The following is a 230,686-nucleotide window of genomic DNA, read 5'->3' on the forward strand; positions in this document are numbered from 1 at the left end:
CCTTGTCAGCCTTCATCGCCAACTCAAGGTTCTCCCACACAGGATGTTGCTCAAAAACCGTAGGCTTCTGAAACTTCCGCCCAATCCCGGCACGGGCAATAGACGGCTCGTTCATCCGCGTCAGATCGATCGACTGCCCCAGAAAAACCTTGCCGGAATCCGGCTCCGTCTTCCCCGTGATGACATCCATCATCGTCGTCTTGCCAGCGCCATTCGGCCCGATAATGCAACGCAGCTCGCCCGCATCGATCGCAAGGCTCAACGCATTCAACGCGCGAAACCCGTCGAAACTCACGGTCACGTCTTCAAGGTACAGAATCGTCCCATGCGAAACATCGATCTCGCCTGGCACTACGGCGTGCCCCATACTCGCGACGCCGCTCAACGAGCGTTCGGCAGGCTCTTCAGGTAACGCAAGATCAGGAACCATCGGGTTTTCGTTCATGAGCGATTCCTCTTGCGCGTGACCATCTCGATCAGCCCCATGATGCCGTTCGGCAGCAACAACGGGACCAGCACGAAGATCAAACCAAGAAAGAACAGCCAGTATTCAGGGAAGTTCGCCGTAAAAAAACTCTTCGCGCCATTCACCGCGAATGCACCGATGATCGGTCCGATCAACGTGCCGCGTCCGCCCACCGCAACCCAGATCGCCATCTCGATCGAGTTGCCCGGCGACATCTCGCCCGGGTTGATGATGCCGACCTGCGGCACGTACAGCGCACCGGCAATGCCGCACAAAACGGCGGAGACGGTCCACACGAAAAGCTTGTACGCGAGCGGGCTGTAGCCGAGGAACATCAGGCGCGTTTCGCCGTCGCGCACCGCAGTGACCACGCGGCCGAGTTTCGATGTGACGATCGCGCGTGCGCCGATAAACGCCAGGATCAATACCACGAACGTGATCAACAGCAGCGCAGTGCGCGTGCCCGGATGCGTAATCGGAAAACCGCCGATGCGCTTGAAGTCGGTAAAGCCGTTGTTGCCGCCGAAGCCCGTTTCGTTGCGGTAGAACAGCAGCATGGCGGCGAATGTCATCGCCTGCGTGATGATCGACAGGTACACGCCCTTCACCCGCGAACGGAACGTGAAGAAGCCGAACACCCATGCCACAACGGCGGGCACCAGCACCACCAGCAGCAGCGCGTAACCGAGATGCTGTGTCCCCTGCCAGTACCATGGCAGCTGGTGCCAGTCGAGAAACACCATGAAGTCGGGCAGATCGCTGCCGTACTTGCCGTCGTGGCCGATCGAACGCATCAGGTACATGCCGATCGCGTAGCCGCCCAATGCAAAGAACAACGCGTGTCCGAGGCTCAGAATGCCGCAGTAGCCCCACACGAGGTCGAGCGCCAGCGCGGCAATCGCGTAGCACATGAACTTGCCGGTGATCGTCATCGCATACGCGGACAGATGAAACGCGCTCGTCTCCGGGACCACCAGGGTGGCGAACGGCACACCGAGACCGAACACGATGATCAACGCGATCAGCGCGAGCCACGCACGGCGCGATAGCAAGGCGGGGCGTGGCGGCAAACCGAGCGCGAAGCCGGACTGCGCCTCATACCCGGCAGCAGCGCGACCGCTCGTTGAGCCAGTGTGTGTTGAGGGCGTGGCGGATGAGCTTGCCGATGTCATGTCAGGCCTCCGCGCTGCGGCCCTTGAGAGCAAACATGCCCTGCGGACGCTTCTGGATGAACAACACGATCAGCACGAGCACGGCGATCTTGGCGAGCACCGCACCCCAGAACGGCTCGATCGCCTTGCTGACCAGCCCGAGCCCGAAGCCGCCGATCACCGTGCCTGCAAGCTGGCCGACGCCGCCAAGCACCACGGCCATGAATGAATCGATGATGTAGCTCTGGCCGAGGTCCGGCCCCACGTTGCCGATCTGCGAGAGCGCGCAGCCACCGAGGCCTGCAATGCCCGCGCCGAACGCGAACGCGTACGAATCGACGCGCGCGGTCTTCACGCCGACGCATGCCGCCATCCGCCGGTTCTGCGTGACGGCTCGCACGAACAGACCCAGGCGCGTTTTGGTGAGCACCGCCCACGCAATCCCGACGACGATCAGTGAAAACGCCAGAATCGCCAGCCGGTTGTACGGCAGGATCAGATTGGGCAGCACGGTCACGCCGCCGCTCATCCACGCGGGGTTGATCACCTGGACGTTCTGCGCGCCGAACAGCATGCGCGTCGCCTGAATCAGAATCAGACTCACGCCGAACGTGGTCAGCAGGGTTTCGAGGGGACGGCCATATAAATGCTTCAACACCAGCCGTTCGAGCACGATGCCGACCAGCCCGGCTGCGGCGAATGAGGCAGGCACGGCAAGCAGCGGATACCAGTCGAATGCGCCGGGCGCAAAGCGCTGGAACAGGTTCTGCACGACATAGGTGGCGTATGCACCGATCATCAGGAATTCGCCGTGCGCCATGTTGATCACGCCGATCAGCCCGTACGTAATCGCGAGACCTAATGCGGCGAGCAGCAGCACGCTGCCGAGCGACAGGCCGGCGAACAGCGTGCCGGCGATCTGGCTGCGCCGCTGGATCGAATCGAGTTCGTCGATGCCGCTTTGCGCGGCGGCGCGCACCCGGCTGTCCGTTTCGTTGAAGCTGCCGTCCGGCTTCTTCGCGACGAGCGGACGCAGTAGTTCATTCATGTCCAGATCGTGCCGCGCGGCGACCAGTTGGACGGCTTCGAGGCGCTTGGCCGGGTCAGCGTCGTGCAACGCGGTCATCGCCCACAGCGTGTCCAGGCGTTTCTTGAGCGCCGGATCGGTTTCCTTCGCGCGTGCCGCATCGACGAGCGGTTTGATCGACGGATCCGGGTTTTGCAGCAACGCCGTAATGGCAGCACCGCGCGTGGCGGCGTCGGGCGAATCGAGTTGCAATCCCGAGAGCGCGCCGGCTACTTTCGAGCGCAGCAGGTTGTTCAGGGTGACGGGTTGCGCGTCGCCCGCGGCGACTGTTTTGCCCGTGATTGCATCGCGCGCCGTGTCGCCGTCCTGCAGCAGCACCTCGCCGGAATCGGTGGCGAGCGCGCTGTCCTCGGAAAGGGCTTTGAGGACAGCGAGCGACTCCTTGTCGTGGTTCGCGATCAGCTTGTCGATGGCCGCGGATTTCGCGTCGAAGTCATCGCCGGCGAGCGGTGCGACGTCGGCCGGGGTCAACGCGAAAGCAGCAAGCGGAGCGCCGGCGAGAAGCACGATCGCCAAGCTGCCGATGATCTCTCGCGCGCTGCGTCGTGCGGCAGTCAGGAATGAAAACGCCATGATGGCCTTTGAATAAAAACGGCAGGGCGGCGCGGCATCGTGCTGAAGAGCCGCTGCCGCCGCGCCGTCGTATTACTCTGCTACTTACTGCGTCATCCTGTCTGATTCAGAATCAGGCAACGCGCGAGCGCTTCAGGAATGCAGGAATCGAGCTGACCACGTCCGGCTTGCTCGAATTGCCGGCGATGAACGGACTCCACGGTTGTGCGCGAACCGCGGTCTTGGTGCGCCACACCACGTTGAACTGGCCGTCGGCACGCACTTCGCCAATCATCACCGGCTTGTGCAGATGGTGATTGCCGTCCATTGTCAGCACGAAACCGGACGGCGCGTTGAAGGTCTGACCGATCATCGCCACGCGCACCTTGTCGACGTCCGCGCTTTTCGCTTTCTCGACCGCCTGTTTCCACATGTGGATACCGACGAAAGTAGCCTCCATCGGATCGTTGGTCACGCGTTTATCGCCGCCGGGCAGGTTGTTATCCTTGACCCATTTTTCGAACATCGCCTTGAACTTGGTGTTTTCCGGATTGCGCAAGGACATGAAGTAATTCCACGCGGCCAGATTGCCGACCAGCGGTTTCGTATCGATGCCGCGTAGTTCTTCTTCGCCGACCGAGAAGGCGACCACCGGCACATCCGTCGCCTTCAGCCCCTGGTTGCCCAGTTCCTTGTAGAACGGCACGTTCGAGTCGCCGTTGACGGTCGAGATCACCGCGGTCTTGCCGCCTTGCGAGAAGGTCTTGATGTTCGCGACGATGGTCTGATAGTCGCTGTGGCCGAACGGCGTGTAGACCTCCTGGATATCGGCTTCCTGCACGCCTTTCGACTTGAGGAACGCGCGCAGGATCTTGTTGGTCGTGCGGGGGTAGACGTAATCGGTGCCCAGCAGGAAGAAGCGCTTGGCGCCACCACCTTCCGCGCTCATCAGATATTCGGTTGCGGGAATCGCTTGCTGATTCGGCGCGGCGCCCGTGTAGAACACGTTGCGCGACATTTCCTCGCCTTCGTATTGCACCGGGTAGAACAGCAGGCCGTTCAGTTCTTCGAATACCGGCAGTACCGACTTGCGTGACACCGAGGTCCAGCAACCGAATACGACAGCGCACTTTTCCTGCGTGAGCAGTTGACGCGCTTTTTCGGCGAACAGCGGCCAGTTCGACGCCGGGTCCACGACCACCGGTTGCAGTTGGCGGCCCATGACGCCGCCGTTCTTGTTGATGTCCGCAATGGTCATCAGCGCGGTGTCTTTGAGCGAGGTCTCCGAGATTGCCATCGTGCCCGACAAGGAGTGCAGAACGCCTACCTTGATCGGCCCGCTGCCCGCTTGCGCGTGAGCAAACGGAACCTGACCAGCAAGCGCCAGTGCGCCCGACATGGAGCCGAACTTCAACAGACTGCGACGTTTCATGTATTTCCCCTTGCCATGGATGGTGAATGTTTATGGGCGTCGATTTCAGACAGCAGGGCCTATCCCGCGTGACTTGCCGCTTGTGTACTGCAAGGCACATGCCATGCAGTCATTTCGACTGGCAGTCGGCGGAATGCGCACTGCGGCGCGGGGGATGCACGACGTCAGTTATGCGTAATCTGGCGCGAAATTGGTGCACAAGCGGGGTGTGCGCCTCGTTCGGGTGCGTGTCGCGCCGCAACGAAGCGTGCCTGTCGGACAGCGGGCGTCGGCGGTGCATGGCCGCCGCGCCTTTGTGCATGTGTTGCGGTCGGTCTGCGTTGGAGAATGAGCGCTTGAGGAGAGGTGACGTGCGTTGAGCAGGCCAGCTTCGAACTATCCGATATGGCTGCGTTCTGGATGCCGTTTACGGCGAACCTTCAGTTCAAGGACGCGCCGCGGGTACTGGCGAGACGGCGCCGATCTTTGAACTTGAGAATGGCATGTCCGTGGTGTGCCCGGAGTGGCAAGAACCAGTGCTGCAAAAGTTGGCCGTTGTGACGTGAAAAAGGCCGGCGCTGCAAGGCACCGGCCCCATGTGTCACGCGCATTTGTTGCCGAAGGTCAGAACGCGATAAACGGTCCGGTTTGCGCGCCGACTTTGGCGTTACTGAGCGCGGTATAAAGGTCTCGTCCGTAGAAGAACGGCAAACCCCAGAGGAAGGTCCATTCGGACCAGAATCTGCCGAGGTTGCCATAGGCAGCGTACTGGCTCGCCAGCAGGTTCGACGAGTTGGCGATCGAGAACGGCACCGTCAGAACCGTACCGGTTTTCCTGGTGGCCGAATAGTCAACGGAATACCATGTGGCTGACAGGTCGAGCGTGGTCGGCGGCACGTAAAAGTCGTCCCATCTTAGTGGCGTCGTCGTATCCGGAAACCAGAGTATCGGGGTTCCGCTATCGACATAGCTGGTGAGTGTGCGCCCCTGATAGACAGTGGTGAAGGCACCGCTGTTATCCACCTTCAGAACGTTTGCCGTCGGCGGGAGCGCGTTGTTTTGCCGGGTACCAATGCCAAAAATCAATTCACCTGTTGCCGTTGCCTGGCCTCCCGCGGGCAATGCGGGCAGGCGCACGATTGTGCCGTTGTTGTCCGACGTGAAATTGGCGACCGGATTCATGACCTGCGTGTCGAGCGGCACTCGCGCGCCGGTGCATGAGCCCGTGGACGGACAATAGTAGTAGGTGGCCGACAAAGCGGATTGTGCCGCGGCCGGATAGTCGGTCCGCGACGGGCTGATGCCGACCACGCCGTTGGCGCCGAGTGCGGCTACCGTACTACCGATATTGCTGATGCCGCGCGAAGCGCAATCTGACGGGACATTGGGATATGCAGCGTCCCCAATCACCTGGATTGGGAGATTGCCTGCCGTCTTGCCACCGATCGTTACGTCGGCACGTTTGATCGACCCCCACGTGTAGCCGGCCCCGAATGTCGTGCATTGGGCGATTGGGGCACCTCCGGTCGGATCGTTGGATGCTCCTGTCTGTGCCGGCAATCGGCCGGCGAGTGCCGACCCCAGTGCACTGGCCATTACGCGTACACCCGCCGATCCAGTGTCGAGCAGCATGTGATCGATGGTTACGCATTGGTTGGCATCTTGCACGCCAGGGATGCATATGGCGACGCTCACGTAGGGCATGTTGACCGAGGCACCGGGCATTGTGCGATCAATGACAATCGGCGCGGTGTTTACGTCGGTGACTGGTGTCGGTGTCGGTGTCGGTGTCGGTGTCGGTGTCGGGGTTGGTGTCGGTGTCGGTGTCGGTGTCGGTGTCGGGGTTGGCGTTGGCGTTGGTGTTGGTGTTGGCGTCGGAGTCGGAGTCGGGGTTGGGGTTGGTGTCGGAGTAGGAGTCGGAGTTGGTGTCGGAGTTGGTGTCGGAGCCGGAGTCGGAGTCGGAGTCGGAGTCGGCGTCGGAGTCGGCGTCGGCGTCGGCGCGGGGCTCGGAGTCGGGCTAGGCGCAGGGGCCGGCGACGGCGTTGGGCTCGGCGTCGGTGTTGCCGGCTTGTCGTTGTTTTTCGTCGCGTTCGAGTCGCCGTCGCCACCACCACCGCAGGCCGAAAGAGCCAGGCTGGCCGTTAGCAACGCGAAGCAAAGTTTCTTATTGAGAGTCTTCATGTTTCTTGTGTTCCGTGAGATCGATGCACCGTGTTACTGCAGATCGTCAGCACGGACATTCGCAGGGACGAGGCGCGGCAAAACTGCCTTGCCGAAGAAGTTTCCCGCCCGGCCCGCGGACTCGATCTGAAAGTCGCCGTTGCGTTCGATCAACGGACCGGTGCCGCGCGCGCGTCCCGAACCCGCGGCGACTGCGTTCGGAAAGTAGCTGCCGAGGAGCGCGACCATGTCGGGGCGCACAGGCCCTTGCCAGGTGACAGCAAACACGACATTGGTAGGCAGCACGTATTCGCGAATCCTGACGCCGTCGGTGTCATGCGATTCACGCACGGTATAAGCCGCGGTGGATGCGGAAGAGGGGGCAGGCGCTGCCGATTGGAGCAAGGACTTCGGGGCCGACCCCGCACTCGGTGCCCCACCCAACGCCGCATAGGACGCGAGCGGCAACATAGCCGCTGCGGCCAGCACGATCTTCACAAATTTCATTACATTGCTCCAAAAAACAGGTCGGAGCATGGTGCCTGCGGGTCAGCACTGAGAGTGCCGGACAATTCCTAACATGGAGTAGGAAACGCCGACTTCGCAACGCGTTGGCCCAGCCGAGGCAGGGAGACGACGCCTTGCGGTATCGCCTCCCATTTGACGCAGCAGCGGTTAAAACGCGACGAATGGTCCGCTCTGCTTACCTATCGTGCCGTTGCCCACGGTCGTGTAGACACTGCGTCCGTAGAAGAAGGGCAGGCCCCACAGGAACATCTTTGAGCTGGACTGATACCAGCCGACGTTGTCGTAAGCGGCGTTTCCATTTGCCCACACGCGGGCGGCGTTGTCGATCGTAAATGGCGCGTTGACGGGCGTCCCCTTGCCGTTGGTGGCTTCCATCGTGGCTGCCAGGTTCAGTGCGGTTGACGGCGTGTACCAGCTCGACGTAGTGGGAATCGAATCGTCCTGGAATGCGAAGGCGTTGGTGCCACTGTCGAGCGCGCTCCAGCTCAGCACCTGGCCTTGGTATTGAGTCGTAAATTCGCCGTACTCATCCAACGCCAGAACATTCACGTTGGACGGCAACGCATTGTTTGACTGCGTGCCGATACCGAATGTGAGTTCACCGACGACACTCGTCTGGCCTCCCACAGGCAGCTTGGGCAGGCGGATGATCGTGCCGTTGTTATCGCTCGGGAAAGCGGCGACAGGGTTCATCACCTCTTTGGTCGCCAGCATGCGCGTGTTGAAGCACGCGTTAGGCCCGGTGCAATAGTAGTAATTTCCGGGCAGCGCGGTGGTCAGCGCGTCTTTCGAATCACGTGTTCCGTAGCCGATGCCGAGAATCCCGTTGGCGCCAAGTCGTTCGACGGTGCTGAGGTCCGGGCCGCCGTGCGCCACGCAGTCCGACGGGATGGTATAGGCGCCGTCGCCGATCAACTGGATGGGGATATTGCTTGCCGTACGGCTGCCGATCGTGACGTCGGCGCGTTTCACTGAGCCCCAGGTCGTACCCGAACCGAACGGCATGCATTCGGCGATCGGGGCCGTGCCGCTCGCGTCGTCGACAGCGCCGACCTGGGTGAGCAACCGCGAGCCGAGCGTGGGCATTGCGCTGGCCATAACGCGTACGCCCACCGAGCCGGTATCGACCAGCATGCGGTCGATCGTCGTGCACTGGCTGGCGCCTTGCGTGCCTGGCACGCATACGGTGATCGTCGCGGAAAGCATATTGATGGTGCCCATCGAGTTGTCGACGCGAATCGCTACCGTATTGTTCTTGTCGCCGGATGGCGTGGCCGGATCGGGATTGCCGCCAGAACTGCCGGACCCCCCGGGTTTGTCTATCCAGTCCGGGGTGGCATTCCAGCCGATGGAATTGCCACCCTGGCTGTTGTTTCCCCCGCCTCCGCCGCTGCATGCGGCGAGCGCCACACTGGAAATCGCTGCGACAACCCAGAGCGCTTTGCTGAATATTTTCATGTTTGTGTTTTCCGTGAAATCGGCTCGTTGGTTCACTGCAGATCTTTCGCGAGCACATGAGCCGGCATCAGGCGCGGCAGATACGCAATGCCGAAGAAATGCCCCAGGCGGCCGGCCGATTCGATGCGGAAATCACCGTTACCTTCGATCAAAGGACCGGTGCCGCGCGCGCGGCTCTCGCCGGCGCTGACGTAGTTGGGGAAATAGCTGCCGAGCAACGCCGTCATGTCCGGGCGTATCGGTCCTTCCCACCTGACGGCGAACACGACATTACTGGGCAGTACGTACTCGCGGATCGTGACGCCGTTGGCGTCGCGCGATTCGCGCATCGTATAGGGCGCAGTGGAGGGGGTGTTGGCTGAGCCCGTGCTGGCACTCGCGGCAGACTGCGGAGTAGCGCGCAGCATGATCGGAGAGGACGGACTGGCGCTCGGCGCTCCGCCCAGCGTTGCGTGCGATGTGAGCGGCAACAGCATTGCGGCCAGCATTGCGATCTTCAGAAGTCTCATTGCACTGCTCCACAAAATAGTCGGAGCATGGTGCCTGTGCAATGATCAGCAAACCGTACGAAATTTCTGCGGTGGCGCCGAGAAAGCGCACAACGAAAGGAGGTGTGGGCGATGCGGAAACTGTCTTGCGTTACTGGGCCGTCGCCGCGTTCGGCATCGCGCGCCGCCCGAGCTTCCCGGCAGCACCCTTAGCCGCAACACCTGGATGCGGTACCGTCGGCACCTGTGGCAATGCGGTCAGCGAGCCATCGTCGACCGGCGACAGCAGTGCGCTCAATTGCAACACGTCCTGATCGGTGAGATTCGCGGTGGACGCCTTCAGCTTCAGACTATTGATCAGCGTGTCATAGCGCGCCTTCGCCAGATCACGGCGCGCCGAGAACAATTGATCCTGCGCATTGAGCACGTCGATATTGATCCGCACACCGACCTGATAGCCGAGCAGGTTCGATTCGAGCGAGGTATTCGCCGACCGCTCGGCGGTCTGCAGCGCGCGCACTTGCGCAAGCCCGCTCACCACGCCGAGAAAAGCTTGCCGTGCCGAGAGCGCCGCGTTGCGCCGGGCCGTATCGAGATCGGCGGAGGCCTGGTCTTCGAGCGCGAGCGTCTGGCGAACGCGGCTTTGCGTCGCGCCGCCAGCAAAGATCGGGATCGTGACCTGCACGCCGATCGTGCTGTTCGTGTATGACGACCCCAAGTTGCCCAGTTCCGCGGCGAGCGCCGGCGTGCCAGGCGCGGGCGTATTCGCGCCGCTGCCGAAGCCGCCACCAAAATTGCCGCCAAAGTTACCCGCGCCGGCCGCGCCGAGACTGCTGCGCGAACGGCTCGCTACCAGGTCGACGGTCGGCAGATGTCCGGCCCTGGCCTTCGACGTCTCGCGCTGTGCGCTATCCAGCGCGATCTGCTTCAGCACGACCTGGTAATTCACGTCGTTGGCCGCATCGACCCACTGATTGATGTCGGCGGGCATGGGCGGCGGCAGCGGCGCGCCGGAGACGAGTCCATCCACACGCTCGACCGCATGTCCGACAATCTGCTGCAACGCGGCCAGCTTCACCGCAAGATCGTTCTGCGCGGCAATTTCCTGCGAGATCGCCTGATCGTATTTGGCCTGCGCTTCGTTGGTGTCGGTGATCGTCGTGTTGCCGACTTCGAATGAACGCCTGGCCGATTCGAGCTGCTGCGCGATCGACGCTTTTTGCGAGCGCACGATCGCGAGGCTGTCCTGGGACGCGAGCGCGTCGAAGTAAGCCTGACCAAGCCGCACGATCAAATCCTGGCGGGCCTGCGCGAACGACGCTTGCGCCGAATCCACCGCGAGCTTGCCCTGCGCATAGCCGTGCCAGCTATCGACGTGAATCAGCGGCTGCGTGAGGGAAATCACGTAGCCGTTGCTGTTGCCATAGGAAGCGGGAAAGCCGCCGCCAAAATCGGTGCTCTGGCGATTCGCGGTGAGCGAAGCGGAGACTTGCGGCAGCAGTTTGGCGCGGGCGAGGGGCAACTCTTCGCTTTGGGCGGCGAGCGCCGCGCGCGCGCTTTGCAGCTGCGCGTCGTTCGAAAGTGCTTCGTCGTAAAGCTGGGAGAGGCCGACGGCGTGCGCGGTGAGCGGGAAAAACGCGAGTGCTGCGCAATGAAGCGCCAAAGAGACCGCGAGGACCGGCACCCGCGGGCGCGTCATGCCGAGCGTGCGATCAATAGGTGGGAACGGACGGGTCTACCTGGCGCGACCACGCGTCGATTCCGCCCTGCAGATTGAAGACGTTGGTATGGCCGCGCGATTCGAGGAACATCGCGACCTGGGCGCTGCGCGCGCCGTGATGGCACACGCAGACGATTTGCGCGTCGTCGTCGAGCTCTTCGCTGCGTGCGGGAATCTCACGCATCGGGATCGACACGGCGCCGGCGATCGACGCCGTCTGGATTTCCCACGGTTCGCGCACGTCGAGCAGCACGGGTGCGGGGCGCGATTGATCGGCGAGCCATTCGGCGAGCGCGGGAGCGGTCAGATTTTGCATCAGCAGGACATCCAGTTCAAAGGACGGCGACGCGCCGGCCGTACGGATAAACAGGTGAGTTAGAACTTGAAGCGCGGCGGCTGCACGGCGTTGATCAGCGGCTCGACATAAGTCTCGAACACGTCGGCGATGCGGTACTGCTTCTCGTCGATACGCGTGATGACCTGTGCCTTCATGACCGGCGCGGTGCCGACAAATGCCGCCAGACGGCCGCCAATCTTCAGGTGTTCAAGGATTTCCTGCGGCAGCACCGGCAGACCACCCGATACGCAGATCACGTCGTAGGGCGCCGCGCTCGCCCAGCCGCGCGAGGCGTCGCCGGTGGCGACTTCGGCGTTCAGCACGCCGTTGGCGATCAGGTTGTTCTTTGCCAGTTCCGCCAGTTCCGGTTCGATGTCGACCGTCAGCACGTGCTGCGCGCGGTGCGCGAGCAGGGCGGCCATGTAACCCGAGCCGGCGCCGATTTCGAGCACGCTTTCGTGTTTCTTCACCGCCAGTTCCTGCAACACGCGTGCTTCGACGCGCGGCGCCAGCATATGCTGGCCGGCCGGCAGCGGCACTTCGAAGTCGACGAAGGCCAGATCGCGGTAGACGGTAGGGACGAAGTTTTCACGCTTGACGATCGAGAGCAGATTCAGCACGTCCTGGTCGAGCACTTCCCAGGGGCGGATCTGCTGTTCGATCATGTTGAAACGCGCTTGCTCGATGTTCATGGTGGATTCGGCAGTGTGGTTTGGCGAGTTTGCGATTTTTTGCTACTGACCGGCGGCCTTGCAGCACAACTCCGGGGTAAAGCTCCGGGTGTAACTCAGGGCGCAGCGGGCCACGGCAGGGTAACTGCGGGATTGTACCAAATGGCGGCGCAAACCCACGCCGTCGCGGGCAGTGCGCCGCTGGGCCGCACCCTCGGGCGGCGCTTGCCAGCGGGTTTGGGTTTCCTTTGTGTGTCCTTTGCGTGTCGTTCGTGTGCCGTCTGGGTTCCGTTTGTCCTCTCTGCGTCCTCCCTGAGGCTTGCGTGGATCCTCCGTGTTAATCCCTAGTGATCCGTCCTTGCGATTCCGGCTTTTATCGCCCAAAAATGTAATCGATTACATTTTGCGGCGAATCCACGTGTCCAGATCGGTGTCGAAATCGGTATCCAAAGCGGCCCCCGCGAAGTCGTCGACGTCGTCGGCGAGGCGCCCACGGCCCGTGGCTCAGCCACCGGGTCCGGCCGAGGGACTGTCGATTTCGCAGGTGGCGGAGCAGGCGGGCGTCTCGGTGGCGACGGTGTCGCGCGTGCTGAACGGTCACGACAACGTCCGGCCCGCCACGCGCGACAAGGTCCTGGCGGCGGTCGACGCCAGCGGCTATCGCGTCAACGAACTCGCGCGCAACCTGCGCACCGCCGAAAGCCGTCTGCTGCTGACCATGGTGCCCGACGTCGGCAACCCGTTCTACGCGGAGATCGTGCGCGGCATCGACAGCGTCGCGCGCCAGCACGGCTACTTCGTGCTGCTGTGCGACACCGGCGCCGATCCGGGCCGCGAACGCAGCTACTTCGACCTGCTGCGCCGTCGCCGTGCCGACGGCGCGATCTGCCTCGATCCCGCCACCATCCAGCAGGCGCTCGGCGAGACGTCCGGCGCGCTCCCCTGGGTCGCGTGCTGCGAGTTCGATCCGGCGATGGGCGTGCCGTACGTCGGCATCGACAACTACCGGGCGGCGGGCGACGCGGTACGGCATCTGCTTGCGCGCGGCCATCGGCGCATTGGGCTGATCAATTCGGATGTCGACTACCTGTACGCCCGGCAGCGTCAGCAGGGCTATCTGGACGCGTTGACCGAAGCGGGCATCGCGCCGGATGACAGTTGGCGCATGAATCTGAACAGTCTCGACTACGAGGCAGGCGCGTCGGCTGCGGCGATGCTGATGGAGCAGCCTCAAGCGCCGAGCGCGATCTTTGCCGTTTCCGACACGCTGGCGATCGGCGTGATTCACGGTTTGCGCAACGTCGGCAAGCGCGTCCCGGACGACGTCGCGGTAGTCGGTTTCGACGATATTTCGCTCGCGGCGCAGATCGATCCACCGCTGACCACCATCGCCCAGCCGATGCGTGAACTGGGCGAAACCGCCGCGCGCCTGCTGCTGCAGCGGCTCGCGAATCCGTTGGCGAGTGTGCCGGGCGTGCTGTTGCCGCATCGGCTCGTGATCCGCAGGAGCGCATAAGTCATGAGTCTCGCCGTTCGCTTCGACGATATCCGCAAAGACTTTGGCCCGGTGCGCGTGCTGCATGGCGTGAGCTTTGAACTGACGCCGGGGCGCATCTATGGGTTGCTCGGCGAGAATGGCGCGGGCAAATCGACGCTGATGAAGATCCTTGCCGGCTACGAAACGGCAAGCTCGGGCAGCGTGCTGGTTGACGGCCACGCGCAGCAGTTCGCCGGTTCCCGCGACGCGGAAGCGCAAGGCATCGTGCTGATTCACCAGGAGTTCAATCTTGCCGAGCATCTGACGATCGCGCAGAACATGTATCTCGGCCATGAAAAAAAGCGCGGCTGGTTCGTCGACGATGCTGCGATGCGCGCCGAGGCAGCACGTTTTCTGGCGCAGGTCGGTCTCGAGAAAGCGCCGGATACGAAAGTGCGCGAGCTGATCGTCGCGGAAAAGCAGATGGTGGAGATCGCCAAGGCGCTGTCGCGGCGCGCGCGTTTGCTCGTCATGGACGAACCGACCGCCACGCTCACACCCGCCGAGACCGAGCGTCTCTTCACCTTGATGGCCAAGCTCAAAGCCGACGGCGTGACCCTCATCTACATCTCGCACAAGCTCGATGAAGTCGAGCGTATTACCGACGAAGTGATCGTGATGCGCGACGGCCGCTTTGTCGCGCGCGGTGAAACCGTGGGACTCGCGCGGCAGCAGATGGCGAATTTGATGGTCGGGCGCGACGTGTCCGATATGTTCCCCGACAAGATCACCGTGCCTCTCGACGCGCCGATTGCGCTAAAGGTAGAGGGCCTTGCTGTACCAGACTGGGTTGAAGACCTGAGCTTCGACGTGCGCGCAGGTGAAGTGTTGGGTTTCGCCGGCCTCGTCGGCGCGGGCCGCACCGAAGCGTTCGAAGCGATCCTCGGCCTGCGCAAACGCACGGCGGGGCGCATCGAGATAGCCGGCCGCCGCGCCGATCTGAAAAACCCTCGCGACGCGATGCGCCACGGTCTTACCTATCTGAGCGAAGACCGCAAAGGCAAAGGCCTGCATGTGAATCTGAGCTTGCAGGACAACGTCACGCTAATGACGCTCGAACGCTACGCGCACCCATTGCTCGACATGAAAGCGGGGCGCACGGCATTGACGAAGGCGGTGAGCGACTTCGGCATTCGCACCGGCGATCTGTCGAGCCGCGCGCGCATGCTCTCCGGCGGCAATCAGCAGAAGCTCGCGCTCGCCAAATTCCTGCAACCCGATCCGAACGTGATCGTGCTGGACGAACCGACGCGCGGCGTCGATGTCGGCGCGAAACGCGACATCTATTTTCTGATTCATCGTCTGGCCGCGCAGGGCCGCGCGGTAGTCGTCATTTCATCCGAACTGATCGAACTGATCGGCCTGTGCCATCGCGTTGCTGTGATGCGCGCGGGACGCCTGCAAACCACGCTCACGCTCGAGCATCTGACCGAAGAGGAGTTGATCGCCCATGCGACCGGCACCCACTGAAGCCGTCCAATCCGGCCGCGCGCTGCGCTTCGCGCACCGTCTGTACGCGCTCGGGCCGCTGGTCGGGCTGATCGCGCTGTGCATTGTCGGCACGCTGCTCAACCGCGATTTCGCGACGCTCGACAACATGATGAACGTGCTCACACGCACCTCGTTCATCGGCATCATTGCGGTCGGCATGACCTTTGTGATTATCTCGGGCGGCATCGATCTGTCGGTCGGGTCGATGGCGGCGCTGATCGCGGGCAGCATGATCTGGCTGATGAACGGACTTGCCGCCGGTGTCGGCGGTCATACGCTGGCACCCTTGCTGATCCTCACCCTCGGCATCGTGTTCGCGCTGGTGCTCGGCGGTTTGTTCGGCTGCGCGCACGGGCTGTTGATCACCAAAGGACGCATTGAGCCGTTCATCGTCACGCTGGGCACGCTGGGCATTTTTCGCGCGGTGCTGACGTGGCTCGCGGATGGCGGCGCGCTGACTTTGGATAACTCGTTATCCGACTTGTACGGCCCGGTTTATTACGCAAGTCTCTTTGGCGTACCGGTGCCGATCTGGGTGTTCCTGGTTGTCGCGGCGGGCGGTGCGTTGATCCTCAATCGCACTGCGTTCGGCCGCCACGTGCAGGCAATCGGGTCGAACGAACAGGTCGCGCGCTATGCGGCGATTCGCGTCGATACCGTGAAGATCGTCACGTACGTATTGCTCGGCATCTGCGTCGGCGTGGCGACGGTGCTGTATGTACCGCGGCTCGGTTCCGCCACGCCGACCACCGGCCTGCTTTGGGAACTGGAAGCGATCGCATCGGTGGTGGTAGGCGGCACGGCGCTCAAGGGTGGCGAAGGGCGTGTGATCGGCACGGTGATCGGCGCGATCCTGCTTTCGGTGATCGCCAACATTCTGAATCTGACCAGCATCATCAGCGTGTATTTGAACGCGGCGGTGCAGGGCGTTGTGATTATCTTCGTCGCGTTCGTGCAGCGCGGACGGCGGTAAGTGGCAGGCGTTGGGCTTCAACGGATACAACGGCAAGTTCGAGAATCGGGGCGCATGAACGCCTCACAACGGAGACACAACCATGAAGCAGATCATTCGAGCGGTCGGCGCCGGCATGCTGGCGTTGGGGATACTGGGCACGGCAGGCGTCGCGCGTGCCGACGAGAAGGTCACGCTGGGCGTCGCGATTCCAACGGCCGACCATGGCTTTACGGGTGGCATCGTCTGGTGGGCGAACAAGGCGAAAGCCGATCTGGAGAAAGCCCATCCCGATCTGAAAGTGATCGTGAAGACCGCGGCGGGCGCGCCCGAACAGGCGAACCAGTTGCAGGATCTGGTGACGGTGAACAAGATCAACGCACTGGTGATTTTCCCGTTCGAGTCGGCCTCGCTCACGCAACCGGTCGCGCAGGTGAAGAAGAAAGGCGTGTATGTAACGGTGGTGGATCGCGGTCTGACGGATACGAGCGCCCAGGATGCCTACGTTGCCGGCGACAACACCGCGTTCGGCAAGATTCCCGCCGAGTATCTGGCGAAAGCACTCGACGGCAAGGGCGACATCGTCGCGCTGCGCGGCATTCCGACCACGCTCGACAATGAACGCTGGACCGCGTTCACGAACGTGATCAAGAACTATCCGCAGATGAAAATCCTCGATGCGAAGTACGCGAACTGGAATCGCGACGACGCGTTCAAGGTGATGCAGGACTATCTCACGCGCTTCAAGCATATCGACGCGGTCTGGGCCGCTGACGACGACATGGCGGTCGGCGTGCTCAAGGCGATCGAACAGGCCAAGCGCACCGACATCAAGATCGTGTTCGGCGGGGCGGGTTCGAAGGGTATGGTGAAGAACGTGATGGATGGTGCGCCGATGATCAAGGCCGACGTGTCGTACTCGCCGAAATTCATCTACGACGCAATCAAGCTCACCGCCGAGGCGCGCCTGAAGGGCGACAAACTGCCGCCGACCACGATCATTCCGTCGGTGCTTATCACGAAGGAAAACGCGCAGCAGTTCTACTTTCCTGACTCGCCGTTCTGATTGCGGGCGTCCGCTGCGTGTCTGTCATGCCTCAGTCCCAGCGTGACAGGCGCGCCATAGTTCGAGGAATCGTACGATGAAAACCATCAAAGGGCCGGCGATTTTCCTCGCCCAGTTCATGGGCGACGAGGTGCCGTTCGATAACCTCGCGCATCTGGCGGGTTGGGCGGCGAGCCTCGGCTTCAAGGGGATTCAGGTGCCATGCGATACGCGCCTGATCGATCTCGAGCAGGCGGCGGCGAGCCAGACCTATTGCGACGAGCTGCGTGAGATCGCCGAAGACGCTGGCGTGACCATCACCGAACTCTCGACGCACTTGCAAGGGCAACTCGTCGCGGTGCATCCGGCCTATGACACGTTGTTCGACGGCTTTGCGGCGCAGCATGTGCGCGGCAATCCTGCTGCACGCACGCAGTGGGCGGTCGATCAGATGAAACTGGCGGCCAAGGCGTCGCAACGTTTGGGGTTGAACACCCACGTGTCGTTTTCCGGCGCGCTGGCGTGGCCGTACCTCTATCCGTGGCCGCAGCGTCCGGCAGGATTGATAGAAGCCGCCTTCGACGAACTCGCGCGCCGCTGGACGCCGATTCTCGATGAGTTCGACGAAGCTGGCGTTGACGTGTGCTATGAACTGCACCCGGGCGAGGATCTGCACGACGGCGTGACCTTCGAGCGTTTTCTGGATGCGGTGAAGCAACACCCGCGCGCTAACATCCTCTACGACCCGAGCCATTTCATGCTGCAGCAACTTGATTACCTCGCCTTCATCGACATCTTTCACGAGCGCATCAAGGCGTTCCATGTGAAGGATGCGGAGTTTCGTCCGAACGGTAAGCAGGGCGTGTACGGCGGCTATAGTGGCTGGGTCGAACGCGCGGGGCGTTTCCGCTCCCTTGGCGACGGGCAGATCGATTTCAGCGCGATCTTCTCGAAGATGGCGCAATACGATTTTCCCGGCTGGGCCGTGCTGGAATGGGAATGCGCATTGAAGCATCCACAGGACGGCGCGCGTGAAGGCGCAGAGTTCATCCGCCGTCACATCATTCGTGTGGCCGACCATGCATTCGATGATTTCGCGGGCAGCGGTGTGGATGCGGCGCAGCTAAAGCGTGTGCTTGGCATTTGACTGTGATCTGAAGGCGCGCGGGCCGTGAAGCATGAAGCGGCAGAAGCAGATCGCTAAGGAGTGAGAGAGATGCCACAACGAAGACTCAGGCTCGGCATGGTCGGCGGCGGGCAGGGTGCGTTTATCGGCGCGGTGCATCGAATCGCGGCGCGGCTCGACGACCGGTTCGAACTGGTGGCGGGCGCGTTGTCGTCCGATCCGCAACGCGCGCAAGCGAGCGCTGCCGAAGCTGGTATCGCACGCAGCTATGCAGACTGGGGCGAAATGGCGCACGCCGAAGCCGCGCGCGATGACGGTATCGACGCGGTCGCGATCGTCACGCCGAATCATCTGCATGCACCGGTGGCGACGGCTTTTCTCGAAGCGGGCATTCATGTGATCTGCGACAAGCCTTTGGCGATTTCGCTGGCGGAAGGCGAGGCGCTAGCGAAGCTCGCTCGCGTTAAGAACAAGCTATTCGCGTTGACGCATACGTATTCCGGTTACCCGTTGGTACGCCATGCTCGTGAACTCGTCGAAAACGGTGCACTCGGCGAAATACGCGTGGTGCAAGTCGAATACGCGCAGGACTGGCTGGCTGAACCGATAGAAACGAGCGGCACGAACAAACAGGCGGGCTGGCGCACTGATCCGTCTTTAGCGGGCCCTGCCGGCTGTCTCGGCGACATCGGCACGCATGCGTATCACCTCGCTGCCTTCATCACGGGGATGACGCCGTCATCGCTATCCGCCGAGTTGCACGCGTTCGTGCCGGGACGCCGTATCGACGACCACGTGCAGACGATGCTGCGCTATTCGAACGGCGCGCGCGGCATGCTATGGGCGAGCCAGGTGGCGAGCGGCGCGGAGAATGCGCTGCGTCTGCGGGTGTATGGAACGAAAGCGAGTCTCGCTTTCGATCAGGAGAATCCGAACGAATTGTGGTTCACGCCGCTGGGCGGAACGGCCGGGCGCCTGACGCGCGGACGTGTGAAAAGCGCGGTCGCGGCGCATGCGACGCGTGTGCCACAGGGGCATCCTGAGGGTTATCTGGAAGCGTTCGCGCAGTTGTACAAGGATGCGGCGTTACAGATCGAAGCGTTGAATGCGGGTCAACCGTTGCCCGCTGAAAGCCTGCTGCTCACAACGGTGGATGACGGTGTAGCGGGCCTGCGTTTCATCGACGCGGTGTTGGCGAGCAGCGCAGCCGAGGGTCAGTGGCGCCCCATAGAGCCCGGTTGACTGTGGGCACGTGGCGCGCACGCCCTGCAGGGAAGGGAGCCATTCAATTTCAACGGCGCCTGATTTTCAACCAGGCCTTGAGCGTGCCCAGGTCCTGGAACTCCACTAGATCGTACTCGAGCGAGCGGATCTGTTCCTGCAGCATAAAAACGTCCTCCGTCAACCCGTGCATGACGTTCTTCGGCGTGATGGACGCCATCGGGTCGAGCCCGTAGCGTTCCTTGAACGCCATTTCGACAAACATAATTTCGTCGTCGAGTTCGCCGACCTGCTCCTTTAGTATCTTGTTGTAATGCCTGAGCCGGTCTTCGCTCAGGTTATCGATCGCGTTCTGGTCGATGTGCTCAAGTTCCAGCTGCAATTCGAGCAAATGCAGCAAGTTGTTCTTGCCGTAGGCTTCGTTGACTCGTTGCATCAGGACGGTTTTTCGTTTGCGTTCCTCTGGATCGCTTTCGCGATCGGGATGCAGCGCGCTGGCCAGCTTTCGATACACCTCGCGAATCGAGCGGCTCAATTGCGCTTCTTCTTCCTCGCGGCGTGCTTCGGCCGCTATTTGCTTTGCCGTCTTCTTTTTTGGGGCGCGTTGCGCCTGACGCGCCTGATGTTCCGCCGCTTGCGCAGCGTCGTCCTGTTCGATATGCGCCTGCAGGCGATCCAGAACTTCATCGGGCGAGTTCATGTCGATGTCGTCCAGTTCGACGCCTAATACCGTCTCCAGCATCGATTTCATTTCGTCTAACTCGGACGCTCTTTCGTCGTCGTAGTCGGACCCGCTGTGGCGGTTGTATAGCGCTTTCAGCTCGTCGCTATCTTCTTCCCCGAGACACCTCGCCGCCAGATCGACAATGAATGCAGAAAGAGTGCGCCGTTCGGTCTGGGTGATACGTTTCTGGTTGCTCTGTTCGTCGAGAAGGTGCGCCATCCGCGCACGCAAATGTTGCATTTTCTGCGTCAGCGGCAGCAGTTCATTCACGTACTTTTGCTGGAACGCGGGCGCGAACTCTTCCCACGCGCTCAAACTGGCACGCCGCTTTTCGATCTGTTTGATCAGCGTGTTGAACGCTTTCTGGCCCTTCGACAGGGTGGGTTGATTGTGGTCCGGTGCAATGCTGACAGACTTGGTGCTTGTCTTGGTCATGGAGCGGAGATCTTCGGTCGTCAAATGGGGGGCGCTGCCTAGCTGCCCTTGCTCTTCTTGAGCTGCGCTTCGAACGCAATATCGAGCTTGCTTGCCTTACGCGGCTTGGGCGGTCCAAAACCGTCGACGAATTTGACGAAATCGTCGAGCGTGAGCGGATCGGAGACTTTCTTGTCCGTGCCGCTCGATTTGTCGACCAGATAAAACAGGCCGCCGGACAGGCTGATCGCGGCGAACTGCGGATTGCCGCTGCGGGTTTTCAGCCGCTCGACGGCGTGGATGGCTCGGGTGGTGCGCATGATGGGGGACGGCTGGTCGGGGAAAGACTTCTACTGTAGCAACTTCGCGCACTGCACGCGAAATTGCTAAATTGCGCGGACTTAGCCGTTACACCCGATCCCTCACGGTGTACGCCTTGCGTTTGAACTTGCGTCGCAGCCAGTCCGCCCAGTCCTCCAGCACCGTGTAGACCACCGGCACGACCACCAGCGTCAGAATCGACGACGTAATCACGCCGCCGATCACCGTCTGCCCGAGCGGCCCGCGTTGCTCGCCGCCTTCGCCGAGCGCCGCCGCCAGCGGCAGCATGCCGAAGATCATCGCCAGCGTGGTCATCAGAATCGGCCGCAGACGTACACGTGCGGCTTCGAGCAGCGCTTCCCGGCGTCCCATCATGCGGCCCTTGCCGGATGCGTCGAGCAGGGTGCCGCGCCGCGCCTGGTTCGCGAAGTCGATCAGCAAAATTGCATTCTTCGTCACGAGACCCATCAGCATCACGAAGCCGATGATCGAGAACATGTTCAGCGTGCTACCGAACAGCAGCAGCGCGATCAGCACGCCAATCAGGGTGAGCGGCAGCGACGCCATGATGGCGAGCGGCTGCGCGAAGCTGGCGAACTGCGACGCGAGAATCATGTAGATGAAGATCACCGCGAGCGCTAGTGCCTCCACCGCGTAGACGAACGACTCGTTCATGCTCTTGGTCGAGCCTTCGAATCGATAGTGGTAGCCCGCCGGCAAATGCATCGCGTCGAGCGTTTTCGCGACGTCCGAAGCCACGTCGCCAGCCGAGCGGCCATTCACGTTCGCCGAAAGCATCACCTCGCGCCGCAGGTCGCGCCGGTTCAACACATCGGGGCCGGTCGTCTTGACGATATCCGCGATCTGCCGCAGCGGCACCAGCACGGGCGCGCCGTTCGAGTCCGTCCGGTTGGTGGCGATCATCAGCCTCGCCAGATCGGCAACGTCTTCGCGCTGTGCGCGCGGTAAGCGCACGCTGACATCGTAGTCCTGGTCGTCGGGCGCGCGCCATGTGCTGATCGCGTCGCCGGAGAGCAGCGGCCGCAACGCGGTGCCGATATCGGCCACGCCCACGCCGAGGTCGGATGCCAGCTCGCGTTTCACGTTGATCGCGACAATCGGCTTATCCGCCTTCAGACTAGAATCGAGATCGACGAGCCCCGGGATCTTTGCAATCCGCGCCTGAGCCGCATCCGAGAGCCGGCGCAGTTCGTCGATATTGTCGCCCTGCAAGCTCAGCTGGATTGCTTTGGTGCTGCCGGCGCCGTCGGGCATGCCGATTTCGGTGATCGATACGCCCGCCACCGAAGCAAGCCGCGCGCGAAACGCGCCGTTCAATTCGGCCATGCCGCGCGTGCGGTCGCGCCGGTCCTTCAGGCGCACGGTGATCAGCGCGGTGTTCTTGCCTTGCGTATTGCCCGAGTTGACTGTGGCGTAACTGAAGCGCACTTCGGGGTAGGTGGCGAGAATTGCCTGCACCTGTTTCACTTTTTCCGAGGTGGCCTCAAGCGAGGTACCCACCGGTGTGGTCAAGCCGATCTGCGTTTCGGAGAAGTCCGCATTCGGCACGAACTCGGTGCCGACGAACGGCACCAGAAACAGGCTGCCGAAGAACGTGGCCGCCGCTACGGCCAGCGTGATCGCGCGGTGCTTCAGCGACCAGCCGAGCAGACGCTGGTAGAACGTGGTGAGCCGGTCGATCTGCTTGTCGAACAGATGCAGCGAACGTTCTATGACGCGTCCGTAGCGATAGCCCTTGCGGCCCGTGTCCGCGTCGTGCAGATCCGGATCCGGCCAGATGGAGGACAGCATCGGATCGAGGGTGAACGATACGAACATCGAGATCAGCACGGCAGCCGCCACCGTGATGCCGAACTGATGGAAGAAGCGGCCGATGATGCCGCCCATGAAGCCCACCGGCAGAAATACGGCGACGATCGAAAAGGTGGTCGCCAGCACGGCGAGCGCGATTTCCTTGGTGCCGTCGAGCGCGGCGGTGCGGTGGTCCGCGCCGAGCTGTACGTGCCGCACGATGTTTTCGCGCACCACGATCGCATCGTCGATCAGCAAGCCGACGCACAAAGACAAGGCCATCAGCGTAATCACGTTGATCGTGAAGCCGCACGCGTACATCACCGCGAAGGTGCCGATCAGCGCGATCGGCAGGGTGAGGCCGGTGATCACCGTGCTGCGCCACGAGCCGAGAAACAGGAACACGATCAGCACCGTCAGCAGCGCGCCCTCGAGAAGCGTGCGTTTCACTTCGTTGACGCTTTCTTCGATGTTGATCGACGAATCGTCGGTGATATCCAGTTTGACGCCTGGCGGCAGTTGCGGTTGCAGCAGGGCGACAGCGTCACGCACGCCGTGCGCGACGTCCACGGTGTTTTCGCCTTGCGCCTTGATGATCGACAGGAATAGCGCGCGCTGCCCGTTGAGCAAGGCCATGCTGTCTGGTTCCTGCTGGCCGTCCACGACATCGGCGACCTGATCGAGCGTGACGGGCTGAGTGGCGGAGGTGGCGGTCGGAATCGCCGATTGCGCGCCGCGCCGCGCGACGATGATGCGTTTGAAATCGTCCGGTTTCTCGAAGCGGCCTTTGACCTGTACGGTCTGTTCGATGTTGCTCGATGTCAGCGGGCCGGCCGGAATCTCCTGGTTCTCGTTCTGCACGGCACGGATCACCTGATCGACGCCGATCGACAGCGCCTGCAGCTTCTGCGGATTCACGTCGATCTGCACCTGCCGCTTTACGCCGCCCACCAGCGACACCGAACCGACGCCGCGCACGGTTTCGAGCCGCTTGCGCACGATCTGATCGGCAACCGTGGTGAGATCGCGCGTGGACAGCGACGCGCCCGGCGCGTTCGAGATCGCCACGGTGATGATCGGCATATCCGACGGGTCGTAGCGCAGCACGCGCGGATCTTTCACGCCGTCGCGCAGGTCGGGGCGAATCAGTGCGATCTTGTCGCGCACGTCCTGGGCGGCTTGCACTGCGTCCACGGAAAGATCGAATTGCACGATCACGATCGACTGCGCGTCGTATGAACGCGAGGTGATTTCGTCGATGCCGCTAATCGTGTTGACCGCTTCTTCGATCTTGCGCGTGACGTCCGACTCGACCGATTCCGGCGAGGCTCCCGGATACGCGGTCTGCACCACCACGACCGGGAACGCGATGTCCGGAAACTGGTCGACCTTGAGCCGCTGATAAGAGAACAGCCCGATGACGAGCAACGCCATCATCATCATCGTGGCGAGCACCGGGTTGCCGATGCTGATGCGGGTGAACCACATGGGCAAGGACTCCGGTCAGTGTGCGCTGCTTGCGCCCGGCACGCCGGCCGCCGGCGCGGAGGTCGGCCCTGACTGGACGGGTGGGGCGGGTTGCACCACATGCACGGTGCTGCCGATCCGCAATGAGCCGAGATTGTTCTGCACGATCTGCTGGCCAGGCGTCAATGCGCCGCCGACGATCTCGGTCCAGGTACTCCCGTCAGCATCGCCGGTTACGCCAGTCTCTACCGTTTGCTCGACCAGCTTGCCGTTGACGAGCGCATAGACCGTGTGGCGCGTGCCGTCCGTGCGGATGGCGGTGGCCGGAACAACCAGCGCATTCTGCCGGCTGCCGACCGAGATCGTGCCGGTGCCGAACATGCCGACCCGCAGCGTGCCCGATGGATTGGCGACTTGCACATACACCATGATCGAACGCGAACCGGCCTGGGCTGCCGGATTGATGCGCGTGATCGAACCCTGGATGGGCGTGTCGATGCCGTCAAAAGTGATCTGGATCGGCTGGCCGATCCGCACGCGGCCGATCTCGCCGACCGGCACCGGTGCTTCGAGTTCGAGCGTGCGCAGATCGACCACGTCGAACAGCTTGGTATCGACGGCAACCTTCTCGCCCGGTTCAACCGTGCGCGAGGCGATCTGTCCGTCGAGCGGCGAGCGCACGACGGTGTCGTCCAACGACAGATTCGACGACGCCAGCGCGGCTTTCGCCGCGTCGAGATTCGCGCGGGCGATCTGATACTGGCTTTGCGCGGTGTCGAAGGCATTTTTCGAAATGAAGCCTTTTTCGACCAGCACGCGGTTGTTGTCGAGCGTCTGTCTGGCAATATCGAGCTGGCCGGCCATCGCCGCCATCTGGCCGCGCATTTGCTCGGCGCGGGCGACGTAGTCGCGGGCGTCGATCTTCGCGACAATCTGGCCGGTCTTGACCGAATCGCCTTCGCGCACCATCACGTTGAGCACCGAGCCGGCCACTTTCGATTTCACCGCAGCTTGCGTGACGGCGCGTAGCGATCCGGTCAACGGCAGCGTTTCGGAGAGCGTGCGGCGGCTCACGGTGGTGAGGTCGTCAGGTGCGAATTCGACGACGGAAGAGGGCGCTTCGACGCTGGCGGCGTCGGCGCCGCTGCGCTTCCTGATGGCATGACCGATCGCGATAGCCAGGATCACGACGGCTATAACGGCGGCGATGATGATGCGTTTTCTGGTTTTTAGCATGCGCGGTCTGACGGACATCACGGGCTGGCGAGCGACGGCGCCCCTGCGGTTACAAGGCGCCGCGCGCTTGCACGGAATCGGCGAAATTAGCCGTTGCCAGCGCTCACTGCAAGCTGGCCGTCAGCATGGTACACGCTGCCTGCAAGGTTCGCGCCGCTCGATCGGTGTGCCCGATCAAACGGCATGCGCATTGACTCAAATGTGACTCACCCGGACGGGCGGTGGTGTTGGCGCGCGCGTCGCGCGCGGCCCGCCAGTAAGGGCAAAACGCCGCGCGCATGCGCTGCTTACTGACTCAGGTAGACGAACTTGCCATTCTTGATGATGCCCATCACGCTCGCGCGCTGATCCAGACCGACGTGGTCTTTCGGGCTCGTATTGACCACCCCGTTCGGGACGACCAGTTCATGCGCGTGCTCCAGTTCGTCGCGCAAGGCCACGCGGAAAGCCGGCGTGCCCGGCTGCGCCGTCTTCAACGCCCGCGCGACCGCATCCTGTAGCCGCGGATAGACGCCTGCCGCATCGCCTGCGAACTGCGTGACGCTGCCCGGGCCGTACTTCGCTTCGTATTCGTTGGTGAAAGCGAGTGCCGCCTTCTTCGCCGGATGGTCGGCCGGCAGCGTGCGCGCCACCACGACCGGCTGGGTCGGGAACAGCGTGCCTTCCACGTCCTTGCCGCCCAGCTTGATGAACTCAGGCGTGGCGATGCCGTGCGTCTGATAGATCGGGCCTTTGTAGCCGCGCTCGATCAGCGTGCGCTGCGGCAGCACGGTCGGCGTGCCGGCCCCGGCGATCAGGATCGCGTCCGGTTTGGCGGCCATCAGCTTGAGGATCTGGCCGGTGACGCTGGCGTCGGTGCGGTTGTAGCGCTCGGTGGCCACCAGCTGGATATGCCGCAAGGCTGCGAATTTGCTGAACTCGTTGAGCCAGCTTTCGCCGTAGCCGTCGGCGAAACCGATGAAGCCCACCGTCTTCACGTTGTGGTTCGACATGTAACGCGTCATCACGTCGGCCATCGCGCTATCGGTTTGCGCCATCTTGTAGGCCCACACCTTCTTGCCTTCCTGCGGTTCGACCACGCTTGCGGAGCCGACTAGCGTGATCATCGGCGTCTGGCTCTCGGCGGCCGGATCGAGCGCCGCCATTGCCGCGGGTGTGATGTTCGGGCCGACGATCACGTCGACGTGGTCCTCATTGATCAGCTTGTGGATGTTGCGCACCGCCGCGCCCGGGTCGGAGCCGTCGTCGAGGAAAATATAGTCGGCTTTCTGGCCGGCGATCGTGGCCTGCCACATCAGCATCGCGTTCTTGCTCGTAATGCCGATCACGGCGGCGGGGCCGGTGCTCGACAGGTCGATGCCGACCTTGATATCGGCGTGTGCCGCAGTGGCGAGCAAGAGCGCGCCGAGAGCGGCCAGGCCGCGAAGTTTGTTTTTATGCGACGTCATCAAGGGTCTCCGTAGCGGGAAGCGTGGTCAGTTCAAAGTTCGTAGGTTTCGTGTTCGCCTTTGAGCGCCTGTTCGATCAGCTTGCGGTTCATGCTCGGCGAGAGCAGTTCGACGAGCGTATACACATAGCTGCGCAGATACGCGCCCTGTTTCAGTGCGACGCGCGTCACATTGCTGCCGAACAGGTGGCCCACCGGCATCGCGCGCAGATGGCGGTCGCGCTCGGCGTTGAAGGCGATATCCGCCATGATGCCGACACCCAGCCCCAGTTCCACATAGGTCTTGATCACGTCGGCGTCGATTGCCTCCAGCACGATGTCCGGATGCAAGCCGCGCAGGCGGAACGCCTCGTTGATCTTGGTGCGGCCGGCGAACGCGTTGTCGTAGGTAATCAGCGGATATTGGGTCAGATCATCCAACGACAAAAGTTTGCGGTCGAGCAGCGGATGGTCCGGCTGCATCACGGCGACGTGGTGCCACTGGAAGCACGGCAGCGAGACCAGTTCCTTGTAGTTGGCGATTGCTTCGGTGGCGATGGCCAGATCGGCCTGGTCGTGGATCACCATCTCGGCGACCTGTGTCGGGCTGCCCTGCAGAATTGAAAGGTGGACTTTCGGGAAGCGTTTCTTGAATTCGGCGATGGCGGCCGGCAGTGAATAGCGTGCCTGGGTGTGGGTGGCGGCGATCACCAGATTGCCCTGATCCTGCGCCGCGTAATCTTTACCGACCCGCTTCAGACTCTCGACTTCCTGCAAAATCCGCTCTACCGACTGCAGAATGATGCGCCCCGGCTCGGTCAGCGAGCGCACGCGCTTGCCGTGCCGCGTGAAGATTTCGACGCCCAGCTCGTCTTCCAGCTCGATGATCGCCTTGGAGACGCCCGGCTGGCTTGTAAACAGGGCTTTGGCCGCTTCGGTCAGGTTGAAATTCTGCCGCACAGCCTCGCGGACGAAGCGGAATTGATGCAGGTTCATATATAACCTCTCCGCATATCAAAAGAATTTTTTAGTCGTTTGAAATATAAGGCGAGTTTATTACGATCTGTCCATCTTTTTCAATATGGATATCTGTATTTGTCATAAGCAAATGAGAGATGGGTCTAAACCCTCGCTCGGCTGAGCTGACAAATAGAGATATCCAGGCGCGGTGTAACGGGCGGCCGGCCCCCGGAACGCTGTGTGTCACGCAAAAAATTGGGGTCCCCGAATGTACCAATACGATCAGTACGACCAGACCATCGTCGACGAACGGGTCGAGCAATACGCCGATCAGGTTCGCCGCCGTCTGTCGGGCGAATTGAGCGAAGAGGAGTTCCGTCCGCTGCGACTGCAGAACGGTTTGTACATGCAGCGCCACGCGTACATGCACCGTATCGCGATTCCTTACGGCAACCTGCGCAGCGACCAGATGCGCGTGCTGGCCGAGATCGCGCGCGTGCACGACCGCGGCTACGGCCACTTCTCGACGCGCTCGAACATCCAGTACAACTGGATCAAGCTCGAAGAAACGCCGGAAATCCTGCGCAAGCTCGCGGCTGTGCAGATGCACGGTATCCAGACCTCGGGCAACTGTATCCGCAACATCACGGCCGACCAGTTCGCCGGCGTGGCGCCGGACGAAGTGGTCGATCCGCGCCCCTGGGCAGAAATCCTGCGCCAATGGTCGACGTTCCACCCGGAATTCGCGTGGCTGCCGCGCAAGTTCAAGATTGCCGTGTCGGGTTCGAAGGAAGACCGCGCCGCCGTGCAGATCCACGACATGGGCGTGTATCTGAGGAAGAACGAGCAGGGCGAACTGGTGGCCGACATTCTGGCCGGCGGCGGCATGGGCCGTACGCCGATCATCGGTGCGATCATCCGTCGCGATCTGCCGTGGCAACATCTGCTGACCTACTGCGAAGCCGTATTGCGTGTGTACAACCGCTATGGCCGCCGCGACAACATGTACAAGGCGCGCATCAAGATTCTCGTGAAGGCGCTGAGCCCGGAGAAATTCTCGGCGCAGGTCGAAGAAGAATGGCAGCACCTGAAAGACGGTCCGTCGACGCTCACGCAAACGGAAGTCGATCGCGTGTCGCAATACTTCCAGCCGCCGGTGTATGAAAAGCTGGCCGACACGGATGCATCGTTCGAAAAGCATTTGCTGGAAAACCGTGCTTTCGCGCGTTGGGTCGAGCGCAATGTGCGTCCGCACAAGGTGGCGGGTTATGCGTCTGTCACGTTGTCGCTGAAGCCGACCACGATCGCTCCGGGTGACGCAACGGATGCGCAGATGGAAGCGGTTGCGGATTGGGCCGACGAATACTCGCTCGGCGAAATCCGCGTGTCGCACGAACAGAACCTGATTCTCGCGAACGTGAAAAAGCGCGACCTGTTCGCGCTGTGGGAAAAGGCCAAGGCGCAAGGTTTCGCGACGCCGAACATCGGTTTGCTGACCGACATCATCGCCTGCCCGGGCGGCGATTTCTGCTCGCTCGCGAATGCGAAGTCGATTCCGATCGCGCTGGCGATCCAGGAGCGTTTCAACGACCTCGACTACGTGTACGACCTCGGCGACGTGTCGCTGAACATCTCGGGTTGTATCAATGCGTGCGGTCACCACCACGTCGGCAACATCGGCATTCTGGGCGTCGATAAGGACGGCTCGGAGTGGTATCAGGTGACGCTTGGCGGCGAGCAGGGCACGGGCGCCACGGGCGCGCATCTTGGCCGCGTGATCGGCCCGTCGTTTTCGGCGGAAGAAATGCCGGACGTGATGAGCAAGGTGATCGATACGTTCGTGGAAAATCGCTTTGAGGGCGAGCGCTTCATCGAAACGTACAACCGCATCGGCATGGCTCCGTTCAAGGAACGGGTGTACGCCTCGCGTCAACCGGCTCATGCGTAATCGCGACAAGGATACTGAACAGATGGCTTCTATTATCAAGAACCGCGCGATCGTCAACGATGACTGGACGGTGGTGCGCGCCGCTGAAGATGGCACGCTGCCCGCAGTCGATGCGTTGCCGGCCGGCAAGGTGCTGGTGCCGCTCGCGCTGTGGCAAGCCGAGCGCGCTGCGCTGATTGCTTCAAGAAGCACCGCTGAAATCGGCGTCTGGCTCGCGCCGGATAGCGAACCGGCGGATATCGTCGGCGACTTCGACACGATCGCGCTGATCGCCGTGGATTTCCCGGTGTTCCGCGACGGCCGCGGCTATAGCATCGGCCGCCTGCTGCGCGAGCGCTACGGCTACAAGGGCGAGCTGCGCGCGATCGGCGACGTGCTGCGCGATCAGCTGGCGTTCATGTTCCGCTGCGGCTTCGACGCTTACGCGTTGCGCGCCGACAAAGACTTCAACGACGCGCTGAAGGCGTTCGACGAATTCAGCTTCAACTATCAGGGCGCGGTGAACTCGTCGCCGCTGTTTCGCCGCCGTGAAGCGGGCGAACTGGCAAAGGCTTCGGCATGAGTTCCGCACAACCATTGCTCACGCCGGAACTCGCTGCGAAGGTCGAGCGTCTCGATGCGCTGCTGGATTCGATCGCCGCGCGTCACGCCAACGTGAAGCTTGCCAGCAGCCTTGCGGCGGAAGACATGCTGCTCACGCACGCGATTCTGTCGCGTGGCGTGAAGATCGGCATCTTCTCGTTGAACACGGGACGCCTGCACGCGGAAACGCTTGGCATGATCGATCGCGTGAAAGAGCGCTACGGTTACGATATCGAGCAGTTTCATCCGCAGGCTGCCGCGGTGGAAGAATATGTCGGCTCGCATGGTCTGAATGCGTTCTATGAAAGCGTCGATTTGCGCAAGCGCTGCTGTGAGATCCGCAAGGTCGAACCGCTGAACCGCGCGTTGTCGGACGTCAGCGCGTGGGTGACGGGGCAGCGCCGCGAGCAGTCGGTGACGCGTGCCGAACTGCACGAGGAAGAATTCGATGCGGCGCGCAATATCGCCAAGTTCAATCCGCTGACGGACTGGACCGAAGCCGAAGTATGGGATTATCTGAAAGCATTGGATGTGCCGGTCAATCCGCTGCATGCGCGCGGTTACCCGAGCATCGGCTGCGAGCCTTGTACCCGCGCGATTCGCCCTGGTGAAGACAGCCGGGCAGGCCGCTGGTGGTGGGAGTCGCGCGATACGAAGGAATGTGGTCTGCATATCACGACGATTACGCCGATCCCGGTCCACAGCAGCGAGAACGCCTCGGCATAAAGCATTCAGGCGGCTCAGGCCTTGGTTTTTGGCTTGAGCGCCGCACATACCGATTTGAATACTTCTGCCCGAGCCGGCAATTGCCGGCCCGGACGAATCTACGAAGGACCCAACATGAGCACCACGCTCGATTCCACTGTGAATGCACCGCTGACCAATACGGCAACCCGAATGGATCACCTCGACTGGCTTGAGGCCGAGTCGATTCATATCCTGCGCGAACTGGTCGCCGAATGCCGCAAGCCAGCGTTGCTGTTTTCGGGCGGCAAGGATTCGGTGGTGGTGCTGCACCTCGCACTGAAGGCGTTTGGCATTGGCGCGAATCGCAAGACCGTGTTGCCGTTCCCGCTCGTGCATATCGACACTGGCCACAACTACGAAGAAGTGATCGACTTCCGCGATCGCCGTGCGAAAGAGATCGGTGCTGAGCTGGTGGTGGGTCACGTCGAAGATTCGATCAAGCGCGGTACGGTGCGCCTGCGTCGCGAACTGGATTCGCGCAACGCCGCGCAAGCCGTGACGCTGCTCGAAACGATCGCTGAACATGAGTACACCGCGCTGATTGGCGGCGCGCGCCGCGACGAAGAAAAGGCCCGTGCCAAGGAACGGATCTTCTCGTTCCGCGACGAATTCGGCCAATGGGATCCGAAGGCGCAGCGCCCGGAACTGTGGAGTCTGTATAACGCGCGCCTGCACAACGGCGAACATCTGCGTGTGTTCCCGATCTCGAACTGGACCGAACTCGACGTGTGGCAATACATCGCTCGCGAACAGCTCGAACTGCCGTCGATCTATTACGCGCATCAGCGCGAGATCGTGCGCCGTAACGGCCTGCTCGTTCCGGTTACGCCGCTCACGCCGATGCGTGAGGGTGAAACCAGCGAAACCGCGCTGGTGCGTTTCCGTACGGTGGGCGATATCAGCTGCACGTGCCCGGTGGAAAGCGATGCCGACGATCTCGAGAAGATCATCGCCGAAACGGCCGTGACGGAAATCACGGAACGCGGCGCGACGCGGATGGACGATCAGGTCTCCGAAGCCGCGATGGAACAGCGTAAGAAGCAAGGTTATTTCTAAGCACACGACGAGGGTAAGACAATCATGAGCGGTATTCACCAACCAGAAGACCTCGGCGTGCTGCGTTTCATTACTGCGGGTAGCGTCGACGACGGCAAGAGCACGTTGATCGGCCGCCTGTTGTACGACAGCAAGGCGGTATTGAGCGACCAGCTCTCGGCACTGTCGCGGGCAAAGAATAAGCGTACCGTTGGCGACGAAATCGATTTGTCGCTGCTGACGGACGGCCTCGAAGCCGAACGCGAGCAGGGCATCACGATCGACGTTGCCTACCGTTACTTTGCGACGGCCAAGCGCAAGTTCATCATTGCCGACACGCCGGGCCACGAGCAGTACACGCGCAACATGGTGACGGGCGCTTCGACCGCGCATGCGGCGATCATCCTGGTCGACGCAACGCGAGTGACGTTCGTCGACGGTGTTGCGCAACTGCTGCCGCAAACCAAGCGTCATAGCGCGATCGTGAAGCTCCTCGGTCTGCAGCACGCGATTGTTGCGATCAACAAGATGGACCTCGTCGACTACAGCGAAACGCGTTTCAACGAGATTCGCGATGCGTATGTCGAGCTCGCGCGTCAACTGGGTCTGAGCGACGTGCGCTTCGTGCCGGTGTCGGCGCTGAAGGGCGACAACATCGTAACGGCTAGCGAAAGCATGCCGTGGTATGCAGGCGAGCCGTTGCTCGATCTGCTCGAAGCGTTGCCCGTCGATGTTCCGACGGGTCAGGCACTGCGCTTTCCGGTGCAATGGGTGGCGCGCCAGGACGGCAATCAGGCCGACGACTTCCGCGGCTACATGGGCCGTGTCGAAGCGGGCGAGGTAAAGGTGGGCGACACGATCGTCGTGTTGCCGGCGAACCGCGAAGCGACGGTTGCGGAGATCATTGCGCCGGTAACGGGCGGCACGGCCGCGGTGGACCGCGCGTTTGCCGGCCAGACCGTGACGATCCGTCTGGCGGAAGACGTCGACGTGTCGCGCGGCGACACCTTCGTGCTGCGCGAGGCGGCGCCGGAGCCGGCGAAGAAGCTGGAAGCCGACCTGTGCTGGTTCGACGACACGCCGCTGTCGACGCAACGCAAGTATTTGCTGAAGCAGACCACCAACACGGTGTTCGCGCGGATTGGGGCGATCAAGGAAGTGCTCGACGTGCATACGCTGTCGCAGGCGACCGATCGTAAGGACCTGACGATGAACGATATTGGCCGTGTGGCGCTGACCTTGCAAAAGCCGCTGGTGTGCGACGTGTACGATTCGCATCAGGGCACGGGCGCATTCGTGCTGATCGACGAGGCGACGCATCACACGGTCGCGGCTGGGATGATTCGGGCGTTTTCGGCCTGAGTTGCCGGCTGGGCGATTGGCACGACGTCGCGCGCTGGGTTTTGCACGAACCGGACGAAAGGGATTGAGGCAAATGGGTAAGGTGTATCTGATCGGTGCAGGGCCAGGGGCCGCGGATCTCATCACGGTGCGGGGCGCGCGGCTGCTTGGCATGGCGGACGTCGTGCTGCATGACGCGCTGGTCGAGCCGGCCATGCTCGACTATGCACCGGCTCACGCGCGGCGGATTGCGGTGGGCAAGCGCTGCGGGCAGCTTTCGACGGCGCAGCAGTTCATCAACAAGCAGATTGTGGATGCTGCGCTTGAGCACGATGTGGTGGTGCGCCTGAAGGGGGGCGATCCAATGTTGTTCGGGCGTGCCGATGAGGAGATGCGGGCGCTTGAGGCTGCGGGTATCGAGTATGAGGTGGTACCGGGGATTACCGCTGCGCTGGCTAGTGCGGCTTCCTTGAAGCGGTCTTTGACGCTTCGCGGTGTGTCTCGTAGTGTGGCGTTGGCTACGCATAGCCGGGCGGCCGATACTGAGGCGATCCGTGAGCAGGTGAATGCTGATTCGCTGGTGTTTTACATGGGACGCGATAGTGGGCCTGAGATCGCTCAGCAACTGATCGATGCTGGTCGCGATGGGGCGACGCCTGTGGCGATTGTTGAGGCTTGTAGTACGCCTCGTGAGCGGACGCTCACTCTTACGCTGTCGGGGCTCGCTTGTGGCGATGCCCAGCAGTGGCTTGATGCTTCGCAACCGAGTCTTTTGATGATTGGGGAGGCTTTTGCCGCCCGGCAAGTGGGGGTGGGGCGCTTTGCGGGTGGGGTTTTGGTGGCTGCTTGATGTTTTGGTTTTTGCCTGTTCGGCGGGTTTTGTTGTTGATCTGGTTTTTTGGCCTTTCCTTGAATTGTTAGTGGTTTATTAGCGTTGCCCCTGTGCGGGGCGGCACCTACTTTTCTTTGCATGCCGCAAAGAAAAGTAGGCAAAAGAAAGCGGCTCAAACCGCTAATTTTTAAGCGGGTCCCCCGCACAGTAGCGGTAGTGGTGCATCTGGAATCTGTCGCCTCGCACATTCGGCCTTAGTGACAAGGCAGTCATACCTCCGGCGGCGCTGCGCGCGCCGACGCCCACTTCAGAACACCAGCCGCTGCGTTTCGCGCCGCGCCGTGGAGTGATGCACCTCCAGAATGCCGTTTTGCTCCCGCATTGCTGCCTCGTCGAGGCGAAGCCGATGGCCCCCGCTGCGCGAAGCGAAGCCGCTGGTTTCCCTGGCAGACCCGTCCGCGACGCACGCAGTGCGGAGTGGGAGCTGATGAGCGCCTTGTCGCTAACGCGGAGTGCGCGGGAACACGGATTCCAGATGCACCACTACCGCGGCTGTGCGGGGGACCCGCTTAAGAATTAGCGGTTTGAGCCGCTTTCTTTTGCCTACTTTTCTTTGCGGCCGGCAAAGAAAAGTAGGTGCCGCCCCGCACAGGGGCAACGCTAATAGACCACGAACAAAGCAAGGAAAGGCCAAAAAGCCAGCTCAACAACAACCCCGCCGAACAGGCAAAAAAAACTCACCCCTGCCGGAGGCAATACTCAGCCACAGCCTCCAACACAGCCTCATCCTCCCCAACCGCGCCAGCGCACTGAATCCTGACAGAAGGATACATCCCACGACACCGCTCGATCACTTCCGGCAAATCCCTGCGAACATGCCCGCCCTGGCCAAAAAACACCGGCACTACAGTCACAACAGAACACCCGTCGGCGACAAGAGACCCCACCGCAGTCGGCAAATCCGGCTCCATCAACTCAAGAAAAGCCAGCAAAACCGGCCCAGCTTCAGCATCAGAACCGCGCGCAGCACGAACCTTCCCAGCAAGCCTCTCGAACGGCTCGCGCCAACGTACATCCCTCGCGCCATGCGCGAACAACACCATCCCATGCGTAGCCATAAACCAGGCTCCTAATGGCGATCAACCCACTTCAATCCGACCAGACCCAGCACCAGATAAACAAGCCCAGGCGTAGCCGCAGTCAAAGGCGCAGGCCACGTATTCAACGTGCCGATGTGCGAGAACAGCGTGTTGAACAACTGGAAACTCATCCCCAGCATAATCCCGCCGAAAACCTTCACACCGACCACGCCGGCGCGCGTATGCAGATACGCAAACGGCAACGACAGCACCAGCATCACGAACACCGCAAACGGATACAACAGCTTGCGCCACAGCGCAATTTCATATCGCTGCGTGTCCTGATGATTCTCGGTCAAATGCTGGATGTAGCGGAACAGGTTGAACATCGACATCCGGTCCGGCGACACAAGCAACACCGACAGAATCTGCGGTGTCAACTCTGAACGCAGTGAATACTCGGGCAAGGTCGTCTGCTTCGCGCGATACACCGGATTCAACGCATCGGCCGGCGTGCCAGGAGGAGGCGGCACGTCGATCAGTTGCGTGTCCGTCACGTCAGTCAGTTGCCAATGACCCGGCGGCTGGTAGGTGCCGCTCTTCGCCGTCCGCACATTGGACAAACTGAACTGCGAATCGAATTCGTAAATCCGCACATTGCTGATCGTCGCGTCCGGCTTCAATTCGCCAACATTCACGAAGCGCGTCACCTGCTCGCCATCCGCGCGCGCGGTGAGCGTGTCTTTCACCCACACGCCCGACTCGAAGTTGCTCGATACCGACGACCCCAACGCCTCAAGCCGCACGCGTTCCGACAACTGATCCGTGTACGGACCGACTACTTCGCCGATCAGGTAGGTCAGGAATACCAGCGGAATGCCGATTTTCATGAGCGAGCGCAGCGCCTGATTGGTGGCGAGGCCGGACACGCGGAAAATCGTGTACTCGGAGTTCGCCGCCATCTGCGCGAACACATAGATCGCGCTGATCAGCGCGGCAACCGGAATGATTTCGTAGAAACGCGACGGCGTTTGCAGCGCGACGCGCAGCACCGCGTACTGGAGCTTGTAATTGCCGTGGCCGACGGAGTTCAACTCGTTGATCAGGTCGAAGAAGAAAAACAGACCCGAGAACGCGAACAGAATAAAGATGAACGTGAGGTAGACCTGACGCGCGAAGTACTTTTCATAAATGCGCATCGGTCATGCCCCCTGCGAACGGCGGAACATCGCCAGCGTGAATAGCGGCCGGTTGCGCACACGCAGCCAGAAGATGAACACGACAATCGCCGCCACGATGATGTGCAGCGCCACCAGCCCCACCGCGAACGACATCCTGCCTTGTTCGATCCACGCCTGGACCACGTTCAGCAGATTCGAATACGTCAAATAGATCAGGACCGCCATCACCAGGTTGATGGTGCGGCTGCGCCGCGGGTTCTGATGCGCGAGCGGAATCGCCAGCAGCATCAGGTTGATTGCGATCAGCGGCAGGCCCGCGCGCCAGGCGAACTCGGCGAGGTTTTCGTTGGTCGGGTTGCGCAGCAGTGTGAGCGTGGGCAAACCGGTCGTGGTCGGCGTATTGATGACCGGCTGGCTCTGGATCTTCACGCCATAGCGCTCGAACTCCATGATGCGGAAATCGGGGTGGCCCGGCTCGCCGTCATAGCGGCGGCCATTTTCCAGTACGACGAAGCGGTCGCCGTTCTTGTGCGTTTCGGTGTGGCCGGTTTTCGACACGACCACGTTGACCTTGCCGTTTTCCGTGCTGGTCACGAATACGTTCTCGACGCGTGCCTGGTCGGGCGACATCTTTTCGATGAAAAACACCCGGTGGCTGGCAGCCGATTCGCGAAACTGGCCCGGCGCCAGCAGCGAGACTTCGTCACGCTGCTGGAAGCGCGCGCGCAGCAGCTTGCTCTGCTGGTTCGACCACGGCCAGCCGACGAACACGAAGAACATGATCAGAATGATGATCGGCGTGGCGAAAATGCCGATCGGCTTGATGAAACGGGTCAGGCTGACACCCGAGGCAAGCCAGACCACCATCTCGGAGTCTTTGTACCAGCGGGTCAGGACGAACAGGATCGACACGAACAGGGTCGCGACGAGCATGATGGCCAGGTAGCCGATCACGGTCAGGCCGATCAGGACCAGCACGTCGCGCGGATCGATCTCGCCCGAGGCCGCGAGGCCGACGATGCGGATCATCATCGTCGTCAGCACGAGCGTGAGGAGAACCATGAACACGGCACCAGCCGTATACGCGAGTTCGCGCTGGAGGGAGCGTTCGAAGATCATTATTGATGATGGGAGGGGGCGCTCTCAGTGACGCACGGGTTAGTTCCCGTCACGCCTCCGGTGCAGCCGCCGCGGGAAAAATAGCGGATAATTGCGGCTTTCATCCTAAGCCCAGATTTTATCCGAGGACAAGCGCGATGGACTTTAGCATAAAAGCCTGTGATTGGACCAAAGGCTCGTCAAACGGTTTCCTGACCGGGAAATCGGATTGCATCGTAATCGGCGTGTTCGAGTCGCAAACGCTCTCGGGCGCTGCGCTGGAGATCGATGCGGCCACCAAGGGCCTCCTGACCCGCATCATCAAAGCCGGCGACATGGACGGCAAAGCCGGCACCACGTTGTTCCTGCACGAAGTCTCGGGCATCGGCGCTTCGCGCGTGCTGCTCGTCGGCCTCGGCAAGCAGGATGCTTTCAGTCAGAAAGCCTACGGCGAAGCCGTGCGGGCCGCCTGGCGCGCACTGCTGGGCACCAAGATCGTCCAGGTCACCTTCACGCTCGCCCAATTGCCGATCCTCGAGCGCTCGGCCGATTGGGGCGTGCGCGCCGCGATCCTCGCACTGCGTGAGCTGACCTACAGGTTCACGCAGATGAAGAGCAAGCCGGACAACGCCCCGCGTGCTTTGAAGCGCATCGTGTTCAGCGTCAATACCGGCGACGAAAAGGCCGCCAAGCTCGCGGCCAAGCAGGGCGCCGCGCTCGCCAACGGCATGGACCTGACGCGCGACCTCGGCAATCTGCCGAGCAACGTCTGCACGCCGACCTACCTCGCCAACACGGCGAAAAAACTCGCCAAAGACTGGAAGCTGAAAGTCGAAGTGCTCGGCGAGAAGCAGTGCGAAGCGCTCAAGATGGGCTCGTTCCTGTCGGTTACGGCCGGCTCGGTCGAACCCGCCCAGTTCATCGTGCTGCAGTATCACGGCGGCGCCGCGAAAGCCGCGCCGGTCGTGCTGGTCGGCAAGGGCGTCACGTTCGACACCGGCGGCATTTCGCTCAAACCGGGCGAAGGCATGGACGAGATGAAGTACGACATGTGCGGCGCCGGTTCGGTGCTGGGCACGTTGCGCGCCGTCGCCGAAATGGGTCTGAAAATCAACGTGGTCGGCATTATCCCGGCGGTCGAGAACATGCCGTCGGCTACTGCCACCAAGCCGGGCGACATCGTCACGAGCATGAAGGGCCTGACGATCGAAGTGCTGAACACGGACGCCGAAGGCCGGCTGATCCTGTGCGACGCGCTGACCTACGCCGAACGCTTCAAGCCGGCTGCGGTGATCGACATCGCCACGCTCACGGGTGCCTGCATCATCGCGCTGGGTCACCACAACAGCGGCCTCTTCTCGAAAGACGACGCGCTGGCGGGCGAACTGCTCGACGCATCGCGTGAAGCGTCCGACCCGGCCTGGCGCATGCCGCTCGACGACGAGTATCAGGATCAGCTCAAGTCGAACTTCGCGGACCTCGCGAACATCGGCGGCCGTCCGGCGGGCAGCGTCACGGCTGCTTGCTTCCTGTCGCGTTTCACTGACGCGTACCCGTGGGCGCACCTGGACATCGCCGGCACCGCATGGAAGAGCGGTGCGGCGAAGGGGGCGACCGGCCGTCCGGTGCCGTTGCTCGCGCAGTTCCTGATCGATCGGGCCGCCGACGGTCGCGGCGCACAATGACGCATTGCAGTAAAGTTGCGGGCGTCGTGGCAGACGCGAGGCGGGGCCGCCGATGACGAGAATCGATTTTCACTCGAACGTCGGCGATTCGCTGCTGTATGCGTGCCGCCTGATCCGCAAGGCGTATCAGGCGGGCCAGCCGACCATCGTGCTGGCTGAGCCGGAGCGCCTGCGGGCCTTCGACGAGCAGTTGTGGACCTTCTCGCCTCTCGATTTCGTGCCGCACTGCATGGCGGGCACGCCGCTCGCCGCGCAAACACCCATCGTGCTGACATCGAACCTCGACAATGTGCCGCACCATCAGGTGCTGCTCAATCTCGGCGCTACGGTGCCGGCGCAATTCGCGCGCTTTGAAAGATTGCTGGAAGTGGTCGGTAACGCACACAACGAACTCGCAGCGGGCCGCGAACGCTATCGTTTCTATCGCGATCGCGGCTATGCTTTGAACAACTACAAGCAAGGCAGCTAGGCTTCGTTCCGCACGCGTCGCATGGTGTTCTGTCGTGTGGATTCGACGCGTGCGCGGCATGCTGCAGCTTGGACTCAAACACGGAGAGTGCGCGTGTCCGATCCTAACGACGATAGTTCCATCCCGGTTCTGCACGAGATTCTCGTGCAGGGCAGGCCTGCCGAGGCGCGGCATGCGCCCGGCGGCGCAGCGGCCCCGGCGACGCAGCCTGTGCCCGATCCTGCTGCCACGCGGGAACCGACGCACGCGCCCGAGCCGGCGCTTGCGCGCGAGCACGGGTATTCAGCAGAACACGCTCATCCGAGAAAACGCTTAAGGGCGCATCACGCTCACGCCGCCGTTCGCCAGCACGCACACGACGATGAGCATGAGTCCGTCGCTGCGCCGTCAGCGGGCGTATTCGACCGGGCCGAGCCGCATGCACCGATCGAGGCGGGCGCAATCGTGCCGCCGGATATTGCTCACGAGGCACGCGCACCGTCGCAGCCGAATCTCGATGCGGATGTCATCGCCGAACGTCTGCGCGGACGGTTCACGAGTTTTCTGGCGGGCGAGGGGCGCAGCATTGTTGAAGCACGCTGCCGCGACGCTTTGCAGGATCACACCACGTGGCTGGTCAACCAGATCACGCGCGAAGTGGCATTGGCTTTGGAAACTGAAATGACCGGCTGGGTCAAGGAAGCGGTCGATCAGGAACTGGCGCGGCGCTCGGGCAGCGCCTGAGTATGGCAGAGGGCGGGGCGCTCCTTTTTCGGGGCGCGCTCGCTGCGCTCACCGGGCCGCGATCATTGGCGCTCTCAGGCCGTCAATCAAGCGTCATTCATTTGAGCGTCATCACCCAACTCGCCAGCATAGCCGCCTGATCGGGCGTGAGCTGCGTGTTCGCGGGCATGGGCACCTGGCCCCACACTCCCGTGCTGCCATCCAGAATCTTCCGCTTCAGATACGTGGCGGCATCTTCGCGGCCGGCATACTTCGCGGCGACGTCATGCAGCGCCGGTCCCATGACCGGACGCGACACCGCGTGGCAACTCATGCAATTCTGCTGCTGGGCAAGCGCGAGACCGGCGGAGGCCTCAGCATGCGCCGCCGGAATGCCGGCGCTTGACATAGCGCCTAGCACGCCGGCTGCTGCAAGCGCCGCAAACGACATTGATTTCATTCTGGTCTCCGTCGGTGCAGGTGCCCGACTCGTGGTGCAGGCATTATAAAAGGAAAGGGGCGCACGGTTTTCCGTGCGCCCCTTTGCGCTTTGTCGTAACTTGTTTTGAGCTTGGGTCGCTTCGGCAGAGGCGGCAACTCAAGCGCCGCAGGCTGCGGCTAGGGCTCCCGATTCGCCCGGTTATCCGATGCGAATCCACACGTGCCGATGCGCGCTCAGCCCGTCACCGCCCCCTTGTTGGCCGGCAGCGCCAGGGCCGAGTACTTCGCCATCACGCCACGCGTGTAACGCGGCTTCGGCTGCTGCCAGGCAGCACGCCGGCGCTCCAGTTCGGCATCGTCGATGTTCAGTTGCAGCAGCAGCTTGTGCGCGTCGATCGTGATCGAGTCGCCTTCCTGCACGAACGCGATCGTGCCGCCCACGAAGGCTTCCGGCGCAACGTGACCGACCACCATGCCCCACGTGCCGCCCGAGAAGCGGCCGTCGGTAATCAGCCCGACGCTTTCGCCGAGCCCCTTGCCGATGATCGCCGAGGTCGGCGCGAGCATCTCCGGCATGCCGGGGCCTCCCTTCGGCCCGAGGTAGCGCAGCACGACCACATCGCCGGCGACGATCTTGTCGGCCAGAATGGCTTCCAGTGCGCTTTGCTCGTCGTCGAAGACGCGGGCCGGCCCGGTAATGACCGGATTCTTCAGGCCGGTGATTTTGGCGACCGCGCCGTCAACGGCCAGGTTGCCCTTGAGTATGGCGAGGTGGCCTTCCTTGTAAAGCGCCTGCTCGATCGGGAAAATCACCTGCTGGTCGGCGCGTGGCTTGCCCGGCACGTCCTTCAGTTCTTCGGCGATCGTCTTGCCGGTGATCGTGATGCAGTCGCCGTGCAGGAGGCCTGCGTCGAGCAGGATCTTCATCACTTGCGGAATGCCGCCCGCCTTATGCAGATCGGTCGCGACGAACTGGCCCGACGGCTTCAGGTTGCAGATCACCGGCACTTTCTTGCGCATGCGCTCGAAGTCTTCAATGGTCCATTCCACTTCCGCCGCATGCGCGATGGCGAGGAAGTGCAGTACCGCGTTGGTCGAGCCGCCTGTGGCCATCAGCACGGCCACGGCGTTTTCGATCGACTTCTTCGTGACGATGTCGCGCGGCTTCAGGTCCTTCCTGACCGCTTCGACCAGCACGCGCGCCGATTCGGCTGCCGAGTCGACCTTTTCCTGGTCGGGGTTGGCCATCGTCGACGAATACAGCAGCGACATGCCCAGCGCCTCGAACGACGAGCTCATCGTGTTGGCGGTGTACATGCCGCCGCACGAACCCGTGGACGGGCACGCGTTCTTCTCGATCCCCTCGAAATCTTCCTGCGACATGCGGCCGGCGGTGAATTCGCCTACCGCCTCGAACGACGACACGATGGTCAGGTCGGTGCCCTTCCAGTTGCCTGGACGGATCGTGCCGCCATACACGTAGATGCTCGGCACGTTGGTGCGCAACATGCCGATCATGCCGCCCGGCATGTTCTTGTCGCAGCCGCCGATCACGACCACGCCGTCCATCCACTGGCCCTGCACGCATGTCTCGATGCAGTCGGCAATCACTTCGCGCGATACCAGCGAGTACTTCATGCCTTCGGTGCCCATCGACATGCCGTCCGAGATCGTCGGCGTGCCGAAGATCTGCGGATTCGCGTCGGCGCCCTTGACCGCGGCAACCGCCGCGTCGGCGAGGCGCTGCAGACCGGCGTTGCACGGTGTGATGGTCGAGTGGCCGTTGGCGATGCCGATCATCGGCTTGTCGAAGTCGTCCTTCTGATAGCCGAGTGCGTAGTACATCGAGCGGTTCGGGGAGCGCGCCACGCCTTGCGTGATGTTCTTCGAACGACGGTTGTATGCCATGGGGAACTCCAGTCTGTTTTGTTTTGAGCTGTGCTGCGTGTTCGGGGCTCGGGCGCTGCCGCATAAGTGCTGAGCCTACGCTGCCAAGGTGCTGCCGCCGGGTTTGCGGCCGGCGCGTCAGTTCAGTTTAGTGCGGACGCGTCGCGCAAGGATGCTGTTTTGCAAGGCGCGTGTCCAGTATATTATTCGGGCTCCATTAGGTCGTAAAATGTATTAATTATGCTGCCCGCGATACCTGACCTGCGCCAGTTGCGCTATTTCGTGACCGTCGCCGAAGAAAAACACTTTGGGCGAGCGGCCGTACGTCTTTCCATGACGCAGCCGCCGCTGTCGCAGGCGATTCGCGCGCTGGAGGAGACGCTGGGTGTCGAGTTGTTCGCGCGCACCAAGCGTTCGGTCGAACTCACGCCGGTGGGCGCCGACCTGTTGCCTGAAGTTCAGCGCCTGCTGGCCGGCGCCGAGGGGCTGCGGCCGCTGGCGCAGAGCCTTGCGCGAGGCGAGGCGGGGGTGCTGTCGCTGGCCTTCGTCTCCACGGCCGACTATGGCCTGCTGCCGTTGCTGCTGCGCGATTTCGGCGCCCGCCATCCGAGGGTGCGCCTCGAATTGACCGAAGCCACCAGCGACGTGCAAGTCGACGAACTGGTGGCCGGGCGCATCGACGCGGGCCTTGTGATCGCGCCGCTGCCGTCGCGTCATGCTACCCAACTCTCGTGGCTGTCGATCGCCCGCGAACCGCTGGTGATCGCGATGTCGACGGAAACGGCGGCGCGCGTGAGCGCTGCCGCGGAGTCCGACACCCACCCGCATGCCGACCCGTGCGCCGAATGGCTGGACACGCCGATCAGCCTGCGCGATGTCGCCGACGAGCCGCTCGTGATCTTCCCAAGACGTTTGGCGCCAGGCTTTTATGACATCATTATGGATTGCTACGGCGTGGCGGGTCTTGCACCGCGGGTTGGCCAGGAGGCGATCCAGATGCAGACGATCGTGAGTCTCGTGTCGGCCGGCATGGGCGTCGCACTGGTGCCGCAATCCTTGCGTAACCTGCGCCGCACGGGTGTCGTGTACCGGCCGCTCGCGGAATCGGTGCCGGCGATCGAGACGGGGCTGGTCTGGCGCACGGCGGAGGTGAGTCCGGTATTGGCGGGCTTCATCGAGATCGTGCGAGCCCATGCGGCCACCGTCGAGGCGCAGTTCGCGGCACCCCGTGCCTAGACTCGACGCTGCCGCGAACGCATTGCAAACCGAACCGTCCAACGCATGCGCCGCACGGCGTGCAAACGCTTGCAGCCACTTGAAAACCGATTAGAAATCCGCTTCTGAACCCGAACTGCCCATAACAACACGATGCTTATTCACCCGAATTTCGACCCCGTTGCCATTCATCTGGGGCCGCTCGCTGTGCGCTGGTATGGACTGATGTACCTCGTTGCGTTTGTCGCGGCGATTGTCGTTGGCCGGTTGCGGCTGCGCTTGCCGTACGTCGCCGCGCAAGGCTGGACCGCCAAGGATATCGACGACATGCTGTTTTACGGCGTGCTCGGGACGATTTTCGGCGGCCGGCTAGGCTACGTGCTGTTCTATAAGGCGAGCTTTTATTTCGCGCATCCGCTCGACATCTTCAAGGTGTGGGAAGGCGGCATGTCGTTTCACGGCGGCTTTCTCGGCGTGACGCTGGCCATGGTGCTGTTCGCGTACCAACGCAAGCGGTCGTGGCTGCAGGTCACCGATTTCGTCGCGCCGATGGTGCCCACCGGACTCGCGGCAGGGCGTCTCGGCAACTTTATCAACGGCGAGCTGTGGGGCCGTGTGACCGATCCGTCGGCGCCGTGGGCGATGCTGTTTCCGGGCGCCGCACCGGACGACGCCACGTGGCTCGCCACGCATCCGCAACTGGCCGCGCAATGGCATCTGAACGAAGTGTTCGCGCAATATCACATGCTGCCGCGCCATCCGTCGGAACTGTATGAGATCGCGCTCGAAGGCGTGGTGCTGTTTTTCGTAATGATCTTCTTCTCGCGCAAACCGAAGCCGATGGGCGCGATTTCCGCGGTCTTCCTGATCGGCTACGGTCTCGCGCGCTTCACGGTAGAGTTCGCGCGTGAGCCGGATGACTTCCTTGGCTTGCTTGCCATGGGCCTTTCGATGGGCCAATGGCTCTCGCTGCCGATGATCCTCGTGGGCATTGGCATGCTGGTGTGGTCCTATCGCCGAGCACGGCGTCAATCCGTGCCGGCGGTCGGTGCGAATTGAATTCGATGAACTGATCGCTACGTTTTATCGTAGTGGTGGTCAATGAAAAAAAAGCCACGGCACGCCGTGGCTTTTTGCTTTACTGCCTTACGTTGCGGTACGTCAGGCGTCAATCGCGTTACTTCATCTGCACCGAGCCCGACACATTGACCGTGACGGTCGACGTGCCGCCTTCGATCGGTACCGGCGCGGATGCTTTCGCATCGGCGCCCATGGCGCGTGCGCTCATCATCATCATGGGACGCGGCATAACGCCGTTATGCCCGACGTTGACTTCACGAATCGAATAGCCGCTGTAGCCGAATGCCTGTGCCGACGAAGCGGCTTGCTCGCGGAACGACTTGATGGCTTCACCGGTGAGTTTCTGCTCGGCGGCGCGTTGGGCTTCAGGCGACAGCGAGAACTGCACGTTGCCCACTTGCATGATCGACGCCATCTGCCCCGCGAGCTTCGACGCCGAAGCGAAATCGTGCGACTCGAGTACGACTTCGGTACGGCCGCGCCATGCGGAAATACGACCGTCGCGATCGGTGGACGGATAGATCGAGAAGGAACCGGTACGCGCGGTGACGCCGCTCACGCCTTTGGCCTTCTGCAGCGCTGCGTCGGCACGCTGATTCAGCGTGGCGGTGAGCGCGGACGGGTCGTTCGCTTCCTGCTCGTAGAACAACGTGATATCGACGACGTCTTGCGGTACTTCCGCGCTTGCCTGTGCATTCAGCGACAGCACACCTGCGGGCTGATACTGCGTCACACTCTGCGCGCGGGCGATGGCCGGCGTCAGCGCAAGCGCGACAGGGGCGGCGCAAACAAGAGCGAGAGCGAGTGCACGTGCGGTGTTTTTCGTCATTTTTGGACTCCTTGCTTGAACAGGTTGTGCACGAATTGAGCGAACGCTGTACGTTGGCACAACGTTTGCGAGTCCGTTAGGCGCCTGTAACCTGAGCTTGGTTCCCTAATTTGACGTTTGCTCACACTTGCTTTCGAGCGTGCGTGGATACGCACAGGATTTGCGCAGGGCTCGAGCGACCACGGACGCGAGCCGAATATGCAACGTCAAACAAGATGCTTGGTGATGAAGCGCCATTCGGCCTCGGTCACCGGCGTGATCGACAGGCGGTTACCTTTGGCGAGCACACGCATGTCCTTCAATTCCTCGTGTTCGCGCAGCACGGCAAGCGGAATCAGTGGAATTTTCTTCTTGAACACCACATCGACGAGCAGCCAGCGCGGTGTTTCCTGCGACGACTTCGGGTCGTAGTAGGGGCTCTTCTTGTCGAACTGAGTTGGGTCCGGATACGCGGTGGACGATACCTCCGCGATCCCGGCGATGCCCGGCTCGGGGCAGCTCGAGTGATAGAACAGCACACCGTCGCCGACCTGCATCATGTCGCGCATGAAGTTGCGCGCCTGATAGTTGCGCACGCCGGTCCACGGCAACGTGCGCTGCGGGGCCTCTGCGAGATGGTCGATGCTTGCTTCGTCCGGTTCGGACTTCATTAGCCAGTAGCGCATGAATCGAAGTGAGCGTTAAAGGTTTGAGAATACAGAAGAAAAAGCGAGACCCAAAGAAAAACGGCACCGGACCGAAGTCCGATGCCGTCTTGAATAAGGTCCCCGCCTTAGCCGCTAGGCCGGCATCCTGAACCGGGGGTTCAGAATTGGTCGCAGTTAGCAGCACTTCGGGTACATCAGACAGAGTGACGCGCACACCCGTGCTACAAATTTCCACAACCGTGCACATGGCATTGGTTCAAGGAATATATGACCTTGGCGAACCAGGCAGGGAAGTCAAACCGATTGAACTCAATCACTTGCGTGAGACTTGGCTCATGCATTGTGCTTGAATCCGCAGCCGATCTCAGGACCGGCTACTTGAAATTGTTCGATACTGCTAGGCACTTACTGCATGCTGTACTGCTGAATCACAGTGCCCAGTTGTTCGTTCATTTGATGCATTGTACGCCGGATTTCCTCTGCGGGAAATGCTTCTCCGTGTCGCACGCTCGATTGCAGCTTAAGCAGTTCCGATGCCAGCGATAGCGCAGCCATGACGGCAATGCGATCGGTGCCGCGCACGTTGCTGCTATTGCGGATCTTCGACATCTCGGCGTCGACGCGTGCGACCGCTTCAAGCAGCGCGCCTTCAGTTTCAGGCGAGCAGGCGAGGCGATAGGGCACGCCGAGAATCGATACTTCGATCTGCTTGGTGGTCATGCATTTTCTCCGTGGCGGGTGACGTCGCTCTCCGCTTCAAGCTCTTGCGGCGCGGTATCGAGCAGATCGAGCTGATTATCCGGCTCGCTATGCGCGCGGGCGCGCGGCAGCTTTTCGAGGATCGCATTCAGGCGTACCTGTGCGTCGTCGATCTTTGCCGACAGCGCGTCGCGTTCCGCCTGCAGTGCATCGCGCTCCTCGCGCATTAACGCGAGTTCAGTGCGCGTGGCCTCTGCTTCGGCACGCGTTTGGGCGAGCTGATTCTCGAGCGCGAGCCGCGCTTCGTTGTGGCGTTGGCTGATCGCGATCAGCTTGCCGATATTCTGTGAAAGTGTTTCGAGTTCGGTGAGCATCTGCTGCGTCCTCTAAAGACATTGCATTTTAGCGCGGAATGTCGCAGGTTCCGACAATTGTCTCGTTTCGAGACGTAACAACATCGCTTTATGCAGGCATTTATCGACCATATGATGAAAAGCAGCCCACGCATCGGACAATAACCTGCATATAACGGAACAGATTGCGCATGGATTGACCATTCTTGACGGACCCGGAGGCCGCTCCTAAACTGGCCGCACGTTGGCGCCCGCGCGCGTTTTTTCGCAGCGCACGCAGCTAAACGGGAAGCCCGGCGTGCGCCTCGCATGCACGCGCGAACCTGCGCAGACTCCGGCAACGGCAAGCGACCGCGACCGCGTTCGCCATGCCGGTCGATCCTGATCGTGTGTTTGAAGCTGAACACGCGAGTGTGCCACTGCGCGCCACGCGTGGGAAGGCGGGATCGACGTGTTGCCAGTCCGGAGATCGGCCGGAAGGCGAGGGACGTCCCCGCTCAAACGCGGAAAAATGGCCCAGTCACCCAACGCTAAGCCGAACGAAAACGGCCTGGTTTCGCTGGGTCACAAGCTCAACCGTAAAAGAAATACGAGCGAGGAATACGAGCGCCACGGCAACGGCAGCTATGGCAAAGCGTGCCGTGTGCTCTTCCAGGGCGGGCAGAGTCGGCCCGGTCAATGGCGCGACCAGTATTGCGGTTCTGGCTGCGTGAGCAGTTACTATCTCGGCTACGGCTTCGACGTCACCGGGCGTTGGAAGGCGACTGCAAGCTATTCGAATCCGATCGACTACCCGCCAGTCTTGTCCGGCATTCACCTGCCGGGGAGCGGCAATTGGGTGAACCTGCAGAGGATCGAAGGATCGTGGATCTGTCATGCGCGCAACACGCAGAGATGCAGACGCGCTACACCAACATCATGAAGGCTTGCTGCGTCGCCGCGCGGATCCAGAACCTGTTTAACAAGGACTATGAAACAGCCTACTCCTTTCCCTCGCTGCGGCGCGGTGCGTACTCACGATTGGGTGGCAGCAGTGCCGGAGGTACTGGCATGAGAACGCGTCGATGAACCACGGCTCGGGTCCGATACCCGGAAACACGATCCGCGTGATGAATGCGAAACGCGCGGCCGCGATCTGGTTCGCGCTCGCGGGAATTGCGCTGGCTGTGCTGATGGCGTCGCTCGCGCTCGGCAGTGTGTCGCTTGCACCCGCGCGCGTGTTGGCGGCGCTGCTGCCTTCGCATGTGCCGCGTGTCGAGTCCGCCGATCTTGCCGGCGAGATCGTGCGCACGCTGCGTTTGCCGCGCGCGTTGGCCGGCTTCGCGTGCGGCGCGTTGCTGGCGTTGGCCGGTGCGCTGCTGCAAGTGCTGTTGCGCAACCCCTTGGCCGAGCCCTGGGTATTGGGCGTGTCGGGCGGGGCCGCCACATTCGCGCTGGTCGCGATGATCGCCGGCTGCGCGTGGTGGATCGTCGATGCCAGCGCGTTCGCCGGCGCCTTCGTGTCGATCCTGCTGGTGCTCGGTCTCGCGCGCCGCGAGTTGTGGCGGGGCGAGCCGCAGGATACGTCGCCGCGTTTGCTGCTGACCGGCGCGGTGATCGCGGCGGGTTGGGGCGCCGTCATTACCTTGCTGCTCAATCTCGCGCCGGACAACCGGCTGCGTGGGATGTTGTTCTGGCTGACCGGCGATCTGAACGGCGGTGCGATGCCGTGGGTGGCGCTTGTTGCGCTGGCCGTCGTGCTGGTGGCGATCGTCCCCGCGGCGCCACGGCTGAATGTACTGCTGCGGGGGGACGCCGCTGCGCAGGCACTCGGTGTCGCCGTGATGCCGCTGCGCTTGCGTGTCTATCTGGTGGCGTCGCTCGCGGCTGCCGCCGCGGTAACGACGGCGGGCACCATCGGCTTTGTCGGCCTTGTCGTACCGCATATGTTGCGGCTCGCGTTCGGCAACGATCAGCGCATGCTGTTGCCGGCCGCGGCGCTTGGTGGCGGCGTCGCGGTGATGGGAGCCGATCTGATCGCACGTACCGTGATTGCGCCGGCACAATTGCCGGTCGGCGTGATCACATCGATCGTCGGTGTGCCGGTGTTTCTTTGGATGCTGCTGCGCAGGCGCCGATGATGAATCCGCACGACCTCCCCGACGTGACGCTCAGCGCGCAACGCCTGACCTTGCGCGCGGGCATGCGTACCTTGCTCGACGCGTTCACGCACACGTTCTACGCCGGCGAGATCTGGTGCATTGCCGGGCCCAACGGCGCGGGCAAGACAACTTTGCTCTCCACGCTCGCCGGTCTGGCGCAACCGTCGGCCGGCCATGTCGAACTCGACGGCGTGCGTCTCGCCGACTGGCGGCCGTTGCCGCTCGCGCAGCGTCGCGCGCTGATGCCGCAAAGTGCAGCCGATGCGTTCAGCGCGAGCGTGCTCGACATCGTGATGCTGAACCGTTTTCCGCATCTGAGCGGCTGGGGGTGGGAAAGCGAGGCCGATCGTGCTGCCGCGCATGCCGCGCTCGACGGCTTGGGCCTCGCCGCATTTGCTGCGCGCGACGTGCTCTCGCTCTCGGGTGGCGAACGGCAGCGTGTCGCGCTGGCAGCCGTGTTGTGCCAGGAGGCACCGTTGCTGCTGCTCGACGAACCGCTCTCGCATCTGGATCTGCACCACCAGATCGACTGTCTGGAAGCGCTGAGCGCCTGGACGCGCGAGCCACGGCGTACAGTGTTGTTTTCGTGCCATGACTTGAATCTCGCGCGGCGCTTCGCGACACATGCGCTGCTGCTCGACGGCAAGGGGGGCGCGTATGCCGGACCGGTTCACGACGTGCTGACGCCCACGCTGACGAGCCGGGCGTTCGGCTATCCCTTGATTCTGATTCGCGACGGCGAGCATGAGGCGTTGATTCCCGCGCCACGCTCAGGTCACGAATCGCTTGCGGCTGATGACATATCGGCAGGCTAAGCGCTTTAAAAAAACACACTCTTTCTGTCTGAAACGTCTATGACTTTTTTATCAGCTGTGCCGGGATTGACCGATGTCGAACCGCTCGACCAAACGCTGCGTGCCGAACTGCAACGCATCATCGACACCAAGACCAAGCCGCCCGGCAGCCTCGGGCGGCTCGAGACACTCGCACGCCAGTTGGGGCTGATCCAGCGGACGACGCATCCCACGGTCGAACGCCCGGCGATGATCGTGTTTGCCGGCGACCACGGCATTGCACAGGAGGGCGTGAGTCCTTATCCGCAAGCAGTGACCGCGCAAATGGTCGCCAACTTTCTGGCGGGCGGCGCGGCGATCAATGCCTTGAGCCGCGTGTGCGGCGTCGAACTCGAAGTGGTCAACTCAGGCATTGCTACGCCGCTGCCGTCCACTGAAGGGCTCATCGATATCCCGGTCGCGGCCGGCACGCGCAACTTCGCGCATGAACCCGCGATGACGCGCGAACAGGCGCTGGCCGCGATGCAGTCGGGCGCGGCACGCGTGCGGCATCATCTGGCGCTCGGCACCAATGTGATCGGCTTCGGCGAGATGGGCATTGCGAATACGTCGTCGGCCGCTTGTCTGATGAGCCGCCTGTGTGGCGTGCCGATCGACGAATGCGTTGGACGCGGCACGGGTCTCGACAATGCCGGGCTGGCGAAAAAACGCAACGTACTGGCTTCGGCACTCGCGCATCATGCCGCTTCCAGCGATCCGCTCGACGTGCTCGCCACCTTCGGCGGCTTCGAAATCGCCATGATGACTGGCGCATATCTCGCCGCCGCGCAGGCGCGTATGACAATCCTCGTCGACGGTTTCATTGCGACGTCGGCATTGCTGGTAGCCGATGCGTTCGCACCGAAGGTGCGCGAGTATTGTGTGTTCGCGCATGCGTCGAACGAGGCGGGGCATCGGCGCATGCTCGATCATTTCGGCGCGTTGCCATTGCTTTCGCTCGATATGCGTCTCGGCGAAGGCACGGGCGCGGTGCTCGCGGTGCCGTTGCTGCGGGCGGCGGTGGCGTTCGTCAATGAAATGGCGAGCTTCGAATCGGCCGGGGTTGCGAATCGCGATGCTTGACACATTGTCTAAAGCGCCACCGTACGAAGCGTCTTCGTACAGAAGCGCGCGTCCGGTTCGCTCATGAATCCGCTCGCTGAACTGCGCTATTTCTTCACGGCGCTCGGCTATTTCACGCGCGTGCCGGTGCCGCGTTGGGTTGGCTATGAGCCACATTATCTGAATGCGGCGGCGCGTTATTTTCCACTGGTCGGTTTGTTGATCGGCGGATTGAGCGCGCTGGTTTATCTCGCGGCCTTGCAGGTCTTTCCCGCAGGCGTGGCGGTGCTGCTGTCGATGGCCGCGTCGCTCGTCGTGACCGGCGCGTTTCATGAGGACGGACTCGCCGATTGTGTCGATGCGTTCGGGGGCGCCTATACGCGCGAGGACGTGTTGCGCATCATGCATGACTCGCGCATCGGTGCGTTCGGCGCCATCGCGCTCGTGATCGCGCTAGCACTGAAATGGCAAACGCTCACCGCACTGCCGCCGGTACGCGCCGCGAGTCTGATGATCGCCGCGCATGCGGCGAGCCGTGTGTTTGCCATCAGCTATCTGGCCACGCTCGACTACGTGCGCGCCGAAGGTAAAGCCAAACCGGTCGCACAACGTTTAAGCGGGTCTGCGTTGCTCTGCGCAGCGATATTCGGTTTGCCGTTGTTGCTCTGGCCGAGCGGCCCCGGTCTGCCGGATTGGCGTTTTGCCGGCGCGGCAATCGTCGTGCTCGCGGGGCTGCGCTTTGCCATGGGGCGTTATTTCGTCAGGCGGATCGGCGGCTATACCGGCGACTGTCTGGGCTTCGCACAACAGGTTCTCGAGCTGAGCATCTATCTGCTGGGGCTTGCATGGATATCGTCCTGATCCGTCATCCCGCCGTCGCGCTCGACGCGGGTGTTTGCTACGGCCAAAGCGACATCGCTCTTGCCGAAGATGTGGAAGTTTCGTCAACCGCGCTTGCGTTGAAACTTGCCACGCTGCAAGTGCCGGCGCCACGGGTGTTCATATCGAGTCCGCTGATGCGCTGCTCGGCGCTCGCCGCCGCCATGGCGAACGATTTCGGTTGTGCGCTCAGCCATGATGATCGTCTGCAGGAAATGAACTTCGGCGATTGGGAGCAGCAGCGCTGGGACGCGATCGATCGTGCGTTGCTCGACGACTGGGCGGCCAATTTCGAACACGCGCGTGCGCATGGCGGCGAGAGCGTTGCGCAATTCGTCGCGCGAGTGCGGGCGTGGTTCGATGCGTTTGCGCAGAGTTGCCAACTGTCGCCGGCGTATGTGGTCACGCATGCCGGCGTCATGCGCGCGATCGCTTCGCTGACGCTGGATGTGCCGCTGGAGAGCTGTCTGCGCTGGTCGCTGGAGATGACGGGCATTGTGTGGCTGCGCAGGGACGAGGGCGCCAGGCAGTGGTCACTGGTGCGGTGGAATGCCTGAAAGCGGGCGTTCGCTCTTGCTCCTGAATTGCGACAGCCTCCACTTTAATCGTGACACTTTTACGGGGAATTTGTCGCGGAAAGCCTGAATCGCGCCACTTTTCGATCCTAAAGTGGCGCGATTGTACCGATTTGTGCCACAATGACAAGAGAAAGTGGCGCGATTAAGGTTTATCGCGTCACATAGGCTCAAGGGTGGCGCGCATGAACAGCAATGGCATCAAACTGGAACTGGATCTGATCGAGCAACTCGTCGCTGCAAGCGCTGAGGGCCAGAGTATTCGTGCGCTTGCCACCGCGCTGGCCGTGCGCCGTCATCCCATGCCGCGCCGCACGCTGCAACGTCGTCTCGACGCGTTGCTCGAAGCTGGCCGGATCGTCTCGGAAGGCGCCGGCCGGGCCGTCGCTTATAAGCAGGTTTCCGCCGCCAGCGCGGCAGTGTTCCCGGCTCCGATCGTCAGCGGCGCCAGCACTGCCGGCGAGGCTTACATACCCGTGTCGAGCGCGGGTCTCGAGGTGCGCGCGGAAGTGAACAGGCCGTTGCACGAACGCCGGCCGGTTGGCTACAACCGCGCGTTTCTTGAACGCTATCGTCCAAACCAGGACGCGTATCTATCGCAAGCGCAGCGCGCACGGCTGCACGAGTGGGGACGCACCTCTTCGGACGTGCGTCCGGCCGGTACGTACGCGCGCGACATCATGAGCCGGCTTCTGATCGATTTGTCATGGGCTTCGTCGCGGCTGGAGGGCAATACCTATACGCGGCTCGATACCGTACGGCTAATCGAGCAAGGGCACATCGCGGAAGGCAAGGGCGCTCAGGAAACGCAGATGATCCTGAATCACAAGGCCGCGATCGAAATGATCGTCGAGAGCGCGGACGAAGTGGGCTTCAATCGGTTCACCGTACTGAACCTTCATGCGATTCTCTCGGACAACCTGATGTCCGATCCGTTCGCGAGCGGCCGTTTGCGTGCGCGCGAAGTGGAGATCAGCGGCACGGTATTTTTTCCGCTCGCGGTGCCCCAGCAGATCGCGGAGTGTTTCGAGGCAGTGTTAAACAAGGCCGCCCAGATCGAAGACCCCTTCGAGCAGGCTTTCTTCGGCATGGTGCACCTGCCGTATCTGCAGCCGTTCGAAGATGTCAACAAACGGGTCTCGCGTTTGACCGCGAATATTCCGCTGGTCCGGAAGAACCTGTGTCCGCTGTCGTTCATCGACGTTCCCGAAAAGGCCTACGTGGACGGCACGCTCGGCGTGTACGAAGGCAATCGTGTCGAGTTGTTGCGCGATGTTTTTATCTGGGCGTACGAGCGTTCCTGCCAGCGTTATCTCGCGATTCGGCAATCGATCGGTGAGCCGGACGCGTTCCGTCTCAAGTATCGCAATGCGTTGATCGAGGTCGTGCAGGAGGTGATTCGCGGTGGCCTTGCCGGCACGCGTGGCGAGATCGAAGCGCTCGCACAGGGCCGGATGGACGCAGCGGATATCTCTCTGTTCGTCGATGCGATCCAGTCCGATCTCGATCAACTCTATCTTGGCAATGTCGCGCGTTATCGATTGCGGCTTTCCGAATTCGAACGCTGGCCGTTCAAGCGAACTGACGCGGTCTCGCACTAAGCGGGTATAGCTTGCAACACGGCTTTCTCCGCGACCTCACTGCGCGCCGCTTTTCCTCCGCGAGCGCGCCAGGTCGAGGTCTTCGCACATCTGCTTGGCCCCTTGCGCGATACGCGGCGCCGGCCGATTAATCAGATCGCCGTCGATCGCGAACAGATTGTTGTTTGCCACCGCCTTCAGACCCGGCCACGCACGCCATGTGTCGAGTTGCGGCAAGGGGGTATCCGGCCTGGTCGCGCCGGGCGCGGCAGTGACGATCGCTTCCGGATTCGCCGCGAGCACCGCTTCAGTCGAAACGGTCGGCACTAGCGGCTCGAGTTTCGCAAACACATTGTTGCCGCCGCATAACGCAATCACGTCGCTGATCATGTGTTCGCCGTTGAGCGTCATCAACGGTTGATCCCACACCTGGTAGAACACGCTGACGCGCGGGCGGCCGGCATATTGCGTGCGCAAGCGCGCGATGTCCTGACGGTATGCCGCTGCGGCTGCATCAGCGGCCGGCGACGTGCCGAGCAATTGCCCGAGCTTGATCAGCGATAAGGCAACGTCGTCGAGATGATGCGGCTCGCTGAAGAACAGCGGCACATGCATTTCACGCAGGCGATCGAGCTGGCGCTGCGCGTTGCCATGCCGCCAGACGACAATCAGATCGGGCTTCAACGCGATGATCCGTTCGAGGTCGAGCGCCTTGTTGTCGCCGACGCGCGGCAACTGCTTCGCCTCAGGCGGATAGTCGCTATAGGACACGGCGCCGACCAGTTTTGGACCACCGCCGGCCGCATACAATAACTCGGTGACATGCGGCGCGAGACTGATGACGCGCTGCGCGGGCGCGGACAGGGTGACCGTTGCGCCGGTGTCGTCGGTAACGGTGATGGCGGCGTGCGCGTGCAGGGCGATCGCGACAAGCGCCGTGGCGATGGCGAAACGCAGGCGTCGAATCATCGGATCGCCTCGCGCAGACTTTCTTCGAAACGCGTCCATTCGGCTTCGCTCGCGGGCAGCCCGAAGCGCACGCTGCCCGATGCCGTGAAAAGGCGTGTCCACACGCCACGTTGCGCTAATGCTTCATGCAGTGCCGCGGCGCGCGCGTCGTCGGTCCACGCGAAAAGGGGCGTGCTCCGTGTAGCGAAACCCTGTGCATGCAACAGACTCACCAGACGGGCACTTTCGGCATCGAGCCGCGTGCGCATCTGTTGCTGCCACAGCGGGTCTTCAAACGCGGCTTTGACGGCATGCCGAGCCGGGCCGCTAACGGTCCACGCGCCGAGCCTGTGGCGCAATGCGTCGAGCAAAGCAGGTGCGCCGAGCACGAAACCCGCGCGCACACCAGCGAGCCCGAAGAACTTTCCCGGCGAACGTAACACGATCAGCCCATCAAGATGGGTGCTTGCCGCGAGCGACGCCGAAGGCATCGTATCGGCGAAGGCCTCGTCGATTAGCAACGTGCCGCCGCGCGCGCGCAGTTGTGCATGCCATTGCAGCAGCTTGCCGGCGCTCAGATGGTCAGCCGTCGGATTGTTTGGGTTCACGACCACCACATGGGTGAGCGGTTCGGGCAAGGTGTCCCAGGATGCGTCCAGTGGCACAACCTGGTGTCCGGCTCGCTCGAAGGCGGGTGCATATTCGCTGTACGTGAGCGGCGCAACGCCAACCCGCGCACGGGGCAGTAACGAGGGCAGCGCGCGAATCGCCGCCTGGCTTCCTGCCACGGGCAGCACATGCGCGGCATCGGGTGCGCCGTAGTAATGCGCGGCACACGCGGCGAAGCCGTCGCCTTCGTCGGGCAGGCGCCGCCAGGCGTCGGCGGGAACCGGCGGCACCGGATAGCCGTGCGGATTGATACCGGTCGACAGGTCGAGCCATTGCGCGTAAGGAATGCCGTAGCGCTGTGCCGCCTCGTGCAGATTGCCGCCGTGGACCACGTTATCGAGCGGGGTGCCGATATCGACTTTATGAGCAGCCATTCGGTCAGGCATGAAAGGGCACACTCAGCAAAGCCAGCACGATCAGCACCGCCAGCCAGAGAATGACCGTGCGTTCAACCAGCATCAACGCGGCGGTGACATGGCTGGCCTTGGCGGGGTGGCCGAAACCCAGCGTGGGCCTGTGCTCAAGTGCGCCGTGATAGACCGCGGGTCCGCCGATCAGCACGTTCAGGCTGCCCGCGCCGGACGCCATGACCGGCCCGGCGTTCGGACTGTCCCAGCGCGGCGCCTGCTCGCGCCAGCAATGCAACGCGGTGCGTGTGTCGCCGAGTAACGCGTAGCTCGCCGCGGTGAGGCGCGCGGGAATCCAGTTCAGCACGTCGTCGATGCGCGCCGCGGCCCAGCCGAAGCGCAAATAGCGCGACGTGCGGTAGCCCCACATGGCGTCGAGCGTATTGGCGAGACGAAACCCCAAAGCGCCCGGGCCGCCTGCGATTGCGAACCAGAACAGCGCGCCGAAGATCGCGTCGTTGCCGTTCTCAAGGGTCGACTCCACGGCGGCGCGTGCGAGCGCCGCTTCGTCGGCATGAGTTGTGTCGCGCGAGACGATGCGCGCGGTCAGCAACCGCGCCTGCGCCAGATCGCGTTGCGTCAGGGCCTGGGCGATCGGCGCGATGTGATCGTGCAGACTGCGTGCGCCGAGCGCGAACCACAACAACACCACATGGACCGCGCAAGCCGCAAAAAACGGCAGCACGGAGACCAGCATCCAGGCGATCAGCACCGGCGGCATGACCGCCAGCGACCACGCGAGCAAGCCCTTGAGCCGCAAGCGCCGGCCGGTGTTGTAGCGCTTTTCGAGGCGCATCGCCCATTTGCCGAAGCCGACCAGCGGATGCGCGGTGCGCGGCTCGCCGAGCCAACGGTCGACGGCGACGCCCGCCGTGGCCAGCGTAACGAGCAAAGGAAGCGACAGCATCACGCGCTGCTCGCGGTTTTCAAGGTGAGCGGCAAGCCCGCGACCATCATCGTGACATGGGTGCTCAACGCGGCGATGCGCTGATTGAGCCGCCCGAGTTCGTCGACATAGAGGCGCGTTGCCGCGCCGAGCGGCACCACGCCTAGCCCGATTTCATTGCTGACCACGATGATCTTCCCTTTGGCGTTGATGAGCGCCGCTTCCAGTGCAGCAAAGTGCGCTTGATATCGATCGACCGGCAAGCCGTTGCCGTCGGCCGGGCACAGCAGGTTGGCGAGCCACAGCGTCAGGCAGTCGACCAGAATACAGTGGCCGGGTGCGTCTATTTGTGACACGACGCCAGCGAGGTCGATGTCCGCTTCGTGCAAAGCCCAATGCGCCGGACGTCGCTCGCGATGACGCGCGATGCGCGCGCTGAATTCGGCGTCGTCAATCAGGCGCGCGGTGGCGATGTACGTGACGGGCAGGGCGCTGTCGGTCGCCAGTTGTTCGGCGTGCATGCTCTTGCCCGAACGGGCGCCGCCGAGAACGAAGGTGAGGTCGCGGGAAATCATCGCGTGATTGTACCGGCGTGCAGTGCGCGCCGGCACGATGGGATAATGCCGCGTTCGTTGCCTGCACTCTTTGCTATTCATCGCTGGACCTGAGCTCCCGTGACCGCCATTTCGACCCGCATGATCCCGCATGACCCCGTACCCGTGCCGCGCGGCACGCTGATGATTCAGGGCACCACCTCCGATGCGGGCAAGAGCACGCTCGTCGCGGGCTTGTGTCGGCTGGCGCGCCGCGCCGGCGTGCGGGTCGCGCCCTTCAAGCCGCAGAACATGGCGCTCAACAGCGCGGTGACGGTCGACGGCGGCGAGATCGGCCGTGCGCAGGCCTTGCAGGCAGTGGCCGCGGGCATTGCCGCGCACACCGATCTGAACCCCGTGCTGCTCAAGCCCACGAGCGACCGCGGTGCGCAGGTGATCATCCACGGCAAGGCGCGCATGAATCTCGATGCGCGCGCCTATCACGACTACAAGCCGGTCGCCTTCGAGGCGGTGCTGGAGTCGTATGCGCGTCTGCAAGCGGCGTACGACACGATCTTTGTCGAAGGCGCGGGCAGTCCCGCCGAGATCAATCTGCGCGATCGCGATATCGCCAATATGGGTTTTGCCGAAGCGGTCGACTGCCCGGTCGTACTGGTGGCCGACATCGACCGGGGCGGCGTATTCGCGCATCTGACCGGTACGCTCGCGTGCCTGTCGGAAAGCGAGCAGGCGCGTGTGCGCGGCTTCATCATCAACCGCTTTCGCGGCGACATCAGTTTGCTCAAACCCGGGCTCGACTGGCTCGAGGCGAAAACCGGCAAGCCGGTGCTCGGCGTGGTGCCCTACCTGCACGGTCTGACGCTCGATGCCGAAGACATGCTGCCACCCGAGTTGCGCGCCGCGCAAAACAGCGATGCGGGCCGGACGTTGCGGGTGGTTGTGCCGGTGCTGCCGCACATTAGCAACCACACCGATTTCGACGCGCTGCGCGCACATCCGCAGGTCGATTTTCACTATGTACGAAGCGGCACGCCGCCTCCGCCTGCCGATCTGATCATCTTGCCGGGCTCGAAGAATGTGCCGGGCGATCTGGCTTTTCTGCGTGCGCAGGGCTGGGACGCGGTGTTGCAGCGGCATTTGCGCTATGGCGGCCACGTCATCGGAATTTGCGGCGGTATGCAGATGCTTGGCCGCGAGGTGGCCGATCCGCATGGCGTGGAGGGCGCGCCCGGGACGAGCGCGGGACTCGGCTGGCTCGATTACTCGACCGTGCTGACGCGCGAGAAAACGCTTAAGAACGTGACAGGACGTCTTGCTTTACCCGGTTCACCCGAGGTCGCCGGCTACGAGATCCACATGGGCGAGACGCAAGGTCCGGCGCTGAACTCTCCCGCGCTGCAATTGGGTGCCGCGCAACACGCTCATCCCGACGGCGCGATTTCGGCAGATGGTCAAATCCTCGCTACCTATGTGCACGGCCTGTTCGACACGCCGGCCGCATGCGCCGCACTGCTCGCGTGGGCGGGCTTGAGCGACGCCGGGAAAATCGACTATCCGGCGTTGCGCGAGGCTTCTCTGGACCGCCTCGCCGACACGCTGGCCGAGCATCTCGATCTGTCGAAGCTTTTTGCGGCGATTGGGTGACGAAGAGCAGGTGGATGCGATGATTAAATCTCGTTGGGAAATAATCAAAGCCTGGACGGCGGTTTTTCGCCCCATACGGTTCGAATACAGTCTTGACGTCGACGCCCGCCGCGGGCCGTCTCTCGTAAAGGACTCGTCATGAACTCGAACCGTTCCGCCGATCTGGCCGCTTTGCTCCTTCGTCTGGCCTTGGGCGTCCTGTATCTCGCGCATAGCTTGCAGAAGATTTTTGTCTTTACGTTGCCGGGAACGGCGCAGTTTTTTGTTTCGCTCGGCTTGCCGGGCTGGCTCGGTTATGTGACGGCGTTCGTCGAACTGATCGGCGGTATCGCGTTGCTGCTCGGCGTGCAGGTCCGCTGGGTCGCGCTCGTGCTGCTGCCGTTCATGCTCGGAGCGATGTCGCAGCATTTGCATAATGGCTGGGGATTCGCATCGCCGCACGGTGGCTGGGAATATCCGGCTTTCTGGGCGGTGACCCTGGTGGTGCAGTCCCTGCTCGGCGCCGGTGCGCTCGCGTTGAGCGGCGCGAAGGCGCCGCGCGCAGTGGCCGCCTGAATCTTTCGCACGGTGCCGCCGGTGGGCGGCGTAAGGCTGGTATTCCGCCCCACCGGACAACAAAAAGCACGCGCCGTGAGGCTGCGTGCTTTTTTATCGCGCGGACGCCGGGCACTTCGGGCATTTCCGGCCCTGCGCCGTGCGCTCCGCGTTAGTCGGCGTCAGTCAGTACAACACGATCTGCGTGCAGCGAAACAGCGCAATCGCCTTGCCGTTCGGATCGGTGACGGTGGCGTCCCACACCTGTGTGCTGCGGCCCAGATGCACGGCTTTGGCGACCGCGCGGATCGTGCCTTGTGTCGCCGTGCCGAGAAAATTGCTTTTCAGTTCGACGGTCGTGAAATTACGCGCCGTCTCGGGCAGATGGGCGAGACAGGCATAGCCGCACGCCGTATCGGCGAGGCCGATCACGGTGGCGGCATGCAAAAAGCCGTTCGGCGCCAGCAATTCGTCGCGCACGGTCAGTTCCGCAGTCAGACTGCCTTGCTCCAGCGCCTGAACCTGCACGCCCAGCAAGCCGGGAAGCTTGCCTTTCTGACGTTCGTGCAGGCGCTCGACGGTGTATTCCGGACGGAGTTTGCTCATGAGATCTGGGGTCCTCGATAGAAAAAACAGTGACGTAGGAAGGTCAATAGCCGTTTGGGGGCTTCGGCCCCGCTGCATTTGTCGATATTATCAACGGCTAGATCGGCAGGTGGACCTGAAATCGGCATCGCTCAGAACACACCGGCCCCCAAGTCAGAGCAAACTGCGGCAAACCGGCTGGCGGCGCCCAGCCATCTTTCCGGGAGAATTCATGACGGTGATCGTGGTGGCGAATCCGAAGGGCGGCGTGGGCAAAAGCACGCTGTCCACCAATCTGGCGGGCTATTTCGCGGCGCAAGGGGAATGGGTCGCGCTGGCGGACCTGGATAAACAGCAGTCCGCGCACGCGTGGTTGGCGCTGCGGCCTCCCGCACTGCCGCCCATCGAGACCTGGGAGGTCGACCCTGAAAACCCCGCCAAACCGCCCAGAGGTCTCGAACATGCGGTTATCGACACGCCGGCCGGGCTGCACGGCAATCGCCTGAGTATCGCGCTGGATCTGGCCGACAAGGTGATCGTGCCGCTGCAGCCGTCAATGTTCGACATTCTCGCCACACAAGACTTTCTCGAGCGGCTGGCAAAGGAGAAGGCGGTCAGGAAAGGGGCGATCGAGATCGGCGTGGTGGGCATGCGCGTCGACTCGCGCACGCGCTCAGCGGAGCAGTTGCATCGCTTTGTCGAGGGATTGAAGCTGCCGGTGCTGGGTTATCTGCGCGACACGCAGAATTACGTGCAGCTGGCGGCGCACGGCCTGACCTTGTGGGACGTCGCGAAAAGCCGTGTGGACAAGGATCTGGAGCAGTGGCAGCCGATCATCCAATGGACCAACGGCGCCAATAAACAGGCTTGAGATGAATCGGCAGGCGGCGTGGCCGCCCGCCAGATGAAACCGCGCGGCGCAAAGCCGGCTCGGGTTCAGTTCAGGTTCGGCTCAGGTCCAGTTCTGGGTCGGCACGTGATCCCGGCTGCCTTTGATCTTGTTGTTGTCGTCGACGAATACCAGATCCGGTTTCCAGCCTGCCTTCAGTTCCGCTTCGTCGACCACCGCGAACGCGGCGATGATCACCAGATCGCCTAGCTGCGCGCGCCGCGCGGCCGAACCGTTCAGCGAAATCATGCCGCTGCCCCGTTCGCCCTTGATCGCGTACGTCGAGAACCGCTCGCCGTTGTTGATGTTCCAGATGTCGATCCGCTCGTTTTCGACGATGTTCGCGGCTTCCAGCAAGTCCTCGTCGATCGCGCACGAACCCTCGTAGTGCAGTTCGCAGTGCGTGACCGCGACGCGGTGGATTTTCGACTTCAGCATGTTGCGTTGCATGACCAATCCCTTGTGGCTTCTTAGGCACGTTTGCGCAGACTAAGACTGCTTCAGATTTCGAGGTTATCGATAAGGCGGGTGGCGCCCAGCTTGGCGGCAGCCAGCACGACCAGCTCCGCGTTCGCGTCTTCTGCGCCCGGCGGCAGCAGATTCGAGCGCTTGCGCACCGCGATGTAGTCGGGTTGCCAGCCGCGCGCAGCCAGTTCCGCCATCGCCGCTTTTTCGAGTTTTGCGAAGTCCCGATCGCCGGCGAGCACCGCGTCGCGCACACGATTGAGCTCGGTGGCCAGCATAGGCGCCTCGGCGCGCTCGGCGGCCTGCAGATAGCGGTTGCGTGAGCTGAGCGCGAGGCCGTCGGTGTCGCGCACGGTTTCTGCGGCGATGATGTCGGTCGGCAGCGCGAACTGATGGCACATGCGGCGCACGATCATCAACTGCTGGTAATCCTTCTTGCCGAACACCGCGACGCGCGGCTGCACGCACGACATCAGTTTCATGACCACGGTGCACACGCCCTGGAAGAAACCAGGCCGGAATTCGCCTTCAAGAATGTCACCCAGATCGTGCGGCGGATGCACGCGGTACTCCTGCGGCTCCGGGTATAGATCCCGCTCGGTCGGCGCGAACAGCACGTAGACGCCTTCTTTCTGCAGCTTGTCGATGTCGGCTTCCAGCGTGCGCGGGTATTTGTCGAAATCTTCGTTCGGGCCGAATTGCAGGCGGTTGACGAAAATGCTCGCCACCACCGGATCGCCGTGCTGGCGCGCAAGGCGCATCAGCGACAGGTGGCCTTCGTGCAGATTGCCCATGGTCGGCACAAAGGCGGTGCGATTCTGGCCGCGCAACTGGTCGCGCAATTCATGGATCGAGCTGATGACTTTCATGATCGGACTGGGATTTCCTCGCGCGGCGCAAGACTCGGGCGGCGCAAAAACTCAGGTTTTGCGTGACCCGCGGCCTCACTGGTAATGACAGGTTCGGAGCGCCGGATTGTAGTGGATTTGTTCAGGAGACGCACCGAAACGAGGCGTTCGCGGCGGAAACGGCGCACGCAAGCCCCCGCGCAAACCGCATTCGCGGCTTCAGGCCGGCAGATAGGCGAGGCGCACATAGATCGGTGCGAACGGCTCGGCCTGAGTAATCTCGATGAGCGACTCGCGGCACAATTCGAGCATGGCGATGAAATTCACCACGACCACCGGCACGCCTTTGCTCGTGTCGAACAGATCGGAGAATTCCATGAAACGCGCGTTCTGCAGGCGCCGTAGAATCGTGCTCATATGCTCGCGCACCGACAATTCCTCGCGCGAAATCTTGTGATGCTGAACGAGCTTGGCGCGCTTGATCACGTCGGCCCACGCGGCGCGCAGGTCTTCGCTATCCACGTCCGGGAAGCGCGGCGTGATGCTTTGTTCGATGTACACCTCGGCGCGCAGAAAGTCGCGGCCAAGCTGAGGCAACTGGTCGATGCGCTGGGCGGCGAGCTTCATCTGCTCGTATTCGAGCAGGCGGCGCACCAGTTCTGCACGCGGATCCTCGGCTTCGTCGCCGCTATCGGCCTTTTTCACCGGCAACAGCATGCGTGACTTGATCTCGATCAGCATTGCGGCCATCAGCAGATACTCGGAGGCGAGTTCGAGATTGGTCTGGCGCAACTGATCGACGTAGCCGAGGTATTGGACCGTGACGTCCGCCATCGGGATGTCGAGCACGTTGAAGTTCTGCTTGCGGATCAGGTACAGCAACAGATCCAGCGGGCCTTCGAACGTTTCGAGGAACACCTCGAGCGCATCCGGCGGAATGTACAGATCCGTCGGCAGCTTGAAGAGCGGCTCGCCGTACAGGCGTGCAAAAGCGATGCCGTCGACCGTGTCCGGCGTCGAATCGGTAGCGGGCGCGGCAAGCGCGGCGTCGGGCGCCGGATCGACGCCCTTTGCCTCGTCGGCGTGACTCACGCGCTTAGAAGTTTTGATAGTACGAGTAAGGCGTCTGCTCTACGCGCGAGGCGTTCTGGGCGGCGCGTTCATCGAGGTCGATCGGCTGTTTGTCCCACAGCAGCGACCGGCCACGGCGCTGCTCAGCTTCCAGATTCGGTTTTTGTTGCTTGAGCTGGTTCAGGAACTGGGTGATGTCCGATTGATACATGGCTAGACGTCCGTGATTGGGGAAATGGCGGCTGCCAGGCGGGAACAGGCGGAAATCCGCACGGCATCGCTGCTATTCCATAATTTTACCGCATGCGCCGCGCGCGGTCGAAAAACGGTGGCGAAGGCGGCGGCCGCCCTGCAAAATCGCCCGGAACCCATGCTGCTGCGACGCGTCAAAGGCGGGCGCATGGCGGCCTGGGTGGCGCGGAAATCCGGCCTGCGCGTGCGGGTGCGCATCGGCAACCGATGTCGCGTCGAGCACGGTGTATCGGCGCGAAAGGCGCGCCGCACCACATGGCGCAAACGGCCTTTTAGAGATGGCGTGGCTGCGCCGATGTGGTCAAATAGCGAGCTTCGGCCGCCGCGGCGCGCCCAAGCGACAGAATTCATCAACCACGGCCGGAGGTCCCGTTTGGCGGGGTGTGCGATCGAAGAGCCGCGTCTGCGGCGCGGCAAAACCGGCGGCGAGCCAGGGCATCTGGTGCCCAATCGGCGCGGGCTGCGCGCGTGGCTGGCGTTCGGCATCGTCGTCCTCATGCTGGTCGCGCTCAACGCGCATGCGGCGCGGCGCCCGGCCGCCAGCTACAAGGTCGATATCGAAGCCACGCCGCGCTCGTTGCGCAAGCTGCTCGAAGCGCACCTGGACGTGGCGCGCTTCGCCAAACGTCCCGACATCAGCGACGACCAGTTCGAATTTTTGATTACCGCCACGCCCCAGCAGGTGCGCGATCTGGCCGCCACGCAGGGTTATTTCACGCCGGTCGTCCGCACCGACGTGCGAACCGTCGACAATCAGAAGCGCGTGACCGTGAGTGTCGATCCCGGCCCGCAAACCCTCATTACGTCGATTGCACTGTCGTTTCGCGGGCCGGTGCTGACCGAAGACCCGGCGCAGGCAAACGCCGCGCGCTTCGCGTTTTCGCTGCACGAAGGCGATCCGTTTTCGCAAAGCGACTGGGACGACGCAAAAAACGCCTCCCTCAAGGCCTTACAGGCGCGCCGCTATCTGGGTGCGAAGATTTACCACTCCGAAGCGCGGATCGACCCACGCACGCACGAAGCGAAATTGTCGGTGACGTTCGACAGCGGCCCGACCTTCACAATGGGCAAGCTCGACGTATCCGGCGCGCGGCGCTATCCGGAACAGATCGTCGACAATGTGAACCCGATTTCGGCCGGCGATATCTACGACGTGCAGCGTGTCGCCGAGTTGCAGCGGCAGTTGCAAAACACGCCGTACTACGCGAGCGTTGCGATCGACGTGGATAGCGATCCGGCCAGGCCGGTCGATACGCCTGTGCACGTGAAAGTCTCGGAATATCCGTACAACAGTATCCGCGGCGGGGTCGGTTATTCGACCGATAACGGCCCGCTGGTTCAGGGTTCGTATTCCTATCTCGACACATTCGGCAAAGCGTGGCCGTTCACGGTCGACGGCCGCATCGACCAGATCCAGCAGTACGGGCAAATTCAGCTCGCGATGCCGCCTGGGCCGCGCGCCTGGACCAATAGCGTGCTGGCTTCCTACACCACGACCGACGTGTCCGACACCCGCATCTACAGTATCCGCGGCGGTGTGCAGCGCGCCCGTACGTCGCAATTCATCGACTACAACTACGCGATCCTCTACTACCAGGATCGGCTCGATCAGAACGCCACTGCACCGACGACCAGCCGCGCGCTGGTGCCGTCATGGTCGTGGACCCGCCGCAATACGGACGATCCGTTGTTCCCGCGTTCGGGCAATCTGATTCACGTCGAAGCGGGGTTTGCGGTCAAAGGCGTCCTGACCGACCAGACCTTCGCGCGTGGCTATGCGCGCGGCCAGCAATACCTGCCGATCGGCCGGAACGACCTCGTGCTGTTTCGGGCCGAACTTGGCGGCGTATTCACGAGCGGCAGTTCGAGCGGGATTCCGGCTTCGCTGCTGTTCCGCGCGGGCGGCTCGAATTCGATCCGTGGCTACAGCTATCAGAGCATCGGTAACAGCGTCGACGGTTCCGTGTTGCCCACCAAGTATCTCGTGACGGCGTCGACCGAGTATCAGCACTGGTTTACTCACGACTGGGGTGCGGCCGTCTTTTTCGACATCGGCACCGCCACCGATACGTGGGGCGAGAAAGTCTTTTATCCCGGCGTCGGCGTCGGCGCGCGCTGGCGCAGCCCGGTGGGCCCGGTCAATGTCGACGTCGCCTATGGGATCCGCAACCGGAGTGTGCGGCCATACCTGACCCTCGGCATCGCCTTCTGATGGAAACCTGCTTCTACATGATCCCCGCATGACCACGGACACCTCCGCCCAACCACCTGCGCAGCCGCCGGGCGCTCATCCGTCCGGAGCGCAGCCTTCGCCCGGCGCGACGCCGCCTGAGCGGCGGCGCGGCCGGTGGCTGCTGAAAACGCTGGCGTGGACGGTTGTGGTGCTGGTGCTGCTGGTCGCGGTGGCAATCGGCCTGCTGTACGGCGCGCTGACAACCGAGCGCGGCACGGCTTACGCGTGGCAGGCGGCCGTCAAACTGCTGGGCGGCAAGCTGACCGGCACGCTCGAGAGCGGCACCATTGCCAGCGGCGTCCAACTCCGGCAAGTGCGCTGGCGCAGTCTCGACGGCAGTGGCACCGATATCCAGATCGATCGCGTCGCCGGGCGCTGGGGTCTCACGCGCCAACCTTGGCGCTTCACAATCGACTATCTGCACGTCGGGACGATCGACGCCCGGGTCGGCTCTTCGTCGTCGAGCAGCGGGCCGCTGGAGCTGCCGAAAGACCTGAGCTTGCCGATGCAACTCGAGGTGCGCGACGTGCAGGTCGACAAACTGCTGTTGCGCGAGGGCGGCTCGACGACCGAGTTCTCCCGGTTCATGTTCCATGGCCGCAGCGATGGGCGTCACCACGAGGCAGCCATCGAGCGGCTCGACACGCCGTTCGGCGCGGTGACGGCGGCGGCAAAGCTCGACGGGGTACGGCCGTTTCCGCTGACCGGTGATGTCGGCTATTCAGGCAAGGTCAACAACGAAGCGGTTCAGGTGGGCGGCCATTTGAGCGGCTCGCTGGAAAATCTCATCGCCGAACTCGATGCCAGCGGCATGAAGCTCGCCGGCCATGCCCGCGTCGAGGCGACGCCGTTCAGCGACGTGCCGTTGCAACGCGCCACGCTGACTTTCGATCACGTCAATCCGCAGGCGTTTGCGCCGGGCGCGCCGCTGGCGGATCTGGCGGTGCGCGCCGAACTGCAGCCGGTGGGCCAAGGCGCAGCAGGCGCGGCGACGTTGGCTGCGGCGAGCGGCGCAAATGGGGCAAGCGGCGCCAGCGCGGCAAGTGCGGCAAGTGCGGTCAAGGCGGCAAGTGCAGCGAGTGCCGCAACTGCGGCGAAACCCGCCGGCGCTTCCGGCGCCGCGGGTTTCGCTGTTGCGGGCCATGTCTCGATCGTCAACGCCAAACCGGGTGCGATCGACCAGAACCTGTTGCCTTTGATCGATGCACAGGCTGACGTGCACCTCGACGCTCAGGCGCAGCGCATCTCGAACCTGAACGTGCGGCTGGTAAAGAGCGCCACGCTCACGGGTGGCGGCACGCTGACCGGCAAGCGCGGCCAGTTCGACCTGCAAGTCGCCGGGCTCGACCTGAACGCGCTCGAAGCGACCGTACGGCCTACCCAGCTTTCCGGCCCGATCGGTTTCCGTCTGAACGACGACATACAGAGCCTGACCATCGATCTCGCCGATCCGAAAGCCGGCTTGCGTGCACAAGGCAAGGTGATCTTCGACCCCGCGCGCATCAGCTTCAACGACGTGCGCGTCACGTCCGGCAAGGGCCGCATCGATCTGTCCGGCGCACTCAAGCACGACGCGAATTCGACCTACAACCTGAAAGCGCAGTTGACCGATTTCGATCCGTTGACGCTGACTTCGCAGATGCCTTCGCGCACGCCGGTTGCGGGCCCGGCATCCGCAGCGGCCAACGCCAAAACCAAAGTACCCGCGCAAGGTGCGGCGCCAGCGGGCAGCACAGCCGGGGCGAAAAGCGCGGCCCCCGCCGACAAAGCCGCTGCCGCGGTCAAGAACACCGCGAAGGCCGCGGTGCGGACCGAGGTGATGCAACGGAGCAAAGCGTCGCCGCCGGCGAGGCGCGCCGCGCCGCTGGCCCGCAAGATCGAGGCGCGCGTGAACGGCACGCTCGCCGCGGCCGGTATGCTCGGCCCGGTGTTCACCACCAAGGCCGAATTCAAACTCGGCCCGAGCGTCTACGACGGTTTGCCGTTGACGGGCGGCGGTGTGGTCCAGCTAGCCGGCTCGCGGATTCTGCCGAGTCGCGCGAATCTCTCGGTGGCGGGCAATCAGGTGGACTTGCAAGGCAGCTTCGGCGCCAGCGGCGACCGGCTGCGTTTCCGTATCGACGCGCCGGAACTCGAGCGCCTTGGCTTCGGGCTCGCCGGCCTCATTGCCGCGGACGGCGACCTTACCGGCTCGTTCGCGCATCCGAATGTCGTGCTGAACTACAAGGCGGACAGCGTGGTGTTCAGCAGTAACCGCGTCGGCCATGCGGAAGGTCATGCCGAACTGCGTGACGGCGCGAACGGCGCGCTGGTTTTCACGACCGACGCGCGCAACCTCAGCGCCGGCGGCGTCGATCTGACCACGCTGACGGCACGGCTGTCCGGCACGCGTGCCAACCATACGCTGGAGGCGGCCGCCACCGGCAAGCTGCAAGACCGTCCACTGGACCTGACGCTCGCGGCCAACGGCAAACTGACCGAAGCACGCGAAGGCACGCGCTGGGATGGCACCGTGACCCGTCTGCAGAATCGCGGCACACCGGCGTTGAACCTCGAGTCGCCGCTTGCCGTCAGCGCCGGGCCGAGCCGCCTGACGCTTGGCGCGACACGTCTCACGGTCGAAGGCGCGGTGCTGAGCCTCAAATCGTTCGCGTTCGACCACGGCAAGATCCAGTCCACGGGCAGCCTGACCGACATTTCGCTGGCGCGCCTGCAGGATCTGCGGCGCGAGATCACCGGCGCGCCGCCGGCGGTCAAAACCGATCTGGTGTTCGACGGCGACTGGGACTTCGCGCTTGGCAGCACTGCGAGCGGTCACATCCAGTTGAAGCGCCGCGGCGGCGACGTCACGGTCGAAATCGGCCGAGGTTTGGCCTCGCTGGGTATCACGGATATGGTCGCCCGGGCCGAGTTCAGTGGCGGCAACCGGCTGAACGCCACGGTCCACGCGCAGGCGAGCCGGATCGGCGTGATCGACGCCGACGCCCACACCACGCTGGTGATGCGCGACGGCTTTTTGAGTGTCAACGAAGAGGGTGCGCTAACCGGCAATGTGAACGCGAACGTGCCGTCGCTGAAAACGACCGGCGGCCTGTTCGGCCCGAGCTATCTGCTCGACGGCCATCTCGCGCTGAAACTCGCGCTCGGCGGCACGGTCGCCAAGCCGAACCTGACGGGGTCGCTGCTCGGCGACGGTTTGTCGGCGACGATGGTCGACCAGGGCGTGCAGTTGAAGGATGGGGTGGTGCGCATCGCGCTCTCGCAAAATCTGGTGGACTTCCAGCAGGTCGAGTTTCATGGCGCGAGCGGCACCTTGCGCGCCACCGGACGCGTGCGTCTGGATGGCGCCGAGCCGGATCTGTCCGCGAGCATCGTGGCGGACAAGCTGGAGTTGTTCGCGGCGCCGGACCGCAATCTGTCTTTGTCGGGCAGCGCGAGCGTTGCGAATGCGGGCGCGCAGGGCGGCATGGCGATCAACGGCAAGTTCGTGGTCGATCACGCGCTGTTCGATATGCCGGAGCAGTCCGCGCCGAAGCTGGGCGACGACGTCGTGATCGTCCGCCCCGACGGCACGGTGGCCGGCGAGAAACCGCCGCCGGTGGAAGGGACCAACAAGCCGATCGGGCCGTTCGCGCCACGCGCCAATATCGACATCAGCCTCGGCAACAACTTCCGGTTCCGCGGCATGGGCGCGGACCTCGGCCTGACCGGCACGATCACCGCGATGAGCGCGCCGAACCTGCCGTTGCGCGCGGTCGGCAATGTCCGCGTGACGCAGGGCTCGACCTATACCGCGTTCGGCCGCAAGCTCAACATCGAGAATGGTTTCTTCACCTTCAACGGTCCGGTGGCCAATCCAGGGATCAACATTCTGGCCATGCGCCGTAATCAGCAGATTGAAGCGGGCGTGCAGGTCACTGGCACGGTTCAGTTCCCGGTCGCGAAGCTGGTGTCGGAGCCGACCGTGCCGGATAACGAAAAGCTCTCGTGGCTGCTGTTTGGACATGGCACCGATCAGGGTAATAACCTCGGTCAGCAAAGCACGATGACAACGGCGCTCGCCTTGCTAGGCAGCGCGAGCGGCAAGCGGATCGCGCAGACGTTCGGACTCGACGAATTTTCGATCGGACGAAGCGAGGTCGGGCTGACCGATCCTCAGGTGGTGATGGTGTCGAAGGCCATCAACGAGTGGCTCGTGGTCGGCTACGAGCAGGGCCTGCAGTCGGCGAGCAATGCGATCAAGGCGACGGTGAACCTGACGCGCTATTGGTCGGTTGCGGCCTATGGCGGCACGTTCGACGGCATCGAACTGCTCTACACACGGCGCTTCGATCGGATCCGCTGGTAACAGGGGGCAGGGCTGCCTGCGGTCCGCCCGACGTCGCGGCACAGAAAAAACGGCACGCCTTTTAGAGCGTGCCGTTTTTGTTGATGCCGGTTGATGCCCGTCGCGTTCGAGACGCCGCGCTTTACTTCACGCGCATGCCCGGCTTCGCGCCGCTATCCGGTTCGAGCACGTAGAGGCCCGGCTCGGCTTTCTCGTCAGTAGCCGAGGCCGCCAGCACCATCCCTTCCGACAAGCCGAACTTCATCTTGCGCGGGGCGAGATTCGCGACCATGACCGTCAGCTTGCCGATCAACTGCTCCGGCTGATAAGCCGACTTGATGCCCGAGAACACATTGCGCGTCTTTTCTTCGCCGATGTCGAGCGTCAACTGCAACAGTTTGTCCGAGCCTTCCACCGCCTTGCAGTCGACGATCTTCGCGATGCGCAGATCGATTTTGGCGAAGTCGTCGATCGAGATAATGCCGGGCGTTTCGTCCTTCCCGGCAGCGGCTGCTTTCGCGGTCTTCGACTTGGTCTTCGCGTCCGCTGGTGCCGCCGCAGCGTCCGGCGTGGCTTGCAGCGACTCGCGATTCGCGGCGATGAGCGCCTCGATCTGCTTTGGATCGACGCGTGTCATCAGGTGCTTGTACGCATTGATCGGGCGCGTGGAAGAGAGCGGCACGTTCGCGTCGGCCCACACCAGCGGCTCGATGCCGAGGAAGGCTTCGACTGCCTCCGCCAAGTTCGGCAACACCGGTTTGAGCGCCAGCGACAGCAGACGGAATGCCTCGATGCTCACGCTGCAGGTTTCGTGCAGCGCGACGGCATTGGCCGGGTCTTTCGCCTGATCCCACGGCTTGGCGGTGTCGACGTACGCGTTGACCGCGTCGGCCAGTTCCATGGTCTGGCGCAGCGCCCGGTTGTACTCGCGCGCTTCGTAGTTCGCGGCGATTTGCGGTACGGCGGCGCGCAGCGTGGCGAGCAGCGGATGATGCATCGCGCTGTCCTGCACACGACCCTCGAAACGCTTGATCAGGAAACCGGCGGCGCGGCTCGCGATGTTCACGTACTTGCCGACCAGATCGCTGTTCACCCGTGCCTGGAAGTCGTCGAGGTTCAGGTCGAGGTCTTCCATCGTGCTGTTCAGCTTGGCGGCAAAGTAGTAGCGCAGCCATTCCGGATTCAGGCCCGTGTCGATCACGCTTTGCGCGGTGATGAACGTGCCGCGCGACTTCGACATCTTCGCGCCGTCCACCGTCAGGAAGCCGTGCGCGAACACGTTGGTCGGCGTGCGGTGGCCCGAGAATTCGAGCATGGCCGGCCAGAACAGCGTGTGGAAATACAGAATGTCTTTGCCGATGAAGTGGTACTGCTCGGCGGTCGAGCCTTTGCGGATCCACGCGTCGAAGTCGAGGCCGCGCTTGTCAGCGAGGTTCTTGAAGCTCGCGTAATAGCCGACCGGCGCGTCCAGCCACACGTAGAAATATTTGCCCGGCGCGCCCGGAATCTCGAAGCCGAAATACGGTGCGTCGCGCGAAATATCCCAATCGGCGAGCTTGGCTTCGCCGGCGTCGCCGAGCCATTCGCGCATCTTGTTGGTGGCTTCCGGCTGCGCCAGACCACTGACCCACGCGCGCAGGAAATTCTCGCAGCGCGGATCGGACAGACGGAAGAAGTAATGCGTCGAGGTCTTACGAATCGGCGTGGCGCCGGAGACGACCGAATACGGATTGATCAGTTCGGTCGGTAGGTAAGTCGAACCGCATACCTCGCAGCTGTCGCCGTATTGATCCTTTGCGCCGCACTTCGGGCATTCGCCCTTGATGAAGCGATCCGGCAGGAACATTTCCTTGACGGGATCGTACGCCTGTTCGATATCGCGGGCGTCGATCAGGCCGGCTTCCTTGAGCGCCAGATAGACCGATTCGCTCAGCACGCGGTTCTCTTCGGAATCGGTCGAGTAGTAATTGTCGAACGAAATCCCGAAGCTGTCGAAATCGCGCTTGTGTTCCTGCCAGACGCGGTCGATCAACTGCTTGGGCGTCAAACCTTCCTTTTCCGCGCGCAGCATGACCGGCGTGCCGTGTGTGTCGTCGGCGCCCACGTAGTAGACCTCGTGCCCGTGCATTCGCAACGTCCGGACCCAGATGTCCGTCTGGATATATTCGACCAGATGGCCAATATGGATTTGCCCGTTCGCATACGGAAGGGCCGACGTGACGAGAATCTGGCGACGGCCTGACGGCGCGCCTGCGGAGAGATCGGTGGCGGGTGCTGACATAAGGATGGTGGGAGCCTGCGGTGGGACGAAACGATGATTCTAGCAGGGCGGCCGTGAGGCGCGGGCGGGGGCGGCTTGCCCGCGCCTCGGCCGGTGCGGGGAAGAGGGGTGTGTCCCTCAAGCGGCGTCCTGTGAAAACCGTGCGCCCAAAAAAAACCGGGGCTATTAACCCCGGAGCAACAACGACAAGAGGAGAATGGTGACGTGGCGGCTTCGCCAACCACGTACCGTAAAGACAGACCGCGAATTTTCGGCAGAGTTCGAAATTTTTTCGCTCTCTCGCGAGATTTTTTGCGTCCGCCCGCGTTTGCCCACATGCGGCTTTTGCGGCTTGCCGGGTACCGCCGACAACACGCGGCAACGGGGCGGCAAGCGCGGCCTGCCGCCCCGTTGCTTCTTCCTCTTTCAGGCTGTCCGCTTATTGCGTGGCGTGTTGAGCCGTGGCGCGCAGATAGATTTCCACGCGACGGTTGGCAGCCCGGCCGGCTTCGGTGTTGTTGTCAGCAACCGGCTGATTCTGGCCCATGCCTTGTGCCGACAGGCGTTGCGGCGCGACGCCGCGTTGCCCCAGGTAGCCCGTCACGCTTTCCGCGCGGTTGACCGACAGCGTCTGGTTGTAAGCCGGCTGACCCGTGCTATCCGTGTAGCCGATCACCTGGGCGATCAGTTCCGGATTCTGCTGCATGGTCTGCGTCAGTTGATCCAGCACCGGCGCGAACGACGGCTTGATCGCGTAGCTGTTGGTGTCGAACGTGACCGAGCTCGGGATGTTCAGCTTGAGCGAGCCGTCCGGCTGCTCGGTGATCTGCGTGCCGGTGCCCTTGGTGGCGCCCGACAGCTTGTTGTGAATGGCTTGCCAGTTGTAGCCGGTGATGCCGCCCACCGCAGCGCCGACGCCCGCGCCGATCGCCGCACCCTTGCCGCCGCCGAAGATCGCGCCGAGCGCCGCGCCGGTGCCGGCGCCCACGCCCGTGCCGACGGCGGTGTTAGTGCCTTGTTGGGTCGCGCAGCCTGCCAGCAGCGAACCGGCAACCGCGAAAACGGCAAGGCGAGTCATGAGTTTTGCATTCATTTTTTGATTCCTCTTGAGTGAAGCAGGTGGAAGCGATAAATCTATCCGCCCGATGCAACGGCCGTAAAGCGCACAGGTCGAAATACGAGAATCCTGCGTCTTCCCTGGTTCCGGTCCGACAGTGAAGAAGGGTCTTCCGGCAAGGCTTGGCGCCAGCCACTACAATGGTGACTGAAGGACGCAGCGATGCGACCCCATGGCGTTCCGCCTGCCGAAGCGTGCACGGCGCGCCTGGTTTTAGCAATGCTGCCTAACAATTTTTTTCAAATTCTGGCGAGTGGCCGAAGCTTGGATTCCGCCACCCCGCAAGTGTTCCCCACGGAGTGTCAATGAGTATCGATCGGGCTTTGGTCGACGCCGCCCTCGCGGCCGTCACTGACCCCAACACAGGCAAGCCCTATTCGGCTGCGAGGAACATCCGGAACGTCACCGTGGAGGGCGACGCGGTCAGCCTCGACGTGGTGCTCGGCTATCCGGCCAAACGGCAGTTTGAAGCGGTTCGCGCGCAATTCGCCGACGCGCTGAAGGCCGTGCCCGGCGTGGCGAACGCACGTGTCGAGGTGTCTCAGGACATCGCTGCGCATACGGTGCAGCGTGGCGTCAAACTGTTGCCGAACGTCAAGAACATCGTCGCGGTGGCGTCGGGCAAGGGCGGGGTCGGCAAGAGCACGACCGCGGTGAACCTGGCGCTGGCGCTCGCGAGCGAAGGCGCTTCGGTCGGCATCCTCGATGCGGACATTTACGGCCCCTCGCTGCCCATGATGCTCGGCATTACCGGCCGCCCTGAATCGCCCGACGAAAAGTCGATGAACCCGATGACCGGCTACGGTTTGCAGGCCAACTCGATCGGCTTTTTGATCGAGCAGGACAACCCGATGGTGTGGCGCGGCCCGATGGCTACTTCGGCGCTCGAACAGCTGCTGCGGCAGACCAACTGGCAAGATCTCGACTACCTGATCGTCGACATGCCGCCGGGCACCGGCGACATTCAGCTGACCTTGTCGCAGCGCGTGCCGGTGACGGGCGCGGTGATCGTCACAACGCCGCAGGACATCGCCCTGCTCGACGCGAAGAAGGGCCTCAAGATGTTCGAGAAGGTCGGCATTCCGATCCTCGGGATCGTCGAGAACATGGGTATGCATATCTGCTCGAATTGCGGCCACGAAGAGCATATTTTCGGCGCGGGCGGCGGCGAGCGGATGGGCAAGGAATACGGTGTGGATGTGCTTGGCAGCCTGCCGCTCGATATCGGCATCCGCGAGCAGGCCGACTCGGGCAAACCCACCGTGGTGGCGGATCCGGAAGGCCGTATCGCTGGGATTTACCGGTCGATCGCGCGCAAGGTTGCGATCCATATTGCCGAGCGGGCTCGCGACATGACCTCGAAGTTTCCCAGCATCGTTGTCCAGAACACCTGAGTAGCCATTCGGACAAGGGGTCAAAGCGGGGTCAAAGCGGGGCCAAGGCGTCAATTTGCGCCTGGTCTCGCGGTATCATGTCGACTTCACAAGTTCGGCTCGGCGGCCGCAGGGGCGGCCGCCAGGCCGGCAAGAGGATCGCATGGGAAAACGAATCGACGGGCAGGCGGTGGTGGCATTCATCGTCCTGGCTGCCAGCAGCGCGCTGTTATGCGGCTGCAGCACATTCCTGAGACCACAGGAAAAGCGCGCCGACGCGCAGTTGCTGCCCACCGTGGGCAATCAGGCGCGCGGCCTCGTAACGTTCATCGAGCGCTCGGACGGCGTGCAGGTCACCTACAACCTTGCGGGCTTGCCGCCCAACAGCGACCACGCCTTGCAAGTGCACGAGCGCGGCGACTGCAATGCTGCCGACGGTTCCAGCGCCGGCCCGGTGTTCTCGCCGGCAGCCGAGCGTCTGAAGGCAGGCGCCCGGGTCGAAGGCGATCTCGGCAACATCCACGCGGACGCAAACGGCGTGGCCACCGGTTTTATTGTGGCGCCGGACGTGTCGCTCGACGGTATTCGCTCCGTGCTGCAACGGGCCGTCCTGTTGCATCACGACGCGACCGACCCCTATGCGTATCCGCAGCATGGTGCAGGCCCCGCGCTTGCATGCGGATTGATTCGCCAGTGAAGGCCGCGCCTGCGGTGCTCGGACCGCATCCGTAGCGGCAACTTCGCGATCGCGTAAAATAAGCGCCTTTCGTTCGGGGCGCGTAGTTGGGGGCGCCTAGCCCGGGGCGCGTAGCCGGGGCGCCTAACCCGGGGCACGTAGCCGGAAGGCACCTGGCCCGGAGCGCTAAGCCGGGGGCGTCCAAGCCCACGGCGCCGGCCCGGAACTTACTCCGGGTGCTATCCGTCACACCCCCGTCACACATCTGTCACTCAAGTCGAGCAGCGTTCACCTATGACTATCAAATCCGACAAGTGGATCCGGCGCATGGCCGAGTCGCACAATATGATCGAGCCGTTCGCGCCAGATCAGGTCCGCGTTTCCGAAGACGGTCGGAAGATTGTCAGCTACGGCACCTCGAGCTACGGCTACGACATCCGCTGCGCCGACGAATTCAAGATCTTCACCAATATCAACTCGACCATCGTCGACCCGAAGAATTTTGACGAGAAATCGTTTGTCGACTTTAAGGGCGACGTCTGCATCATCCCGCCGAATTCGTTCGCGCTGGCCCGCACCGTCGAGTATTTCCGTATTCCGCGCAGCGTCCTGACCGTGTGTCTGGGCAAATCCACGTATGCGCGTTGCGGGATCATCGTCAACGTGACGCCGTTCGAGCCGGAATGGGAAGGCCACGTTACGCTCGAATTCTCGAATACGACACCTTTGCCTGCGAAAATCTACGCGAACGAAGGCGTTGCTCAAGTGCTGTTTTTCGAAAGCGACGAAATTTGTGAGACGTCGTACGCGGATCGCGGCGGCAAATATCAAGGTCAGCACGGCGTCACGTTGCCCAAGACGTGACGGCGGCAGCGCACTGACCCACCAGCTACTCGGGTGACCGCTGCTTAGTCGAATGCAGCGGTCGTTCTTTTTGGAGAATCGCCCATGAAGTTTCGTTTTCCCGTCGTCATCATCGACGAAGATTTTCGCTCCGAGAACATCTCGGGTTCCGGCATCCGGGCTTTGGCCGAAGCTATCGAGAAAGAAGGCGCGGAAGTGCTCGGGTTGACGAGCTACGGCGACCTGACTTCGTTCGCCCAGCAATCGAGCCGTGCGTCGTGCTTCATCCTGTCGATCGACGACGACGAACTGCTGCCGTACGTCGACAACGTCGTGGTGGAAGGCGAGACGCCGGAACTGGCGGCCGCGATCGTCGCCTTGCGTGCGTTCGTGACTGAAGTGCGCCGCCGCAACGCTGACATTCCGATCTTCCTGTACGGCGAAACGCGCACCTCGCGCCATCTGCCGAACGACATCCTGCGCGAACTGCATGGTTTCATCCACATGTTCGAGGACACGCCGGAGTTCGTCGCGCGCCACATCATCCGCGAGACCAAGGTGTATCTGGATTCGCTCGCGCCGCCGTTCTTCAAGGAACTGGTGCAGTACGCGGACGAAGGCTCTTACTCCTGGCATTGCCCGGGGCACTCGGGCGGCGTCGCGTTCCTGAAGAGCCCGCTCGGCCAGATGTTCCACCAGTTCTTCGGCGAGAACATGCTGCGCGCCGACGTCTGCAATGCCGTCGACGAACTCGGCCAGCTGCTCGACCACACGGGGCCGGTGGCCGCTTCCGAGCGCAATGCCGCGCGCATTTTCAGCGCCGACCACGTGTTCTTCGTGACCAACGGCACCTCGACTTCGAACAAGATCGTCTGGCACGGCACGGTGGCGCCGGGCGACATCGTGCTGGTGGACCGCAACTGCCACAAGTCGATTCTGCACGCGATCACGATGACCGGCGCGATTCCGGTGTTCCTCACGCCGACGCGAAACAACTTCGGCATCATCGGCCCGATTCCGCGCAGCGAATTCGAGCCGGAAAACATCAAGAAGAAGATCCTCGCGAATCCGTTCGCGCGCGAAGCGCTGGCGAAGAATCCGGATCTGAAGCCGCGCATCCTGACCATCACGCAGAGCACCTACGACGGTGTGATCTACAACGTCGAGATGATCAAGGAAATGCTCGGCGATTGGCTCGACACGCTGCACTTCGACGAAGCGTGGTTGCCGCATGCGGAATTCCACGAGTTCTATCAGGACATGCACGCGATCGGCGCGGGCCGCCCGCGCATCGGCGCGCTGGTGTTCGCGACGCACTCCACGCACAAATTGCTGGCCGGTATTTCGCAGGCTTCGCAGATCGTCGTGCAGGATTCGAAGAACAGCCGCTTCGACAAGCATCGCTTCAACGAAGCGTATCTGATGCATACCTCCACCAGCCCGCAGTACGCGATCATCGCCTCGTGCGACGTGGCCGCGGCCATGATGGAAGCGCCGGGCGGCACGGCGCTCGTGGAAGAATCGATTGCCGAGGCGCTCGACTTCCGCCGCGCGATGAGCAAGGTCGACGACGAATACGGCGACGACTGGTTCTTCAAGGTGTGGGGTCCGGACCAGTTCGCCGAAGAAGGTATCGGCTCGCGCGAAGACTGGATGCTGCGCCCGGACGACGCGTGGCACGGCTTTGGCCCGCTCGCCGAAGGCTTCAACATGCTCGACCCGATCAAGGCGACTATCGTTACGCCGGGTCTGGATATGGACGGCGGCTTTGGCGAGACGGGTATTCCGGCTGCGATCGTTACGAAGTACCTGGCCGAGCACGGCATCATTGTCGAGAAGACCGGGCTGTATTCGTTCTTCATCATGTTCACGATCGGCATCACCAAGGGCCGTTGGAACTCGATGGTCACCGAACTGCAGCAGTTCAAGGACGATTACGACAACAATCAGCCGCTGTGGCGCGTGTTGCCGGAGTTCGTCTCGCATCATCCGATGTACGAGCGTGTGGGTTTGCGCGATCTGTGCCAGCAGATTCACAGCGTTTACCGCGCGAACGACATTGCGCGCCTGACGACCGAGATGTACCTGTCGAGCATGGAACCGGCCATGAAGCCTTCGGACGCATTTGCGAAGCTCGCGCACCGCGAGGTCGACCGGGTACCGATCGACGAACTCGAGGGCCGCGTCACGTCGATCCTGTTGACGCCGTATCCGCCGGGCATTCCGCTGCTGATTCCGGGCGAGCGCTTCAACAAGACCATCGTCAATTATTTGCGTTTCGCGCGCGAGTTCAACGAGCGCTTCCCGGGTTTCCACACGGATATCCACGGGCTGGTCGGCGAAACCATCAACGGGCGCATCGAATACTTCGTCGATTGCGTGCGCGCCTGACGATGCGGGTAGTGCAGTCCCTGCTGGGCGCTGGCGGCTGGCGGCGCGCGTTTGGCGCGCTGGCCCCGGCAAAGCCGGCGATCTGGGCAATGGTGCTCGGTGCGGCGCTTGCGGCGACGCTCGGCGTGACGCCTGCGACGGCGCATGCCGAAGTGGCCGCCGCCGACCCGATCGACGCGTCGATGCGCGCGTGTCTGGCGCGCAGCGACATGTCGTCGACGGTGGGGCAGGTGCAGTGTATGGACAACGCGCGAATCGGCTGGAAAGCCGCGTTGGACGGCGCGTGGCAGCAGCTTGAAGCGAAGTTGCCGCGGGCCCGGCGCAAGCAGTGGGAGAAGAGTCAGGCGAGCTGGGAGGCCTCGCGCGAGGTCGAGAAGCAGTTGCTTGCCGCCGTGTTCGCGACGACGCACGGCTCGATGTACGTGCTGGCCGAAGCCGATATGCAGTTGCAACCGGTGCGTGATCGCGCGCTTGCGCTGCGCAGCGCCATGGCCAGGATCAACGCCGGCGGGGACGCGCCGCGTCGTCCGCGCGCCTGTAATGCGGACGCGCAATGCGAGCACGCGATGTTCGATCTGAACCGCTATTACCGCCGCTTGCAGACGAAGATGCCGACGCGTTCGCGTCCGACGCTGGTACGCGCACAAAAGGCCTGGACCGCGTATCTCAACGCGACCACGCCGTTGGTCGACGAGCGTGGGCGCATCGATATCATCGGCGCCCGGGTGGCCACGCTCAAACGTTTATCCGAAACCGTTGGCAACGACTGAGCGCTCGCGGCTTAGGTGAGCACGTAGGTTTCGGCTTGCGGCTTCGGCTGCGCAAGTGCCGGTTCCCCTAGCAGGTCGCGCATCGCGTCTTCGATACCGAGCGACATGGTTTCGAGCGCGAGATCGTTGTCGTCGATGCCGAAGGGCTCTTCGATCTGCGAGGCGATCGCTTCGTGCGCCATGAAGGTGTACGCGACGAACACCGAGAAGACCGGCGTGAAGATGCCGATGCTGTCGACCAGTCCGAACGGCAGGGACGCGCAGAAGAAATACACCGTGCGGTGAATCATCACCGAGTAGGCGAAAGGCAGCGGCGTCGAGGCGATGCGCTCGCAACCGCCGATCACATCCGACAGACCATTCAGATTTCGATCGAAGGCGAGCACCGCCATTGGATCGAGCGCGCCTGTTTGGGCGTGGCGTTGCACCCATTCGCCGAGAAACAGCAGGAGTGTCGTTGGTTTGTAGCGCGACTGCATGACGCGGTCGAGAAGCGCTTTGGGCAGACGTGCCGCGAGATCTTCACGCGGGTCGCTTTTGCGGAGTTGATGACGCAGTGCATGGGGGAGGGCGCCTAGAGCGGCGATGAACTCTCTGATGTCCTCTTTGGGCAGCGGTTTGTTTTGCAGCGTGAGCGCCTGGCGGGTGAGCGAGCGGGAATCGTTCAGCAACTGGCCCCAGAGCTTGCGGGCTTCCCACCAGCGGTCGTAGCTGGCGTTATTGCGGAAGCCTAGAAAGACGGCTAACGCTATGCCTATGAGCGAGAACGGGGCGGTGGTGTTGAGATTTAACGTGACCGGCAGCAGGTGGTCGTGGGCGGCCACGGCGACGATCGAAATGCAGAAAATCAGCGATAGCCGCGGGAGGAGTCGCGGGAGGACGGAGCCTCGCCAGGCCAGCAGCATGCGGAACCAATGGAGATGGGGGCGGATGATCATCGGAGTTTTGGGGCAGGGGGTTTTTTTGCCTTCGGCGAGAGTGGGCTTATTATCGCTTTTTTGGTTGAGGGGGCTTTGGCGCTTTGGCCTTTCCTTGAATTGTTAGTGGTCTATTAGCGTTGCCCCTGTGCGGGGCGGCACTTACTTTCTTTGCCGCCGCAAAGAAAGATAAGCAAAGAAAGCGGCTCACCCCGCCAGCTCATAAGTGGGTCCCCCGCACAGACGCGGTAGTGGTGCATCTGGAATCAGCGCCCCCGCACACTCCACGCTAGTGACAAAGCACTCATCAGCTCCCACTCCGCACTACGTGCGTCGCGGATGGGTCTGCCTGGGAAACCTGGCTGATGCTTTGCATGACTGATCGTTTTTTTGGAGCGGGGTATCGGCGCGCGCAGCGCCGCCGGAGGTATGACTGCCTTGTCACTGAGGCGGAGTGTGCGGGAACACGGATTCCAGATGCACCACTACCGCGGCTGTGCGGGGGACCCACTTATGAGCTGGCGGTGTGAGCCGCTTTCTTTTGCCTACTTTTCTTTGCGGCAGGCAAAGAAAAGTAGGTGCCGCCCCGCACAGGGGCAACGCTAATAGACCACTAACAAAGCAAGGAAAGGCCAAAAGACCAAAAGACCAACACCAAACAAACCACGAACCCTGCAAGGAAGGACCAAAAAGCCAGATCGACAACAAACCCGCCGAGCAGGCCCTTCCCTTAATCCCGCGCAGAAGACGCAGCTCCATGACTTAACCAGTCAAGCACAGCAGTAGCATCATCATCCGCACCCTGTCGCGCCTTAGCGACCGTCTCAGCCACATCCTCGCTAGGCATAGCACGCCGAATCGCGACCCCCACCGCAAGAATATCAATCATCACCAGATGCAGGATCCGCGAAATCATCGACAACTGCGACTCGCGAATCTCAATGTGATCGGTCTCCAAAGCGACGGTAGCCCGCTTGGCCAGCGGCGTATTGCTCGACGTAATGGCAATCACCTTGGCCCCCGCCTGCATGGCGACATCCAGCACACGCAGCAGCTCCGGCGCACGCCCCGACTTCGACACGGCAACGATCACATCGCCCTTGCCAAGCAACGCAGCAGACGCCGCCTGCATGTACAGATCGCCGTAAGCAATCGTCGGAATGCCAAACCGGAAGAACTTGTAATGCGCATCCTGCGCGACAATGTTCGAATTGCCGAGCCCGTAAAACTCGATCCGCCGCGCACCGTTCAATAGATCGATGGCTCGCTCGACCTGGTCGAAATTCAAATGCTCGCGCAACTGCAGAATCGCGGACACGGTGTTATCGAGCACCTTCGCGCCGAAGTCCGTCGCGGTATCGCCCAGATGCACCTGGCTGTGACTCACCGGAATCGTGCCAGTCAAACCCGTCGCCAGTTTCAGCTTGAAGTCCGACAAGCCCTGGCAACCTAGCGAACGGCAGAAGCGGATCACCGTCGGCTGGCTCACGTCGGCCTTGCGCGCAATGTCCACGATCGGATCATTGATGATCGAGCGCGGATGATTCAACGCCAGGTCGGCCACACGGCGCTCGGCCGGCGTCAACGCATCGCGCATCTGGCGAATCCGCTCGAACACGGCCGATGAACTGCCGCCCGCGCGGTTCGACAACTGCTCCGCGAGAATCGCCGACACGCCCAGAAACGCCGGATATTCAGCGGTAATCACGTAGGTCGGCACGTTCTGCAAATAGGCCTCGAAGCGACCCTTCGCCTCGAAGCGCTTGCGAAACGACGAACGCGCGAAAAATTCGCCTAGCCGCGGCACCACGCCGCCGCCAATGTAGATGCCGCCTAGTGCGCCGAGCGTCACCGCGATATTGCCCGCGAAGGTGCCGAGAATCCCGCAGAACACATCGACGGATTCGGCCGCGAGCGGCTCGCCGTCCAGCGCGCGTTTGACGATCTCGATCGTGTCGACGTTCGCCGCCACGCGTTTCTTGTCGCGGCCCGCCAGCGCACGATAGATCACTTCGATGCCGGGGCCCGCCGCCACACGCTCGAACGAAACGTGCGACCACTTCTTGCGTGCGTACTGCAGCACGATGTCTTCGCGCTCGTCGGCCGGCGCGAAGGTGGCGTGGCCGCCTTCACTGCCAAGCGCGATCCAGCGGTCGTCGGCCGGAATCAGACCGGACACGCCCATGCCGGTGCCCGGGCCGAGCAGGCCAATCACGCTGTTCGGGCGGCGCGCGCCGCCGCCTACCTGCACGCGCTGCGTGTCGGTCAGGCCCGGCAGCGCCATGGCCAGCGCGGTGAAGTCATTCACCACCAGCAGCGTATCGAAGCCGAGCGTGCGGCGCGTGGCTTCGATCGAAAAGCTCCAGTCGTGATTGGTCATCCTGACCTGATCGCCGTCGACAGGATTCGCAATCGCAATCGCCGCATGATTCACGCGGCCGATCCTGGTGTCCTTCAGATACTTCTTGATGACTTCGGCAACGCCCGGATAGTCGGCGCACGGATAGACCTGCACCGACGTAATCTCGCCGGGCCCGGTTTCGAGCGCGAAGCGCGCGTTGGTGCCGCCGATGTCGGCGAGCAGCCTCGGTCCGTCGGCGTGCTGGCCCGCGCCCGGAACAGCCTTAGTTTGCACACCAGTAGACATCGAGTCTCACTCCCTTGTCGTTTGCCAACTGCGAGATGGCATTTTTTTGTAGCGAAGCGGCGGCGGCATTCAGCACGTCCATCTTGCGCGGTCCTGCGATCAGCAAAAACAGATGCTTCACTTCTTTCAGCGCGGAGAGCGACCAGCTCACCCGCGCATGCGGCGCGCTGCCGGGATGCACGGCCACAAAGCGCTCGGGCGTGGTGATCGCGTGGTCCCATTCGGGCGCATCGGCGAAAATCGACGCGGTGTGGCCGTCTTCGCCCATGCCGAGAATCGCGACGTCCGGCACGGCGCTAAAGCGCGAGTCGGCGTTCAGCGCGGCAACGTGCGCGTTCAGGTCCTGCGCCGTATCCACCAGCGGCCAGAAAGCGGCGTCTTTCGCGGCGTTCTGCAACAGCGTGTCGTGCACGAGTTGCGAATTGCTCGCGCTGTCCGTTTCCGGCACCCAGCGGTCGTCGACCAGCGTCACGGCAATGCGCGCCCAGTCGAAGGGTTGCGTGGACAACGTCTGCAGGAACGGACGCGGACTGGTACCGCCGGACACTGCAAGCATTGCCGGGCGCGTGCCAGGATGTGGCGCGCCTGCTGCGGCTGTGGCCGCCTGTGCGGCGAGCGACGCATGTAACGCGTCGCCAACCGCCTTCGCCAACGCGTCGGATTGGGCGCGTTGATCGTCGAAAGCGTGAAGCTCGATCACTTCTCCTCCGTGCTGCTTTCTTGTTAGATCTGCGGAACGTGCCGTGCTGCTGTCACGCGATACCTGCAAGCGGGATGACTTGCAGGCGCCTTCGTGATACCGGCGCCATTCCGTTCAGTTCGTCAGTGGGTCCCTCAGACGCTGCGCTGTGCTCCGATCGGGATGGCGATCAGGCAAGGCGCGGCGCCGTGCTTCAGTTGATTCAATTCTCTTCCTCGAGCCAGCAGGTGCCATGCTGCGCCAACATCGCGCTCGCCGCGGCCGGTCCCCACGTGCCTGCTGCATACGGCTTGGGCGGCTTGTTCGACGTGGCCCATTCGTTGAGGATCGGCTCGACCCAACGCCATGCGGCTTCCTGTTCATCGCGCCGTACAAACAGCGCGAGACGGCCGTTGATGACGTCAAGCAACAGACGCTGATACGCCTCCATCTGCCCTTCGCGGAAGAACCGGTCGAACGCGAGGTCGAGGTGAACGCTGGCGAGGTTCATGCCTTCGCCCGGCTGCTTCGCCAGACAGTAAAGGCGAATGGTCTCGTTCGGCTGCAAACGGATCACGAGACGGTTCGCACCGCCGCGCAACGCGGACGCGCCCAGTGCAGAATGCGGCACCGCACGAAAATTCACCACGATCTCAGCGACACGATCCGCAAGACGCTTGCCGGTACGCAGGAAAAACGGCACGCCGGCCCAGCGCCAGTTCTCGATTTCCACCTTCAGCGCGACGAAGGTCTCAGTCGTGCTGTCCGGCTTCACGCCAGGTTCGGTTGCATACGCCGGCACCGCATGGCCGCGGATCACACCCGCATGATACTGGCCGCGCACCGCGACCTTGCCGATATCGCGCGGATCGATCGGCTTCAACGCGCGCAGCACGCGTAGCTTTTCGTCACGGACCGAGTCGGAGTCCATCGAATGCGGCGGTTCCATCGCGACGATGGAAAGCAGTTGCAGCAAGTGGTTCTGCACCATGTCGCGCAATGCGCCGGTGTTGTCGTAGAAGTCGCCGCGTGCTTCCACGCCGAGTTCTTCCGCAATCGTAATCTGAATGCTCTCTACCCATTCGCGACGCCACAACGGTTCGAACAGCACATTGCCGAAGCGCAGCGCGAGCAGGTTCTGCACCGGCTCCTTACCGAGGTAGTGGTCGATCCGGTAGATCTGTTCTTCGGCGAAGATTTCACCGACTGCATCATTAATTGCGTTGGACGACTTGAGGTCGTAGCCGAGCGGCTTTTCCAGCACGATGCGCGAATTTTCGTTGAGCCCCACCGACGCCAGCGCGTGGCAGATCGGTACGAACAGCGATGGACCCGTTGCCAGATAGAACACGCGAATGCCGGGCAGGCCGCTTATGGCGTCGCGCAGCAGCACGAAGTCTTCGGGCTTGCCCAGGTCGATCTTCACGAACTCGATACGGTCGAGAAAGCTCGCCCATGCGGTTTCATCCAGACCGTTCTTCGACACGTGCGGCTTGACGTGCTCATTGACCCATTCCAGGTAGCCGGCGCGATCCGCCACATGCCGCGCCACCGCGAAGATCTTGCCACTTTCGGCCAGCATGCCACCTGCACGGTGCGCTTCAAACAGTGCCGGCAGGATCTTGCGCATCGACAGATCGCCGGTTCCGCCGAACAGAACGAAGGTGAAGCTTGAATCGGTTTGCATGAGTCTCCGTCGATATCCTGGGGCCGCCGTGGTGATCAGGAAGGGCGACCGTAGTCCGATAAAATATTTTTTGACACTGAATTGTAGTTTAACTACAATCCAAATCAAGAGGTAGCGCTAATTCGATGAAAAAAGCGTGCGCTGTAAGGCTAGATGCGCGTTTTCCCGAATCGGCAGGCGTCACCTGCATGTTAACGGACATTGCGTGCGGACACGTGCCAGCATGCCCCCGGCGGCCCTTACGGAAAGCCGGAAGGCGGGTCTGGCGTCAGGGTTAACGTGTGAGGCACCTCGAGTCTGCCGCGCGCGACGCGGGCAGGCAAAAATCAAAAGAGGAGACAGTCAGTTGCATCCCGAACCACTCATCTCTTGAGCTTCCAGCGGCCGGATATCGGTCCGCCGGCACATGCATGAAGCATGCGCCCGACCGTGCTCGATCGCCCAGTGTTTTGCCTGTTTGAACCAACCACAGCACCCTGGCGACATCAGGGGCCATTTGTTTTTTTGTTCAGGTGTCTGGAGGAGATAAGCAATGAAATTTCGCGCGATCATGGGCGCTTTGTGCGCCGCAGGTCTGATGTGTGGCGTCTCGGCCGTACAGGCTGCCGAGTCGATCGAAGTGTTGCACTGGTGGACTTCGGGCGGCGAGTCGAAAGCCGTCGGCGTCCTCAAGGACGACATGACGAAGGAAGGTTACACGTGGAAGGACTTCGCGGTTGCTGGCGGCGCGGGTGCGGCCGCCATGACGGCACTCAAGACGCAGGTGATCTCGGGCAACGCGCCGAGCGCCGCGCAGATCAAGGGTCCGCTGATCCAGGACTGGGCTTCGCAAGGCGTGCTGGTGCCGATCGACTCGGTAGCGGGCGACTGGAAAAAGAATCTGCCGCCGGAAATCGACAAGATCATGCACGCAGACGGCCATTACGTTGCCGCGCCGTTCTCGGTGCACCGCGTGAACTGGCTGTACATCAACAAGGCGGCACTGGACAAGGCAGGCGGCAAGGTGCCGACGACGTGGCCTGAGTTCTTCGCGGTCGCCGACAAGATGAAGGCCGCGGGCATCCAGCCGATCGCGATGGGCGGTCAGCCGTGGCAAGACCTGACGCTGTGGGAAGACGTCGTGCTGTCGCAAGGCCCGGCTTTCTACAAGAAGGCGCTGGTCGATCTCGACGAGAAGACGCTGACGTCGGAGCAGATGATTGGCGTGTTCGACACGGTCCGCAAGATCCAGGGTTACTTCGACGCGGGCCGCACGGGCCGTGACTGGAACCTGGCAACGGCGATGGTCATCAACGGCAAGGCCGGCATGCAGTTCATGGGCGACTGGGCGAAGGGCGAATTCGCCAACGCCGGCAAGAAGGCGGGCTCGGACTATGTCTGCGCCGCCGTGCCGGGTACGGAAAAGTCGTACACGTTCAACGTCGACTCGTTCGTGTTCTTCCAGCAGAAGGGGCAGAAGAGCGCAACGCCGGGTCAACTCGCACTCGCCAAGACGATCATGTCGCCGGAGTTCCAGGAACAGTTCAGCCTGTACAAGGGCTCGATCCCGGTCCGTCTGGGCGTGTCGATGGCCAAGTTCGACGACTGCGCGAAGAAGTCGTACGCGGATGAACAGGTGGCGATCAAGTCGGGCGGCTATGTGCCTTCGCTGGCACACGGCATGGCGCAACCGGACGCAGCAGCCGGTGCGATCTCGGACGTGGTCACCAAGTTCATGAACTCGCAGCAAGATTCGAAGACCGCGGTTGCCGCGCTCGCGAAGGCAGCGAAGACCAAGTAAGCCGTGTAGGTGAAGCAGTGCGCCAGGCGGTTCCCTTGGTGGGCGTCGGGCGCACGCTTCAGAGTGCTTGCAGCAGTTGCGTTACTTAGGGCGAGAGACCTCACCCCTGGTTTCATCGAGTCACACCTATGCCGTTGCGGCCACGCGTTTTCCATGCGGGCGGCCCGGCGGTACAGTTTCAGCAGGAGTCGAGTAGTGACTGCTTCTATCAGCGGAAACGGGAAAACCACGGCTTCCGTGGCCCGCCGCGCGTCGCCGATGGCGGCCCTTGCCGATCGCTGGATTCCGAAGCTGGTGCTCGCACCCAGCGTCGTGATCAGCCTGATCTTCGTGTATGGCTTTATCGCTATTACCGGCTATCTGTCGTTGTCGAATTCGCGACTGATGCCGCGTTACGATTTTGCCGGTCTCGATCGTTATCGCGAACTGTTCGATAACGACGTGTTCTGGACCTCGGCTGCCAACCTCGGCTGGTTCGGCATTCCGTTTATCGCGATCTGCATCGGCCTCGGCCTGTTCCTCGCGATCCTGCTCGATCAGCAGATTCGCAATGAAGGCGCGCTGCGCGCCGTGTTCCTGTATCCGATGGCCCTCTCGTTCATCGTGACGGGTACGGCGTGGCAATGGATCATGACGCCGAGCGTCGGCCTCGAGAAGGTGTTCCATGACTGGGGCTGGACGAGCTTCTCGTTCAGCTGGCTCGGCGACCCCGACAAGGCGATTTTCTGCGTCGTGATCGCGGCCGTGTGGCAATCCACCGGCTTCGTGATGGCGCTGTTCCTCGCGGGCTTGCGCGGCGTGGACGGTGAAATCTTCAAGGCCGCGCAGATGGACGGCGCCGGCTTGCCCACCATTTACCGCAAGATCGTGATTCCGAGCATGCGCCCGGTGTTCTTCTCCGTGCTGCTGATTCTTTGCCACATCACGATCAAGACCTTCGACCTGGTCGTCGCGTTGACCGCGGGCGGCCCGGGTACGTCTTCATCGCTGCCGGCTATTTTCATGTACACCTTTTCGTTCAATCGCGGGCAGTTGGGCGTCGGCGCGGCATCGTCGATGATGATGCTCGCGACCGTTGTGGCCGTGCTCGTGCCGCTGATGTATCTGGAATCGAGGAGCACCCGCAATGCAGCCTAAGATGACGATCAGCCGTGCCGTCATTTATGCGGCCTTGATTCTGTTCGCCCTGTATTTCCTGTTTCCGCTGTACGTGATGCTGTCCACCTCGTTCAAGGACATCGACCAGTTGCGCACCGGCAACCTGCTCACGCCGCCGACTCACTGGACGGTCGCCCCGTGGATCAAGGCATGGAGCGGTGCATGTACCGGCGTGCGTTGCGACGGCATGCAACCGTTCTTCATGAACTCCGTGCGCATGGTGATTCCGGCTGTGCTGATCTCGTCGATCATCGGTGCGTTTAACGGTTATGTGCTCACGCACTGGCGTTTCCGTGGCGCCGATCCGATCTTCACGATGCTGCTGGTCGGCTGTTTCATTCCGTTCCAGGCGATCCTGCTGCCGATGGCGCGTTTCGAAGGCATGCTCGGCCTGTCGAACACGACAACCGGTCTGGTGGTGGTGCACGTGATCTACGGGATTGCCTTCACTACCATGTTCTTCCGCAACTTCTACGTGAGCATTCCGGCTGAGCTCGTGAAGGCCGCGCGGATCGACGGCGCGGGTTTCTTCACGATCTTCACGAAGATTCTGCTGCCGGTTTCGCTGCCGATTTTCATGGTGTGCCTGATCTGGCAATTCACGCAGATCTGGAATGACTTCCTGTTCGGGATTGTGTTCTCCGGTGTCGATTCGATGCCGATCACGGTGGCGCTGAACAACCTCGTGAACACCTCGACCGGCGTGAAGGAATACAACGTGGACATGGCCGGCGCGATCATCGCCGCGTTGCCGACGCTGCTGGTCTATATCGTCGCGGGCCGCTATTTCGTGCGCGGTCTGACGGCGGGCGCAGTCAAGGGCTAAGCCCGAAGCAAACCTATACGCATCGCGGCGGCGCTTCGTTGACAGTGCGCCGCCGTCATCCGACCAGAGTTTTCAAGCGGTACCAGAGACAAGAGGATTCACAGCATGGCAAGCCTTTCCATCCGTGACGTGTACAAGACTTACCCGAACGGGGTGCCGGTTCTGAAGGGTGTCAATATCGACATCGAAGACGGCCAGTTCCTGATTCTCGTCGGCGGCTCGGGCTGCGGGAAATCGACGCTGCTCAACATGATCGCCGGCCTCGAAACCGTCACCAAGGGCGAGATCCAGATCGACGGCAAGACGGTGAACAACCTCTCGCCGAAAGATCGCGACATCGCGATGGTGTTCCAGTCGTACGCGCTGTATCCGTCCATGACGGTACGCGAGAACATCTCGTTCGGTCTGAACATCCGCAAGGTGCCGAAGCAGGAGCAGGCGCAGATCGTCGACCGTGTGTCGAACACACTGCAGATCACGCACCTGCTGGACCGCAAGCCGGGTCAACTGTCCGGTGGCCAGCGTCAGCGTGTGGCGATGGGCCGGGCGCTCGCGCGCGATCCGGTGATGTTCCTGTTCGACGAGCCGCTGTCGAACCTCGACGCGAAACTGCGCATCGAGATGCGTTCGGAAATCAAGCTGCTGCATCAGCGTCTCGGCACGACGATCGTCTACGTAACGCACGATCAGATCGAAGCCATGACGCTCGGCGACCGCATCGCGGTGATGAAAGACGGCATCGTCCAGCAGTTCGGCGCGCCGCAGGATATCTACGACTCGCCGGCGAATCTGTTCGTGGCGGGTTTTATCGGTGCGCCGCCGATGAATTTCATCCAGGGCAAGCTGGTGGAGCAAGGTTCGGGCGTCGGCATCGAGCTGGATACAGGCTCGGCGCGCAACGTGCTGAATCTGCCGTTCGATTCAGCGAAGGTGAAATCGCACGTTGGGCGCGAAGTGATTCTCGGCCTACGCCCCGAGCGGATCACCGACGCACGCGGTGCGCATGGCGACCACGCGAACCTGCAGGCGATCGACGTGAAGGTCGACGTGATCGAGCCGACCGGTCCGGATACGCTGGTGTTCGCGCAGGTGAACGGCAAGCGCATCGTGAGCCGCGTGCACCCGGCTTCGAATCCGCAGCCCTTGTCGACCACGACATTGCTGTTCGATGCCTCGAAGGCCGTGCTGTTCGATCCGACCAATGAAGAGCGGATTGCCTGAAGCGGGTTCTCAGGCAGACGATTCGAGTTGAAGAAAGCCCCGTGCGTTGCAAGACGCATGGGGCTTTCTTGTTTCCAGGCAAGGTTGGCATCGGCGCGGCAAGATGGCCGCGGCGCCCTCGCATCATGACGTCAAACGTCCTTGATGCGCAGATCCGGATTGTTGTGCGCCAGCTCGGTGACCCACTCGGTGAAGGCGCGAAGCCGTGAACTGAGATTACGGCGATGCGCGTACAAGATCGACAGCGGCGTGCTGGGGCTCGTATAGTCCGTGAGAATTTCCCTGAGCGCGCCTTGCGCAATCAGATCGGCGACCATGAAGCGTGACGGCTGGATGATGCCGTGACCGAGCGCGGCCGCGCCGATGTAGACGCTGCCGTCGTTGACCGCGAGCACGCTCTTCAGCGTGACCTTGACGATCTCGCCGTCCACCTCGTATTCGAACGGAAAGGTCTTGCCGCTGCGCGCGGAAATGTAGTTGACCGCGCGATGCTCACTGAGCTCGTCGAGCGTGGCGGGCGTGCCGAATTTCTCCAGATAGGCGGGCGACGCGCAGGTGACGATCCGCGCCTGACCGATGTGCCGCGCCACGAGACTTGACTCTTCCGGCGTGCCCATGCGGATCACGCAATCCACCCCGTCCTGAATCAGATCGATATTGCGATCCGCCAGTCCGAGGCGTACGTCGATCTCGGGGTATTGCCGGTAGAAATCGTCGAGCGCGGGCAGCAGCAGCGCGCGGGCGAGCGTGCCGGAGGTATCCACGCGAATCGTGCCGCTCGGATTCTCGCGCTTGTTCGACAGAGACGATTCCGCGTCGGTGACCTCCGCGAGGATACGCACGCAACGCTCGTAGAACAGCGCGCCGTCTTCGGTGACGCTGACCTGCCGCGTCGAACGGTTCAGAAGCCGCACGCCGACGTGCTCTTCCAACGCCTGAATGGTACGGCTGACTTTGGCGCGGGGGAGGTCGAGCGACTCGGATACTTTGGTGAAGCTGTTCGCTTCAACCACCCGCGTAAATATCTCCATCGCTTCGAAACGGTCCATGTTTTGCCTTGTGAGTGATGGGCTGAAGTGGGTTTCGAAGTGAAGTGTATCGCCTGGAAATAGCCTTGGCTTGTTTGTGCGTTTATGTCCGCTGCGTGGCGGGTGCGTTCAGTCCCGGTCGGGCGCGCCGAGCGGGAATAGTGGGCGGTACGGGCGTGCCTCGTCGACCGCGCGGGCGAACGATGGCCGGGCCAGCAGCCGTTTGCGGTAGGCGAGCACGTGCTCAAAAGCCGGGCTGATGCGATGCGTCCAGTCGGCATAGAACAGAAACGGCGCCGCGCCGCAGTCGGCGAGGCTGAAGGTATCGCCCGCCGCCCACTCGCGCCCGGCCATCACCTTGTCGAGCCAGCCGTAGGCGGTGTCGAGCATGTCGCGGGCCTCGGCCACGGCGCGCGGATCACGCTCCGCTTCGGCGCGCAGGCTGTCGTAGACGATCTTTTGCTGCGGCGTGGAGATGTAATTGTCGAAGAAGCGATCCATGCTGCGCACTTCCAGCGCGGCGCGGGCGTCAGCCGGCAGGAGCGGCACCGGTCCGGGGTGATACAGGCCGAGATACTCGATGATGATGCTTGCCTCCATCACGGTCCGGTCGCCGTCGACCAGAACGGGAAAGCGCTTGATCGGCCAGAGGGCTGCGAATTCCGCCATGACCTGCGGGTCGTCGTGCGCAAGGAGGCGCAGCTCGAACGGCGTGCCGTTTTCGTAAAGCGCGGTCAGCGCCTTCTGACAGTACGAGGAAAAAGGGTGGGCGTAGAGCTTCAGGGTCATCGTGGTCACCTGTGGCGGTTGCGAGTTGCGCAGTAGCGCGGTGACGGCCGGAGTGGCCGTTTACAGCACGACGAACGGTAGCGCCGGAAATCGACAATCGCCGGCAACTCTCCGCCATCCGCCGGGTCTGCGCGCCAGCGCATTCCTATGACAAAACTCCACGATACTGTCGTGAAATATCGCGTAACATTTGAAACAATTGTAATAGTGCAGGTGCGATGACCCAGGGGTGGTTGCTCCCGGGTTCAACCGTGCGGCCGACGACGCAGCAGGGCTGGCGATCTCAACGCGTATGCAAACGGAGATCAACGGCCTGAACCGGAGTGTGCCGACATGGCGCTGCGTCGGCGTATAGCGTGTTTCGCCAGGGCTTCAGGCATGCAGCGGAGCGTCCGCGACTTTGGTGCGGATCCCGTTGCGGAACCGGGTTCATTCCCGGAAGTGTCACAACCTTTCAAGAAAGTTAGTGTAATATTTGAAAAAATTGTAATAAAACGATGTGGCCACGACGTAGCCGGTTTGCCGCCGTAATAAGCCTGACCACCGGGGCGTCACGCAATAAACAACGAATAATTCGACGCACGGAGCCTTTGCATGTCAACGATCACTACGTCTGTGAATAGCGCGACTGCTAACGCGCAGAATCTGGTGCAGCAAGCGGCGCAATCGATTATCAGCGGTTCCACCGGCAATTCGGCGATGGACGTGGCGTCGCTGGTGTCGGTCCTCGTGAATGCCAAGACCGCCGGCCAGACGGCGGCGCTCAAAGCCAAACAGACGAGCGATAGCACGACCCTGTCCGCGTTCGGCGCGCTGAGTTCGGCGCTGACTGCCTTGCAGGCGGCCATCAAGAATCTCTCGGACGGAACCACGCTGTCGACCTTCGCCGCGACCGCAAGCGGCAAAGGCCTGGACCCGGTGGCCGGTGCTGGCGCAGTGGCCGGCAGCTACGCGATCGAAGTCAAGCAGATCGCCGCGTCGCAGAGCCTGTCCTCGGCGGCATTCGACGCCACCGCCAGGCTGGGCACCGGCAAGCTGACGCTTCAGGTCGGCGGCAAGTCGATGGATGTCACGATCGACAGCAGCAACAACACGTTGAGCGGCATCGCCAACGCGATCAACAAGGCAAGCAACAATCCCGGCGTCACGGCCACGATCGTGACCGGCACGGGCGGCGCCCACCTGGTGCTGCGCTCGGCTGCCACCGGCGCGGCCAACACGATCAACGTGTCCACCAGCGGTGTGGCGGACGACAACGGACTGTCGAGCCTCGGCGTAAGCTCGACGCCCGGCGCGAATGGCGCGGGGTCTACGATCGTGTCGTCGGATACCAATAAGGCATGGCGGCAAAGCGAGGCCGCTCAGGACGCGCTCTTTACCGTCGGCGGAATCGAGGCGAGCAGCGCCACGAACGCAGTCGCGACGGCGATCGCGGGCGTTACGATGAATCTGTCGAGCGCCGCGGTCGGCACCACGCAGACATTGACGATTGCGACGGATACGGCCGCGCGGAATACTGCGATCACGAACTTCGCCAATCTCTACAACACGGTTGTCACGACGATCAACTCGCTGTCCTCGTACGACAAGACGTCGAAGACCGGCGGCGCGCTGCTGGGCGACTCGACGCTGACGACGATCAAGAACTCGCTGGCGTCGATTATCGGCAGCGGTGTCGGTCCGAAAGGGTCAATGGCGACGCTGGGGGCGATTGGCATCTCGCTGAAGGGCGATCCGGCGGACGGTACGTTGGTGATCGACAGCAAGAAGCTGACTGCGTCGCTGACCAACAATCCGGCGCAGGTTGCCACGCTGTTCAACTCGACTGACGGTATCGGCGTCAAGCTGAACAGGAGCATTACCGATTTCGTGAAGACGGGCGGCCTCATCGACACGCGCAACACCGCGTTGAACGCCGATCTGAAGAGCATCACGGCCCAGCAGACCACGCTCGCCAACTACAGCGCGCAATTGACGAAGCAGTACCAGAATCAGTTCACCGCGCTCAACACGCTGATGGCGACGATGAACAACAATTCCCAGTACCTGACGGCGCTGTTCGGCGGCTCGAAGAGTGCGGGGGCGTTGGCGACCAACAAGTAAGGCTGCTGCCAGATCAAAACGCGCGCCACCTGGTTGCAGGCGGCGCGCGTTTTTTTGAGGCGGGTTTATTCGACACAGGTGCGATGAAGCAAGCGCAGTGAAGCAAACCTAGTGAGGCAGACGGACGTTGAACCTGAATGTCACCAGTCTCGCGAGCAGGATGAAGGCGGTGGCGCCCAATACGCTATAGACCGTATCGACGTTCAGGTAGTCCAGCAGCACGTACAGCCAGCAGCCGACAAACGCGCATGTCGCATACGGCCGCGAATCGCGCAGGATCAGCGGCATCTCGTTGCACAGTACGTCGCGGATCACGCCGCCGAATACGCCCGTCAACACACCCATCATGACCGACGTGAACCACGGCATCTGCGCGTCGTGTGCGATCGACGTGCCGGCCACGCTGAACAAACCCAGCCCCACCGCATCGGCCACCAGTAAAACCCGCTCGGAAAGCAGGCGCGACGTCATTTTCAGCAGCGTCGGCGCGAACAGCGACATCACGAAGATTGCGATCAGATAGCCCTGATGCTCGACCCAGTAGAAGGGCCGCCGCTCCAACAGCACGTCGCGCAGGGTGCCGCCGCCGAAGGCGGTCGCGATCCCGACGAGGAAGGTTCCCACCGCGTCGAGCCGCCGGGTTCGGGCTTCGATAAACCCGGAAATCGCGTACGCGAAAATAGCCAGCGCTTCCATGATGGCCAGCGCCAGCGTCAGCCTCGGATGAATCACCGGGACTCCGTCAGGACCTGGGCTGAGCCGGCGTTGCGCCCGGCTGCAACAGCACGACCACGGCACCGGCGCCGCCGTCATGCGGACGGGCCTGGCAAAAAGCGATGACCTCGGACTTCTGCACAAGCCACGCGCGCACTTTGCCTTTCAGCACGGGTTCTTTACCGATCGACCCAAGGCCCTTGCCATGAATCACGCGCAAACACCGCAGGCCACGTTTCACCGATTCGCGAATGAACTCGGCCAGCGCCTCGCGCGCTTCCTCGCGACGCATGCCGTGCAGATCGATTTGCGCCTGCACGATCCAGTCGCCACGCCGCAGTTTTCGCACGACTTCCTGACTGATGCCGGGGCGGCAATAGGACAGTGTTTCGTCTGTGTCGAGCAGGATCTCGGGATCGAACTCGTCGGAGATGGCTTCGTGCAGCACGGCCTCTTCGTCGAGCCGGGTTTGCACCGGCAGCGGCGGCGGCGGATTGCGCGGCAAGCTGGCGCGTGGCGGGACCGCCAGCGGCGCAACCGCGCCGATCTCGCGGCGAAACAGATCGGCGTCCGCCGCGGCCTCGCGCTGCGCCGCTACGGCGGCCGTGCGCTCGCGTTCACGCCGTTGCGTGTCGCCCTTTAACGCGTCGCGCAACGCGCCGAGGCCGGCGAGACCCGCGGCCGGCTCGATCTTCGGTTTGGCGGCGGGTGCGGCCGCCTCGGGCGCGGGCCGGACAACCGCACGGGCGCGCTTCGGTTCGCTGGGGTGGGGCTGATTCTTCGGCATAGGGGTAATACACAGAGAAGTAGATCGATCACGCGACGGAGATGACACGCGTCAAGACGCAAAAAAGGCCGCCGGCTTACCCGCCGCGGCCTTCTGTCAAGCAGGTGGCCGGGTCATACCCAGCCACCATTTTACCGTCGCGCTTATCCTCGCAGATTCGCGGGAGACTGATTCACCTGACGATCAACGCTCGGCTTCCGCGCTCATCACGTGCTCGCCAATTTCTTCGACGCTTTCCAGATAGCGCTGGGCGTCGAGTGCGGCCATACAGCCCGTGCCCGCGCTGGTGATCGCCTGACGATACACGTGATCCTGCACGTCGCCCGCCGCGAACACGCCAGGCACACTGGTTGCCGTGGCAAAACCGTTCAGGCCGCCCTTGGTGATGATGTAGCCGTTCTTCATCTCAAGCTGGCCTTCGAAAATATCCGTGTTCGGCTTGTGGCCGATCGCGACGAAGATGCCCTGCACCGCGATATCAGTGGTGTCGCCGGTTTTCGTGTTCTTGATACGCAGGCCGGTCACGCCGGACTGGTCGCCGGTCACTTCGTCGAGCGTGCTGTTCCACTTGATCTCGACCACGCCTTCCTTTTCCTTTGCCAGCAGACGGTCGATCAGGATCGGTTCGGCGCGGAACTTGTCGCGGCGATGGATCACCGTGACCTTCTTTGCGATACCGGCGAGGTAGAGGGCTTCCTCGACCGCGGTATTGCCGCCGCCGATCACGGCCACATGTTGTTGCTTGTAGAAGAAGCCGTCGCAGGTGGCGCAAGCCGATACGCCCTTGCCCATGAATGCTTCTTCGGACGGCAGGCCGAGATACTGCGCCGATGCGCCGGTCGAGATGATCAGCGAGTCGCAGGTGTATTCGCCCGCATCGCCGATCAGGCGAATCGGCTTTTCGTCCAGCTTGGCCGTGTGGATGTGGTCGAAAATGATTTCGGTGTTGAAGCGCTCGGCATGCTCCAGGAAGCGCCCCATCAGTTCCGGGCCTTGCACGCCGTGGGCGTCGGCAGGCCAGTTTTCGACGTCGGTCGTGGTCATCAGCTGGCCGCCCTGGGCGAGGCCCGTGACGAGCACCGGCGACAGGTTGGCGCGCGCCGCATAGACCGCTGCCGTATAGCCGGCGGGACCGGAACCGAGAATCAGAACTTTGGCGTGTTTCGTGGAAGTTGCGGGCATGATCGAAATCCTTTTACGGCGCCCGGCTCGCCCATGCGAGGCCGCGCGACTTGAACTGAAACTATAGATGGGTATCAGAGCGGCATTATAAAGGGCGGCACGCCGGCCTGCTCCATGAAGCTTTCCGATCGTCGCGATAGCCTTGCGGCGGGTCCTCGCCGCCTTCCGTGACGCCAATCGGCTAAGTTACCGTCATTTACAGCCTTGCGTGAGGCACTGCGTTTACAATAGGTCGCATCGATGGACCCGGCAGCCAGGATCGGGTCTGGAGCCGCCCACGGGCCGCTTCGGGCCGCGCCTGCGGCGGCAGATCGGCCACACAAGCAACAGGATCAATGGCAAAAGCTCCCTATTCCGCGAGCGCGCAGGCATTGCCGCACCGCATGTCGCGCCTTTTCACCGAAATCCGCTGGATCTTGCAGGTCGCGCTCGGCGTGTTCCTGCTCATGGCGCTCGTCAGCTACAGCCGGCACGATCCGAGCTGGACGCACGCCGCACAGGTCGACCATATCGCCAACTGGGCGGGCCGCGTCGGCGCATGGACGTCCGACATCCTGCTGCTGCTGTTCGGGCTGTCCGCCTACTGGTGGATCGTGCTGCTCGGCCGTCATATCTCCGCCAATTACCGCCGTATTACCCGCCACGAGGAACTGCAGGAAGACACGCCGCGCGATGCCGGCTGGCTTGCGGACGCCTTCGCATTCATGCTGGTGTTGCTTGCGTGCGACGGTATCGAAGCGTTGCGCATGTGGTCGCTGAAAGTGCAACTGCCGCGTGCGCCGGGCGGCGTGGTCGGCGAAGCGGTCGCGCGCGGTATCTCGCATGCGCTGGGCTTCACGGGCGGCACGCTGGCGCTGCTGGTCGTGCTCGGCATTGGCTTGTCGCTGTATTTCCGGTTCTCGTGGCTGTCGGTGTCGGAAAAGGTCGGCGAATCGATCATCTCGGCTGTCACGTTCGCCAAGCTGCGCCGCGAGGCCGGCCGCGACCGGAAACTGGGCGAAGCCGCCGCGGTGAAGCGCGAAGGCAAGGTCGAAAAGGGCCGTGTGCGGATCGAGGAGCACGAGCCGGTCATGATCGTGCCGCCGGTCGTCACGCCGGCCAAATCGGAGCGCGTCGAGAAAGAGCGGCAAGTGCCGCTGTTTACCGACCTGCCGGGCGATTCCACCTTGCCGCCCATCTCGCTGCTCGACGCGGCGCCGGCCGCGCAGGAAACCATCTCCGCCGACACGCTGGAATTCACCTCGCGTCTGATCGAGAAAAAGCTCAAGGACTTCGGCGTCGAAGTGAGCGTGGTTGCTGCGTATCCGGGTCCGGTCGTCACGCGTTACGAAATCGAGCCGGCCACCGGCGTGAAGGGCAGTCAGATCGTCGGTCTTGCGAAGGACCTGGCGCGCTCGCTGTCACTGGTGTCGATTCGCGTGGTCGAGACGATTCCGGGCAAGAATTTCATGGCGCTGGAGTTGCCGAACCAGCGCCGTCAGACCGTGAGTCTCTCGGAGATTCTCGGCTCGGCGGTTTATGCGGACGCGGCTTCGCCGCTCACCATGGGCCTCGGCAAGGACATCGGCGGCAAGCCGGTGTGCGCCGACCTCGCGAAAATGCCGCACTTGCTGGTGGCCGGTACGACCGGCTCGGGCAAGTCGGTGGGCATCAACGCGATGATCCTGTCGCTGCTCTACAAGGCGAGCGCCGAGCAGGTCCGTATGATCCTGATCGATCCGAAGATGCTCGAAATGAGCGTCTACGAGGGCATTCCGCATCTGCTGTGTCCGGTGGTCACGGATATGCGCCAGGCGGGTCACGCGCTGAATTGGGCGGTGGCTGAAATGGAGCGCCGCTACAAGCTGATGAGCAAGCTCGGCGTGCGCAACCTCGCCGGCTACAACAACAAGATCGACGAAGCCACCAAGCGCGAAGAAAAGCTGCCGAATCCGTTCAGCCTGACGCCGGACGATCCGGAACCGCTCACGCGTTTGCCGAACATCGTGGTCGTGATCGACGAATTGGCCGATCTGATGATGGTGGTCGGCAAGAAGGTCGAGGAACTGATCGCGCGGATTGCGCAGAAGGCGCGCGCGGCGGGCATCCACCTGATTCTGGCAACGCAGCGCCCGTCGGTCGACGTGATTACCGGCCTGATCAAGGCCAACGTGCCGACGCGCATGGCGTTCCAGGTGTCGTCGAAGATCGACTCGCGCACGATTCTCGACCAGCAGGGCGCGGAATCGTTGCTCGGCATGGGCGACATGTTGTACCTGCCGCCGGGCAGCGGTTTGCCGGTGCGTGTGCACGGTGCGTTCGTGTCGGACGAAGAAGTGCACCGCGTGGTCGACAAGCTCAAGGAGCAGGGTGAGCCGAACTATATCGAGGGCATTCTCGAAGGCGGCGTGACGGGCGAGGGCGACGAAGGCTCGGCTGGCGCCGGCGGCGGCTCGGGCGATGGCGAGGCCGACCCGTTATACGACCAGGCGGTCGACGTGGTGCTCAAGAACCGCCGCGCGTCGATCTCGCTGGTGCAGCGGCATCTACGCATCGGCTATAACCGCGCGGCGCGCCTGCTCGAGCAGATGGAGAACTCGGGTGTGGTGTCGGCAATGTCGTCTAACGGCAACCGCGAGATTCTGGCGCCGGCACGGGAAGCGGAATAGCCGGTTCATATGGCGATGGCGGCGAATCATCCGTGAGGGCCGTACGCCGGTCCTCCACATAAGCCCAGCACACGAGTCCTGCACATAAGCTCTGTTTAAGGCTTCTTGCTTAAGCTACGACCTCGAGGCTGAGGGTTCGTCCCTCGGCGGCGCGGCGCAAGCCAGCCGCCAAGATCAGGCGGACGCGGCGTTCAACGCCCGCCGCCATGACCGCTCGATAAATTCAATCAAGGGAGAAAAACACCATGCAACTATTCGCGCAGCAGCACGCTCGACAGAGTGCTCAACCGGGCCGTTTCGGCCAACTCGCGCGCACGATCGCACGTGGCGTCGGCAGCGTGGCGATTGGCGCGTCGCTGCTCGTTGCGTCGCAGGCATTCGCGAGCGGCACCGAGCAACTGAAGGCGTTCGTCGCGCAGGTGCATTCCGCGCGCGGCACTTTTGTGCAGCAGGAAGTGCGCGCGCCGAGCAAGGCGCAGACCGCGAGCGGTGTGCTGCCCACAGCGGGCAAGACCGGCACGTCTAGCGGCACGTTCACCTTCGCGCGTCCCGGCAAGTTCATCTGGCAATACGAGAAACCCTATGCGCAATTGCTGCAAGCCGATGGCGACAAGCTCTACGTGTACGACAAGGATCTGAACCAGGTGACGGTGCGCAGCCTCGGCGGCGCACTCGGCGCGAGCCCGGCGGCGATTCTGTTTGGCAGCAACGACCTGGACAAGAATTTCACGCTGCGCGACGCGGGCGTGAAGGCCGGCATCGACTGGCTCGAGCTGACGCCTAAGGCGAAAGACACGCAGTTTCAGCGCGTCGGCATCGGCTTCAAGGATGGCAATCTTGAGGCGATGGAACTGCACGATGTGTTTGGCAACGTGACACTGCTGACCTTCTCGAACATTCAGAAGAATCCGCCGCTGCCGGCCGATGCATTCAAGTTCACGGTGCCGAAGGGCGCGGACGTGATCAACGGTTAAACCGGCGATTGGCGTTTCCTGAATGGCAGAAAGCCGCGCATCTGGCGCGGCTTTTTTATTGCAGATCGATCGCGGACCGTCTGCTCGCGTCAGACGCGCTATCGGTCCGTTTCAGGACGCGCCGCCGGGGTCGCGCGGAAGCGCCGCTTACTCATCCACTTCCAACACTTGCGCCGGATGCGCCGCCTTCATATCGTCGATAAACGCTTCAACGATATCCGTTCGATGCTGCCGGGCGCGCGTGACCATATGGAACGCCACGCGATATCGCATCTGGGCCGGATTCAACGCGGCCAGCAAGCCCTGTTTGACGAACGGCGCCGCGAAATGTCCCGGCAAATAGCCGAGATGATGCCCTGAGAGCACTAGCATCGCGACCGCTTCCATGTTGTCGGCGACGGCGGTGACGTTTTGCGGCGTGGTCGAACTTTCAGCTTCGGGCAGCGGATAGCTGCGCCATGCCCATTCGTGAGCCGCGGCTTCGGCGGGCGGCACCTCGCCGGCTGAAGCGAACAGCGGATGCCCCTTGGCGCAATAGGCGAACTGATCTTCGGCGAACACCTCGGTGTACTCGAGCGACGGCACACGGTGCCAGAAATAGCCGATGCCGACCTGAATCCGGCCATTCAGCAGCAATTCCTCGAGCTCGCCCGGCGAGCGCACCAGAATCGAAAACCGCACCGACTGATCACGCGCCCGAAACCGGCCGATCGCGTCGCTGATACGCGCGCTTGCCGACACCGGTGTGTGGCCGATCATGCCGATATCGAGCGAGCCGACCAGCTTGCGGCCGACGTTGCGCGCCTGCATGCCGAAGGTATCGACGGCGGATAGCAGCGCACGAGCCGCATCGATGAATTGCTCGCCGCGCGCGGTCAGGCTGAAGCCGCCGCGGCCGCGCTCGCACAGACGGTAGCCGAGGCGTGTTTCCAGCGTGGCGAGTTGCGTGCTGATGGTCGACTGCCCGACATTCAGCGTGGCTTGGGCCGGCGAGACGCCGCCGGCGTCGACGATGGCGAGGAAAACGCGGATCAGCCGCAGGTCGAGATCGGTGAGTTGAGAGAACATACGTCAGGATACATCGCTACGAATCAATGTGAAGTTTATTCTGTTCGTATTTTAACTTGCGTGAAACTGCTCAAGAATCGAGATTCGCCCGGCGAGGTGCGCTTTTCGTATTGATCCCTCGGCCGGTTGCACAAATTTGCTCCTTGCTCCCTTTTCATTGCCGAGACACGATGAATACTTCCTCCTTCATTTCTCCCGAGGCCGGTGAACGGCCGCAGCCGCTGTCCGGCAACGCCATGCCCCGTTGCGGCGGCATTGCCACGATGATGCGGCTGCCGAACGTCGGTTCGGCCGAAGGGTTCGACGCCTGCTTCGTCGGCGTGCCGTTCGATCTCGGCACCTCGAACCGTACCGGTGCACGCTTCGGGCCGCGCCAGATTCGCAGCGAATCGGTGCTGCTGCGCCCGTACAACATGGCGACCCGCGCCGCGCCGTTCGATTCGCTGCGCGTGGCCGATCTCGGCGATGTCGCGATCAATCCGTACAACCTGCACGATTCGATCAAGCGCATCGAAACCGCGTACGACGAAATCCTCCAGCACAACTGCAAGCCGATCACGCTGGGCGGCGACCATACGATCGCGCTGCCGATCCTGCGCGCGATTCATCGCAAGCACGGCAAGGTCGGTCTGATTCACGTCGACGCGCATGCGGACGTCAACGACACGATGATGGGCGAGAAGATCGCGCACGGCACGCCGTTCCGCCGCGCGGTGGAAGAAGGCCTGCTCGACTGCGACCGCGTTGTGCAGATTGGTCTGCGCGGCACGGGCTACGCGGCGGAAGACTTCGACTGGTGCCGCGACCAGGGCTTTGAAGTGGTGCAGGCCGAGGCGTGCTGGAACCAGTCGCTGGTCCCGCTGATGGCGCGTGTGCGTGAACGCATGGGCGATGGTCCGGTGTACATCACCTTCGATATCGACGGGATCGATCCGGCGTTCGCGCCGGGTACGGGCACGCCGGAAATCGCTGGTTTGACGGTGCCGCAGGCGTTGGAGATCATCCGCGGCTCGCACGGGTTGAATATCGTCGGCTGCGATCTGGTTGAGGTGGCGCCGCCGTACGATCCGTTTGGCACGACCGCGCTGCTCGGCGCGAATCTCGCCTTCGAATTGCTGTGCGTGCTGCCAGGCGTCGAGTATCGGGCGTCGAAGCGATGAATCGCGGGCCGCACTGATCGGGTGCTGACCGCGCCCAAGTAGAAAAGGCCTGCATTTGCAGGCCTTTTCCATCTTGCGAGGATACTTGCGAGACTCAGGCGTACGCGGTTTTCCGAGCCGATACCAGCGCCAGATAACACACCGCGCCGATCGCCAGCGAGGGCAACGTCGCACCCAGGTTCGGCAGCCACTGGTTGATTACCTGATACGCCACGATCCCGATCGCCCACGCCGCGAACGCGCTCAGATGCCAGCCACCGGAGAAGCCATAACGGCCGCGCAGGTCGCCGAGCACAGCGGCTTCGATGCGACGCTTGCGTACGATGAAGTGATCCACCAGCATCACGCCGAACAGCGGTGCGAACACGGAGCCGATCAGCAACAGGAAGTTCTGATACTTCGCCATCGGCACGAGCAGGGCGATCGCCGTGCACAACGCGCCAAATGCCGCCGACAGCAGCGGCACGCTGCCGCGCGTCCAGAACGTGCCGGTCGACACCGCTGCCGAGTGGATGTCGGCGAATGCGTTGTCCACTTCGTCGATCAGGATCAGCAGCAGGGCGAGACCGCCGCCCGCTTGAGCCAGCGCGCCGGTCAGCAGCGCATCGCCACCGCCTGCCGCAAGGCCGTAGATCGCGCCGAGCGCGTAAAACCAGATATTCGCAATGCCGTAACCGAGCAACGTGCCGCGGAACGTCTCACCGGGGCGCCGGCCGAAGCGGCTGTAGTCGGCGATCAGCGGCAGCCACGAGAGCGGCATCGCGACCACCAGATCGATGGCGCCGCCGAACGACATCTCGCCGGTGCCCGGACGGCGCATCAGCGCGGCCAGATCGTGCCTCGCCAGCAGATTCCACGAGAGCCACGCGGCGCCCGCCAGCAGCAGCCAGATGCCCCACGTGCGCAGAAACCGGCGCACGAACGACAGCGGGCCGCTAATGGCCAGCAGCGTGGCGAGCAAACCGAAGATCACGGTCCAGATCAGCGGCATGGAGAAACCGAAGGCCTGTTTGGCGAGCGCATCGGCGGAATCGCGCATCACGATCACTTCGAACGAGCCCCAGCCGACCAGTTGCACCGCGTTCAGCACGGCAGGCACCGAGGCGCCGCGCACGCCGAGCGTCGGCCGCAGCGACGACATGGCCGCGAGGCCCGTGTCCGTGCCGACCACGCCGGCCAGCGCCAGCAGAACGACACCGATCACGCTGCCGATCAGGATGGCCAGCAACGCATGCGGCAGCGATAACCCGGGCACCAGCAGCGCGCCCGCCTGCGCAACCAGCAGGCCGATGCCGAGCGAGAACCAGAGTGCGAAAGCATCGCCGGTGCGGAACGCGCGGCGCGCGTCGGGCACCGGCGTGAGCGGTGCGTAGGTGGAACCGGCGTCGCCGGCGAGTGGATCTTGTGCCATCTAATCGTGTTCCTGTGTCGACCGGAGTCGGCGCTTTAGCTGCCGACCAGAGTTCGCGTTCTGGCGCGTGACTCCGGTCCCTTTTAAAGCAATTACTCCGGTCTCATGCAACGTAGTTGATGTGAGTGGTGTGTCTGAATTCAGGTGCGATGCCGGTATTGCCGTCCAGGCCGCGCGCGATGATAGCCTGTCAGGCTGTCGGCGAGATTACCGCCTGGCCGGCGCGCCCATCGTCCGGGCGCCATGGCTGTCATAATGCAGGACGTTGCCCGCGCGCTCGCGTGCGGGCGTGGCTCACCGGCAGCACGCCGCCTTCACACGGACCGCGTCCGGAAAAGCCGAGATTATCCCTAAAACGCCATGTTTGAAGAACCCCGTGCCAATGTTCCGCTCGCTGAACGCCTGCGGCCCCGCAATATCGACGAAGTCATCGGCCAGAAGCATCTGCTCGGCCCGAACAAGCCGCTGCGGGTCGCTTTCGAATCCGGCGAAGCTCATTCGATGATCCTGTGGGGCCCGCCCGGCGTCGGCAAGACCACGCTCGCGCGGCTCATGGCCGACGCGTTTCACGCTGAGTTCATCGCGTTGTCCGCGGTGCTCTCAGGCGTGAAGGATATCCGCGAAGCCGTCGAAACCGCGCAGATTCATCGCGCGAACGGGCATCAGACGCTGGTGTTCGTCGACGAAGTGCATCGTTTTAACAAGAGCCAGCAGGACGCGTTTTTGCCGCACGTCGAGTCGGGGCTGTTCGTGTTCGTCGGCGCGACGACCGAGAATCCGTCGTTCGAGGTCAATAGCGCGTTGCTCTCGCGAGCCGCCGTCTATGTGCTGAAAAGCCTCACCGACGAAGAGCAGCGCGAACTGCTCGAGCGTGCGCAGCAAGAACTCGGCGGTCTCACGTTTACCGACGAAGCGCGTGACGCCCTGATCGGTTCCGCCGATGGCGATGGCCGCAAGCTCCTGAACAACCTGGAAATCGTCGCGCGCGCGGCGGCGCAGCAGAAGAGCACCGAAATCGACGGCGCCTTGCTCGGCAGCGCGCTCGCCGAGAATCTGCGCCGCTTCGACAAGGGCGGCGACGCGTTCTATGACCAGATCAGCGCGCTGCATAAATCGGTGCGCGGCAGCAGCCCGGACGGCGCGCTGTACTGGTTCTGCCGCATGCTCGACGGCGGCGCGGACCCGCGCTACCTCGCGCGCCGGATCGTGCGCATGGCGTGGGAAGACATCGGCCTCGCCGACCCGCGCGCGGCCCGTATCGCGCTTGACGCGTCCGAAACCTATGAACGTCTCGGTACGCCCGAAGGAGAGCTGGCGCTGGCGCAGGCGATCATTTATCTGGCGGTCGCGCCGAAGTCGAACGCCGGATACAACGCGTACAACGAGGCACGGCGGTTCGTGAGCAAGGACCAGTCGCGCGGCGTGCCGGTGCATCTGCGCAACGCGCCGACCAAGCTGATGAAGGAACTCGGCTACGGTCACGAATACCGCTATGCGCACGACGAACCCGACGCCTACGCGGCCGGCGAGACCTATCTGCCGGACAACATGCGCGACCCGCATTGGTACGAACCGACGCCGCGCGGTCTTGAAGGCAAGATCGGCGACAAGATGGCGCGTCTGGCCGAGCTCGACGCGCAGTGGCGCAGTGAGAACAAGCCCAAAAAGGGCTGAGCGGTTTTGCTTGCGGTTTCATGCTGCGGTTTCATGCACTTTGCGCGGCTGTTCCGGGTGCCTTGTCGCCATTCCGCGTGCATTGACCATCTAACGCACCGGCCGCCGGCGCCGGTGCGCTAAAATCCCAGCTTCATATAACGAACACCAGCCCCATCCCATGCTCGACATCCAGTTGCTGCGCAAAGACCTCGACGGCGTCGCCAAACGCCTCGCCGACCGCGGCTATACCCTCGACGTGGCGGCCTTTACCGCGCTCGAAGCGGAACGCCGCGACACCCAGACCCGTACCGAAGAGATGCAGGCGCGCCGCAATACCTTGTCGAAGCAGATCGGCGGGATGAAAGGGCGGGGCGAGGACACCTCGGCGCTGATGGCCGAAGTGGGCGGTATCGGCGACGAAATGAAGGCGTCGGCGGCCAGGCTCGACGACATCCAGAAACGTTTGTCCGACCTGCTGCTCGGCGTGCCGAACCTGGCGCACGAAAGCGTGCCGGTCGGTACGGACGAAGCCGGCAACGTTGAAGTGCGCCGCTGGGGCACGCCGCGCCAGTTCGATTTCGAGGTGAAGGATCACGTCGACATCGGCACGCCGCTTGGTCTCGACTTCGAAACCGGCGCGAAGCTGTCGGGTGCGCGCTTCACCTTGCTGCGCGGCCAGATTGCGCGTCTGCATCGCGCGCTGGCGCAGTTCATGATCGACACGCACACGCTGCACCATGGCTACACCGAGGTGTACACGCCGTACATCGTGAATCCGGAGATTCTGTACGGCACCGGCCAACTGCCGAAATTCGCCGACGACATGTTCCGCGTCGAGAAGGGCGGTGAAGAGAATACGGTCACCCAGTATCTGATTTCGACGTCGGAGATTTCGCTGACGAACACGGTGCGCGACAGCATCGTCGAAGCGGAAACGCTGCCGATCAAACTGACCGCGCATTCGCCGTGCTTCCGTTCGGAAGCGGGCTCGTATGGCCGCGACACGCGCGGCCTGATCCGCCAGCATCAGTTCGACAAGGTCGAGATGGTGCAGATCGTTGCGCCGGAAACGTCGTATGACGCGCTCGAGCAGATGGTCGGCCACGCGGAGACGATTCTGCAGAAGCTTGAATTGCCGTACCGCGTGATCACGCTGTGCACGGGCGATATGGGCTTCTCGGCTGCCAAGACGTACGACCTGGAAGTGTGGGTGCCCGCGCAGAACACCTATCGCGAGATTTCGAGCTGCTCGAATACGGAGTCGTTCCAGGCTCGCCGGATGCAGGCGCGTTTCCGCAATGCGCAGGGCAAGCCGGAGCTGGTGCATACGCTGAACGGCTCGGGTCTGGCGGTTGGCCGTACGCTGGTGGCCGTGCTCGAGAACTTCCAGAACGCGGATGGTTCGGTGACGGTGCCGGCGGCGCTGCGTCCTTACCTCGGTGGTGTGGAACGGCTGGAAGTGCCAGCGGCTTGATACGGTTGCCAAGTGCCAGGCTTCCTTGAAATTTTTTTGACGAGGGGCTTGGAAAGCGGATTCGGTTGTTCTATAATCTTTCTCTCCCAAGCAACGACCCGCTTGGATCTGACAAATTGGCCTCGTTGCCGGTGAGTTGGAAGACCCGGAAAGGTGGCAGAGTGGTCGAATGCGCTGGACTCGAAATCCAGTGTACCTTTAGGGGTACCGTGAGTTCGAATCTCACCCTTTCCGCCAAATTTAAAAACCCCGCAGAACGAAAGTTCTCGCGGGGTTTTTGCTTTGGGGGCGGCCAGGTTGGGCTGTCCGAAAGACGTTGTATCGCCGCGTTGAGATGCGGCGACTGCGGCAAGCAATTCCATTGGTTTGTGCTCGTGCCATACCTCCTGCCGGCACCCGCCAAGCTCACGTACGCGCGTGACCCGCCAAAATCTGCCCGACGTGCATCCATTTCGGCTCCCGCTGCGTAAATCCCGGCAAGGACGCGCACTTCCCGCCACACCCAACTAACCCACCGCGCGCGTCCAGGACCCGGAGACGCGCCCATGATCCATCCCGCACCGACCTCACCACTGCCGCGCGGCTCGCGGGTCGCGGTTGTCGGCGCCGGTATTTCGGGTTTAGCCAGTGCTTGGCTGCTGGCGCGCAACTATCGCGTCACCCTATTCGAATCGGCCGGCTACGCGGGCGGCCACACCAATACCGTGGACGTCACGCTCGACGGTCACACCCATCCGGTCGATACGGGTTTCCTCGTTTTTAACGACCGCACCTATCCGAACCTGATCGCGTTGTTTGCCGAATTAGGCGTCGAGTCGCATCCGAGCGACATGACCTTCTCGGTCTCGCTCGACGAAGGCCAACTCGAATGGGCCGGCACCAGTCTGAACACCGTGTTCGCGCAACGCCGCAACCTGTTTTCGCCGACCTTCATCGGCATGCTGCGCGACATCATGCGTTTCAACGGCAGCGCGCAGAGCAATCTGGAACTCGCAATAGAAACGCGCGCATCGATGGGCGAACTGCTGACGGCGGGTGGCTACGGCTCCGCATTCCAGCGCCACTACCTGCTGCCGATGGCCGCGGCAATCTGGTCGAGCGCGACCGCGGATATCCTCGCTTTTCCGGCCACCACCTTCCTGCGTTTTTGCCTGAACCACGCGCTGCTGCAGGTGAATCGGCGGCCGCAGTGGAAGACGGTGGTCGGAGGAGGGCGCGAGTACGTGCGGCGCATCGTCGGTGCGCTCGACGACGTTCGCGTCGATAGCGCGGTGCGAGGCGTACGGCGCGATGTCGACGGGGTCGACGTGTTCACTGACAAGGGCACGGAGCGCTTCGACGCGCTGGTGCTCGCCACCCATGCGCCGACCTCGCTGCGACTGCTTGGCAACGACGCGGATCAGGACGAACGCAGCGTGCTGGGCGCCGTACGCTATCAGCCGAATATCGCAGTGCTGCATACGGATACGAATCTGCTGCCGCGGCGTCAGCGCGTATGGTCGGCGTGGAATTATCTGGGAAGTCGCGCACATGACGGCATGCATCCGGTGTGCGTCAGCTATCTGGTCAATCAGCTCCAGCCACTGCCGTTCAAGACGCCGCTCGTCGTCACGCTCAATCCGGTGGCGCAGTTGGCGCCGGGCACCGAGCTGCGCCGCTTCGTCTACGACCATCCGCTGTTCGATCTGGCCGCCATCGATGCGCAGCACCGGCTGCCGTCGCTGCAAGGCAAGCACCGCACATGGTTCGCCGGCGCGTGGACGGGCTACGGTTTTCACGAGGACGGTCTGAAATCGGCACTGCGCGTTGCCGCCGATTTCAATGTGTCGCCGGCATGGGCCAGGTTATGAATTCCACCGGTGTCGAAGCCGGGCTCGATCCGGCCGCCTGGCTGTTGACGGGCAAGGTGATCCACGAGCGCTTGCGGCCGAAGCGTCATCGCTTCTCGTATCCGGTGTTTTATGTGCGCTGCGATCTGGATCGTCTGGCGTCGCTCGATAGCGGCTGGTTCGGCGTCGACCGCTGGCGTCTGCTGAGCTTGTATCAGCGCGATCACGGCCCGCGCGATGGCAGCGATCTCGCCACATGGATGCGCGCGCAACTATCCGCGGCAGGCATCGACGAGGCGGACGGCAAGATCTGGCTGCAAGCGTTTCCGCGTGTATTCGGCTATGCGTTTAACCCGGTTAGTTTCTGGTTTTGCCACGACCGCAATGATCATTTGCGCGCGCTGCTGGCGGAGGTGCGTAACACTTTCGGCGCCCGCCACTGCTATCTATTGAGCGCCGCGGGGAACGCGCCGATTACGCCCGAAACGGAACTCGAGTGCCGCAAAGTGCTGCACGTGTCGCCGTTTTGCCGCGTGGAGGGGCGCTACGCATTTCGCGTCCGGCAGACGCCTGACAGTGTGTCGGTCTCGATCGATTACAAGGACGCTGACGGACTTCTGATTCGCACCGCAGTAGGTGGCCGCTTAAAGCCTTTGACGCGCCCGGCGGCACTTGCCGCGTTGCTGCGTCAGCCCATGCTGACAGTCGGTGTCATCGCGCGAATTCATTGGCAAGCACTGCGTCTCGCCATCAAAAGAACGCCGTTCTACGGCAAGCAGCCCGCGCCGGGCCGCACGGCCGAGGCACCCACCGATCCCACCGCTGCCGGCCAGGCTCGACCGTCCGCCGCTGCGCGTCCCATTTCGTCCGATTGAGGAAATCCAGCCATGGCGCTTTCACGAACCCTAAGCGGACACCGAACCGTACCCGCGTCCGGCCGTCTGTTTCTATCGCTACTCGAGCGGATTCAGGTTGGGCACCTGGTGCTGATCACGCCCGACGGACAGCAGCGCGTATTCGGCGATTCGCATGCGGCGCCGGGTGCGCGTCTGGAATTGCGCGACTGGCGTGCGTGCGGCGCGATTCTGCGCAAAGGCGATATTGGCTTTGCCGACGCATGGCGCGCCTTCTGGGTGGATACGCCCGATCTGGCGGCTTTGCTGCGCGTGGCAATCCGCAACGAACGCGCGCTGCAACGCACGGTTTATGGCGGCTGGCTCGCGCAACTCTGGTACGGGTTGCGTCATAAGCTGAGACCTAATACGCGCTCGGGCAGCCGGCGCAATATTCACGCGCACTACGACATCGGCAACGCGTTTTACGCGCAATGGCTGGACCCGACGTTCACGTACTCGAGCGCGGTGTTCGACGGCAATTTCCATCAATCGCTTGAAGACGCTCAGCACGCCAAGTATCAACGCATCATCGATACGCTCGGGTTACGCGAAGGCATGCGTGTTCTGGAAATCGGCTGCGGATGGGGCGGTTTTGCGATGCATGCGGCTCGTCAGGGCATTCATGTGCATGGCGTGACGATTTCCGCGGCGCAGCTCGAATTCGCCCAGAAACGTGCGCACGAGGAAGGCCTGAGCGAGCGCGTGCACCTCGAACTGCGGGATTACCGTACGCTGACCGGACAGTACGACTGCATTGTCTCGATCGAAATGTTCGAGGCTGTCGGCGAAAAATTCTGGCCGGCGTACTTCCGCATCCTGCGCGAACGTCTGCGGCCGGGCGCTCGCGCGCTCGTGCAAACCATCACCATCGACGATTCGTACTTCGCCGCCTATCGGGCCACGAGCGACTTTATCCGCGAATTCATTTTCCCGGGCGGCATGTTGCCGAGTCCGCAGCATTTCATTGAAGCGGCCCGGCGCGGCAAACTCACGGCGCGCAAGTCGCTGGCCTTTGGGCGCGATTATGCGGAGACGCTGCGCCGCTGGCGCAGTGCGTTCGAAGCACAGCTCGATACGATCCAGAAGCAGGGTTTCGACGAGATTTTCGTGCGCACGTGGCGGCTCTATCTGGCCTACTGCGAAGCCGGTTTCGACGAAGGACGCACGGACGTGATGCAGTTCGTGCTCGCGTCGGCCGACTGACGTGCGCGCATTCGCGGCACTCGTGCTGGTGCTGTGGGCGACCGCCGCCAGCGCCGACTGGCTCGCTGACGTGCAGCCCGCGAAACTCGTGGGCGAGGGCGATTTCAGCGTGTTCGGCTTCAGGCTATACCGCGCGCAAATGTGGAGCGAACGCCTACCCGTCGACTACAACGAACGCTTCGCGTTGCATATCATTTACGCTCGCGGCATCGGGCGCGAGCGATTCGTCGATACCGGGATGAGCGAAATCAGGCGTCTCGCGAATGCACCGATTCCGGCGGACACATTGGCGCGCTGGCGTGCGGACATGATGCAGGCGCTGGTGGATGTCGGTCCAGGCGATCAACTAAGCGCGATCTATTTGCCGGGCAAAGGCGTGCGCTTTTACGCAGGCGACCGGATGACCGGCGAGTTCGACGACCTCGCTTTTGCACGCGCATTTTTCGGCATCTGGCTCGATCCGTCGACGCGCGCGCCGACGTTACGCAAACAGTTGCTCGGCGTGTCGCCATAGGACACAACGGCTACAGCAAAATGCCGGCGATTTGCAGCAGCAGAACAAGATTGAGCACCAGCACGGCGATCGTGCAGGCCACTGCGGCGATCGTGGTCGAGCGCCCGGTGGTCATGCTCGCGGGCAGCCCCAAACCGGTTGTGGCGTAGGTGTAGAACTGCGATTCGAGGTACTCCGGATTCAGCGCGAAGTTCAGTATTTCCGGGTCGCTCGGCGCGCTCTGGGCAGAGGCGATCGAGCCGGAGCCACTACCGCACGCACTGATCAGTGTCCCACCGACCAGACCCAGTGCGCCGGCGTTGCGGAAAAACTGTCTGCGTTGCAGACGCCGTTCTATCCGGTGGTCAAATGCATCGATAAGTTATGCTGATTTATTGCTGGACTCCGAGCTGGCTATGCTCCTCAGATGGTTCGCTGCCAATCCCATGGATTCGCGACGCGCACGCGCGGAAAGCGGTTACGCAGGCGATGCACCAACGCAAATCGCGGACGCAAAAAGAGACCTCGTTCTTCCGGGAAGAACTAAACGATGCAGGGGGAAGAAAGCGAGTCATCAACGCCCTTACGGAGCGAATGGGCTACCCGGTGCAAAGCCCACAAAAGATTTCCGTGTGCGCTTGCAGAATGAGGCGGTCTCGCTCGGGGTAGCCGGTCCGTGAGCGGTTCCGGAGCAGGCACCTGAATGGCCACACCGAGCGGCTCGTGAACAGCCCCTGAAAATCGCTCGAAATCGTGCGGGAAGCCGCCCGCGATGCAGATTCAGCCCGGCTCGCGGAGGCCGTCCGGCGATCCTCTGTACAATTGGGCGTTCGTCATCATCGACCCACCTCGACCGAATTCATGGCCATTACCTACAAGACTCCCGACGACATCGCCAAGCTGCGCATCTCCGGCCGCCTTGCGGCCGACGTGTTGGCGATGATCGGCGAGCACGTCAAGGCCGGCGTCTCCACCGACGAGCTCGACGCGCTGTGCAACGACTACATTGTCAATACGCAAAAGTCCATTCCGGCAAATGTTGGTTATTTGGGATTTCCGAAGACGGTCTGCACGTCCGTCAACCAGGTGGTGTGCCACGGTATTCCCAATCGCAGCGAAATCCTGAAAGATGGCGACATCATCAATATCGACGTTGCGATTATCAAAGACGGCTATTTCGGCGACACCAGCCGCATGTATTGCGTCGGCCAGCCGAGTACGGTGGCGCGCCAGCTGATCGACACGACCTATGAAGCCATGCTGGCCGGTATCCGCGAAGTAAAGCCGGGCGCCACGCTGGGCGACGTCGGCTACGCGATCCAGAAAATCGCGCAGCGCGACGGCTTCTCGATCGTGCGCGACTACTGCGGCCACGGCATCGGCAAGGTCTACCACGAAGACCCGCAGGTGTTGCACTACGGTCAGCCGGGGCAGGGCGTGCGTCTGAAACCGGGCATGGTCTTTACGATCGAACCGATGATCAACGCGGGCCGCGCCGGCACCGCGGTGCAGCGCGACGGCTGGACGGTGGTCACCAAAGACCGCTCCCTGTCCGCGCAATGGGAACACATGATCGCCGTGACTGAAGACGGCTATGAGTTGCTGACGCCGTGGCCGGACGGCACCGGCACTTACGAAGCGCCCTGAACGCATTGGCCGGCGCGCTTCGCGAGCCGGTTATCAAGGCGGTGGGCGGGTGAATGGCCGCGCAATCGGCGCGCGGCGCCAACGCCAGGGAGCGGCGCCACGGTCCGATCCAGTAAATAAGCATTTGACTCGCGCGCCGGTTCGGTTAAAGCTATGCGTTAGGGTTTCAAGGGGTTTTCGTCTGCATGAGTCCGTCATTGACCGTTCGCCGTATCGCCGCTGATCAGGGCGCCGTTTTCCGCGAACTCCGCACTGCGTCGTTGCGGGAGGCGCCCTATGCCTTCGGCGAAACGCTCGAGGACGCGTTGTCGGCGGATGCCGCCACGTTCGACGCCACCGCTGCCGAACACGCCGTTTCGTTTATCGCCACCAGTTTCATTCTCTATACCGAAGGCCATCCGGCCGGACTGATCGAAGCACATTTCGACGATACGGCGGCGCGCCGCGCGTTCGTCTGCGAGTTGTGGGTCGCGCCGGCCGTGCGTCATCTGCGCGGCGGCGAGTTGCTCGTCGACACCGCCAGCGCCTGGCTCGCCGGCGAAGGCGCGATGGAAATCTACGCGTGGGTCGCCGACGCCAACCGCAATGCAATGCGTTTTTACGAGGCGCTTGGCTTCGGTCCGACCGGCGAGCACCGCCGTGTCGCACGTGCGCCCGAGCAGGCCGAAAGCCTGCTGGTGCGCCACGTGCCGACCACGTCGCAGGTGTTTCAGCAGTGATCTCACGAGCGGCGCGTCAGCCTGCCGCTCACATCCCTTCCGCGTCGCCGCAGCGTTCATGGCCGGGTTCATGGCCAAATGAGCGCCCCAAGCGCGGCCTGAACGGCCGAGGCGTGGCTATGTCACGGGTATTCAGGCCGCGGGGGCGCGTTCTCCCGGCAAAAAAACTCGCTCCCCGCCTGTACGCCTGTAAAATACGCAAAATTTTTTGCCGAACGCTATGTCGCCCAAGAAATCGCCCTTTTTCGAACTCCGCAGCGGCTCTGTCGACACGCTCCTGTTTGTGGTCAAGACAACCGACCTCGATGCAATGCGCGCCGAACTGACCCGGCGCTTCGAGGCGACCCCCGAATTTTTCGCTAACGACGTCGTCGCGATCGACGTGCGTCGGCTCGCCGACAACGAACGCGTGCCGCTCGCCGACATCGCGCAACTGCTCGACAGCGTGCGCATGCGTCCGGTCGGCGTGGTCGCCAACGCTCAGCAGACGTGGGCGGCCGAATCCGCGCTGCCGCTGCTCGAAGCGCGCGACCGCCGCGGCGCCGCCGCAAAATCCGCTGACGAAGAAAGCGCCAATCCCGCTGTTGCGGCGCCGGTGGCCACCGCCGCGACCGCCACGCCGCCGGCCGATCTGTTTGCCGACGCCGGCGGGGCGCCGGAAAACGGCACCCCGGCCACGGCCGCCGCAGTCGAGCCGGCGCCCGCTGCCGAGCCCGTCCGTCTCGCCACCTCGTCGCAAACCATGGTGGTCGACAAGCCGCTGCGCTCAGGCCAGCGCATCTACGCAAAGGGCGATCTGGTCGTGCTCGGTCTGGTGAGCTACGGCGCGGAAGTCATCGCGGAAGGCAACATCCACATTTACGCGCCGCTGCGCGGCCGGGCACTGGCCGGCGTGCAGGGCAATCACGACGCGCGCATTTTCTGCACGTGTCTCGAACCGGAACTGATCTCGATCGCGGGCATCTATCGTACGACCGAGAACCCGCTGCCGGCCGATGTGCTCGGCAAGCCGGTGCAGATCTGGCTCGAAGAAGAAAAACTGATGATCGAACCACTGCGGCTCACCTGATCGGCGTGGTGCGCACGCTGCCCTGAACCATCACGGCAGGCGGCGTTCCACGGCAAAGCGGGCCGCACATAATTGACGAATTTGACGAACACAAGGTAAGGGTAATGGCAAAAATCATTGTGGTGACTTCGGGCAAGGGTGGCGTGGGCAAGACGACCACGAGCGCGAGTTTTGCATCGGCCCTCGCTCTGCGGGGCAGCAAAACCGCCGTGATCGACTTCGACGTCGGCCTGCGTAACCTCGACCTCATCATGGGCTGCGAGCGCCGGGTGGTGTACGACCTGATCAACGTGATTCAGGGCGAAGCGAACCTCAACCAGGCGCTGATCAAGGACAAGAAGTGCGAGAACCTCTTTATTCTCCCGGCTTCGCAGACGCGCGACAAAGACGCGCTGACCATGGAAGGCGTCGAGAAGGTCATCAACGACCTGATCGCAATGGACTTCGAATTCATCGTCTGCGACTCGCCGGCCGGTATCGAATCGGGCGCACTGCTTGCCATGCATTTCGCTGACGAAGCGCTGATCGTGACGAATCCGGAAGTCTCCTCGGTGCGTGACTCGGACCGCATCCTCGGCATTCTGTCGTCGAAGACCAAGCGCGCGATCGAAGGCAAGGAGCCGATCAAGGAACACCTGCTGATCACCCGCTACAACCCGAAGCGCGTCAGCGAGGGCGAAATGCTGTCGCTGACCGACATCCAGGAAATTCTGCGCATCGACCTGATCGGCGTGATTCCGGAATCGGAAGCGGTGCTGCACGCGTCGAACCAGGGGCTGCCGGCGGTCCACCTCGACGGTACCGACGTCGCCGAAGCCTATAAAGATGTCGTGTCGCGTTTCCTCGGCGAGCAGAAGTCGCTTCGCTTTACCGATTACCAGAAGCCAGGGCTGCTGCAGCGCCTCTTCGGCACCAAGTAAGGGGAGCGCACGTAATGTCGATTCTTTCGTTTTTGCTGGGCGAGAAGAAGAAATCCGCGTCGGTAGCGAAGGAACGCCTGCAGTTGATCATCGCGCACGAGCGCGCCGGCGGCCATGCGCCTGCCGATTACCTGCCTGCGTTGCAACGCGAACTGGTGGCCGTGATTTCAAAGTACGTGAAGATCTCCAACGACGATATTCGCGTGAGCCTGGAGCGCCAGGACGATCTTGAAGTGCTCGAGGTCAAGATTGAAATACCGCAGGCGGGTTCCGCGTAACGCGCTGCGCGCTCTGCTTCGTTGTGTCGATCCGACGTGACGGGATGGGGCGCGTAGACGCTGTCCTCCCGGTGGTGTCCTTCTGCTGTTCAATTAGACGCGCGGATGTGGGTTCTACGCGCCGTCTGCCTCTTTATCCTCTGTTTGCTGCCCGAACGCGCCGCGCCGTTGTGCATGGCCGCGTATGTCCGCACGTGGCTATGCCGTGCGGCGAAATAATCCGTTGCACTTCAGCGTGTGCCGTTACACGGCGGCAGTCAGCGCTTTTGATCCCTCGCGCATTAAACGGATAACGCCGGATTCGGTGTCCAACTACAGAGGGAAAACATGAACAAGACCTTTCGCTTGCTGATCGCCAACGCTGTGCTGATCGCCGCTGGTGCATCCGCCATCGCGTCCGCTTCGGCCGCAGAAGTCGTTGTGATCGCACCGTCCGCACCGCCGGCCGTGCGCTACGAAGCCGTGCCGGCGCCGCGCGTCGGCTACGTGTGGGATCACGGTCACTGGCGCTGGGATCACGGCCGCTATGTGTGGGTGGCGGGCCACTGGCAAGCCGAGCGTGTCGGCTTCCACTGGGTGCCGGGCCACTGGGTCCAGCACGGTCCGAACTATCGCTGGGTCGAAGGCCACTGGGCGGCTTAAGTCCTCAGACGCCAGCACTGTCCGGCACGGCGCGGTTGACCGCGTTCGTGCCGTTCTCTCCAGTTTGACGACTCAGGCGCCGCGCTCGCCTGCGTTTCTCAGGAACACGTGATGAAAAAGAATCTGCTTCTGATCGCCGCATTGGCGGTCGTGCTGGCCGGCTGCGTAGTGGTGCCGGCGCGGCCAGTTTATGTGCACGCGCCGGGGGTGGTTGTTTACTGACGCGGGGCGCCGTCTTCAGCACGAGTACCGTCGTCGGTCTCATCGGCGACTGCGGCCTCGGGCGCCTCGACTTCGGGAACTTCCGGCACCGGTGCTGGGGCGGGCTGTGGCAGCGGCGCCATATAGCGTTCCGCCAGCGACTCGTACAACGGCGGTGCGAGCAAACGCGATACGCGGCTCGCGATCAACGCGGTGGCCATCAGCGAGATCACCAGCGCATGACCATCGATCATCTCCATCACGATCACGAATGAGGTGATCGGCGACTGCGTGACGGCCGCCAGATAGCCCACCATCGCGAGGGCGATCAGCATGGGCAATTGCATCGAGCCGAACACCATGTGCAGCAGATTGCCGAAGCCCGCGCCGATCGACAGCGACGGCGCGAAGATCCCGCCTGGAATACCCGGCAGATAAGAGCCGACCATCGAGATCATCTTCAGGAACGGATAGAACACCGACAGGTGCTCGTGTCCGTCGAGCAATCCGCGCGCTTCCGCGTAGCCGCTGCCGAAGGTCGTGCCGCCGGAGACGAGGCCGACCACTGCGATCAGGAAGCCGCACAACGCGGCGAATGCGACCGGCCGCTCGCCGTGCAACTGACGCAGCGGCGCGGGAATCCAGCGTGCGGTGTTCAGCAGCAGCCAGCCGAACACGCCGCCCGCAATCCCGGTGACGATTGCCGTGAGCACGACGGCTACCGCCAGCAGATCGGGGAAATGCGCGCCGATCTGAATGGTGCCGAAATAGGTGTAATTGCCGTTCAGGCCGAGCGCGATCACACCGGCAATGATGATTGCCGTGATTAGCACGCCGCTCGCGCGGGCTTCGAAGCTGCGGGTGAGCTCTTCGATTGCGAACACGATGCCTGCCAGCGGCGTATTGAATGCCGCGGACAAGCCCGCTGCCGCGCCCGCGAGCACCAGTTGCCGTTCGATCAGCGCATTCGAGCGCGGGTAGAGCCGCCGCAGGTTGAACATCAGTGCCGCGCCGACCTGCACGGTGGGTCCTTCGCGGCCGATCGTGAAGCCGCCGAGAATGGCCAGAAACGATACGGCGATCTTGCCGAACAGAATCCTGAACGACAGCAGCCGTGCGCCGTATTCGCCGGGCCTGGCATGCAGGGTGGCGATGACTTGAGGAATACCGCTGCCTTCGGCGCCGCGAAAGAACTTGCGCGTGAGCCAGACAGCGAGCGCGGCGACCGCGGGCGTGACGATCAACGGCGCCCATACGTGCTGATGCTGCATGGCGCGAAATGCGCCGTAGCCCCAGTCGATTAGCCTCGCATACAGAACCGCCACCAGACCGACCGCGATCGCGCCGAGCCAGAAGACGCCGTATTGTCGCCACAGGCGTCTGGCGCGACGCACGATGCTGGAAGAGCGCGGAGGGAAAGCCCGGGACATGACGGATGTGCTGGCGCAAAGGGTGGATTATAAAGCGTGCCGCATCGACGAACGCTATGAAGGCGATCTGAAAATATGTAAAGAAAATATTTGTAAGTTTTCCAGCGTAACGGTCTGTATTGATGACCGGATTGCGCCCTGTGGCGTTTAGCAAAGATTATTCCCATCGTCGGCTAAAATAGTTTGACGTTCGAACAACTAACAGGTCCTCAATGAAACGAGTTCTTATCGTCAAGGTCACTTCACTCGGCGATATCGTGCAGGCGTTGCCGGTCGTTGCCGACATTAAACGCGCTTTTCCCGGCGTTGCAGTAGATTGGGCGGCCGACGAAGCATTCGCCGAAGTGGTGCATTGGAGCGAAAGCGTGGACCGCGTGCTTTGCGCCCCGCTGCGCCGCTTCAAGAAGGCGCGCCGCTGGAGCGATTTCAAGGCGATCGCGGCGTCGATCGCCGAATTGCGTGCCTACCGCTACGACTTCATCATCGACATTCACGGGGTGTACAAGAGCGCGATCATCGCCTTTCTGGCTCGCTCGTCTAAACGTATTGGCTATCAGTCCCGGGATCTGGGAGAGCGCGGCGCTGCATTTGCCTACACCGGGCGTTTCGGTCCCAGGCCGTCCTGCGATGCATGGCATGGCATGCGCATCAGCGCGGGTGAGGCGCTCGGCTATGAGGTCGAGGGGCCGCCGGCCTACAATCTGCGCCTGCCCGCACCGGCCGGGCTGCCGTTCGCGGCTAGCGGCGCCCCGGTCGCGGCGCTCTTTCATGCCACCTCCAAAGACGACAAGAAGTGGCCGCTGTCCCATTGGGGGGCGGTCGGGCGTGAGTTGGTGCAGCGTGGTTTTCAGGTGGTGTTGCCGTGGGGCTCGGAACGCGAGCGTGCCGAGGCGGAACAGATCGCGTCACAGGTGCCGGGTTCGACCGTCCTGCCGAAACTGAGCGTGACCGAAATCGCGCAGATGATCGACGGCTGCGCGCTGGTGGTCGGGGCCGATACGGGGCTCGTTCATCTGGCGCATGCATTGCAGAAGCGCACAGTCATGATTTTTGTGGCGACTTCGCCGGCGCATTGCGGCATCGACGCGCCGTTCCGCTCGATTTCGATCGGTGACGGCCGGTCAGTCCCAGCGGTCGCCGAGGTGCTGAAGGCGATCGATTACGTGCAGGGCGAATCGCACCCCGTTGCCATGCAGCACGGATCAGCCGCGGCCTGAGCGTAATTTCGCCGCGCTTTTGCGCAATCGTTTGGCTAATCGTTCGGTCAAAAGAAAAGAGGCGCGACGCACAGTCGCCCAATCAAACGAGCGCTGCCACGGAACGCCTCCGAAAAACGCCCGCGTCGGGGAACTACGGGCGAAGAGGAATCACTTCAATGAACAAACTGACTCAGACACCGGGCGACCACCTCGGGTGATCGACCCAGTCCTAAACAGACCGCCGGCCGGCGGTCGAGTTCAATCACGCATTCATTGAGGCATGCCGCGCGCGTGCGGTGAGATTCGTCGGCCGCTTACCAGTGTCCCGATGCCGGTCTTTGACGACCGCGCTCTGCACCTGGACCAACCATTGCGCATTACATACCTGTTAAATCTGTCGCTTTTCGTAGGGCGCCTAATTGGCTGTCCGCGCGGTTTCGCGCGCGGTTGCCGGCCTGGTTACGGCACGTGAAGCGCCGATTCAATACTCGCCGTCCGCGTTCCGGTCCGCGCGTCCGCCACGGACAAGGCTTGCACGTGGCTCGCATATCCAACCCAGTATAGGTGCTGTTTTCCTCTGATGTGAATCTGTTCACGCGATGGCTTGGCGCAGCCGGATTTAGGGGCGCAAACGTGTAACACACACGTGATCTTCCCTTACAAATGGCAACGGTCGCGGGAGGCAGGGTCGTGTTCAATCGAGTCATTCGGGGTTTCGGCTCGAATGAATCTGACTCGAAGGAGAACAATATGAAACGCTTAATCCTGACCCTGATCGCAGGCACGCTGCTGGCAACGGCGCTTGGGGGCTGCATCGTTGCACCGGCGCCTGGCTATTACTACGGCGGCGGCTACTACCATCACGGCTACTACTACCGGTAATGGCTTGCGGCCCGGATTGGGCCAGACGCAGCACCTGATCCTGACGGCTGCCGCTCACCGGCATCGGCGAGGGCAGCCGTTCAACGGCTTCTTTGGATGAGTTCAGACGCAGGCCGCGCTCGACCGGCCATGGCGCGCGGGCACTGGCACTGGCGCCGGTATGGTCGACTGCTCAGGCAAGCAGCATTTCAAAAGCAATCACTGCGGTAATCGCGGCTGCGTTCGCGGCGAGCGCTTCCACAACGATGCCCTTCCACGTCGCGGGACGAAAGCGCAAAGCCAGCAGCAGCGAACATAGCAGCGCCAGCGCGATGATCATCACGATATCCGCGTTGTGAAGGTGAATATTCATCAGAGCCTCCCTGCTTGCCTTAGGGTTATTTATTTCGAGTATAGGCAAGTCAAAAAGACGCGCAAGGCAGGGAATTTACCCAGCGCGTCTTCGCTCCCGTTACATCAAGTGCGCATCGCGCGTCTCGCGCATGCATAGCACGCCGAGCATGCTGACGGCCGCCGCGATCGACACATACGCGCCCACCCAGGGCAGCCCGCCGTGCGCGGCCAGCACCTGTGCGATATACGGCGCGACGGACGCACCGAGAATCCCGCCGAGGTTGTACGACACGCCTGCACCGGTATAGCGCACGTTGGTCGGAAACAGTTCCGGCAGCAGCGCGCCCATCGGGGCGAAAGTCACCCCCATCAGGAACAGCTCGATCACGAGGAACAGCAGCACCAGCGGCATCTGCCCGCTGCCGAGCAGCGGCGCCATCGTGAAGCCCGACAGGATCGCCGCGATGATGCCGACGATCAACACCGGTTTGCGGCCATAACGGTCGCTCGCCCAGGCCGACAGCGGCGTGGCGAGCGCCATGAACACGACCGCGATGCACAGCATGCCGAGGAAAGTCGGCCGCGGAATATGCAGCACCGACACGCCGTACGACAGCGAAAACGTGGTGGCGTTGTAGAACAGCGTGTAGCAGACCACCATGGCGAGCGCGCCGAGCAGAGTCGGCATCCAGTGCTGCGAGAGCAGGGTGGCGATCGGCACCTTCACGCGCTCCTCGCGCTCGATGGCTGCCTGGAAGGCCGGCGTCTCGGCGATCTTCAGGCGCACGTACAAGCCGAGCGCAACCAGCACCGCGCTGACGAGGAACGGCACGCGCCAGCCCCAGCTGCGGAATTGCTCGTCGCTCAATGACAGGGCCAACGCGAAGAACAGGCCGTTGGACGCCAGAAAACCGATCGACGGCCCGAGTTGCGGAAACATCCCGAACCAGCCGCGTTTGCCGGCCGGCGCGTTCTCCGTGGCGAGCAGCGCCGCGCCGCCCCATTCGCCCCCAAGGCCGATACCCTGGCCGAAGCGCAAGATGCACAGCAGGATCGGCGCGAGGCTGCCGATCGAGTCGTAACCGGGCACGAATCCGATCAGCGTGGTCGATACCCCCATCACCAGCAGCGAAGCCACCAAGGTCGATTTACGGCCGATCCGGTCGCCGAAGTGACCGAACAGGAACGAGCCGATCGGGCGCGCGACGAACGCAATGCCGAACGTGACGAAAGCCGATAAAGCCTGGGCCGTCGCCGAGCCGTGCGGGAAAAATACCGGCCCGATGACGAGCGCCGCGGCGGTCGCGTAGACGTAGAAATCGTAGAACTCGATCGCGGTGCCGATGAAGCTCGCGAAGATGATCCGCGCGCTGCTGTTCTGCCCGCTCGAATGGGGCTGGGCCGCGGAAATCGGCGAAGTGGACATGCAGGGTCTCCGAGTGTCGTGATGCCGTTGGACGCCGTACTTTTATGTGCGGGCGGCGCGTGATCAGCCGGCATCTTTGTTTAGGTTCGTGCGCTTCGGCGCGTCTTGCTGGCGTTTGAAGCCATGCCCGGCGCGGGCGACGATGCGACAGCTTACAACGGCAGCAGTGAGCCGTCAGCGTCGTTCGTATGTCAGGCAGGCGGCCTGCGCGGGTCGCGCGGCGTTGCTGCAATCGGGCGCGCGCCGCACCAACGGGTAAGCGGGCGGCGCGCGCCATGCCGGAGGGATCCGGCTTGGGGAATCGGAAAATTATAGCGAGCGGGCGCACAACGGAGCAAGGCAGGGTGAGGCCGGTCTCGCGTCCTGCCGCTTTCGCTGCGTCGGCGCTGCGTTTACTCGATGGTTTGCGCTTGCGGCGAGGCGAACTCGCGCAACTGGAATTTGCCGTTGTCGTTGAAGAGCCAGTCCTCGAACAGTTCGAGCTGCCCGCGGCCATTCAGCAATGCGCCAGGTGGTTGCGGCAGCGGCGAGGCGCGCCGCAAGGTGGCGAGCGCGGTGCTCTCGGCTTCGTCGTCGCCATTGGTCCGATACACCGACGACTGCAGCACCTGGCCATTGCGATCCACCGTGAACGACACCACCACCAGCGAGCGCAGCATGGCTTGCGGTGTGCCGTGCAGCACATATGACGGACTGCGTTCGATGATGCGTCTGGCGACCGCGCCGCGGTATTGATCGAGCGTCGCGCTATTGACGGCGGCGGCCGGCGTGATGACGAGCGGCCGATCGGGCGGTGTGATGGTGCAGCCCGCCATGACCGCAAGCACCAGCGTCGACGCTACGGTCAAAACGGATACCGACATCGCCCGATGCGCCTGCAATAGCGATCCGCCGACGCGGCAAGCGCAGGGCCCGGTCAAGCGGCGAAGGTGACGCATACCGATGAGCATCGTTGTGGAAAGCATTGGGACAGGGTCTAACTTGATGGTAGTCAAAAAGCGCCAGGATGCAATTGTCGTTCGCCCTGTATGCCGGTCCGGTGCCCCGCAGTCCGGTTCGCCTACGCGGTGCGCGTGATGTTCTTTCCATTGCCTTTCTGTCGTCTGCATGAGCGCATTCAGTCTGATGCGATCCGCCTGACATAAACCGTGTTTGATCAACGAGTGTTAATACCGATCCACACACAGCAGGAGTTCTAAGAGTTTTCCTATGGTGACGACAACTTCACGTCAATAGCGTGGGCCCGACCATCTGGCGAAGCGCCGCGGCGCGGTCACGAGTCGCGCGCGGCCGGCGCTTGTGCGAGCCGATCGGCCCCGTCCACCCCGACAACGAGGTATCGTTTGGAACACACTTCCTTTGCGCTGACGCGCACGCAATCCCGCACCCTGGCGCATGCCGCCGCAGGCCCCAATCTCTGTGCCGTCTACCGGATCGACGGCTGTCCCGACATCGAGCGGCTTTCCGCTGCCGTGACACAGCTGGTGGCGCACTGCCGGCCGCTTGCGTACCGGCTCGTCGACACCGAACAGGGCACGCACTGGGTCATCCGCCGCGATGCGCGAGCACAGTTGAACGTGATTGATCTCGACCGGCGTGACGAGTGTGACGAAGCCGCTGCGCTGTCGTTGATCGACGGCCTGTGCGCGCGTCGCTTCCGGCTGGACGCCGGGCTGCCGTGGGCGTTCACGCTGCTGCGCGCCGGCAACCAGAGTTACCTCGTGTTCGCCTGCCATCCTGCTCTGCTCGACCGTTTTTCGCTGAGGCCGTTGTTCGATGCGCTTTCGCGGATCTATCGCGGCACAGCGCCGCTCGCACCGCTCGGCATCGATCAGCAAGGCCTGCTCGACGCCGAGCGTGAGCTCCTCGCGAATGACCGTTTGCAGACCGGCCTCGATTTCTGGATTGGCCAACTGGGCGACGCTTCGTTCGAATGGCACGCGCCGTGCACGCAAAATGCGCTCGCCGACAGCAGCTTTACGCTGCGCCTCGATGCGCGGACAGGCGCCGCTTTACGCAGTGAGGCCCATACGCTCGGCGTCGCCCCCGATCTGCTGATCAAACTGTGTGTTCACGTGCTGCTGCGCCGCATGACCGGCAGCCGCGCGGTGCTTACCGCGCATCACCAGCGCGGCCGCTGTCAACGCGACGAGACGATCGGTTTCGACGAACGGCGGCGCTTCCTGAAAACCGACTTCGACGACACGATGACGCTGCGGCAGTTTCTACGGCACGCGGCGGCGCGCGCCGAGATGGCGGATTTTCACGCCGAACTTCCGGCGTTTGAGGTGCTGCACGACATCGAGCGGCGCGAACCGGGTTTCGTGCGCGCGACCAACGTGGTGTGCGAGACCGACAGCTTGCCCTACGACGCACTCGTGCTCGGCACCTTGTCCGCGACCTTGCTGGCGCCGTACTCGCGCCGTTTCTCGCACGAGGACATCGGCGTCTACCTCGACCTGCGCGAAGAGATCGCGTTGCACGTGCATAGCCGCTATCCCCAGCAACTCGACGGGCTGCGTCTCGCGTTCGGGCATCTGACGGCGCTGCTCGGGCGCGTCGGCGAGAGTCTCGGGCAGAGGGTCGATGCGATCGATCTGTATACGCCGGTGTTGCGGCGCCATTGCGCGGCGTGGTCCGACGGCGGTTCGCTTGCCGCACCCGCGCGGGACGTGGTCGATCTGTTCGCGCAGGCGGCCCGCGAGCACGCCGCGCGTCCCGCGGTCAGCGGCCCGGACGCTGCGTTCACCTACGCGCAACTGGCGCTCGCCACCGAACGTGTGAGCGCAGCCTTGGCCGCGCTTGAACCGCACGCGCCGAATGCGCCAAATGCCCCGAATGCGCCGGACACGGCTGATGGACGGGACGCGTTGATCGGCATCTGCATTTCGCGTGGCGCGAGCATCGTTCCGGCCATGCTCGGCGTGCTCACCCATGGCGCGGGCTACCTGCCGCTCGACCCGCAGATGCCGGATGAGCGCTTGCGCTACATCGTCAAGGATGCGCAACTGCGCGCCGTGATTGTCGATGCGGCAACCCATGAGCGTTTGAGCGCGCTGGTCGATTGCGCGCTATACCGGATCGACGATCTGCTAAAAGGCCCGGCGGCCGGGGTGACCGGATCGGCTTTCGCGCGAGGCGCGCCGCTCGATCCGCAACGCACCGCCTACGTGATCTACACCTCGGGCACGACGGGCAAACCCAAGGGCGTGGTCATCGAGCGCGGCATGCTGGCGCATCTGATCGCCTCGCTGACGGGCCGCTACCGGCGTGACGCGAGCACGCGCTGGCTGCAGTTCGCATCCGTCAATTTCGACGCCAGCGTGCTGGAGATTTTCAATCCGCTGACGCACGGCGGCCATCTGATCGTCGCGCCCGAAGCGGTGCGCACCGATGCCGACGCACTGTCCGCCTTCCTCGAAGCCGAACGCATCACGCATGCGTTCCTGCCGCCGGCGATTCTGAAGCTGCTGCCGCGGCGCGCGCTGCCGCATCTGGACACGATTCTCTGCGGCGGTGAAGCGAGCGACGACGAGACGATCCGCTTCTGGTCCGGCATGCTGCGCCTGTCGAACATCTACGGCCCGACCGAGACCACCGTGATGGCGACCGAAAACACCTTCGACGGCGACAAGGCCGCCAATCAACTGGGCCATCCGTTGCCCGGCTATCAGATTCATCTGCTCGATGAGGAAGGCGAACCGGTGCCGCTCGGCGGCATCGGCGAGATCTGCATTGGCGGCGCGGCGGTTGCGCGTGGCTATCTGCTGCGGCCCGAGCTAACCGGGCAGAAGTTTCGGGCGAATCCGTTCGGCCCAGGACGTCTCTACCGCTCCGGCGACCTCGGCCGTTTTCAGCCGGATGGCGCGATCGAATTTCTCGGGCGCAGCGATTTTCAGGTGAAGATTCGCGGCTACCGGATCGAACTGGGCGAAATCGAGGCCAGCATCGTCGAACAACCGGAGGTACGTAGCGCCTACGTCGGCACCTGCGAACGGCAGGGTGGGACGGCCCTCGTGGCCTGGTATGCAGGGGCCGCGCTGGAGCCGGCGGTGCTGCGAAGTCGTCTTGCGCAACGACTCGCGCATTACATGGTGCCGGCCTTTCTGCTGCCGGTCGAGGCGCTGCCCTTGACGCTCAACGGCAAGATCGACCGCAGCAGATTGCCGGCGCCGCAAGCCGGTCCGGCCGACTCCGCGAAGCGCGCTTTCGACGCTTTCGAACTGGCCGTGCAAGCGATCTGGTCGGAGGTGCTGGGCGTGCCGCTCGACAGCGTCGGGGAGGACAGCCACTTCTTCCACCTCGGCGGCCACTCGCTGCTTGCCACACTTGTGTGCAATCGTGTCAGCGCAAGCCTGTCCGCACCAGTCAAGCTGAAGACGCTGTTCGAGCATCCGCAGTTCGACGCCTTTTGCACAAGCGCGCGGCAGGGCGTCGAAGCGGGCACCGCGCTGCCGCCGCTCGCCGCGCAAGCAGGTCCGCCCACGTCCGCGCCCGTGGCTAGCCGGCTCGTGCGGATGATGCACACCCGCGCGCTCGGCAAGCCTGCAGATAACGCGTACAACATCGTGATGCGGGTGGACTTCGACGGCGCAGCGAATCCGCTGCGCTTGCACCAGGCACTCGTCGGCGTATTCGCGCATAACCCGATCTTCACCGCGAGCTTCGCGGAACGCGGTGGACAGTTGTGGCTGCTCCCGGGCACTTCCGCCAAACTGACGAATTCGCCCGCGCCTATTTCCGTTGCTTTGGAGACCTGCGATGCCGGCGCGATCGAAGCGTATGCCGACGCCATGCGCGCAGTGAATTTGCCGCTCGACTGCGCGCCGTTGTGGCGTGCGCAATTGCTCATGTCCCCGCAAGAAAGCCGCACTACGTTGCTGCTCTGCATTCATCACGCGATTTTCGACGGCTGGTCGTTCAAACTGTTGCTCGACGAATTGACGTTGCGCTACGAAGGCCGGCCGGTTTCAGAAGAGCGGCTCTCGTGGTTCGACCACGGTCGCTGGGCGCAGCAATTAGTGCAATCGCCGCGTTTTGCCGCCGCGCGTGAGTACTGGACACGCAAGCTCGATGCGCTTGCCTTGCGCACCGAATTGCCGTTCGACGCATTGCAGCGCGAACCGAACGCCAACCGCTCGTTGGCGCTACATGTACGGCCGGCCCAGGTGCGGCGCCTGAAGCAGATTGCCGATGCGCACGACATGACGTTGCCGCCTCTGCTATTCGCGTTGTATCTTGTCTGGCTGTGGCGCGTGAGCGGCCAGCAGCAACTGGCCTGTGCCTATCCGTATGCGGGCCGCGATGTTCCGGGCAGCGAGCAGATCTACGGCATGTTCGTGTCGATGGCCGTGCTGGTGCAGCGCATCGACACGCGGCAAGGGTTCGGCGAACTGGCGCGCGCGGTGCAGCGGCAGATGCTCGACGACCGCGATCATCTGCTCGCCACGCCTTACGACACGGACAACGACCAGCTCGGCGCGCTGAACACGATCTTCAGTCTGCAAAACGGCATTGAGCTGAACGGCCACATCGGCGGAGCGGCCTATTACGCCGAGGAACGCCCTCCGCTGACGTCGAAAACGGACCTGTCGGCGATTTTCTATGTGCGGCCCGACGGCGGGCTGGATGGGCGCTTCGAATATGACAGTTCGGTGCTGCATGAAGCTTCGGTTGAGCGGATGGCGGAGGTGTTCATGACGCTTTGCGATGCCGCTGCTCGTCAGCCTGATACATCGGTCGGCCAACTTGCCTATCTGAGTGATGCGCAACATGCGCGGTGTTTGAGCTTCGCGTGCGGCGAGCCGCTGCCGGACGCACCGCAGTCGATCCCGGCGCGTTTCGCCGAGGTGGTCGCGGCACACGCATCGCGCGTTGCCGTGCGCTGTGGCGAGCAGCAGCTCAGCTATCGTGAACTCGACGCGCTCAGCGATGCTATCGCTCACGGCTTGGCAGCCCGCATGCCGGCCGGTGCGCGGATCGGTTTGAGCATGCAGAAGAGCGTCCTGCTGGTGGCTGCCGTGCTGGGCACGCTCAAAGCCGGTTGCGCGTATGTGCCGCTCGACCCGGCCTATCCCGCCGAACGTCTGCGCTACTTCGTCGAAAACTGTTCGGTCGATACGGTGCTCGCCGACGAACCGAGCCGCCTCGCGCTGGAGGCCGCCGGCCTCGGCGAATTGCACCAGATCGACCCGGCGCTGCTGGCGAAGCAGGTGGGGCAGCCGCACCGGCCGCAGACTGTGGTTCCCGAGACGCTCGCTTATGTGATCCACACGTCGGGCTCGACCGGCAAGCCGAAGGGTGTGCTGGTCGAACATCACAGCGTGGTTCGAATGGTGGCCGCGGCGAGTCGCGCGCTCGGCTATGCGCCGGGCAGTATCAGCACCCTGGCGGCGTCCACCAATTTCGACGCAAGCGTGCTCGATCTGTTTCTCGCGCTGCTGCACGGCGGCACGCTCATCGTGCTGCCGGAGCAGGCGCGCCGCGATCCGCGCCTGTTGCACAGCCTGCTGAAAGCGGAGCGCGTCACGCATGCTTCGCTTGCACCGGTCGTGGTTCAGGGCCTGCCGCGCGAGCCGCTGCCCGATCTGCAACTGCTTGGATTCGGCGGCGATACGCTGGACGAACCGAGCGCTGCCTGGTGGAGTGAACACACGCGGCTATTCAGCCTGTACGGCCCCACCGAAATCACCGTGATGGCCTCGTGCGGACAAGTCTTGCCGGGCGGGCCGAGCCGCATCATCGGCAAGCCGCTGCCGGGTTACCGGCTCTATCTGCTGAATGCGCAACGGCAATTGGCGCCGCCCGGCACGGTCGGCGAAATCTACATCGGCGGAGAAAATCTGGCGCGCGGCTACATCAACCAGTCGGCCATGACGATGGAACGGTTCGTGGTCGATCCGTTTCGCGATGCCCCATACGCGCTGATGTACCGGACGGGCGATCTCGGCCGTTTTCTGTCTGACGGCACGATCGAATACCTCGGCCGCAACGACGAGCAGGTCAAGCTGCGCGGTTTTCGCATCGAACTCGGCGAGATCGAGAATTGCATCGCGGCCGCGCCCGGTGTCGCGCATGCCGCGTGTCGCGTGTGGGGCGAAGGGGACGCGCGCTATCTGGCCGCGTACTACGTCGGCGTTGCCGGATCGGACGAAGACGGTGCGGTGCCGGATGAAGACACGCTGCGCCGCCATGTGTCGCAGGCGCTGCCCGACTACATGGTGCCGGCGTGTTTCATCCGGCTGGACGCGCTGCCGGCGTCGCCGAACGGCAAACACGATCGCAAGGCGTTGCCCGCGCCCCCACGTGCAAGCGGTACGCCGCCACGCGAAGGCGTCGAGCGTTGCATCGCCGAGATCTGGCAGACGCTGCTGCGTGTTTCCGGCATCGGCCGCGACGACAGTTTCTTCCGGCTCGGCGGCAATTCGATTCTGGCCGTGCGGATGCAGGCGCAATTGCGCGATACGCTCGGCATCGACTTCGCGATGGCTGCGTTCTACCGCTCGCCGACCATCGCGACGCTCGCGCACGGCGGTCACGAGGACATGATCGAGCGCGCGATTGCCGATGCGTCGACGCCTTTCGTTGTCGAGCATGCCGCGCCCGCTTGCTCTGACGCAGCCAGGCCAGCGCCGATTCGCACGATGCTGCTGACCGGCGCGAGCGGTTTCCTCGGCATTTACCTGCTGCACGCGTTATGCGCCCGGATCGGCAAGGTGATTTGCCTGCAACGCTGCGCGAGCGCCGATGCCGGACGCGCCGTATTGGAGGGGAAGGCGCGCGAGGCGGGGCTGGCGATCGACTTCAGCCGCGTCGAGGTGATTCCTGCCGATCTTGCCGCGCCGCAGCTCGGGCTCGACACATCGCGCTGGCGGCAACTCGCGGTGGAGGTCGACGCGATCCTGCACTGCGGCGCATTCGTCCATCACCTGCATAGCTACGAGGCGATGAAGGCTGCGAATGTCGGCGGCACCGAGGCTTTGCTGCGGCTCGCGCTGACTCAGCGGCAAAAGCCGTTCTGTTTTGTCTCGACGCTGTCGGTTGGCGAGATGCTGGAGGGCGCCGTGCGCATCGACGAGCAGGTGAGCAACGCGCGCCCGTTGCTGGATAACGGCTATCTGCTGACGAAATGGGTGGGCGAGCAACGGGTCGCGGAATGCGCACGCCGCTTCGGCTTGCCGGCGCTCATTGCACGACCCGGCAATATCACCGGCGACAGCCGCACCGGTTTTAGCAATTTCGCGCGCAACCATTTCTGGCTGTTCACCCAGGGCTGCTTGCAACTCGGTGCCTATCCGGAAACGGCGCGGGAAGTCGAAATGATGCCGGTCGATCAGCTCGCGAACGCGCTGACGGCAATGGTGTTGCACCCGCGTGCCGGCATCCGCGTGGCGAACCTGAACAATCCGTTCGCCCTGTCCCTGCGTCAGTGGTTTGCTGTGCTCGCTGCTTGTGGCTTGCATGCCGCAGCACAGGCGCCGGCAGACTGGCAGCGGCGTCTGGCGGGTCTCGATGCGTCGAACGGTTTGGCGCTGATTCGCGACTTCTATACCGGTGACCTTTCCGGCGCACCGTTGCCGGTCGAGCAGATCGACACGTTGACCGAACTGGCGCGGCACGGCGTGGCGTTGACAACCGACTACGGCGCGATGATCCGGCTTTACATCGGCTATCTGCGCGACGCGGGCTTTCTTACCCCGTTACCGGAGACGGTGGCGTTGTAACAGGCTGAAATATGACCGGATTTCTCTTCGGCTAAAACGAGCCTACACTTCGTTGGCCTCTTTCGAGAGGCATCGGTGGAAGTCTTTCATTTGGCCCGCTTCGCGCGGGCTTTCTTTTTTGCGCGGTGCTTTGCGCAGTCGATCAGTCCGGTCACGAAAACAAAAAAGGCGAACTCGTTGATGAGTTCGCCTTTGTTTTGGTGCCGCGCCTTACCGTTACATTACTTCAACGCTGCGCGTGCGGCCTTGACCGCGGCCAGCACCTGCTCCGGCGCGGTGCCGCCCGGATGGTTGCGGCTGGCCACCGAACCTTCGAGCGTCAGATACGAAAACACGTCTTCGCCGATCAGGTGCGCGACGTTCGGCAGTTCCTGGCGCATTTCTTCCAGCGTCAGATCGGCCAGATCGCAGCCGCGATCGGCGCACACGCGAACCGCCAGCGCCACGGCTTCGTGCGCGTCGCGAAACGGCAGGCCGCGCTTGACCAGGTAATCGGCGAGATCGGTGGCCGTGGAGAAGCCTTGCAACGCGGCGTCGCGCATGGCTTGCGGCTTCACGGAGATGCCCGCGACCATTTCAGCGAAGATGCGCAGCGTGTCCGCAACCGTATCGACGGTGTCGAACAGCGGTTCCTTATCTTCCTGGTTGTCCTTGTTGTAGGCGAGCGGCTGGCCCTTCATCAACGTGAGCAGCGCGATCAGATGACCGTTCACGCGGCCCGTCTTGCCACGCGCGAGTTCGGGCACGTCCGGGTTCTTCTTCTGCGGCATGATCGACGAGCCGGTGCAGAAACGGTCGGCCAGATCGATGAAGCCGACGCGCGGACTCATCCACAAAACCAGTTCTTCCGAGAAGCGCGACACGTGCGTCATCACCAGCGCCGACGCTGCCGTGAATTCGATCGCGAAGTCACGATCGGACACCGCATCCAGCGAGTTTGCGCAGATGCCGTCGAAGCCCAAGGTCTTCGCCACCGCATGACGGTCGATCGGATAGCTGGTGCCGGCGAGCGCCGCCGCACCCAACGGCAGGCGATTCACACGCTTGCGGCAATCGATCATGCGTTCGGCGTCGCGCGAAAACATTTCGACGTAGGCCAGCAGGTGATGGCCGAAGGTGACCGGCTGCGCCACCTGCAAGTGCGTGAAGCCCGGCATGATGGTCGAGGCGTTCTTCTCCGCCATGTCGAGCAGGGCCGTGCGCAGCTCCGTCAGCAGCCCGCCGATACGGTCGATCTCGCCGCGCAGCCACAGGCGGATGTCGGTCGCGACCTGATCGTTGCGCGAGCGGCCCGTGTGCAGGCGCTTGCCGGCATCGCCGATCAGCGCGGTCAGACGTGCTTCGATGTTCAGGTGGACGTCTTCCAGATCGAGTTGCCACTCGAACTCGCCTCGCTCGATTTCACCCTTGATCTGCGCCATGCCGCGTTGGATCGCGGCGAGGTCGTCGGCGGCGATGATCTTCTGCGCGGCCAGCATCGAGGCGTGCGCGAGCGACCCTTCGATATCGACGAGCGCCAGACGCTTGTCGAAGAAAACCGACGACGTGTAGCGTTTGACGAGCTCCGACATCGGCTCCGAGAAGCGAGCCGACCAGGCTTCGCCTTTTTTGTGCAGTTGGGACGTCATGGTGTTGGGCTTTGAACGAGGTGAGGACGCTGACGGCGTTCGCGTACAGGGCGGGCGCCATCGGGATGAGCGAAAGACCGGGATTTTAACACCGGCGGACCGCGCCAGAGACGCCGCCCGCCCAGGCGCTGCTCAGGCAATAGCGCCGCTATTCCCGCACCAGCACCACCAGCTTCAGATCCTCGCGATGCGCGGGCTTGAAGGTGATCTGGTCGTAGACGATACGGCCGTCGCGCGGATGGTTGAATTCGCGCCGGCCGCCTTCCCGGCCGCCGACGTCTTGCGACGCCCAGAAACGCGCAAACGCGTCGCTGGCGGCGGTGAGCGAGTCGATCAGCCCACGGGTGGGCGCGTCGTTCAGATGGCGAATCGAGTCGGCGCGGAATTCGGCGGCGAGGCGTCGCGCGCGCGTTTCCCAGTCGGCGATCAGTTCGCGGGCGGCCGGTTCGGTGAAGGTGTAGCGCAGCAGATTGCGGTCGTGGGTGCCGTCCAGCCAGCCGACGAACAGGTCGGCGGCGCGCGCGTTCCACGCCAGCGCGTTCCACTGGCGGTCGAGCACGTAAGCCGGGGCGTTCACGAGCTGCACGGTTTCGAGCAGGGTGGCGGGGGCATCGGCGGCGGCCGGATCGGGCTCGGCTGGGTCGCGCTGCGCGGCCAGTTCGAACAGATACGCCCGCTCGGCGCGCGACAGTTGCAATGCCACGGCGATTCGCGCCAGCGCCTCGGCGGAAGCGGAGACCGGGCGGCCCTGTTCGATCCACGTGTACCAGGTCGGACTGACGCCGCATAGTTGCGCGACTTCCTCGCGCCGCAGGCCGGGGGTGCGGCGGCGCGGGCCGGGCGGCAGGCCGAGCGCTTGCGGCGTGAGCCGTTCACGGTGGGCGCGGATGAAATCGCCGAGTGCGCGGGCAGGCGTGGCGTCGAGTGGCGGCGGGTGGTCGGCGGAGGGCGGCGTGGTCATTCTTGTCGGGCTGCGCTTGGAGGAAGCGGGGTGGTGTCGGGGTTGTGCTGGGATTGTGCCGGGGTAGTGTTATTGATACCAGAATAATTGCTTAACTTGTACTGGTACACGACCGGTTCTATTGTAACGGTAACGGTTGGAACGACCCAGCGCCGTTCAGACCCATCCGGCCCACGCCCAACCAACCCCCACATAGACAACGGAGTCTTCCATGAAGCATCACGATCAGGTCGCCGACGCCTTCGGCTCGACCGCCGCCGCGTATTTGACGAGTCAGACGCATGCCACCGGCGCCGACCTGCAGACGCTGGCCGAATCGATCGCTGCGACGCCGGGCGCCCGGGTGCTCGACATGGGCTGCGGCGCGGGTCACGCGAGTTTCGCGGTGGCGCCGCATGCAAAGGAAGTGGTCGCGTACGACATCGCGCCGCAAATGCTGGCGACGGTCGACGGCGCGGCGAAGGAGCGCGGCCTTGCCAACATTCGCACGCAGCAGGGCGCCGCGGAAACGCTGCCGTTCGACGACCATTCGTTCGACTGGATCATCAGCCGGATGAGCGCGCACCACTGGCACGACGTGCCGCTCGCGCTGGCCGAAGTGCGGCGCGTGTTGAAGCCAGGCGGCAAGGTGCTGTTCATCGACATCGCCGGCGCCGATCATCCGCTGCTCGACACGCATATTCAGGCAGTGGAAGTATTGCGCGACGGCTCGCACATCCGCGATTACCGCGCCGATGAATGGATTGCGTTTTTCGAAGCGGCCGGTTTCAAGGCATCGATTCGTGAGCGTTGGCGCATCGCGCTCGAGTTCAGTTCATGGGTGGCGCGCATGCGCACGCCGGAGCCGCGCGTGGTGGCGATTCGCTCGTTGTGGAGCAATTCGCCCGACGAGGTGCGCCAGTATTTCGATGTGCAGGAAGATGGTTCGTTCAAGCTCGACGCGCTGATGGTCGAGGCGCAGTAGGCGGCAGGCAACGAGGCGCAGTGAGCCACGCTAAAAGAAAACGGCGGAATGCCGAAACCGACATTCCGCCATAGTGCAGCGAGTCAATTCAAGCCAACGCAGCGCGGTGCAACACGCCGCACCTTCGCCACGCGGCAACCGGCAACCGGCAACCGGCAACCGTTAACCGGTATTGCGCAAGCCCGCCGCGATCCCGTTGATGGTCAGGTGAATCCCGCGCCGCACGCGCGCGTTGGTGTCCCCCGCACGGTGACGTTTGAGCAACTCGACCTGCAAGTGATTGAGCGGGTCGAGATACGGGAAGCGGTTCTTGATCGAACGCGCGAGCAGCGGATTCTCCGCGAGCCGTTCGCTCTTGCCGGTGATCTCCGACAGCACCTTCGAGGTCCGCTCCCATTCCGCGACGATCCGCTCGAACACGTGCTTGCGCAGCTTCTTGTCCGTCACGAGCTGCGCGTAGCGCGAGGCCACCGCGAGGTCGGTCTTTGCCAGCACCATGTCCATATTGGAGAGCAGGTTCGAGAAGAACGGCCAGGTCTTGTGCATCTTCTTGAGCAGCGCAAGGCGGCGGGCGCGCTCGGCGTCGCTCGGTGCGCTGTCCAGATGCGCGGCCACCGCGCTGCCGAAACCGTACCAGCCGGTTAGCAACAAACGGCATTGGCCCCATGAGAAGCCCCACGGAATCGCGCGCAGATCCTCGATCTTGCGTTGCTTCGGGTCCTGCAGTTTGCGCGAAGCCGGACGGCTGCCGATGTTCAACTCGGCGATCTCCGAGATCGGCGTCGACTCGAAGAAATACTCCTTGAAGCCCGGCGTTTCGTAGACCAGCGCGCGATACGACGCCATCGCCGCGTCGGACAACTGCTGCATGGTCTCTTCGAAGGCCGGCAGTTGTGCGGGCGCAATCCCGTGCGGCAACAACGAAGCTTCGAGCGTCGCGGCCACGACCGTTTCCAGATTGCGCCGGCCGATTTCCGGATTGCCGAACTTGCTGGCGATCACTTCGCCCTGTTCGGTCAAACGGATCTGGCCGTCGACGGTGCCCGGCGGCTGCGACAGAATCGCCTGATACGTCGGGCCACCGCCACGGCCAACCGTGCCGCCCCGGCCGTGGAACAGGCGCAGCGTCACGCCGCGTTGATTGAACAGCGACACCAGCGCCAGCTCGGCGCGATACAGCTCCCAGTTCGACGTCAGGAAGCCGCCGTCCTTGTTGCTGTCCGAATAGCCGAGCATCACTTCCTGTTCGTTGCCCTGGTGTTCGATCAAGGCATCCATGCCCGGCAGCGCGATCAGATCGCGCATGATGTGCGGCGCGTTGCGCAAGTCGGGGATCGTCTCGAACAGCGGAATCACCATCAAGCCTGCTCTCGCCGGATCGTTCGCGTCGCCCAAACGTCCTTGCAGCAGGCCGGTTTCCTTTTGCAGCAACATGACTTCGACCAGATCGCTGACGGTCTCCGTATGCGAAATGATGTAGTTGCGCACCGCGCGCAGGCCGAACTTTTCACGCGTGACGCGCGCCTCCTCGAGCACACCGAGTTCGCTCTTCACGAGATCGGAGTACTCGGTGTAGGGCAGACGCAGCGGGCGCGGCTGCGAAAGCTCGGCGAGCAGCACCTTGAGCTTGTCTTCTTCGGCGAGCGACGCATAGTCGTTTTCGACGCCCGCGCGCTTCAGCAACTCGGCGACCACGGCTTCATGGATGTCCGAGCTTTGCCGCAAGTCGATGCTTGCCAGATGGAAGCCGAACACTTCGGCGGCGCGCGCGAGCGGCGACAGGCGCGGTGCCGCGAGCGGCGCGCCATGGTGCGCGGCCAGCGAATCGATCAGCACGTGCAGGTCGCGCACGAAATCGGCGGAATCGTCATACGGTATTGCACGTATCGGCGCCGCGCCGCGCCCGGCGCTGCGCACCGGCACGCTGCCTTCGCCCAGGCGCACGCGGGCGCTAGCCGCGAGCCGCGTGTACATGCCGATCAGCGCGCGGCGATACGGTTCGTCGGTGCGGTGCGGCGACTGGTCGGGCGAAGCGGCGGCGAGTGCTTTGAGCTCATCGCTCGCGCCGGCCAGCAGGTTCGACACCGACAACTCGGCGCCGAGCTTGTGCACCTGCTCCATGTAGTGCTCGAAGATCACCGCGGCCTGGCGGGTAATCGCGTTCTCCAGCGTTTCGGCCGTGACGTTCGGGTTGCCGTCGCGGTCGCCGCCGATCCAGCTGCCCATCTGGAAGAACGGCGGCAGGCGGGCGTCGATACCGTGTTCGGTGAGCGCTTCTTCGATATCGGCGTAGAGCGCCGGGATTTCTTCGAGGAAGGTGGCGCGATAGTACGACAGCGCGTTCTCAATTTCGTCGGCTACGGAGAGGCGCGAATCACGCAGCATGCGCGTTTGCCACAGCGACGTGACGCGGGCGCGCAGCATCGCTTCGTTATGCGCGCGCTCGCGGTCGGTCAACGGCTGATCGCGTTCGGCCAGCAGGCGCGCGACGTCGTGCTGTGCGTCGAGAATGCTCTTGCGCTGCACTTCGGTGGGGTGCGCGGTCAGGACCGGCACGATCAGCGCTTCGTTGAAGAACTGCTGCAGAACCGGCGTCGCGGCGGCGCCCGCGGCGACCAGCCGTTCGAGCGTATGCGCCATGGTGCCCGGTTGCGAGGTCGAGCCGGCCAGCGCGTGAATCCGGTGACGGCGATTGCGGTGGCGGTCTTCGGCGATATTCGCAAGGTGCGAAAAGTAGCTGAACGCGCGCACCACGCTGACCGTTTGCTCCGGGCTCAGCGAGCGCAGTTTCTTGTCGAGCGTCTGGGCGGCGGCGTTGTCGTCTTCACGGCGAAAACGCACGGCGGTCTGACGGATCGTTTCCACGACGTCGAACACCGCGTCGCCTTCCTGTTCGCGCAGCACGTCGCCGAGCAGGCGTCCCAGGTAGCGGATGTCCTGAAACAGCGGATGATCCTTGTCTTCGCGCGTGCGGGCGCTGCTTTTCGGCGCGGGCGCGGGCACGGCCGCGTCCTGCGAAACGGCTTGCAGCTTGGGCGCTTTCGCGGCTTGCGCCACCTTTTCTGTCTTGACGTCCTTCACCGCTTTATTGGCCTTCGCGGAGGTTTTGGCGGACCTGGCGGTTTTGGCGACGTTGGCAGGCTGGCTTGTCTTGCCAGCTTTGCCGGCGCGTTTGGCCGGGGTGGACTGGGCAGCCGTGGCGGCGGAGACGGAAGCGGAAGCAGAAGCAGAAGCGGCGGCGTCGGCCGCTTGAGCGTTGGGCGATGCAGTGTTGCGGCGGGCAGGGCGCGCCGATCCGGAAGACGTCACGATGGGTTTCCTCAGGGAAGCCAGGGTCTGTTGAGTGATGAACTGCTACTGCGGAACTGCGTATGAGTTGCAACGTGAACTGCGCGAAACCAGTACGAAGCGGTATGCGGCCGATGGCCGCCGATGACAACACGCCGGAGAGGGGGCCGCGAGCATTTGCGCAAAGATTTGCACAAAGCGCACGAGATGCCTGGCCTGTCTGCCGGGCACGTTGCGCCGCATTGCATCATCCCGCATGCCGCGCTCCGGTGCGCGAACGACCGTGCTTGAACAGGCAGGGATGGGGCAGGCGCGCTGCGCCGAGGCCCGTCTCCTCCATCGATACCGCGCCGGCACGGCGCTCCGCTGTGCCTTGAGACACAAGGGCGCGTGCTAACATTGATTGTTATTACACCCCGTCATTCAATCAGCAAGCTAATGAACACCGAGACGTTTTCTACGCCACCCCACACGCTTGTGATTGCGTCGCGAGAAAGCCGCCTTGCCATGTGGCAGGCGGAGCATGTGCGATGTGCGCTGCACAAATTATATCCATCTTGTGACGTAAAAATCCTCGGAATGACGACACGTGGCGATCAAATTCTCGATCGCACTTTGTCGAAGGTTGGTGGTAAGGGCCTTTTCGTCAAGGAACTGGAAGCGGCGCTGGCCGACGGCCGCGCCGATCTGGCCGTGCATTCGCTCAAAGACGTGCCGATGGAACTGCCTGAGGGCTTTGCACTGTCCACCATCATGGAGCGCGAAGATCCGCGCGACGCGCTGGTTTCCAACCAATACGACTCGCTTGCCGCGTTGCCGGCAGGGGCGGTAGTCGGCACGTCCAGCTTGCGCCGTGAGGCTATGCTGCGCATGCGTTATCCGCACCTCGTAGTGCGCCCGTTGCGGGGCAATCTCGACACCCGCCTCGCGAAACTCGATCGCGGCGACTATGCGGCGATCATTCTGGCGGCGGCCGGTTTGAAGCGTCTGGGTCTCGGCGAGCGCATCCGCGCGAATCTGGATCCGGAAGACAGCTTGCCCGCAGCCGGCCAGGGCGCGCTCGGCATCGAGATTCGCGCCGATCGCGCGGACCTCGCGGCATGGCTCGCGCCGCTGCATCACGAACATACGGCAGCGGCCGTCGAAGCGGAGCGGATGGTCTCGCGCGCCCTCGGCGGCAGTTGCGAAGTGCCGCTCGCGGCCTACGCGCAATGGCATGACGGCGCGTTGCATCTGCGCGGCATCGTCGCCACGCCCGACGGCCAGCGTGTATTGAGCGCGCAGGCATCGGCGCCGGCGCCCACCGTCGAGCGCGCGATTGCGCTTGGTGAGGAAGTGGCGAGCGCGCTTGAACAGCAAGGTGCGATGGACATCGTCCGTGCGTTGAGCACGGCTAGCGGTCCTGCGGCAGCGTCGTCAGACGGCGCGCCGGATAGCGCGGCGACCGGCGAGTGATGGCGGCCGATATCCCGGGCAACGCATCCGCACACGTCGACAAGGCGGCGTTCACGGTCGTGATAACGCGACCGGCCGGTCAGTCGAACGAGTTAGCCGCGCAACTCGCGGCGGCGGGCGTTGCCGTGCTCGACTTTCCGCTGATCGACATTGCGCCCGTTACCGACGAAGCGCCGTTGCGCGCCGCGCTGGATGCGCTCGAGCGCTATGCGTTAGTCGTCTTCGTGTCCCCCAATGCGATCGATCACGCGTTTGCCCGCCGCGATACGATCTGGCCGCACGCGTTGCCGATTGGCGTAGTCGGGCCGGGCAGTGTGCAAGCGCTGGCGCGTCACGGCGTCGCCGCGCCGGCGTACCGCGTCATCAGTCCCAACTCCTCCGCGGTGGAAGACGACACCGCGCGTTTCGATTCAGAAGGCCTGTTCGCGGCTATCGACAGCGCGCTTGGCGCGGCGAGTCTCGAAGGCAAGCGCGTGCTGATCGTGCGCGGCGACGGCGGCCGCGAATGGCTGGCCGACCGTTTGCGCGAAGCAGGCGCGGAAGTCGAAACGGTGGCGGCTTATCGCCGCCTCGTGCCGGAACCGTCGATCGGCGGCTGGGCGCGCGTTCACGCACTGCTGGCCGGCGCGCCGCACGCATGGCTGCTCACCAGTTCGGAAGGGGTGCGCAATCTGCACGAGCTCGCGCAGGAGCATCTGACCGCGGATGAAATCGTGCAACTGAAGCGCGCCAGCCTGGTCACGCCTCACCCCCGCATCGCGCAGACCGCGCGGGCATTGGGTTTTGATAGCATTACGGTGTCCGGCGCGGGCGACGATCGCATTGCCCGCGCCTTGCTTGCTGCCGTGCCGACCGTAGTCCAACCGGTACCGACCAACCCGGCTTATTCACCGGCTAAATCACGCATGACTGAAACGAACGCATCCACGAACGCTTCACCCCAGCCTGCCGCAACCACCGCGTTGCCGCCGAATCCACCCTTCACGCCCTACGAAGCGCAAAAGCGCCGCAGCGCGAGCGGACCGCTGCTGTGGTTTGTCGTCGTGATCATCGCTTGTGCGGCGGGCGTGGGCGGCTACGCGCTCAATCGCAAGGTGGAGCGCACCGAGCAGCAACTCGCGCAACGCCAGCAGGCGAACGACGCGCAGACCAACGAGTTGCGCATCAAGACCGATCAGGCGCTGGCCACGGTTAAACAATCGGACGCGCAGGTCGCGCAACTCGAAGGCAAGCTCGCCGATGCGCAAACCGCGCAGCAGGCCTTGCAACAGCAATACACCGATCTCGCCCGCAATCGCGACGACTGGACCATGGCCGAAGTCGGCCAGATGCTGTCGGCCGCGAGCCAGCAATTGCAGCTCACCGGCAATACGCAACTCGCGCTGTTCGCGCTACAAAGCGCGGATACGCGGCTTGCCGCATCGGATAGCCCGCAGGCCGTCACGGTGCGCAAGGCCATCGCGCAAGATATCGACAAACTGAAGGCCGCGCCGTCCACGGATCTGACGGGTATGGCGATCAAGCTCGACAACGCGATCGACCAGGTCGACAGCCTGCCGCTCTCCGGCGAGGCGCCGATTGCGCACGCCACGCCGAAGGCCGCCACCTGGGCCGACACGGCGAAGGTGGCCGCGGCCACCGGCGAGCCGCGCTGGAAAGTCTGGTGGCGCGAAGTCACGACCGGCATCGGCCAGCAGCTCACCAGCCTTGTGCAGGTGCGCCGTATCGACAACGCCGACGCCATGCTCGTCACGCCCGATCAAGGCTACTTCCTGCGCGAGAATCTGAAACTGCGTTTGCTGTCGGCACGGCTTGCCCTGCTCTCGCGCAACCAGACCACGCTGAAATCCGATCTGCAGGCGGCGCAGGCCGCACTCGCGCGCTACTTCGACAATACCTCGAAGAAAACCCAGACTGTGATCGACCTGGTCAAGCAGGTGGATGCGGGTTCGGCCGCGGTTGAGTTGCCGAATCTGAACACCAGCCTGCAGGCCGTCAATCAATACCGGAGCCGGGGTTAATCATGGCAATCCGGGGACTTCTATGGCTCGCGTTACTGTTCGCGATCGCGGTGGTGCTGGCGGTGGTCGGACGCTTCGATATGGGGCAGGTGCTGCTGATCTACCCGCCGTATCGCGTCGACATCTCGCTGAATCTGTTCGTGGTCGGGCTGGTAGTGCTGTTCATCCTGATCTACGCGTTGCTGCGCATCGTGCGCAATATCTGGCGCATGCCGCAGCGCGTGGCGGCCTATCGCGCACGCTCGCGTGTTGCGAAGGCGCACGCCGCATTGCGTGACGCGATCGGCAATCTGTACGCGGGGCGTTTCTCGCGCGCTGAAAAAGCCGCGAAAGATTCGCTCGCGAATGGCGACAACAAGGGCGCGGCTGGTTTGATCGCGGCCACTGCGGCGCATCGCATGCACGAGTACGCGCGGCGCGACGAATGGCTTGCGCAGATCGACGAGGCCGACTGGCAGGACGCACGCCTGATGGCGACTGCCGACATGCGTGCCGATGGCCGCGATGCGGACGGCGCGCTGAGCGCGCTCACCGAAATGCAATCGCAGGGCGCGCGGCGGATTCACGCGCAGCAGATCATGTTGCGTGCGCAACAGCAATTGAAGAACTGGGGTGAAGTGCTCAAGCTCGTCAAGACGCTGGAAAAGCGCGAAGCGATCCATCCGGCGGTGGCGGTGCGCTTGCGTCAGCTCGCGGCGGAGAACCTGCTGCGCGACCGGCGTCATAACGCTGATGCGCTGCTGGAGTTGTGGAATTCGCTGTCGGCCACGGAGCGTCATTCGCCGCGTCTTGCCGATCTCGCCGCCGAACTGCTGGTGTCGCTGAATCGTCCGCAGGAAGCGCGCAAGATCGTCGAAGAGGCGCTGGCGCAGAACTGGGACGCGCGTCTGCTGCGTCGTTATCCGGACACGGCCGGTGGCGACGCGTTGCCGCTGATCCAGAAGGCTGAGGCGTGGCAGAAGGATCGTCCGGAAGACGCGGATCTGATGTTCGCGCTCGGCCGCTTGTGTTTGCATCAGCAGTTGTGGGGCAAGGCGCAGTCGTTCCTCGAACGCGCGCTGAAACTGGCCGACAACGAGACACTGAAGATTCGTTCGCATCGCGCGCTGGCGCGTTTGCATGAACAGCTTGGCGATTCCGATAAGGCAAGCGAGCATTATCGTGAAAGCGCGTTGGCGATGAATATCGTTTGATACTTTGATTGCCGCGGCACGTGTTTGATCGTGCGGCGAGTCAGTCAGAAAAAAACCCCGGCGTCGCAAGACGGCGGGGGTTTTTCGTTGAAGCGTCAAGCGTGATTCATGAGTTAATGCTTTTGGTTCGACGGAGGTTCCTGTGTTACTTCGTTCGGCGAGCCGCTTTATTTGTTGACCATCTTCGCCGGCACACTGACCGCCAGCAAACCGCCAAGAATCATGAATGCCGCCAGCATGTACATGCCGGAGTCATTCGCGGCAGTCGCCTGCTTCAGCCAGCCGACCGCGTAGGGGCTCAGAAAGCCCGCCAGATTGCCGATCGAATTGATCATAGCGATGCCGGCCGCCGCGCCCGTGCCGGCGAGAATCGCCGTCGGCAAACTCCAGAACAGCGGCAGGGTGGTCAGAATGCCCATGGTCGCGAGCGTGAGCGAGGCCATTGCCAGCACCGTGTTGTGCGCCCATACCACGGAGAGCACGAGGCCGATTGCCCCGGCGAAGGCAGGCAAGGCGATATGCCAGCGGCGCTCGCGCGTGCGATCCGCGCTGCGCGACACGAACACCATTGCGATCACCGCCGCCGCGAACGGAATCGCCGACAGCAGGCCAATCATGAACGCATCCGTCACGCCGGTCGCCTTGATGATGGTCGGCAGCCAGAAGCTCACACCATAGAGGCCCATCACGAACGAGAAATACGTGAGACTCAGCATCAGCACGCGGCCGCTTGTGAGCACCTGACGGATCGGCATGTCGTGCTTGGTGGCTTCCTCGGCCGACACCTGACGCTCGAGCAAGTCCCTCTCTTCCGCGGTGAGCCACTTCGCCTTCGCGACGCGGTCGTCGAGTATCACGAACACGAGGATCCCGACGATCACGGACGGAATGCCTTCGAGCAGAAACAGCCACTGCCAGCCATGCCAGCCGTTCATGCCGTTGAAGCTCTTCAGGATGTAGCCCGACACCGGACCGCCGATCACGCCGGACAATGCGATTGCCGTCATGAACCATGTGGTCATGCGGCCACGGCGATGCGCCGGATACCAGTATGTGAGATACAGGATGATGCCGGGGAAGAAACCCGCCTCAGCGAGACCGAGCAGGAAGCGCATCACGTAGAACATGGCCGGCGTGGTGACGAACATGGTCAGCATGGAGATCACGCCCCACGACACCATGATCCGTGCAATCCACACGCGTGCTCCGACCTTGTGCAGGATCACGTTGCTCGGAATTTCAAAGATGAAATAACCGATGAAGAAAATCCCCGCGCCGAAGCCGTAGACTGCATCGCTCAGGCCCAGGTCGGTGGTCATCTGCAGCTTGGCGAAGCCGACGTTGACGCGGTCGAGGTACGCGACCACATAGCAGAGCATCAGGAGCGGCGCGAGCCGCCAGGTGACCTTGCGGTAGGTCGCTTCTTCGAACGTGGAAGGTGGCGCACCCGCGCCGGGATGGTGGAGCGGATCTGCGGGACTAGCCATGGTGTCTCCTCTTTTCTTGTGGAAATGAAGTACCGCCGTCGATCGCGATTCTAGCCTTGCTGAACGGTTTGGTTTGCTTGGCGTTTACACGCAGCGCCCGCCGTCCACTTCGAGGCACACGCCGGTGATGAACTCGGCTTCGTCCGAGGCGAGATACAGCGCCGCGTTGGCGATATCCTGCGGCGTCGAAAAGCGCCCGAGCGGAATGCCGGCGAGAAAGCGCTTGCGGTTCTCCGGCGTGTCTTCGACGCCCATGAATTCCGACAGCAGCCCCGTCTCGCCTATGACCGGGTTCACACAGTTCACCCGGATGCGGTCCGGACCCAGTTCGACGGCGAGCGACTTGCTGGCGATGATCACCGCGCCTTTGCTGCCGTTGTACCAGACGAGTCCCGGACGCGGCCTCACGCCGGCCGTCGACGCGATATTGATGAAGCTCCCGCCGCCTTGCTCGCGAAAATACGGCACGAATTCCTGCACGCTCCAGTAGAGGCTTTTGACGTTCACCGCATAGACGCGGTCGAACTCGGCCTCCGTCACGTCGAGCACCGGCTTGTTGCGATGCGTGGTGCCGGCATTGTTGACGACGATCTGCACGCTGCCAAAGTCTTCGAGCGCGGCTTTGCGCAGTGTCTGCCAATCCTCGCGCAGCGTGACGTTGCCGGCCACCGCGATCGCCTTGCCGCCGGCCAGTGCGATTTCGCTCGCCACCCGTTCGGCCGCCGGGCCGTTCAGATCGTTGACCACCACATTTGCGCCTTCGCGCGCGTACGTTTTCGCGATGCCTTCGCCGAAACCCGAGCCGCCACCCGTGACGATGGCTGTTTTACCTGTCAAGCGCATGATGTCTCCGTTGTTTGTTGTGGATGGTGCTGCGTGCTGCCGCGCTGCAGTGCCTAGCCGTGACGAATGGCGATGGTTTTGAGCACCGTGAAGCCATACAGCGCTTCGAAACCCTTTTCGCGTCCGTGGCCTGAATGCTTCACGCCGCCGAACGGCAACTCGACGCCGCCGCCCGCACCGTAGTTGTTGATGAATACCTGACCGGAACGCAGGCGTCGCGCAAGGCGCATCTGACGGGCGCCGTCACGCGTCCAGATCCCCGCGACGAGGCCGTACTGCGTGCCGTTGGCGAGCGAGAGCGCTTCGTCTTCGTCGCTGAACGACATGGCGGCGAGCACCGGTCCGAACACTTCATCGCGTGCCAGACGGTGGCTCGCGGGCACATCGCGCAGCAGCGTGGGCGCCTGATAGAAGCCGCTTTCGGGCGCTTCCGGAATCACTTCGCCGTGTGCGGCCATCGGGATGCCGTCATGTTGCGCGTCGGAGAGAAAGTCCCATACGCGCTGTTGCTGCTTCGCATTGATCAACGGACCACAGTCGAGATCGGCATGCGAGGGCCCGACCCGCAGCGCGTGAAACGCGCCGCTCAGCCGATCGAGCAGCGGCTCGTAGATGGCCCGGTCGATCAGCACGCGGCTGCCCGCCGAGCAGGTTTGCCCGGCGTTCTGCACGATCGCCGAGACCAGCACGGGCAGAGCCGCATCGAGATCCACGTCGGCGAAAACGATTTGTGGCGACTTACCGCCTAGTTCGAGCGTGACCGGCACGTGGTTCTCGGCGGCCATCTGCGTCACGAGCTTGCCGGTTTCGGGTGAGCCGGTGAAGGAGATGTGATCGATGCCGGGATGACGGGCAAGTGCCGCGCCCGCTTCATGTCCGAAGCCGGTGACGACATTCAGCGCGCCCGCCGGCAACCCTGCTTCGGCCGCCAGCTCGGCAACCCGCAGGACCGACAGGCATGCATCTTCCGCCGGTTTGACGACGCACGCGTTGCCGGTGGCGAGCGCCGCGCCGACGCTGCGGCCGAAGATCTGCATCGGGTAGTTCCACGGCACGATATGGCCGGTCACGCCGTGCGGCTCGCGGATGGTGAGCACCGTGTAGCCGGCCTGATAGGGGAGCGTTTCGCCGTGCAGCTTGTCTGCCGCGCCGGCGTAAAACTCGAAGTAGCGCGCAAGTGCCGCCGAATCGGCGCGGGCCTGTTTGAGCGGCTTGCCGGTGTCGCGGGCTTCGAGTAGAGCGAGTTCTTCCTGATGGATGGTGACCAGCATCGACAGCCGGTGCAGCACGCGGCCGCGTTCGACGGCGCTGGCCGCGCCCCATGCACCTTCGAAGGCGCGGCGGGCCGCATGGACGGCGGCGTCGATATCCGCCGCGGTGCCGCGCGCAAGCGTGGTGAACGGCTGGCCGTCCGAGGGGTCGAGCACGGCAATCGTTTCGCCGCCTGATGAAGCGGACCATTCGCCGCCGATGAAATGCCGGGCTTCTTCCATGCATGCTCCTTGAGATGTCGCGCAGCCTATGCGGGGCCGTTGCCGGGAGCGGAATTCAAGCCTCGGCCCGGACGCGCGGTGTTCACAAACGAGAGGCACAATCGAGAGACGCCAGATGATTATCGCGCCGATCCCAGCCGAATGGCATCGGCCGATTGGCTATAATGGCGTATTCCGCACTGTCCGGCTGTAGCGCCGCTCGTGCCGGCGAGTTTCGCGAGAGACTCACGATTCACGCCGCCCGAGCCCGCGCGCCGCACGCCGTGTTCCGAATTCCATCTGATCAGAGAGCGCTCATGAGCTTCAATAACGTCCCCGCAGGCAAAGATCTCCCGCAAGATTTCAACGTCATCATCGAAATCCCGGCGCAAAGCGATCCGGTGAAGTACGAAGCCGACAAGGAAACGGGCCTCCTGCACGTCGACCGTTTCATCAGCACGGGCATGCGCTATCCGGCGAATTACGGCTACATTCCGCAAACGCTGTCGGGCGACGGCGATCCGGTCGATGTCCTGGTGATCACGCCGTTCCCGCTGCTGGCAGGCTCGGTGGTTCGCGCACGCGCACTCGGCATGCTGCAAATGACCGACGAATCGGGCGTCGACGCCAAGCTGGTCGCCGTTCCGCACGACAAGGTCTGCCCGATGACCGCCACGCTGAAGTCGCTCGACGACGTGCCGGCGTACCTGAAAGACCAGATCAAGCACTTCTTCGAGCAATACAAGGCGCTGGAGAAGGGCAAGTGGGTGAAGGTCGAAGGCTGGGCGGATATCGACGCCGCTCACAAGGAAATCAGCGAAGGCGTGGCGAACTACAAGAAGTAAGCTGCGTCGCACTGCTAGTTGACGAAAAAACCGCGCGAGCCTGCAAGGGCCGCGCGGTTTTTTCATGGGCGGCGTTTCCAGCGATCCCGAACCCGGCATGCTGCGTCATGCAGGCAACGCGCCCGTCTGGCCGGCGTTGCTTCAGCACATAGACACAACGCATCGACTGGATGAACCGAAGGCATTTTTATATATCAGTGTTAACCCTTATCATTCGGCGGCTACAGCAGATTTTCTGCCGCTGGCGTATTAATGCGCTGAGCTAGCGCGAACGTGCGTTTTGAGAGCCCACCGTCCGGATGCTGAATCGCAAGTCCCACCCGTCGTCACGTTGGTCGAGCCGTTTGTACGCGAGCCTGTACGCGCTCGTCACCGCGATCTACCGCAAACGGCCGATATGGATGGTGTCGTTTTCGACCAGCGAGGCCAATCTGTCGGAGGGGCTGAGAGCCGCCTGTGCGTCCACCGCGATGCTGGTGCTGGGCAATCTGCTGCACGAGCCGGCCTTCGCCTGGGCCGCGATCGGCGCTTTCTGGACCTGTCTTGCCGACGCCGCCGGCTCGAATCGCGCGCGCTTCGCTTCGATGATGGGCTTTGCGCTTCTGTCGACAGTGTGCGGCGGCGTGACCGCGTTCGCGTCGGGCGAGGGCACGGCGCTTGCGGCGCTCGCCATGCTGGTATTCACCTCGCTCGGTGCGTTCGGCAGGGTCTGGGGCGCGGCGGCATCGCAGGTGACCATTCTCGCGGCGACCGCCTGCGTGGTGATGGTCGACAAGCCCATGCGCGACTTTCGGGAAGGGATGGCGTTTCTCGGCATCTATCTGGCCGGATGTCTGTTTGCCGTCGTGCTGAGCTTGACGGTCTGGCGTATTCATCCGTTCGGCACGAGCCGCGCTTCGCTGCGGGCGGCGTACGTGCGCCTCGCTGACATTGCATTCGACAGTGCGCGCCTGCTGGAGCAGCGCGCAGCGCCTCGCGAGTGGGCGACGCATGCCGCGAAATTTCGCGCCGATGCGCGGGCCGCGCTGGAGCGCTCTCGCAAGGCGCTCGCGAGCGTGCCGGGTTCGCGAACGGCCGGCCGGGAAACCTACGACAATCTGCTCGGCCTGTTGACGGAGAGCGAGGCGCTCTTTGCCTATCTGATTGCAGTCACTGGCGCCTGCGAAAAAATCCCGGGGGACCCACGTCGGGCGAGGCGCGCGGCACGACTGCTGACCGGCATAGGCGAGGTTCTGCGCAGAGTGGGCGCCGCCACCGGCGAAGCGCAATGGGACCGTCTCGCCGACCTGCAACGCCGATTGCGGCGCCTCGCCAGGCGGCTTGAATCCGCACTGACGGAACCTGTCGCGCTCAAATTCGATTTCGAACTGGTTGATTTCGCGCCGGCGTATGACCAATCGCTGGCGTGGCGGGACCGTGCCGTCAGAATACTGACGCGGACCTGGTCGACCTTCAAGGCGAATCTCTCGGTTCAGTCGGTCGGCTTGCGGCACGCAGCCCGAGTGGGCGTGACGACCACGGCGGGCTTTCTGGTCATCCGGGCGCTCGGGCTTCCGTTCGGCTACTGGGCAACCATGGCGACGCTGCTGATCCTGCAACCCTCGATTGCCGCGACCTGGCCAAGAAGTATCGAGCGCGCTGCCGGGAGCATTGTCGGGGGCGTGCTGGCGGCTGCAATCGGTTATGCGATTCATTCGCCGCTCGGCATTTCCCTGGCGGTGTTTCCGCTGGTGGTGGCCACCATGGCGCTGCGCCCCGTCAGCTACAGCCTCTTCGTTCTGTTCCTGACGCCGACCTTCGTGCTGGTGGCCGACTTCGCGACGCCGGGCGCCAGCGAATTTGCCTATGCAATCACGCGGCTGGGCAACAATGTGCTCGGCTGCGTATTGGCGCTGCTGGCAACCTTCTACCTGTGGCCGACGCGCGAAAAGGTCGACTATCGCGCCTATCTGGGCGAGGCGGTTCGGGCCAATCTCGCATATCTGAGAGCGGCGCTGGAATCGCCGCAGCGAAGCGAGAAGGACATGGAGCGCTTGCGCCGCGCCGCCGGCCTCGGCAGCAATAACGCCGAGGAGGCAATTGGCCGGATTCGACTCGAAAAACTCGAGGACTCGATGGTCGACACGGTCACGCTGACGGTACTGAGCGTGTTGCGGAAAATGGCGGGCACCGCGACCCAACTGCGCTTGAGTACGAACCTGCGCGGCAGGCACGGTGAACTCGGCGTCTGGATCGACTCTACGAGTGCCGACATCGAGGCGGCCTTGAATCGAACCCTGCGGCCGATACGGCGCGAGCTTCCCGCACGCGACCGGTTGACGTCGCTCGAAGCGGATGCGGTGGGGGAAATCGCGCTGATGCACCGGCTGCTGACGGAGCGGATGCGGGAGGCGAGGGGTTAGGTCGGCTCCGCCGATTTGGATTGGGATTCAGCTTCAGCTTCGGCCGGAGGCTCGGGTTCAGGCTCGGGCAGCACCGATTCAAGCGTACGCAGCCCGCCTGCCAGCGCCCGCTTCTCGGCAGGCTGAAGCCGCTTGACCCAATACTCCGCGCGCGACGCACTCGAACGATTCGCCAACTCGAACGACGCCAGCACCCGCACCGGCTTGCGCGAACGCGTATAGCGCGCGCCGTCGCCGCTCACATGCTTGTCGAAGCGGGCCTGCACGTCGGTAGCAATGCCGGTATAGACGCTGCCGTCCGAACATTCGAGCAGATACAGAAACCACGCCATGAGTACGCTTCAGCCTTTGAACGGATTGTGTTCGCGCAGCTCGTCCACATAGGCGTGGATGCTGTTCTTTTCGTTGTCGAGGAAATGGCCGACCGCGTCGGCGAAGGCCGGATGCGCGAGCCAATGTGTGGAGCGCGTCACAGTCGGCAGAAAACCGCGCGCCATTTTGTGTTCGCCCTGGGCGCCGCCTTCGAACGCACCGAGCTTTTCTTCGATGCAAAATTCAAGCGGCTGATAGTACGCGGTTTCGAAGTGCAGGCAGGGCACATGTTCGAGCGCGCCCCAGTAGCGGCCGTACAAGGTGCCGCCGGTTTTCGCGTCGCGCTGATACACCACCAGCGAGCTCGCGATCGGCTTGCCTTCGTATTCAGCGATCACCAGCAGCAGATTTTCCGGCATCGAGGCGCCGATCATCCGGAAGAAATCGAGGTTCAGATACGGACTCGAAAAGTGCTCGCGGTAGGTTTGCCGATAGCACTTGCTGAAAAATCGCCAATCCGCGTCCTGGATATCCTCGCCGCGAATCCGGCGCATGGTCACGCCGGCTTCCTGGACCTTGCGACGCTCCGCGCGAATGTTCTTGCGCTTCTTCTGTTCGAGCGTGGAGAGAAAATCGTCGAAGTCGCGATAGCCGTCGTTGAGCCAGTGGAACTGCACGCCTTCGCGTTGCATCATGCCCATCTCCGTGAGCGCGCTCGCCTCTGTTTCAGTTGGAAACAGCACGTGCAGCGAGGACACGTCGGCCTGCTCGGCGAACGCCATCAGCGTCGCGGCCAGATGCTTGAGCGCATGCGTATCCGCCGACAGCAGCCGGTTGCCTTGCACCGGTGTGAACGGCACGGCGCAGAGCAGCTTCGGGTAATACGGCAGACCGTTGCGTTTGTACGCATCGGCCCAGGCCCAATCGAAGACGTATTCGCCGTACGAGTGCCCCTTCAGGTACACGGGCGCGGCGGCCACGAGCCGGTCGGTGCGCGGATCGGTGAGCGTGACGAATTGCGGCGCCCAGCCGGTATCGGCAACCGCGCAGCGGGTCGCGGAGAGCGCGCTCAAAAACTCGTGCCGCAGAAACGGCGTGGGCTGCGTCTGCTGCGCGAGAAGGGCGTTCCATTGCGCGGCGTCTACCTCGGAGGGCGACGCCAGAATGCCCGTGCGATAATCAAAGCGTTCCTGGTTCAATCTGTCTGACTGTTCCCAATGAGCGACGCAGGCCTGTAGCGATGCGTCGTTCGTTTATCCGATTTGTCCGTTGCCGTCGAGCTGACCAGCCGCGGTACTCGCAAGCCCTGTGGCTTGCCTGTCGATCCTGCCATGAAGACCCGAATCGCTCTTGCTCAAATCAATGTCACTGTCGGCGACTTCGCCGGCAACGTCGCGAAGATTGTCGCTGCCGCGCGCGCCGCGCACAACGATGGTGCGAAGCTGCTGATCGCGCCTGAACTCGCGCTATCCGGCTACCCGCCCGAAGATCTGTTGCTGCGTCCCGCGTTCTACGCCGCAAGTGCCGCCGCGCTGGCCGATCTGGCCACGCAGCTGAAGCCCTTCGCCGGCTTGCATGTGATCGTCGGCCATCCGTTGCGTGACTTGACGTACAACCCGTTGACGCACAACGTGGCGCACGGCCATGGTAATGCAAACGCGCCGATCGAGCGCGGCGTGCCGCCGGTCGATACCTTCAACGCGGCTTCGCTGATCGTGGACGGCGAGGTGGCCGGCACCTATCGCAAGCAGGATCTGCCCAATACCGAGGTGTTCGACGAGAAGCGCTACTTCGCTTCCGACCCGAAGCCGTTCGTGTTCGAACTGGACGGCATCAAGTACGGTGTGGTGATCTGCGAGGACGCGTGGCATGCGTCGGCCGCGCAAATGGCCAAGGCAGCGGGCGCACAGGTGCTGCTGATTCCGAACGGCTCGCCGTACCACCTGAACAAGGAAGCGGTGCGTTTCGACATTCTGCGCGCGCGGATTCGCGAGACCGGTTTGCCGATGGTCTACGTGAACATGGTGGGCGCACAGGACGAACTGGTGTTCGACGGCGGCTCGTTCGTGCTCGACGAGAAGGGTGAACTGGTCGCGAAGATGCCGCAGTTCGAGGAGGGCAACGCGATTGTCGAGTTCGACGGCGGCAAACCGTTGCCTGCCGCTATCGCGCCGGAACTTTCGCTCGAAGCGCAGGTGTACGCGGCACTCGTGATGGGCGTGCGCGACTACATCAACAAGAACGGCTTCCCCGGCGCGCTGATCGGCCTGTCGGGCGGCGTGGATTCGGCGCTGGTGCTGGCCGTCGCGTGCGACGCGCTGGGCGCCGACCGGGTGCGCGCGGTGATGATGCCGTCGCGCTACACCGCGGACATTTCAACCACCGACGCCGCCGAGATGGCGCGCCGCGTTGGTGTGCGTTACGACGAAATCGCGATCGCACCGATGTTCGACGCGTTCCGCAACTCGCTCGCCGATGAGTTCGCGGGCCGTGCCGAAGACGCGACTGAAGAAAACATTCAGGCGCGCATTCGCGGCACCTTGCTGATGGCGTTGTCGAATAAATTCGGCTCGATCGTGCTGACCACCGGCAACAAGAGCGAGATGGCGGTGGGTTACTGCACGTTGTACGGCGACATGGCCGGTGGCTTCGCGGTGATCAAGGACATCGCCAAGACGCTGGTCTACAAGCTGTGCCATTACCGCAACCAGGCTACTGCGTTCGGCAAGCAGGACGTGATTCCCGAGCGGATTCTGACCCGTGCGCCGTCGGCGGAGCTGCGCGAAAACCAGACCGATCAGGACAGCTTGCCGCCGTACGAAGTACTCGACGCAATCATGCGCATGTACATGGAAGAGGATCGCTCGCTGGCCGAAATCATCGCGGCGGGCTACGCGGTCGACGATGTGAAACGCGTCACGCGGCTCATCAAGATCAACGAATACAAACGACGTCAGGCGCCGATCGGCATTCGCGTCACGCATCGCGCGTTTGGCCGCGACTGGCGTTATCCGATTACGTCGCGCTACACGGAACCGGTGGAGTGAGTCTCAGGCGAAAGGCTGCGGACTTACTGACTTACCCCATAGCAGACCTGAAGCGCCCGCCGGATCGCCGCAACGCATCCGGCGCGGCGTAGAATAAAAATCATCCATTTCCCTTTCACCTTTCCAATCACGAGACGAGGTCCGCCATGAAGCGCATCACTGCAGTCATTAAACCGTTCAAACTCGACGAAGTGCGCGAGGCGCTCGCTGAAGTCGGCCTGACAGGGCTGACGGTGACCGAAGTCAAGGGTTTCGGCCGGCAGAAAGGCCATACCGAGCTCTATCGTGGTGCAGAGTACGTGGTCGACTTTCTGCCGAAAGTGAAGATCGAAGTCGTGGTCGCGGACAACCAGTGCGATCAGGTGATCGACGCGATCATCGGCGCGGCGCGCACCGGCAAGATCGGCGACGGCAAGATTTTCGTCGCGGACGTCGAACGTGTGATCCGGATTCGTACCGGCGAAGAAAACGAAGCGGCAGTGTGAGCCGTTCGTTCCGCACGGTCGAAACGGTGCTTTAAAACGGCGGTATTGGCACTCGCTTAGTGCGCACCGATCAGGTGCGGCGAAGCAGTGGTAAAACCGCGCGCGCAAATAAAAAACGGTGCGATACCCTTTCGGACATCGCACCGATACGCGCCTCTCGCAGCAGCGTGAAAAAGATTCTCTTGAAGAATTCGTTGCTACACCCCGAAGGAAATCCCTTCGGGGCACACCGTTCGATTAGAACGAGTGTTGAATACCTGCATACACGCCGGTCTGGCTGTGACCCGGCAGCGGGTTGTCCGTGCTGGTCGCCGTACCTGCGTTGTTAGCATTCAGGCCGTAGTTAGCCGTCTTGCTGTTTTGCGTCGTAGCGATCTGGATGTCCAGCAGCGTGCGCTTCGACAGGTTGTACGAGCCGCCGATCGTGTAGATCGTCGCGTTGCCTGCGCCATTGTTGCCGTTCACGTGATAGACCGCTGCGATCAGTGCCGCAGCCGGCGTTGCTTGCCACGTCACGCCACCCCATTCGTGATCGAGCGTGGTCGGCTGACCCGGCAGAACGCCTTGAGCGCCGGCCGAACGGATCGCCTGGTAAGCAGCCTGAATCTTGAACTGGCCGAGGAACACGTTCAACAGAGCCGAGTATTCGCGCGATGCTGCGAACACGCCGCTGCCGATATTGTTCGGATTGACCGTGCTGGCGCTCGGGCCGTACAGAACGCCGTTAGCAGGATTGCGGATTTCGTCGTACAGACCGCGAACCTGGAACAGCGAGTTCGTGTAAGTGATCTGTGCGCCAGCTTCGCGACCCTGACCGGCCGGGTTGTTACCGTTCCAGTTCGTTGCGTTCGACAGCGCGTATTGACCGTAGAAGTCAAAGCCCGCGATCTTCGGCGACTGGTAAGCGAAGTTGTTGCTCGATTGCGGCCAGTTGCGGCCACGCACCAGCGAAGCCGACGACCAGTTGGACTGACCGAACGGATCGAAGTCCCACACGCCGTTCGAGATGAAGAGCATCCGGCCCATCGTGAACGTACCGTACTGGTCGTTCGACAAACCGACAGTTGCCCAACGATTGAAGAGACCGCCGCCGCCAGGGCCTGCACCCGTCATGGTGTTGAAGGAGCCTTCCAACTGGAACAGCACCTTGTTGCCACCACCGATGTCCTCAACGCCCTTCAAGCCCCACAGGCTCGTACCCCAGTCGCCGCTTTCTGCGCGCCAACGGTTCGTGCTGCCCGTTGCCTGGCCATTTGCACCGACGCCTTGCGGAACGCCCGTCATGTATTCGAGACCAGCGTCAAGGCGGCCGTACAGCGTCACGCTGCTTTGGGCGTGCGCAACTACACCGGCTGTCATCAGCGCAGCGGCGAGCAAAGCTTTCTTCATCTTCTCCTCCATACCCTGTCAAAAAGTGAAACCCAGTACTGCGAATGGTGTTCGGACACAAGCGCGCCGAACAGAAATCGGTACCAGGGAGATTAGCGGGTGGATTGGGTCTCCTGCCGTGACGGATAGCCTCAGCGGGCTATTCTTCGCGCCATGCCGATCCCTCGCCGACCGGTTCTCCTCTGTTGCTTTGAAGTGAAACTACTTTTAATGAACTTTGTTTTGCTACTTTGGTTACTAATTTATCAAAAATACCCTGGAGTGGGAGAAGAAATTAGTACCGCCCCGGGTGGATGTCTCCAAATTGCAATACGAATGTGCACAAGGAATCGTTGCGATGTCTCCAAAAAGACGGGAAACCCTTATGCGACAAGGGAATCACGGATTGGGACGGGGAACGTTAAGGATTGCCACTATTGACGCGTCAAATGCGTCAGAGTAGAGCGAAAAGAGGGTGTTGCGGGCCAGGTTTGGCCCGTTTTGGCGGCCGGAATGGGCGGAATAGGCAGGTGAGCGAAGTAAAAAAGGCGCTCGTAAGCGCCTTGTAATGCTACTTTGACTACAGCCCGGATAGTGGGCTGTATGACCGCTTTAGTTGAGCTTTATTTTAGGCTGCCGGAGAGGAACTGCTTGAGTCGTTCGCTCTTTGTATTCCTGAAGACTTCGTCCGGGTGGCCTTCTTCCTCGACGCGGCCTTGATGCAGGAACATCACGTGATTCGACACGTTGCGCGCGAACGCCATTTCATGCGTGACGACGATCATCGTGCGGCCTTCTTCGGCGAGCGTCTGCATGACCTTGAGCACTTCGCCGACCAGTTCGGGGTCGAGTGCGGAGGTCGGCTCGTCGAACAGCATCACGTCCGGATGCATGGCCAGCGCGCGCGCGATTGCCACGCGTTGTTGCTGGCCGCCTGACAGATGCGACGGGTACTGCTTCTCGAGACGCGGCGCGAGGCCCACTTTCTCCAGATACTCGCGTGCCCGCTCTTCGGCCTCCTTACGCTTCAGACCCAGCACGTTGACCGGCGCCTCGATGATGTTCTCGAGCACGTTCATATGGGTCCACAGATTGAAGTGCTGGAACACCATCGACAGCTTGGTGCGTACGCGCTGCAACTGCTTCGGATCGGACACGCGCAGCGCGCCGGCTTTGCCGATCTGCGTGCGGACTTCTTCGCCGTCGACAAAGATGCGCCCCGAGTTCGGCTGCTCGAGAAAGTTGATGCAGCGAAGCATCGTGCTCTTGCCCGAACCGGACGAGCCGATCACGCTGATCACGTCGCCGGCATTGGCCTTCAGCGACACGCCCTTGAGGACTTCGTTGTCGCCGTACTGTTTGTGAAGCTCATCGACGAAGAGCTTTTGCTTCCTGGTGTTCATCGGGTTCCTTGGCGGGCTTGCTTGCCTGGGGCGCAGTGCCCTTCTTCTTGATTACTTGCCTTGCGGCCGCAGGTAAGCGAGCCAGCGGTGCTCGGCGCGGCGGAACAGCCACACGAGCGCAAACGAAATGCATAGATAAAGCAGGGCGGCGATGCCGAACGCGTTGAACGACTGATAGGTCGCCGAGTTCACATCGCGCGCGATCTTGAGGATGTCCGGCACGGTCGCGGTGAACGCAACCGTGGTGGCGTGCAGCATCAGGATCACTTCGTTGCTGTAGTACGGCAACGCGCGGCGCAGCGCCGACGGCAGAATCACCCGCCGGTACAGCGTGAACGACGACATGCCGTAGGCGCGCGCCGCCTCGATCTCGCCATACGGCGTTGCCTTGATCGCGCCCGCGAAGATCTCGGTGGTGTACGCGCAGGTGTTCAGCGTGAACGCGAGCAGCGTGCAATGCATGCCGTCACGGAAGAACGCGTTGGTCAGTTCGTGGTTGCGGATGATGTCGAGGCTGTACAGGCCGGTGTAGCAGAGCAGTAGCTGCACGTAGAGCGGCGTGCCGCGGAACACGTAGGTATACAGCCACACCAGCGCGGCGAGCCATTTCTTCTTCGACACACGCGCAACCGCGAGGGGAATCGACAGGCAGAAGCCGAGTCCGATCGACACCACCAGCAGCCACAGCGTGATCGCGACGCCCGTCAGGCGGTAGCCGTCGGTATAGAGGTAATTGCGCCAGTATTCCTGAATGATCTCGATCATAGATCCGCCTTTCGTACGCCAGTCGAGTAACGCTTTTCCAGGTACATCAGCACGAAGTTGGACACTGTGGTGATGACGAGATAGATCGCCCCGGCGAGCAGGGTGAAGAAGAAGAACCGCAACGTGCCTTTGCCCGCATCCTGCGAGGCTTTGACCACGTCCGCGAGACCGATGATCGACACCAGCGCCGTGGCTTTCACCATCACCTGCCAGTTGTTGCCGATGCCGGGCAGCGCGAAGCGCATCATCTGCGGGAACATGACCCGCGAGAACACCTGCCAGTTGGTCATGCCGTAGGCCGCGCCCGCTTCGAGCTGGCCGCGCGGCACGGCGAGAAAGGCGCCGCGGAAGGTTTCGGTGAAGTACGCGCCGTAGATGAAGCCCAGCACCGCGACGCCGGCCACGAACGGATCGATGTCGATCTGATCCCAGCCCAGCAGGTCGGTCAGGTTATTCAGCCAGATCTGGATGCTGTAGAACAGCAGCAACATCAGCACGAGGTCGGGCACGCCGCGCACGAGCGTGGTGTAGACGGTGCCGATGCCATAGGACACGCGGTTCTTCGACAGCTTGGCTGCCGCGCCGAGCAGGCCCAGCACGAAAGCGAACGCCAGCGACAACACCGCCAGTTTGACGGTTTGCCAGGTGCCGTTGAGAAGCAGCGGGCCGTAGCCTTGAAGGAACATAGGGGGTCCTTGACGATACGCTTGCCGACTCTGGTTCTGAATCGGGGTTGAAGCTGCTTTTGAAACTGTTGCCGACTGTATTACGAAGCCTCGGGAAAGCCCATGCGGGCGAGCCCCGAGTGAGCGGTCAACTCAGTGACCCGCTCAGTGTCAAGTTCAACGCCCAGGATAAATATCGACGTCGAAATACTGCTTTTCGAGCTTTTTGAACGTGCCGTCCTGATGCACCTGCGCCAACGCCTGGTTGAACATCGCTTTCAGCTCGACGTCGTCCTTGCGCAGGCCGATGGCCGTGCCGTCTCCGAGTGTCTTCGGGTCTTTCACTTCCGGGCCGGCCCAGCCGAAGCCCTTACCGCGCGGCGTCTTCAGGAACCCGGCGTCGGCTTGCAATTCATCCTGCAGCGCGGCGTCGAGACGACCCGAGGCGATGTCGGCGTACACCTGATCCTGATTCTGGTAGGACACCACGGTCACGCCTTTCGGCTCCCAGTACGCCTTGGCGTAGGTCTCCTGAGTCGAGCCCTGCTCGACCCCGACGTGCTTGCCCTTCAGCGATTCAGCCGTGGGCAGGAGCGGCGAGCCGGCTTTGGCGATCATGCGGGCCGGCGCTTCGAACAGTTTGTCGGAGAAATCGATCTGCTCGCGGCGCTTGTCCGTGACGGTCAGCGACGACACGATCGCGTCGAACTTCTTGCCCTTCAAGGCCGGGATGATCCCGTCCAGGTCCTGTTCGACCCACACGCATTTGACGTTCATCTTCGCGCACAGCGCTTTCGTCAAATCGACGTCGAAGCCGACAACCTGGCCGCTGGCCGCCTTCGATTCGAACGGCGGGTAGCTGGCGTCCACCCCGATGCGCACGGTTTTCCATTCTTTCGCCATCGCGCCGGTGGCCATGACGGCAAGCGCCACGCACAGTGCGGCCTTCTTCATGTTTCTCCTGGATCAAACTGATCGTCGTGGTGTGCCGATCTCGACGACCGCCGGCTCGTGGCCGGCCGTCGCTATTCTAGGCGGTCAAAATTGTCGCGCCGCGTCTGGATTTCGCCCGCTTTCGCGCCCGTCTTCTCGACGTATCGAGCGAAATCGGTGAGCGGGCGAACCCCGTGGCTGTGCCGTGGCGGCCCGGCTGTCGGGCCCGTCGGCGTGCCTTCGGCACCCACGCGTCTTGAAAAGGGCGGTATTTTACCCGAACAGGGACGGGGCGCCAGTTTGGGACGCCGTCGATGGCCGATGGCCGGGCGCATGCGTTGTGGATTTGCGACGGTGCCGGACCGCGCTCCGGCTGTGTTTGTCCATACTCGTTCGCTCGACCGCCGACAAAGCGGCCAACAACGCGGCCGCAATGCCGTGGCTGGGCGCCGGTAGCCGGGCTGGCCGCGCCCAGCGCCCCGCCGGCGCGTGATTGCGTGGATTTATGGAACGATCCGGTGCGCCGTTGCCGATTGTTTAGCGGGCCGCGCGCCCATACATTCTGCGCATCGTTATTTAGTTACTGGAGACTTTCATGATCGAGATCCGCCGTTCCGACGAACGCGGCCATGCCAATCACGGCTGGCTCGACTCGTATCACAGCTTCTCGTTTGCCGATTACCGCGACCCGCAACACGTGCATTTCGGACCGCTGCGGGTGATCAACGAAGACCGTATCGCCGGTGGGCAGGGCTTCGGCACGCACGGCCATCGCGACATGGAAATCGTCACCTATGTACTCGAAGGCGCGCTTGCACACCGCGACAGCATGGGCAACGGCTCGACCATCCGTCCCGGCGACGTGCAGCGGATGAGCGCAGGTACGGGGGTGATGCACAGCGAATTCAATGCATCGCAGGACGACGAGGCGCACCTGTTGCAGATCTGGGTGATCCCGCAACGCGCGGGCGACCAGCCCGGCTACGAGGAAAAACGCTTCGACGATGCCGACAAGCGCGGGCGTCTGCGGGTGATCGCTTCGCCCGACGGCCGGGACGGTTCCGTCACGATTCACGCGGACGCGTCGATCTACGCGGCGTTGCTCGACGGCGCCGAGCAGGCTGCGTTCGCGTTGCCGGAAGGGCGCATCGCCTATGTGCACGTGGCGCGCGGCGCGCTGACCGTGAATGGCGAAGCGCTTAAAGCCGGCGATGCCGCCAAGCTCAGCGGGACCGATACGGTGACGCTCGAGAAGGGCGAGAACGCCGAAGTCCTGCTGTTCGATCTGGGTCCGCTCAACGGATAAGCAGCCGTTGCCTGCTGTTGATTCGTTGGCCGATGGTTGAGCAATGGTTGGCAGAGGGTTAGCGATTGCCGGTTGCGGGCGCAACGCGTGTCTTCGGGCTGAAGGGCTGTCTGGACGCAAACAGAAACGCCACGGAAAAGCTTCCGTGGCGTTTCTGTTTCTGGAAGGCGGCTGCGCAAGCTGCCTTCCGCCTGGGTCATACCGCTTACCGATACCGCTTACTGATTGGCAGCCGGCGCCGACGCCGCGCCCTTATGATGCTGCCAGCGCTCGCGCATCTTCTCGTGACGGGCTTCCATCTTCGCAAAACGCTGCTTTAGCGCCGTGCTGACCGTAGTTTTCTGCTGGTCGTTCAAGCCGTTGTAGAAAGTGAGCCACGCATTCGTGGTTTGTTGACGCAGTTGTGCGTCTTTTTGCTCGACTTGCTGGTGCGCGGCCGCCATGGCGTTCAGATCCAGGATCGGCTGCTGCTGTGCGGCCTTCATCTGGTTCCTGATCTGTTCATGGTTGGCGCGCATGGCCTCATGATTCTGCTTCATGGTGTCGAGCGCGGCCTGCCATTGCTTTTCCTGATCCGCGTTCAGCTTCAGCTGGTCGTGCAGTTGCGTCAGTTCCTTCATGAAGTGGCCATGCCAGCCGCCGGGGCCGCCTTGACCGGCGGGTTGTGCGGCATAGGCAGCGCCCGCGCCGATGGCAAGGGCGGTTGCGGCAACGGCGAGAACGCGCGAGATTTTTTTGGTGGACATGTAAGGCTCCTTGTAATGGAATAGCCGACGATGCAACCGGTGATAGAGGACGGCCTGCATTCGGTAAGACACAGCGTAGAGAAACGGGTCCAACGCTGTGTTACGCCGACGGATGTGGCTATTACGGGTCATTACGTGTGCCTTTCACCGTAACACCCGGTAACCCTTGCGGGCCGTCTGAAATCGAAAACCCCTCCTGCCGCGCGTTAAACTTCATCCCATGGCTACTCAAATACTTGTTGTTGACGACGACGTCGAATTGCGCGATCTGCTGCGCGACTATCTGGCCCGTCAGGGCATCGAAGTCTCGGTGCTGCACGACGCGGGCACGCTCGAGCGCAGGCTCGAACGCGAGCGTCCCGATCTGATCGTGCTCGATCTGATGATGCCGGGTGTCGACGGGCTGACCGCGCTGCGCAAGCTGCGCGCGTCGGGCGACGACATTCCTGTGATCATGCTCACCGCGCGTGCTGATGACGTCGACCGCATCGTTGGGCTGGAGCTCGGCGCCGACGACTATCTCGGCAAGCCGTTCAATCCGCGCGAGCTGTTGGCGCGCGTGCAGGCGGTGCTGCGGCGGCGCCGCACGCTGCCGTCGGCGGCGGCGCCGGAGCAGCGCGAGCCGTTCAACTTCGGCCGCTTCACGCTCGATTTCCAGTCGCGCACGCTGCATCACGAAGACAAGCCGCTCACGCTGTCGGGCAGCGAATTCGCCCTTCTGAAGATTTTTGTCAATCACCCCATGCGCACGCTCACCCGTGAGCGCCTGCTCGAACTGCTGCATGGCCCGGAATACGACGGCACCGATCGCGGCATCGACGTACAGGTGTGGCGTTTGCGTCGCATTCTCGAAACCGACCCGTCCACGCCGCGTTTCATTCAAACGGTGCGCGGGCGCGGCTACGTGTTCGTGCCGGACGGCGAACAACATGCGTCGGCCCATTGATTCACTGTTTGGCCGCCTCGCACTGCTAGTCATTGCGGTGCTGCTCCTGTCGCATTTCGCGTGGTACGCGCTGATGCGGCTCGAGCGCAGCCAATTGCAAACCCGCTACGCCGTCGAGGAAGCCACCTTCCTCGTGGACGCGGTGCGTCAGCACGTTGCCCGCACACCGGACCAGCCCTTGCCGTCGCGCGTACGGCTGGTCGATCCGGCGAGCCCCGACGTGCCGCCGGATATCGGCACGTTGCCGGAGCCGCTCGAACGTTTCGTCGAAGACGTACGCGATCGCATGCCGGCCGGCACCCTCGTGCGGATCGGCCAGCCAGGCCGGCCGCCCACGCTATGGGTGCGCGCCACCACGGATCACAGCTGGATCGTCGTGCCGGTGCAGCCATTGCGGCCGCCGCGCTCGCTCGATCGCACGGTGCTGTGGCTCGCGATCATTTTCTCGTTTGCGGTGATGGCAGCGCTTTTTGCCGCATGGGCGCTGCAGCAGCCATTGCGCTCGCTTGCCCAGGCGGTGGCGCGCTTCGGGCGGGGTTTGCCGGTGCCGCCGGTGCCCGAGCGCGGGCCGCGCGAATTGCGGCAGTTGACGCACGGCTTCAACCAGATGGTTCAGGAAGTGGCGCGTACTGAAAACGACCGCGCCGTAATGCTGGCCGGCGTCGCGCACGATCTGAAAACGCCGCTGGCGCGCTTGCGGCTGCGTGCCGAAATGATGGAAGAAGTGAAAATGCGTGACGGCGTCGTGCGCGACGTCGATTCAATGACGCACATCGTCGAACAGTTTCTGGTGTTTGCCCACGACGGCGCCGACCGCAGCGAAGCGGTCGAAGTGGACGCGCAGTGCGAACGCGTGGTCCGCAGTTACCGTGCGGTCGCGGCCGGCGCGCCCACGGTGCGAACCGAACTCAACGCGGGCCCCGGTTTCCTGCTGCCGGCGGCGACGCTCGACCGGATCCTCTCGAACCTGCTGGACAACGCCCACGCCTACGGCGCGCCGCCGATCGTTGTCGCCACGGCGCGCACGGCGCAAGGTTTCACGCTGTCGGTGAGCGACAACGGCAGCGGTATCGCCGCGCAGGACCTGATCAATGCCAGCCGGCCGTTCGTCCGGCTCGACCCGGCACGCGGCGGCAATGGTCATAGCGGATTGGGGCTCGCGATCGTCGAGCGTCTGGTGCGGCGTGCGGGCGGGGAGTGGGAAATCGGCAACCACGAAGGCCGTGGCTTGCGGGTCTTGATGAGCTTTCCGTTCGAGGTAGTGCCGCGTGTTATGGCGGCCTCGGAAAGCGTCTGGTAGGTTGAGGCGGGGCAAGGGCGGCAGGCGTCTGCCCCGCTGTGTTCATGCCGGAACGCGCGTCCGGCAGCCGTTGCGCTAGTCTGAAAACAGCGTGTTCAACGCATTCGCCGCGTCGCTATCCACCGTATTCCACGTGACCGTTTCGGCTTCGAAAATATAGTGCGTGGTGTACTTGCCGAGACGCGCGAGTATTTCTTCCTGAATCAATTCCGGCGCGACATCCAGTTTCAGATACCACGCGGTCGACGACAGGCGTGTCTGGAACGCGCCATATTCGGCCAGCAAATGGTCGAATGCGTCGGCATCCTGATCGCGACAGACGATGACCAAATTTCCCTTCATGCGAATCTCCCGTTAGAGCGGTAGCGGCAACCTCAATGTCAGGGTTGATGATACCTGCATCCTCACGGAACTTCCGGAGAAGGGATTTGCTTTGCGTCAGTTGCCGCGTTCCTCGGGGTGCCAGTGGCATGACAGGCGCGGCGGCGCGAACTGCAATCCGGCACGGACCGGCGCATTACCCGTGAGAGCAAACGTTACCAGGCGCTACCAGGCGTTGGCCACCGTGCGCGCGGGCGGTGCGGTGTCGTCGGGCGGAAGCGCTTCGGTGCGGTCGCGCCCACCCGTCTTCGCTGCGTAAAGCGCCATGTCGGCGCGGCTCATGATGCGCTCGGGCAGATCGTCGGCGGAGAGTTCGGTGATGCCGATGCTCACGCTCAAACCCACCGAAGGCGGCAGCTTCGGCGAAGGAACCGCCTTGAGACGCAGACGCAAGCGTTCGACCACTTCGCGGCCGCCCTCCAGATTTGTGGCGGGCAGCAGCAAGCCAAACTCTTCGCCGCCCAGGCGGCCGATCGCATCGGTGCCGCGCAACTCAGCCCGGCAGGTATCGACGAAATGCTCGAGCGCGCGGTCGCCCGCGGCGTGGCCGAAGCGGTCGTTGATCTGCTTGAAGTGATCGAGATCGGCGATCGCCACGCACAGCGGCTGATTGTCCGCATGCGCGCGCTCTATCTCATGACGCAGCAGGTCGAGGAAGTAGCGCCGCGACAGCGCGCCGGTCAGCGCGTCGTGGCGCGCTTCGGCCGAGAGCAGGGTGTTGGCCGATTGCAGTTGCTCGGCAAGATCGCGGGTGGCGCGATGATGGCGCCGCTCCCGCACGTACGACACGGTGATCACCCACGCGAGCGCGACCGTGCCGGCCAGCGTCAGAAACACTAGCAGATGATCGCGCGTGTGATTGCGCAGCAATTCGGGCCACGCCGCAAGCGGGTCGACCAGATGCGCCGATAGACCCGAGTTCAGGCCGCCACGTGTCTGATACAACGCAGGCGTTTGCTGCGCGCTCATGCCGAACAACTGGCTGGCGATGGTTGCGGGTACCCAGGGCGCCTGCTCGCGCACTTGTGCGTCGACCTGAATCCGGATGTCGGGGAGGATGTCGCGGCGGTAGATGACCCTGCGCTCGGCGGCGCTCATCTGCGTGACGCGAGAATCTGGCAGGGCATGGCCTTCAAGGTCGCTGTTGTGCGCCATGATGATGACGCCGTGCTCGTCGGCCACGAAGGTGCCGGTATGGGCGACCCAGTGGCGCAGCCGCGCGATCCCCACTTTGGCCACAACGGCGCCGACCAGCAGGCCGTCGGTATAAACCGGCGCTGCGATGAAGATGCCCGGTTCGCCGCTCGAGCGGCCCACGCCATAAGCTTCCGAAAACGCGCCGAGCAGGGCATTGGTCAGATAGCTGCGGGTGCGCATGTCGACGCCGACGAAGGAGCGTTCCGCGGCGAGCGGGTTATTGATGGAGTTGCTCGACGCGACGCAGGTGCCGTTGGTGTTGACGAGCCAGATCTGATCGAGCCCGGAGAAGCCTTGCGCGTCATGCAGGAAGCTGCTCACGGCGAGCAACTGCGGGTCCTTTAACAACGCGGCGCGCAGGGCGGGTTCCGTCGCTTCGCCGTTCGCGGCATAATTCTGGGATTGCACCAGCGCGCGCTGGACTACGTTCATTTCGGCCATGGTGGCGGGGATAGCCCGGGACATCGAGAGGTCGCTGGCAATCACCTCGGCCATGTTGTCGACGATCGACGTGGACATCTGGCGCTGTGTACGCATGGCCGCGTCCAGCTCTTGCTGTACCATCCGGTCCGCGACCATGCCGGCCACGAACCAGCAAACGAGCACGATCAGCGCGAAGCTGATCGGTCCGGCTGCCTGGCGCAAGGTTGTCCTGTTCATCGACCCTCTGTTCCGTCTGGCTGTGACATGCAACTAGCTCATTCGTGGCAGCGCGGTGGCGCCGTTTTGCCCGGTTGTTTTCGCCCAGTTGTGACGCCCTTATGGAAGCGGCTGGCGATCCGGCCTCGGTGTGGACCGTGCCGTGTGCCGGTATCACCGTACACAGCGTGTCGTTTTTTGATTTTAACCGTCATGGGGCCTGACGCCACTGTTATTGCGGGAATGCGAAGTGTGTCCGCGTCGCTCATCAGGGCCTTAACGGCAGCGTGTCGGCTTTCTGAATGGCCGCGCGGGCTTTTTCCGGATGTTTGAAATGCATTTCGGGCCGCGCTCGCGATTGCCGGGAAAATGGCTGGCGCACGTCGGTAAATACCGTGCTGTATCGCGCCGGATCGACGCCGGATGAAGGCCGTTTGAAGGCCGTCGTTGCGGCGTACGCTGTGGTTTGCCGGTATTTGGCGCGAAAGGTTGTGCCTGAAACATAGGATGGTGTAGTGTCGTGCCGTCCAAAAGAAGGAAAGCCCGCCAGCCTTAGGGCGGCGCCCGCGGCGACAGAGGAATCCGGCTTCGTGGCACCGGTCCTGGGCAGCTCGCCCAAGGACACGTCCGCACCGGTCTATGTGTCTCCAACGCTAACGATTTACCGCGCCTACGCGTTTTGCCATGCCTGATTTCCGCTTTCCGGACCAATCTTCAGACTGCCGCGCCGAATCTGCGGCCTCCTTTGTCCATTCGAACATCTGTAATAACGAGGAGGGCGCCTGATGGACTTCAGTTTCGACCTGAAACGCACCGCCAATGCTTCAGCGTGGCGATTACTGCCTAACGGCTGGGATTTCGTCGCCTTCCCGTTGATCATCTGCGTCATCGCGATGGCCGCGATCGGTTTTCATCAGACGCTGGCGCCGATGTCGACGCTGAAAACCCAGGTCATCTCACTCGACCCGTCGAGCCTGCCCGAATACGCCATGCGCACGACGCTGCGCATGCTGGCGGCGATGGTGGCATCGCTTACCTTCACGCTGGTCTACGGCACGCTCGCCGCGAAGAGCCGCCGCGCGGGCCTCGTGCTGGTGCCGATTCTCGACATCCTGCAGTCGGTGCCGGTGCTCGGCTACATTTCATTCACGGTCACGTTCTTCCTCGCGCTGTTCCCGGGGCGCGTGCTGGGCGCCGAACTCGCCGCGATCTTCGCCATTTTCACGAGCCAGGCATGGAATATGACCTTCAGCTTCTATCAGTCGCTGCGCTCGGTGCCGCGCGATCTGGATGAAGTGTCGCGGGGGTTTCATCTGACGGGCTGGCAGCGCTTCTGGAAGCTGGAAGTGCCGTTCTCGATGCCCGGCCTCATCTGGAACATGATGATGTCGATGTCGGGCGGCTGGTTCTTCGTGGTGGCCTCCGAGGCCATCACCGTAGGCAACAACACGATCACGTTGCCTGGGATCGGCGCGTATCTGGCGCAGGCGATCTCGGACAAGAACCTGCACGCGGTCGGCTGGGTGATTCTGGCGATGACGGTCGTGATTCTGGCCTACGACCAGTTCCTGTTCCGCCCGCTCGTCGCCTGGGCCGATAAGTTCCGCATGGAAACGACCAGTTCCGGCAATGCCCCGGAATCCTGGCTGCTCGACCTGATCCGCCGTACCCGTCTGATTCACCGCCTGCTCGTGCCGATGGGGTGGGTGTTCGCGAACGCCGCGCGGGTGCCGATGCGCCTGCCGGCATTCGACCGTGTCCGCTTCGCGATTCCGCAGCGCCAGAAATCGTCGCGCGTGGGCGACATCGTGTGGGGGATTCTGGTGATCCTCCTGACGGTATATGTCGTTTATCGCGTGGTGGCGTATGTGCGCACCGGCGTGACGCTCGACGAAGTGGGGCACGTGCTGGTGCTGGGGCTCATCACGCTGCTGCGGGTGGCGCTGCTGATCGCGCTCTCGTCGGTGATCTGGGTGCCGCTCGGCGTGCTGATCGGGCTGCGTCCGGCGCTCGCCGAGAAGATCCAGCCGCTCGCGCAGTTTCTGGCCGCGTTCCCGGCGAACCTGCTGTTCCCGGTCTTCGTGATCGTGATCGTGCGTTTTCACCTGAATCCTGACATCTGGCTGTCGCCGCTGATCGTGCTCGGCACCCAGTGGTATATCCTCTTTAACGTGATTGCGGGGGCCAGCTCCTACCCGAACGATTATCGCGAGGCGGCCACCAACTTCGGTATTCGCGGCTGGCAGTGGTGGCGCAAGGTGATGCTGCCCGGTATCTTCCCGTACTACGTGACGGGGGCGATTACCGCATCCGGTGGCGCGTGGAACGCGAGTATCGTCTCCGAGTTCGTTCAGTGGGGCGACACCAAACTCGCCGCGCACGGTCTGGGTGCTTACATCGCGCAGAACACCGCGTTGGGCGACTTCCCGAAAATCATTCTCGGTATTGCCGTGATGTCCCTCTTTGTGACCTTGTTTAACCGCCTGCTGTGGCGTCCAATGTACGCCTATGCCGAGTCCAAGCTTCGGCTCGATTGACAGTAAATTTAAGGCAAACCGCGATGCAAAATCCTAAAGCTGCCGTAACCGCCGCGCCGGTCCAGATGCCGCCGAAGCCTCCGCGCCTGGGTGAGGAAATTCTGTGCGTCAAGGACGTGTGCCGCGGGTTCAACAAGACCCAAGGCGAGCTGCTTGTCCTCGACGATGTGAACCTGTCGCTGCGCGAAGGTGAGATCGTCGGCATGCTGGGCCGTTCGGGCTCGGGCAAGTCGACCCTGCTGCGTATCATTGCCGGCCTGATCGAACCGACCGACGGCGAAGTGACGTACCTCGGCAAGCCGCTCGAAGGTCCGGCCAAGGGTGTCGCGATGGTGTTCCAGACCTTCGCGCTGTTCCCGTGGCTGACCGTGCTGCAGAACGTGGAAGCGGGCCTCGAAGCGCAAGGCGTGGGCGCGCGCGAGCGGCGCGAGCGCGCACTGGCCGCGATCGACCTGATCGGTCTCGACGGTTTTGAAAACGCGTATCCGCGCGAATTGTCGGGCGGCATGCGCCAGCGCGTTGGTTTTGCGCGCGCGCTGGTGGTCGATCCGACGCTGCTGCTGATGGACGAGCCGTTTTCCGCCCTCGACGTGCTGACCGCCGAAACCTTGCGTACCGACCTGCTCGATCTGTGGACGCAAGGCCGCATGCCGATCAAATCGGTGCTGATCGTCACGCACAACATCGAGGAAGCGGTGTTTATGTGCGACCGCATTCTGGTGCTGTCGTCGAACCCGGGCCGCGTGATCGCCGAGATCAAGGTGCCGTTCAAGCATCCGCGTAACCGGCTGGATCCGGCGTTCCGCCGTCTGGTCGACGACATCTACGCCAAGATGACCGCACGCCAGACCGACGAAGCGACGAGGAAGGGGCTCGAACTCGGTAGCTGGCTGCCGCACGTGTCGACCAACCTGATGGCCGGTCTGATCGAAACGCTGGCCGCCGCGCCGTACCACGGCCGCGCCGACATGCCGGAAATCGCCCGCTCGCTGCATCTGGAGGTGGACGATCTGTTCCCGGTTGCCGAAGTGCTGCAACACCTGGGCTTCGCCGATGTGCGTGAAGGCGATATTTTCCTGACGCCGCCGGCGCGTGTGTTCGCGGAATTCGGCACGCAGGAACGCAAGATGATGTTCGCCGAACACCTGCTGCGCCACGTGCCGCTCGCCGCGCGGATCAAGAAGGTGTTGAACGAACGGCCGGGGCATCGCGCGCCGCGTGTGCGCTTCGAGCAGGAGCTGGAGGATTTTCTGTCGGACAGCGCCGCGGAAGAGACGCTCGACGCAGTGATCAACTGGGGCCGTTATGGCGAGATCTTCTCGTATAACGACCAGACGGAAATTTTCAGTCTGGAAGACGTGGAGTCTTAAATCCAGTCGGGTTGATTAAGACGCCCAAGACAAAAAAGCGGCGGGGGAGACCCCGCCGCTTTTTTTATTGCAGATTGCCCCAGCGCTCGACGGCCGGTTCCGCCGATGCCCACTTCCAGCCCTTGTCCTGGCGGCACGCGCTGGCCGTATACCAGTCTTCGTGCGCGTTCGGGCCGTCGCCGTCCTGCACCGAGAACACGAACTCCTTGCACAGCGCGAGCGCCGAGCTGAACGCCCGCGTCACGCGCACCTGGCCATGGCCGTTCTCGATCGGCAGCGAGTGCTTGACTGCCCAAAGCCGCGTCTCGCCGACCGGCATCGCCCCCGCCAACGCGGCAATCATGTTCTGCTGATCGGTGTGCATGGTGCGCATGTAGCGATTGACGGCCTCATCCGTCGCGGCCTGCACGGCAATACCGACGCCGATGCCGACTGCCGGGTTGGCGGTCACGAGACCTGACGCCACACCGGCCGCGGCGCCGCTCGCCGCGCCAACCGACGAGCAGCCGCTCGTCAGCAGACTCGCGCCGACGCAGATGGCTCCCGCGAGCGCGAGCCGCAGCCGGTTGCCGGAAAGCGCCACCGCACGCGTGCGCGGAGCCAGCGCGTCGCGCTTGGCGTGGCTGGAACGTCGTTCAGGTAGCGCGCGCCCATTGCGGGGAGATTGAAGCCACAGCGCCCTCATTGCAGCGCGCCCCAGCGTTCGGTGGCGGGTTCGGCCGACGCCCATTTCCAGTTGTCGCCGTCGCGGCAGATCGAGGCGACGTAGAACGCGCTGCTAGCCGGCACATTCTGGGTAGCGATCTGATCGACCGAGAAGACGATTTCCTTGCAGTCGAGCGCACCGGCGCTGATTATTCGGCTTACGGTGACGCGGCCGTGTTCGTCGTCTTCGATCGGCATCGAATGCGTCACGCTCCAAGGCGCAATCGCGCCGACCTCGAGCGGTCCGGCGATTTTGGCGATACCGTCCTGCGTATTCTTGTGGACCACGCGCTCCGAGTACTGCACGCCGGCGCGCGCCGCGGCTACCGCGCCTAGACCGATGCCGGTAGCGACCGCCGCGTTGTTGGTGACTTTGGCCGCGAGCGCGGCGCCTGCAACACCTGCGCCGGCGGTGGCGCCTTCCGTATAGAGCGAACTGCACCCGCTCAACGCCGACGTAATCGCCACCGCTAATGCGACGAGCGCCGTTGCATTCGGACGTCCGCATTTAGCGGCTTTAGACGCCGTAGTTGTTTGTTTTGCCCCTTCGGCCCACACCATACTTTTTTGCATTTCCCTGTCTCTGCTCCTGCAAGTGCCTTCGCTCACGCATGGTTTATTTGCGTGCTTCACATTTGTGAACGGTGTGTGAGCGAAAGGCACGCCTTTCTCATCGTTGCACTATGCGCTGCCGCATTTTGCAGGATGCCATTTGTAATTGGCAGTGGGAAAGTGCAAGCAATTGCAAAAGATAGTGCGAGTCGAATCGGTTTCTGGTGAGCAGAAGCCGATTTTGATTGGTGGTGCGAAGGGATTAATTGTGAGATGAGCGATGCGCAAAAAATGGCTGTTTCAGCGAAGGTGGCCTGCGCAACGCGCGTAGCAGGTGACTGAAAAAGCTGGCGGTCGGTATGCAGAAAATACCTGCCCACGCGAACGAATCGCGTGAGCGCCTGGTACGGCTTAGGTTTCGCTTTCTTCTTCCGCGCCTTCGTCGCCGCCGTATACGCTCAAGCGGTTGTACAGCGTTTTCAGGCTGACGCCGAGTGCTTTGGCCGCGCGCCGCTTGTCGCCACCGCAGTATTTGAGCGTGCCGAGAATGATCTGCTTTTGCGCATCGGCGAGCGGAGTGCCGATCCACACGCTCATCGCGTCGCCCTGGGTCACGGGTTTTTTCACGCGCGATGCGAGATGCGGATGCGGCAGTTCAACCGTTTTCTCCGCGAGAATGAACGCGCGATACACCGCGTTCTTCAACTCGCGCACGTTGCCCGGCCACGACCAGGTCCGCAGTGTTTCGATCGACCGTTTGCTGAAGCTCTTGCTCGCGTTTTCCTGCTGATTCAGCAAGGCGAGAAAGTGTTGGGCGAGCAGTTCGCGATCACCCTCGCGCTCGCGCAACGGTGGCGCGCGCAACGGAAAAACCGCGAGCCGGTACATCAGGTCTTCGCGCAGACCGTGTTCCTTCACGGCGATCGCGGGGTCGCGATTGGTCGCGGCGATCACGCGCACGTCGCCATGAATCAGCTCGTTGCCGCCCACCCTGAAGAAGGTGCCGGTCTCGAGCGCGCGCAAAAGTTTGACCTGGCGCACTGGCGCCATTTCAGTGATTTCGTCGAGGAACAGCGTGCCGCCGTTCGCATGTTCGAAGTAGCCGATGCGGCCTTGCACGGCACCCGTGAAGCTGCCTTTTTCGTGGCCGAACAATTCGGCTTCGATGAGTTCGTCGGGAATTGCGCCGCAGTTCACGGCGATAAACGGGGCATCCTTGCGGCTGCTGTGATCGTGAATCGTGCGGGCAATCAGTTCCTTGCCGGTGCCAGATTCGCCGATGATCAGCGCGGTCGCGTCGGTGCCGGCGACGCGTTCGATCTGCTCATACAAATCGAGCATCACCGGCGACGAGCCGTACAGTAGCCCGTACGATTTCAGTCCCGCGATGCCGTCCGCGACGCGCTGCTTCGTCTGTGCGGCGGAGACGGCGGGCGGGTCCAGGTCGATTGACGCCATAAACGGGGGAGTCCTGTGCAAATGGGGTTTGGTGTTGCGGCGCGCAGGCCTTCAAGTCCTCGGAGCAAGATGGACCAGTTCACTCACTATCTCACAAGAATTCGATTTAACCACTTTGAAGCTGCTTCCGGCAATCCATGTGACGGGTGGAGAAATAGTCCGCCGCGCGTCCGGTCGAAAGTGCCTGAACCGGGGTTGCTATCGAACAAGCGTGGCAAATTTACCGGGCACGGCGTTTGCGGCATGGATTCGGCATGCGTGCGCTTTTGGGCGGCTTGAGGCTGCGCTGGGCGCGCCGGCGTCGGCTGCGATTCCTGCGGTTCCTTCGGTTCCTCGATTTGTCGCCACGCGCAGCAATCAGGACGGAAGTGGGACGCAGACGCCGGATTCAGACATAGGAGCAAATAATGAGTGACACCACGCAACAGCTCGCACTCGGCGGCCAGAAGATTGTCGAAGATCTGAGAGTGTTGCTGACGGATTCGGAAGAGATGCTGCGGCTTGCCGCAGATGTACCGGGCGAGGGCGTCGATGCGCTGCGCGAACGCCTGACGGCGCATGTCGAGACGCTGCAGGCGGCGCTCGGTGATGCGCAGCGGAACGCCCGGCACCGCTACCGTGCCGCAGCCGTCAGTGCCGAGCGATACGTGCGGCACAACCCATGGCGCTCGCTTGGCATGGCCGCGGGCGCGGGTTTTCTGCTTGGCGTCCTCGCCGCGCGCTGACGCGCCGCGTTCGATGCGGATCCCCTAGACGATAACCAGGAGTTCACGATGGGACGACCTAAAATTGGCATCTTCGGCGCGCTGATGGCCCTCGGCGGGTTGCTGGCTCTACGCTACGTACAGCGAAACCGTGCCACACAAATTCCGACGGCGCGTGATCTGAGCCGCTGGGAGGGCGAGGGCGGCGCGGTGACGACCGGCGGCGCGAGCGCGGCAAGCGCTGGCCCGTCCGCGCCAGACACGGCGCACGGCGCAAATGGCTCGCAGCATGCGAATGGCCAAGGCAGTGCATGGCCGTTTCCGCGTAGCGAAGGGCCACAGTGACACCCTTGCGTACGCGGTGATGCCGCAGCGGCCCGCTTCGCCGGGCGGCGTCTGGCGCACATTACAAACGTGTCCCGATAAAACCGTATAATAGGTAAATAGACAACAATGCCGCACCGCGACGGGCGATTCCCTCGTTGATTGTTGCGGTATTGAGTCAAGTCAGGGGTTCGGCGCTATCGCAGAAAGTTGGCGTGTGCTCACATCACGACGCACGCGCAGCATAAGGCGAGCGGCCGGCCGGCACTTCAGCATGCGTTTTGCATGTTTCCCCATTCACGCTTTCGGGCTTTCGAGACGCGATGCCACACGTACTGATTGTCGATGACGATGCCGGTACCCGCGAGGCGCTTGCCGCCATCATCGGGGAAGACGGTCTGACTACCGCCACGGCGGGCGATTTGCGCGAAGCGCGCATTCAACTGGTCCGGCAGATGCCGGATGTCGTTTTTACGGATCTGAAGCTGCCTGACGGCAGTGGAGTCGATCTGTTTGAAGATCTCGATCCGCGCTCCGGCGTGGAAGTGATTGTGATTACGGGTCACGCCACGGTGGAGTCGGCGGTCAATGCGCTGAAGATGGGCGCCACCGACTACCTGGTTAAGCCGATCAATATGCAGCGGGTGAAGGCGATTCTGTCGCGCCTGCCGCGAGCTGGCGACCTGAAGGCGGAAATCGGCACGTTGCGTGGCGAGTTGCGCCGCATGGGCCGGTTTGGGCTGATGCTCGGCAACTCGCCGGCCATGCAGGAGGTTTACGACCAGATTAGCCGGGTTGCGCCGACGGCCGCCTCGGTCATGCTGGTGGGCGAGTCGGGCACCGGCAAGGAAGTGGCCGCCCAGACGCTGCACCAGCTCAGTTTGCGCCGCAAGCATGCGTTTCTGGCGGTGAACTGCGGCGCGATTTCGCCGAACCTGATCGAGTCGGAAATGTTCGGCCACGAGCGTGGTTCGTTCACCGGCGCGGACCGTCAGCACAAAGGCTATTTCGAACGCGCGAACGGCGGCACGCTGTTCCTCGACGAAATCACCGAGATGCCGATCGAGTTGCAGGTGAAACTGCTGCGCGTGCTGGAAACCGGCATGTTCATGCGGGTCGGCACGACCAAAGAAATCGAAACGGACGTGCGCCTGATTGCGGCCACCAATCGCGATCCTGAGCAGGCGGTGCTGGAAGGCAAGTTGCGGCTCGACCTGTACCACCGCTTGAACGTGTTTCCGATCAGCTTGCCGCCGCTGCGCGACCGGGGCAAGGACGTGGAATTACTGGGGCAGGCGTTTCTCGACGAACTCAACGAGCGTCATGGCACGAAGAAGCATTTCCCCGCCGCGGTGAAGGAAATGCTGATGTCGTATCCGTGGCCGGGCAATGTGCGCGAGTTGAAGAACTATGTGCAGCGCGCGCACATCATGTCGGGTACGGATTCCGACAGTACGGCGACGGTGCCGTTGCAGATCACGTTGTCGAAGCCTGCGGCTGGCACGGCGATTACGATTCCGTTTGGGACTTCGCTTGCGGAAGCGGATCGTCAGTTGATTCTGGCTACGCTCGAGCAATGTGGTGGGGTGAAGACGCGGGCTGCTGAGATTCTTGGGATTAGTTTGAAGACGCTGTACAACCGGCTGGTTGAGTATGGGAATGATGCGAGGGATGAGGGGGATGCGGCTGATGAGTCGCCGCGGGCGGATGCGGACGTCTGAAAGATCTAGGGTTGGGCCTGCTCGGCGGGTTGCTTTTGGCGTTGCCTTGTTGTGGTTTGTTGGCGGTGCGCCTTTGGTCTTTCCTTGCTGAGGTGGTTGTCTCTGTTCTGTTGTTGGTCTTTTGGCCTTTCCTTGCTGTGTTAGTGGTTTATTAGCGTTGCCCCTGTGCGGGGCGGCACCTACTTTTCTTTGCCGGCCGCAAAGAAAAGTAGGCAAAAGAAAGCGGCTCAAACCGCTAACTCTTAAGCGGGTCCCCCGCACAGCCACGGTAGTGGTACATCTGGAATCTGTGTCCTCGCACATTCGGCGCTGGTGACAAGGGCGTCATACCTCCCGCGGCGCTGCGCGCGCCGATACCCGGTTCATAAAACCGCCCGCCGGATTTTTGCTTTCGCGGTTTGGTCCTTTCCCCGACTCGTCGTTGTATCGCTGCCACCGGGCTGCGGTCTCACTCTCCCGTTTGTCCCCGTCCCAGACTCGCCGTTGCCTCGCTGCTGGAAGCACAACCGCGGGAGCAATCGCGATCGCGAAATCGATGCACCGACATTCATTTGAAATGGGATTGGCCAACCAGAGCGGGGCGCTTCGCCGAGGCGAAGCCGACGGCCCCCGCTACGCGAAGCGAAGCCGCTGGTTTCCCAGGCACACCCATCCGCGACGCACGCAGTGCGGAGTGGGAACTGATGAGTCCTTTGTCAACGGCGCGGAGTGTGCGGGGGCACGGATTCCAGATGCACCACTACCGTGGCTGTGCGGGGGACCCGCTTAAGAATTAGCGGTTTGAGCCGCTTTCTTTTGCCTACTTTTCTTTGCGGCAGGCAAAGAAAAGTAGGTGCCGCCCCGCACAGGGGCAACGCTAATAAACCACTAACACAGCAAGGAAAGGCCAAGAAGGCAAACGCACAGACACAGCAAGAAAAGACCAAGAAGCGGCCAACGGCCACAAGCAAACCAAGGCAAGCGGGCAAGCAAAACAAAAAGCGCCGCGAAGGCCCCCACCTGCCGGGCAGGCAACCCCTCCCGGCATAACCCTTGCTGCCACCACAACAACCACAAAGCCAAGGACAACGAACATGCCGGACTACGCCGCCGCGACCGCCCTCCCAAAACACGCTCACCGTCCCGAGCCGATCGAACCACCATCACCATCGCCGTCACCAAATCCTGGCGAACCCGACACGATTCCAGGCCCCAGCCCAACTCCAGACCCGATCGAACCGGTTGCGCCGCCGATCGGCGACCCACCCCCGCAACCCACGCAAACGCCACAAGCCAATCGGCGCCTGCTGCCTCAACCCGCACCCGTGCAACTCTGACACGCTCAGTGCGCCGCACCATCGTCCGTCACAGCGATTTTATGTACTTGTTACAAAGTCGACGCATCTTTTACCGGCAATTTGCCGTCGCGACCCCTACACTGAATTGATGCCGTCTCGTTGACGGCGGGCTTCCCCCGGAGGCATCGATCATGAGACATCCAGCATTGCGTCGTTCCGCGCGCCACTCAAAGCGCGATTCCCGGCCGGGCAGCAGCCAGAGTAGCTCGCCAGCGTCGCCAGACCCGGCCGCGCAGAACCGCATCGCGCCCAATGCGCCGCCAGACGGTGAGCACAACCAGGGTGGCGTGCGCCCGGAAGGGCTGGAGTATCAGCGCGATCTCGGCTCGGAACAGGACGCCTGACCCCGTCTGACAGGCGGTAAGAACGGTTTCGGTTTCGTCATACAAAGCAGAAAAAATTTCCTCGCAATGCTTCGGTATTGCGCGTTTTTGCTCGTCCGATACATTTGTAACCATTTTTATTTCCAACATCTCAAAAAACGGCACGCGACTTGCATGCACCGTTAACGCACATATCCGTATGCAACGAAACAACTGACGAGGTGGAGCACCAATGAGCAGACTGATCGTGGTATCGAATCGTGTGGCGCCAATCCAGGAAGGCCGCCCCGCGGCAGGTGGCCTCGCGATCGGCGTGCTGGACGCGTTGAAGGAAACCGGCGGAGTCTGGTTCGGCTGGAGCGGCGAGACGGTGAGCGAGCCGTCATCCCCGGTGATCGAGAAGCAGGGCAATGTGACATACGCGACGGTGGGTCTCACCAAGCGTGACTATGACCAGTACTACCGCGGTTTTTCGAACGCGACGCTGTGGCCGACGTTCCACTATCGCAACGACCTGTCGCGCTACGACCGGCAGGAATATGCGGGCTATCAGCGCGTCAACGCGACGCTCGCCAGACAGCTCAAGGAGCTGCTCAAACCCGACGACATCATCTGGGTGCACGACTATCATCTGCTGCCGTTCGCGCGCTGTCTGCGCGAGCTCGGCGTGAAGAATCCAATCGGTTTCTTCCTGCATATTCCCTTTCCAGTTCCGGAAGTACTCCGTACGATTCCGCCTCACGAGGAATTGGTCAAAGCAATGTGCAGCTACGACGTGGTCGGTTTCCAGACTGAGGCGGATCGCCAGTCGTTCGTCGACTTTATCGAGCGCGGCCAGCACGGCACCTCGAGCGAAGACGGCATGGTGCACGCGTACAACCGCTTCCTTAAAGTGGCCGCATACCCGATCGGCATCTATCCGGATGCGATCGCCAAGGCCGCCGAACAGTTCACCGATCGCAAGCCGGTACGCAGCCTGCGTGACGGCATGCGTGGGCGCAAGCTGATCATGAGCGTCGACCGGCTCGATTATTCGAAGGGATTGGTAGAGCGCTTCCAGGCATTCGAACGGCTACTGCTGAATGCACCGGGTTGGCACGGACGCGTATCGCTGGTGCAGATCGCGCCGCCAACGCGCGCGGACGTGCAGACGTATCAGCGTATTCGTCAGACATTGGAAGGCGAAGCGGGCCGCATCAACGGTCGTTTCGCGCAACTCGACTGGACGCCGATCCAGTACCTGAACCGCAAGTACGAACGCAATCTGCTGATGGCGCTGTTCCGTCAATCGCAGGTCGGCTATGTGACGCCGCTGCGCGACGGCATGAACCTGGTCGCGAAGGAGTACGTTGCATCGCAGGATCCGGCCGATCCAGGCGTGCTCGTGTTGTCGCAATTTGCCGGCGCCGCCGAGCAATTGCCGGGTGCGCTGGTTGTCAATCCGTTCGATCTGTCGCAGATGGCCGAGGCGCTGGAGCGCGCACTGTCGATGCCGCTCGCCGAGCGCCAGGCGCGTCATGCGGACATGATGGCGCCGATGCGCGAGAACAATCTGTCGGTCTGGCGCGACACCTTCCTGGACGACCTGCGCAACATCGCGACCGCCTCTTCGGTCACGGCCAAAGCGGTAAAGCTCGCTGACGTGACGGCATCTTCAAGCTGATTGAATGGCGGCGCGGTTCCTTCGGGAATCGCGCGTGCCGGTCACGTCGAAGCAGAGTCGAAGCACAAAAACAACAAGAGAAAGAGCAGGCGAAAGGACATGAAAAAGGGCGCGGATCGAGGCATGCGATTCGCGCCCTTGTTGTATCGGAGAGCAAGCTCGCGATGAGGTTCGTAGTAAGGTCGCAATGAGGGCCGCAATAAGGCTCGCCATGCACTGACGTCGCTCGAACCGGCGCGCCCCGTTTGCCCATTCAGGCTCGCTGCATCACGCGCAACGTGCTGACCACGGCGGCAACCGCTGAAAAGCACGCGGCCACATACAGCACGATGACCGGCCCGTTGTGCGGCGCGATGCCAAAGATCAGCGCGACCAGCGCGGCACCGAGCGTCTGTCCGGTCAGGCGCGCGGTGCCGAGCATGCCGCTCGCGCCGCCGCTGCGCTCACGCGGCGCGGCGGACAGCATGGTTCGATTGTTCGGCGACTGAAAGATCCCGAAGCCCGCACCGCACAGCGCCATGCGCCAGGCGATCTGCATGGGCTCGGGATGCGCGCCGAGGGTGGCGAGCAGCAGCAGGCCCACCGTCATCGCAGCAAGTCCGACGCCGCCTAGCCAGCCCGACGACACCTTGTCCGACAGTACGCCGGCAATCGGCGCCGCGATGATGATGACTGCCGGCCACGGCGTCATCAGCAAGCCGGTATCGACCTGTGAGAAGCCGAGCGTGTCCTGCAACAGAAACGGCAACGACACGAACGCCAGCATCTGAGCGCAGAACGAACAGACCGACGTGCCGATCGATAAGGCGAACACCGGAATCTTCAGCAAATCGATCGGCAGCAGGGGCGCGGGCTGAGTCAACTGACGGCGCACGAAGAAGTAGCCGATCACGAGCGCGCCGAGTGCTTCCGCGGCGACCCAGCCGACTGATTCGCCGTGACCGAGACCGTCGACGGCGAAAATCAGCAGGCCGAACACAAACGCGTTCATCACCGCGCTCAGATAATCGTACGGCGACTCGTGGCCGGGGTTCATCGGCAACGCCTTGAAGCCGCCGACAATCGCCGCGATCCCGATCGGCACGTTGATCGCGAACAGCCACGGCCACGAGGCGATGGCGAGCACGCCGGAGGCGATGGTCGGCCCGACCGCCGACGACACCGCCACGACCATTGCGTTGATTGCAACCCCGCGCCCTAGCTGTGCGGGAGGATAAATCATCCGCACGAGCGCGGTGTTCACGCTCATCACGCCGGCCGCGCCGAAGCCCTGGACCACGCGGGCGAGCGCGAGCGTCGGCAGAGAAGTGGACAGTGCGCAACCGAACGACGCCACCGTGAACAGGATCAGCCCGGCCAGATAGATGCGCCGGTAGCCGATACGATCGCCGAGCGACGCGAGCGGCAGCAGTGAAATGGTGATGGCGAGCTGGTAGGCATTGACGACCCAGATCGAGCCGGCTGCGCTCGCATGCAGATTGCGTGCGATGGTCGGCAGCGCCACGTTGGCGATCGCACTGTCGAGCACCGCTAGCGTGAGAGCAAGGGCGATGACGAGCATGGCCCAGTAACGCTGCGGAATCGGCAAGCCTTGTTCGGTGCTATCCGCGAGCGTTGGGCCGGCGGCGAGTGAGGTAGCTGAAGCGGCATCGGCCGTCATCGAACTATCCTTGCGCGATGGTTGTGCGTGCATCGTTCTTCTGGATTTGGAGTAAGGCGATTCATCGGCGAGGTGGTGTACCTACCGGCGATGAACCGCGCGCGCTGCGTGCGGCCCCGGAAAGACAAGACGGCGCGCAGCAACGATGCCGTTGCATTGCAGCGGCGCAGCGGCATCGCGTCTCGCGCGTTATTTGAGTTCGTACAGGCCGGTATGAGTGGTTGAGTCGAGCTCGTTCAGATGCGTCATGAAACGCGCGACCGCATTGGTGGTCTCCGCGTTGATCGGCAGGTGCGGCACCTTCAGCGCATGCAGGCGGAAGATGTAGCGATGCGTCCTGTCGCCGCGCGGCGGCGCGGCGCCGCCGTAGCCGACCGTGCCGTAGTCGTTGCGCACCTGCAGCGCGCCTTGTGGCAGCAGCGAACCGTCGGCCTTGCCGGCATTGCGCGGCAGCGAGCGGACATCGGCCGGAATATTGACGACAACCCAGTGCCAGAAGCCGCTGCCGGTCGGTGCGTCGGGATCGTGAACGGTCAGCGCGAAGCTTTGGGTGTCGGCCGGCGGTGCGTCCCACTGCAGCGCGGGCGAGATGTTCTCGCCGTCCACGCCGAAGGCCTTGTCGTGATACTCGTGGGCTTTCGGCATAAAGCCGTTGGTGGGGAAATCGTCGGACCAGAGACGGAAATCAGCCATGGTGTGCCTCCCTTGTTGAGTGGTTCTGGGATGGGCGGAGCGTGTTTTTTGCCGCCGGCCTGCTGCCCGAATTCTGCAAGTCCGGTACGCAAAAATGCCCCAAGCTAGCCAATCGAGTGTATCACCAGCGGCTTGGGGATTCGTTCGAACCGGGCAGGCTACAAGCAGCTTTCAGCCGCGTTCCTCGAAGCGCGCCGCGTCGCTTTTCAACCATGCGACAAGCCGCTGCAACACGCCTTCGATATCCCGATTGGCCCCGCGCAAAGCGCATTCCCACACCACCCCGACGCGCCAGCCGCTCGCGAGCAACGCTGCCTGAACCTTGTCGTCGTTGCTGCGATTGCGGCCGATCTTGTCGCGCCAGAACTCCGGCCGGGTTTGGGGCCATTTGAAGAGATGACAGTCGTGGCCGTGCCAGAAGCAGCCGTGTACCAGCACGACCGCACGGTAGCGCGGCAGTACGATGTCCGGACGGCCCGGCAGATCGCGCGCGTCCAGACGGAAGCGGAAACCCTGGCCGTGCAGCAGGCTGCGGATCAGAATTTCCGGTTTGGTGTTGCGGCCGCGAATGCCGGACATCATCCGGCTGCGCGTTGCACTGTCGACGATATCGACCATCGCTAAGACCCGGATAACGGATCGGGCCGTTCAGGAATAGAGCGAAAGGGTTTGCTTCGAGCCATGGCGTGTTTGCGCGGCAAGCAGGTTTTGCACGTGCGGCAGCATGATGCGCGCCACTTCCCGCATGACCGGCATGACGACGCTGTTGCCGAACTGCCGGTAAGCCTGTGTGTCGCTGACGGGAATTCTGAAGGTATCGGGAAAACCCATTAGCCGCGCGCATTCACGCGGCGTGAGGCGCCGCGGCCGCAACTGTTCGCCCTGGTACACGAGAATTTCCGAGCCGTCCTTGTGATAACGCGCGGAGAGCGTGCGGGTGACGCTGTCGGGATACGCCATGCCGAAGCCAAAGCCGTTGCCCGCCGCGCGATGCTTTGCCGCGTAGTTTTGCAGATAGGTCCAGAGCTTGGGCGTGAGCGTGTACTTCGGCTGCACGCGTTTGGCGGCGTGGTCGAAGAAGCGATCGTGGTCCCACGGCAGCACGGGTTCGCTGCCGTCGGTGCGATGCAGGATCGAGCCCAGGCGTGGACCGCTTTGCGGCAGGCGCAGATCGTCCCAGGAGAACGAGGTCTTGCCGCGAAAGCCAACGATGATGATGCGCTCCCGATGCTGCGGGGTGAAATGCTGGCCGTCGACCACGCGGTAGTGCACTTCATAGCCGAGTTCGTCGCGCAGGGTCTGCAGGATCACGTCGAAGGTGCGCCCCTTATCATGCGAGAGCAGATTCTTCACGTTCTCCAGCAGGAACGCGGCGGGGCGCTTGGCCGCGATGATCCGCGCGACGTCGAAGAACAGCGTGCCTTGCGTCGTGCACTCGAATCCGTGCGGACGGCCCAACGCATTCTTCTTGCTGACGCCGGCAATCGAGAACGGCTGGCACGGAAAGCCGCCGAGCAGGACATCGTGGCTCGGCACATCTTCGGCGGGAAACGAAACGATGTCGCCGATCAACGCGTGTTCGCCGTCGGCCGGATAGTTTTCGCGATAGGTCTTGGTGGAGAAATCGTTCCACTCGCTCGTGAATACACAGTCGCCGCCGTGTGCCTCGAAACCCATGCGAATGCCGCCGATGCCGGCAAACAGATCGATAAAGCGGAACTGGGCGCCGCCCGGCACCGCGCCAGCCTGCGTCCGGCCGCTGCTATGCAGCAGATCGCGCAGGGCCGGTTCGAGCATGGACGGGCACGGCGTTTCGCCCTTTTCCCAGCGCCGCACCGTCTTGATGTCCTTGCCGACGTGCGCTGCGATTTCGCGTTGAGTGAAGCGGGCGCGTGCCTGTTTGAGCAGGTCGAGCGGGGCGGCGACGGTCACGGAGGTCCTTGCTGGGAATTTTTGCGGACATTATGACCTAAGGTCGTCCCTTTTTCCTATTTTTGCTGACGAAGACCGGAAATCTTCCGCAACGCAACAACGCGTTTCTCCTAAACGTGACTGTCACAGTTGAACGTGTAGGCTTGTGGTGTGACGCGAATTCCCCGCGTTGCGACGTGTTCAGGCCGCGACAGGATTCGCGGCCTTTTTTTAACAGGGGAAAATGGGCTCGGCCGGCGCAAAAGGCCGGCCATCAAGGCTTGCAGCGGGTCAGATATGGGGGTAGGCCGTCACTGCGTGTACTGGCCGGAGCGGCATGGCCGTTGTCGGCGGCAACTCGTCCAACGCCGGCTGGGCGCTGGCCTCGAATTGATCGAGTTGCAGCAGCAGGCTGTCCACGCCGCACAGTTGCGCATGGGACAACTGGCCGGCGTCGAGCAGCTGGTGCAGGCGCTTGCGCCAGTAGGCGGCGGGCAGAATCGGGCCGCCCAGATCGCCGAGTAAAGACGGTCGCATGACACGCCCGATATGCGCGATGTCCTGATCGATCAGCGTCGCCTGAGTTGACCCCGTCAGCGTAATGAGTGTGCGTTCCATAGCCCCTCCATGGCACCTTTACGGCAAGCTGTGGCGGGACTTTAGGGGTTTTTGAAAATATTTTTGCGGCCGGCCTGGCCCGGCAAAACCGACCGACGGCGGCTACGGGCACACCCGTTGCTGTATCGGGATACTGGCGCAACGTCGTGCCGGCATTTCAGATACTGGAGCTGATTATGAACAAGGATCAAGTCAAGGGCGTCGGCGAGCAGATCAAGGGCAAAGTCAACGAAACCGTCGGCAAGGCCACCGATAACCCGGGCAAGGAGCTTAAGGGCGATCTTCAACAAGCCGCCGGCAAGGTGCAAAAGGCCTACGGTGACGCCAAGGAAGACAGTAAGGACAAGGCAAAGCACAACGCGCCTTAATTCGGCTCGTGGTGTTGCTTGATGGGAAAGGCGCTTCGGCGCCTTTCTTGTTTTCGCCTGGGAGTAACCCGGGTTTGCCTGCGTGAACGCCCCGCGCGCCGTGCGGCACCTTTAGACTTGGCGCATCCAACCCGGAGGAGGCGCGCCAATGACACCCGAAAAAGTGCTTTCGATGTTCGAGCGGCAGTACCTGCAGGGCAAAGCGCCCGTCGACCTCGAAACCACCTGTGCAAGTTTTGCCACCTGGCTGGCGGCGATGTGGGAGCAACTTGGCGACGAGCAGAAGGCCATGCTGCTGACTGTCGGCGCGGTGCTGTGGCGCGAGGGCTATAACCTGAGCGCCGGCACGGCGACCAAGGATTTATGGTGAGTTGCTTTGAGTCGCGTTGAGTTGCAGTGACGCGTGGCGCCGTCTTGTGGTTCGGCGGTGGGAGCGCGCGGTGAACGGCCGCGTCGCGATGTTCCGAGTCGGTCTTGTACGCGTTGCGCCGAGTCGGTTTATATTTGGCGATCGCGCGTTCGGGTCTTTCCTGGCGGCCTGCCGGCCGAGCGCGGATTCCCGATTCCGATTTTCAGCCGAAGCTCTCCCACAAGGGTTACATCATCACCATGACCGATCTCTCCGCCTTCCCGATCACGAAGAAATGGCCTGCCGAGCATCCGGACCGGATTCAGCTCTATTCGCTGCCGACGCCTAACGGCGTGAAGGTGTCGATCATGCTCGAAGAGACCGGCCTGCCCTATGAGCCGCACCTCGTTCGCTTCGATACGAACGATCAGATGTCGGCCGAGTTTATGTCGCTGAATCCGAATAACAAGATTCCGGCGATTATCGATCCGAATGGCCCTGGCGGTAAGCCGCTGCCGCTGTTCGAATCCGGCGCGATTCTGATCTACCTCGCGGACAAAGCCGGCAAATTCATTCCGCAAGATGCCGCTGGCCGCTATGAAGCGATCCAGTGGGTGATGTTCCAGATGGGCGGCATCGGGCCGATGTTCGGTCAGTTGGGTTTCTTCCATAAGTTCGCGGGCAAGGAGTACGAAGACAAACGCCCGCGTGACCGCTACGTCGGCGAGTCAAAACGTTTGCTCGGGGTGCTGGATCGGCAGCTCCAAGGACGTGACTGGATTCTGGGCGATCAGTATTCGATCGCCGATATCGCGACCTTTCCGTGGGTGCGCAATCTGATCGGCTTCTACGAAGCGGGGGATCTGGTCGGGATCGAAGAATTTTCGAACGTGAAGCGGGTGCTGGCGGCGTTCGTCGCGCGTGGGGCAGTGGCGCGGGGATTGGAGATTCCGAAGCGGCCAGCTTGATGGATTCGGGCGAGCGGGGGGCGTAAGCGGCGACGCCGCCCGCTTGGCGCATGCACATCGAGCAATAGACCGGACGCCGCCACGATCAGCACCCGAGTGCGGACGTCTTGGTTTTTCGGGTGTGCTTGCCTGACCATGCTTAACACTACGTCGCCCCCGATCGTCTTATGCTTGCCGGATAACGAATCGGGGATCCCATGACTTACCCATACGACTTGATCTCAGGCGGATTGTGCCTGGCTATGGCCGTTGCATGTCTTGTTGCGCTGCTTGTCGCCTGACCCTGTCGCAAAACAGGTGGCTATGCTCATCGATACGCCCAGCAAATCTGGTTTGGATTGTGCAACTGTGGGCGATGATGGCAGCAAAAAACCCCGCAGCGCGAGGCTTTCGGGGCTTTTGTGGGCAAACTTGGGAGACGCTGGGAAGCTACTTGGTCCCCCCGACAGGAATCACATGCTCAGTATGACAGTGATCTAAAGGATGTTCTTCCTATTTTGTACCCCCATGTGTACCCTCAAGGCTTTTGGGGGTATTTCTGGCGCTCCGGACTCGTCGTCGATGGCCAAGGGCGTCTCTCATCAGCGTATTGGGCAGGAGGACTCTTACCGCGCGACAAGGAGCATCGCGACGCGGCTTTGAGCGTGATTTGGCCGCGCCATCGCACATGAAAAAAAGGGGCCGTAGCCCCTTTTTCTCTTTGCTCCAAATTGTCAATCTTCGAACTGCTTTTTCGGTAACTCCGTAGAGCCGAGCATGCCGTCACGGTACATGGCGACTACCGTCTTAAAACCAAATGCGCTTCGACTGAGATCTACCACAGGCAGGGCTTTGCTATCTGCGGGGTCAAGACTTATCTTGAATTCTGCGGGGTCGATTTCGTCGTGGCGACCGAAATTCGGCTGAGTTTTGCCCGACGATGCAGTATTTTCGTCAGCGGATCGGGGCATGTCGGAGCCAATATTGAACCCAAATTTCCAGTTCATATGTTTTTCTCCTTACAATAAGATTCTAGCGCAGCAACGGATGCCCTGATGGGAGAGCAGTCAAAATCCATGAACCAGCCGTTGCCACAAATCTTCCACCATTCTTTCCCATGCTTTGCTTGTAGCACATCCTGTACCGTCCGGCAATTCGCCAAATCCGCAGGCCGACACGGGAAAAACGGGGCCAAATCTGAGGCGCAAGTAAATGGCTCTGGATTGCCGTAGTCGTCTTCCATCGCCTTCGACAGATCCATGTCGAAGCCATATCGCGCCCACGCATAGTAGCCAAGCCAACGCTCATCTGGCCAGAAGCGACCGCCGGCCGCAAGGAGTTGAATTCGCCTGATTTTTCGACGCATGCAGAAACGAGCTATCTTCGCCGTAAGGATTGCCCCCATGTTCGGTGGCGCAGCATCATTAAAAGCGACGTCCTTTATATAGATCGCGTACCCACCGTTGTCATTGACAATCCCGATGATGTTTTGCCCTGTAATCCATGTGGGGTGACTCACGAAAAAATAAAGCCCCGGCGGCGGTTTGTCCGCGCCTTGATAGCCCCAGTTTCTCATTAGCTGCGCGTCAACAGTGCTTCCGGTCGGCGCGCCCGCGAGGTCCAGCACGTCGCTGACAGTGGGGAAGATACCCGGGTTCCCCAGCATAGCAGCTTTGGCGTTTGGCGTTAGAGCCGGAGACGTATCGAAGTTGGTCTGTTCGAATTGTGACTTCGCGGCGTTGGACGGAATTACGACCGGCATAGCGTCTTTGGTTTTTGTTGAATGTCGGGGCGTAATAATAATCCAAAAGGCTCAGCCTCCAACACCGTAACGGCGAACATACTGTACGGAAGCCCACAAATTTTTGAGGAAGCGCCAACTAGCTCGCAATGCCGACTCGCTTTTGTAGCTGGACCGTTTTATATCCACCGCCTGGCCATCCTTAACACATCGCTATCCCCGTCCGTCTTATGCTTGCCGGATAACGAATCGGGGATCTCGTGAAACGTCACTATCACCTTCTTGCCGGCGGCCTGTTTATGGCTCTGGCGTTCGCATGCTTGGCGGTGCTGCTGGCCGGATGACGAGCTGCCCGCCACCAGGTTGCAGAGCAGTGCGGCGCGCATGCTGTCGACAGGAGTCACGTCGTGCTAGATCTCATCGATTGGGACTTCGTAGCGCGTGCCACAGGCCTTGCAAACGACCGGCTCGACAGTTCCCTGTGCATCGAGTGGTACAAGCGGCTGCTCCTCGCCGTTAAGGAAACAGACCGGGCAGGGGAGATGCCCGTGCGGCCCTAGCTGGGACCAACGGTCGACAAAGTGTTGGATCTCCATGGGCGGCGCGTCGATCGCCTCAAGGTGATCTAGCAAGACGTGGAAAAGTGGAGCGTTCTGCATGTCGTCTCCATAGGCGGTATGTTTCATGTTACCCGGACGTACACGAGAACGTCAGTTCCGCCTCTTGCGGCGTCCAACCGCGCACGCCGTGCGTCTGCATGTCGACCTGATGCATCTGCTTGCCCTGACTGCTGCAGTATTCATCCGCACGCTTCAGACTGGTCGCTTTGATCTCGCCCCATGGCGTCATGCCGCCGCGGACCTGCGTGGTGACGGTGTAGCGCCCATCACCGGCTGGCGTTACCTCGGAGATAGATGTGCATGCAGCGAGCACGGTCAGCGCTGCCAGAGCTAGTTTCGTTTTCATTGTTTCCGCGAATTGTGGATATAGTTTGAACCGCTATTAAAGCCGCTGCAACGCGAGCATAGGCCGTGCCGGTGTCGGCGGATCACCTCTAGGACAATTGCGTTAAGAGGGCGGCTGCCTTTAGCATTCGCGCATGAAAAATTACCGAAACGATACATTCTTTTCGCGCTTGATTGCACCTATGCTTGGCCAACTTCGGAGCATTGCCTTGGGCACCCGTGGAGAGCAGTCCGTCGACGATTTGAAGAATGAAGCTTGGATCGCGGCGCAAGATATTCGCAGCGAGATCGGCGATGCAGTCGAACCGGAAGACGAGCGCTTACAGATGGCCGTGCTATCGAAACTGAGGAAAGCCTTCGGTAAGTTCGTGAATCGAAAAATGCGGTTCGCTGTGCAACTCGATCATGAGCGAGTCGGCGACGACGGGGAGTTTCTGTTGAACAGTGTTGCAGCCAGCCTGACGGGCCCGGAAAACTATGAGCCAGAAATTGCACTCACGTTAAGAGAAGACCTTGCCGCTCTCGAGCTCGGTTTAGCCGAGCGATTTTCTGAGGCGGTGGCCTATTTGCGTACACTGAGCCATTTCGATCACGACAAACAAGTCATCGCGAACTACCTAGCGATTCCAACGAGTACACTCGAAACTAGGCTCCGGCGGGCGGAAACAGTTGCGGCAACACAGCCGTCGGTGTTTGATGGCGTCGAATCCGTGCCTCTTGCCTTTGTGCCTCTGCCGGGCAAAGTTAGGTTAATGCCGCGGCGAAGCAAGCGCGATCGTTGGTTCATATGCCTTAATCAACGATCATCACAGTTGCGCCTGCTTTCTGCGTTCCCGGCGCTATTTCGCGGGCGCGCCTAAGACTTAGGGCGCTACGCATCAACTATCGTGGGGCACGATGGACATTGCAAAAGGAAAGCGCGTAAGCGCCGCCGAGGCAGCAGAGATCCTCGGCGTGCCGCGTTACGCGATCAGTCGGCTTGACCGTGCCCGCGAGCTCATCAAGCGGTACAAGCTCGGGCACAAGACGCACGTGTATGACCTCGATTCGCTGTACGCATTCCTTGAGGTGTCGCTAGTGAAGCCAATCCCAAAACCCTCCGTGACATCGTCTGCGTCGGCTCGAGATCCCTTGCATGACTGGAGTCCGGAAAAGAAGCCATTCAGCCTCCGTGAATTCATTGATCCACCAGGCGCTTCAAACAAGAAACGGTAGGCTTTTACGTATCAGCACCAAGGGCAGACTGCAGACTCGTTGGCAGCGCGCCGATCGCTTCCAGCTGATCCAGTAACACGTCAAACAAGGCGGGATTTAGCATTGCTGCTCAGCAGGACAGGTTCGCGTATCCTAGCACTCGTCGGCGCGATAGATCGACCGCTAGATGCGAATCTTGGCGCGCGGTAGAGCATGGGTATGCCCGGAGGTGAAATGCCAGTCGCACACTTTTATAGTCGATCACTTTTTGGCGTTTTGGGCTTTGACGTTCCAAAACAATTGGTTCATTTGGGTGAATTCGTTGGTTCTCGTTCGCCAAACATACTCGACGCAAATGCTCGTTTTTATCTTGTTCATTGCGAGAACATTGCAACAAGACTAGCCGATGTATGCTATTTCCAGCTGAGCATCGAAGGGCTGCTGGCGGCCAAAGATCACAAATACAAGTTGTCCTTACTGGTGAGGACGAACTTGGTGGCATATTTGGGCGCGGTCAAATCCTATTTGGATGCGATTGCGACTTGCATTGACGCAATCTATGGCCTCGCTCTGAAGCGGATGAACCTCGATCTTTGTCGCGATCAACTGCACGTCAAATTGGGCGAAATAGATCCGGAAGCATCTGCAAACTACGCGGCGCACTCAGAATTTTATAACCGCGTAGGACTGTGGCGAAATGCAGCTTTGCACGAAGTGTCCCCGTTAGTGATGGAGTGCGGTCCTTCATGGGCTCGACCGGGTTCGCCCGCATACGGTCAATATGGCGATCATTCGGAGGTAAGGATGGTGAACATTCCCGGATTCAGCCCGGGAGATATGGCGAGCGCTCCTGCAACCGCTATCTGGGTTAAGCCAAACTCGTTCTTTGCGGCTTGGAATCAGTCAATTGATCAACTTCTGACATTGATATGCAATGACATCATGAAGCACTGTCCCGCAGCCTAATCTGGGCGCAACATAGCCGCCGCCCGCGGCGCAATACAGCCCCGAGCTAGATGCAGCGCCCGCGCCAGCTCAGAGTTCGAACAACGACTAAGGACGTCAATGAAGCTTTCGACTTATATCGCTCAGCTTGAATCGATACTCAATGCGTATGGAGATTTGGACGTGTTCATCTCAAACCACGCCAACGGGTTGAGCGGTCAGGGACTGGTCGATCTGTTGGAGCCACCTGTACCGCAACTCACCCCTCTCGTTTTGCGTCAAGGCGATGTAGAGCGGATGTATGTGAATGAGGGGGGAAAAAAGCCGTCTCCTGAGTTGGTGTCGATCCTCGTGCCTGCTGGCTCAGGCGTGAAGTTGCTTTAACTTCGCGGTAAGCGCGCAGCAAACCTACCTTGACGGGTGGCGCTAGTTGACTATCACAGGCGGACGCCGGCGATGCGGCAGCAATGCAGAGATGTCGCTGGCCTTGTGGGTCGGCAGCCGCGTGAGGATGTCCTTCAGATAGGCGTGCGGGTCGTGGCCGTTGAGTTGGGCCGAGCGTATCAGGCTCATGATGGCGGCAGCACGTTGGCCTGCCCGTAGCGAGCCGGCGAACGACCAGTTGGCCCTTCCGATGGCCCATGGGCGGATCTGGTTTTCGACCCAATTGTTGTCTATGGGCACGTGCCCGTCGTCGAGATAGCGCGTGAGCGCTTCCCAACCTTTGAGGCTGTAGTCCAGCGCTTTCGCAATCGCTGAACCTTCCGAAACCAGCTTACACTGCGCCACCATCCATTCATAAAGTGCGTCACACACCGTTTTGGCCCGACTCTGCCGGAGTTTGCGCCGCTCTTCGGCATCCAGCACTGCAGCGTCGCGCTCGATATCATAAAGCGCAGCGAAGTACGGCATGGCCCGTCCAGCGGCGTGGCTGCTGTGATTGGCATGCAGGTCGAAGAACTTGCGCCGTGCGTGCGCAGTACATCCGATTTCAGTGATGCCCTGCTGGAATCCAGCCTTGTATCCGCCGTAGTCGTCGCACACCAGCTTGCCCTGCCAGCCGGCAAGGAAGGTGCGGGCGTGTTCGCCTGCACGGCTGTCGGCGAAGTCGTAGACCACGGCGCGCAGCTCACTGAAGTGCGTTGGCGTATACACCCACAAGTACGCCCGGTGTGTCTTCCCTTTACCTGGACCAAGCATCTGTACCGGTGTCTCATCCGCATGCACCACACCCTGCTGCAGGATTTCCTGATGGAGGGCATCAACCAGTGGCTGCAACTGTGCGCCGCACATGCCGACCCAGGCACCCAATGTCGATCGCGGTATTGCCAGACCCGCCCGCGCAAAGATCTGTTCCTGACGATACAGGGGAAGGTGGTCAGCGCATTTGGCAACCAGCACTGAGGCCAGCAGCCCGTGGTCGGGATGGCCCTTGTCGATAACGTGTGCGGGCACTGGCGCCTGAATCAGCGTTTCGCAGTTCTTGCATACCCACTTGCCACGGATATGCCGCTCAACCGTGAACACGCCCGGCGTGTAGTCCAGCTTCTCGCTGATGTCCTCACCGATGCGCACGCGCTCGCAGCCACACTGGCATACGGAGCTATCCGGCTCGTGGTGGATCTCTGTGCGCGGCAGTTGCGCTGGCAGTGATGCGCGTTTCGGTTGCTGGAGTGACTGGCCGGCTGTGGCTTGTGGCTGAAGCTGCTCGAGCTCCAGTTCAATGGCGGCCAGATCCGCGTCGATCGCTTCTTCCAGTAGGCTCATCTGCTCGCTGCTGAACTGTTCGTTGCGCCGACCGTACTGCTGGCGCTTGAGGATGGAGATCTTGTGGCTCAGCTGCTCGATAAGCGTCTGTCGATAATGCAGCTCGCATTCGTCGTCCTCGACCTCCCGCGTCTTCTCAATCTCCCGCTCTCTGTCCTGCACCTGGGCAATCAGTTGCGCGGCGAGCGTGCGCAACTGTTCCGGGCTGAGGGCGTTGAGGTCGGCGGGCAGGTTGATGTAAACCAGTCTGCCAGAACCCCGGCACCATGGAAGCGCAACAGTTAACGTCCCTGTAGGCCTCATACGACGCGAATCACACCGTTCGGGCCGATGCGCTGCCACGGCAGACCCACCACCAGACCTCCGAGCTGCTCCTGCGTGAGTGCGTGTTGCTTTGGTTCGCTACCAGCGTGAGGCCAGACGAACTGTCTCTCGTCCAGTCGTCGCTCTGCCAGCCAGATCCCGATTCCGTCGTGAACAAGCACCTTCAGGCGATTGGCCCGCCGGTTGGCAAAGAGGTAAGCATGGTGCGGACGCGCCGCGCCAAACACCGTAATCAACCGCGCCAGTGCCGTATCGAAGCCCGCACGCATGTCCAGTGGTTCGACTGCCAGCCATGCTTCATCAATGCGGATTACGCGAGCCACTCTCGCAGCCAGGTGGCGCATTGTGCTGCCTCTGATGTCGGCCAGCTAACCGTTATCGACTGGTCCGCGCGGCGCACTTCGACGCGGATCTCAGCCGGGCGCACGTTCTTCGTTTCGAGCGGGAGCGGCACGAATGCCGGCGCCACTGCCGACTGCACAGTCACATCGCCACGCGAGACGAGAAAGCGTTCGTTCCCTTCGGCCCGTTTTACCCAACGCCGGAGCAGATTTGCGTTCAGCTTGTGGTGCAACGCGATGGCCGCGAGCGATACCCCAGGCCCCTGGCAGGCTGCCACCACCTGGGCTTTGAACTCGACGCTATAGCGCCGGCGTCGGCGGCGGCCAACTGGCGCTTCTTCTTCGCTAGTGTTCACGTGTCCACCTATTTAAGTGGATACGATGCTCCCAAGACCTTCCGTGCAACTCAAGATGGGATGGCTAGGCGCTTACGTCCGCTGAGCGCGCGCGAGCTTCGGGTGCGAAGCAGTCAGCTGATGCTCGAGAAGGAGAGTTTTCTTTGTTACAGATTTGCTACGGCAATGGTAACAATCTGTAGCCGCGAAGATGAAATAGCTCCGGCAAGCCCTGAACTGTTTCCCAAGGAACGGTGCTTTGAGTCAGCCAACGCCGAGCAAATGTTTTGCTGCTGCCACGCCAGCAGGCAGCTGAGGCAATCCTATGACAACGGTAACGAGATTTGCGGACGCCGCCAGGGCGGTTACGAGTCGTTCTCCTAGGGACGATGACGTCAAAAAGTCTTTGTACTTCGGGTCGACGGCAGTGTGTCCGACGGCGGCATCCACCGCGTCCAAAATAGGCAGGGCGCCCGTTATCTTGTATTCCTCGGTACTTGTGATCAGAATGCGGAGGTATCTGGAAATGTAGATTATCAACGAGGGGTCCAGGTCCGACTTAAATACCTCTGTCAGCATTGCTTGCAATTCAAGCCGTAACTCCTCAGCTTGGTCCTGCGGAATTGTTTTGGCCTGATCTCAATTTGCGAGCAGGTCAGCTGACATACTGAGATATGTCATGGAATGTGCGTCGATAGGTCCAATAAACGAATTCCACTGCCCATTCAAATTTTGCTGCATCAAACCAGAGTTTACCTGCGAATGCCAATGCTGCCAGCTCGCAGCACGACCGGGGTAGTGCCCTTGCAATAGAGCGATTATCTGGTGCGGCAATTCCATGACCTTGCCGAGCCTCGACATGAGCAGGGCCTCTTCTTCAACGCCTAATAACTGCTGCCATGCCCGACGGCATGGCTTGTCAACCGGGATATTCTTCCCAGCGACCAAGATGTTGAGCAACCAGGATGCGGGGTTGTCGTAGGTTAAATCCACGAGTGAGGAGCTGACACGAAGGCTAAGTTGATTGCGGCGGGCGTAAGCTTTGGCGTAGGTCGTTCGCTGAAGCCTCATGCGCGCTGGCGAAAGCGCTGGTGCATCAAGTGTATTACCAGAAGCCCGGGACGTACCCTTGACGCATCACGATGAAAGACGTCGGATCGGTCATGAAAACGCTGACGCTGCCAGCTTTCCACGCAACATGTCCCTTTCTGGGGCTTGACAATGGTTGCCCGAACATCTCGGTGAAGCGATCGCGGAAGAGCGAATCAGAGATTTTTACAGGGTACGAAGCGTTGAACAAAATGTGCGTGATCCGGCGCTTTTTGTCCGTCTCGTCAAAGTAGTAGACGATGTGGTTAAAGAGCGGATCTTGGTTCTTGAGGACGACGTAATCGTTTCCGTCTTCGATGGCAGTCTTGTCGACCGCGCCTCCTGGATATGCGTCGCTAAGTGAATCGATCGAATCTCCCACCTTAACTTTTCCGAGTCCAAGCGGATAGGGTGAACGATCCGTTAGGAGATGCGCTTGCTCGTAATCGCGCAGCTTTGCATTCGCATCGTCAGTCGCCTTTTGCGCGGCGCGTACCTCGCTTGCCGCTTTGTCCGCACTCCCGCGGATTGCACGGGCCGCGGCCTCCGATGCAGCTTGAACTTCCGAAGCTGCTTGGTCTGCCATAGCTTGCAATTGCTGCGCTACGCCGGCCTTCGCCTCTTGAGCCACCCGTTCGGGTAGCACCAATTTCTCGTAGACTCCGCCGGTGACGACGACCGTTGCCACGATCACACTGGACAAAATCCAAAGTGGACTGTCTTTTAATTCTTTCCACGAACTCATTGCGATTCCCCGGCGGATATCGGAGTTGCTTTTAGTTTTTCGCGCTTGCTTTGGCGTAACTACGCCAAAATTACGCCAAATATTTGTTAATCGCCCGTCCTGTAAGGCTTGGCAGCCGATTGTTGGTCCCCCCGACAGGAATCGAACCTGTATCTAGCGCTTAGGAGGCACTTGTTCTATCCATTGAACTACGGGGAGATGGATATTGGCAATGGGTGGGCTGAAGCCTTTCTTCTATTGGCTCCCGCCATACCTTTTGGGCGTGTCCGGCATTTCTGCTTCTTCCTAAACGAAGCGCCGCGACAGCTTGTGAGCCCTAGTACGCCAGCGAGCGCAAGAGTATAGCAAAAACACTCAAAACGAAAGGCGCTACCGAAGCTTCGGCGCAGCTTGGGGAAGTCGGGGTTGAGAACATCCAGGATGCAAAGCTTACGATCCAACCCTTCGGCCGCGCGCACTTACTGGTGCACAACGGCAGTTCTTCCAGGTCAAGCGGTTATCTGAGTACGTCGACCGAAGTGGGCGACGGCACGGCATGCTGTTCGCGCTCACACGCCGTGCCGCGTTCCCTATTTCCACTTCGAGCCAAGCGCCTCGAGTCCGGCTTTCTTGAGGTCATCTGCCACCATCACCACGCGAAACTCGCAGTCGGCATTGAACGAAAGAAACCAGGGTTCCGCGAATTTCGGAATCTGCGACGGCTCCTCGAGGTTCACGATGAGGATTGCTCCGCGTGTTCCGTGCTCCGAGGTGAAGTAGGCGGCTTCCGGTTTCATCTCCGCGAGAATCCTCTCCATCAACTCTCCGATAGTGCCATCGCGCACAAACGTGTTAAACGGCTCGTGAGGTATTCGTATGTTGAGAAGCATGCGCATGGTCTCCCTCCTTGATTGGGTCCGAATGGACTCTTCAAGAATAGGAGCTTCGCGAGCTGGCCGTGGCTGTTCAACAAACCGGCAAAGAGCAAGTGGAGGGACGCCGCGACCGTCAAGATCGGCGAACTCGCGAGGAAATACCACGAGGCCGTGCGGAATCCGGACTCCAGGAATATTGCCTTGCTTGAACGTCGACCGACCCTATCTAGTCCGCCCCGACGTCGTCCGGATGCCTGACCAGAAAATCGTCGTAGTTTCGGTTCCGGATCCAGGACGGCGCGCGTCCACGGCCGCTCCAGGTCGCGCCGGTGATCGGGTCCTGATACTTCATCTGCACCGGCTTGGTGTTGTACGTGCCTCGCCGGTCGACGCGTAACTGGTTTGGCACGAGGTTGAAGAAGTTCATCACCTGGCGGACGTGGTCGATAGCCGCTTTCTGCTCCTGTTGCCACGCCACTAATAACCGCTCGTCGAGTTGCGCGAGTTGCTGCTTCAAGATCTTTACCCTGCTGCTCATGTTCTCTTTCCGTAGTACATGACCAGGTTGTTGCATTGCGCTCCCGGTCTTGGCGTTGGCTCCCGCGCTGACTTCGCACGCACGTCCTCGTCCTGTTCCGTACGGCTCTCAAAGGACTCAGATCGTGCCTTGCACTTTCGCATATCAAGTGAGATATGAAATTCAATCGTAATAATAGTCAGTTGAATTTTAAATATCAACTGATATCCTTCCGGCCATGAATACGGCGACCAAATCCCCGCGGCTGAGCCGCGAAGAAAGTCGATTGCAGACCCGGGCACATTTGCTGGCTGCGGCGAAGCGGCTGTTCGTCGAGAGAGGTTTCGGCGCCACTTCTCTCAGAGATATTGCGGCCGAGGCTGGTTATACGCAGGGTGCTTTCTATTCGAATTTCGCGAGCAAGGAAGAGTTGTTCGTGGCGTTGATGCAAGAGCGTTCCAGGACGCAAGTGACCGACATTGGCCGCATACTGAGCGATCCGTCCTCGTCTGCGGACGACATACTGAATGCGTTGGAGGTCTGGGCGCAGACGCTCGATGCCGAGCCTGAGTGGTCTGTGCTAGGCGTTGAGTTCAAGCTTCAGGGGCGCCGTAACCCTGTTTTTGCAGCAGCCTCACAGGCTTTGCTCGACGCCCACCGTGACGGCCTTGCTTATTGCATCGCGCAGATTTTTGCCAGGCTGGAAAGAGTGCCGCCAGAATCGCCGAGTATCCTGGCTGCGTCCTTCATGGGACTCTCACAAGGCCTCGCATTACAGCGATCGATGCTGTCCGAGGTCCCCATTGGCCATATGATCATGGTCTTCCTGCGCGGCTTGCTAGCCGCGGCGCCGCCTGCGCGCTGAGCCGCGAATGCCGTGGAGAACGAGGTGAACAAGAACGCCGCCGAGGCCGTGGAAATGACGGCCGGCGAGTGGATGAAGAAGTAATAGCAGCGGGGTTTTGCTTAGGCGTCGCGCAAGCCGAGCATGGCGAGCGCCGCTGTACGAGTTTCGTCGTTTTCATAAAGCAGAACTACCACGTCGTCCCGTTTCGCGTGGGTAAATGGCTCGCTTATGTGATCCGCCATTTTTTGTACGTTATCGATCGAGACGGTAAGCACGCTTTGGCTTCGACGGGCGCCTATATTGCCCAAAGCGAGCGTTTCAACCGAAGCGTGTAAATGGATGAAAATCCGCTTACCGTCCACGACGGAAACGACTTTCCCTTCGTGAATACCGCGTCCCCATTTGCTTTTAATCCTCATATTCCCTCGGGCCTTTTTCGTATTTTTTTAGAAAGGAGCGGTGAATGCCGCATCCCGGCAGCATCGCTTGCCAGGCAGCACAATCCCCGGATTTAACCGCTCTGTCTCTATTATTTCAGCCACTCCCGGACGTACTTGACCATCCGTCTCAATCAAGCTAACCCTCGTTGAAGGCTTTGCCCTACCGGCGGGTAATCGCGTTAATGTTGGTTGGGCCAAGGATGCGGCTAAAAGAATCGGCGTATCGCGTTTCGTATGTTGCACATGTATTTGCTATGGCAGGGGAAGCGCGCCCCTTGTGACAAGCTTTGCGCCTGCCATTCCATTTACCCAAAACAAACGGCCCAGTGGGCATCACCCACTGGGCCGCGGAAACCATCCGGTGCACTGCCGTGCTGCCGTTGCCGCACTAAATCAGGCAGCGCACCCCGGTTCGGTTGAGCGCACTCAGAATTCCACCACCGCGAACTCCGCCTTGCTGACATCGCACAGCGGGCAGCGCCAGTCGTCCGGAATCGCGGCGAAGCGCGTGCCCGGGGCGATACCTTCTTCGGGAAGGCCTTCTTCTTCGTTATAGATCCAGCCGCAAATCAGGCAGACCCAGCTCTTATATTCAGTCACTTCAATTACTTCGCTCACGACGTACTCTTCTTTGGTTCAATGCAGTGATCCGCCCAGTCTGCCCCTTTTTTGGGCACGGCGGCGACCCGCAATATTACCGGAATTTGTCAAATGAGCCGCTTTTTACCCATGCGGCATCGCCGCAAAGCGCCTGAGACATGTCCGGGCCCGCGTGACGAACCTCGTCATACACAGCGTGTATGCTTCGATCCGCAGCTCATTTTTTGGACAGGCGCAGCGGGCGCACCGCATCCATTGCGACGATCGGCCTCACGTAAGCGAAGCCGCAACCGGAGTCGCAATCGACGCCCGCATGGCCCGCGCATGACTTTCGTTTCCCAAAAAGGAGAAAAATGATGTTTAAAAACAAATGGTTGATCGGTGTCACACTGGCCGGCTTGCTGGCCGTATCAGGCGCTGCACAAGCCGCGAGCGTGTCTTTCGTGCAGCCGGCGGACGGCGCGACCGTCAGCAATCCGGTGCATGTGGTGTTCGCTGTCGAAGGCATGAGCGTCGCGCCGGCCGGCACGATGACGGATGGCACCGGTCACCATCATTTGCTGATCGACGGCAAATCGCTTACCAAAGGCGAAGTGATCCCCGCAACCGATAAATCGCTTCACTTCGGCAAAGGGCAGACCGAAACCGATGTGACGCTGCCGCCGGGCGACCATACGCTGACGCTGCAATTCGGCGACGGCATGCACCGCTCCTACGGTCCGGAGATGAGTAAGACCATCACGGTGCACGTGAAGTAAGCGTGTCGGGCCTGTGAACGGCTGGCTGGGCGTTCGCAGGCACGGTCCGGTCGAGCTTCCCCGCTCAAGGTTTGGCCGGGATTCCTCCAGAACCCGTTTTTCAAGCCGGCCAATCAGCCTATCTCTTCCGGCATGCAGGCACCCGAGCGCGCGCCCGGTACAATGAGCAGTTCCGACTCATCGCTGTCTTCTCCAATTCTCCATGTCGCTTTACACCATTACCGGGGCCCAACTGGCGTTCGGTCACGTCGCGTTGCTCGATCACGCGGATTTCTCCCTCGAAGCGGGCGAGCGCGTTGGGCTGATCGGCCGTAACGGCGCGGGCAAGTCGTCGCTGCTGAAGATCGTCGCCGATCTGGCCAAGCCGGACGACGGCCTCGTCACGCGCCAGCAGGGTCTGACATCGGTCTATGTGCCACAAGAGCCGGAGTTCGATACCGACGACACCGTCTTCGAAGCGGTTGCCGCCGGTCTGACTCATGCCCGTGCGCTGCTGGACGAATACGATGTAGTCGCCAATCAGCTTGCCGACGAGCCGGAAGGCCCGGTGCACGACGAACTGATGTCGCGCATGAACACGCTGCAATCGGCGCTCGACCATTCGGATGCCTGGAACTGGAGCACGCGCGTGGCCACCACGCTGCAGCAGATCGGTCTGAATGGCGAGGCGCGGGTCGGTTCGCTGTCGGGCGGCATGCAAAAGCGCGTGGCGCTGGCGCGCGCGCTGGTCGTGCAGCCGGACGTGCTGCTGCTCGACGAGCCAACCAACCACCTCGATTTCGACGGCATCCGCTGGCTCGAGGAACTGCTGGTCTCGCTGCGCGCGGGGCTGCTCTTCATTACCCACGATCGCGCGTTTCTCGACCGTGTCGCTACGCGCATCGTCGAACTGGATCGCGGGCGGTTGCTGTCGTATCCGGGCAATTTCAGTGCTTACCAGACCCGGAAGGCGCAGCAGCTTGAAATCGAGCAAGTGGAAGCAGCCAAGTTCGACAAACTGCTCGCCCAGGAAGAAGTGTGGATTCGCAAGGGCGTGGAAGCGCGCCGCACGCGTAGCGTCGGCCGGATTGCACGGCTCGTGGAGATGCGCAATGAGCGCGCCGAACGCCGCAACGTGCAGGGCAACGTGAAGCTCGACGTGGGGCAGGGCGAGAAGTCCGGCAAGATCGTCGCCGAACTGACCGACGTCACCAAGCGCTACGGTTCGCGCACGGTGGTCGACAACTTCACGGCCACGGTCATGCGCGGCGACAAGATCGGTTTTGTCGGCCCGAACGGCGCGGGCAAGACCACGCTGCTCAAGATGATCCTCGGTGAGTTGCCGCCGGACGAAGGCACGGTGCGTATCGGCACCAATCTGCAGGTCGCATACTTCGACCAGATGCGCGCGCAGCTCGATCTGGAGAAGAGTCTCGCCGATACGATCAGCCCGGGCAGCGAGTGGGTCGAAGTCAACGGCCAGAAGAAGCATGTCATGAGCTATCTCGGCGACTTTCTGTTCGCGCCGGAACGCGCGCGTTCGCCGGTCAAGTCGTTGTCGGGCGGCGAGCGCAATCGTCTGCTGCTGGCGCGTCTGTTCGCGCGCCCGGCCAACGTGCTGGTGCTCGACGAACCGACCAACGACCTCGACATTCCCACGCTCGAACTGCTCGAAGAACTGCTCACCGAATACGACGGCACCGTGCTGCTGGTGAGCCACGATCGCGCGTTTCTGGATAACGTCGCGACTTCGGTGATCGCTTCGGAAGGCGGGGGCAAGTGGCGCGAGTACGTCGGCGGCTTTACCGACTGGCAGATTCAGCGAGACCGCTCGCAGCAGATGGCGCAGGACGCGCAGAAAGAAGCGGCCAAAGAAGCGGCAAAAGAAACGGCGGCCCCGAAAGATGCCGGCGCAGCAAGCCGCAATACGCAGCGCGCCGCCAAGCTGTCGTTCAAGGATCAACGCGAACTCGAATCATTGCCGGCGAAAATTGCCGCGCTCGAAGCCGAGCAGAAAACCATCGGCGCACAGCTCGAAGACGGGTCAATCTTCGCGAAAGATGCCAAGGAAGGTACGCGTTTAACCGAGCGCTATGCCGCGATCGACGAGGAGTTGCTGATCGCGCTGGAACGCTGGGACGAGCTGGAAAACAAACGCAAGTGATGCATGGGCGCGGCGTGATCTGCATGCCGCCCCTTGTCCAAACGGCCACGCTCGCCGGTCGTGAATTGCCGCCTGGTTCGAAATCAGTAAAATACCCCGCGAACAGGCTTCCTTCGGCGTTCGCACCGGCAGGCCTTTGCCGCGCTATGGAGCCCGGCGTCGAGCCGCCGTCGAGCGCGCCTACAGGAAGCCAGGCGATAAAACAGCTTGCCCGCGCTGCGGGCACCCCACCTAACCCCGTTGTTTCGTTTCGCTTTTTTTGAAAACTCAACGCATTGTCCACGGACCTGTCCACAGGACCTGTGGACAACGATGAACCGACGCACCCGAGTCAACCATGTCTACGAAAAAGCCAAACGCCGCGTATAGCGAAGCGTCGATCAAGGTGTTGAAGGGCCTGGAGCCGGTCAAGCAACGGCCCGGGATGTACACCCGCACCGAAAATCCGCTGCACATCATTCAGGAAGTTATCGACAACGCGTCGGACGAAGCCCTTGGCGGCTACGGTCGGCAAATCACGGTCACGCTGCACGCGGACCATTCGGTTTCGGTCGAAGACGACGGCCGTGGTATTCCCTTCGGCATCCATCCGGAAGAAGGCGTGCCGGTTGTCGAGATCGTTTTCACGCGCCTGCACGCGGGCGGCAAGTTCGATAAAGCCGCCGGCGGCGCCTACACGTTCTCGGGCGGCCTGCACGGCGTCGGCGTGTCGGTCACCAATGCGCTGTCCACGCGCCTCGACGTCACCGTGTGGCGCGACGGCAAGGTCGCCGAGTTGAGCTTTGCCAACGGCGACGTCGCGAAGCAGCTCGAAGTTCGGCCTGCCACAAAGGCCGACAAGAAATCCGGCACGCGCGTCACTGCGTGGGCCAACCCGAAATATTTCGATTCACCGAACCTGCCGCTCGGCGAACTGCAACGCCTGCTGCGCTCGAAAGCGGTGCTGTTGCCGGGCGTCGAAGTCACGCTCATCAACGAGAAAACCGGCGAGCAGCAAAGCTGGAAGTACGAAGACGGTTTGCGCGGTTACCTGCTCGAAGGCATGAACGGCAGCGATCTGCTGATTCCGCTATTCGAAGGCGAGCGCTACGTCGAAAATTCGCGCGCGAGCGAAGAGACGTTTGCCGAAGGCGAAGGCGCTTCATGGGTCGTCGCTTGGAGCGAAGAAGGCACGCTGATGCGCGAGTCGTACGTCAATCTGATTCCGACACCCGCGGGCGGCACTCACGAATCCGGTTTGCGCGACGGTCTCTACCAGGCGGTGAAGAGCTTTGTCGAGTTGCACAACCTGCAGCCGAAGGGCGTGAAGCTGCTGGCTGAAGACGTGTTCGCGCGCGTGTCGTTCGTGTTGTCGGCGAAGGTGCTCGATCCGCAATTCCAGGGGCAAATCAAGGAGCGCCTGAATAGCCGCGATGCGGTGAAGCTGGTGTCGTCGTTCTCGCGGCCGGCTTTGGAGCTGTGGCTGAACCAGCACGTCGAGCACGGCAAGAAGCTCGCCGACCTCGTCATCAAACAGGCACAGGCGCGTACGCGTGCCGGGCAGAAGGTCGAGAAGCGCAAGAGTTCGGGCGTGGCGGTGTTGCCGGGCAAGCTGACCGATTGCGAATCGACGGAAATCGGCCGCAACGAATTGTTCCTCGTCGAGGGTGACTCGGCGGGCGGCTCGGCGAAGATGGGCCGGGACAAGGAATACCAGGCGATCCTGCCGCTGCGCGGCAAGGTGCTGAATACGTGGGAAACCGAGCGCGACCGCCTGTTCGCCAACAACGAAGTGCATGACATTTCGGTGGCGATCGGCGTCGATCCGCATAGCCCGGACGACAAGGTCGATCTGTCGAATCTGCGCTACGGCAAGATCTGCATTCTGTCGGATGCCGACGTGGACGGTTCGCACATTCAGGTGCTGCTGCTCACGCTGTTCTTCAAGCATTTCCCGCAGTTGATCGAACGTGGCCATGTGTGCGTGGCGCGTCCGCCGCTGTTCCGGGTCGACGCACCCGCGCGCGGCAAGAAGCCGGCGCAGAAACTCTATGCACTCGACGAAGGCGAGCTCGAAGCGATCCTCGACAAGCTGCGCAAAGACGGTGTGCGTGACACGCAATGGTCGATCAGCCGCTTCAAGGGCCTCGGCGAAATGAGTGCGGAGCAGTTGTGGGACACCACGATGAACCCCGACACGCGGCGCCTGACGCCGGTGGCACTCGGCGAGCTCGACTACGACGCCACAGTGGCGCGCATGACGATGCTGATGGGCAAGGGCGAAGCGGCGTCGCGGCGCAGCTGGCTGGAAGAAAAGGGCAACGAAGTGGAAGCGGATATCTGAGCGTCTTTTAAAGCGCTCATGGTCTGCACAAGAACTTCACGCCAAATACGGATACGGAATCTAGATGGACGACGATAACACTCTCGATCTTTTCACCGAGCCGCCGCCGCCCGAGGGCGACATTCTGACGCTCGGCAATTACGCGGAACGCGCCTACCTCGACTATGCGGTGAGCGTGGTCAAAGGTCGTGCGCTGCCGGATGTGTGCGACGGCCAGAAGCCGGTGCAACGCCGCATCCTCTTCGCCATGAACGAGATGGGGCTTGGCGACAATGCCAAGCCGGTCAAGTCGGCCCGCGTGGTCGGCGACGTGCTCGGCAAGTATCACCCGCACGGCGACCAGTCGGCGTACGACGCGTTGGTGCGCCTCGCGCAAGACTTCTCGATGCGCTATCCGCTGATCGACGGCCAGGGCAATTTCGGTTCGCGCGACGGCGATGGCGCAGCGGCGATGCGCTACACCGAAGCACGCCTCACGCCGATCGCGAAGCTGCTGCTCGACGAGATCGATCAGGGCACGGTCGATTTCATGCCGAACTACGACGGCTCGTCGCAGGAACCGAGGCTGTTGCCGGGGCGCTTGCCATTCGTATTGCTGAATGGCGCGTCCGGCATTGCCGTGGGTCTCGCCACGGAAATTCCGTCGCACAATTTGCGTGAAGTGGCGGCCGCCGCGGTGGCAATGATCCGCAATCCAAAGATCGCGCATGCCGAGTTGATGCAGCACATCGCCGGGCCGGACTTTCCGGGCGGCGGCCAGATCATTTCGAGCGACGCCGAGATCTCCGCCGCGTACGAAAGCGGCCGCGGCAGCCTGAAGGTGCGCGCGCGCTGGAAAATCGAAGAACTCGCGCGTGGTCAATGGCAGCTCGTGATCACCGAACTGCCGCCGAACACCGCCGCGCAAAAGGTGCTCGAAGAAATCGAAGAGCAGACCAACCCCAAGATCAAGCTCGGCAAGAAGGCGCTCACGCCTGAACAGTTGCAGACCAAGCAGACCATGCTCGCACTACTCGACGCGGTGCGCGACGAGTCGGGCCGGGATGCGCCGGTGCGCCTCGTGTTCGAGCCGAAGTCGAGCCGCATCGATCAAACCGAATTCGTCAATTCGCTGCTCGCGCATACGAGCCTCGAATCGAACGCATCGCTCAATATGGTGATGGTGGGCGGCGATGGCCGGCCCCGCCAGAAAGGCTTGAGCGAAATCCTGCAAGAGTGGATCAGTTTCCGTTTCGCGACGGTCACGCGGCGCACGCGCCATCGTTTGCAAAAGGTCGACGACCGGATTCACATCCTCGAAGGCCGGATGATCGTCTTTTTGAATATCGACGAAGTCATCCGTATCATCCGCGAATCGGACGAGCCCAAGGTCGCCCTGATGGCCGCGTTCGGCTTGTCCGATCGTCAGGCCGAAGACATTCTCGAAATCCGTCTGCGTCAGTTGGCGCGGCTCGAGAAGATCAAGATCGAGAAGGAACTGTCCGAACTGCGCGACGAAAAGGCCAAGCTCGAAGAACTGCTCGGTAGTGAATCGGCAATGAAGCGCCTGCTCATCAAGGAAATCGAAGGCGACGCCAAGCAATACGGCGACGAACGCCGCACGCTGATCCAGCAGGAAAAGCGCGCCGTTTTCGAAGCACGCGTGGTCGACGAACCGGTGACGGTGGTGGTGTCGCAGAAGGGCTGGGTACGTGCACTGAAGGGCCACGGCCTGGATGTGGCCGGCTTCACGTTCAAGGCCGGCGACGGTCTCTACGCCGCGTTCCAGTGCCGTACGCCGGATACGCTGGTCGCGTGGGGCAGCAATGGCCGCGTCTATTCGGTGGCGGTTGCGATGCTGCCGGGCGGCCGGGGCGATGGCGTGCCGGTGACCTCGCTGATCGAACTCGAATCGGGCAGCCACCTGATGCACTACTACGCGGCGTCCGCGGATCAGGCATTGCTGCTCGCGTCGAGCAACGGCTTCGGCTTCGTCGCCAAGGTCGGCGACATGGTGAGCCGCGTGAAGGCCGGCAAGTCGTTCATGACGATCGACGCGGGCGCCGCGCCGCTCGCGCCGATGCCGATGTTGCCGGACGCGACACACATCGCGTGTCTGTCTTCAGGCGGACGCCTGCTGGTGTTCGGGCTCGACGAAATGAAGACGCTTTCGGGCGGCGGCCGCGGCGTCACGCTGATGGCGCTCGACGACAACGAAACGCTGCTGCAGGCGCTGTCTATCAACAAGGCGGGTGTGGTGTTGATCGGCACGCGCCGCGGCGGCCGTGTCGACGAAGAGAAGCTGAGCGGCGCTATGCTCACGCCGCATATCGGCAAGCGGGCGCGCAAGGGGCGTGCGCCTGAGAGCAAGATGAAGCTCGACGGTCTGCGTCCGGTGCTGGCTGCGTAACAAGCACTGGAAGTCGATAAGAGCGGGGTAGGGCGAGGCATCAACGCGGCGTATGCTTTAAGAGCGTACGCCGCGCGTAGCAAAAATCCGGGGTGCAGCGCCGTCGCGGTATCGGACGCGTTGCAATAAAAACTACAAAGAATGTGAAGACGTAGCCGGCGCAAGGAACTGCGCGCATGGTGCGCGGTCGAATGCGCTCAATAGCCGCTGCTAATATCACTCGTCATAAGCGGTGTGGCGTCGTCGGGAGAGGAAAACAACATGAACAAAGCAGTCGAACTCGCACTCTTTTTGCATCTGCTCGCCGTCGCGGTCTGGGTAGGCGGAATGGTGTTCGCGCATTTCTGTCTACGGCCGGCCATTGCCGATCTTTCGCCGCAATTGCGCCTGCCGTTGTGGGAATCGGTGTTCGGCCGCTTCTTCAACTGGGTTGCGGCAGCGGTGCTGGTGATTCTCCTCACAGGCGGTTTCCTGCTGATGCAATTCGGCGGTGGTCATGCCACGTGGCCGCTGCACGCCATGGCCGGCCTCGGCATCGTGATGATGCTGATTTTCGGACACATCCGCTTCGCCGTGTTCCCGCGCATTCGCCGCGCAGTGCAGGCTCAGAAGTGGCCGGATGGCGCACAGGCAGTCGGTACGATCCGGCGTCTGGTGCTCGTGAATATCGTGCTGGGCGTGGTGACGATCGGCGTGGCTGTGTTGTCGCGCGGGTTCTGAAACCGGCGCCTGAATCCAGGGTGTGCTTGCCTAAGGCGTGGCGCCGTAGGCAAGCCATAGCCCGCACGCAATCGCCACTGTTCCGTACACCACGTACACCGGCACCTTGAGTTTCGCGAAGCACATGCCGGAAAACACCGCCGTCAACAGATACATGGGTTTGAACGGCACATGCCCCGCGATGCGCAGCACGGCTACCGCCAGAAACGCGGTAGTGACCGCGCGCAAGATCCGCATGCCGTGCTCGAAACGCGGATTGGCCTTCAACTGATGCAGGTGCCGCTGCGCGAGCACCACCAGGCAGCCCGACGGCACAAACAGCGCGAGCGTGGCAATCAGCGCGCCCAACCAGCCGTCCACCAGATAGCCGAAAAACGGCACCACGTTCAGTAGCGGTCCCGGCGATAACGGAGACAGCGAAAATGCCAGCGTAAAGTCGTTATCCGACACACCGATCGCCGGCGTGACAAACAGCGTCTTGAGTACCGGCAACGCCGAGAAACCGCCGCCGAATAGCGTCATACCCGCACCGGCCAGCCGCGGCCATAGCAGCGCCAGTTCATAGCGACGTGGCAGCGGCAGCGCGAATATCGCCAGCAGTACGCACAACGCGGCCAGCATCTGCCAATCGCCTCGTTCGATCGACAGTTCGATACGTGTGTTGCGAGCCGGGCTGACCAGCCAGCCGGAGCCGAAAGCCGCGCCGAGCATCACCACGTAGGCGGCGGGACTGCGTGCATAAAACAGGCCCACACACCCGAGCACCGCCGCGACCCATTCGAGCTTGCCGCGCACCAGCGCACGCGTCTGTTTGTACCAGGTGATCGCGATCAGCGTGGCCAGCACCACGCTGAAATGATTGAGCAGAGTTTGAGAGGCCGCGGCACGCACGAGCGGCGTGCGGTAGAAGATCGCGAACAGCGTCATCAGCATGAAAAAAGGCAGCACGCTGGCCACGCCCGCCACCCAGGCGCCGGCGCGGCCGCGCAGCGCATGCCCGAGTTGCACGGCGACATTGCAGCCCACCGGTCCCGGCACCATCCACGCGAGCGCGATCAGATCGGAAAAGGCCACGCGCGAGAGCCGTCCCTCGCGTTCCACGTAATGGTTTTCAAGTTGCGCCATCAGCGCGAGGCCGCCCCACGACAGCGCCGACAGGCCGCACACGACCCGGAACAGCGTCCATAGCGGTTCCCGCTCCCCTCGTCTGGCTGCATCCTGGTTCGTGATCGTCTGCATGGTGCCGCGGGCGCCGGCACGCGGGCGGCCCGCCCTCTGGGATCATTGTTGTGCGTGTTGTGCGTGTTGTGCGTGTTGTGCGTGTTGGCGCGCCGGCAGCCGGTCTCGCGCCAGCACGCATTACAGCGTGAATGTAGCTGGTTTTGCGAGGCTGCGGTTGGATGAGGCGGGGCGCCGTTCATACGCTGATGGACCGCGTGCGGAAGGCCCGCGCATACACGTAAGTGCGACCAGCACCGCGCAGCCCGCGCACTCAGCTACTAGCGCTCGTGCTGGACAAGCTGTTGGTGCTGTCCGTCTCATGTGTGGGGCGCTGGCCTTTCATGCCGCAGACGCCGAAGCGTTCGAGCAGTGCCGGAATGGCGTCGACCGGCACCGGCCGCGAGAACAGGAAGCCCTGCGCCTCGATATGGCCTAGTGCGGCGAGCCACGCAATCTGCTCTTCGGTCTCGGTGCCTTCGACCACCACCGTGAGCCCGAGCGAACGCGCGAGATTGACGATCGCGGTGACCATCACGCAGACACTGCGGTCGCCAGGAATCGCCTGGACGAACGAACGGTCCACCTTCAGCGTGTCGACCGAGAAGCGGTTCAGGTAGGAGAGCGACGAATAGCCGGTGCCGAAGTCGTCGAGCGCGATGCGCACGCCGAGGCGCTTCAACGCGAAGATCTTCTCCGAGACGAGCTCGGGATATTCCATCATCGCGGTCTCGGTGATTTCGAGTTCGAGGCGGCGCGCGGAGATGCCGCTTTCCTCGATCGCATGCGAGACGGTTTCGTAGAGATCGCCGCGCCAGAATTGCACCGCGGAGATGTTCACCGCGAGCGACAGCGTGTCGTAGCCTGTTGCTGCCACACCGCCAGTTGGCGGCATGCGGTCTCGATCACGAAGTCGCCGATCGGCACGATCAGGCCGGTCGATTCGGCGACCGGAATGAATTCGTTGGCGGGAATCAGGCCGTGCTGCGGATGGTTCCAGCGCACCAGCGCTTCAAAACCGGTGATGCAGCGGCGCGTCAGATCGATCTTCGGCTGGTAGGCGAGAAACAGTTGACCTTCGGCGAGCGCGACGCGCAACTGCTGTTCCCATTTCATCAAATGGTCCGCGCGGTGCGACAGTTGCGGCGAATAGAACTGGTAGCAGTTCTTACCTGCGTCCTTGGCGCTGTACATCGCGAGATCGGCCTTTTTCAGCAGGTCGATTTCGCTCTCGTTGGTGACCGAGTAGAGCGCGATGCCGATGCTCGCATGCAGAACGAACGAACTGCCGCGCACTTCGAAAGGCTTGGCGAAGGCTTCGGCCGCCGCTTCGGCGAGCGTGACCGCGCGCTTCTCGACGTCGTCGCCCTTGATCACGACGACGAACTCGTCGCCGCCGATGCGGCTCAACGAGCCGCCATCGCCGACCGCGGTAGCGAGACGCGAGGCTGTCATTTGCAGCACGATGTCGCCGGCGTTGTGGCCGAGCGTGTCGTTGACGGTCTTGAAGTTGTCGAGGTCGATGAAGAGAATCGCGAGGCGGCCGAGATTGGACGGCTGCGCCACGTCGTGCCGCAAGGTTTGCAACGTTGCATAGCGATTGCGCAAACCGGTCAGCAGGTCGTACTCGACCAGATGCGTCATCTCGCGTTCACGCCCGAGCAGCTTGCCGATCAGACCGGTGGCCACCGCGAAGAAGCTCAGCATCGCGAGCGAGATGAAACCCGCCATCAGCAGATAGACGTTGCGCGTGTGATTGTAGTCGGCGAATTCTTCGGCTTGCGACAGGCCCACCAGCACGCCAAGCGGATAGCCGTCGATATGCCGGTACGAGACGATGCGCGTGACGTTGTCGATCGAGTCCACATAGGTGCCCGACACGTGTTCCGAGGTCGGATACGATCCGCTCGCCGAGAACGCGCCGTTGGCGCTGTCGGGGCTGCCCGTGCGGCGCGCCAATACCGTGCCGCTGTCGGAAATCACCGCGATCACGCCTTCACGGCCAATGGCCGCGTTGTTGTAGAAGTCGCTGGTGAAATAGCTTGGGTCTTCGGAGACCACCACGACGCCTGCGAACGAGCCGTCGGGATGATTCAGACGGCGCGTCATCTGCAAGGTCCAGTGGCCGGATATGCGGCCGAGCACCGGCTTGCTGATATAGAGCTGGTCGTCGTTTTCGTGTTCGTGGACCTTGAAGTGTTCGCGGTCCGACAGATCGATATGCTTGGGATTGAGTTCGGCCGTATTGGCGATCAGCGTGCCGTGCTCGTTGATTAGCGACACCTGCACCAGCGTATCGCTTTGCACCACGCCTTTTTCGACCGTGTTGGTCAGATCGAAACGATTCGGCGATTTCTCGAACTCGTATTTGACGAAGCGGGTGATCTGGTCGACCTGGTGAATCGCCTTGACCGTGTGCTGCTCCAGCGCCGCGGACAGAATTGCGGCAGAGGCCATGGCTTCGCGATTCGTGGCTTCTCTCTCAACCGACAGACGCGCGAAGATCACGGCCCAGAGCAGGATCAGCACCAGCACGCCGAGCGCGGGAATCGCAAGCAAGGCTCGGCGGCGCGACACGGCGGGGTCGCGCCGGGGTTTGGCTTCGCGCTGGTCGGAGAAGCGGAACTGGCTCATCGGGTAGCCCGTTCCCTGGTGCCGGCCAGTTGCAACTGCGCGAGCATTGACTGCGCTAATTTCATGGGTGGCTGCATGGTGACCAAGGTGCCGGAACTGCTGCGCAGGGGAAGGGAGCGTGGCGTCGTGCCTGACCGTCCGGAGGTCATCGGGTACGTTTCGATATTACTTAATGCCACTGGATTAAGGAAGCGTCCGCGCATCGGGTATACGCGGGCGCGACCGGCCGTCCCGGCGGGCTGAATTCGCAGCCGGCACGGCCAGCCTTGGGACCGCGGTCTGGCATTTGTTTTCGAGTATCTCATCGGGATCTGGAATTCAGGTGTGCCAGGTCTGGCGTTATGCGCGACGCATTAACTGCGTAAACGGTACGGCTTTTATGGCCAGGCGTGGCCGAAAATGGTGAGACACCGGCTGCAATCAACGGCAGGCCAGTGCCCGCAAGCCTGCAACCGGTGCAGCGCCGTTCATGGCAAACGGAACGTGCCGTCGACGATCGTGACCGATCTCCCGCCGATCCACGTTTTGCCGGCTGCGTCGTCGTAATGCACCGAAATGTTGCCGGCGCGGCCTAGTACTGTGCCTTGGCGGGCCGTGTAGTGCGAACCCGGGCGCCGTTGCTGGGCGCTCAGAAGGCCCGCGAGTGCCGCGTTAGCGCTACCCGTAACCGGATCTTCGCCGACGCCGAAGCTCCCGCCCGCCATCAGACAGCGCACCTCGAAGGTGGCCGGGCCGTCGGCGTCGTGCGGCCCATAGACGGCGAGACCGTGGGTGTTCACCGTATGCACGATGTCGGCGAGCGCCGCGGCGTCGGGCTCGAGCGCGAGGCAGTCGCGCGCGGAATTGACCCGCACCACGAGCCATGGCGCGCCATTGTCGACCGCGCAGGGCGTTGCACTGAAATCGATCGCGTCGCTACGTAAAGCCGTAGTCAGTGCCGCGTAGCGGTCCTGCGCAAGCGGCGTGACGCGCGCGGGCGGTGCGGCGAAAGCCCATTCGCCTGGCGTCTGGCCGGTCGATCCCGTTCCCGATCCCGATTCAGTCAGCGCTTGCAGCTCGACGAGCCCCACGCCGCATTGCTGCACCAGCTTGCCGGCCTGTCTGGGCTGGTAACCGCTTTCGAGCAACGCATGCGCGGTGCCGAGTGTCGGATGACCGGCGAACGGCAGTTCGCCATGCGTCGTGAAGATACGCACGCGATAGTCGGCGGCCGGGTCGGTTGGTTTTAGCAGGAAAGTGGTTTCGGACAGATTGGTCCAGTGCGCGATTGCCTGCATCTGATTCGCATCGAGCCCATCGGCGTCGAACACGACCGCAAGCGGATTGCCTTTGAACGGCACCGACGTAAACACGTCGACCTGTTTAAAACGAGCGGTGTTGGCGGGCATCGGGCGCAATCCGGCGAATCCAGCAGATTGATAGGGTTCGGGGATTCTACCTGGTGACAAAGGAACGATCTACCTTGCGATAAATGCAGAACGCGCCGCAGGTGCTGGACACCTTGCGACGCGTTCAGTGCATTGACGGCCACTCGCGGGACGGCACACTGGGCGAACCAGCGGCCGAACCTGTTGGCATGCGTTATTCGACTTCGGCGATCATCTCGATCTCGACGCAAGCGCCGAGCGGAATCTGTGCCACGCCGAATGCCGAACGTGCATGCTTGCCGCGCTCGCCGAACACATCCGCGATCAGCTCGGATGCGCCGTTGGTCACCAGATGCTGCTCAGTGAACTCGAGCGTGGAATTGACCAGACTCATTAGCTTGACGATGCGCGTGACGCGGTTCAGGTCGCCCACATGCGTGTGCAGCGTGGCGAGCAGGTCGATCGCGATCGAGCGTGCGGCGGCCTTGCCTTCTTCGGTGGTGAGCGTCGCGCCGAGCTTGCCGGCCCACACCTTGCCGTCCTTCTTGGCGATGTGACCGGACAGGTACACCGTGTTGCCGCTTTGCGCGCTCATCACATAGGCGGCGGCCGGAGCGCCCGCGCTCGGCAGTTCGATGCCCAGTTCCTTAAGCTTGTCGTACACATTCGTTTGAGCCATGGTGTGTTCCTGGTCGGTAGTGGAAGTCGGTTAACCCGGCGCGGCGGCCGGGGGTGTTCAGACCTTTGCGCGGATCAGTTCCGCGAGACGCGCCACGCCTTCGTCGATTTTCGCCGGCGGCACCGTGACGAACGACAGGCGCAGCGTATTGTGCTGGGCTTCGCTCGCGAAGAAAGGAGCGCCCGGCACGAACGCGACATTCTGCGCGACGGCTTCTTCGAGTAGCTTCATGCTGTCGATCTGCGTGGGCAGATTCACCCACACGAACATGCCGCCTTCCGGACGGTTCCAGCTTACGCCTTCAGGCATATAGCGTTCGAGCGCGGCGAGCATTGCCGCGCATTGATCGCGATACAGCTCGCGAATGGTCGGCACGTGCGTGTCGAGGAAGCCGTCCTTGACCACTTCGTACACGATGCGTTGCGTGAAGCTCGGCGTGTGCAGATCGGTGGCTTGCTTGGCCTGCACGAGCTTGAAGATCAACTCTTCTGGCGCAATGATGTAGCCGACCCGCAGGCCCGGCGCGAGCACTTTCGAGAACGAACCGAGATGGACGATGTGGTCCGGCGCCATCGACAGCATGGTGGGCAGCGGTTCACCGGCGTAGTCGAGCGCGCCGTACGGATCGTCTTCGATCACCGGGAACGGTGCGGTCTTTGCAAACGCGGCCAGCGCACGGCGGCGTTCTACCGGCAGGCGGCGGCCCGTCGGATTCTGGAAGTTCGGTTGTGCGTACAACAGGCGCGCGCCCGCCGTCAGTTCGGGCGTCAGCGCCTCGGGAATCAGGCCTTGCTCGTCCGTCGGCACCTGCACGTAGCGGGGTTCGTACATCGAGAACGATTGCAGCGCGCCGAGGTAGGTCGGCGTTTCGACCAGTACGGGGCTGTTCGGGCACACCAGCACTTTACCGAGCAGATCGAGCGCCTGTTGCGAGCCGGTGGTGATCAGGACCTGCGACGGGCGAATCTGCGCGCCGTTCACCGAATAGCGTTGCGCGATCCATTCACGCAGCGGCAGATAGCCTTCGGTCGCGCTGTATTGCAAGGCCGCGGCGGGTGCGTCGCGCAGAATGCGATCGGATGCTTCGCGCATGCGTTCGGCCGGGAAGGTTGCCGGCGAGGGCAGGCCGCCCGCGAACGAAATGACTTCGGGCCGTTCCGTGACCTTCAGGATCTCGCGAATCGCCGAGCTCGTGAGCTTGCGTGCGCGTTCGGACAGTTGCCACGTGGGGGCTTTCAAGTCGCTTTGGTCCATGGTCTCCTCTGCTGGTATGTCTGGAACCGGTCAAAACTTCAATTATCGCGCGAGTCGACGACCTGCGCGCGCTGCTTATTTAAGGGTCCGTAGACCCTCGGGTGTTTCAAACTCGGCGATGAGCGCCGCTGCGCCTTCCGTGGGTTCGAGCGCGATCAGGTGCGCCGCGCCCAGCCAGCGCAATTGCGAGGCAATCGCGTCGGTTTGCGGATGGCTTGCTTTCAAAGCTTTCAGGGCGATGCCTGTTTCCGGCAGCACCGCCGACGGATGCCGCAGCGTGTCCCACTGGATCAGCGACGGCAGCACACCGTCGCCAGCACCCTCCCACGCGGGGAACGCGCCGTCGTCAGGCACCGACAGCCCCCAGCTGAAGTCGCCGCGCGTCATCGGCACGATCGGCGCAATGCGCTGCGGATACTGTGCCTGCCATGCGGTGAGCCGCTTCGGGCGGTCGACTCGGGCCACCCAGTGCGACAGGTACGGCCCTTTTTCGAGCCGCGCCTGCGTGGCCGGGTCGTCGAGCGCGAACAGGCGGGCTCGGGGCGCGCCGGCGTCCGCGGGTTCCGCGGCCTGCGGGTCGGCCGCGATCACTTCCAGATACACGCCGCCCCACAGGTTCAACAGGCGATTGTGGGTGCGCATCAACGGATGCGCACCGCCGCCGGACGGTGCGACGCCGAGCGTGTCGGCGACGTACTGCGTGCCCTCGTCGAGGGTACGGGCGGAAATCACGAGGTGATCGAGACGGAGCGGATGGGCAGTCATGGCGGATCAGGAAAACGGTTTCTGCGGTAAGCCGGAACGTGCGCCGGATGCGGCAGCAGCGGGGCCGGGGTCGTAAGCATAACCGTTTGCCGGGTCGGCGGGCCAGACGGATGGCGTTTGGGCTGGTCTTGCCCAAGGCCGCTCGGGTGCGCTGCATGACGCCCCGGGCCGCTTCATCATCCGTTGCTTATCTTGAATCCAGCCTTGAATGTAGCGGTGGCGACCGGCACAGTAACGGTACAATCGACTCGATACCATTCGGTACAGTTGGAGTCAGCCATGTCCGTCCCCCTTACCCAGATTCCCACCCCGCACGACACGGCGTCGATGACGCTGGTCGAGCAGCTTGTCCAGTGGGCGAGCCGCCGCATCGAGGAACGGGTGTTCCGTCCCGGCATGCGCATGCCGTCGATTCGCAAGCTGGCGCAGGACAAAGGCGTGTCGCGCTTCACCGTGGTCGAGGCGTACGAGCGGCTGGTGGCGCAGGGCTATCTGGAGTCGCGGCGCGGTTCCGGTTTCTATGTGCGTGAACGCCTCAGCGGCGCGCCGACGGCGGAGATCCGCACCATTGCCGCAGCGGCCCCCGCGCCGGCCACGATCGACGTCGTCTGGCTGCTGCGCAATATGCTGCATACGGGCGCGCGCCCCGAGCGCAGTCCAGGCCTCGGCTACTTGCCGGGCCGCTGGCTCGACGGCGATCTGATTACCAACGCGCTGCGCACGCTCGGCAGGCAAAGCGGCGCGCAGATGCTCGGCATCGGTACGCCGCAGGGTTTTTTGCCGCTACGCCAACAGTTGCAGACGCGGCTGGAGGAACTGGAAATCGGCGCCTCGCCGGATCAGATCGTGATGGTTTCCGGCATTACCCAGGCCATCGACCTGATTTCGCGGATTTACGTGAAGCCGGGCGATGCGGTGATCGTCGGCGATCCCGCCTGGTTTCAGATGTTCGGGCGCTTCGCTTCGCAGGGCGCGCGGCTGGTCGGCATGCCGTACACGCCGGATGGGCCGGACCTCGACGCGCTCGAGTCGCTGATCGAGACCTGGCGGCCGAAAATGCTGGTGATCAATTCGGTGTTGCAGAATCCCACCGGCACCTCGCTTACGGCCGCGCAGGCGTTCCGCATTTTGCGTCTCGCGGAGGCGCACGACTTCATCGTCGTCGAAGACGATATTTACGGCGATCTGTGCCCGCCGAGCCATCCCGGCACGCGTCTCGCGAGCCTCGACCAGTTAAAGCGCGTGATCTATCTCGGCAGCTTTTCGAAGACGCTCGCGCCCAATTTGCGCGTGGGCTTTATCGCCAGTGCACCGGAGGTGGCGAGGGCCGTCAGCGACCAGAAAATGCTGGTTGGCATGACGAGCCCCGAGTTGAACGAACGCGTGCTCTACAAGATTCTCACGGAGGGTCATTACCGCCGGCACGTCGAACGCTTGCGGGCGCGCCTTGACGGCGTGCGCGAAAAATCCGTGCGGATGCTCGAAAAGACCGGCATGAAACTGTTTCTGACGCCGTCGGCAGGGATGTTTTTGTGGGCCGACACCGGGGTCGATGCGGGTGCGCTCGCCGCCGCCGGCCACGAAGAGGGCTTTCTGCTGACGCCGGGGAGTCTGTTTTCTCCCCAGCAGTCCACAACTACGTGGATGCGCTTCAATATCGCCAATTGCGGCGATCCGGAACTGTCGACGTTTCTCTGCCGTTATCTGGACAGCGTTGCCCGGCGCGCCTCTTGAAACCGTGCCGGCGTGCCCCCAATTACGCGGGCATTGTTTGGCCCCCCTATTTTCGTATTCGTAACAGAGAGGAAGTCCGACCATGGCACAAGAAACCATGAGCTTTCAGGCAGAAGTTAAACAACTTCTGCACCTGATGATCCATTCGCTGTACAGCAACAAGGAAATCTTTCTGCGCGAGCTGATTTCGAACGCGTCCGACGCGGCCGACAAGCTGCGTTTCGAAGCGATCGAAAACAGCGCGCTGTACGAAAACGATCCGAATCTGCGGATTCGCGTGTCGTACGACAAGGCCGCGCGCACCATTACGCTCGACGACAACGGCATCGGCATGAGCCGCGACGAAGCGATCGCCAACCTCGGCACGATCGCCCGTTCGGGCACCAAGGAATTCTTCGGCAAGCTCTCCGGCGACCAGCAGAAAGACGCGGCGCTGATCGGCCAGTTCGGCGTGGGCTTTTACTCGGGCTTTATCGTCGCGGACAAGATCACGGTCGAAACGCGCCGCGCCGGCTTGCCGGCCTCGGAAGGCGTGCGCTGGGAAAGCGCCGGCGAGGGCGATTTCGCGGTGGAGCAGATCGAGCGCGCCGCGCGCGGTACGACCATCACGCTGCATCTGCGTGCGGATGAAGACGAGCTGCTGTCATCGCATCGTCTGAAGTCGATCATCCAGAAGTATTCGGACCACGTCGCGCTGCCGATTTTGATGGCGAAGGAAGAGTGGGACGCCGAAAAGAGCGCGATGGTCACGAAGGACGAGGAAGAGACCGTCAATCAGGCGAGCGCGCTGTGGACGCGCTCGAAGAACGACATTACCGAAGAACAGTACAAGCAGTTCTATCAGCACCTCTCGCACGACCATCAGGACCCGCTGACCTGGACGCATAACCGCGTCGAAGGCCGCAGCGAATACACGCAACTGCTGTATGTGCCGACGCGTGCGCCGTTCGATCTGTTCAACCGCGATCATCGCGCCGGGCTGAAGCTGTATGTGAAGCGCGTGTTCATCATGGACGACGCCGAGCAACTTTTGCCGGGCTATCTGCGTTTCGTGAAGGGTGTGGTCGATTCGGCCGATCTGCCGCTGAACGTGTCGCGCGAAATCTTGCAGGAAAGCCGCGACGTCAAGGCGATCCGCGAGGGCGTGACCAAGCGTTCGCTGTCGATGCTCGAAGAACTGGCCAATTCGGAAAACGAAGCCGACAAGGAAAAGTACGCCGGCTTCTGGAAGGAATTCGGCCAGGTGCTGAAGGAGGGCATCGGCGAAGACTTTGCCAATCGCGAGCGGATTGCGAAGCTGGTGCGTTTCGCGTCGACCCATACGGAATCGCCGGAGCAGAATGTCTCGCTCGCCGATTACGTCGCGCGGATGAAGCCCGAGCAGACCAAAATCTACTACGTCACCGCCGACACCTGGCAGGCCGCGACCCACAGCCCGCATCTCGAAGTGTTCCGCAAGAAGGGCGTGGAAGTGCTGCTGCTGACCGATCGCGTCGACGAATGGATGCTGTCGTTCCTGAACGAATTCGACGGCAAGCCGCTGCAAAGCGTCGCGCGCGGCGATCTCGATCTGGGCGCGTTGAATGACGAGGAAAAGCAGGCGCAGGAGAAGATCGGCGAAGAGCTCAAGCCGCTCGTCGAGAAGATGAAAGAAGCGCTGAAGGACAAGGCCAAGGACGTGCGCCTGACGTTCCGTCTCACCGATTCGCCATCCTGCCTCGTGGCCGACGACGGCGAAATGAGCGGTTATCTGCAACGTATGCTGAAGGCAGCGGGTCAGGACGCACCGTCGTTCCATCCGATTCTTGAAGTGAATCCGGAGCATGCGCTGGTGAAGGGCTTGCATGCGGACAGCGCGGATTTCGATGACTGGTGTCACCTGCTGTTCGATCAGGCATTGCTGGCCGAAGGTGGCGCGCTGGAAGATCCGGCGAGCTTCGTGAAGCGCACCAACGCGTTGTTGCTGGCGCGTGCGAGCTGAGTTTCGGATTGAGTTTCGACTGGCGTCGCTCTGACGCTGGTGATTGAAAAATGCGCTGCTTCGGCAGCGCATTTTTTTGACCTGTGCTTTATGTGCTTTATGTGCCTTATCGCCCGATTGTCAGGCGAGGACGCTACGCAGTGGGCTTAGTGCGCAGATGCTTGCCCGTGCAAATGACGCACTTGCGATAGCACGGAGCCGGCTAGTTCCTTGGCTTCGATACAGGAGTGCGGGTCAGCCAGCACTTTGGCCGCGAGACTGCCGATCGCCGTGCTGGTTTGCTTGGACGTATGGTGCTGCGCGAGCGCGGAACCAGCAAGTTCCTTTTCCGCATACAAGACGCTCGGCCGCCGCAAAACGACTGCCGCCAGATGGGCAATGCGGTCGGAAGTTTCTTTTGAGTTCGTAGTATTCAACTGTTACTCCATGTTGTTTGTTGTTGATCCGGACGCACTGGAAAGCTATTAAAAAAATGTCCGGAAAATAATTATGGTTAACTAATCAAATACATTCAACAACACTATTTCGAGATTGGTTTATGAGATGAAAAAACACGTATTTGTCTTATGCTCGCGCGATCGAAATTCGGATGCATAAAGGATTATTTGCAATCTTTAAGCCCTTTATGCGCCGAATCTTATTTCTGCGATTACGCGTTGCTGCGTGCAATAACCTCTTTGTCTTTTTATGTCCGATTCCATTCTGGTGAAGCCTACGGATCCTGTGTATCTGCTGTGGTCGATCTTGCGCGAGCAAGGTTTCGATGCCGCTGAGCGGCGTGCTCTAGAACTGGTCGCGCAAGGGGCCACGCCGCAGTTGCACGCCGACCTTTGTGCAAGCGCCGGACGTTTTGAAGCTGCGTACCACAGCGCATCGCAAGCGCAGGCTACGGACAATGGTGTGCGTCACGCCCGCGTGGCGCTCTTCGCCGATGCGCTTGGCCGCGCGGGAACCGCGCAGCGCAATAGTGAACTCGCGGTCGCCGTGCAGCCGCCGGCGGCGACGATCGAATGGACCCGTTGGTTGATCGAGCGCTGCGGTGCGCCTTCAGCCGCGGCGCACATGTTGCGCGCGTATGAGCAACACGCGCCACAAGACGCCCGGGCATCCTGGTGGCTGGCGATTGCGCTTGCAACGTTGCCGGACGCGAGCGCGCGAGCCGAGCGCCGAGCGGCGCTGCTGCGTGCCTATGCGCTCGATCCGGCAATCCACCCCGCGTTGCCGTTGCAACTGGTGTTGGCTTTCCGCGAGATTCGTGATTGGGCAACGGTCGAACGCATTTGTCGCGAGGTGCTGACGCGCGATCCCGCCGACGCCGAAATCGCGTGGCAACTGAGCCATGCGCAATGGCAGGGCAACGATGCCGCCGCGGCGGAGGCGACCATGCGCGCGGCCAATGCCGCCGCACCGGGCAATCCCCATGTGCTGGCCGCGATCGGTATGTATCTCGCCGAGCAGGCGCGTTTTGCCGACAGCGAGGCAGCACTGCATGCAGCGCTCGCTAGCGACCCATCCGCGTCGCAAGCGGCGGTCGATCTCGCCGACCTCAAATTGCGGCGCGGCGACTGGCCTGGCGCGTGGCCGCATTTCGAAGCGCGTCTGACGCGCGACGACCGCGAGCCGAACAACGTCGTGAGCGTGATGGAGCGGCTGTGTCCGCGCTGGCAGGGTGAATCGCTGGCCGGCAAGACCTTGCTCGTGCACAGCGAACAGGGCAACGGCGACGATATCCAGATGGTGCGCTTCGTACCCGAGTTGGCGGCGCGCGTACGCGACGAGGGCGGCCGGCTGGTGCTCGCGGTGCGTCGGGCGTTGCAACCGCTGCTGGCGCGCTTCTACGCGAATTGCGTGTCTATCGAGGACGGACCGCTTGGCGAACCCGACTTTGGACTGCCGATCATGAGCGTGCCGTCAACGCTTGGTTTGCGGCCTGAAAACGTGCGCGGCGGCGCCTATCTGTCTGGCGAGGCAAACCGTGTCGCTGCGTGGCGCGAGCGGATTCACGCATCGAGCGGGGAGCCGGCGCGCATGCATGTCGGCCTCGTCTGGTCGGGAAGCCCGACGCACCGTCGTGACGCGAAGCGGTCGATACCGCTCGCAGCGTTGGCTCCGGTGCTCGCGTTACCGAACGTGGTGTTCTATCCGCTGACGCCGGGCCGGGACGCCGATGTGGCCGCGTTGATCGCGCAGGGCTATCGCATCCGCGATCTGACGGCGCACTATCAAGCCGGTTTCGACGATGTGGCTGCACACGTGAGCGCGCTCGACGTGGTGGTGACCATCGACAGCGCACCGTTGCATCTGGGTGGCGCGCTGGGACGCCCCGTGCTGGCCATGCTCGATCACGTCTCGCATTGGGCGTGGGGCAATGAGGAGACGCAGCCGTGGTACGACTCGGTAGAGCTATTCCGGCAGCCGCAGCCAGGCGATTGGGCACCGGTGGTCGAGCGAGTGGCTGACAGATTGCGGGCGATGCTGCTCTCGTATGAGCATGGCCTGGAGAAAGTACCGGCGCGATTGGACAGCGTGGACAGCGCACTGGTGCCCGCCCGGCTGCCCGCACATCTGGCTGCCGAATCCGCAGCGCCCGCGCAAGCGGCCTTTGAACTGAACAGTGCGCACCGCTTCCAGGACGCGGCCAGGTTCGCCGCTCAGATGCTGGCTATCGACTCGCAGAACGCCGGGCTGCATCACAACGCGTCATATGCGTACAACATGCTGGGCGAGTTCGATCAGATGCGGTTGCATGCCGCCGAGGCTGCCAGGCTGCTGCCCGATAACGCGCCTATCCAGTTCAATCTCGCGGCCGCACAGTTGCGTTTCGGCGACTTCGAACAGGGTTGGAAACAGTATCGCTGGCATGAAGCACTGCCGGAAAACCACGATCTGGTTCGCCCCGACTTTCCTGAGTGGCAAGGCGAGCCGGTGGCGGGGCGCAGGTTTCTGCTCGTCGGCGAGCAAGGGCTTGGCGATCAGATCCAGTTTCTCCGGCTGGCTGCGTGGTTGAATCGACAGGGTGCGCTCGTCGATGTGTGGGTTGCCGCGCCGCTGGCGGAATTGGCACGCTGCGCAAGCGGCGTCCGCACCGTATGGGTCGAGTCACCGCCGGGACCGTATGATTTCTGGTGCCGAATGCTCAGGATGCCGGAGCATATGAGGCTGACATTGCCGATGCTTCCTTTGGCGATGCCGTATCTGAGCGCGGAGCCGGCGTTGGTGCACCGCTGGCGGCAGCAAATCGACGCCGCCGATGCCACCGATGCCACCGATGCCACCGATGCCACCGATGCCACCGCCAATGCCGACCCGCTTCCCGCGCGAAAGAAGCGTGTGGGGCTGGTTTGGGCGGGCAATCCGGACTATGGACTCGATCGTTATCGCTCGATCGCATTGAACCGCTGGTTGCCCATCCTCGAACAATCCGGCGTGACGTGGGTTTCGTTGCAAATCGGGCCGGCGCAGGACGAGGCGGCGGCGTTGCCGTTGGACTTCGACGTACTTCTGCCAGACCCGCAGATCGGCAATTTTTCCGATACCTTGGCCATTCTTCAATCGCTCGATCTGGTCATTACCGTCGACACATCCGTCGCTCACCTGGCCGGTGCCGCCGGGCGTCCGGTCTGGATCCTGTTGCCCACCTGCACGGATTGGCGCTGGATGGCCGATCGCGATGACAGTCCGTGGTATCCGTCGGCGCGCCTATTCCGGCAGCGCGAACTGGGTCGATGGGACACGGTGCTCGAGGATGTACGGACTGCGCTGCGGGAGTTCGTGACGGTCTGAACGCTGCGCGGCTCGGCAAACGTCTGACGGCGCCGCCGTTATAATCCGACACCATGTCTATCCGTTTCGATGCCGCCGACGCCCACTGGCGCGTCGCGCCCCTAGCCGGCTTTAGCGCCGCCCAGAAAGACTGGCTGACCCGCGGCGGATCGCTGACCGCGCATCTGCGCACGCTTGGCGAAGTCGCGGTGCGCGTGACGCGCGAAGCGGTCGCGTTGCCGTGGGCCGACGAACACGCCGCGCTCGGGATAACGCCGCGCGCGCCCGTGTGGGTCAGGGAAGTGGTTCTGTCGGTGAGTGGCGTGCCGTTTGTCGCCGCACACAGTGTTGTGCCGCTGGCGGCAAGCATCGGCATATGGCAGGCCATGCGCCGGCTGCGTACCCGGCCGCTCGCCGAGTTGTTGTACAGCGATAGTAGTGTCGCGCGTTCGTCGCTGGTGAGCAGGGGGCTGACGGCGCGCCATCCGCTGTATCGCCTGGCTGCGCGCCAGATCGACGAAGCGCCGCCGCATGCGCTGGTCGCACGCCGCTCGGTGTTCGAGCGTCACGGCGCACCGCTGATGGTCACCGAATGCATGTTGCCCGCGCTGTGGAAGCAGCTTGCGCATCTGGCGAGTCTCGCGAATACGGCCAGCACACCGCATGCGCCTCACGCGGCCGCACAAGCGCCTCAGCGTACTCACCTGCGTGAGCATGGCCGGCCGCTCGAGCATACGGCGTCGCGCGCTCACAGTGCGCCGCGCGGAGAGCACGGACATCTCGCCGAACGCGATGCGCACGAATCCAAACGCGCACCGGCATCAGACAGTAAGGTGAAGCGCTGATGCTGCGCGGCTTCCCTCCGGTCGTCGCGGCGGATACGCATACGCTGATTCTCGGCAGCTTTCCCGGCGAGGCGTCGCTCGCGGCGACGCAGTATTACGCGCATCCGCGTAACCAGTTCTGGCGGCTGCTCGGCTCGGTGCTCGACGAGCCGCTTACCGAGTGCGCTTATGAGGAACGCCTCAGGCGGTTGCTGTCGCACGGCATCGGCGTATGGGATGTGCTCGCCGCCTGCGAGCGTGAAGGCAGTCTCGACGCCGCGATCCGCAACGCCAATCCCAACGATTTCGCAACGCTGCGTGCTCACGCGCCGAAGCTCGCTAAAGTCTGCTTCAACGGCAAGACGGCGGGCCGTTTTGCGCCGGTGATCGGCGAGGCCGGCTACGCCACCCTCGTATTGCCTTCGTCAAGTCCGGCGAATGCTATGCTCTCGTTCGACCAAAAATTGCGTCTCTGGCGCGACATCCTTACATGACGAAACTGATCAAGCGCGCCTCGGCTGAAGCCCGTGCTTTCCGCAACAAAGCCGCTGACGGCGACGACCACACGCCGAACAAACAGAAAGTAGTGCGCAACAAAAAGCGCGCACTGCACGACGACGACCTGCACGACGCGCCGCAAATCGAAGCGCCGCGCAAGCCTCGCTTCGCGCCGGTCACGTTCTCGGAAGAGGGCGGCGTGCGTTTTCTGCACTTCGGTACGGAATGGGTGCAAGGCGCGATGCGTCTGCGCAAGCCGGACCACATCGAACTCGAATACGCGCAACAGATGATGGCCTGGCTGCTGTTCATCGAAACGCCCAGGCGGATCGTCCAGCTCGGTCTCGGCGCAGCCGCGCTGACCAAGTTTGCCCATCGCTTCCTGAAGCGCGCGAAGGTCGAAGCGGTCGAAGTGAACCCGGCGGTAGTGGTGGCCGCGCGCACGATGTTCGAACTGCCGCACGACGACGCACGTCTCACCGTGCACGAAATGGATGCATGGGACTTCGTCAACGACCGCGCCAACCATGGCACGATCGGCGCGCTGCAAATCGACGTCTACGATGCGACCGCGCGTGGCCCGGTGCTCGACAGCGTCGGTTTTTACCGTGCGGTACGCGCCTGTCTGACCGACGCGGGCGTGGTGACTGTCAACCTGTTCGGCGATCATCCGAGCTTCGTGCGCAACATGAAGCGCCTGAACGAAGCGTTCGATGGCCGCGTGGTCGCGCTGCCGGAAGTGCACGATGGCAACCGTATCGCGGTCGCCTTCTCCGGCCCGGCGCTCGACGTGCCGTTCGCGGCGTTGCAAACACGCGCGAAGCTGATCGAAGCGGAACTCGGCTTGCCGGCGCGCAAGTGGATCAAGGGTCTGCAGGAGTCGACCGGACAGAACGGCAGCTCGTTCTCGATCTGATGTGAAATTGGGGCGGCCCGGCCCGCCCCCCGCCCAACTCTGCTAAACCGCCGCCCCGCCCGCCCCAGCAGCACATTCGCGCCTCGGGTCGTCCCTGCTTGACCTGACGTTCTCGGCTCCTATACTCTTTCGAAGCTTTCGGGGTACCCGTGGCCTACCTGCGACGGGACATCCACTACCCGTCCACACACGGGCCAACATTTCAATAATAGGGAAGAGGAGACGTCATGGCTCACGACGCCGACGCGAACAAGGCCAGCAAGCACTGGCTCTGGTTGCTGCTGTTGCCCTGGATCGCGATGATCTGGGTGCCGTCATATAACAAGGTCGAACCGCAACTGTTCGATTTCCCGTTCTTCTACTGGTATCAACTCCTCTGGGTGCTGATCAGCGCGATCATCACGGCGCTCGTGTACTTCAAGACCAAGACCCGCTCGCGAGGCACGCCGGGCAGCTCGCAAGGGGGCGCACGATAATGAACGCCACCGCAACTTTCGTCTTCGTCCTGTTTTTCATCGGCGTCACCATTCTCGGCTTTATTGCGGCCCATTGGCGCAAGGGCGACCTCGCCCATCTGGAAGAGTGGGGCCTCGGCGGCCGGCGCTTCGGCACCATCGTCACATGGTTCCTGCTGGGCGGCGACCTGTACACCGCCTACACCTTTATCGCCGTGCCGGCGCTGGTGTTCGGTGCGGGCGCAACCGGTTTCTTCGCGCTGCCGTACACGATCCTGATCTATCCGTTCGCCTTTGTGGTGTTCCCGAAGCTGTGGAGCATCGCCAAGCGTCAGGGCTACGTGACCTCGGCGGACTTCGTCTCGGCTCGCTACGGCAGCCGCATGCTGGCGCTGGCGATTGCCGTGACCGGCATTGTCGCGACGATGCCGTACATCGCGCTGCAACTGGTCGGTATCGAAGTGGTGATCGGCGCGCTGGGTTTCGACACCAAGGGCTTCGTCGGCGATCTGCCGCTGATCATCGCGTTCGCGATCCTGGCAGCCTACACGTACACCTCGGGCCTGCGCGCGCCGGCCATGATCGCGGTGGTGAAGGACGTGCTGATCTACATCACGATCTTTGCCGCGATCATCGTGATTCCGCCGCAACTGGGCGGTTTCGGCCATATCTTCAGCGTGGTGCCGCCGGCCAAGCTGCTGCTGAAAGCGCCGGACGTGTCGAGCCTGAATGGCTACAGCGCGTACGCGACGCTTGCGGTCGGCTCGGCGCTCGCGCTGTTCCTGTACCCGCACTCGATCACCGCGGTGTTGTCGTCGAAGTCGGGTAACACGATCCGCCGCAACATGGCGATGCTGCCGGCTTACTCGCTGGTGCTCGGCCTGCTCGCGCTGCTGGGCTTCATGGCGCTGGCCTCGGGTGTGAAGGACATGCCGGAATTCGCGCCGTACTTCAAGGCGTTCGGCCCGAACTTCGCGGTGCCGGCGCTGTTCCTGCACTTCTTCCCGTCCTGGTTCGTGGGCGTGGCCTTCGCGGCGATCGGCATCGGCGCGCTGGTGCCGGCGGCGATCATGTCGATTGCAGCGGCAAACCTGTACACGCGCAACATCCATAAGGAGTTCGTGAACCGCAACATGACGCACGACCAGGAGACCAACGTCGCCAAGCTGGTGTCGCTGATCGTCAAGGTCGGCGCGGTCGCGTTCATTCTCGGGCTGCCGCTCACGTATGCGATTCAGCTTCAGTTGCTGGGCGGTATCTGGATCATCCAGACGCTGCCGGCCATCGTGCTGGGTCTCTACACGCGCGTGCTCGACTACCGCGGCCTGCTGATCGGCTGGGCAGTCGGTATCGCAACCGGCACCTGGATGGCGATTTCGCTGAAGCTGGCTGGCTCGATCTTCACGATCCACCTGTTCGGCATGGCGATCCCCGGCTATGCCGCGGTGTGGTCGCTGATCGTCAACCTGGTGGTTTCGGTGGTGGTGAGCATTCTGGTGCGCATGTTCGGCATGCAGCGCGCCGAAGACCGCACCCGTCCGGAAGACTATCTGGACGTGGTCGAAGGCTAAGTCGGCCGATCTGTCCCGCCTGAAAAAGCAACGCCCGCAGACAAAAGTTTGCGGGCGTTTGTCTTTCCGGGGTACTCCAGGGCAGGATAGCGGAACTGCCCTTCAAAGCGTCCGTCGCGCGAGCCATGGCTTCTGCCGATTCCCCCCGCGTGATTGCCCGCCGCTCGGCCATGAGCCGGATGGTGCGCGCGATCACCTCGCCGTACTACCGCTATCGCCATGCGAAGGTGCTGCATAGCTTGCGGGTCGGTATCGCAATGCTGGTGTCGATTCTCGCGACCACCGGCATCGACATTCCCCACGGCATCTGGTCGTCGGTCACCCTGCTGGTGGTGATCGGCGGCTTGCAGCATCACGGCAATATCCGCAAGAAGGCCGCCGACCGGGCGGCGGGAACGCTGCTCGGCGCAGTGATCGGGCTGGCGCTGATCCTGTTGCAGAACCTGACCGGCTCGCTGCCGCTCACCTATGTGCTGATGTCGATCGTCGCGGCGATCTGCGCGTGGTTCGCAATCGGTTCATCGGGGTATATCGGTTTGCTGACGGCAATTACGATGTGCATCGTCGCCGGCCATGGCGACAATCTGATCGACGTCGGCCTGTGGCGCACGTTGAACGTGCTGATCGGCATTGTGATCGCGCTGGCGTTTTCGTTCGCGTTGCCGCTACACGCGACTTATTCGTGGCGTTACGGGCTCGCCGCCAATTTGCGTGCCTGCGCGCAGATTTACAGCCGCTTGCTGGAAGGGGAGACGATCAGCGAGGACGAGCAGGTCAAACGCTTTCTCGAGATCAACAAACGGCTCGTCCAACTGCGCTCGCTGATGCCTTCGGTGGCGAAAGAGATCGACGTGCCGCAGTCCAAACTCGACGAAATCCAGCGGCTGCATCGCTCGGTGCTCAGTTCGCTGGAATTGCTGGCGACCGGCCCGCTGATGCGCGCAGATGCCGTGGCTCGCGCTGCGTATGCGCGGCAGTGCGGCGTCGAGGTGCACGCCGTGCGCGGCATGCTGCTGGCGATGGCGCGCGGTCTGCGTTTTGGCCGCGCGACGCACTTCGGCATCCCGGCCGCTTCACCGCTCACCGAGGTGTGCAGCGGCGCGGCATTGGACTTGCCGCCCGAGCTGCAAGGGCCGTATTGGCTCGGGCAGCGGCTTGCCGAACAGGTGGACCGGCTGCGCGCCTTGCTGCTGGAGACCGAGCCGAACTGGAACATCGAGCGGCATTCGCGGTTTTTGCAGAAAGCCTAGAGCGCTGCGGTCAGGCTCGCGTGCCCTTTGCCAATCCGCCACCGCAGCGGCGGCCGTCGGACCCGCCGCTCACGATGCCTGCTCTTCCGGGACGCCCACCATCCAGCCGAGACCGAAGCGGTCCACCACCATCCCGAACCTTTTGCTCCAGAAGGTGGGCTGCAGCGGCATCATCACCTGTCCGCCATCGGCGAGCGCGTTGAAGCATTTTTCGGCCGAGGCGTCGTCGTCGACCGTTAGCGACAGACTGAAACCGTTCATCGAGCCTGCGTTGGGGTCGCACCGGCCGTCGGACGCCATCCAGACCGTCGAGCCAAGCTTGATGGCCGCGTGCATGATCTTGTCCCCTGTGCCGGGAGGTATCTGGGCCTGGGCCTCAGGCGGCGCCTCCTTGTAGCGCATCTGGAACGTGACTTCGGCGCCGAGTTTCTCGCTGTAATACTTGAGCGCTTCTTCACACCGGCCGTTGAAAAAAACGTAAGGCTGAACGTACATGATCGTCTCCCGGATTAGGGTCAGCGGCGCCGCGTTCCTTCGGCAAATGACCGCGAGGGAGTGGGCGTGCAGACGATTGTAGTCGTCCGTTGCGGCAGCAATTGTGACTTTATTACGTAGGGAGGAGGCGTAAAAGGGCTGCGGCGCCGGACCTGCTTCGGACCGGCACACGCAGCCGTAAACGCCGCGCGGCCCCGAACCGGAAGGCTCAGGGCCGCGTACCCAGGCGATGAAGGCGAAGCTTAACGCAGCGCTTCGATCAGCTTCTCCAGCTTGACGGCGTCCGCCGCGAACGCGCGGATGCCTTCAGCCAGCTTCTCGGTTGCCATGGCTTCGTCGTTGACGAGGAAACGGAACGACGCTTCGTCGACAGGCACGCGTTCGATGTCCGTACCCGAGGCGAGTTCAGGCGACAGCTTGCGTTCGACCTTCTCCGTGCTGTCCTGCAGCTTTTGCAACAGATCCGGGCTGATCGTCAGCAGATCGCAACCGGCCAGTTCCAGAATCTGGCCCGTGGTGCGGAAGCTCGCGCCCATCACCTCGGTCTTGTAGCCGAACTTCTTGTAGTACGCGTAAATGCGGCGCACCGATTGGACGCCCGGGTCGTTGGCGCCGCCGTCTTTCGCTTCGTCCCATGCGCTGCCGGCGTTTTTCTTGTACCAGTCGTAGATACGGCCGACGAACGGCGAGATCAGTTGCGCGCCCGCTTCGGCGCAAGCGGCGGCCTGGGCCAGCGAGAACAGCAGGGTCATGTTGCAGTGGATGCCTTCCTTCTGCAGCACTTCGGCCGCGCGGACGCCTTCCCACGTGGAAGCCAGCTTGATCAGCACGCGTTCGCGGCCGATTCCGTGGTCTTTGTACAGGGCGATCAGCTCACGGCCCTTGGCGATCGACGCCTGGGTGTCGAACGACAGGCGCGCGTCCACCTCAGTCGACACCCGGCCCGGGATGATCTTGAGAATTTCGGTGCCGAACGCGATCAGCAACTGGTCGATGATCGCGCCGACCGGTTTCGACGCGTGAGCTTTCACGGTCTTTTCGAGCAGCGGCTTGTAGTCGTCTTTCTGGACGGCCTTCAGAATCAGCGACGGATTGGTCGTCGCGTCCTGCGGCTTGTACTGCGCAAGCTGCTGGAAGTCGCCGGTATCGGCCACGACGGTGGTGTATTGCTTGAGTTGGTCGAGTGCGGTTGTCATGTTCAGGCCTTCATGGCGCGCGTGCGCCGTGGTTCAGGAGAAATGAGGTCGCCACCGGACGAAAAATAAAACAGCGCCGGTGGCCGCGGGTCACGCTGCAGCGTCCGCCCGCCATGTTGCCGGGAAACGCTGCCGGATGCTTCTATTCTATGGCGGATCGCCTGATGCAGTATTGACACTTGGCGGCGCCGATCCGTTCACAAGGATTTGGCCGACGGTTTTGGGAGGGCGATTCAACTGCGCCGGAGGTTCAGCACCAGTTGCGTCAGCACGCCTGCCACCAGCCCCCAGAACGCCGAGCCGATCGACAGCAGCGTCAGGCCCGAGGCCGTCACCATGAACGTCACCAGCGCCGCCTCGCGCTGCTTCGTATCCTGCATTGCGTTGGCAAGGCCGCTCATGATCGAGCCGAACAGCGCCAGCGCCGCGACCGAGACCACCAGCGCCTTGGGCAAGGCCGCGAACAGTGCGGCGATGGTGGCGCCAAAAATCCCGGCGATCAGATAGAAAATGCCGCACCAGAGCGCCGCGGTGTAACGCTTGCTACGGTTTTCGTGCGCTTCGGGGCCGGTACAGATCGCCGCCGTAATAGCCGCAAGATTGATGCCGTGCGAGCCAAACGGCGCGAGCAGCAGCGAGGCGATGCCGGTGGTCGCAATCAGCGGCGCGGAAGGCGTGGTGTAGCCGTCCGCGCGCAGCACGGCGATCCCCGGCACGTTCTGCGAGGCAGTCGCGACGATAAAGAGCGGGATGCCGATGCTGATGCTCGCCGCGACCGAAAATACCGGCATCGTGAACACCGGGTGGGCGAGCGCGACGTGAAAGCGGCTGAAATCGAGCAGCCCGAGCGCCCCGGCGGCGAGCGTGCCGACGATCAGCGTCGTCACGATCGCATAGCGCGGCGCGAAGCGTTTGACGATCAGGTAGGTGAAGAACATCGTCAGCACGAGCGCGGTCTGGAACTGCGCGGCGCGGAAAATTTCGATGCCGATCTCGAACAGAATGCCCGCCAGCAAAGCCGAGGCGATGCCGGCCGGGATTTTCTTCATCAGCGTGTCGAACCATCCGGTCAGGCCGACCACCGTCAGCAACACCGCGCAGACGATGAACGCGCCGATTGCCTCCGGGTAGGCCACATGCGGCAGCGACGACACCAGCAGCGCCGCGCCGGGCGTCGACTAGGCGATCACGATCGGTGCGCGAAAACGCAGCGACAGGCCGATCGTGCAGACGGCCATGCCGATCGACAGCGCCCAGATCCACGACGAAATCTGCGCGTCGGTGAGATGCGCGGCCTGGCCTGCCTGAAACATCAGCACGAGCGCGCTGGTATAGCCCGTCATCATCGCGACGAAGCCGGCAACGACGGCGGACAGCGACATATCGCTAAACGGTTTGAGCGGCCCGGCGAGGGCGTCGGCAGGGGACAAATCGGGCGCTGAAGACGGATTCATGCTGAAGCTTTATTATAGTTGGGACAAAAACGCGGTCTGATTATTTGCTCAATACGCGCATTGCCGTTTCGAGCCCGGCGAG

General features: G+C 62.5%; 199 protein-coding genes, 2 tRNA genes, 1 other RNA gene and 3 pseudogenes (2 of these 205 only partly in view). 102 read left to right on the plus strand and 103 right to left on the minus strand.

Annotated features, from left to right (window positions below; genetic code table 11):
• The 5 genes and pseudogenes from urtD to HWX91_RS21580 form a co-directional block, all read right to left on the minus strand.
• Window positions 1-445, minus strand: partial view of an urea ABC transporter ATP-binding protein UrtD gene (urtD, locus tag HWX91_RS21560; RefSeq protein ID WP_028200539.1) — the 5' portion only. The gene continues 419 nt to the left of window position 1, outside the view; only the first 445 of its 864 coding nucleotides appear in the window; it begins with the start codon at window positions 443-445; the stop codon falls past the left edge of the window.
• Complete coding sequence (gene urtC / locus HWX91_RS21565) at window positions 442-1,638, minus strand: urea ABC transporter permease subunit UrtC (RefSeq protein ID WP_028200540.1); 1,197 nt, start codon at window positions 1,636-1,638, stop codon at window positions 442-444. Before urtC ends, urtD begins: the two co-directional genes overlap by 4 nt.
• Before the next feature lies 1 nt (window position 1,639).
• Complete coding sequence (gene urtB / locus HWX91_RS21570) at window positions 1,640-3,277, minus strand: urea ABC transporter permease subunit UrtB (RefSeq protein WP_081833269.1); 1,638 nt, start codon at window positions 3,275-3,277, stop codon at window positions 1,640-1,642.
• A 112-nt stretch (window positions 3,278-3,389) separates the two neighbouring features.
• Window positions 3,390-4,688 (minus strand): urea ABC transporter substrate-binding protein, encoded by a 1,299-nt coding sequence (urtA, locus tag HWX91_RS21575; protein WP_028200542.1) that lies wholly within the window; start codon window positions 4,686-4,688, stop codon window positions 3,390-3,392.
• Between the two features lie 603 nt (window positions 4,689-5,291).
• A pseudogene (locus HWX91_RS21580) lies at window positions 5,292-6,413 on the minus strand (DUF3443 domain-containing protein); the annotation flags it as partial.
• A 23-nt stretch (window positions 6,414-6,436) separates the two neighbouring features.
• Between HWX91_RS21580 and HWX91_RS40850 the strand changes: the two are divergent.
• Window positions 6,437-6,580: a hypothetical protein gene (locus tag HWX91_RS40850; protein ID WP_244144119.1), complete on the plus strand. Its 144-nt coding sequence runs from the start codon at window positions 6,437-6,439 to the stop codon at window positions 6,578-6,580.
• A gap of 301 nt (window positions 6,581-6,881) precedes the next feature.
• On the opposite strand, the gene HWX91_RS21585 is transcribed toward HWX91_RS40850, so the two are convergent.
• The 6 genes from HWX91_RS21585 to HWX91_RS21610 all read right to left on the minus strand — a co-directional run bounded on the left by HWX91_RS21585 (window position 6,882) and on the right by HWX91_RS21610 (window position 12,050).
• Window positions 6,882-7,334 (minus strand): DUF2844 domain-containing protein, encoded by a 453-nt coding sequence (locus HWX91_RS21585; protein WP_028200544.1) that lies wholly within the window; start codon window positions 7,332-7,334, stop codon window positions 6,882-6,884.
• A 168-nt stretch (window positions 7,335-7,502) separates the two neighbouring features.
• A complete protein-coding gene (locus HWX91_RS21590; RefSeq protein ID WP_028200545.1) occupies window positions 7,503-8,813 on the minus strand; it encodes a DUF3443 domain-containing protein in 1,311 nt (436 codons plus the stop codon).
• A 32-nt stretch (window positions 8,814-8,845) separates the two neighbouring features.
• Window positions 8,846-9,322 (minus strand): DUF2844 domain-containing protein, encoded by a 477-nt coding sequence (locus HWX91_RS21595; RefSeq protein ID WP_028200546.1) that lies wholly within the window; start codon window positions 9,320-9,322, stop codon window positions 8,846-8,848.
• A gap of 130 nt (window positions 9,323-9,452) precedes the next feature.
• Window positions 9,453-11,000: a TolC family outer membrane protein gene (locus HWX91_RS21600; RefSeq protein ID WP_028200547.1), complete on the minus strand. Its 1,548-nt coding sequence runs from the start codon at window positions 10,998-11,000 to the stop codon at window positions 9,453-9,455.
• 13 nt (window positions 11,001-11,013) lie between these two features.
• Window positions 11,014-11,337: a rhodanese-like domain-containing protein gene (locus HWX91_RS21605; RefSeq protein ID WP_028200548.1), complete on the minus strand. Its 324-nt coding sequence runs from the start codon at window positions 11,335-11,337 to the stop codon at window positions 11,014-11,016.
• Between the two features lie 59 nt (window positions 11,338-11,396).
• Window positions 11,397-12,050, minus strand: coding sequence for a protein-L-isoaspartate O-methyltransferase family protein (locus tag HWX91_RS21610; RefSeq protein WP_028200549.1), 654 nt, complete (start codon window positions 12,048-12,050; stop codon window positions 11,397-11,399).
• Window positions 12,051-12,528: 478 nt separating this feature from the next.
• On the opposite strand from HWX91_RS21610, the gene HWX91_RS21615 reads away from it, so the two are divergent.
• The 6 genes from HWX91_RS21615 (at window position 12,529) to HWX91_RS21640 (ending at window position 19,422) form a co-directional block, all read left to right on the plus strand.
• Complete coding sequence (locus tag HWX91_RS21615; protein ID WP_375792415.1) at window positions 12,529-13,545, plus strand: LacI family DNA-binding transcriptional regulator; 1,017 nt, start codon at window positions 12,529-12,531, stop codon at window positions 13,543-13,545.
• Window positions 13,546-13,548: 3 nt separating this feature from the next.
• Window positions 13,549-15,036, plus strand: a complete 1,488-nt coding sequence (locus HWX91_RS21620) for a sugar ABC transporter ATP-binding protein (protein WP_028200551.1) — start codon at window positions 13,549-13,551, stop codon at window positions 15,034-15,036.
• Window positions 15,017-16,030, plus strand: a complete 1,014-nt coding sequence (locus tag HWX91_RS21625; RefSeq protein WP_028200552.1) for an ABC transporter permease — start codon at window positions 15,017-15,019, stop codon at window positions 16,028-16,030. Before HWX91_RS21620 ends, HWX91_RS21625 begins: the two co-directional genes overlap by 20 nt.
• A gap of 82 nt (window positions 16,031-16,112) precedes the next feature.
• Complete coding sequence (locus HWX91_RS21630; RefSeq protein ID WP_028200553.1) at window positions 16,113-17,075, plus strand: substrate-binding domain-containing protein; 963 nt, start codon at window positions 16,113-16,115, stop codon at window positions 17,073-17,075.
• Between the two features lie 76 nt (window positions 17,076-17,151).
• Entirely contained in the window at window positions 17,152-18,201 is a 1,050-nt protein-coding gene (locus HWX91_RS21635; protein ID WP_028200554.1) for a sugar phosphate isomerase/epimerase family protein, read from the plus strand.
• A gap of 69 nt (window positions 18,202-18,270) precedes the next feature.
• Entirely contained in the window at window positions 18,271-19,422 is a 1,152-nt protein-coding gene (locus HWX91_RS21640) for a Gfo/Idh/MocA family protein (protein ID WP_028200555.1), read from the plus strand.
• Between the two features lie 49 nt (window positions 19,423-19,471).
• On the opposite strand, the gene HWX91_RS21645 is transcribed toward HWX91_RS21640, so the two are convergent.
• From HWX91_RS21645 to HWX91_RS21670, 6 genes are all read right to left on the minus strand, one after another.
• The gene (locus tag HWX91_RS21645; RefSeq protein WP_235429663.1) at window positions 19,472-20,395 is read right to left on the minus strand and encodes a J domain-containing protein; all 924 of its coding nucleotides are present in this window, start codon (window positions 20,393-20,395) and stop codon (window positions 19,472-19,474) included.
• A gap of 203 nt (window positions 20,396-20,598) precedes the next feature.
• The gene (locus tag HWX91_RS21650; protein ID WP_028200557.1) at window positions 20,599-20,859 is read right to left on the minus strand and encodes a hypothetical protein; all 261 of its coding nucleotides are present in this window, start codon (window positions 20,857-20,859) and stop codon (window positions 20,599-20,601) included.
• An 88-nt stretch (window positions 20,860-20,947) separates the two neighbouring features.
• Entirely contained in the window at window positions 20,948-24,160 is a 3,213-nt protein-coding gene (locus HWX91_RS21655; protein ID WP_028200558.1) for an efflux RND transporter permease subunit, read from the minus strand.
• 15 nt (window positions 24,161-24,175) lie between these two features.
• Window positions 24,176-25,375: an efflux RND transporter periplasmic adaptor subunit gene (locus HWX91_RS21660; RefSeq protein WP_042277455.1), complete on the minus strand. Its 1,200-nt coding sequence runs from the start codon at window positions 25,373-25,375 to the stop codon at window positions 24,176-24,178.
• Window positions 25,376-25,662: 287 nt separating this feature from the next.
• Window positions 25,663-26,823, minus strand: coding sequence for an ABC transporter substrate-binding protein (locus tag HWX91_RS21665; RefSeq protein WP_028200561.1), 1,161 nt, complete (start codon window positions 26,821-26,823; stop codon window positions 25,663-25,665).
• A gap of 32 nt (window positions 26,824-26,855) precedes the next feature.
• Window positions 26,856-27,797 (minus strand): CysB family HTH-type transcriptional regulator, encoded by a 942-nt coding sequence (locus HWX91_RS21670; protein WP_028200562.1) that lies wholly within the window; start codon window positions 27,795-27,797, stop codon window positions 26,856-26,858.
• A 232-nt stretch (window positions 27,798-28,029) separates the two neighbouring features.
• Here HWX91_RS21670 and HWX91_RS21675 point away from each other — a divergent pair, with 232 nt between their 5' ends.
• From HWX91_RS21675 to cobA, 6 genes are all read left to right on the plus strand, one after another.
• Window positions 28,030-29,709, plus strand: coding sequence for a nitrite/sulfite reductase (locus tag HWX91_RS21675; RefSeq protein ID WP_028200563.1), 1,680 nt, complete (start codon window positions 28,030-28,032; stop codon window positions 29,707-29,709).
• A 22-nt stretch (window positions 29,710-29,731) separates the two neighbouring features.
• Window positions 29,732-30,271 carry a DUF934 domain-containing protein gene (locus HWX91_RS21680; protein WP_028200564.1) on the plus strand — a complete coding sequence of 180 codons (540 nt, stop codon included), beginning with the start codon at window positions 29,732-29,734 and terminating at the stop codon, window positions 30,269-30,271.
• Window positions 30,268-31,017 carry a phosphoadenylyl-sulfate reductase gene (locus tag HWX91_RS21685; protein WP_028200565.1) on the plus strand — a complete coding sequence of 250 codons (750 nt, stop codon included), beginning with the start codon at window positions 30,268-30,270 and terminating at the stop codon, window positions 31,015-31,017. The genes HWX91_RS21680 and HWX91_RS21685 overlap by 4 nt, the downstream gene beginning before the upstream one ends.
• 114 nt (window positions 31,018-31,131) lie before the next feature.
• On the plus strand, window positions 31,132-32,094 hold the full coding sequence (gene cysD / locus HWX91_RS21690) for a sulfate adenylyltransferase subunit CysD (RefSeq protein WP_028200566.1): 963 nt from the start codon (window positions 31,132-31,134) through the stop codon (window positions 32,092-32,094).
• A gap of 24 nt (window positions 32,095-32,118) precedes the next feature.
• A complete protein-coding gene (locus HWX91_RS21695) occupies window positions 32,119-33,435 on the plus strand; it encodes a sulfate adenylyltransferase subunit 1 (RefSeq protein ID WP_028200567.1) in 1,317 nt (438 codons plus the stop codon).
• 73 nt (window positions 33,436-33,508) lie between these two features.
• Window positions 33,509-34,264, plus strand: a complete 756-nt coding sequence (gene cobA / locus HWX91_RS21700) for a uroporphyrinogen-III C-methyltransferase (protein ID WP_028200568.1) — start codon at window positions 33,509-33,511, stop codon at window positions 34,262-34,264.
• A gap of 719 nt (window positions 34,265-34,983) precedes the next feature.
• On the opposite strand, the gene HWX91_RS21705 is transcribed toward cobA, so the two are convergent.
• Genes HWX91_RS21705 through lptF form a run of 3 tightly spaced genes read right to left on the minus strand, consistent with a single transcriptional unit; the run spans window position 34,984 to window position 37,625 of the window.
• Entirely contained in the window at window positions 34,984-35,364 is a 381-nt protein-coding gene (locus HWX91_RS21705) for a sirohydrochlorin chelatase (protein ID WP_028200461.1), read from the minus strand.
• Window positions 35,365-35,375: 11 nt separating this feature from the next.
• Complete coding sequence (gene lptG, locus HWX91_RS21710; RefSeq protein WP_028200462.1) at window positions 35,376-36,524, minus strand: LPS export ABC transporter permease LptG; 1,149 nt, start codon at window positions 36,522-36,524, stop codon at window positions 35,376-35,378.
• 3 nt (window positions 36,525-36,527) lie between these two features.
• Window positions 36,528-37,625: an LPS export ABC transporter permease LptF gene (gene lptF, locus HWX91_RS21715; protein ID WP_028200463.1), complete on the minus strand. Its 1,098-nt coding sequence runs from the start codon at window positions 37,623-37,625 to the stop codon at window positions 36,528-36,530.
• 137 nt (window positions 37,626-37,762) lie between these two features.
• Between lptF and HWX91_RS21720 the strand changes: the two genes are divergently transcribed.
• The 3 genes from HWX91_RS21720 (at window position 37,763) to HWX91_RS21730 (ending at window position 40,481) form a co-directional block, all read left to right on the plus strand.
• Window positions 37,763-39,289: a leucyl aminopeptidase gene (locus HWX91_RS21720; RefSeq protein ID WP_028200464.1), complete on the plus strand. Its 1,527-nt coding sequence runs from the start codon at window positions 37,763-37,765 to the stop codon at window positions 39,287-39,289.
• A gap of 52 nt (window positions 39,290-39,341) precedes the next feature.
• Window positions 39,342-39,758 carry a DNA polymerase III subunit chi gene (locus tag HWX91_RS21725; RefSeq protein WP_028200465.1) on the plus strand — a complete coding sequence of 139 codons (417 nt, stop codon included), beginning with the start codon at window positions 39,342-39,344 and terminating at the stop codon, window positions 39,756-39,758.
• Window positions 39,759-39,851: 93 nt separating this feature from the next.
• Window positions 39,852-40,481: a DUF2486 family protein gene (locus HWX91_RS21730; protein WP_028200466.1), complete on the plus strand. Its 630-nt coding sequence runs from the start codon at window positions 39,852-39,854 to the stop codon at window positions 40,479-40,481.
• A 97-nt stretch (window positions 40,482-40,578) separates the two neighbouring features.
• On the opposite strand, the gene HWX91_RS21735 is transcribed toward HWX91_RS21730, so the two are convergent.
• Together HWX91_RS21735 and ilvD are read right to left on the minus strand one after the other, a co-directional pair.
• Window positions 40,579-40,920 (minus strand): c-type cytochrome, encoded by a 342-nt coding sequence (locus HWX91_RS21735; protein WP_028200467.1) that lies wholly within the window; start codon window positions 40,918-40,920, stop codon window positions 40,579-40,581.
• Window positions 40,921-41,135: 215 nt separating this feature from the next.
• Window positions 41,136-42,809 carry a dihydroxy-acid dehydratase gene (gene ilvD, locus HWX91_RS21740; RefSeq protein WP_028200468.1) on the minus strand — a complete coding sequence of 558 codons (1,674 nt, stop codon included), beginning with the start codon at window positions 42,807-42,809 and terminating at the stop codon, window positions 41,136-41,138.
• A gap of 219 nt (window positions 42,810-43,028) precedes the next feature.
• Here ilvD and HWX91_RS21745 point away from each other — a divergent pair, with 219 nt between their 5' ends.
• Together HWX91_RS21745 and lgt are read left to right on the plus strand one after the other, a co-directional pair.
• On the plus strand, window positions 43,029-44,024 hold the full coding sequence (locus HWX91_RS21745) for a LysR family transcriptional regulator (protein ID WP_028200469.1): 996 nt from the start codon (window positions 43,029-43,031) through the stop codon (window positions 44,022-44,024).
• 132 nt (window positions 44,025-44,156) lie between these two features.
• A complete protein-coding gene (gene lgt, locus HWX91_RS21750; RefSeq protein ID WP_028200470.1) occupies window positions 44,157-45,062 on the plus strand; it encodes a prolipoprotein diacylglyceryl transferase in 906 nt (301 codons plus the stop codon).
• Between the two features lie 118 nt (window positions 45,063-45,180).
• On the opposite strand, the gene HWX91_RS21755 is transcribed toward lgt, so the two are convergent.
• The 5 genes from HWX91_RS21755 to HWX91_RS21775 all read right to left on the minus strand — a co-directional run bounded on the left by HWX91_RS21755 (window position 45,181) and on the right by HWX91_RS21775 (window position 47,632).
• Window positions 45,181-45,912 (minus strand): SIMPL domain-containing protein, encoded by a 732-nt coding sequence (locus tag HWX91_RS21755; protein WP_028200471.1) that lies wholly within the window; start codon window positions 45,910-45,912, stop codon window positions 45,181-45,183.
• Window positions 45,913-46,118: 206 nt separating this feature from the next.
• The gene (locus tag HWX91_RS21760) at window positions 46,119-46,577 is read right to left on the minus strand and encodes an EVE domain-containing protein (protein ID WP_028200472.1); all 459 of its coding nucleotides are present in this window, start codon (window positions 46,575-46,577) and stop codon (window positions 46,119-46,121) included.
• A 95-nt stretch (window positions 46,578-46,672) separates the two neighbouring features.
• Window positions 46,673-46,854: non-coding RNA, 6S RNA (ssrS, locus tag HWX91_RS21765), on the minus strand.
• 110 nt (window positions 46,855-46,964) lie between these two features.
• Window positions 46,965-47,279 carry a cell division protein ZapA gene (locus HWX91_RS21770; protein ID WP_028200473.1) on the minus strand — a complete coding sequence of 105 codons (315 nt, stop codon included), beginning with the start codon at window positions 47,277-47,279 and terminating at the stop codon, window positions 46,965-46,967.
• Window positions 47,276-47,632 (minus strand): ATPase, encoded by a 357-nt coding sequence (locus HWX91_RS21775; protein ID WP_028200474.1) that lies wholly within the window; start codon window positions 47,630-47,632, stop codon window positions 47,276-47,278. Before HWX91_RS21775 ends, HWX91_RS21770 begins: the two co-directional genes overlap by 4 nt.
• A gap of 490 nt (window positions 47,633-48,122) precedes the next feature.
• Here HWX91_RS21775 and HWX91_RS21780 point away from each other — a divergent pair, with 490 nt between their 5' ends.
• From HWX91_RS21780 to HWX91_RS21810, 7 genes are all read left to right on the plus strand, one after another.
• Window positions 48,123-48,533 carry a hypothetical protein gene (locus tag HWX91_RS21780; RefSeq protein WP_028200475.1) on the plus strand — a complete coding sequence of 137 codons (411 nt, stop codon included), beginning with the start codon at window positions 48,123-48,125 and terminating at the stop codon, window positions 48,531-48,533.
• A gap of 187 nt (window positions 48,534-48,720) precedes the next feature.
• Entirely contained in the window at window positions 48,721-49,731 is a 1,011-nt protein-coding gene (locus HWX91_RS21785; protein WP_390416962.1) for a FecCD family ABC transporter permease, read from the plus strand.
• Window positions 49,728-50,567, plus strand: a complete 840-nt coding sequence (locus tag HWX91_RS21790) for an ABC transporter ATP-binding protein (protein ID WP_028200477.1) — start codon at window positions 49,728-49,730, stop codon at window positions 50,565-50,567. Before HWX91_RS21785 ends, HWX91_RS21790 begins: the two co-directional genes overlap by 4 nt.
• A gap of 39 nt (window positions 50,568-50,606) precedes the next feature.
• A complete protein-coding gene (cobT, locus tag HWX91_RS21795; RefSeq protein WP_028200478.1) occupies window positions 50,607-51,668 on the plus strand; it encodes a nicotinate-nucleotide--dimethylbenzimidazole phosphoribosyltransferase in 1,062 nt (353 codons plus the stop codon).
• Between the two features lie 63 nt (window positions 51,669-51,731).
• Complete coding sequence (locus tag HWX91_RS21800; protein WP_028200479.1) at window positions 51,732-52,508, plus strand: adenosylcobinamide-GDP ribazoletransferase; 777 nt, start codon at window positions 51,732-51,734, stop codon at window positions 52,506-52,508.
• Window positions 52,493-53,083 carry an alpha-ribazole phosphatase gene (gene cobC / locus HWX91_RS21805; RefSeq protein ID WP_028200480.1) on the plus strand — a complete coding sequence of 197 codons (591 nt, stop codon included), beginning with the start codon at window positions 52,493-52,495 and terminating at the stop codon, window positions 53,081-53,083. Before HWX91_RS21800 ends, cobC begins: the two co-directional genes overlap by 16 nt.
• 203 nt (window positions 53,084-53,286) lie before the next feature.
• A complete protein-coding gene (locus HWX91_RS21810) occupies window positions 53,287-54,702 on the plus strand; it encodes a Fic family protein (RefSeq protein WP_028200481.1) in 1,416 nt (471 codons plus the stop codon).
• Window positions 54,703-54,738: 36 nt separating this feature from the next.
• Here the strand turns inward: HWX91_RS21810 and HWX91_RS21815 are convergent, their stop codons facing one another.
• Genes HWX91_RS21815 through cobU form a run of 4 tightly spaced genes read right to left on the minus strand, consistent with a single transcriptional unit; the run spans window position 54,739 to window position 58,166 of the window.
• A complete protein-coding gene (locus HWX91_RS21815; RefSeq protein WP_028200482.1) occupies window positions 54,739-55,650 on the minus strand; it encodes a cobalamin-binding protein in 912 nt (303 codons plus the stop codon).
• Window positions 55,647-56,672 carry a threonine-phosphate decarboxylase CobD gene (gene cobD / locus HWX91_RS21820; protein ID WP_102857314.1) on the minus strand — a complete coding sequence of 342 codons (1,026 nt, stop codon included), beginning with the start codon at window positions 56,670-56,672 and terminating at the stop codon, window positions 55,647-55,649. Before cobD ends, HWX91_RS21815 begins: the two co-directional genes overlap by 4 nt.
• A 4-nt stretch (window positions 56,673-56,676) precedes the next feature.
• Window positions 56,677-57,612, minus strand: coding sequence for an adenosylcobinamide-phosphate synthase CbiB (cbiB, locus tag HWX91_RS21825; protein WP_028200484.1), 936 nt, complete (start codon window positions 57,610-57,612; stop codon window positions 56,677-56,679).
• Window positions 57,612-58,166 (minus strand): bifunctional adenosylcobinamide kinase/adenosylcobinamide-phosphate guanylyltransferase, encoded by a 555-nt coding sequence (cobU, locus tag HWX91_RS21830; protein WP_028200485.1) that lies wholly within the window; start codon window positions 58,164-58,166, stop codon window positions 57,612-57,614. Before cobU ends, cbiB begins: the two co-directional genes overlap by 1 nt.
• Before the next feature lie 162 nt (window positions 58,167-58,328).
• Here cobU and HWX91_RS21835 point away from each other — a divergent pair, with 162 nt between their 5' ends.
• Both HWX91_RS21835 and HWX91_RS21840 read left to right on the plus strand, forming a co-directional pair.
• Window positions 58,329-59,789 carry a cobyric acid synthase gene (locus HWX91_RS21835; protein WP_244144122.1) on the plus strand — a complete coding sequence of 487 codons (1,461 nt, stop codon included), beginning with the start codon at window positions 58,329-58,331 and terminating at the stop codon, window positions 59,787-59,789.
• Window positions 59,790-59,927: 138 nt separating this feature from the next.
• On the plus strand, window positions 59,928-60,344 hold the full coding sequence (locus tag HWX91_RS21840; protein WP_028200487.1) for a DoxX family protein: 417 nt from the start codon (window positions 59,928-59,930) through the stop codon (window positions 60,342-60,344).
• A 165-nt stretch (window positions 60,345-60,509) separates the two neighbouring features.
• Here the strand turns inward: HWX91_RS21840 and HWX91_RS21845 are convergent, their stop codons facing one another.
• Window positions 60,510-60,929, minus strand: a complete 420-nt coding sequence (locus HWX91_RS21845; protein ID WP_028200488.1) for a PaaI family thioesterase — start codon at window positions 60,927-60,929, stop codon at window positions 60,510-60,512.
• Window positions 60,930-61,140: 211 nt separating this feature from the next.
• Between HWX91_RS21845 and HWX91_RS21850 the strand changes: the two genes are divergently transcribed.
• The gene (locus HWX91_RS21850) at window positions 61,141-61,779 is read left to right on the plus strand and encodes a ParA family protein (protein ID WP_028200489.1); all 639 of its coding nucleotides are present in this window, start codon (window positions 61,141-61,143) and stop codon (window positions 61,777-61,779) included.
• An 81-nt stretch (window positions 61,780-61,860) separates the two neighbouring features.
• On the opposite strand, the gene panD is transcribed toward HWX91_RS21850, so the two are convergent.
• From panD to HWX91_RS21870, 4 genes are all read right to left on the minus strand, one after another.
• Complete coding sequence (gene panD / locus HWX91_RS21855) at window positions 61,861-62,247, minus strand: aspartate 1-decarboxylase (RefSeq protein ID WP_012432059.1); 387 nt, start codon at window positions 62,245-62,247, stop codon at window positions 61,861-61,863.
• 50 nt (window positions 62,248-62,297) lie between these two features.
• Window positions 62,298-63,131 (minus strand): pantoate--beta-alanine ligase, encoded by an 834-nt coding sequence (panC, locus tag HWX91_RS21860; protein WP_028200490.1) that lies wholly within the window; start codon window positions 63,129-63,131, stop codon window positions 62,298-62,300.
• A gap of 198 nt (window positions 63,132-63,329) precedes the next feature.
• Window positions 63,330-64,202, minus strand: coding sequence for a segregation and condensation protein A (locus HWX91_RS21865; protein ID WP_028200491.1), 873 nt, complete (start codon window positions 64,200-64,202; stop codon window positions 63,330-63,332).
• Between the two features lie 4 nt (window positions 64,203-64,206).
• Entirely contained in the window at window positions 64,207-64,392 is a 186-nt protein-coding gene (locus HWX91_RS21870; RefSeq protein ID WP_028200492.1) for a DUF3460 family protein, read from the minus strand.
• A gap of 414 nt (window positions 64,393-64,806) precedes the next feature.
• Here HWX91_RS21870 and HWX91_RS21875 point away from each other — a divergent pair, with 414 nt between their 5' ends.
• Both HWX91_RS21875 and HWX91_RS21880 read left to right on the plus strand, forming a co-directional pair.
• Window positions 64,807-66,645 (plus strand): autotransporter assembly complex protein TamA, encoded by a 1,839-nt coding sequence (locus HWX91_RS21875; protein WP_028200493.1) that lies wholly within the window; start codon window positions 64,807-64,809, stop codon window positions 66,643-66,645.
• 28 nt (window positions 66,646-66,673) lie between these two features.
• Window positions 66,674-71,014: a translocation/assembly module TamB domain-containing protein gene (locus HWX91_RS21880; protein WP_028200494.1), complete on the plus strand. Its 4,341-nt coding sequence runs from the start codon at window positions 66,674-66,676 to the stop codon at window positions 71,012-71,014.
• Between the two features lie 121 nt (window positions 71,015-71,135).
• Here HWX91_RS21880 and metG read toward each other — a convergent pair whose 3' ends face one another.
• Window positions 71,136-73,274 (minus strand): methionine--tRNA ligase, encoded by a 2,139-nt coding sequence (gene metG, locus HWX91_RS21885; RefSeq protein WP_028200495.1) that lies wholly within the window; start codon window positions 73,272-73,274, stop codon window positions 71,136-71,138.
• Between the two features lie 418 nt (window positions 73,275-73,692).
• Window positions 73,693-74,346, minus strand: a complete 654-nt coding sequence (locus HWX91_RS21890; protein WP_028200496.1) for a YiaD family glycine zipper/OmpA-like lipoprotein — start codon at window positions 74,344-74,346, stop codon at window positions 73,693-73,695.
• 329 nt (window positions 74,347-74,675) lie between these two features.
• Here HWX91_RS21890 and apbC point away from each other — a divergent pair, with 329 nt between their 5' ends.
• The 5 genes from apbC to HWX91_RS21915 all read left to right on the plus strand — a co-directional run bounded on the left by apbC (window position 74,676) and on the right by HWX91_RS21915 (window position 80,423).
• Entirely contained in the window at window positions 74,676-75,764 is a 1,089-nt protein-coding gene (apbC, locus tag HWX91_RS21895) for an iron-sulfur cluster carrier protein ApbC (protein WP_028200497.1), read from the plus strand.
• A 142-nt stretch (window positions 75,765-75,906) separates the two neighbouring features.
• Window positions 75,907-76,440 (plus strand): superoxide dismutase family protein, encoded by a 534-nt coding sequence (locus HWX91_RS21900; RefSeq protein WP_028200498.1) that lies wholly within the window; start codon window positions 75,907-75,909, stop codon window positions 76,438-76,440.
• A gap of 273 nt (window positions 76,441-76,713) precedes the next feature.
• The gene (dcd, locus tag HWX91_RS21905; RefSeq protein WP_028200499.1) at window positions 76,714-77,283 is read left to right on the plus strand and encodes a dCTP deaminase; all 570 of its coding nucleotides are present in this window, start codon (window positions 76,714-76,716) and stop codon (window positions 77,281-77,283) included.
• An 84-nt stretch (window positions 77,284-77,367) separates the two neighbouring features.
• On the plus strand, window positions 77,368-79,653 hold the full coding sequence (locus HWX91_RS21910; protein ID WP_028200500.1) for an arginine/lysine/ornithine decarboxylase: 2,286 nt from the start codon (window positions 77,368-77,370) through the stop codon (window positions 79,651-79,653).
• Window positions 79,654-79,655: 2 nt separating this feature from the next.
• Window positions 79,656-80,423: a lysozyme inhibitor LprI family protein gene (locus HWX91_RS21915; RefSeq protein ID WP_028200501.1), complete on the plus strand. Its 768-nt coding sequence runs from the start codon at window positions 79,656-79,658 to the stop codon at window positions 80,421-80,423.
• 11 nt (window positions 80,424-80,434) lie between these two features.
• Here HWX91_RS21915 and HWX91_RS21920 read toward each other — a convergent pair whose 3' ends face one another.
• From HWX91_RS21920 to zwf, 4 genes are all read right to left on the minus strand, one after another.
• Window positions 80,435-81,361 carry a bestrophin family protein gene (locus HWX91_RS21920; protein ID WP_028200502.1) on the minus strand — a complete coding sequence of 309 codons (927 nt, stop codon included), beginning with the start codon at window positions 81,359-81,361 and terminating at the stop codon, window positions 80,435-80,437.
• A gap of 709 nt (window positions 81,362-82,070) precedes the next feature.
• Window positions 82,071-83,987, minus strand: coding sequence for a bifunctional transcriptional regulator/glucokinase (locus HWX91_RS21925; protein ID WP_028196744.1), 1,917 nt, complete (start codon window positions 83,985-83,987; stop codon window positions 82,071-82,073).
• Window positions 83,965-84,687 carry a 6-phosphogluconolactonase gene (gene pgl, locus HWX91_RS21930; protein ID WP_028196745.1) on the minus strand — a complete coding sequence of 241 codons (723 nt, stop codon included), beginning with the start codon at window positions 84,685-84,687 and terminating at the stop codon, window positions 83,965-83,967. Before pgl ends, HWX91_RS21925 begins: the two co-directional genes overlap by 23 nt.
• A 202-nt stretch (window positions 84,688-84,889) precedes the next feature.
• Window positions 84,890-86,353, minus strand: a complete 1,464-nt coding sequence (zwf, locus tag HWX91_RS21935; RefSeq protein WP_028196746.1) for a glucose-6-phosphate dehydrogenase — start codon at window positions 86,351-86,353, stop codon at window positions 84,890-84,892.
• A gap of 532 nt (window positions 86,354-86,885) precedes the next feature.
• Here zwf and HWX91_RS21940 point away from each other — a divergent pair.
• From HWX91_RS21940 to HWX91_RS21955, 4 genes are all read left to right on the plus strand, one after another.
• Window positions 86,886-88,133, plus strand: a complete 1,248-nt coding sequence (locus HWX91_RS21940; RefSeq protein WP_028196747.1) for an ABC transporter substrate-binding protein — start codon at window positions 86,886-86,888, stop codon at window positions 88,131-88,133.
• Window positions 88,134-88,328: 195 nt separating this feature from the next.
• Window positions 88,329-89,270 carry a carbohydrate ABC transporter permease gene (locus HWX91_RS21945; protein ID WP_028196748.1) on the plus strand — a complete coding sequence of 314 codons (942 nt, stop codon included), beginning with the start codon at window positions 88,329-88,331 and terminating at the stop codon, window positions 89,268-89,270.
• Window positions 89,260-90,117, plus strand: coding sequence for a carbohydrate ABC transporter permease (locus HWX91_RS21950; RefSeq protein WP_028196749.1), 858 nt, complete (start codon window positions 89,260-89,262; stop codon window positions 90,115-90,117). The genes HWX91_RS21945 and HWX91_RS21950 overlap by 11 nt, the downstream gene beginning before the upstream one ends.
• A gap of 105 nt (window positions 90,118-90,222) precedes the next feature.
• Complete coding sequence (locus HWX91_RS21955; protein WP_028196750.1) at window positions 90,223-91,338, plus strand: ABC transporter ATP-binding protein; 1,116 nt, start codon at window positions 90,223-90,225, stop codon at window positions 91,336-91,338.
• Window positions 91,339-91,469: 131 nt separating this feature from the next.
• On the opposite strand, the gene HWX91_RS21960 is transcribed toward HWX91_RS21955, so the two are convergent.
• Window positions 91,470-92,387, minus strand: coding sequence for a LysR family transcriptional regulator (locus HWX91_RS21960; RefSeq protein WP_028196751.1), 918 nt, complete (start codon window positions 92,385-92,387; stop codon window positions 91,470-91,472).
• Between the two features lie 108 nt (window positions 92,388-92,495).
• On the minus strand, window positions 92,496-93,155 hold the full coding sequence (locus HWX91_RS21965) for a glutathione S-transferase family protein (RefSeq protein WP_028196752.1): 660 nt from the start codon (window positions 93,153-93,155) through the stop codon (window positions 92,496-92,498).
• A 594-nt stretch (window positions 93,156-93,749) separates the two neighbouring features.
• Between HWX91_RS21965 and fliD the strand changes: the two genes are divergently transcribed.
• Window positions 93,750-95,258, plus strand: a complete 1,509-nt coding sequence (gene fliD, locus HWX91_RS21970; RefSeq protein ID WP_028196753.1) for a flagellar filament capping protein FliD — start codon at window positions 93,750-93,752, stop codon at window positions 95,256-95,258.
• 108 nt (window positions 95,259-95,366) lie between these two features.
• Here the strand turns inward: fliD and HWX91_RS21975 are convergent, their stop codons facing one another.
• The 3 genes from HWX91_RS21975 to trxB form a co-directional block, all read right to left on the minus strand.
• Window positions 95,367-95,987: a trimeric intracellular cation channel family protein gene (locus HWX91_RS21975; RefSeq protein WP_028196754.1), complete on the minus strand. Its 621-nt coding sequence runs from the start codon at window positions 95,985-95,987 to the stop codon at window positions 95,367-95,369.
• A gap of 13 nt (window positions 95,988-96,000) precedes the next feature.
• On the minus strand, window positions 96,001-96,759 hold the full coding sequence (locus tag HWX91_RS21980) for a Smr/MutS family protein (protein WP_028196755.1): 759 nt from the start codon (window positions 96,757-96,759) through the stop codon (window positions 96,001-96,003).
• 183 nt (window positions 96,760-96,942) lie between these two features.
• Entirely contained in the window at window positions 96,943-97,941 is a 999-nt protein-coding gene (gene trxB / locus HWX91_RS21985) for a thioredoxin-disulfide reductase (protein WP_028196756.1), read from the minus strand.
• Window positions 97,942-98,276: 335 nt separating this feature from the next.
• Between trxB and HWX91_RS21990 the strand changes: the two genes are divergently transcribed.
• Window positions 98,277-100,589 (plus strand): DNA translocase FtsK, encoded by a 2,313-nt coding sequence (locus HWX91_RS21990; protein ID WP_028196757.1) that lies wholly within the window; start codon window positions 98,277-98,279, stop codon window positions 100,587-100,589.
• A 245-nt stretch (window positions 100,590-100,834) separates the two neighbouring features.
• The gene (lolA, locus tag HWX91_RS21995) at window positions 100,835-101,563 is read left to right on the plus strand and encodes an outer membrane lipoprotein chaperone LolA (protein WP_028196758.1); all 729 of its coding nucleotides are present in this window, start codon (window positions 100,835-100,837) and stop codon (window positions 101,561-101,563) included.
• A 147-nt stretch (window positions 101,564-101,710) separates the two neighbouring features.
• Here the strand turns inward: lolA and HWX91_RS22000 are convergent, their stop codons facing one another.
• On the minus strand, window positions 101,711-102,631 hold the full coding sequence (locus HWX91_RS22000; RefSeq protein ID WP_028196759.1) for a LysR family transcriptional regulator: 921 nt from the start codon (window positions 102,629-102,631) through the stop codon (window positions 101,711-101,713).
• Window positions 102,632-102,801: 170 nt separating this feature from the next.
• Here HWX91_RS22000 and speB point away from each other — a divergent pair, with 170 nt between their 5' ends.
• A complete protein-coding gene (gene speB, locus HWX91_RS22005; protein WP_028196760.1) occupies window positions 102,802-103,791 on the plus strand; it encodes an agmatinase in 990 nt (329 codons plus the stop codon).
• Window positions 103,792-103,885: 94 nt separating this feature from the next.
• On the opposite strand, the gene cytX is transcribed toward speB, so the two are convergent.
• On the minus strand, window positions 103,886-105,202 hold the full coding sequence (gene cytX, locus HWX91_RS22010; protein ID WP_028196761.1) for a putative hydroxymethylpyrimidine transporter CytX: 1,317 nt from the start codon (window positions 105,200-105,202) through the stop codon (window positions 103,886-103,888).
• Window positions 105,203-105,562: 360 nt separating this feature from the next.
• Between cytX and HWX91_RS22015 the strand changes: the two genes are divergently transcribed.
• From HWX91_RS22015 to HWX91_RS22045, 7 genes are all read left to right on the plus strand, one after another.
• Window positions 105,563-106,876 (plus strand): replication-associated recombination protein A, encoded by a 1,314-nt coding sequence (locus HWX91_RS22015; protein ID WP_028196762.1) that lies wholly within the window; start codon window positions 105,563-105,565, stop codon window positions 106,874-106,876.
• A 160-nt stretch (window positions 106,877-107,036) separates the two neighbouring features.
• Window positions 107,037-108,332: a serine--tRNA ligase gene (serS, locus tag HWX91_RS22020; protein ID WP_028196763.1), complete on the plus strand. Its 1,296-nt coding sequence runs from the start codon at window positions 107,037-107,039 to the stop codon at window positions 108,330-108,332.
• A 147-nt stretch (window positions 108,333-108,479) separates the two neighbouring features.
• A tRNA-Ser gene (locus HWX91_RS22025) sits at window positions 108,480-108,569 on the plus strand.
• A 308-nt stretch (window positions 108,570-108,877) separates the two neighbouring features.
• The gene (locus HWX91_RS22030; protein ID WP_042275006.1) at window positions 108,878-110,182 is read left to right on the plus strand and encodes an NAD(P)/FAD-dependent oxidoreductase; all 1,305 of its coding nucleotides are present in this window, start codon (window positions 108,878-108,880) and stop codon (window positions 110,180-110,182) included.
• Window positions 110,179-111,036 carry a DUF1365 domain-containing protein gene (locus HWX91_RS22035; RefSeq protein ID WP_028196765.1) on the plus strand — a complete coding sequence of 286 codons (858 nt, stop codon included), beginning with the start codon at window positions 110,179-110,181 and terminating at the stop codon, window positions 111,034-111,036. The genes HWX91_RS22030 and HWX91_RS22035 overlap by 4 nt, the downstream gene beginning before the upstream one ends.
• Window positions 111,037-111,048: 12 nt before the next feature.
• Window positions 111,049-112,260, plus strand: coding sequence for an SAM-dependent methyltransferase (locus tag HWX91_RS22040; RefSeq protein ID WP_028196766.1), 1,212 nt, complete (start codon window positions 111,049-111,051; stop codon window positions 112,258-112,260).
• 1 nt (window position 112,261) lies between these two features.
• On the plus strand, window positions 112,262-112,774 hold the full coding sequence (locus HWX91_RS22045; protein WP_028196767.1) for a chalcone isomerase family protein: 513 nt from the start codon (window positions 112,262-112,264) through the stop codon (window positions 112,772-112,774).
• 10 nt (window positions 112,775-112,784) lie between these two features.
• Here the strand turns inward: HWX91_RS22045 and HWX91_RS41225 are convergent, their stop codons facing one another.
• Entirely contained in the window at window positions 112,785-113,132 is a 348-nt protein-coding gene (locus HWX91_RS41225) for a ferritin-like domain-containing protein (protein ID WP_306303610.1), read from the minus strand.
• Between the two features lie 482 nt (window positions 113,133-113,614).
• On the opposite strand from HWX91_RS41225, the gene map reads away from it, so the two are divergent.
• The 6 genes from map (at window position 113,615) to HWX91_RS22080 (ending at window position 118,028) form a co-directional block, all read left to right on the plus strand.
• Entirely contained in the window at window positions 113,615-114,400 is a 786-nt protein-coding gene (gene map / locus HWX91_RS22055) for a type I methionyl aminopeptidase (RefSeq protein ID WP_028196768.1), read from the plus strand.
• A 185-nt stretch (window positions 114,401-114,585) separates the two neighbouring features.
• Window positions 114,586-115,119, plus strand: coding sequence for a GNAT family N-acetyltransferase (locus tag HWX91_RS22060; RefSeq protein ID WP_028196769.1), 534 nt, complete (start codon window positions 114,586-114,588; stop codon window positions 115,117-115,119).
• A 220-nt stretch (window positions 115,120-115,339) separates the two neighbouring features.
• On the plus strand, window positions 115,340-116,188 hold the full coding sequence (gene minC / locus HWX91_RS22065; RefSeq protein ID WP_028196770.1) for a septum site-determining protein MinC: 849 nt from the start codon (window positions 115,340-115,342) through the stop codon (window positions 116,186-116,188).
• A 104-nt stretch (window positions 116,189-116,292) separates the two neighbouring features.
• The gene (gene minD, locus HWX91_RS22070) at window positions 116,293-117,108 is read left to right on the plus strand and encodes a septum site-determining protein MinD (RefSeq protein ID WP_006048490.1); all 816 of its coding nucleotides are present in this window, start codon (window positions 116,293-116,295) and stop codon (window positions 117,106-117,108) included.
• A 14-nt stretch (window positions 117,109-117,122) separates the two neighbouring features.
• Window positions 117,123-117,386, plus strand: coding sequence for a cell division topological specificity factor MinE (gene minE, locus HWX91_RS22075; RefSeq protein ID WP_028196771.1), 264 nt, complete (start codon window positions 117,123-117,125; stop codon window positions 117,384-117,386).
• A gap of 327 nt (window positions 117,387-117,713) precedes the next feature.
• Complete coding sequence (locus tag HWX91_RS22080) at window positions 117,714-118,028, plus strand: YXWGXW repeat-containing protein (protein WP_028196772.1); 315 nt, start codon at window positions 117,714-117,716, stop codon at window positions 118,026-118,028.
• A 215-nt stretch (window positions 118,029-118,243) separates the two neighbouring features.
• Here HWX91_RS22080 and HWX91_RS22085 read toward each other — a convergent pair whose 3' ends face one another.
• Window positions 118,244-119,659, minus strand: a complete 1,416-nt coding sequence (locus HWX91_RS22085) for a chloride channel protein (RefSeq protein ID WP_042275016.1) — start codon at window positions 119,657-119,659, stop codon at window positions 118,244-118,246.
• On the opposite strand from HWX91_RS22085, the gene HWX91_RS22090 reads away from it, so the two are divergent.
• From HWX91_RS22090 to HWX91_RS41130, 3 genes are all read left to right on the plus strand, one after another.
• On the plus strand, window positions 119,658-119,810 hold the full coding sequence (locus HWX91_RS22090) for a hypothetical protein (protein ID WP_156034521.1): 153 nt from the start codon (window positions 119,658-119,660) through the stop codon (window positions 119,808-119,810). The two genes, HWX91_RS22085 and HWX91_RS22090, sit on opposite strands and share 2 nt — an antisense overlap.
• Before the next feature lie 61 nt (window positions 119,811-119,871).
• Window positions 119,872-120,876: a lipopolysaccharide heptosyltransferase I gene (waaC, locus tag HWX91_RS22095; protein ID WP_028196774.1), complete on the plus strand. Its 1,005-nt coding sequence runs from the start codon at window positions 119,872-119,874 to the stop codon at window positions 120,874-120,876.
• 732 nt (window positions 120,877-121,608) lie between these two features.
• Entirely contained in the window at window positions 121,609-121,740 is a 132-nt protein-coding gene (locus HWX91_RS41130) for a hypothetical protein (protein ID WP_255246783.1), read from the plus strand.
• Window positions 121,741-121,912: 172 nt separating this feature from the next.
• Here the strand turns inward: HWX91_RS41130 and HWX91_RS22100 are convergent, their stop codons facing one another.
• The 3 genes from HWX91_RS22100 to HWX91_RS22110 all read right to left on the minus strand — a co-directional run bounded on the left by HWX91_RS22100 (window position 121,913) and on the right by HWX91_RS22110 (window position 124,362).
• Window positions 121,913-122,092 (minus strand): hypothetical protein, encoded by a 180-nt coding sequence (locus tag HWX91_RS22100; RefSeq protein WP_028196775.1) that lies wholly within the window; start codon window positions 122,090-122,092, stop codon window positions 121,913-121,915.
• 99 nt (window positions 122,093-122,191) lie between these two features.
• Entirely contained in the window at window positions 122,192-123,499 is a 1,308-nt protein-coding gene (locus HWX91_RS22105; RefSeq protein ID WP_028196776.1) for an MFS transporter, read from the minus strand.
• A gap of 392 nt (window positions 123,500-123,891) precedes the next feature.
• Complete coding sequence (locus HWX91_RS22110; RefSeq protein ID WP_042275028.1) at window positions 123,892-124,362, minus strand: energy transducer TonB family protein; 471 nt, start codon at window positions 124,360-124,362, stop codon at window positions 123,892-123,894.
• A 480-nt stretch (window positions 124,363-124,842) separates the two neighbouring features.
• On the opposite strand from HWX91_RS22110, the gene HWX91_RS22115 reads away from it, so the two are divergent.
• A complete protein-coding gene (locus tag HWX91_RS22115) occupies window positions 124,843-132,222 on the plus strand; it encodes a non-ribosomal peptide synthetase (RefSeq protein ID WP_028196778.1) in 7,380 nt (2,459 codons plus the stop codon).
• A 221-nt stretch (window positions 132,223-132,443) separates the two neighbouring features.
• Here HWX91_RS22115 and argH read toward each other — a convergent pair whose 3' ends face one another.
• Together argH and HWX91_RS22125 are read right to left on the minus strand one after the other, a co-directional pair.
• Window positions 132,444-133,850 carry an argininosuccinate lyase gene (gene argH, locus HWX91_RS22120; RefSeq protein WP_028196779.1) on the minus strand — a complete coding sequence of 469 codons (1,407 nt, stop codon included), beginning with the start codon at window positions 133,848-133,850 and terminating at the stop codon, window positions 132,444-132,446.
• 148 nt (window positions 133,851-133,998) lie between these two features.
• A complete protein-coding gene (locus HWX91_RS22125; protein ID WP_028196780.1) occupies window positions 133,999-134,811 on the minus strand; it encodes a helix-turn-helix transcriptional regulator in 813 nt (270 codons plus the stop codon).
• 211 nt (window positions 134,812-135,022) lie between these two features.
• Here HWX91_RS22125 and HWX91_RS22130 point away from each other — a divergent pair, with 211 nt between their 5' ends.
• Window positions 135,023-135,775, plus strand: a complete 753-nt coding sequence (locus HWX91_RS22130; protein ID WP_028196781.1) for a class I SAM-dependent methyltransferase — start codon at window positions 135,023-135,025, stop codon at window positions 135,773-135,775.
• Between the two features lie 162 nt (window positions 135,776-135,937).
• On the opposite strand, the gene ppc is transcribed toward HWX91_RS22130, so the two are convergent.
• Window positions 135,938-139,084 (minus strand): phosphoenolpyruvate carboxylase, encoded by a 3,147-nt coding sequence (ppc, locus tag HWX91_RS22135; RefSeq protein WP_028196782.1) that lies wholly within the window; start codon window positions 139,082-139,084, stop codon window positions 135,938-135,940.
• Window positions 139,085-139,501: 417 nt separating this feature from the next.
• On the opposite strand from ppc, the gene hemC reads away from it, so the two are divergent.
• From hemC to HWX91_RS22150, 3 genes are read left to right on the plus strand one after another with little or no spacing between them, the layout of a single operon-like run.
• Complete coding sequence (gene hemC, locus HWX91_RS22140; RefSeq protein ID WP_028196783.1) at window positions 139,502-140,518, plus strand: hydroxymethylbilane synthase; 1,017 nt, start codon at window positions 139,502-139,504, stop codon at window positions 140,516-140,518.
• The gene (gene hemDX / locus HWX91_RS22145) at window positions 140,518-142,539 is read left to right on the plus strand and encodes a fused uroporphyrinogen-III synthase HemD/membrane protein HemX (RefSeq protein ID WP_042275020.1); all 2,022 of its coding nucleotides are present in this window, start codon (window positions 140,518-140,520) and stop codon (window positions 142,537-142,539) included. The genes hemC and hemDX overlap by 1 nt, the downstream gene beginning before the upstream one ends.
• Before the next feature lie 2 nt (window positions 142,540-142,541).
• Window positions 142,542-143,732 carry a heme biosynthesis protein HemY gene (locus tag HWX91_RS22150; RefSeq protein WP_028196785.1) on the plus strand — a complete coding sequence of 397 codons (1,191 nt, stop codon included), beginning with the start codon at window positions 142,542-142,544 and terminating at the stop codon, window positions 143,730-143,732.
• A gap of 167 nt (window positions 143,733-143,899) precedes the next feature.
• Here HWX91_RS22150 and HWX91_RS22155 read toward each other — a convergent pair whose 3' ends face one another.
• The 3 genes from HWX91_RS22155 to HWX91_RS22165 all read right to left on the minus strand — a co-directional run bounded on the left by HWX91_RS22155 (window position 143,900) and on the right by HWX91_RS22165 (window position 147,555).
• Window positions 143,900-145,219, minus strand: a complete 1,320-nt coding sequence (locus tag HWX91_RS22155; RefSeq protein ID WP_028196786.1) for an MFS transporter — start codon at window positions 145,217-145,219, stop codon at window positions 143,900-143,902.
• An 84-nt stretch (window positions 145,220-145,303) separates the two neighbouring features.
• Window positions 145,304-146,062, minus strand: a complete 759-nt coding sequence (locus HWX91_RS22160; protein ID WP_028196787.1) for an SDR family oxidoreductase — start codon at window positions 146,060-146,062, stop codon at window positions 145,304-145,306.
• A gap of 53 nt (window positions 146,063-146,115) precedes the next feature.
• On the minus strand, window positions 146,116-147,555 hold the full coding sequence (locus tag HWX91_RS22165) for an aldehyde dehydrogenase family protein (RefSeq protein ID WP_028196788.1): 1,440 nt from the start codon (window positions 147,553-147,555) through the stop codon (window positions 146,116-146,118).
• 296 nt (window positions 147,556-147,851) lie between these two features.
• Here HWX91_RS22165 and ppa point away from each other — a divergent pair, with 296 nt between their 5' ends.
• From ppa to HWX91_RS22180, 3 genes are all read left to right on the plus strand, one after another.
• On the plus strand, window positions 147,852-148,379 hold the full coding sequence (gene ppa / locus HWX91_RS22170) for an inorganic diphosphatase (protein WP_028196789.1): 528 nt from the start codon (window positions 147,852-147,854) through the stop codon (window positions 148,377-148,379).
• A 64-nt stretch (window positions 148,380-148,443) separates the two neighbouring features.
• Entirely contained in the window at window positions 148,444-148,632 is a 189-nt protein-coding gene (locus HWX91_RS22175; RefSeq protein WP_028196790.1) for a hypothetical protein, read from the plus strand.
• A 46-nt stretch (window positions 148,633-148,678) separates the two neighbouring features.
• Window positions 148,679-150,781 (plus strand): FUSC family protein, encoded by a 2,103-nt coding sequence (locus HWX91_RS22180; RefSeq protein WP_028196791.1) that lies wholly within the window; start codon window positions 148,679-148,681, stop codon window positions 150,779-150,781.
• Here HWX91_RS22180 and HWX91_RS22185 read toward each other — a convergent pair.
• Together HWX91_RS22185 and HWX91_RS22190 are read right to left on the minus strand one after the other, a co-directional pair.
• Window positions 150,778-151,113, minus strand: a complete 336-nt coding sequence (locus tag HWX91_RS22185) for a GIY-YIG nuclease family protein (RefSeq protein ID WP_028196792.1) — start codon at window positions 151,111-151,113, stop codon at window positions 150,778-150,780. The genes HWX91_RS22180 and HWX91_RS22185 overlap by 4 nt on opposite strands.
• A 9-nt stretch (window positions 151,114-151,122) precedes the next feature.
• Window positions 151,123-152,292 carry a GNAT family N-acetyltransferase gene (locus HWX91_RS22190; protein WP_028196793.1) on the minus strand — a complete coding sequence of 390 codons (1,170 nt, stop codon included), beginning with the start codon at window positions 152,290-152,292 and terminating at the stop codon, window positions 151,123-151,125.
• Between the two features lie 132 nt (window positions 152,293-152,424).
• Here HWX91_RS22190 and HWX91_RS22195 point away from each other — a divergent pair, with 132 nt between their 5' ends.
• Window positions 152,425-154,140, plus strand: a complete 1,716-nt coding sequence (locus tag HWX91_RS22195) for an NAD+ synthase (RefSeq protein WP_028196794.1) — start codon at window positions 152,425-152,427, stop codon at window positions 154,138-154,140.
• A gap of 146 nt (window positions 154,141-154,286) precedes the next feature.
• A complete protein-coding gene (glnK, locus tag HWX91_RS22200) occupies window positions 154,287-154,625 on the plus strand; it encodes a P-II family nitrogen regulator (protein ID WP_006048444.1) in 339 nt (112 codons plus the stop codon).
• Between the two features lie 237 nt (window positions 154,626-154,862).
• Here the strand turns inward: glnK and HWX91_RS22205 are convergent, their stop codons facing one another.
• The 5 genes from HWX91_RS22205 to HWX91_RS22225 all read right to left on the minus strand — a co-directional run bounded on the left by HWX91_RS22205 (window position 154,863) and on the right by HWX91_RS22225 (window position 159,780).
• Complete coding sequence (locus HWX91_RS22205; protein ID WP_028196795.1) at window positions 154,863-156,014, minus strand: porin; 1,152 nt, start codon at window positions 156,012-156,014, stop codon at window positions 154,863-154,865.
• Between the two features lie 602 nt (window positions 156,015-156,616).
• Window positions 156,617-157,396 (minus strand): ABC transporter ATP-binding protein, encoded by a 780-nt coding sequence (locus tag HWX91_RS22210; protein WP_028196796.1) that lies wholly within the window; start codon window positions 157,394-157,396, stop codon window positions 156,617-156,619.
• A gap of 51 nt (window positions 157,397-157,447) precedes the next feature.
• Window positions 157,448-158,161 carry an ABC transporter permease gene (locus HWX91_RS22215; RefSeq protein WP_028196797.1) on the minus strand — a complete coding sequence of 238 codons (714 nt, stop codon included), beginning with the start codon at window positions 158,159-158,161 and terminating at the stop codon, window positions 157,448-157,450.
• Window positions 158,158-158,847: an ABC transporter permease gene (locus HWX91_RS22220; protein ID WP_028196798.1), complete on the minus strand. Its 690-nt coding sequence runs from the start codon at window positions 158,845-158,847 to the stop codon at window positions 158,158-158,160. The genes HWX91_RS22215 and HWX91_RS22220 overlap by 4 nt, the downstream gene beginning before the upstream one ends.
• Window positions 158,848-159,003: 156 nt before the next feature.
• Complete coding sequence (locus HWX91_RS22225) at window positions 159,004-159,780, minus strand: ABC transporter substrate-binding protein (protein WP_028196799.1); 777 nt, start codon at window positions 159,778-159,780, stop codon at window positions 159,004-159,006.
• Window positions 159,781-160,354: 574 nt separating this feature from the next.
• On the opposite strand from HWX91_RS22225, the gene HWX91_RS22230 reads away from it, so the two are divergent.
• Window positions 160,355-161,065, plus strand: a complete 711-nt coding sequence (locus HWX91_RS22230) for a pirin family protein (RefSeq protein ID WP_028196800.1) — start codon at window positions 160,355-160,357, stop codon at window positions 161,063-161,065.
• Window positions 161,066-161,283: 218 nt separating this feature from the next.
• On the opposite strand, the gene HWX91_RS22235 is transcribed toward HWX91_RS22230, so the two are convergent.
• Entirely contained in the window at window positions 161,284-161,811 is a 528-nt protein-coding gene (locus tag HWX91_RS22235) for a periplasmic heavy metal sensor (RefSeq protein WP_028196801.1), read from the minus strand.
• Window positions 161,812-162,031: 220 nt separating this feature from the next.
• Here HWX91_RS22235 and HWX91_RS22240 point away from each other — a divergent pair, with 220 nt between their 5' ends.
• Window positions 162,032-162,757 (plus strand): response regulator, encoded by a 726-nt coding sequence (locus HWX91_RS22240; RefSeq protein ID WP_028196802.1) that lies wholly within the window; start codon window positions 162,032-162,034, stop codon window positions 162,755-162,757.
• The gene (locus HWX91_RS22245; RefSeq protein ID WP_028196803.1) at window positions 162,741-164,057 is read left to right on the plus strand and encodes an ATP-binding protein; all 1,317 of its coding nucleotides are present in this window, start codon (window positions 162,741-162,743) and stop codon (window positions 164,055-164,057) included. Before HWX91_RS22240 ends, HWX91_RS22245 begins: the two co-directional genes overlap by 17 nt.
• Window positions 164,058-164,132: 75 nt before the next feature.
• On the opposite strand, the gene HWX91_RS22250 is transcribed toward HWX91_RS22245, so the two are convergent.
• The 3 genes from HWX91_RS22250 to HWX91_RS22260 all read right to left on the minus strand — a co-directional run bounded on the left by HWX91_RS22250 (window position 164,133) and on the right by HWX91_RS22260 (window position 166,893).
• Window positions 164,133-164,399, minus strand: a complete 267-nt coding sequence (locus HWX91_RS22250) for a double-stranded DNA-specific endonuclease (protein WP_007175813.1) — start codon at window positions 164,397-164,399, stop codon at window positions 164,133-164,135.
• Between the two features lie 204 nt (window positions 164,400-164,603).
• On the minus strand, window positions 164,604-166,295 hold the full coding sequence (locus HWX91_RS22255) for a sensor domain-containing diguanylate cyclase (protein ID WP_028196804.1): 1,692 nt from the start codon (window positions 166,293-166,295) through the stop codon (window positions 164,604-164,606).
• A gap of 247 nt (window positions 166,296-166,542) precedes the next feature.
• On the minus strand, window positions 166,543-166,893 hold the full coding sequence (locus tag HWX91_RS22260) for a hypothetical protein (protein WP_127837898.1): 351 nt from the start codon (window positions 166,891-166,893) through the stop codon (window positions 166,543-166,545).
• A 166-nt stretch (window positions 166,894-167,059) separates the two neighbouring features.
• Between HWX91_RS22260 and HWX91_RS22265 the strand changes: the two genes are divergently transcribed.
• Window positions 167,060-168,811, plus strand: coding sequence for an ABC transporter permease (locus HWX91_RS22265; protein WP_028196805.1), 1,752 nt, complete (start codon window positions 167,060-167,062; stop codon window positions 168,809-168,811).
• Between the two features lie 23 nt (window positions 168,812-168,834).
• Entirely contained in the window at window positions 168,835-170,181 is a 1,347-nt protein-coding gene (locus tag HWX91_RS22270; protein WP_028196806.1) for an ABC transporter ATP-binding protein, read from the plus strand.
• A gap of 64 nt (window positions 170,182-170,245) precedes the next feature.
• On the opposite strand, the gene HWX91_RS22275 is transcribed toward HWX91_RS22270, so the two are convergent.
• From HWX91_RS22275 to HWX91_RS22285, 3 genes are all read right to left on the minus strand, one after another.
• Window positions 170,246-170,866: a hypothetical protein gene (locus HWX91_RS22275; protein ID WP_244144120.1), complete on the minus strand. Its 621-nt coding sequence runs from the start codon at window positions 170,864-170,866 to the stop codon at window positions 170,246-170,248.
• Window positions 170,863-171,459 (minus strand): hypothetical protein, encoded by a 597-nt coding sequence (locus HWX91_RS22280; RefSeq protein WP_028196808.1) that lies wholly within the window; start codon window positions 171,457-171,459, stop codon window positions 170,863-170,865. Before HWX91_RS22280 ends, HWX91_RS22275 begins: the two co-directional genes overlap by 4 nt.
• 390 nt (window positions 171,460-171,849) lie before the next feature.
• The gene (locus HWX91_RS22285) at window positions 171,850-172,896 is read right to left on the minus strand and encodes a sigma-54 interaction domain-containing protein (RefSeq protein ID WP_028196809.1); all 1,047 of its coding nucleotides are present in this window, start codon (window positions 172,894-172,896) and stop codon (window positions 171,850-171,852) included.
• A 407-nt stretch (window positions 172,897-173,303) separates the two neighbouring features.
• Between HWX91_RS22285 and HWX91_RS22290 the strand changes: the two genes are divergently transcribed.
• From HWX91_RS22290 to otsA, 6 genes are all read left to right on the plus strand, one after another.
• A complete protein-coding gene (locus HWX91_RS22290) occupies window positions 173,304-173,621 on the plus strand; it encodes an ElaB/YgaM/YqjD family protein (RefSeq protein WP_028196810.1) in 318 nt (105 codons plus the stop codon).
• Between the two features lie 48 nt (window positions 173,622-173,669).
• Window positions 173,670-173,945 (plus strand): hypothetical protein, encoded by a 276-nt coding sequence (locus HWX91_RS22295; protein ID WP_028196811.1) that lies wholly within the window; start codon window positions 173,670-173,672, stop codon window positions 173,943-173,945.
• Between the two features lie 302 nt (window positions 173,946-174,247).
• The gene (locus tag HWX91_RS22300) at window positions 174,248-175,645 is read left to right on the plus strand and encodes a sigma-54-dependent transcriptional regulator (protein WP_028196812.1); all 1,398 of its coding nucleotides are present in this window, start codon (window positions 174,248-174,250) and stop codon (window positions 175,643-175,645) included.
• 1,073 nt (window positions 175,646-176,718) lie between these two features.
• The gene (locus HWX91_RS40860; RefSeq protein ID WP_081833062.1) at window positions 176,719-176,961 is read left to right on the plus strand and encodes a hypothetical protein; all 243 of its coding nucleotides are present in this window, start codon (window positions 176,719-176,721) and stop codon (window positions 176,959-176,961) included.
• Between the two features lie 152 nt (window positions 176,962-177,113).
• A complete protein-coding gene (locus tag HWX91_RS22305; RefSeq protein WP_081833063.1) occupies window positions 177,114-177,326 on the plus strand; it encodes a hypothetical protein in 213 nt (70 codons plus the stop codon).
• Between the two features lie 211 nt (window positions 177,327-177,537).
• On the plus strand, window positions 177,538-178,968 hold the full coding sequence (gene otsA, locus HWX91_RS22310; protein WP_028196813.1) for an alpha,alpha-trehalose-phosphate synthase (UDP-forming): 1,431 nt from the start codon (window positions 177,538-177,540) through the stop codon (window positions 178,966-178,968).
• 253 nt (window positions 178,969-179,221) lie between these two features.
• Here the strand turns inward: otsA and HWX91_RS22315 are convergent, their stop codons facing one another.
• The 5 genes from HWX91_RS22315 to HWX91_RS22335 form a co-directional block, all read right to left on the minus strand.
• Window positions 179,222-180,661, minus strand: a complete 1,440-nt coding sequence (locus tag HWX91_RS22315) for an MFS transporter (RefSeq protein WP_081833064.1) — start codon at window positions 180,659-180,661, stop codon at window positions 179,222-179,224.
• Window positions 180,662-180,817: 156 nt separating this feature from the next.
• Entirely contained in the window at window positions 180,818-181,321 is a 504-nt protein-coding gene (locus HWX91_RS22320) for a YbhB/YbcL family Raf kinase inhibitor-like protein (protein WP_028196815.1), read from the minus strand.
• Between the two features lie 171 nt (window positions 181,322-181,492).
• Window positions 181,493-181,939, minus strand: a complete 447-nt coding sequence (locus HWX91_RS22325; protein WP_028196816.1) for a very short patch repair endonuclease — start codon at window positions 181,937-181,939, stop codon at window positions 181,493-181,495.
• A 30-nt stretch (window positions 181,940-181,969) separates the two neighbouring features.
• On the minus strand, window positions 181,970-183,253 hold the full coding sequence (gene dcm / locus HWX91_RS22330; protein ID WP_028196817.1) for a DNA (cytosine-5-)-methyltransferase: 1,284 nt from the start codon (window positions 183,251-183,253) through the stop codon (window positions 181,970-181,972).
• Window positions 183,254-183,523: 270 nt separating this feature from the next.
• A complete protein-coding gene (locus HWX91_RS22335) occupies window positions 183,524-183,850 on the minus strand; it encodes a hypothetical protein (protein ID WP_028196818.1) in 327 nt (108 codons plus the stop codon).
• A gap of 176 nt (window positions 183,851-184,026) precedes the next feature.
• Here HWX91_RS22335 and HWX91_RS22340 point away from each other — a divergent pair, with 176 nt between their 5' ends.
• The 3 genes from HWX91_RS22340 to HWX91_RS22350 all read left to right on the plus strand — a co-directional run bounded on the left by HWX91_RS22340 (window position 184,027) and on the right by HWX91_RS22350 (window position 185,535).
• Window positions 184,027-184,218, plus strand: coding sequence for a CsbD family protein (locus tag HWX91_RS22340; RefSeq protein WP_028196819.1), 192 nt, complete (start codon window positions 184,027-184,029; stop codon window positions 184,216-184,218).
• A 148-nt stretch (window positions 184,219-184,366) separates the two neighbouring features.
• Complete coding sequence (locus HWX91_RS22345; RefSeq protein ID WP_028196820.1) at window positions 184,367-184,588, plus strand: hypothetical protein; 222 nt, start codon at window positions 184,367-184,369, stop codon at window positions 184,586-184,588.
• 239 nt (window positions 184,589-184,827) lie between these two features.
• Window positions 184,828-185,535 (plus strand): glutathione S-transferase N-terminal domain-containing protein, encoded by a 708-nt coding sequence (locus tag HWX91_RS22350; protein WP_028196821.1) that lies wholly within the window; start codon window positions 184,828-184,830, stop codon window positions 185,533-185,535.
• Window positions 185,536-186,248: 713 nt separating this feature from the next.
• Here HWX91_RS22350 and HWX91_RS22355 read toward each other — a convergent pair.
• The 3 genes from HWX91_RS22355 to HWX91_RS22365 form a co-directional block, all read right to left on the minus strand.
• Window positions 186,249-186,521 (minus strand): hypothetical protein, encoded by a 273-nt coding sequence (locus HWX91_RS22355; RefSeq protein WP_028196822.1) that lies wholly within the window; start codon window positions 186,519-186,521, stop codon window positions 186,249-186,251.
• The gene (locus HWX91_RS22360; protein WP_028196823.1) at window positions 186,518-187,276 is read right to left on the minus strand and encodes a hypothetical protein; all 759 of its coding nucleotides are present in this window, start codon (window positions 187,274-187,276) and stop codon (window positions 186,518-186,520) included. Before HWX91_RS22360 ends, HWX91_RS22355 begins: the two co-directional genes overlap by 4 nt.
• Before the next feature lie 666 nt (window positions 187,277-187,942).
• Window positions 187,943-188,221 carry a hypothetical protein gene (locus HWX91_RS22365; protein WP_028196826.1) on the minus strand — a complete coding sequence of 93 codons (279 nt, stop codon included), beginning with the start codon at window positions 188,219-188,221 and terminating at the stop codon, window positions 187,943-187,945.
• Between the two features lie 133 nt (window positions 188,222-188,354).
• Here HWX91_RS22365 and HWX91_RS22370 point away from each other — a divergent pair, with 133 nt between their 5' ends.
• From HWX91_RS22370 to HWX91_RS22385, 4 genes are all read left to right on the plus strand, one after another.
• Window positions 188,355-189,080, plus strand: a complete 726-nt coding sequence (locus HWX91_RS22370; protein WP_042275043.1) for a hypothetical protein — start codon at window positions 188,355-188,357, stop codon at window positions 189,078-189,080.
• Window positions 189,081-189,117: 37 nt separating this feature from the next.
• A complete protein-coding gene (locus HWX91_RS22375; protein ID WP_028196827.1) occupies window positions 189,118-189,435 on the plus strand; it encodes a MerR family transcriptional regulator in 318 nt (105 codons plus the stop codon).
• A gap of 213 nt (window positions 189,436-189,648) precedes the next feature.
• Window positions 189,649-190,380 carry a hypothetical protein gene (locus HWX91_RS22380; RefSeq protein ID WP_102857315.1) on the plus strand — a complete coding sequence of 244 codons (732 nt, stop codon included), beginning with the start codon at window positions 189,649-189,651 and terminating at the stop codon, window positions 190,378-190,380.
• Between the two features lie 99 nt (window positions 190,381-190,479).
• Window positions 190,480-190,743, plus strand: a complete 264-nt coding sequence (locus HWX91_RS22385) for a hypothetical protein (protein ID WP_028196828.1) — start codon at window positions 190,480-190,482, stop codon at window positions 190,741-190,743.
• Window positions 190,744-190,785: 42 nt separating this feature from the next.
• On the opposite strand, the gene tnpC is transcribed toward HWX91_RS22385, so the two are convergent.
• From tnpC to HWX91_RS22425, 8 genes are all read right to left on the minus strand, one after another.
• On the minus strand, window positions 190,786-192,363 hold the full coding sequence (tnpC, locus tag HWX91_RS22390; RefSeq protein WP_028196829.1) for an IS66 family transposase: 1,578 nt from the start codon (window positions 192,361-192,363) through the stop codon (window positions 190,786-190,788).
• Between the two features lie 62 nt (window positions 192,364-192,425).
• Window positions 192,426-192,773, minus strand: a complete 348-nt coding sequence (gene tnpB / locus HWX91_RS22395) for an IS66 family insertion sequence element accessory protein TnpB (protein ID WP_162181292.1) — start codon at window positions 192,771-192,773, stop codon at window positions 192,426-192,428.
• On the minus strand, window positions 192,761-193,147 hold the full coding sequence (gene tnpA, locus HWX91_RS22400) for an IS66-like element accessory protein TnpA (RefSeq protein WP_028196831.1): 387 nt from the start codon (window positions 193,145-193,147) through the stop codon (window positions 192,761-192,763). The genes tnpB and tnpA overlap by 13 nt, the downstream gene beginning before the upstream one ends.
• 618 nt (window positions 193,148-193,765) lie before the next feature.
• Window positions 193,766-194,119, minus strand: coding sequence for a hypothetical protein (locus HWX91_RS22405; protein WP_127837900.1), 354 nt, complete (start codon window positions 194,117-194,119; stop codon window positions 193,766-193,768).
• Window positions 194,120-194,231: 112 nt separating this feature from the next.
• Window positions 194,232-194,960: a hypothetical protein gene (locus HWX91_RS22410; RefSeq protein ID WP_127837901.1), complete on the minus strand. Its 729-nt coding sequence runs from the start codon at window positions 194,958-194,960 to the stop codon at window positions 194,232-194,234.
• Window positions 194,961-195,083: 123 nt separating this feature from the next.
• Window positions 195,084-195,158 (minus strand) — tRNA-Arg (locus HWX91_RS22415).
• Between the two features lie 371 nt (window positions 195,159-195,529).
• Window positions 195,530-195,835: a hypothetical protein gene (locus HWX91_RS22420; protein WP_028196835.1), complete on the minus strand. Its 306-nt coding sequence runs from the start codon at window positions 195,833-195,835 to the stop codon at window positions 195,530-195,532.
• A gap of 205 nt (window positions 195,836-196,040) precedes the next feature.
• Window positions 196,041-196,352, minus strand: coding sequence for an H-NS histone family protein (locus HWX91_RS22425; protein WP_028196836.1), 312 nt, complete (start codon window positions 196,350-196,352; stop codon window positions 196,041-196,043).
• A 217-nt stretch (window positions 196,353-196,569) separates the two neighbouring features.
• Between HWX91_RS22425 and HWX91_RS22430 the strand changes: the two genes are divergently transcribed.
• Entirely contained in the window at window positions 196,570-197,196 is a 627-nt protein-coding gene (locus tag HWX91_RS22430) for a TetR/AcrR family transcriptional regulator (RefSeq protein ID WP_028196837.1), read from the plus strand.
• Between the two features lie 101 nt (window positions 197,197-197,297).
• Here HWX91_RS22430 and HWX91_RS22435 read toward each other — a convergent pair whose 3' ends face one another.
• Both HWX91_RS22435 and HWX91_RS22440 read right to left on the minus strand, forming a co-directional pair.
• A complete protein-coding gene (locus HWX91_RS22435) occupies window positions 197,298-197,597 on the minus strand; it encodes a hypothetical protein (protein WP_028196838.1) in 300 nt (99 codons plus the stop codon).
• 447 nt (window positions 197,598-198,044) lie between these two features.
• Window positions 198,045-198,236, minus strand: coding sequence for a rubredoxin (locus HWX91_RS22440; RefSeq protein WP_028196839.1), 192 nt, complete (start codon window positions 198,234-198,236; stop codon window positions 198,045-198,047).
• A 338-nt stretch (window positions 198,237-198,574) separates the two neighbouring features.
• Here HWX91_RS22440 and HWX91_RS22445 point away from each other — a divergent pair, with 338 nt between their 5' ends.
• The 5 genes from HWX91_RS22445 to HWX91_RS22465 all read left to right on the plus strand — a co-directional run bounded on the left by HWX91_RS22445 (window position 198,575) and on the right by HWX91_RS22465 (window position 206,551).
• Complete coding sequence (locus HWX91_RS22445; RefSeq protein WP_028196840.1) at window positions 198,575-198,976, plus strand: DUF4399 domain-containing protein; 402 nt, start codon at window positions 198,575-198,577, stop codon at window positions 198,974-198,976.
• A 202-nt stretch (window positions 198,977-199,178) separates the two neighbouring features.
• A complete protein-coding gene (locus tag HWX91_RS22450; RefSeq protein WP_028196841.1) occupies window positions 199,179-201,119 on the plus strand; it encodes an ATP-binding cassette domain-containing protein in 1,941 nt (646 codons plus the stop codon).
• 337 nt (window positions 201,120-201,456) lie between these two features.
• A complete protein-coding gene (locus HWX91_RS22455; RefSeq protein WP_028196842.1) occupies window positions 201,457-203,442 on the plus strand; it encodes a DNA topoisomerase IV subunit B in 1,986 nt (661 codons plus the stop codon).
• A 64-nt stretch (window positions 203,443-203,506) separates the two neighbouring features.
• Window positions 203,507-205,831, plus strand: a complete 2,325-nt coding sequence (parC, locus tag HWX91_RS22460) for a DNA topoisomerase IV subunit A (RefSeq protein ID WP_028196843.1) — start codon at window positions 203,507-203,509, stop codon at window positions 205,829-205,831.
• A 261-nt stretch (window positions 205,832-206,092) separates the two neighbouring features.
• Window positions 206,093-206,551, plus strand: a complete 459-nt coding sequence (locus HWX91_RS22465; protein ID WP_028196844.1) for a CopD family protein — start codon at window positions 206,093-206,095, stop codon at window positions 206,549-206,551.
• A 30-nt stretch (window positions 206,552-206,581) separates the two neighbouring features.
• Here HWX91_RS22465 and HWX91_RS22470 read toward each other — a convergent pair whose 3' ends face one another.
• From HWX91_RS22470 to HWX91_RS22495, 6 genes and pseudogenes are all read right to left on the minus strand, one after another.
• Window positions 206,582-207,790 carry a chromate transporter gene (locus HWX91_RS22470; protein ID WP_028196845.1) on the minus strand — a complete coding sequence of 403 codons (1,209 nt, stop codon included), beginning with the start codon at window positions 207,788-207,790 and terminating at the stop codon, window positions 206,582-206,584.
• 253 nt (window positions 207,791-208,043) lie between these two features.
• Window positions 208,044-210,403, minus strand: a pseudogene (locus HWX91_RS22475) (bifunctional diguanylate cyclase/phosphodiesterase).
• 467 nt (window positions 210,404-210,870) lie between these two features.
• The gene (locus HWX91_RS22480) at window positions 210,871-211,791 is read right to left on the minus strand and encodes a PhzF family phenazine biosynthesis protein (protein ID WP_028196846.1); all 921 of its coding nucleotides are present in this window, start codon (window positions 211,789-211,791) and stop codon (window positions 210,871-210,873) included.
• A 193-nt stretch (window positions 211,792-211,984) separates the two neighbouring features.
• Window positions 211,985-212,449 (minus strand): RidA family protein, encoded by a 465-nt coding sequence (locus HWX91_RS22485; RefSeq protein ID WP_028196847.1) that lies wholly within the window; start codon window positions 212,447-212,449, stop codon window positions 211,985-211,987.
• A 57-nt stretch (window positions 212,450-212,506) separates the two neighbouring features.
• Window positions 212,507-213,703 (minus strand): aminotransferase-like domain-containing protein, encoded by a 1,197-nt coding sequence (locus HWX91_RS22490; protein WP_028196848.1) that lies wholly within the window; start codon window positions 213,701-213,703, stop codon window positions 212,507-212,509.
• Window positions 213,704-213,778: 75 nt separating this feature from the next.
• Window positions 213,779-214,468, minus strand: a complete 690-nt coding sequence (locus tag HWX91_RS22495) for a VOC family protein (protein ID WP_028196849.1) — start codon at window positions 214,466-214,468, stop codon at window positions 213,779-213,781.
• A gap of 279 nt (window positions 214,469-214,747) precedes the next feature.
• Between HWX91_RS22495 and HWX91_RS22500 the strand changes: the two genes are divergently transcribed.
• Together HWX91_RS22500 and htpG are read left to right on the plus strand one after the other, a co-directional pair.
• Entirely contained in the window at window positions 214,748-216,202 is a 1,455-nt protein-coding gene (locus tag HWX91_RS22500) for an aminotransferase-like domain-containing protein (RefSeq protein ID WP_028196850.1), read from the plus strand.
• Between the two features lie 82 nt (window positions 216,203-216,284).
• Complete coding sequence (gene htpG, locus HWX91_RS22505) at window positions 216,285-218,183, plus strand: molecular chaperone HtpG (protein ID WP_028196851.1); 1,899 nt, start codon at window positions 216,285-216,287, stop codon at window positions 218,181-218,183.
• Window positions 218,184-218,329: 146 nt separating this feature from the next.
• On the opposite strand, the gene HWX91_RS22510 is transcribed toward htpG, so the two are convergent.
• The gene (locus HWX91_RS22510; protein ID WP_028196852.1) at window positions 218,330-218,599 is read right to left on the minus strand and encodes an FHA domain-containing protein; all 270 of its coding nucleotides are present in this window, start codon (window positions 218,597-218,599) and stop codon (window positions 218,330-218,332) included.
• A 271-nt stretch (window positions 218,600-218,870) separates the two neighbouring features.
• Between HWX91_RS22510 and HWX91_RS41230 the strand changes: the two genes are divergently transcribed.
• From HWX91_RS41230 to HWX91_RS22545, 7 genes are all read left to right on the plus strand, one after another.
• A complete protein-coding gene (locus HWX91_RS41230; protein WP_311734537.1) occupies window positions 218,871-221,966 on the plus strand; it encodes a glycosyltransferase family 9 protein in 3,096 nt (1,031 codons plus the stop codon).
• Window positions 221,967-222,019: 53 nt separating this feature from the next.
• The gene (locus HWX91_RS22520; protein ID WP_081833065.1) at window positions 222,020-222,790 is read left to right on the plus strand and encodes a chorismate--pyruvate lyase family protein; all 771 of its coding nucleotides are present in this window, start codon (window positions 222,020-222,022) and stop codon (window positions 222,788-222,790) included.
• Complete coding sequence (locus tag HWX91_RS22525; RefSeq protein ID WP_028196853.1) at window positions 222,790-223,263, plus strand: DNA-deoxyinosine glycosylase; 474 nt, start codon at window positions 222,790-222,792, stop codon at window positions 223,261-223,263. The genes HWX91_RS22520 and HWX91_RS22525 overlap by 1 nt, the downstream gene beginning before the upstream one ends.
• The gene (locus tag HWX91_RS22530; protein ID WP_028196854.1) at window positions 223,260-224,183 is read left to right on the plus strand and encodes a class I SAM-dependent methyltransferase; all 924 of its coding nucleotides are present in this window, start codon (window positions 223,260-223,262) and stop codon (window positions 224,181-224,183) included. Before HWX91_RS22525 ends, HWX91_RS22530 begins: the two co-directional genes overlap by 4 nt.
• A gap of 227 nt (window positions 224,184-224,410) precedes the next feature.
• Window positions 224,411-224,659, plus strand: a complete 249-nt coding sequence (locus HWX91_RS22535) for a DUF3311 domain-containing protein (protein ID WP_028196855.1) — start codon at window positions 224,411-224,413, stop codon at window positions 224,657-224,659.
• Window positions 224,659-226,209 carry a monocarboxylate uptake permease MctP gene (gene mctP, locus HWX91_RS22540; protein WP_028196856.1) on the plus strand — a complete coding sequence of 517 codons (1,551 nt, stop codon included), beginning with the start codon at window positions 224,659-224,661 and terminating at the stop codon, window positions 226,207-226,209. Before HWX91_RS22535 ends, mctP begins: the two co-directional genes overlap by 1 nt.
• Window positions 226,210-226,334: 125 nt before the next feature.
• Window positions 226,335-227,459 (plus strand): FUSC family protein, encoded by a 1,125-nt coding sequence (locus HWX91_RS22545; protein WP_028196857.1) that lies wholly within the window; start codon window positions 226,335-226,337, stop codon window positions 227,457-227,459.
• Between the two features lie 69 nt (window positions 227,460-227,528).
• On the opposite strand, the gene HWX91_RS22550 is transcribed toward HWX91_RS22545, so the two are convergent.
• From HWX91_RS22550 to HWX91_RS22565, 4 genes and pseudogenes are all read right to left on the minus strand, one after another.
• Complete coding sequence (locus HWX91_RS22550) at window positions 227,529-227,954, minus strand: VOC family protein (protein WP_028196858.1); 426 nt, start codon at window positions 227,952-227,954, stop codon at window positions 227,529-227,531.
• Window positions 227,955-228,196: 242 nt separating this feature from the next.
• Entirely contained in the window at window positions 228,197-229,150 is a 954-nt protein-coding gene (gene tal, locus HWX91_RS22555; RefSeq protein WP_028196859.1) for a transaldolase, read from the minus strand.
• Window positions 229,151-229,383: 233 nt separating this feature from the next.
• Window positions 229,384-230,604: pseudogene (locus HWX91_RS22560) on the minus strand (benzoate/H(+) symporter BenE family transporter).
• 40 nt (window positions 230,605-230,644) lie between these two features.
• Window positions 230,645-230,686, minus strand: partial view of a vWA domain-containing protein gene (locus tag HWX91_RS22565; protein WP_028196860.1) — the 3' end only. Its footprint extends 1,134 nt past the window's final position; 42 of the gene's 1,176 nt are visible here — the last part of the coding sequence; its start codon lies off the right edge, out of view — the gene reads right to left on this strand; it ends in the stop codon at window positions 230,645-230,647.

The sequence above is a fragment of the Paraburkholderia fungorum genome (assembly GCF_902833645.1).
In the GTDB taxonomy this organism is placed as follows: domain Bacteria; phylum Pseudomonadota; class Gammaproteobacteria; order Burkholderiales; family Burkholderiaceae; genus Paraburkholderia; species Paraburkholderia fungorum.

Coding starts and splice junctions, on each gene's coding strand:
- urtC (WP_028200540.1), bottom strand. CDS start 1,638: ATGACATCGGCAAGCTCATCCGCCACGCCCTCAACACACACTGGCTCA.
- urtB (WP_081833269.1), bottom strand. CDS start 3,277: ATGGCGTTTTCATTCCTGACTGCCGCACGACGCAGCGCGCGAGAGATC.
- urtA (WP_028200542.1), bottom strand. CDS start 4,688: ATGAAACGTCGCAGTCTGTTGAAGTTCGGCTCCATGTCGGGCGCACTG.
- HWX91_RS21585 (WP_028200544.1), bottom strand. CDS start 7,334: ATGAAATTTGTGAAGATCGTGCTGGCCGCAGCGGCTATGTTGCCGCTC.
- HWX91_RS21590 (WP_028200545.1), bottom strand. CDS start 8,813: ATGAAAATATTCAGCAAAGCGCTCTGGGTTGTCGCAGCGATTTCCAGT.
- HWX91_RS21595 (WP_028200546.1), bottom strand. CDS start 9,322: ATGAGACTTCTGAAGATCGCAATGCTGGCCGCAATGCTGTTGCCGCTC.
- HWX91_RS21600 (WP_028200547.1), bottom strand. CDS start 11,000: ATGACGCGCCCGCGGGTGCCGGTCCTCGCGGTCTCTTTGGCGCTTCAT.
- HWX91_RS21605 (WP_028200548.1), bottom strand. CDS start 11,337: ATGCAAAATCTGACCGCTCCCGCGCTCGCCGAATGGCTCGCCGATCAA.
- HWX91_RS21610 (WP_028200549.1), bottom strand. CDS start 12,050: ATGAACATCGAGCAAGCGCGTTTCAACATGATCGAACAGCAGATCCGC.
- HWX91_RS21620 (WP_028200551.1), top strand. CDS start 13,549: ATGAGTCTCGCCGTTCGCTTCGACGATATCCGCAAAGACTTTGGCCCG.
- HWX91_RS21625 (WP_028200552.1), top strand. CDS start 15,017: ATGCGACCGGCACCCACTGAAGCCGTCCAATCCGGCCGCGCGCTGCGC.
- HWX91_RS21630 (WP_028200553.1), top strand. CDS start 16,113: ATGAAGCAGATCATTCGAGCGGTCGGCGCCGGCATGCTGGCGTTGGGG.
- HWX91_RS21635 (WP_028200554.1), top strand. CDS start 17,152: ATGAAAACCATCAAAGGGCCGGCGATTTTCCTCGCCCAGTTCATGGGC.
- HWX91_RS21640 (WP_028200555.1), top strand. CDS start 18,271: ATGCCACAACGAAGACTCAGGCTCGGCATGGTCGGCGGCGGGCAGGGT.
- HWX91_RS21650 (WP_028200557.1), bottom strand. CDS start 20,859: ATGCGCACCACCCGAGCCATCCACGCCGTCGAGCGGCTGAAAACCCGC.
- HWX91_RS21655 (WP_028200558.1), bottom strand. CDS start 24,160: ATGTGGTTCACCCGCATCAGCATCGGCAACCCGGTGCTCGCCACGATG.
- HWX91_RS21660 (WP_042277455.1), bottom strand. CDS start 25,375: ATGCTAAAAACCAGAAAACGCATCATCATCGCCGCCGTTATAGCCGTC.
- HWX91_RS21665 (WP_028200561.1), bottom strand. CDS start 26,823: ATGACGTCGCATAAAAACAAACTTCGCGGCCTGGCCGCTCTCGGCGCG.
- HWX91_RS21670 (WP_028200562.1), bottom strand. CDS start 27,797: ATGAACCTGCATCAATTCCGCTTCGTCCGCGAGGCTGTGCGGCAGAAT.
- HWX91_RS21675 (WP_028200563.1), top strand. CDS start 28,030: ATGTACCAATACGATCAGTACGACCAGACCATCGTCGACGAACGGGTC.
- HWX91_RS21680 (WP_028200564.1), top strand. CDS start 29,732: ATGGCTTCTATTATCAAGAACCGCGCGATCGTCAACGATGACTGGACG.
- HWX91_RS21685 (WP_028200565.1), top strand. CDS start 30,268: ATGAGTTCCGCACAACCATTGCTCACGCCGGAACTCGCTGCGAAGGTC.
- cysD (WP_028200566.1), top strand. CDS start 31,132: ATGAGCACCACGCTCGATTCCACTGTGAATGCACCGCTGACCAATACG.
- HWX91_RS21695 (WP_028200567.1), top strand. CDS start 32,119: ATGAGCGGTATTCACCAACCAGAAGACCTCGGCGTGCTGCGTTTCATT.
- cobA (WP_028200568.1), top strand. CDS start 33,509: ATGGGTAAGGTGTATCTGATCGGTGCAGGGCCAGGGGCCGCGGATCTC.
- HWX91_RS21705 (WP_028200461.1), bottom strand. CDS start 35,364: ATGGCTACGCATGGGATGGTGTTGTTCGCGCATGGCGCGAGGGATGTA.
- lptG (WP_028200462.1), bottom strand. CDS start 36,524: ATGCGCATTTATGAAAAGTACTTCGCGCGTCAGGTCTACCTCACGTTC.
- lptF (WP_028200463.1), bottom strand. CDS start 37,625: ATGATCTTCGAACGCTCCCTCCAGCGCGAACTCGCGTATACGGCTGGT.
- HWX91_RS21720 (WP_028200464.1), top strand. CDS start 37,763: ATGGACTTTAGCATAAAAGCCTGTGATTGGACCAAAGGCTCGTCAAAC.
- HWX91_RS21725 (WP_028200465.1), top strand. CDS start 39,342: ATGACGAGAATCGATTTTCACTCGAACGTCGGCGATTCGCTGCTGTAT.
- HWX91_RS21735 (WP_028200467.1), bottom strand. CDS start 40,920: ATGAAATCAATGTCGTTTGCGGCGCTTGCAGCAGCCGGCGTGCTAGGC.
- ilvD (WP_028200468.1), bottom strand. CDS start 42,809: ATGGCATACAACCGTCGTTCGAAGAACATCACGCAAGGCGTGGCGCGC.
- HWX91_RS21745 (WP_028200469.1), top strand. CDS start 43,029: ATGCTGCCCGCGATACCTGACCTGCGCCAGTTGCGCTATTTCGTGACC.
- lgt (WP_028200470.1), top strand. CDS start 44,157: ATGCTTATTCACCCGAATTTCGACCCCGTTGCCATTCATCTGGGGCCG.
- HWX91_RS21755 (WP_028200471.1), bottom strand. CDS start 45,912: ATGACGAAAAACACCGCACGTGCACTCGCTCTCGCTCTTGTTTGCGCC.
- HWX91_RS21760 (WP_028200472.1), bottom strand. CDS start 46,577: ATGCGCTACTGGCTAATGAAGTCCGAACCGGACGAAGCAAGCATCGAC.
- HWX91_RS21770 (WP_028200473.1), bottom strand. CDS start 47,279: ATGACCACCAAGCAGATCGAAGTATCGATTCTCGGCGTGCCCTATCGC.
- HWX91_RS21775 (WP_028200474.1), bottom strand. CDS start 47,632: ATGCTCACCGAACTCGAAACACTTTCACAGAATATCGGCAAGCTGATC.
- HWX91_RS21780 (WP_028200475.1), top strand. CDS start 48,123: ATGGCCCAGTCACCCAACGCTAAGCCGAACGAAAACGGCCTGGTTTCG.
- HWX91_RS21785 (WP_390416962.1), top strand. CDS start 48,721: ATGAATGCGAAACGCGCGGCCGCGATCTGGTTCGCGCTCGCGGGAATT.
- HWX91_RS21790 (WP_028200477.1), top strand. CDS start 49,728: ATGATGAATCCGCACGACCTCCCCGACGTGACGCTCAGCGCGCAACGC.
- cobT (WP_028200478.1), top strand. CDS start 50,607: ATGACTTTTTTATCAGCTGTGCCGGGATTGACCGATGTCGAACCGCTC.
- HWX91_RS21800 (WP_028200479.1), top strand. CDS start 51,732: ATGAATCCGCTCGCTGAACTGCGCTATTTCTTCACGGCGCTCGGCTAT.
- cobC (WP_028200480.1), top strand. CDS start 52,493: ATGGATATCGTCCTGATCCGTCATCCCGCCGTCGCGCTCGACGCGGGT.
- HWX91_RS21810 (WP_028200481.1), top strand. CDS start 53,287: ATGAACAGCAATGGCATCAAACTGGAACTGGATCTGATCGAGCAACTC.
- HWX91_RS21815 (WP_028200482.1), bottom strand. CDS start 55,650: ATGATTCGACGCCTGCGTTTCGCCATCGCCACGGCGCTTGTCGCGATC.
- cobD (WP_102857314.1), bottom strand. CDS start 56,672: ATGGCTGCTCATAAAGTCGATATCGGCACCCCGCTCGATAACGTGGTC.
- cbiB (WP_028200484.1), bottom strand. CDS start 57,612: ATGCTGTCGCTTCCTTTGCTCGTTACGCTGGCCACGGCGGGCGTCGCC.
- cobU (WP_028200485.1), bottom strand. CDS start 58,166: ATGATTTCCCGCGACCTCACCTTCGTTCTCGGCGGCGCCCGTTCGGGC.
- HWX91_RS21835 (WP_244144122.1), top strand. CDS start 58,329: ATGATTCAGGGCACCACCTCCGATGCGGGCAAGAGCACGCTCGTCGCG.
- HWX91_RS21840 (WP_028200487.1), top strand. CDS start 59,928: ATGAACTCGAACCGTTCCGCCGATCTGGCCGCTTTGCTCCTTCGTCTG.
- HWX91_RS21845 (WP_028200488.1), bottom strand. CDS start 60,929: ATGAGCAAACTCCGTCCGGAATACACCGTCGAGCGCCTGCACGAACGT.
- HWX91_RS21850 (WP_028200489.1), top strand. CDS start 61,141: ATGACGGTGATCGTGGTGGCGAATCCGAAGGGCGGCGTGGGCAAAAGC.
- panD (WP_012432059.1), bottom strand. CDS start 62,247: ATGCAACGCAACATGCTGAAGTCGAAAATCCACCGCGTCGCGGTCACG.
- panC (WP_028200490.1), bottom strand. CDS start 63,131: ATGAAAGTCATCAGCTCGATCCATGAATTGCGCGACCAGTTGCGCGGC.
- HWX91_RS21870 (WP_028200492.1), bottom strand. CDS start 64,392: ATGTATCAATCGGACATCACCCAGTTCCTGAACCAGCTCAAGCAACAA.
- HWX91_RS21880 (WP_028200494.1), top strand. CDS start 66,674: ATGACCACGGACACCTCCGCCCAACCACCTGCGCAGCCGCCGGGCGCT.
- metG (WP_028200495.1), bottom strand. CDS start 73,274: ATGTCAGCACCCGCCACCGATCTCTCCGCAGGCGCGCCGTCAGGCCGT.
- HWX91_RS21890 (WP_028200496.1), bottom strand. CDS start 74,346: ATGAATGCAAAACTCATGACTCGCCTTGCCGTTTTCGCGGTTGCCGGT.
- apbC (WP_028200497.1), top strand. CDS start 74,676: ATGAGTATCGATCGGGCTTTGGTCGACGCCGCCCTCGCGGCCGTCACT.
- HWX91_RS21900 (WP_028200498.1), top strand. CDS start 75,907: ATGGGAAAACGAATCGACGGGCAGGCGGTGGTGGCATTCATCGTCCTG.
- dcd (WP_028200499.1), top strand. CDS start 76,714: ATGACTATCAAATCCGACAAGTGGATCCGGCGCATGGCCGAGTCGCAC.
- HWX91_RS21910 (WP_028200500.1), top strand. CDS start 77,368: ATGAAGTTTCGTTTTCCCGTCGTCATCATCGACGAAGATTTTCGCTCC.
- HWX91_RS21915 (WP_028200501.1), top strand. CDS start 79,656: ATGCGGGTAGTGCAGTCCCTGCTGGGCGCTGGCGGCTGGCGGCGCGCG.
- HWX91_RS21920 (WP_028200502.1), bottom strand. CDS start 81,361: ATGATCATCCGCCCCCATCTCCATTGGTTCCGCATGCTGCTGGCCTGG.
- HWX91_RS21925 (WP_028196744.1), bottom strand. CDS start 83,987: ATGTCTACTGGTGTGCAAACTAAGGCTGTTCCGGGCGCGGGCCAGCAC.
- zwf (WP_028196746.1), bottom strand. CDS start 86,353: ATGCAAACCGATTCAAGCTTCACCTTCGTTCTGTTCGGCGGAACCGGC.
- HWX91_RS21940 (WP_028196747.1), top strand. CDS start 86,886: ATGAAATTTCGCGCGATCATGGGCGCTTTGTGCGCCGCAGGTCTGATG.
- HWX91_RS21950 (WP_028196749.1), top strand. CDS start 89,260: ATGCAGCCTAAGATGACGATCAGCCGTGCCGTCATTTATGCGGCCTTG.
- HWX91_RS21955 (WP_028196750.1), top strand. CDS start 90,223: ATGGCAAGCCTTTCCATCCGTGACGTGTACAAGACTTACCCGAACGGG.
- HWX91_RS21960 (WP_028196751.1), bottom strand. CDS start 92,387: ATGGACCGTTTCGAAGCGATGGAGATATTTACGCGGGTGGTTGAAGCG.
- HWX91_RS21965 (WP_028196752.1), bottom strand. CDS start 93,155: ATGACCCTGAAGCTCTACGCCCACCCTTTTTCCTCGTACTGTCAGAAG.
- fliD (WP_028196753.1), top strand. CDS start 93,750: ATGTCAACGATCACTACGTCTGTGAATAGCGCGACTGCTAACGCGCAG.
- HWX91_RS21980 (WP_028196755.1), bottom strand. CDS start 96,759: ATGCCGAAGAATCAGCCCCACCCCAGCGAACCGAAGCGCGCCCGTGCG.
- trxB (WP_028196756.1), bottom strand. CDS start 97,941: ATGCCCGCAACTTCCACGAAACACGCCAAAGTTCTGATTCTCGGTTCC.
- HWX91_RS21990 (WP_028196757.1), top strand. CDS start 98,277: ATGGCAAAAGCTCCCTATTCCGCGAGCGCGCAGGCATTGCCGCACCGC.
- lolA (WP_028196758.1), top strand. CDS start 100,835: ATGCAACTATTCGCGCAGCAGCACGCTCGACAGAGTGCTCAACCGGGC.
- HWX91_RS22000 (WP_028196759.1), bottom strand. CDS start 102,631: ATGTTCTCTCAACTCACCGATCTCGACCTGCGGCTGATCCGCGTTTTC.
- speB (WP_028196760.1), top strand. CDS start 102,802: ATGAATACTTCCTCCTTCATTTCTCCCGAGGCCGGTGAACGGCCGCAG.
- cytX (WP_028196761.1), bottom strand. CDS start 105,202: ATGGCACAAGATCCACTCGCCGGCGACGCCGGTTCCACCTACGCACCG.
- HWX91_RS22015 (WP_028196762.1), top strand. CDS start 105,563: ATGTTTGAAGAACCCCGTGCCAATGTTCCGCTCGCTGAACGCCTGCGG.
- serS (WP_028196763.1), top strand. CDS start 107,037: ATGCTCGACATCCAGTTGCTGCGCAAAGACCTCGACGGCGTCGCCAAA.
- HWX91_RS22030 (WP_042275006.1), top strand. CDS start 108,878: ATGATCCATCCCGCACCGACCTCACCACTGCCGCGCGGCTCGCGGGTC.
- HWX91_RS22035 (WP_028196765.1), top strand. CDS start 110,179: ATGAATTCCACCGGTGTCGAAGCCGGGCTCGATCCGGCCGCCTGGCTG.
- HWX91_RS22040 (WP_028196766.1), top strand. CDS start 111,049: ATGGCGCTTTCACGAACCCTAAGCGGACACCGAACCGTACCCGCGTCC.
- map (WP_028196768.1), top strand. CDS start 113,615: ATGGCCATTACCTACAAGACTCCCGACGACATCGCCAAGCTGCGCATC.
- HWX91_RS22060 (WP_028196769.1), top strand. CDS start 114,586: ATGAGTCCGTCATTGACCGTTCGCCGTATCGCCGCTGATCAGGGCGCC.
- minC (WP_028196770.1), top strand. CDS start 115,340: ATGTCGCCCAAGAAATCGCCCTTTTTCGAACTCCGCAGCGGCTCTGTC.
- minD (WP_006048490.1), top strand. CDS start 116,293: ATGGCAAAAATCATTGTGGTGACTTCGGGCAAGGGTGGCGTGGGCAAG.
- minE (WP_028196771.1), top strand. CDS start 117,123: ATGTCGATTCTTTCGTTTTTGCTGGGCGAGAAGAAGAAATCCGCGTCG.
- HWX91_RS22080 (WP_028196772.1), top strand. CDS start 117,714: ATGAACAAGACCTTTCGCTTGCTGATCGCCAACGCTGTGCTGATCGCC.
- HWX91_RS22090 (WP_156034521.1), top strand. CDS start 119,658: ATGACGGATGTGCTGGCGCAAAGGGTGGATTATAAAGCGTGCCGCATC.
- HWX91_RS22085 (WP_042275016.1), bottom strand. CDS start 119,659: ATGTCCCGGGCTTTCCCTCCGCGCTCTTCCAGCATCGTGCGTCGCGCC.
- waaC (WP_028196774.1), top strand. CDS start 119,872: ATGAAACGAGTTCTTATCGTCAAGGTCACTTCACTCGGCGATATCGTG.
- HWX91_RS41130 (WP_255246783.1), top strand. CDS start 121,609: ATGAAACGCTTAATCCTGACCCTGATCGCAGGCACGCTGCTGGCAACG.
- HWX91_RS22100 (WP_028196775.1), bottom strand. CDS start 122,092: ATGAATATTCACCTTCACAACGCGGATATCGTGATGATCATCGCGCTG.
- HWX91_RS22105 (WP_028196776.1), bottom strand. CDS start 123,499: ATGTCCACTTCGCCGATTTCCGCGGCCCAGCCCCATTCGAGCGGGCAG.
- HWX91_RS22110 (WP_042275028.1), bottom strand. CDS start 124,362: ATGTCGGTATCCGTTTTGACCGTAGCGTCGACGCTGGTGCTTGCGGTC.
- argH (WP_028196779.1), bottom strand. CDS start 133,850: ATGACGTCCCAACTGCACAAAAAAGGCGAAGCCTGGTCGGCTCGCTTC.
- HWX91_RS22125 (WP_028196780.1), bottom strand. CDS start 134,811: ATGACCACGCCGCCCTCCGCCGACCACCCGCCGCCACTCGACGCCACG.
- HWX91_RS22130 (WP_028196781.1), top strand. CDS start 135,023: ATGAAGCATCACGATCAGGTCGCCGACGCCTTCGGCTCGACCGCCGCC.
- hemC (WP_028196783.1), top strand. CDS start 139,502: ATGAACACCGAGACGTTTTCTACGCCACCCCACACGCTTGTGATTGCG.
- hemDX (WP_042275020.1), top strand. CDS start 140,518: ATGGCGGCCGATATCCCGGGCAACGCATCCGCACACGTCGACAAGGCG.
- HWX91_RS22150 (WP_028196785.1), top strand. CDS start 142,542: ATGGCAATCCGGGGACTTCTATGGCTCGCGTTACTGTTCGCGATCGCG.
- HWX91_RS22155 (WP_028196786.1), bottom strand. CDS start 145,219: ATGGCTAGTCCCGCAGATCCGCTCCACCATCCCGGCGCGGGTGCGCCA.
- HWX91_RS22160 (WP_028196787.1), bottom strand. CDS start 146,062: ATGCGCTTGACAGGTAAAACAGCCATCGTCACGGGTGGCGGCTCGGGT.
- HWX91_RS22165 (WP_028196788.1), bottom strand. CDS start 147,555: ATGGAAGAAGCCCGGCATTTCATCGGCGGCGAATGGTCCGCTTCATCA.
- ppa (WP_028196789.1), top strand. CDS start 147,852: ATGAGCTTCAATAACGTCCCCGCAGGCAAAGATCTCCCGCAAGATTTC.
- HWX91_RS22175 (WP_028196790.1), top strand. CDS start 148,444: ATGGGCGGCGTTTCCAGCGATCCCGAACCCGGCATGCTGCGTCATGCA.
- HWX91_RS22180 (WP_028196791.1), top strand. CDS start 148,679: ATGCTGAATCGCAAGTCCCACCCGTCGTCACGTTGGTCGAGCCGTTTG.
- HWX91_RS22185 (WP_028196792.1), bottom strand. CDS start 151,113: ATGGCGTGGTTTCTGTATCTGCTCGAATGTTCGGACGGCAGCGTCTAT.
- HWX91_RS22195 (WP_028196794.1), top strand. CDS start 152,425: ATGAAGACCCGAATCGCTCTTGCTCAAATCAATGTCACTGTCGGCGAC.
- glnK (WP_006048444.1), top strand. CDS start 154,287: ATGAAGCGCATCACTGCAGTCATTAAACCGTTCAAACTCGACGAAGTG.
- HWX91_RS22205 (WP_028196795.1), bottom strand. CDS start 156,014: ATGAAGAAAGCTTTGCTCGCCGCTGCGCTGATGACAGCCGGTGTAGTT.
- HWX91_RS22210 (WP_028196796.1), bottom strand. CDS start 157,396: ATGAACACCAGGAAGCAAAAGCTCTTCGTCGATGAGCTTCACAAACAG.
- HWX91_RS22215 (WP_028196797.1), bottom strand. CDS start 158,161: ATGATCGAGATCATTCAGGAATACTGGCGCAATTACCTCTATACCGAC.
- HWX91_RS22220 (WP_028196798.1), bottom strand. CDS start 158,847: ATGTTCCTTCAAGGCTACGGCCCGCTGCTTCTCAACGGCACCTGGCAA.
- HWX91_RS22225 (WP_028196799.1), bottom strand. CDS start 159,780: ATGAAGAAGGCCGCACTGTGCGTGGCGCTTGCCGTCATGGCCACCGGC.
- HWX91_RS22230 (WP_028196800.1), top strand. CDS start 160,355: ATGATCGAGATCCGCCGTTCCGACGAACGCGGCCATGCCAATCACGGC.
- HWX91_RS22235 (WP_028196801.1), bottom strand. CDS start 161,811: ATGTCCACCAAAAAAATCTCGCGCGTTCTCGCCGTTGCCGCAACCGCC.
- HWX91_RS22240 (WP_028196802.1), top strand. CDS start 162,032: ATGGCTACTCAAATACTTGTTGTTGACGACGACGTCGAATTGCGCGAT.
- HWX91_RS22245 (WP_028196803.1), top strand. CDS start 162,741: ATGCGTCGGCCCATTGATTCACTGTTTGGCCGCCTCGCACTGCTAGTC.
- HWX91_RS22250 (WP_007175813.1), bottom strand. CDS start 164,399: ATGAAGGGAAATTTGGTCATCGTCTGTCGCGATCAGGATGCCGACGCA.
- HWX91_RS22255 (WP_028196804.1), bottom strand. CDS start 166,295: ATGAACAGGACAACCTTGCGCCAGGCAGCCGGACCGATCAGCTTCGCG.
- HWX91_RS22265 (WP_028196805.1), top strand. CDS start 167,060: ATGGACTTCAGTTTCGACCTGAAACGCACCGCCAATGCTTCAGCGTGG.
- HWX91_RS22270 (WP_028196806.1), top strand. CDS start 168,835: ATGCAAAATCCTAAAGCTGCCGTAACCGCCGCGCCGGTCCAGATGCCG.
- HWX91_RS22275 (WP_244144120.1), bottom strand. CDS start 170,866: ATGAGGGCGCTGTGGCTTCAATCTCCCCGCAATGGGCGCGCGCTACCT.
- HWX91_RS22280 (WP_028196808.1), bottom strand. CDS start 171,459: ATGCAAAAAAGTATGGTGTGGGCCGAAGGGGCAAAACAAACAACTACG.
- HWX91_RS22285 (WP_028196809.1), bottom strand. CDS start 172,896: ATGGCGTCAATCGACCTGGACCCGCCCGCCGTCTCCGCCGCACAGACG.
- HWX91_RS22290 (WP_028196810.1), top strand. CDS start 173,304: ATGAGTGACACCACGCAACAGCTCGCACTCGGCGGCCAGAAGATTGTC.
- HWX91_RS22295 (WP_028196811.1), top strand. CDS start 173,670: ATGGGACGACCTAAAATTGGCATCTTCGGCGCGCTGATGGCCCTCGGC.
- HWX91_RS22300 (WP_028196812.1), top strand. CDS start 174,248: ATGCCACACGTACTGATTGTCGATGACGATGCCGGTACCCGCGAGGCG.
- HWX91_RS40860 (WP_081833062.1), top strand. CDS start 176,719: ATGCCGGACTACGCCGCCGCGACCGCCCTCCCAAAACACGCTCACCGT.
- HWX91_RS22305 (WP_081833063.1), top strand. CDS start 177,114: ATGAGACATCCAGCATTGCGTCGTTCCGCGCGCCACTCAAAGCGCGAT.
- otsA (WP_028196813.1), top strand. CDS start 177,538: ATGAGCAGACTGATCGTGGTATCGAATCGTGTGGCGCCAATCCAGGAA.
- HWX91_RS22315 (WP_081833064.1), bottom strand. CDS start 180,661: ATGCACGCACAACCATCGCGCAAGGATAGTTCGATGACGGCCGATGCC.
- HWX91_RS22320 (WP_028196815.1), bottom strand. CDS start 181,321: ATGGCTGATTTCCGTCTCTGGTCCGACGATTTCCCCACCAACGGCTTT.
- HWX91_RS22325 (WP_028196816.1), bottom strand. CDS start 181,939: ATGGTCGATATCGTCGACAGTGCAACGCGCAGCCGGATGATGTCCGGC.
- HWX91_RS22335 (WP_028196818.1), bottom strand. CDS start 183,850: ATGGAACGCACACTCATTACGCTGACGGGGTCAACTCAGGCGACGCTG.
- HWX91_RS22340 (WP_028196819.1), top strand. CDS start 184,027: ATGAACAAGGATCAAGTCAAGGGCGTCGGCGAGCAGATCAAGGGCAAA.
- HWX91_RS22345 (WP_028196820.1), top strand. CDS start 184,367: ATGACACCCGAAAAAGTGCTTTCGATGTTCGAGCGGCAGTACCTGCAG.
- HWX91_RS22350 (WP_028196821.1), top strand. CDS start 184,828: ATGACCGATCTCTCCGCCTTCCCGATCACGAAGAAATGGCCTGCCGAG.
- HWX91_RS22355 (WP_028196822.1), bottom strand. CDS start 186,521: ATGAACTGGAAATTTGGGTTCAATATTGGCTCCGACATGCCCCGATCC.
- HWX91_RS22360 (WP_028196823.1), bottom strand. CDS start 187,276: ATGCCGGTCGTAATTCCGTCCAACGCCGCGAAGTCACAATTCGAACAG.
- HWX91_RS22365 (WP_028196826.1), bottom strand. CDS start 188,221: ATGAAAACGAAACTAGCTCTGGCAGCGCTGACCGTGCTCGCTGCATGC.
- HWX91_RS22370 (WP_042275043.1), top strand. CDS start 188,355: ATGAAAAATTACCGAAACGATACATTCTTTTCGCGCTTGATTGCACCT.
- HWX91_RS22375 (WP_028196827.1), top strand. CDS start 189,118: ATGGACATTGCAAAAGGAAAGCGCGTAAGCGCCGCCGAGGCAGCAGAG.
- HWX91_RS22380 (WP_102857315.1), top strand. CDS start 189,649: ATGCCAGTCGCACACTTTTATAGTCGATCACTTTTTGGCGTTTTGGGC.
- HWX91_RS22385 (WP_028196828.1), top strand. CDS start 190,480: ATGAAGCTTTCGACTTATATCGCTCAGCTTGAATCGATACTCAATGCG.
- HWX91_RS22410 (WP_127837901.1), bottom strand. CDS start 194,960: ATGAGTTCGTGGAAAGAATTAAAAGACAGTCCACTTTGGATTTTGTCC.
- HWX91_RS22420 (WP_028196835.1), bottom strand. CDS start 195,835: ATGCGCATGCTTCTCAACATACGAATACCTCACGAGCCGTTTAACACG.
- HWX91_RS22425 (WP_028196836.1), bottom strand. CDS start 196,352: ATGAGCAGCAGGGTAAAGATCTTGAAGCAGCAACTCGCGCAACTCGAC.
- HWX91_RS22430 (WP_028196837.1), top strand. CDS start 196,570: ATGAATACGGCGACCAAATCCCCGCGGCTGAGCCGCGAAGAAAGTCGA.
- HWX91_RS22435 (WP_028196838.1), bottom strand. CDS start 197,597: ATGAGGATTAAAAGCAAATGGGGACGCGGTATTCACGAAGGGAAAGTC.
- HWX91_RS22445 (WP_028196840.1), top strand. CDS start 198,575: ATGTTTAAAAACAAATGGTTGATCGGTGTCACACTGGCCGGCTTGCTG.
- HWX91_RS22450 (WP_028196841.1), top strand. CDS start 199,179: ATGTCGCTTTACACCATTACCGGGGCCCAACTGGCGTTCGGTCACGTC.
- HWX91_RS22455 (WP_028196842.1), top strand. CDS start 201,457: ATGTCTACGAAAAAGCCAAACGCCGCGTATAGCGAAGCGTCGATCAAG.
- parC (WP_028196843.1), top strand. CDS start 203,507: ATGGACGACGATAACACTCTCGATCTTTTCACCGAGCCGCCGCCGCCC.
- HWX91_RS22465 (WP_028196844.1), top strand. CDS start 206,093: ATGAACAAAGCAGTCGAACTCGCACTCTTTTTGCATCTGCTCGCCGTC.
- HWX91_RS22470 (WP_028196845.1), bottom strand. CDS start 207,790: ATGCAGACGATCACGAACCAGGATGCAGCCAGACGAGGGGAGCGGGAA.
- HWX91_RS22480 (WP_028196846.1), bottom strand. CDS start 211,791: ATGCCCGCCAACACCGCTCGTTTTAAACAGGTCGACGTGTTTACGTCG.
- HWX91_RS22485 (WP_028196847.1), bottom strand. CDS start 212,449: ATGGCTCAAACGAATGTGTACGACAAGCTTAAGGAACTGGGCATCGAA.
- HWX91_RS22490 (WP_028196848.1), bottom strand. CDS start 213,703: ATGGACCAAAGCGACTTGAAAGCCCCCACGTGGCAACTGTCCGAACGC.
- HWX91_RS22495 (WP_028196849.1), bottom strand. CDS start 214,468: ATGACTGCCCATCCGCTCCGTCTCGATCACCTCGTGATTTCCGCCCGT.
- HWX91_RS22500 (WP_028196850.1), top strand. CDS start 214,748: ATGTCCGTCCCCCTTACCCAGATTCCCACCCCGCACGACACGGCGTCG.
- htpG (WP_028196851.1), top strand. CDS start 216,285: ATGGCACAAGAAACCATGAGCTTTCAGGCAGAAGTTAAACAACTTCTG.
- HWX91_RS41230 (WP_311734537.1), top strand. CDS start 218,871: ATGTCCGATTCCATTCTGGTGAAGCCTACGGATCCTGTGTATCTGCTG.
- HWX91_RS22520 (WP_081833065.1), top strand. CDS start 222,020: ATGTCTATCCGTTTCGATGCCGCCGACGCCCACTGGCGCGTCGCGCCC.
- HWX91_RS22525 (WP_028196853.1), top strand. CDS start 222,790: ATGCTGCGCGGCTTCCCTCCGGTCGTCGCGGCGGATACGCATACGCTG.
- HWX91_RS22530 (WP_028196854.1), top strand. CDS start 223,260: ATGACGAAACTGATCAAGCGCGCCTCGGCTGAAGCCCGTGCTTTCCGC.
- HWX91_RS22535 (WP_028196855.1), top strand. CDS start 224,411: ATGGCTCACGACGCCGACGCGAACAAGGCCAGCAAGCACTGGCTCTGG.
- mctP (WP_028196856.1), top strand. CDS start 224,659: ATGAACGCCACCGCAACTTTCGTCTTCGTCCTGTTTTTCATCGGCGTC.
- HWX91_RS22545 (WP_028196857.1), top strand. CDS start 226,335: ATGGCTTCTGCCGATTCCCCCCGCGTGATTGCCCGCCGCTCGGCCATG.
- HWX91_RS22550 (WP_028196858.1), bottom strand. CDS start 227,954: ATGTACGTTCAGCCTTACGTTTTTTTCAACGGCCGGTGTGAAGAAGCG.
- tal (WP_028196859.1), bottom strand. CDS start 229,150: ATGACAACCGCACTCGACCAACTCAAGCAATACACCACCGTCGTGGCC.